Source organism: Paraclostridium sordellii (genome assembly GCF_000953675.1).
Lineage (GTDB): Bacteria > Bacillota > Clostridia > Peptostreptococcales > Peptostreptococcaceae > Paraclostridium > Paraclostridium sordellii.
In genome coordinates this window covers 453,582-684,267 of record NZ_LN679998.1, presented here as the reverse complement: position 1 = coordinate 684,267, position 230,686 = coordinate 453,582, and the positions used below count along the sequence as shown (strand labels likewise).

At 27.7% G+C, this 230,686-nt stretch carries 227 protein-coding genes, 1 tRNA gene, 1 pseudogene, 1 riboswitch and 2 other annotated features (2 of these 232 only partly in view); of the genes and pseudogenes, 32 read left to right on the top strand and 197 right to left on the bottom strand.

The genetic code is table 11. From position 1 onward, the window contains the following. The 7 genes from ATCC9714_RS03320 to ATCC9714_RS03290 form a co-directional block, all read right to left on the bottom strand. Positions 1-161, bottom strand: the 5' end (the start) of a protein-coding gene (locus tag ATCC9714_RS03320; protein ID WP_055329583.1) for an iron chelate uptake ABC transporter family permease subunit. The gene continues 832 nt to the left of window position 1, outside the view; only the first 161 of its 993 coding nucleotides appear in the window; it begins with the start codon at positions 159-161; the stop codon falls past the left edge of the window. Continuing rightward, positions 151-1,104, bottom strand: coding sequence for an ABC transporter permease (locus ATCC9714_RS03315; protein WP_057544445.1), 954 nt, complete (start codon positions 1,102-1,104; stop codon positions 151-153). Before ATCC9714_RS03315 ends, ATCC9714_RS03320 begins: the two co-directional genes overlap by 11 nt. Before the next feature lie 147 nt (positions 1,105-1,251). Beyond that, positions 1,252-2,439, bottom strand: a complete 1,188-nt coding sequence (locus tag ATCC9714_RS03310) for a MalY/PatB family protein (protein WP_057544444.1) — start codon at positions 2,437-2,439, stop codon at positions 1,252-1,254. Between the two features lie 2 nt (positions 2,440-2,441). Further along, positions 2,442-3,194 (bottom strand): MurR/RpiR family transcriptional regulator, encoded by a 753-nt coding sequence (locus tag ATCC9714_RS03305; protein WP_057544443.1) that lies wholly within the window; start codon positions 3,192-3,194, stop codon positions 2,442-2,444. Between the two features lies 1 nt (position 3,195). Next, a complete protein-coding gene (locus tag ATCC9714_RS03300; RefSeq protein WP_054631448.1) occupies positions 3,196-4,536 on the bottom strand; it encodes a PTS sugar transporter subunit IIC in 1,341 nt (446 codons plus the stop codon). Between the two features lie 152 nt (positions 4,537-4,688). After that, on the bottom strand, positions 4,689-5,426 hold the full coding sequence (locus ATCC9714_RS03295; RefSeq protein ID WP_057544442.1) for a LytR/AlgR family response regulator transcription factor: 738 nt from the start codon (positions 5,424-5,426) through the stop codon (positions 4,689-4,691). Between the two features lie 11 nt (positions 5,427-5,437). Next, a complete protein-coding gene (locus ATCC9714_RS03290) occupies positions 5,438-7,096 on the bottom strand; it encodes a sensor histidine kinase (RefSeq protein ID WP_054631446.1) in 1,659 nt (552 codons plus the stop codon). 235 nt (positions 7,097-7,331) lie between these two features. Between ATCC9714_RS03290 and ATCC9714_RS03285 the strand changes: the two genes are divergently transcribed. Next, entirely contained in the window at positions 7,332-7,679 is a 348-nt protein-coding gene (locus ATCC9714_RS03285) for a hypothetical protein (protein WP_021125279.1), read from the top strand. Between the two features lie 36 nt (positions 7,680-7,715). Here ATCC9714_RS03285 and ATCC9714_RS03280 read toward each other — a convergent pair whose 3' ends face one another. After that, positions 7,716-8,654: a dipeptidase gene (locus tag ATCC9714_RS03280; RefSeq protein ID WP_057544441.1), complete on the bottom strand. Its 939-nt coding sequence runs from the start codon at positions 8,652-8,654 to the stop codon at positions 7,716-7,718. Positions 8,655-8,866: 212 nt separating this feature from the next. On the opposite strand from ATCC9714_RS03280, the gene ATCC9714_RS03275 reads away from it, so the two are divergent. Continuing rightward, positions 8,867-9,601, top strand: coding sequence for a hypothetical protein (locus ATCC9714_RS03275; protein ID WP_054631444.1), 735 nt, complete (start codon positions 8,867-8,869; stop codon positions 9,599-9,601). A 47-nt stretch (positions 9,602-9,648) separates the two neighbouring features. Here the strand turns inward: ATCC9714_RS03275 and ATCC9714_RS03270 are convergent, their stop codons facing one another. From ATCC9714_RS03270 to murJ, 4 genes are all read right to left on the bottom strand, one after another. Next, complete coding sequence (locus ATCC9714_RS03270; RefSeq protein WP_054631443.1) at positions 9,649-10,206, bottom strand: NUDIX hydrolase; 558 nt, start codon at positions 10,204-10,206, stop codon at positions 9,649-9,651. Between the two features lie 92 nt (positions 10,207-10,298). Beyond that, a complete protein-coding gene (locus tag ATCC9714_RS17665) occupies positions 10,299-10,421 on the bottom strand; it encodes a hypothetical protein (protein WP_021125285.1) in 123 nt (40 codons plus the stop codon). 77 nt (positions 10,422-10,498) lie between these two features. After that, complete coding sequence (locus ATCC9714_RS03265; RefSeq protein ID WP_057544440.1) at positions 10,499-11,110, bottom strand: DUF3786 domain-containing protein; 612 nt, start codon at positions 11,108-11,110, stop codon at positions 10,499-10,501. 111 nt (positions 11,111-11,221) lie between these two features. After that, positions 11,222-12,769 carry a murein biosynthesis integral membrane protein MurJ gene (murJ, locus tag ATCC9714_RS03260; protein ID WP_021128894.1) on the bottom strand — a complete coding sequence of 516 codons (1,548 nt, stop codon included), beginning with the start codon at positions 12,767-12,769 and terminating at the stop codon, positions 11,222-11,224. A gap of 181 nt (positions 12,770-12,950) precedes the next feature. Between murJ and ATCC9714_RS03255 the strand changes: the two genes are divergently transcribed. Next, a complete protein-coding gene (locus ATCC9714_RS03255) occupies positions 12,951-13,253 on the top strand; it encodes a hypothetical protein (RefSeq protein WP_021128895.1) in 303 nt (100 codons plus the stop codon). 36 nt (positions 13,254-13,289) lie between these two features. Here the strand turns inward: ATCC9714_RS03255 and dltC are convergent, their stop codons facing one another. The 6 genes from dltC to ATCC9714_RS03225 all read right to left on the bottom strand — a co-directional run bounded on the left by dltC (position 13,290) and on the right by ATCC9714_RS03225 (position 20,032). Then, positions 13,290-13,520: a D-alanine--poly(phosphoribitol) ligase subunit DltC gene (gene dltC, locus ATCC9714_RS03250; RefSeq protein WP_021125290.1), complete on the bottom strand. Its 231-nt coding sequence runs from the start codon at positions 13,518-13,520 to the stop codon at positions 13,290-13,292. Positions 13,521-13,537: 17 nt separating this feature from the next. Then, positions 13,538-14,686 (bottom strand): D-alanyl-lipoteichoic acid biosynthesis protein DltB, encoded by a 1,149-nt coding sequence (dltB, locus tag ATCC9714_RS03245; RefSeq protein WP_055329608.1) that lies wholly within the window; start codon positions 14,684-14,686, stop codon positions 13,538-13,540. Further along, a complete protein-coding gene (dltA, locus tag ATCC9714_RS03240; RefSeq protein ID WP_021128897.1) occupies positions 14,686-16,200 on the bottom strand; it encodes a D-alanine--poly(phosphoribitol) ligase subunit DltA in 1,515 nt (504 codons plus the stop codon). The genes dltB and dltA overlap by 1 nt, the downstream gene beginning before the upstream one ends. Positions 16,201-16,320: 120 nt before the next feature. Further along, positions 16,321-17,511: a D-alanyl-lipoteichoic acid biosynthesis protein DltD gene (gene dltD, locus ATCC9714_RS03235; RefSeq protein WP_057544439.1), complete on the bottom strand. Its 1,191-nt coding sequence runs from the start codon at positions 17,509-17,511 to the stop codon at positions 16,321-16,323. A gap of 252 nt (positions 17,512-17,763) precedes the next feature. Beyond that, the gene (locus ATCC9714_RS03230; RefSeq protein ID WP_057544438.1) at positions 17,764-19,047 is read right to left on the bottom strand and encodes an FAD-dependent oxidoreductase; all 1,284 of its coding nucleotides are present in this window, start codon (positions 19,045-19,047) and stop codon (positions 17,764-17,766) included. Between the two features lie 28 nt (positions 19,048-19,075). Further along, a complete protein-coding gene (locus ATCC9714_RS03225; protein WP_057544437.1) occupies positions 19,076-20,032 on the bottom strand; it encodes a 2Fe-2S iron-sulfur cluster-binding protein in 957 nt (318 codons plus the stop codon). A gap of 340 nt (positions 20,033-20,372) precedes the next feature. Here ATCC9714_RS03225 and ATCC9714_RS03220 point away from each other — a divergent pair, with 340 nt between their 5' ends. Continuing rightward, a complete protein-coding gene (locus ATCC9714_RS03220) occupies positions 20,373-21,044 on the top strand; it encodes a TMEM164 family acyltransferase (RefSeq protein ID WP_021128902.1) in 672 nt (223 codons plus the stop codon). A 5-nt stretch (positions 21,045-21,049) separates the two neighbouring features. Here ATCC9714_RS03220 and ATCC9714_RS03215 read toward each other — a convergent pair whose 3' ends face one another. The 11 genes from ATCC9714_RS03215 to ATCC9714_RS03165 all read right to left on the bottom strand — a co-directional run bounded on the left by ATCC9714_RS03215 (position 21,050) and on the right by ATCC9714_RS03165 (position 29,637). Next, positions 21,050-21,688: a hypothetical protein gene (locus ATCC9714_RS03215; RefSeq protein WP_021125304.1), complete on the bottom strand. Its 639-nt coding sequence runs from the start codon at positions 21,686-21,688 to the stop codon at positions 21,050-21,052. Positions 21,689-21,902: 214 nt separating this feature from the next. Continuing rightward, positions 21,903-22,343, bottom strand: coding sequence for a MarR family winged helix-turn-helix transcriptional regulator (locus tag ATCC9714_RS03210; RefSeq protein ID WP_021125305.1), 441 nt, complete (start codon positions 22,341-22,343; stop codon positions 21,903-21,905). A 302-nt stretch (positions 22,344-22,645) separates the two neighbouring features. Beyond that, positions 22,646-23,071, bottom strand: a complete 426-nt coding sequence (gene ytfJ / locus ATCC9714_RS03205; protein ID WP_021128905.1) for a GerW family sporulation protein — start codon at positions 23,069-23,071, stop codon at positions 22,646-22,648. Further along, complete coding sequence (locus ATCC9714_RS03200; protein ID WP_057544436.1) at positions 23,025-23,720, bottom strand: hypothetical protein; 696 nt, start codon at positions 23,718-23,720, stop codon at positions 23,025-23,027. The genes ytfJ and ATCC9714_RS03200 overlap by 47 nt, the downstream gene beginning before the upstream one ends. Before the next feature lie 77 nt (positions 23,721-23,797). Then, positions 23,798-24,325: an SMC-Scp complex subunit ScpB gene (gene scpB, locus ATCC9714_RS03195; RefSeq protein ID WP_021128907.1), complete on the bottom strand. Its 528-nt coding sequence runs from the start codon at positions 24,323-24,325 to the stop codon at positions 23,798-23,800. 1 nt (position 24,326) lies between these two features. Further along, positions 24,327-25,052 (bottom strand): segregation and condensation protein A, encoded by a 726-nt coding sequence (locus ATCC9714_RS03190; RefSeq protein WP_021128908.1) that lies wholly within the window; start codon positions 25,050-25,052, stop codon positions 24,327-24,329. A gap of 31 nt (positions 25,053-25,083) precedes the next feature. Beyond that, positions 25,084-25,683 (bottom strand): site-2 protease family protein, encoded by a 600-nt coding sequence (locus ATCC9714_RS03185; RefSeq protein WP_021125313.1) that lies wholly within the window; start codon positions 25,681-25,683, stop codon positions 25,084-25,086. 108 nt (positions 25,684-25,791) lie between these two features. After that, positions 25,792-26,952 carry a D-alanyl-D-alanine carboxypeptidase family protein gene (locus tag ATCC9714_RS03180; protein ID WP_057544435.1) on the bottom strand — a complete coding sequence of 387 codons (1,161 nt, stop codon included), beginning with the start codon at positions 26,950-26,952 and terminating at the stop codon, positions 25,792-25,794. A 68-nt stretch (positions 26,953-27,020) separates the two neighbouring features. Further along, positions 27,021-27,308: a DUF503 domain-containing protein gene (locus tag ATCC9714_RS03175; protein ID WP_057544434.1), complete on the bottom strand. Its 288-nt coding sequence runs from the start codon at positions 27,306-27,308 to the stop codon at positions 27,021-27,023. A 258-nt stretch (positions 27,309-27,566) separates the two neighbouring features. Beyond that, positions 27,567-27,902 (bottom strand): YlbF family regulator, encoded by a 336-nt coding sequence (locus ATCC9714_RS03170; protein ID WP_021125316.1) that lies wholly within the window; start codon positions 27,900-27,902, stop codon positions 27,567-27,569. A gap of 58 nt (positions 27,903-27,960) precedes the next feature. Then, a complete protein-coding gene (locus tag ATCC9714_RS03165; RefSeq protein WP_130624491.1) occupies positions 27,961-29,637 on the bottom strand; it encodes a ribonuclease J in 1,677 nt (558 codons plus the stop codon). A gap of 227 nt (positions 29,638-29,864) precedes the next feature. Here ATCC9714_RS03165 and ATCC9714_RS03160 point away from each other — a divergent pair, with 227 nt between their 5' ends. After that, positions 29,865-30,602 carry a metal-dependent hydrolase gene (locus ATCC9714_RS03160; RefSeq protein ID WP_054631459.1) on the top strand — a complete coding sequence of 246 codons (738 nt, stop codon included), beginning with the start codon at positions 29,865-29,867 and terminating at the stop codon, positions 30,600-30,602. 19 nt (positions 30,603-30,621) lie between these two features. Here ATCC9714_RS03160 and ATCC9714_RS03155 read toward each other — a convergent pair whose 3' ends face one another. The 10 genes from ATCC9714_RS03155 to ATCC9714_RS03110 form a co-directional block, all read right to left on the bottom strand. Then, complete coding sequence (locus tag ATCC9714_RS03155) at positions 30,622-31,056, bottom strand: Fur family transcriptional regulator (protein ID WP_038293533.1); 435 nt, start codon at positions 31,054-31,056, stop codon at positions 30,622-30,624. Between the two features lie 176 nt (positions 31,057-31,232). Then, a complete protein-coding gene (locus ATCC9714_RS03150; RefSeq protein ID WP_021125322.1) occupies positions 31,233-32,201 on the bottom strand; it encodes an LCP family protein in 969 nt (322 codons plus the stop codon). Between the two features lie 89 nt (positions 32,202-32,290). Beyond that, entirely contained in the window at positions 32,291-33,043 is a 753-nt protein-coding gene (locus tag ATCC9714_RS03145) for a YdcF family protein (RefSeq protein ID WP_021125323.1), read from the bottom strand. Positions 33,044-33,145: 102 nt separating this feature from the next. Continuing rightward, positions 33,146-33,415: a DUF1292 domain-containing protein gene (locus tag ATCC9714_RS03140; protein ID WP_054631457.1), complete on the bottom strand. Its 270-nt coding sequence runs from the start codon at positions 33,413-33,415 to the stop codon at positions 33,146-33,148. Between the two features lie 68 nt (positions 33,416-33,483). Further along, the gene (gene ruvX, locus ATCC9714_RS03135; protein ID WP_080653492.1) at positions 33,484-33,909 is read right to left on the bottom strand and encodes a Holliday junction resolvase RuvX; all 426 of its coding nucleotides are present in this window, start codon (positions 33,907-33,909) and stop codon (positions 33,484-33,486) included. Positions 33,910-34,109: 200 nt separating this feature from the next. Next, positions 34,110-36,278 (bottom strand): hypothetical protein, encoded by a 2,169-nt coding sequence (locus ATCC9714_RS03130; protein ID WP_057544433.1) that lies wholly within the window; start codon positions 36,276-36,278, stop codon positions 34,110-34,112. Between the two features lie 9 nt (positions 36,279-36,287). Beyond that, the gene (locus ATCC9714_RS03125) at positions 36,288-36,548 is read right to left on the bottom strand and encodes an IreB family regulatory phosphoprotein (RefSeq protein ID WP_021128919.1); all 261 of its coding nucleotides are present in this window, start codon (positions 36,546-36,548) and stop codon (positions 36,288-36,290) included. 44 nt (positions 36,549-36,592) lie between these two features. Further along, positions 36,593-39,238 carry an alanine--tRNA ligase gene (gene alaS / locus ATCC9714_RS03120; protein ID WP_021128920.1) on the bottom strand — a complete coding sequence of 882 codons (2,646 nt, stop codon included), beginning with the start codon at positions 39,236-39,238 and terminating at the stop codon, positions 36,593-36,595. A 70-nt stretch (positions 39,239-39,308) separates the two neighbouring features. After that, positions 39,309-39,528 (bottom strand) — a binding site (T-box leader). A gap of 128 nt (positions 39,529-39,656) precedes the next feature. Continuing rightward, positions 39,657-40,742: a tRNA 2-thiouridine(34) synthase MnmA gene (gene mnmA, locus ATCC9714_RS03115; protein WP_021128921.1), complete on the bottom strand. Its 1,086-nt coding sequence runs from the start codon at positions 40,740-40,742 to the stop codon at positions 39,657-39,659. A 57-nt stretch (positions 40,743-40,799) separates the two neighbouring features. Then, the gene (locus ATCC9714_RS03110; RefSeq protein WP_021125336.1) at positions 40,800-41,219 is read right to left on the bottom strand and encodes a hypothetical protein; all 420 of its coding nucleotides are present in this window, start codon (positions 41,217-41,219) and stop codon (positions 40,800-40,802) included. A gap of 158 nt (positions 41,220-41,377) precedes the next feature. On the opposite strand from ATCC9714_RS03110, the gene ATCC9714_RS03105 reads away from it, so the two are divergent. Then, entirely contained in the window at positions 41,378-42,445 is a 1,068-nt protein-coding gene (locus tag ATCC9714_RS03105) for a M24 family metallopeptidase (RefSeq protein ID WP_057544432.1), read from the top strand. Between the two features lie 33 nt (positions 42,446-42,478). Here ATCC9714_RS03105 and ATCC9714_RS03100 read toward each other — a convergent pair whose 3' ends face one another. Beyond that, positions 42,479-43,846 carry a peptide MFS transporter gene (locus ATCC9714_RS03100; RefSeq protein ID WP_057544431.1) on the bottom strand — a complete coding sequence of 456 codons (1,368 nt, stop codon included), beginning with the start codon at positions 43,844-43,846 and terminating at the stop codon, positions 42,479-42,481. Positions 43,847-44,074: 228 nt separating this feature from the next. Here ATCC9714_RS03100 and ATCC9714_RS03095 point away from each other — a divergent pair, with 228 nt between their 5' ends. Next, positions 44,075-44,488: a DUF3783 domain-containing protein gene (locus tag ATCC9714_RS03095; protein ID WP_021125340.1), complete on the top strand. Its 414-nt coding sequence runs from the start codon at positions 44,075-44,077 to the stop codon at positions 44,486-44,488. A 33-nt stretch (positions 44,489-44,521) separates the two neighbouring features. Here ATCC9714_RS03095 and ATCC9714_RS03090 read toward each other — a convergent pair whose 3' ends face one another. From ATCC9714_RS03090 to ATCC9714_RS03080, 3 genes are all read right to left on the bottom strand, one after another. Then, positions 44,522-45,442: a DUF2232 domain-containing protein gene (locus ATCC9714_RS03090; RefSeq protein WP_057544430.1), complete on the bottom strand. Its 921-nt coding sequence runs from the start codon at positions 45,440-45,442 to the stop codon at positions 44,522-44,524. A 121-nt stretch (positions 45,443-45,563) separates the two neighbouring features. Continuing rightward, a complete protein-coding gene (locus ATCC9714_RS03085) occupies positions 45,564-47,231 on the bottom strand; it encodes an MFS transporter (RefSeq protein ID WP_057544429.1) in 1,668 nt (555 codons plus the stop codon). A 255-nt stretch (positions 47,232-47,486) separates the two neighbouring features. Next, positions 47,487-48,182, bottom strand: coding sequence for a hypothetical protein (locus ATCC9714_RS03080; protein WP_021128928.1), 696 nt, complete (start codon positions 48,180-48,182; stop codon positions 47,487-47,489). Between the two features lie 345 nt (positions 48,183-48,527). Here ATCC9714_RS03080 and ATCC9714_RS03075 point away from each other — a divergent pair, with 345 nt between their 5' ends. Continuing rightward, entirely contained in the window at positions 48,528-51,965 is a 3,438-nt protein-coding gene (locus ATCC9714_RS03075) for a pyruvate carboxylase (RefSeq protein WP_057544428.1), read from the top strand. A gap of 25 nt (positions 51,966-51,990) precedes the next feature. On the opposite strand, the gene ATCC9714_RS03070 is transcribed toward ATCC9714_RS03075, so the two are convergent. From ATCC9714_RS03070 to ATCC9714_RS03035, 8 genes are all read right to left on the bottom strand, one after another. Next, positions 51,991-54,003: a sensor histidine kinase gene (locus ATCC9714_RS03070; protein ID WP_057544427.1), complete on the bottom strand. Its 2,013-nt coding sequence runs from the start codon at positions 54,001-54,003 to the stop codon at positions 51,991-51,993. A 20-nt stretch (positions 54,004-54,023) separates the two neighbouring features. Then, entirely contained in the window at positions 54,024-54,248 is a 225-nt protein-coding gene (locus ATCC9714_RS03065) for a hypothetical protein (RefSeq protein ID WP_021125356.1), read from the bottom strand. Further along, the gene (locus tag ATCC9714_RS03060; RefSeq protein WP_021128932.1) at positions 54,223-54,918 is read right to left on the bottom strand and encodes a response regulator transcription factor; all 696 of its coding nucleotides are present in this window, start codon (positions 54,916-54,918) and stop codon (positions 54,223-54,225) included. Before ATCC9714_RS03060 ends, ATCC9714_RS03065 begins: the two co-directional genes overlap by 26 nt. Before the next feature lie 232 nt (positions 54,919-55,150). Further along, positions 55,151-55,378: a hypothetical protein gene (locus tag ATCC9714_RS03055; RefSeq protein ID WP_057541737.1), complete on the bottom strand. Its 228-nt coding sequence runs from the start codon at positions 55,376-55,378 to the stop codon at positions 55,151-55,153. 135 nt (positions 55,379-55,513) lie between these two features. Further along, positions 55,514-55,966, bottom strand: a complete 453-nt coding sequence (gene nifU / locus ATCC9714_RS03050; protein ID WP_021128933.1) for a Fe-S cluster assembly scaffold protein NifU — start codon at positions 55,964-55,966, stop codon at positions 55,514-55,516. Position 55,967: 1 nt separating this feature from the next. Continuing rightward, positions 55,968-57,155, bottom strand: coding sequence for a cysteine desulfurase NifS (gene nifS, locus ATCC9714_RS03045; RefSeq protein ID WP_057544426.1), 1,188 nt, complete (start codon positions 57,153-57,155; stop codon positions 55,968-55,970). An 18-nt stretch (positions 57,156-57,173) separates the two neighbouring features. Continuing rightward, the gene (locus ATCC9714_RS03040) at positions 57,174-57,623 is read right to left on the bottom strand and encodes an RrF2 family transcriptional regulator (RefSeq protein WP_055329674.1); all 450 of its coding nucleotides are present in this window, start codon (positions 57,621-57,623) and stop codon (positions 57,174-57,176) included. Positions 57,624-57,788: 165 nt separating this feature from the next. Next, on the bottom strand, positions 57,789-58,559 hold the full coding sequence (locus tag ATCC9714_RS03035) for a GNAT family N-acetyltransferase (RefSeq protein ID WP_057544425.1): 771 nt from the start codon (positions 58,557-58,559) through the stop codon (positions 57,789-57,791). Positions 58,560-58,751: 192 nt separating this feature from the next. Here ATCC9714_RS03035 and ATCC9714_RS03030 point away from each other — a divergent pair, with 192 nt between their 5' ends. Beyond that, a complete protein-coding gene (locus ATCC9714_RS03030; protein WP_057544424.1) occupies positions 58,752-59,309 on the top strand; it encodes a hypothetical protein in 558 nt (185 codons plus the stop codon). 112 nt (positions 59,310-59,421) lie between these two features. Here the strand turns inward: ATCC9714_RS03030 and ATCC9714_RS03025 are convergent, their stop codons facing one another. Continuing rightward, a complete protein-coding gene (locus tag ATCC9714_RS03025; protein ID WP_057544423.1) occupies positions 59,422-60,702 on the bottom strand; it encodes a replication-associated recombination protein A in 1,281 nt (426 codons plus the stop codon). A 108-nt stretch (positions 60,703-60,810) separates the two neighbouring features. Between ATCC9714_RS03025 and ATCC9714_RS03020 the strand changes: the two genes are divergently transcribed. Next, a complete protein-coding gene (locus ATCC9714_RS03020) occupies positions 60,811-61,452 on the top strand; it encodes an SIMPL domain-containing protein (protein ID WP_054631666.1) in 642 nt (213 codons plus the stop codon). Positions 61,453-61,489: 37 nt separating this feature from the next. Here ATCC9714_RS03020 and ATCC9714_RS03015 read toward each other — a convergent pair whose 3' ends face one another. Next, positions 61,490-61,909: a DUF3785 family protein gene (locus ATCC9714_RS03015; RefSeq protein ID WP_021128940.1), complete on the bottom strand. Its 420-nt coding sequence runs from the start codon at positions 61,907-61,909 to the stop codon at positions 61,490-61,492. 10 nt (positions 61,910-61,919) lie between these two features. After that, the gene (locus ATCC9714_RS03010; protein ID WP_057544422.1) at positions 61,920-62,825 is read right to left on the bottom strand and encodes a transglycosylase domain-containing protein; all 906 of its coding nucleotides are present in this window, start codon (positions 62,823-62,825) and stop codon (positions 61,920-61,922) included. Between the two features lie 221 nt (positions 62,826-63,046). Here ATCC9714_RS03010 and ATCC9714_RS03005 point away from each other — a divergent pair, with 221 nt between their 5' ends. Next, positions 63,047-63,217 carry a 4Fe-4S binding protein gene (locus tag ATCC9714_RS03005; protein ID WP_021125372.1) on the top strand — a complete coding sequence of 57 codons (171 nt, stop codon included), beginning with the start codon at positions 63,047-63,049 and terminating at the stop codon, positions 63,215-63,217. A gap of 214 nt (positions 63,218-63,431) precedes the next feature. Here ATCC9714_RS03005 and ATCC9714_RS03000 read toward each other — a convergent pair whose 3' ends face one another. The 12 genes from ATCC9714_RS03000 to ATCC9714_RS02945 form a co-directional block, all read right to left on the bottom strand. Next, on the bottom strand, positions 63,432-64,493 hold the full coding sequence (locus ATCC9714_RS03000) for a serine/threonine-protein kinase (RefSeq protein ID WP_054632003.1): 1,062 nt from the start codon (positions 64,491-64,493) through the stop codon (positions 63,432-63,434). A 168-nt stretch (positions 64,494-64,661) separates the two neighbouring features. Further along, positions 64,662-65,168 carry a 3'-5' exonuclease gene (locus ATCC9714_RS02995; protein ID WP_021128943.1) on the bottom strand — a complete coding sequence of 169 codons (507 nt, stop codon included), beginning with the start codon at positions 65,166-65,168 and terminating at the stop codon, positions 64,662-64,664. A 92-nt stretch (positions 65,169-65,260) separates the two neighbouring features. Then, the gene (locus tag ATCC9714_RS02990) at positions 65,261-66,352 is read right to left on the bottom strand and encodes a murein hydrolase activator EnvC family protein (RefSeq protein ID WP_057544421.1); all 1,092 of its coding nucleotides are present in this window, start codon (positions 66,350-66,352) and stop codon (positions 65,261-65,263) included. A 20-nt stretch (positions 66,353-66,372) separates the two neighbouring features. Beyond that, positions 66,373-67,272, bottom strand: coding sequence for a permease-like cell division protein FtsX (ftsX, locus tag ATCC9714_RS02985; RefSeq protein WP_054632001.1), 900 nt, complete (start codon positions 67,270-67,272; stop codon positions 66,373-66,375). Then, entirely contained in the window at positions 67,256-67,942 is a 687-nt protein-coding gene (gene ftsE / locus ATCC9714_RS02980) for a cell division ATP-binding protein FtsE (protein WP_054632000.1), read from the bottom strand. Before ftsE ends, ftsX begins: the two co-directional genes overlap by 17 nt. A gap of 114 nt (positions 67,943-68,056) precedes the next feature. Next, positions 68,057-68,962, bottom strand: coding sequence for a S8 family peptidase (locus tag ATCC9714_RS02975; protein WP_055329693.1), 906 nt, complete (start codon positions 68,960-68,962; stop codon positions 68,057-68,059). 152 nt (positions 68,963-69,114) lie between these two features. Next, positions 69,115-70,053 carry an SPFH domain-containing protein gene (locus tag ATCC9714_RS02970; protein WP_055332423.1) on the bottom strand — a complete coding sequence of 313 codons (939 nt, stop codon included), beginning with the start codon at positions 70,051-70,053 and terminating at the stop codon, positions 69,115-69,117. 26 nt (positions 70,054-70,079) lie between these two features. After that, positions 70,080-70,505 carry an NfeD family protein gene (locus ATCC9714_RS02965; RefSeq protein ID WP_057544420.1) on the bottom strand — a complete coding sequence of 142 codons (426 nt, stop codon included), beginning with the start codon at positions 70,503-70,505 and terminating at the stop codon, positions 70,080-70,082. A gap of 80 nt (positions 70,506-70,585) precedes the next feature. Further along, positions 70,586-71,764 (bottom strand): MORN repeat-containing protein, encoded by a 1,179-nt coding sequence (locus tag ATCC9714_RS02960; RefSeq protein ID WP_057544419.1) that lies wholly within the window; start codon positions 71,762-71,764, stop codon positions 70,586-70,588. Between the two features lie 202 nt (positions 71,765-71,966). Beyond that, positions 71,967-72,980 (bottom strand): PTS sugar transporter subunit IIC, encoded by a 1,014-nt coding sequence (locus ATCC9714_RS02955; protein WP_054631949.1) that lies wholly within the window; start codon positions 72,978-72,980, stop codon positions 71,967-71,969. Between the two features lie 162 nt (positions 72,981-73,142). Then, positions 73,143-74,159: a 3'-5' exonuclease gene (locus ATCC9714_RS02950; RefSeq protein WP_021128952.1), complete on the bottom strand. Its 1,017-nt coding sequence runs from the start codon at positions 74,157-74,159 to the stop codon at positions 73,143-73,145. A gap of 121 nt (positions 74,160-74,280) precedes the next feature. Beyond that, the gene (locus ATCC9714_RS02945; protein WP_021125393.1) at positions 74,281-75,141 is read right to left on the bottom strand and encodes a tRNA 2-thiocytidine biosynthesis TtcA family protein; all 861 of its coding nucleotides are present in this window, start codon (positions 75,139-75,141) and stop codon (positions 74,281-74,283) included. Positions 75,142-75,411: 270 nt separating this feature from the next. Here ATCC9714_RS02945 and ATCC9714_RS02940 point away from each other — a divergent pair, with 270 nt between their 5' ends. Genes ATCC9714_RS02940 through ATCC9714_RS02930 form a run of 3 tightly spaced genes read left to right on the top strand, consistent with a single transcriptional unit; the run spans position 75,412 to position 76,468 of the window. Next, positions 75,412-75,615 carry a spore coat associated protein CotJA gene (locus ATCC9714_RS02940; protein ID WP_021128953.1) on the top strand — a complete coding sequence of 68 codons (204 nt, stop codon included), beginning with the start codon at positions 75,412-75,414 and terminating at the stop codon, positions 75,613-75,615. Next, the gene (locus ATCC9714_RS02935) at positions 75,615-75,878 is read left to right on the top strand and encodes a spore coat protein CotJB (RefSeq protein ID WP_021125395.1); all 264 of its coding nucleotides are present in this window, start codon (positions 75,615-75,617) and stop codon (positions 75,876-75,878) included. Before ATCC9714_RS02940 ends, ATCC9714_RS02935 begins: the two co-directional genes overlap by 1 nt. Positions 75,879-75,895: 17 nt before the next feature. Then, a complete protein-coding gene (locus tag ATCC9714_RS02930; RefSeq protein ID WP_054631952.1) occupies positions 75,896-76,468 on the top strand; it encodes a manganese catalase family protein in 573 nt (190 codons plus the stop codon). Between the two features lie 70 nt (positions 76,469-76,538). Here ATCC9714_RS02930 and ATCC9714_RS02925 read toward each other — a convergent pair whose 3' ends face one another. Next, entirely contained in the window at positions 76,539-76,946 is a 408-nt protein-coding gene (locus tag ATCC9714_RS02925; protein WP_021125398.1) for a hypothetical protein, read from the bottom strand. Positions 76,947-77,064: 118 nt separating this feature from the next. Next, positions 77,065-78,237, bottom strand: a complete 1,173-nt coding sequence (locus tag ATCC9714_RS02920) for a C40 family peptidase (protein WP_057544418.1) — start codon at positions 78,235-78,237, stop codon at positions 77,065-77,067. A gap of 259 nt (positions 78,238-78,496) precedes the next feature. Here ATCC9714_RS02920 and ATCC9714_RS02915 point away from each other — a divergent pair, with 259 nt between their 5' ends. Next, complete coding sequence (locus ATCC9714_RS02915; protein ID WP_057544417.1) at positions 78,497-80,656, top strand: type IA DNA topoisomerase; 2,160 nt, start codon at positions 78,497-78,499, stop codon at positions 80,654-80,656. A gap of 17 nt (positions 80,657-80,673) precedes the next feature. On the opposite strand, the gene ATCC9714_RS02910 is transcribed toward ATCC9714_RS02915, so the two are convergent. The 5 genes from ATCC9714_RS02910 to ATCC9714_RS02890 form a co-directional block, all read right to left on the bottom strand. Further along, the gene (locus tag ATCC9714_RS02910) at positions 80,674-81,465 is read right to left on the bottom strand and encodes a YdcF family protein (RefSeq protein ID WP_054630556.1); all 792 of its coding nucleotides are present in this window, start codon (positions 81,463-81,465) and stop codon (positions 80,674-80,676) included. 8 nt (positions 81,466-81,473) lie between these two features. Beyond that, the gene (locus ATCC9714_RS02905) at positions 81,474-81,911 is read right to left on the bottom strand and encodes a YaiI/YqxD family protein (RefSeq protein ID WP_021125406.1); all 438 of its coding nucleotides are present in this window, start codon (positions 81,909-81,911) and stop codon (positions 81,474-81,476) included. A gap of 410 nt (positions 81,912-82,321) precedes the next feature. After that, on the bottom strand, positions 82,322-83,002 hold the full coding sequence (locus ATCC9714_RS02900) for a bacteriorhodopsin (protein ID WP_057544416.1): 681 nt from the start codon (positions 83,000-83,002) through the stop codon (positions 82,322-82,324). Between the two features lie 132 nt (positions 83,003-83,134). Next, positions 83,135-83,773, bottom strand: coding sequence for a pentapeptide repeat-containing protein (locus tag ATCC9714_RS02895; protein WP_054630553.1), 639 nt, complete (start codon positions 83,771-83,773; stop codon positions 83,135-83,137). Between the two features lie 2 nt (positions 83,774-83,775). Continuing rightward, positions 83,776-85,164 carry an MATE family efflux transporter gene (locus ATCC9714_RS02890; RefSeq protein ID WP_057544415.1) on the bottom strand — a complete coding sequence of 463 codons (1,389 nt, stop codon included), beginning with the start codon at positions 85,162-85,164 and terminating at the stop codon, positions 83,776-83,778. 155 nt (positions 85,165-85,319) lie between these two features. Between ATCC9714_RS02890 and ATCC9714_RS02885 the strand changes: the two genes are divergently transcribed. Further along, positions 85,320-86,507 (top strand): SAM-dependent methyltransferase, encoded by a 1,188-nt coding sequence (locus tag ATCC9714_RS02885; protein ID WP_054630551.1) that lies wholly within the window; start codon positions 85,320-85,322, stop codon positions 86,505-86,507. Positions 86,508-86,654: 147 nt separating this feature from the next. Here the strand turns inward: ATCC9714_RS02885 and ATCC9714_RS02880 are convergent, their stop codons facing one another. Both ATCC9714_RS02880 and ATCC9714_RS02875 read right to left on the bottom strand, forming a co-directional pair. Next, complete coding sequence (locus ATCC9714_RS02880) at positions 86,655-87,320, bottom strand: ABC transporter ATP-binding protein (protein ID WP_021125415.1); 666 nt, start codon at positions 87,318-87,320, stop codon at positions 86,655-86,657. A 35-nt stretch (positions 87,321-87,355) separates the two neighbouring features. Beyond that, positions 87,356-89,944 carry an ABC transporter permease gene (locus ATCC9714_RS02875; protein WP_057544414.1) on the bottom strand — a complete coding sequence of 863 codons (2,589 nt, stop codon included), beginning with the start codon at positions 89,942-89,944 and terminating at the stop codon, positions 87,356-87,358. Between the two features lie 220 nt (positions 89,945-90,164). Between ATCC9714_RS02875 and ATCC9714_RS02870 the strand changes: the two genes are divergently transcribed. The 3 genes from ATCC9714_RS02870 to ATCC9714_RS02860 are packed head-to-tail and all read left to right on the top strand — an operon-like array spanning position 90,165 to position 93,584. After that, a complete protein-coding gene (locus ATCC9714_RS02870; RefSeq protein ID WP_054630549.1) occupies positions 90,165-90,881 on the top strand; it encodes a response regulator transcription factor in 717 nt (238 codons plus the stop codon). Continuing rightward, the gene (locus ATCC9714_RS02865) at positions 90,850-92,448 is read left to right on the top strand and encodes a sensor histidine kinase (protein WP_057544413.1); all 1,599 of its coding nucleotides are present in this window, start codon (positions 90,850-90,852) and stop codon (positions 92,446-92,448) included. Before ATCC9714_RS02870 ends, ATCC9714_RS02865 begins: the two co-directional genes overlap by 32 nt. Positions 92,449-92,507: 59 nt before the next feature. Beyond that, positions 92,508-93,584, top strand: coding sequence for a tetratricopeptide repeat-containing glycosyltransferase family 2 protein (locus ATCC9714_RS02860; RefSeq protein ID WP_057544412.1), 1,077 nt, complete (start codon positions 92,508-92,510; stop codon positions 93,582-93,584). A gap of 34 nt (positions 93,585-93,618) precedes the next feature. Here ATCC9714_RS02860 and ATCC9714_RS02855 read toward each other — a convergent pair whose 3' ends face one another. The 28 genes from ATCC9714_RS02855 to ATCC9714_RS02720 all read right to left on the bottom strand — a co-directional run bounded on the left by ATCC9714_RS02855 (position 93,619) and on the right by ATCC9714_RS02720 (position 118,305). Next, entirely contained in the window at positions 93,619-94,257 is a 639-nt protein-coding gene (locus ATCC9714_RS02855) for an HD domain-containing protein (protein WP_057544411.1), read from the bottom strand. 98 nt (positions 94,258-94,355) lie between these two features. Next, the gene (locus ATCC9714_RS02850) at positions 94,356-94,604 is read right to left on the bottom strand and encodes a zinc ribbon domain-containing protein (protein WP_021125425.1); all 249 of its coding nucleotides are present in this window, start codon (positions 94,602-94,604) and stop codon (positions 94,356-94,358) included. Between the two features lie 81 nt (positions 94,605-94,685). Further along, the gene (locus ATCC9714_RS02845) at positions 94,686-95,519 is read right to left on the bottom strand and encodes a phosphate ABC transporter substrate-binding protein (RefSeq protein ID WP_057574315.1); all 834 of its coding nucleotides are present in this window, start codon (positions 95,517-95,519) and stop codon (positions 94,686-94,688) included. Positions 95,520-95,802: 283 nt separating this feature from the next. After that, positions 95,803-98,421 carry a pyruvate, phosphate dikinase gene (ppdK, locus tag ATCC9714_RS02840; protein ID WP_057544409.1) on the bottom strand — a complete coding sequence of 873 codons (2,619 nt, stop codon included), beginning with the start codon at positions 98,419-98,421 and terminating at the stop codon, positions 95,803-95,805. A 278-nt stretch (positions 98,422-98,699) separates the two neighbouring features. Next, the gene (locus ATCC9714_RS02835; protein WP_021128972.1) at positions 98,700-99,536 is read right to left on the bottom strand and encodes a pyruvate, water dikinase regulatory protein; all 837 of its coding nucleotides are present in this window, start codon (positions 99,534-99,536) and stop codon (positions 98,700-98,702) included. Positions 99,537-99,546: 10 nt separating this feature from the next. Continuing rightward, positions 99,547-100,188, bottom strand: coding sequence for a helix-turn-helix transcriptional regulator (locus ATCC9714_RS02830; RefSeq protein WP_021128973.1), 642 nt, complete (start codon positions 100,186-100,188; stop codon positions 99,547-99,549). A gap of 128 nt (positions 100,189-100,316) precedes the next feature. Beyond that, positions 100,317-102,383, bottom strand: coding sequence for a glycine--tRNA ligase subunit beta (glyS, locus tag ATCC9714_RS02825; RefSeq protein ID WP_057544408.1), 2,067 nt, complete (start codon positions 102,381-102,383; stop codon positions 100,317-100,319). Further along, positions 102,383-103,261, bottom strand: a complete 879-nt coding sequence (gene glyQ, locus ATCC9714_RS02820; protein WP_021128975.1) for a glycine--tRNA ligase subunit alpha — start codon at positions 103,259-103,261, stop codon at positions 102,383-102,385. The genes glyS and glyQ overlap by 1 nt, the downstream gene beginning before the upstream one ends. Before the next feature lie 137 nt (positions 103,262-103,398). Further along, positions 103,399-103,977 carry a DUF4342 domain-containing protein gene (locus tag ATCC9714_RS02815; protein WP_077065503.1) on the bottom strand — a complete coding sequence of 193 codons (579 nt, stop codon included), beginning with the start codon at positions 103,975-103,977 and terminating at the stop codon, positions 103,399-103,401. Then, on the bottom strand, positions 103,970-104,743 hold the full coding sequence (gene recO / locus ATCC9714_RS02810) for a DNA repair protein RecO (RefSeq protein ID WP_021125442.1): 774 nt from the start codon (positions 104,741-104,743) through the stop codon (positions 103,970-103,972). Before recO ends, ATCC9714_RS02815 begins: the two co-directional genes overlap by 8 nt. Then, a complete protein-coding gene (locus ATCC9714_RS02805; protein ID WP_021125443.1) occupies positions 104,694-104,867 on the bottom strand; it encodes a hypothetical protein in 174 nt (57 codons plus the stop codon). The genes recO and ATCC9714_RS02805 overlap by 50 nt, the downstream gene beginning before the upstream one ends. A 71-nt stretch (positions 104,868-104,938) precedes the next feature. After that, a complete protein-coding gene (mgtE, locus tag ATCC9714_RS02800) occupies positions 104,939-106,318 on the bottom strand; it encodes a magnesium transporter (protein WP_021128978.1) in 1,380 nt (459 codons plus the stop codon). 15 nt (positions 106,319-106,333) lie between these two features. Further along, positions 106,334-107,224, bottom strand: a complete 891-nt coding sequence (gene era, locus ATCC9714_RS02795) for a GTPase Era (protein WP_057544407.1) — start codon at positions 107,222-107,224, stop codon at positions 106,334-106,336. Between the two features lie 34 nt (positions 107,225-107,258). Next, entirely contained in the window at positions 107,259-107,660 is a 402-nt protein-coding gene (cdd, locus tag ATCC9714_RS02790) for a cytidine deaminase (RefSeq protein WP_021125448.1), read from the bottom strand. Positions 107,661-107,795: 135 nt separating this feature from the next. Beyond that, a complete protein-coding gene (locus ATCC9714_RS02785) occupies positions 107,796-108,509 on the bottom strand; it encodes a diacylglycerol kinase (protein ID WP_021128981.1) in 714 nt (237 codons plus the stop codon). Between the two features lie 4 nt (positions 108,510-108,513). After that, positions 108,514-108,972, bottom strand: a complete 459-nt coding sequence (ybeY, locus tag ATCC9714_RS02780; RefSeq protein WP_021125451.1) for an rRNA maturation RNase YbeY — start codon at positions 108,970-108,972, stop codon at positions 108,514-108,516. A gap of 10 nt (positions 108,973-108,982) precedes the next feature. Continuing rightward, a complete protein-coding gene (locus ATCC9714_RS02775; protein WP_021125452.1) occupies positions 108,983-109,984 on the bottom strand; it encodes a PhoH family protein in 1,002 nt (333 codons plus the stop codon). A gap of 17 nt (positions 109,985-110,001) precedes the next feature. Next, a complete protein-coding gene (gene yqfD, locus ATCC9714_RS02770) occupies positions 110,002-111,306 on the bottom strand; it encodes a sporulation protein YqfD (protein ID WP_055329756.1) in 1,305 nt (434 codons plus the stop codon). A gap of 13 nt (positions 111,307-111,319) precedes the next feature. Further along, positions 111,320-111,556, bottom strand: coding sequence for a YabP/YqfC family sporulation protein (locus ATCC9714_RS02765; protein WP_021125456.1), 237 nt, complete (start codon positions 111,554-111,556; stop codon positions 111,320-111,322). A 146-nt stretch (positions 111,557-111,702) separates the two neighbouring features. Further along, positions 111,703-112,200: a TspO/MBR family protein gene (locus ATCC9714_RS02760; protein ID WP_021128985.1), complete on the bottom strand. Its 498-nt coding sequence runs from the start codon at positions 112,198-112,200 to the stop codon at positions 111,703-111,705. 117 nt (positions 112,201-112,317) lie between these two features. Then, on the bottom strand, positions 112,318-112,761 hold the full coding sequence (locus ATCC9714_RS02755; RefSeq protein ID WP_021128986.1) for a GatB/YqeY domain-containing protein: 444 nt from the start codon (positions 112,759-112,761) through the stop codon (positions 112,318-112,320). Positions 112,762-112,786: 25 nt separating this feature from the next. Further along, positions 112,787-112,966, bottom strand: coding sequence for a 30S ribosomal protein S21 (gene rpsU / locus ATCC9714_RS02750; RefSeq protein ID WP_021125460.1), 180 nt, complete (start codon positions 112,964-112,966; stop codon positions 112,787-112,789). 164 nt (positions 112,967-113,130) lie between these two features. Continuing rightward, the gene (locus ATCC9714_RS02745) at positions 113,131-113,478 is read right to left on the bottom strand and encodes a histidine triad nucleotide-binding protein (protein WP_021125461.1); all 348 of its coding nucleotides are present in this window, start codon (positions 113,476-113,478) and stop codon (positions 113,131-113,133) included. Positions 113,479-113,518: 40 nt separating this feature from the next. Beyond that, entirely contained in the window at positions 113,519-114,820 is a 1,302-nt protein-coding gene (gene mtaB / locus ATCC9714_RS02740) for a tRNA (N(6)-L-threonylcarbamoyladenosine(37)-C(2))-methylthiotransferase MtaB (RefSeq protein WP_057544406.1), read from the bottom strand. 1 nt (position 114,821) lies between these two features. Continuing rightward, entirely contained in the window at positions 114,822-115,574 is a 753-nt protein-coding gene (locus ATCC9714_RS02735; protein WP_057544405.1) for a 16S rRNA (uracil(1498)-N(3))-methyltransferase, read from the bottom strand. A gap of 9 nt (positions 115,575-115,583) precedes the next feature. Then, positions 115,584-116,525, bottom strand: coding sequence for a 50S ribosomal protein L11 methyltransferase (gene prmA, locus ATCC9714_RS02730; RefSeq protein ID WP_054630536.1), 942 nt, complete (start codon positions 116,523-116,525; stop codon positions 115,584-115,586). Between the two features lie 233 nt (positions 116,526-116,758). Next, entirely contained in the window at positions 116,759-117,730 is a 972-nt protein-coding gene (locus tag ATCC9714_RS02725) for a DUF4003 family protein (RefSeq protein WP_054630535.1), read from the bottom strand. Between the two features lie 59 nt (positions 117,731-117,789). Then, on the bottom strand, positions 117,790-118,305 hold the full coding sequence (locus tag ATCC9714_RS02720; protein WP_054630534.1) for a GNAT family N-acetyltransferase: 516 nt from the start codon (positions 118,303-118,305) through the stop codon (positions 117,790-117,792). Positions 118,306-118,734: 429 nt separating this feature from the next. Here ATCC9714_RS02720 and ATCC9714_RS02715 point away from each other — a divergent pair, with 429 nt between their 5' ends. Together ATCC9714_RS02715 and ATCC9714_RS02710 are read left to right on the top strand one after the other, a co-directional pair. Beyond that, positions 118,735-120,039 (top strand): Mur ligase family protein, encoded by a 1,305-nt coding sequence (locus tag ATCC9714_RS02715; protein ID WP_057544404.1) that lies wholly within the window; start codon positions 118,735-118,737, stop codon positions 120,037-120,039. A gap of 1 nt (position 120,040) precedes the next feature. Further along, positions 120,041-120,769: a type 1 glutamine amidotransferase gene (locus ATCC9714_RS02710; RefSeq protein WP_057544403.1), complete on the top strand. Its 729-nt coding sequence runs from the start codon at positions 120,041-120,043 to the stop codon at positions 120,767-120,769. Positions 120,770-120,804: 35 nt separating this feature from the next. On the opposite strand, the gene ATCC9714_RS02705 is transcribed toward ATCC9714_RS02710, so the two are convergent. The 16 genes from ATCC9714_RS02705 to ATCC9714_RS02630 form a co-directional block, all read right to left on the bottom strand. Continuing rightward, on the bottom strand, positions 120,805-121,392 hold the full coding sequence (locus ATCC9714_RS02705; protein WP_057544402.1) for a phosphatase PAP2 family protein: 588 nt from the start codon (positions 121,390-121,392) through the stop codon (positions 120,805-120,807). A gap of 213 nt (positions 121,393-121,605) precedes the next feature. Further along, entirely contained in the window at positions 121,606-122,277 is a 672-nt protein-coding gene (locus ATCC9714_RS02700) for a response regulator transcription factor (RefSeq protein ID WP_021125479.1), read from the bottom strand. A 153-nt stretch (positions 122,278-122,430) separates the two neighbouring features. Continuing rightward, entirely contained in the window at positions 122,431-124,452 is a 2,022-nt protein-coding gene (locus ATCC9714_RS02695) for an FtsX-like permease family protein (RefSeq protein WP_054630529.1), read from the bottom strand. Next, positions 124,442-125,209 carry an ABC transporter ATP-binding protein gene (locus ATCC9714_RS02690; protein ID WP_055335061.1) on the bottom strand — a complete coding sequence of 256 codons (768 nt, stop codon included), beginning with the start codon at positions 125,207-125,209 and terminating at the stop codon, positions 124,442-124,444. The genes ATCC9714_RS02695 and ATCC9714_RS02690 overlap by 11 nt, the downstream gene beginning before the upstream one ends. A 102-nt stretch (positions 125,210-125,311) precedes the next feature. Then, a complete protein-coding gene (locus ATCC9714_RS02685) occupies positions 125,312-126,307 on the bottom strand; it encodes an ATP-binding protein (RefSeq protein WP_054630527.1) in 996 nt (331 codons plus the stop codon). A gap of 55 nt (positions 126,308-126,362) precedes the next feature. Beyond that, entirely contained in the window at positions 126,363-127,100 is a 738-nt protein-coding gene (locus tag ATCC9714_RS02680) for a class I SAM-dependent methyltransferase (RefSeq protein ID WP_054630526.1), read from the bottom strand. Positions 127,101-127,252: 152 nt separating this feature from the next. Continuing rightward, the gene (locus tag ATCC9714_RS02675; protein WP_021124850.1) at positions 127,253-127,525 is read right to left on the bottom strand and encodes a CD3324 family protein; all 273 of its coding nucleotides are present in this window, start codon (positions 127,523-127,525) and stop codon (positions 127,253-127,255) included. 186 nt (positions 127,526-127,711) lie between these two features. Next, positions 127,712-128,329, bottom strand: coding sequence for an NUDIX hydrolase N-terminal domain-containing protein (locus tag ATCC9714_RS02670; RefSeq protein WP_057544400.1), 618 nt, complete (start codon positions 128,327-128,329; stop codon positions 127,712-127,714). Between the two features lie 160 nt (positions 128,330-128,489). Beyond that, entirely contained in the window at positions 128,490-130,556 is a 2,067-nt protein-coding gene (locus tag ATCC9714_RS02665; protein ID WP_054631474.1) for a methyl-accepting chemotaxis protein, read from the bottom strand. 156 nt (positions 130,557-130,712) lie between these two features. Then, positions 130,713-130,789, bottom strand: a riboswitch (cyclic di-GMP riboswitch). Between the two features lie 280 nt (positions 130,790-131,069). Then, the gene (locus ATCC9714_RS02660) at positions 131,070-131,759 is read right to left on the bottom strand and encodes an MgtC/SapB family protein (RefSeq protein WP_057544399.1); all 690 of its coding nucleotides are present in this window, start codon (positions 131,757-131,759) and stop codon (positions 131,070-131,072) included. Positions 131,760-131,883: 124 nt separating this feature from the next. Further along, positions 131,884-132,753: a DUF4300 family protein gene (locus ATCC9714_RS02655; protein ID WP_057544398.1), complete on the bottom strand. Its 870-nt coding sequence runs from the start codon at positions 132,751-132,753 to the stop codon at positions 131,884-131,886. A 166-nt stretch (positions 132,754-132,919) separates the two neighbouring features. Then, positions 132,920-133,360 carry a DUF3021 domain-containing protein gene (locus tag ATCC9714_RS02650; RefSeq protein ID WP_021124858.1) on the bottom strand — a complete coding sequence of 147 codons (441 nt, stop codon included), beginning with the start codon at positions 133,358-133,360 and terminating at the stop codon, positions 132,920-132,922. Position 133,361: 1 nt separating this feature from the next. Then, complete coding sequence (locus ATCC9714_RS02645) at positions 133,362-133,811, bottom strand: LytTR family DNA-binding domain-containing protein (protein WP_054631470.1); 450 nt, start codon at positions 133,809-133,811, stop codon at positions 133,362-133,364. Positions 133,812-134,118: 307 nt separating this feature from the next. Further along, complete coding sequence (gene cplR, locus ATCC9714_RS02640; protein WP_057544397.1) at positions 134,119-135,768, bottom strand: ABC-F type ribosomal protection protein CplR; 1,650 nt, start codon at positions 135,766-135,768, stop codon at positions 134,119-134,121. A 351-nt stretch (positions 135,769-136,119) separates the two neighbouring features. Next, positions 136,120-137,133: a TDT family transporter gene (locus tag ATCC9714_RS02635; RefSeq protein ID WP_054631468.1), complete on the bottom strand. Its 1,014-nt coding sequence runs from the start codon at positions 137,131-137,133 to the stop codon at positions 136,120-136,122. Between the two features lie 314 nt (positions 137,134-137,447). After that, on the bottom strand, positions 137,448-137,870 hold the full coding sequence (locus tag ATCC9714_RS02630; protein WP_021129010.1) for a YmaF family protein: 423 nt from the start codon (positions 137,868-137,870) through the stop codon (positions 137,448-137,450). A gap of 396 nt (positions 137,871-138,266) precedes the next feature. Between ATCC9714_RS02630 and ATCC9714_RS02625 the strand changes: the two genes are divergently transcribed. Beyond that, on the top strand, positions 138,267-139,382 hold the full coding sequence (locus ATCC9714_RS02625; RefSeq protein ID WP_330374692.1) for a PQQ-dependent sugar dehydrogenase: 1,116 nt from the start codon (positions 138,267-138,269) through the stop codon (positions 139,380-139,382). Positions 139,383-139,444: 62 nt separating this feature from the next. Here ATCC9714_RS02625 and ATCC9714_RS02620 read toward each other — a convergent pair whose 3' ends face one another. The 4 genes from ATCC9714_RS02620 to ATCC9714_RS02605 all read right to left on the bottom strand — a co-directional run bounded on the left by ATCC9714_RS02620 (position 139,445) and on the right by ATCC9714_RS02605 (position 142,808). Next, positions 139,445-140,281, bottom strand: coding sequence for an aldo/keto reductase (locus ATCC9714_RS02620; protein ID WP_057544395.1), 837 nt, complete (start codon positions 140,279-140,281; stop codon positions 139,445-139,447). A 142-nt stretch (positions 140,282-140,423) separates the two neighbouring features. Further along, positions 140,424-140,831, bottom strand: a complete 408-nt coding sequence (locus tag ATCC9714_RS02615) for a bacteriohemerythrin (protein WP_021124870.1) — start codon at positions 140,829-140,831, stop codon at positions 140,424-140,426. Between the two features lie 145 nt (positions 140,832-140,976). After that, positions 140,977-142,359 (bottom strand): MATE family efflux transporter, encoded by a 1,383-nt coding sequence (locus tag ATCC9714_RS02610; protein WP_057544394.1) that lies wholly within the window; start codon positions 142,357-142,359, stop codon positions 140,977-140,979. Positions 142,360-142,370: 11 nt separating this feature from the next. Further along, positions 142,371-142,808 carry a MarR family winged helix-turn-helix transcriptional regulator gene (locus tag ATCC9714_RS02605; protein ID WP_021129015.1) on the bottom strand — a complete coding sequence of 146 codons (438 nt, stop codon included), beginning with the start codon at positions 142,806-142,808 and terminating at the stop codon, positions 142,371-142,373. Positions 142,809-143,071: 263 nt separating this feature from the next. Here ATCC9714_RS02605 and ATCC9714_RS02600 point away from each other — a divergent pair, with 263 nt between their 5' ends. Further along, entirely contained in the window at positions 143,072-144,421 is a 1,350-nt protein-coding gene (locus ATCC9714_RS02600) for a GntP family permease (RefSeq protein WP_330374691.1), read from the top strand. 84 nt (positions 144,422-144,505) lie between these two features. Here ATCC9714_RS02600 and ATCC9714_RS02595 read toward each other — a convergent pair whose 3' ends face one another. The 6 genes from ATCC9714_RS02595 to ATCC9714_RS02570 all read right to left on the bottom strand — a co-directional run bounded on the left by ATCC9714_RS02595 (position 144,506) and on the right by ATCC9714_RS02570 (position 149,454). Beyond that, a complete protein-coding gene (locus ATCC9714_RS02595; protein ID WP_057544392.1) occupies positions 144,506-145,561 on the bottom strand; it encodes an ABC transporter substrate-binding protein in 1,056 nt (351 codons plus the stop codon). 226 nt (positions 145,562-145,787) lie between these two features. Next, positions 145,788-146,516, bottom strand: coding sequence for an ATP-binding cassette domain-containing protein (locus ATCC9714_RS02590; protein ID WP_054631462.1), 729 nt, complete (start codon positions 146,514-146,516; stop codon positions 145,788-145,790). 10 nt (positions 146,517-146,526) lie between these two features. After that, entirely contained in the window at positions 146,527-148,071 is a 1,545-nt protein-coding gene (locus tag ATCC9714_RS02585) for an ABC transporter permease/substrate-binding protein (protein WP_057544391.1), read from the bottom strand. A gap of 329 nt (positions 148,072-148,400) precedes the next feature. Next, a complete protein-coding gene (locus ATCC9714_RS02580) occupies positions 148,401-148,769 on the bottom strand; it encodes a phage holin family protein (protein WP_021124882.1) in 369 nt (122 codons plus the stop codon). Between the two features lie 207 nt (positions 148,770-148,976). After that, the gene (locus ATCC9714_RS02575; protein ID WP_021129020.1) at positions 148,977-149,198 is read right to left on the bottom strand and encodes a YdbC family protein; all 222 of its coding nucleotides are present in this window, start codon (positions 149,196-149,198) and stop codon (positions 148,977-148,979) included. 16 nt (positions 149,199-149,214) lie between these two features. Continuing rightward, the gene (locus tag ATCC9714_RS02570) at positions 149,215-149,454 is read right to left on the bottom strand and encodes a DUF1653 domain-containing protein (RefSeq protein WP_021124884.1); all 240 of its coding nucleotides are present in this window, start codon (positions 149,452-149,454) and stop codon (positions 149,215-149,217) included. Between the two features lie 465 nt (positions 149,455-149,919). On the opposite strand from ATCC9714_RS02570, the gene ATCC9714_RS02565 reads away from it, so the two are divergent. Together ATCC9714_RS02565 and ATCC9714_RS02560 are read left to right on the top strand one after the other, a co-directional pair. Further along, entirely contained in the window at positions 149,920-150,087 is a 168-nt protein-coding gene (locus ATCC9714_RS02565; protein WP_155484906.1) for a hypothetical protein, read from the top strand. Positions 150,088-150,306: 219 nt separating this feature from the next. Beyond that, on the top strand, positions 150,307-151,479 hold the full coding sequence (locus ATCC9714_RS02560; protein WP_057544390.1) for a cohesin domain-containing protein: 1,173 nt from the start codon (positions 150,307-150,309) through the stop codon (positions 151,477-151,479). Between the two features lie 1,029 nt (positions 151,480-152,508). Here ATCC9714_RS02560 and ATCC9714_RS02555 read toward each other — a convergent pair. From ATCC9714_RS02555 to gpr, 19 genes and pseudogenes are all read right to left on the bottom strand, one after another. Next, the gene (locus ATCC9714_RS02555; protein ID WP_054631658.1) at positions 152,509-153,423 is read right to left on the bottom strand and encodes a DUF2935 domain-containing protein; all 915 of its coding nucleotides are present in this window, start codon (positions 153,421-153,423) and stop codon (positions 152,509-152,511) included. Positions 153,424-153,534: 111 nt separating this feature from the next. After that, a complete protein-coding gene (locus ATCC9714_RS02550; protein ID WP_057544389.1) occupies positions 153,535-154,869 on the bottom strand; it encodes an amidohydrolase in 1,335 nt (444 codons plus the stop codon). A gap of 15 nt (positions 154,870-154,884) precedes the next feature. Further along, complete coding sequence (locus ATCC9714_RS02545; protein WP_057544388.1) at positions 154,885-155,991, bottom strand: M20/M25/M40 family metallo-hydrolase; 1,107 nt, start codon at positions 155,989-155,991, stop codon at positions 154,885-154,887. A gap of 63 nt (positions 155,992-156,054) precedes the next feature. Continuing rightward, on the bottom strand, positions 156,055-156,771 hold the full coding sequence (locus ATCC9714_RS02540; protein ID WP_057544387.1) for a hypothetical protein: 717 nt from the start codon (positions 156,769-156,771) through the stop codon (positions 156,055-156,057). Positions 156,772-156,784: 13 nt separating this feature from the next. After that, a complete protein-coding gene (locus ATCC9714_RS02535) occupies positions 156,785-157,537 on the bottom strand; it encodes a DUF5058 family protein (protein ID WP_244465151.1) in 753 nt (250 codons plus the stop codon). A gap of 433 nt (positions 157,538-157,970) precedes the next feature. Next, entirely contained in the window at positions 157,971-159,257 is a 1,287-nt protein-coding gene (locus ATCC9714_RS02530; protein ID WP_057544386.1) for a hypothetical protein, read from the bottom strand. Between the two features lie 151 nt (positions 159,258-159,408). Next, the gene (locus tag ATCC9714_RS02525) at positions 159,409-160,116 is read right to left on the bottom strand and encodes a YjjG family noncanonical pyrimidine nucleotidase (RefSeq protein WP_021124904.1); all 708 of its coding nucleotides are present in this window, start codon (positions 160,114-160,116) and stop codon (positions 159,409-159,411) included. 106 nt (positions 160,117-160,222) lie between these two features. Continuing rightward, positions 160,223-160,690, bottom strand: a complete 468-nt coding sequence (locus ATCC9714_RS02520) for a hypothetical protein (protein WP_057544385.1) — start codon at positions 160,688-160,690, stop codon at positions 160,223-160,225. 114 nt (positions 160,691-160,804) lie between these two features. Then, a pseudogene (locus ATCC9714_RS02510) lies at positions 160,805-162,073 on the bottom strand (dicarboxylate/amino acid:cation symporter). A 207-nt stretch (positions 162,074-162,280) separates the two neighbouring features. Further along, positions 162,281-163,444, bottom strand: coding sequence for a molecular chaperone DnaJ (gene dnaJ, locus ATCC9714_RS02505; RefSeq protein ID WP_055329834.1), 1,164 nt, complete (start codon positions 163,442-163,444; stop codon positions 162,281-162,283). Between the two features lie 104 nt (positions 163,445-163,548). Next, on the bottom strand, positions 163,549-165,384 hold the full coding sequence (gene dnaK / locus ATCC9714_RS02500) for a molecular chaperone DnaK (RefSeq protein ID WP_021129034.1): 1,836 nt from the start codon (positions 165,382-165,384) through the stop codon (positions 163,549-163,551). A gap of 87 nt (positions 165,385-165,471) precedes the next feature. After that, entirely contained in the window at positions 165,472-166,026 is a 555-nt protein-coding gene (gene grpE / locus ATCC9714_RS02495) for a nucleotide exchange factor GrpE (RefSeq protein WP_021124914.1), read from the bottom strand. Positions 166,027-166,041: 15 nt separating this feature from the next. Beyond that, positions 166,042-167,064, bottom strand: a complete 1,023-nt coding sequence (hrcA, locus tag ATCC9714_RS02490) for a heat-inducible transcriptional repressor HrcA (protein WP_057544383.1) — start codon at positions 167,062-167,064, stop codon at positions 166,042-166,044. A 101-nt stretch (positions 167,065-167,165) separates the two neighbouring features. Beyond that, positions 167,166-168,296, bottom strand: coding sequence for a radical SAM family heme chaperone HemW (hemW, locus tag ATCC9714_RS02485; protein WP_057544382.1), 1,131 nt, complete (start codon positions 168,294-168,296; stop codon positions 167,166-167,168). A gap of 325 nt (positions 168,297-168,621) precedes the next feature. Next, positions 168,622-169,950 (bottom strand): APC family permease, encoded by a 1,329-nt coding sequence (locus ATCC9714_RS02480; RefSeq protein ID WP_021129038.1) that lies wholly within the window; start codon positions 169,948-169,950, stop codon positions 168,622-168,624. 608 nt (positions 169,951-170,558) lie between these two features. Then, on the bottom strand, positions 170,559-172,364 hold the full coding sequence (gene lepA, locus ATCC9714_RS02475; protein WP_021129039.1) for a translation elongation factor 4: 1,806 nt from the start codon (positions 172,362-172,364) through the stop codon (positions 170,559-170,561). A gap of 133 nt (positions 172,365-172,497) precedes the next feature. Continuing rightward, a complete protein-coding gene (locus ATCC9714_RS02470; protein WP_057544381.1) occupies positions 172,498-172,755 on the bottom strand; it encodes a hypothetical protein in 258 nt (85 codons plus the stop codon). A gap of 9 nt (positions 172,756-172,764) precedes the next feature. Further along, positions 172,765-173,730, bottom strand: coding sequence for a stage II sporulation protein P (spoIIP, locus tag ATCC9714_RS02465; RefSeq protein ID WP_021129041.1), 966 nt, complete (start codon positions 173,728-173,730; stop codon positions 172,765-172,767). Positions 173,731-173,742: 12 nt separating this feature from the next. After that, positions 173,743-174,699 (bottom strand): GPR endopeptidase, encoded by a 957-nt coding sequence (gene gpr / locus ATCC9714_RS02460; RefSeq protein WP_057544380.1) that lies wholly within the window; start codon positions 174,697-174,699, stop codon positions 173,743-173,745. 274 nt (positions 174,700-174,973) lie between these two features. On the opposite strand from gpr, the gene rpsT reads away from it, so the two are divergent. After that, positions 174,974-175,240 carry a 30S ribosomal protein S20 gene (gene rpsT, locus ATCC9714_RS02455; RefSeq protein ID WP_021124926.1) on the top strand — a complete coding sequence of 89 codons (267 nt, stop codon included), beginning with the start codon at positions 174,974-174,976 and terminating at the stop codon, positions 175,238-175,240. A 110-nt stretch (positions 175,241-175,350) separates the two neighbouring features. Here rpsT and holA read toward each other — a convergent pair whose 3' ends face one another. The 5 genes from holA to ATCC9714_RS02430 all read right to left on the bottom strand — a co-directional run bounded on the left by holA (position 175,351) and on the right by ATCC9714_RS02430 (position 180,943). Next, complete coding sequence (holA, locus tag ATCC9714_RS02450; RefSeq protein WP_057544379.1) at positions 175,351-176,382, bottom strand: DNA polymerase III subunit delta; 1,032 nt, start codon at positions 176,380-176,382, stop codon at positions 175,351-175,353. Further along, complete coding sequence (locus tag ATCC9714_RS02445) at positions 176,336-177,616, bottom strand: ComEC/Rec2 family competence protein (RefSeq protein WP_057544378.1); 1,281 nt, start codon at positions 177,614-177,616, stop codon at positions 176,336-176,338. The genes holA and ATCC9714_RS02445 overlap by 47 nt, the downstream gene beginning before the upstream one ends. Positions 177,617-177,720: 104 nt before the next feature. Beyond that, positions 177,721-178,743: a BMP family lipoprotein gene (locus tag ATCC9714_RS02440; RefSeq protein ID WP_057544377.1), complete on the bottom strand. Its 1,023-nt coding sequence runs from the start codon at positions 178,741-178,743 to the stop codon at positions 177,721-177,723. A 126-nt stretch (positions 178,744-178,869) separates the two neighbouring features. Next, positions 178,870-180,036, bottom strand: a complete 1,167-nt coding sequence (locus ATCC9714_RS02435) for a GNAT family N-acetyltransferase (RefSeq protein ID WP_057544376.1) — start codon at positions 180,034-180,036, stop codon at positions 178,870-178,872. Between the two features lies 1 nt (position 180,037). Further along, positions 180,038-180,943, bottom strand: a complete 906-nt coding sequence (locus ATCC9714_RS02430; RefSeq protein ID WP_057544375.1) for a DUF2156 domain-containing protein — start codon at positions 180,941-180,943, stop codon at positions 180,038-180,040. A 173-nt stretch (positions 180,944-181,116) separates the two neighbouring features. Here ATCC9714_RS02430 and ATCC9714_RS02425 point away from each other — a divergent pair, with 173 nt between their 5' ends. After that, entirely contained in the window at positions 181,117-181,941 is an 825-nt protein-coding gene (locus ATCC9714_RS02425; RefSeq protein WP_055338496.1) for a ComEC/Rec2 family competence protein, read from the top strand. Between the two features lie 93 nt (positions 181,942-182,034). Here the strand turns inward: ATCC9714_RS02425 and ATCC9714_RS02420 are convergent, their stop codons facing one another. Further along, positions 182,035-182,739, bottom strand: coding sequence for a tRNA threonylcarbamoyladenosine dehydratase (locus ATCC9714_RS02420; protein ID WP_021129050.1), 705 nt, complete (start codon positions 182,737-182,739; stop codon positions 182,035-182,037). A gap of 79 nt (positions 182,740-182,818) precedes the next feature. Between ATCC9714_RS02420 and ATCC9714_RS02415 the strand changes: the two genes are divergently transcribed. Next, complete coding sequence (locus tag ATCC9714_RS02415; RefSeq protein ID WP_057544374.1) at positions 182,819-183,544, top strand: hypothetical protein; 726 nt, start codon at positions 182,819-182,821, stop codon at positions 183,542-183,544. Positions 183,545-183,581: 37 nt separating this feature from the next. On the opposite strand, the gene ATCC9714_RS02410 is transcribed toward ATCC9714_RS02415, so the two are convergent. The 3 genes from ATCC9714_RS02410 to ATCC9714_RS02400 all read right to left on the bottom strand — a co-directional run bounded on the left by ATCC9714_RS02410 (position 183,582) and on the right by ATCC9714_RS02400 (position 184,924). Then, a tRNA-Sec gene (locus ATCC9714_RS02410) sits at positions 183,582-183,678 on the bottom strand. A 194-nt stretch (positions 183,679-183,872) separates the two neighbouring features. Beyond that, positions 183,873-184,547 (bottom strand): uracil-DNA glycosylase, encoded by a 675-nt coding sequence (locus tag ATCC9714_RS02405; protein ID WP_021124944.1) that lies wholly within the window; start codon positions 184,545-184,547, stop codon positions 183,873-183,875. Between the two features lie 14 nt (positions 184,548-184,561). Then, the gene (locus ATCC9714_RS02400; protein ID WP_057544373.1) at positions 184,562-184,924 is read right to left on the bottom strand and encodes a NusG domain II-containing protein; all 363 of its coding nucleotides are present in this window, start codon (positions 184,922-184,924) and stop codon (positions 184,562-184,564) included. Between the two features lie 61 nt (positions 184,925-184,985). On the opposite strand from ATCC9714_RS02400, the gene ATCC9714_RS02395 reads away from it, so the two are divergent. Beyond that, positions 184,986-186,032: an FAD:protein FMN transferase gene (locus tag ATCC9714_RS02395; protein WP_057544372.1), complete on the top strand. Its 1,047-nt coding sequence runs from the start codon at positions 184,986-184,988 to the stop codon at positions 186,030-186,032. Between the two features lie 41 nt (positions 186,033-186,073). Here the strand turns inward: ATCC9714_RS02395 and selB are convergent, their stop codons facing one another. The 4 genes from selB to ATCC9714_RS02375 all read right to left on the bottom strand — a co-directional run bounded on the left by selB (position 186,074) and on the right by ATCC9714_RS02375 (position 191,185). Further along, a complete protein-coding gene (selB, locus tag ATCC9714_RS02390) occupies positions 186,074-187,957 on the bottom strand; it encodes a selenocysteine-specific translation elongation factor (protein WP_057544371.1) in 1,884 nt (627 codons plus the stop codon). A 2-nt stretch (positions 187,958-187,959) separates the two neighbouring features. Then, on the bottom strand, positions 187,960-189,369 hold the full coding sequence (gene selA, locus ATCC9714_RS02385) for an L-seryl-tRNA(Sec) selenium transferase (RefSeq protein ID WP_057544370.1): 1,410 nt from the start codon (positions 189,367-189,369) through the stop codon (positions 187,960-187,962). 27 nt (positions 189,370-189,396) lie between these two features. Next, positions 189,397-190,443 (bottom strand): selenide, water dikinase SelD, encoded by a 1,047-nt coding sequence (selD, locus tag ATCC9714_RS02380; protein ID WP_081013627.1) that lies wholly within the window; start codon positions 190,441-190,443, stop codon positions 189,397-189,399. A 61-nt stretch (positions 190,444-190,504) separates the two neighbouring features. Beyond that, a complete protein-coding gene (locus ATCC9714_RS02375) occupies positions 190,505-191,185 on the bottom strand; it encodes a helix-hairpin-helix domain-containing protein (protein ID WP_057544368.1) in 681 nt (226 codons plus the stop codon). A 77-nt stretch (positions 191,186-191,262) separates the two neighbouring features. Between ATCC9714_RS02375 and ATCC9714_RS02370 the strand changes: the two genes are divergently transcribed. After that, entirely contained in the window at positions 191,263-192,660 is a 1,398-nt protein-coding gene (locus tag ATCC9714_RS02370) for a D-alanyl-D-alanine carboxypeptidase family protein (protein ID WP_081013628.1), read from the top strand. A gap of 26 nt (positions 192,661-192,686) precedes the next feature. Here the strand turns inward: ATCC9714_RS02370 and sdaAA are convergent, their stop codons facing one another. The 8 genes from sdaAA to nadD all read right to left on the bottom strand — a co-directional run bounded on the left by sdaAA (position 192,687) and on the right by nadD (position 200,969). After that, on the bottom strand, positions 192,687-193,565 hold the full coding sequence (gene sdaAA, locus ATCC9714_RS02365; RefSeq protein ID WP_054630661.1) for an L-serine ammonia-lyase, iron-sulfur-dependent, subunit alpha: 879 nt from the start codon (positions 193,563-193,565) through the stop codon (positions 192,687-192,689). Between the two features lie 23 nt (positions 193,566-193,588). After that, on the bottom strand, positions 193,589-194,263 hold the full coding sequence (sdaAB, locus tag ATCC9714_RS02360) for an L-serine ammonia-lyase, iron-sulfur-dependent subunit beta (RefSeq protein WP_021129061.1): 675 nt from the start codon (positions 194,261-194,263) through the stop codon (positions 193,589-193,591). Positions 194,264-194,385: 122 nt separating this feature from the next. After that, positions 194,386-194,769, bottom strand: a complete 384-nt coding sequence (locus ATCC9714_RS02355; protein ID WP_101508183.1) for a RidA family protein — start codon at positions 194,767-194,769, stop codon at positions 194,386-194,388. Positions 194,770-194,932: 163 nt separating this feature from the next. Continuing rightward, positions 194,933-196,144, bottom strand: a complete 1,212-nt coding sequence (ilvA, locus tag ATCC9714_RS02350) for a threonine ammonia-lyase (protein WP_021129062.1) — start codon at positions 196,142-196,144, stop codon at positions 194,933-194,935. A gap of 338 nt (positions 196,145-196,482) precedes the next feature. Further along, on the bottom strand, positions 196,483-198,903 hold the full coding sequence (leuS, locus tag ATCC9714_RS02345) for a leucine--tRNA ligase (protein ID WP_057544367.1): 2,421 nt from the start codon (positions 198,901-198,903) through the stop codon (positions 196,483-196,485). 56 nt (positions 198,904-198,959) lie between these two features. Next, positions 198,960-199,153: a binding site (T-box leader), on the bottom strand. 30 nt (positions 199,154-199,183) lie between these two features. Beyond that, complete coding sequence (gene rsfS, locus ATCC9714_RS02340; RefSeq protein WP_054630659.1) at positions 199,184-199,534, bottom strand: ribosome silencing factor; 351 nt, start codon at positions 199,532-199,534, stop codon at positions 199,184-199,186. 173 nt (positions 199,535-199,707) lie between these two features. Then, positions 199,708-200,277, bottom strand: a complete 570-nt coding sequence (yqeK, locus tag ATCC9714_RS02335) for a bis(5'-nucleosyl)-tetraphosphatase (symmetrical) YqeK (protein ID WP_155485658.1) — start codon at positions 200,275-200,277, stop codon at positions 199,708-199,710. Between the two features lie 2 nt (positions 200,278-200,279). Next, positions 200,280-200,969 (bottom strand): nicotinate-nucleotide adenylyltransferase, encoded by a 690-nt coding sequence (nadD, locus tag ATCC9714_RS02330; protein ID WP_021124970.1) that lies wholly within the window; start codon positions 200,967-200,969, stop codon positions 200,280-200,282. Between the two features lie 144 nt (positions 200,970-201,113). Between nadD and recX the strand changes: the two genes are divergently transcribed. After that, positions 201,114-201,755, top strand: coding sequence for a recombination regulator RecX (gene recX / locus ATCC9714_RS02325; protein ID WP_055329872.1), 642 nt, complete (start codon positions 201,114-201,116; stop codon positions 201,753-201,755). Positions 201,756-202,184: 429 nt separating this feature from the next. On the opposite strand, the gene ATCC9714_RS02320 is transcribed toward recX, so the two are convergent. From ATCC9714_RS02320 to ATCC9714_RS02265, 12 genes are all read right to left on the bottom strand, one after another. Continuing rightward, positions 202,185-204,128, bottom strand: a complete 1,944-nt coding sequence (locus ATCC9714_RS02320; protein WP_057544366.1) for a KUP/HAK/KT family potassium transporter — start codon at positions 204,126-204,128, stop codon at positions 202,185-202,187. A 163-nt stretch (positions 204,129-204,291) separates the two neighbouring features. Beyond that, positions 204,292-205,056 (bottom strand): MerR family transcriptional regulator, encoded by a 765-nt coding sequence (locus tag ATCC9714_RS02315; RefSeq protein WP_057544365.1) that lies wholly within the window; start codon positions 205,054-205,056, stop codon positions 204,292-204,294. Positions 205,057-205,180: 124 nt separating this feature from the next. After that, complete coding sequence (locus ATCC9714_RS02310; RefSeq protein WP_055341125.1) at positions 205,181-206,446, bottom strand: cation:proton antiporter; 1,266 nt, start codon at positions 206,444-206,446, stop codon at positions 205,181-205,183. A gap of 173 nt (positions 206,447-206,619) precedes the next feature. Further along, positions 206,620-207,954: a CoA-disulfide reductase gene (locus tag ATCC9714_RS02305; RefSeq protein WP_057544364.1), complete on the bottom strand. Its 1,335-nt coding sequence runs from the start codon at positions 207,952-207,954 to the stop codon at positions 206,620-206,622. 201 nt (positions 207,955-208,155) lie between these two features. Beyond that, positions 208,156-208,527, bottom strand: a complete 372-nt coding sequence (locus ATCC9714_RS02300; RefSeq protein WP_021129072.1) for a YhbY family RNA-binding protein — start codon at positions 208,525-208,527, stop codon at positions 208,156-208,158. A gap of 28 nt (positions 208,528-208,555) precedes the next feature. Beyond that, a complete protein-coding gene (obgE, locus tag ATCC9714_RS02295) occupies positions 208,556-209,833 on the bottom strand; it encodes a GTPase ObgE (protein WP_057544363.1) in 1,278 nt (425 codons plus the stop codon). Between the two features lie 135 nt (positions 209,834-209,968). Continuing rightward, positions 209,969-210,253 carry a 50S ribosomal protein L27 gene (gene rpmA, locus ATCC9714_RS02290; protein WP_021124986.1) on the bottom strand — a complete coding sequence of 95 codons (285 nt, stop codon included), beginning with the start codon at positions 210,251-210,253 and terminating at the stop codon, positions 209,969-209,971. A gap of 14 nt (positions 210,254-210,267) precedes the next feature. Beyond that, positions 210,268-210,585: a ribosomal-processing cysteine protease Prp gene (locus ATCC9714_RS02285; protein ID WP_021129074.1), complete on the bottom strand. Its 318-nt coding sequence runs from the start codon at positions 210,583-210,585 to the stop codon at positions 210,268-210,270. Between the two features lie 12 nt (positions 210,586-210,597). Next, positions 210,598-210,909 carry a 50S ribosomal protein L21 gene (rplU, locus tag ATCC9714_RS02280; protein WP_021124988.1) on the bottom strand — a complete coding sequence of 104 codons (312 nt, stop codon included), beginning with the start codon at positions 210,907-210,909 and terminating at the stop codon, positions 210,598-210,600. Between the two features lie 119 nt (positions 210,910-211,028). Then, the gene (locus ATCC9714_RS02275; RefSeq protein WP_057544362.1) at positions 211,029-212,429 is read right to left on the bottom strand and encodes an Rne/Rng family ribonuclease; all 1,401 of its coding nucleotides are present in this window, start codon (positions 212,427-212,429) and stop codon (positions 211,029-211,031) included. 147 nt (positions 212,430-212,576) lie between these two features. Next, a complete protein-coding gene (locus ATCC9714_RS02270; protein WP_021124991.1) occupies positions 212,577-213,275 on the bottom strand; it encodes a TIGR03936 family radical SAM-associated protein in 699 nt (232 codons plus the stop codon). Between the two features lie 2 nt (positions 213,276-213,277). After that, entirely contained in the window at positions 213,278-215,125 is a 1,848-nt protein-coding gene (locus tag ATCC9714_RS02265; protein WP_057544361.1) for a TIGR03960 family B12-binding radical SAM protein, read from the bottom strand. A gap of 277 nt (positions 215,126-215,402) precedes the next feature. On the opposite strand from ATCC9714_RS02265, the gene ATCC9714_RS02260 reads away from it, so the two are divergent. Then, complete coding sequence (locus tag ATCC9714_RS02260; RefSeq protein ID WP_057544360.1) at positions 215,403-216,596, top strand: FprA family A-type flavoprotein; 1,194 nt, start codon at positions 215,403-215,405, stop codon at positions 216,594-216,596. 41 nt (positions 216,597-216,637) lie between these two features. Here ATCC9714_RS02260 and mgsA read toward each other — a convergent pair whose 3' ends face one another. The 16 genes from mgsA to ATCC9714_RS02180 form a co-directional block, all read right to left on the bottom strand. Next, the gene (mgsA, locus tag ATCC9714_RS02255; RefSeq protein WP_021124997.1) at positions 216,638-217,051 is read right to left on the bottom strand and encodes a methylglyoxal synthase; all 414 of its coding nucleotides are present in this window, start codon (positions 217,049-217,051) and stop codon (positions 216,638-216,640) included. A 19-nt stretch (positions 217,052-217,070) separates the two neighbouring features. Then, positions 217,071-218,189: a rod shape-determining protein RodA gene (gene rodA / locus ATCC9714_RS02250; RefSeq protein WP_057544359.1), complete on the bottom strand. Its 1,119-nt coding sequence runs from the start codon at positions 218,187-218,189 to the stop codon at positions 217,071-217,073. A gap of 94 nt (positions 218,190-218,283) precedes the next feature. Beyond that, positions 218,284-218,568, bottom strand: coding sequence for a cell division topological specificity factor MinE (gene minE / locus ATCC9714_RS02245; RefSeq protein ID WP_021125000.1), 285 nt, complete (start codon positions 218,566-218,568; stop codon positions 218,284-218,286). Between the two features lie 17 nt (positions 218,569-218,585). Continuing rightward, positions 218,586-219,383, bottom strand: coding sequence for a septum site-determining protein MinD (minD, locus tag ATCC9714_RS02240; RefSeq protein ID WP_054631590.1), 798 nt, complete (start codon positions 219,381-219,383; stop codon positions 218,586-218,588). A 21-nt stretch (positions 219,384-219,404) separates the two neighbouring features. Continuing rightward, a complete protein-coding gene (locus tag ATCC9714_RS02235; protein WP_057544358.1) occupies positions 219,405-220,085 on the bottom strand; it encodes a septum site-determining protein MinC in 681 nt (226 codons plus the stop codon). A gap of 61 nt (positions 220,086-220,146) precedes the next feature. Further along, positions 220,147-223,167 (bottom strand): penicillin-binding transpeptidase domain-containing protein, encoded by a 3,021-nt coding sequence (locus ATCC9714_RS02230; protein WP_054631591.1) that lies wholly within the window; start codon positions 223,165-223,167, stop codon positions 220,147-220,149. 10 nt (positions 223,168-223,177) lie between these two features. After that, positions 223,178-223,666 carry a rod shape-determining protein MreD gene (gene mreD, locus ATCC9714_RS02225; RefSeq protein WP_021129084.1) on the bottom strand — a complete coding sequence of 163 codons (489 nt, stop codon included), beginning with the start codon at positions 223,664-223,666 and terminating at the stop codon, positions 223,178-223,180. A gap of 15 nt (positions 223,667-223,681) precedes the next feature. Further along, a complete protein-coding gene (mreC, locus tag ATCC9714_RS02220) occupies positions 223,682-224,563 on the bottom strand; it encodes a rod shape-determining protein MreC (protein WP_054631592.1) in 882 nt (293 codons plus the stop codon). A gap of 18 nt (positions 224,564-224,581) precedes the next feature. Continuing rightward, positions 224,582-225,643, bottom strand: a complete 1,062-nt coding sequence (locus tag ATCC9714_RS02215; RefSeq protein WP_054631593.1) for a rod shape-determining protein — start codon at positions 225,641-225,643, stop codon at positions 224,582-224,584. 28 nt (positions 225,644-225,671) lie between these two features. Further along, positions 225,672-226,331: a RadC family protein gene (gene radC, locus ATCC9714_RS02210; RefSeq protein WP_054631601.1), complete on the bottom strand. Its 660-nt coding sequence runs from the start codon at positions 226,329-226,331 to the stop codon at positions 225,672-225,674. Between the two features lie 57 nt (positions 226,332-226,388). Further along, positions 226,389-226,967, bottom strand: a complete 579-nt coding sequence (locus tag ATCC9714_RS02205) for a Maf family protein (RefSeq protein WP_054631594.1) — start codon at positions 226,965-226,967, stop codon at positions 226,389-226,391. Between the two features lie 158 nt (positions 226,968-227,125). Beyond that, positions 227,126-228,061, bottom strand: coding sequence for an RnfABCDGE type electron transport complex subunit B (locus tag ATCC9714_RS02200; protein ID WP_409339673.1), 936 nt, complete (start codon positions 228,059-228,061; stop codon positions 227,126-227,128). A 52-nt stretch (positions 228,062-228,113) separates the two neighbouring features. After that, positions 228,114-228,689, bottom strand: a complete 576-nt coding sequence (rsxA, locus tag ATCC9714_RS02195) for an electron transport complex subunit RsxA (RefSeq protein ID WP_021125019.1) — start codon at positions 228,687-228,689, stop codon at positions 228,114-228,116. 11 nt (positions 228,690-228,700) lie between these two features. Beyond that, on the bottom strand, positions 228,701-229,297 hold the full coding sequence (gene rsxE, locus ATCC9714_RS02190; RefSeq protein ID WP_021129090.1) for an electron transport complex subunit RsxE: 597 nt from the start codon (positions 229,295-229,297) through the stop codon (positions 228,701-228,703). A gap of 3 nt (positions 229,298-229,300) precedes the next feature. Next, positions 229,301-229,939 (bottom strand): RnfABCDGE type electron transport complex subunit G, encoded by a 639-nt coding sequence (locus ATCC9714_RS02185; RefSeq protein WP_077065652.1) that lies wholly within the window; start codon positions 229,937-229,939, stop codon positions 229,301-229,303. After that, positions 229,939-230,686 carry the 3' portion of an RnfABCDGE type electron transport complex subunit D gene (locus ATCC9714_RS02180; protein ID WP_021125023.1) on the bottom strand. Its footprint extends 233 nt past the window's final position, so only the last 748 of its 981 coding nucleotides appear in the window; its start codon lies beyond the right edge, outside the window — the gene reads right to left on this strand; it ends in the stop codon at positions 229,939-229,941. Before ATCC9714_RS02180 ends, ATCC9714_RS02185 begins: the two co-directional genes overlap by 1 nt.

Below are 230,686 nucleotides of genomic sequence, written 5' to 3'. Positions count from 1 at the left end.
GGAATCCTTTGGTCCATAGCATATTCAAAATGTTCAAAACTCACACCTATTGTTAAAAATAAGGCTGAAAACACGGCTATCATCGCACCTATTATGTATAACTTTTTACTTAGGTTTAATTTTAAATTTTCTTTTTTATTTACGTTAACACTAGCTTGCATATGACTTCCTCCTTAATATCATAATAAGGAAAATTCCGCTTCCTAAAACCCCTACAGTAAGCCCTATTGGTATCTCATATGGGTATATAACTAACCTTGAAAATATATCACAAATTAAAACAAATATAGCCCCAAATAATCCTGTATGCCATATAGTATCTTTTAAGTTATCTCCTTTATAAATAGAAACTATATTTGGAACTATAAGTCCGATAAATGGTATGCTCCCTATAGTTATAACAACACTTGCTGTAACTATAGATACTATAATTAGTCCTGTATTTAAAACTTTTTTATAATCAAGTCCTAAATTTGTTGCAAAATCCTCTCCCATACCAGCTATAGTAAATTTATTAGCATAAAGATATGCAATTACTATAAGAGGAATAGTTATATACATCATCTCATAATTTCCTTTAAGTACCATGGAAAAATTTCCTTGCATCCAAGATGTTATATCTTGCATAAGATTATATTTATATCCTATAAAAGTTGTAGCTGAACCTATTATATTTCCAAACATAATTCCAACTAAAGGTACAAATACTGCATTTTTAAATTTTAGTTTTTTTAATATATTCATAAATGTAAAAGTTCCTGCTAATGCAAAAACAAATGAAATAATAGTTTTGCCTAATATCCCTGAGTTTGGTAAAACTAACATAGCAAATACCAATCCAAGTTGAGCAGAATCTATTGTAGATCCAGTAGTAGGAGATACAAACTTATTTCTACTTATTTGCTGCATTATAAGCCCACATATACTCATTCCAATCCCTGCAACCAGTATACTTATTAACCTAGGTACTCTACTTATTAAAAACACATCAATTTTTTCTTGGTTATAATTTATTAAATCTATCAGCTTTATGTCGTTTACACCTACAAATAAAGATATAAATGATAGAGATATTAACAAAATTAATAAGTACCTTTTTTTCATTTTTCTTCTCCTAACTTTTAAAAAATCATTAGTAAATGATAATCTTTTTATAGTCTAACTTAATAATAATGATAATTATTATCATTGTCAATATTATTTTGTAAATTTTCTTATAATTTTTTATTTTATAAAAAAAGGTACTAACATTTAAATGTTAGTACCTTTTTTTATAAAATAATCATAAAATTTGTCCAATTCCTTCATAGCCTTTTCTAGTATGCACCTACTAGTAGCTAAATTTATTCTTACATATCCATTTTCACTTTCAATAAATCTAGTTCCGCTTTCAAGTAACACCCCTGTTTCCCTGGCTAACTCTTCAACAAAGGTTAAACTGTCATTAACTTCATCTAACCTTAACCATACTAAATATCCCGCTTCAGGTATCATTATCTTTATACCTTTATTAACTAATGTATATTCTAAAATATTTAGATGTTCTTTAATTTTCGCTCTTAATAAATTCACCCAATTTTGCCCGTTCTCATAGCATGAAGTCATAAATTCATAACCTAATCTATTTATACCTAACTTATTTTTAGTAAATTCACATTGTACTTTATTATATATATCTTTATTTTTTATTAATAAATAAGAGCCACAAACTCCAGCTAAATTAAAAGTTTTATTAGGGGATGAACTTACAATTATATTTTCATATTCATTAACAAAAGTTATCATAGATACAAACTTTCTATCTAAAACCAAATCACTATGTACCTCATCTGATAATAAAATCAAGTCATATTTTTTGCATAAACTCACTATTTTTTTTAGTTCTTCATAGCTCCATACTCTTCCTGATGGATTATGAGGGTTACACATTAATATGCACTTTAAATTGTATTGAATTATATTTGCTTCTAATTTTTCAAAATCAATATAATATCTATTATTTTTTTCATCTAATTTTTGTTTTACTAAATTTAATCCGTTATTTTCTACAATATCTTTAAATGGACCATACACTGGCGTAAAAATTAAAACATTATCATTTTTACTTAGTAAGGCTTTCACTACTATATTCATAGATGCTAAAGTTCCTATTCCAGGTAAAATTAATTTTTTATCAATATCAATATCATTTAAATTCTTATACCAATTAACTATAGATTCATTAAATTTATCTAAAACATCAAAATACCCAAAGTCCCCATATTGAATCGTATTTATAAACTTCGATAAAATCTCATCAGGAAGTTTATAGTCCATATCAGCTATAAATAATGGATAATATGGAGTCTTATGATTTGGAAATCTCTTATTTATGTACTCCTTATTCCATTTTTTAGAACCATTTTCTTCTCTATATAATATATCTTCAAAATTATACATGCCTATACCTTCTTTTTGTATTTTTCTATAAATCTTTTTATAAGCATATCCATTGCTATATGAAAATTAAGTCTTGTATCAATATCTGCATCAGAATCTTGTGTACATCCTGTATATATTTTATACTTACACATTCTCTCAAATGTAGAGCCTCTTGTTTCTGTTATTAATACAACATCTATTTCCCTTAAATTTGCTTCAACCAAAACTTCTAATAATTCTGGAGTTTCTCCACTTCTTGAAAGTATTATTACTAAATCATCTTCTTTTTTTAGTATCTTGCTTGATAGCCTCATAAATCTTGAGTCATCGTGTTGTTCAGCTGGTATACCTAAAAGCTGTAATTTTATTTGGAAAATTTTACCTAGATAATTACTCATTCCCATACCATAAATATTTATCTTTTTACAGCTATTCATTTTATCAATTATTTCATCATTTATTGATTCAGATACTAAACTATAAGTGTCTATCATAAGATTTACAAAGTCATTATCCTTAACTGAACTTTCATCTATCTCATTTTCATTTTTTTTTAAATAATCATCTTTAAATTGTATAAAACTATCATACCCTAATTTTTCAGATAACCTGTGTACACTTGTATTGCTAACTAAAAATTCTTTTGCAATATTAGATATAGTAAATTTTTTATAAGTAAATTTACTTTTTCCTTCTAATAATCCTTGCAATAAATCTTTTTCTAATTTTGTTAAATGTTTTGCATTTAATGAAATTCTTTTATTTAAATTCATGTTACAACGACCACTCATCATCTTCAGAGTCTAAATCTGAATTATTTTCTTCTACTTCTAATTCTTCTTTTTTATATTGGTTATCCAGTGCTTTTACAAAAGGTAAGTAAATTGCAGTAGATGCTATTATAGCCAACAACTGAACTAAAGCTCCTTGCCACCCACTAACTAATAATCCGCTTATTATAGGTGGTGTTGTCCACGGTGCTATAACTCCATTAAACGGTAGCATAAATTGTAGCTTCATTGCTAAATAAGCTATTAATACAGATACTATTGGTGCTAATGTTACAGGTACTAACATCAATGGATTTAATATTATTGGAGTTCCAAATATAAGTGGTTCATTTATATTAAATAATGATGGTACCGCTCCTAATTTTGACATCATTTTTAGTCTTTGAGATCTTGCTACTATAAGCATAGCAACAACTAACCCTATAGTCATTCCCGCTCCACCTATTGTTGCAAATTGATCTATCATTTGTATTGTTCCTACATTTGCATTTTCAAATGTAAGTTGCCCTGCTTTAAATAGTTCTAAGTTTTCTATTGCATTTGCATTTAGCAAAGGATTAACTATAGAGTTAACTACTGTAGGATGTATCCCAAACCACCATAGTAGTCCATTTAAAGCTGCAACTATAGTTATAGCTTGTACTGATGAAGTTAAGCCTTGTAGAGGAACTTGTAATACTGTATATATAAAATCATGCATTGTAGTTCCCATAAATAAGAATACTCCATTTAATATTAATGAAATTAATACAACTATTGTTCCTGGGACTAATGCTGTAAATGATTTACTTACCATTTCAGGAACATTGCTTGGTAATTTAATTACTATTTTCTTATCAATTGCAAATCTATATATTTCAGTAGATAATATACTCATTATAATTGCCGTAATTACGCCTCTAGCTCCTAGCCACATCATAGGTATAACCTTATTTACAAATTCTCCACCCTCAGTTGTCATAGACTTAGGTGTTACTATCATATAAGCTACTAAAGATATTATCATTACAGATAAACTATCTAATTTATAATCTTCAGCTAATTTATAGGACAATGTACCTGCTAACATTACTCCCATTAAATCAAATGTAGCTCTATATCCTGGCTCTAAATAAGCCCCCCAGTTAGGGCCAAATATACTAGCCATAAAATCTGCATATCCATTTACCGGAAAATCTGCAATTAATAAAAATATTGATCCTATTATTGTAAGTGGCATTATAGCAAAGAATCCTGAACGTAGTGCTTTTATATAACGTAAATTTGAAAACTTAGCTACTTTAGGTACCATTTTTTCTTCAATAAATTGTGTTACTTTTTCCATGTTATCTCCTCCTGTCGAATTTTGCGAACGTTTTCTTTAAATTCATTTTAATGGAATTTTTTCTAATTGTACATTCCTTTTTACGGTAAATTTTCCATAATAATTATAGAATATAAATTAAGGATACTAAGTTTTAAATTAGTATCCTTAATTTATATATGCATAATATTTCTAAATTCTTTAATTTTACTTCTACTTACCGGTATCTCTTTATCTATTTCTTTTAACTTTAATATATAAGTACTATTAAACCAGGGTATAATTTCTTTAATTTTATCTAGGTTAACAATGTAAGATCTATGAGTTTTAAAAAATTGATTACTTGAAATACTTTTTGAAAACTCAGAAATAGAAGCCTTAACTTTATACTCATCAGATTTTGTATATACCACAGTATCTCTTTCTTTTGCCTCACAATAGTATATATCACTAAGTTTTAATACAACCATTTTCTCATCTTTCCATAAAGTTACAGTGTCATGATTATCTACTTTTTCTTCATTAAAATCTTTTTTAGATTCTTCACAATCAAGCTCACTATATTTTAGCTTTTTTAAAGTATTTATTATTCTCTGGTCTGAGTAAGGTTTTAAAACGTAGTCAAAAACTTCAAGTTCAAAAGCATCTACTGCATACTCTTTATAAGCTGTTATAAAAACTACTTTAGGCTTTGATTTAAACTTATTTATAGTTTTAGCAAGTAACATACCATCTAACATAGGTATATTAATATCTAAAAATATTACATCTACATTATTCTCTTGTATAAATTTTAATACATCTAGCCCATTTTCAAATTCATTTATAATTTCTATATCACTATGGTTTTTTATAAAGTATTTAAGTTCTTCTCTAGCTGGAAATTCATCTTCAACTATTATACAGTTCATTTTCTATCCTCCTATACTGAAAATTCTATTTTTGTTCCAGGATTTAGTTGTCTTATTGTTAAACCATTTCCATACATAAGTTTTATCCTTAGGTGAACATTATATAATCCAATTTTATTTTCTGGCATATTCCCACTTCTAACCTTTTTTATTATATCACTATCAATTGTAACTCCATCATTTTCTACACTTACTAAAGTTTTATTGTTGATGTTTTGTACTGTTATTTTAACTGTTCCTAATCCTCCGTTTGCTCTTATACCATGTATAATTGCATTTTCAACTAATGGTTGTATTATTAAACTAGGTATTTTAACATCTATATTTTCATCTATATCATAGATAACATTTAACTTATCTTTAAACCTCGCTTTTTCTATTTCAACATAAGCTTTAACTTGTTCTAACTCTTTAGTTATATCGATTGTGGTATCACTAAATTCCAAGTTATATCTTAAAAAAGTAGCTAAATTTATAATCAAATTTCTAGCTGTATCAGGATTAATTCTTATAAAAGATGTGATTGTATTTAATGCATTAAATAGAAAATGTGGATTTATTTGAGTTTGTAAAGCTTTTATTTCAGCTTTATTTGCTGCTTCTTTCATTTTTTCTACCTTAGAAACTTCCATCAATGTAGATATCATCTGGGATAAACCTATAGCTAATGCTTGTTGAGAATCTGTTATTTCTCTTTGCCTTGAATAATAAATCTTTAAAGTCCCTACCACTTCATTTTTTTCTTTTAATGGAATTATCATAGCAGTTTTTAATTGAGTTTTTTTATCTGCTAAATATTCTTCCTTATCTTCCTTTATGTATCTAATATTTCCACTGTATATACACTCTTTAGTTATATTACTTAAACTCTTAAATTTATTTTTAAAATATTCTTCACCTATTCCTACATAAGCAAGTACATTATTTTTATCTGTTATAGATACCGCATCTGCATCTATATCTTCTTTTATTATTTTACACACAGTATTTAAAGATTCGGTATTTATATTCCTAAAGTATGGAAGTGTCTTATTTGCTATATCTAATGCTAATTTTGCTTGTTGTGCAGCAATTTCTTCTTTTTCTCTTTTTAAGCTTTGAAGAATAGATATTAAAAAGCCTGTACCAATTTGACCTATAACCATAGGCAAATAAATGTAATGTACTATTAAATTGGCTTCACTATGTGGTCTAGATAAAACCAATATAAGTTCCATACTTATACTTTCAATAAAAATTCCACATATAATACCTATTATCCATTTTTTGTTGTTATCTATTTTATTACATAAGTATCCAGATATAATACCTGCTGTTATACTTGTTATAAGACATGGAAGTGATGTTATCCCATTTACATCTAAAAGGAATCTATGCAAACCTGCAATTAGGCCTGAAATTATGCCTACTACAGGTCCAAATAATAACCCTCCAGATACTATAGCAATATTTCTTACATTTGCTATAGACCCATTAACATCAATTCCTATATACGTACCTATAATAGCTATCACTGTAAAAATGCCTGAAATTACAATTAAATTTATTTTATTATTTTGCTCACTTTGTAATATTTTTCTAAAAAACTTAATTTTGCTTATTAAAATTAAAATTACTATTAAAAGGCTGGTTTTTTCCATTAAACTCAAAACTATACTCCATGTAGTCATAAAATACCTCCATAGATAAATTACACATATTCTAATTATATAATAGTATTAAAAAAGAGTATATATTTACTCTCTAACAAGTTGAAATTTAAACATTTTTTTAATTACAATTTCGTAACCCAAAGTAACAAGGGTGTAACTGTTATCGTAATTTTTTTTATGTTAATATTTAATTATAGAAAGACAAAAGAAATCATAAAAATAATAAATTATATAAAGAAAAGAGGTTTTACATATGAAAAAATCAATATTAGTTTTATCTATATTAGTTGGAGGTTTATTATTAATGAATCCTACTCCTGAAGTATCTTTCGCACAAGATAATAGTAAAACTTCTGTACAACAAGAACAACAAAAAACACTAACTCAAGCTGATGCACAGAAGCTTTTAACAAACTTTAACAATAAAGTTAATTATATATTTAAAGGAACTTCAGACAATTTTAAAGCTTTACAGGAAAAAGGTTTAAAAGGATATGTATTCTTACCAGATGTAGATACTGATATGGGATACTTTGTTGACCAAAATACATCTCAAATATACAACTTCCACCCAAGTGGATACTTAGAATTAATAAAATAATAAAAAGCCATGTATTAATACATGGCTTTTTTTATTTTACATAACATCTTTTATTACCCTTAAAGCATTTTTATAGTATATCTTCTCAATTTCATCTATCGTGAAACCTTCTTGTTCTAATTTAATTGCTAGTTTTCCCATCTCACTAACATCTTTAATTTCAACAGGGCAATCTATACCATCAAAATCTGAACCTAACGCAATTGATTCAATTCCACCTACATTTTTTATATGTTTTATATGTTTTACCATATCATCTATCATTGCCATTGACGTATTTCCAATAAATGCACTACAGAAGTTTATTCCTGTCACTCCACCTTTATTTGCTAAAACTTTAATCATATCATCAGTTAAATTTCTACTATGATTAGTTATAAATCTAGCATTAGAGTGAGTTGCTATAAATGGTTTCTTAGACATTTTAGCTACATCATAAAACCCTGAATCTGATAAATGTGATACATCTACAATCATACCTAATTCATTCATTTTTTCAACTACTTCTAATCCAAATGCTTTTAACCCTTTTTCTTTAAATTCCGGTCTAACATGAGGGTATCCTATTTCATTTTCATGATTCCAAGTTAATGTAATCATTCTAACTCCTAAATTGTAAAACTCTATTAATTTATTTATATCTCCTTCTAAAACTGCACCTTCTTCTATTGCTAATAATGCACTTATCTTATTATTTTTTTCATTTTCAATTATTTGTTTATAATTAGTTGCTAGATTTATTAAATCACTATTTAATTTAATTTCTTCATGAAATTTTTTTGCCATATCCATACAGTGCAAATAAGGATCTGTATGTTCATCAATATCAACATACAAAGCAAAGGTTTGTGCTAGACATTCACCTTTTATAAGCTTTTCTATATCTACACAATGTAAATTTTTGTTTAACTTATTATCATTTTTATCAACTAATAATCTATCTATTGTGTCGCAATGTAAATCTATAAATTTCACTATTCTTATCCCCCTATATTTTAATTTGCATATAGTAATATTATAGTTCTAATCACTATAAATAACCATATAAATCTTTATGTCATTTATTGATACTTTCCATACTATTTTATTGTATGAATAAACTTGAAAGACTAGTTATTATTAGCTATATTTAAAGTATAGATATAAATATTTTTTTAACAATTTAACCAATTAAATAGGAGGATTTTATGTTATTTGAATGTTTCTATTATCCAATATTAAATAATAATAAAATAATAAAATCTTGCGATAAGCTAAATGAATTTAATTTTGGCGATAAACTTCCAGTAAAAACACTTTATTACAACTATGGTGAAAATTTTATCATTTATCAAGGTGATGAGTTCTTTAAAGTTAAAGATAGCATATTATTAGATACTGTAAACCCTAAAGAGATTAATTTTCCTATAAATATTGTTTTTAATAAAGGTACTCAACTTACAATTAATTCACTAAAAGATCTAAATTCTATTAGATTAATTTTAAACGGTGAGTTTGAAGAAGAAAAAAACTTTGGAAGTTTATTCTTTTTATATAATAATCTAGTATATAAAATTAAGCACACTCAATATGATATATTATCTTTGCTTACCAATAGTTCTAGAGATTATATATTTATAAATGATGAACTAGATTTAAATACTCAAAATCTATTGATAGATTTGCATACAGTAAGAGATAAAATTTGCAATTTATTAGAAGAAAATAAAAAACTAATCACACAGTATATTAAATATATGAATTTTAATGATGATGATAATCTAACTAACTTATCTATATATAAATATTTCCCAAAAGATACAGAAGAGCATAAGGAGTTTTCAATTCAAACTTCTAAATGTAAAAATAAAAAATCTCATCCAAAAGATAAATTATACAAACTAATAAAATGTTGTAATTTAGATTCTAATATATTGGATTAAAAAAATACTAGGACTTATTAGTTTCTTTTAAGTCCTAGTATTTTTTGTTATAATGATTTAGCTTTTTTTATAAGTTTATTATAAACACTTATCATGTGTTTTTCATTCACATAAGATTCTATTTGATTCATACATATCCATTTAACGCCACTATTTTCATCTGCTTTTATATGTACTTTTTCACTTTCATCTGCTTCTAATATATAGGCAATAGATAGATGTAAATGAGCTGATACATATTTACCTTTTTTTACATGCGCACTTACTGGCAAAATTTCAATCGAGCATATTTCATTTGTTATAGGTCTTACATTTTTTAATCCTGTTTCTTCTCTAGCTTCTTTTATAGCTACATGTAATAAATCCGAATCTCCATCTGCATGACCACCTGTCCATCCCCATGAATTATATATATTATGATGAATCATAAGTACCTTATCTCTATTTTTATTTACTATAAATCCAGAACTAGTCATATGACAAAGTTCATTTTCTCTACTTAATATATTTTCATATTCATTAATGCATTTTAATATTAAACTTTTATCATTTATTTCTTGCTCATTAATAGGTTCATACTTTTTTATAACTTCTATAAAATTCATTTTCTCTCCTCCTTAACTATATATAATATATAATCATATTTAATGATAATAATCAAAGTAAAAGACTATCTCATCTGAGATAGTCTTTAATTTTACAAGTTAGCTAATATAATTCCAAAAGATGCCCCTAAAACTACCACGTCTAATATAGCTATTAATGTGTAAACTTTGCTTTGTTTTCTTTTAACATTTCCTATACATCTTGATATATTCATGCAGTTCATACCTCCTACAAAGTATTAATAGTATATATTATGATAATTAACAATTAATGACATCCTAATCCAATTATTTATTTTAAATTATTTAATATTATATCTGGTATTACAGCTAAATCTTCTGCATTAAAGTAGCTATTAATATTGTAATCAAATAATATATTTCCTTCAGCTTCAAATTCTTCGTCCCCATACCATAAAATAAATACAACATATATTTCATTTAAAAACCTTACTTTATAAGATATATCTCCCATGTCTAGTTTTTCAGCTTTAATTTTTTCCATGTGTTTTTTTAGTAAATTGAAATCATCCTTGTATTTATTTATAAAATATTTTATAGTTCTTGACTTAAAGTTTGAATAGTAAACATAGCCTCCAGCTGTTTCCTTATATGATAAATATATATTAGTTTGATTTTTATATATACCATTAATTAAAAATCTTATAACTAATATATTTAAAGATATATCTTCATTTAACTTTTTATTATTTTTATAAATCACTCCACTTGGATAATGAATATATATATTACTATCTAAAAATCTGAGCTTAAAGGTATTACTTTTATTATTGTAAAAAGAATTTGTTAGTTTTGATATCACTATTGGATTTAAAGACTTGAATTTCATGATTAAATTTTCTAAAACAAGTTTATAGTTACCTTCATTTAAATCATTTTTCATATTATCACCACTATAAGTTTTATTACTATATCATTTCTATATAGTCTATCAAATCCCCTTTAAAATAATGAATATCAAAAAAGCTACAACTATGTAGTTGTAGCTTTTTATTTATTTACGTTTAAGTTTTCCTGCTAACATTTGATATAACAGTCTAACTTCATTTACTCTAAAAATTATTATACTAACTCCATATACTATAGCTCCTAACCCTACAGATACTCCTAATTTAATTGCATCTTGGATGAACCCTGCACTTAAAATTCCATCAATCAGGTTATACGTAACCTTAGTTACAAGGGCCATTAAAAGAGCTGATATTATCGATTTTATTAAAACAGATATTATCTTCTTTCCTCCAAATGCTCCAATCTTCTTTCTTAAACTTACAGATAATAAAGCTATTGTAACAAGTGAAGATATACTAGTTGCAAATGCTAAACCTCCTAATTGCATGTTTGTAAACTTTACAAATGCTAAGTTTAACACTATATTTAAAATCATTGCTATTATTCCATTTATCATAGGTGTTTTTGTATCTTGTAATGAGTAAAATATCTTTCCTAAAATATCTCTTAGACCAAATCCTAACATTCCAACTGAATAGAATATTAATGCTATAGCTGTCATTTCAGTTGCTCTAGCATCAAACTCACCTCTTTGGAATAACAGTTTAACTATAGGATGAGCCAATATTATAGCTCCTACTGATATTGGTATAATTATTAAAATAACTACATTTATTGATGTTACTATAGATTGTTTAAATTTCTTTTTATTATTTTCTGTAGATAACTTAGAAAGCATAGGGTATATAACAGAAGATATAGAAACTATAAACATTCCCATAACAAATTGATTTAACTTAGTCGCATAGTTAAGTGCAGATATACTTCCTGCTACTAGTGTTGATGCTATAGTTCTATCAACAATAGCATTAACTTGTGTAACTGCAACTCCTATTAAAACAGGACCTATTAACCAAATCATTCTCTTTAAGTATGGATCTTTTAAATCTATAGTTGGTTTATATCTAAATCCATTTTTACGCGCAAACGGATATTGAAATATAAATTGTAGTGATAATCCAAATAAAGTCCCCCAAGGTAAAATATTTGGATTTATATAAACACTTGCAAATATAGAAACTATTATAAGAATATTGTATGGAACAGACATTAATCCAGGAATTACGAAGTTTCCTTTAACTTGTAAGAATGCCATCATTATATAACTAATTCCCAAAAATCCCATTCCAAGAATTAATACTCTTGTAAAATATATAGCATCTGTCAATGTTTTTCCTTCAAATCCAACTGCAAATAATTTAACTATAGGACCTGTAAATACAACTCCTATAACTGAAACAATCAAACACATCAAAACAACTATATTAAGTACATTATTTGTAAATTTAAGTGAAGCTTTCTTCCCGATTTTAGCATCTACATCACAGTAAAGTGGTATAAATGCTGTTCCTAGGGATGTCCCTATTGCTGAAAATATAACTGCGGGTATATTCATAGCTACTAAGAACGCATCACTTGTTCCACCTGCACCATACGCCGAAGCTAAGGCTAACTCACGCCCAAATCCTAATATCTTAGCTATTAATGTAGCAGCCATAAGACCTACTGCTGCTTTTGCAACCTTTGACATAAATTTCTCTCCTCTAAAAAATTATAAGTATAAATTAGTTATTTCCATATCTAGTCTATCTTATATATTATATATTTATTTTTATATAATTTGCAAATTTGTTTTTCTGACTAAATGTGGTAAAATTTTTAGTAGAGTATTATTATATACTAAAATTCGACTTTGTCCAAGGAGGTTTATTATGAATTTTAAAACTACATATCACTGCTTAGTATTACAGCTAGAAAATTGTACTGATGATTTATTATTTAACATAGCAACAAAAATAAGTAAACATAATTGTATGGTAAAAACTATCGACGTTGATGAGTATAATAGCGAAAAAACAATATCATTTATAAACCAAGATAATAAAGAACTTATACTTTATAAAACTGAAGATGTCATAAAATTATACTTCGACAATACTATGAAAAATATAGGTCCTGTATTTGAAATTTATAACGATATAATGGAATATATGGATTATATGGAAGTATTATAATAAAAAAAGGAGGAAATTCCTCCTTTTTTTATTATACTATTTTCTTGCTTCTAAGAACTTAGTTAAGTTATTTACTGTTGCCATATCACTTCTCTCTAAATCTGTAGGTTGAAGTGTTATTGATAATCTCTCTTCTATTTCAAGTAATACTTCTATTATTGCTAATGAATCTAAAAGACCTGCATCAAATAGATTAAGGTCTAAATCTTCTCTTATTTCATCACAACCTAAAACATCTTCAAATATTGATATAACTGTTTCTTGCATTTTTATTCCTCCCTATTTTAAGCAAAGTATCCTGAGAAAATTAATAATCCAAAGCATGCAATATGGAATGTTAAAACAATTTGCACAACTTCAAACCACTTTTCTTTTTTATGCTTTTTATAAAATTTTGATTTTTTTTGATATATATCAGTTAAAACAAGTGCTGCTCCTTGATATATTCCGTATACTATATAAAACCACGTTAATCCATGCCAAAATCCCATAACAATCATTGTTATCATTTGAGCAACATGTGATGCTGTAGCTCTATTTTTAAATCTTTTCTTTCTTATAGACGCAATTACATATCTTGAAAATATGTAATCTCCAAACCATCTAGAAAGACTTATATGCCATCTTGTCCAGAATTCCTTCATATCCTTACTTATGAATGGTTTATTAAAGTTATCTGGAGCCTTTATTCCAAATATATAACTTGTACCTACTGCAAATAAACTATATCCTCCAAAGTCAAAGAATAGATATAAACTATATGCATACATATAACTTAAGGCATGTCCAAAAGTTATTCCTGATGGTATTTTTGACATCCAGTACGTATTGACTAAAAATGCTATAACATATTTATATCCAATACCCATAAATATCTTTTTTATTCCAGGAATCAAATAATCATTTATATATTCATCTCTTGGTATTTTAGTTTCTAAATCTTTTTCAAACCTTCTTGATCTATCTATTGGCCCTGAACTTAATGTTGGGAAAAATAATACAAAGTAAAGCATTGTTGATATCTTTACCTCTTTTATTGCTCCATCATAAATTTCAATAACCATTTGTATTGTTCTAAAGTTTAAGTAAGATATTCCAATGAATCCTATAACACCAAAAGATGTGTATGGTGAAAGTTTATTTATTATAATAGGAGACATGGATGCTAATAAAAATATTCTATATACTAACTTACTATCTGTCTTCTTTCTTACATATTCATACCCTTTAACTACTATAACCTCTATTATTATAAAACCTATTAAAAATGATAAATGGACATTTACTCCTACAATTAAAAGTATCATAAATGCAGTTGCTATCATTCCATAACGTTTTATATTTTTACCACTTAATCCTAAAATTATAGCTGGTATTGCTGTTAATAGTAATATATAAAGATAAAAATAATCTCCATATTGTGAAAAAGTCATTAATTTTCCTCCATAAGTTTCTTTCTATCTATTTTTCCATTAATATTTGTTGGAAACTCATCAATTATTTTAATATTTCTTGGAATCATGTATGAAGGTATATATTTTCCTAATTCCTTTTTGATTATCATTCCATTTTTTATATTTCCTAAAGAGTTATCTTCTTTTAACTCTACAATACCTTTTAAGTATGCAATTTTTTCATTTTTATAAACAGGTAAAACTATTGCATTTTTTACATTATCAACTTTTCTTAAGTTATTTTCTATATCTTCTATTTCGATTCTAAATCCATTTAATTTTATTTGGAAATCTTTTCTTCCACAATAATATATATTTCCATTAAGCATATATCCCATATCTCCAGTTTTATATGCTCTATGCTTAACTCCATCAATTTCATCAAAATAAAATACTTCATCAGTTTTTTCTTTGTTATTAAAATATCCTTTAGATACAGATGGTCCTATAATTACAATTTCACCTTTTTCAGTGCCTTCAACTTCATTTCCATTTTCATCAACTATTTTAATTCTACAATTTTCCATAGGGTACCCTACTGGAAGGCTCTTTTCATCGTCAATTAATTCTTGTGACATGTCATTTACACTTACGCCTACTGTAGCTTCAGTTGGTCCATAACCATTTATAACTCTTGTATTTGGAAATCTATCTAGTAACTCTTGAGTTAAACTCTTAGGAAGAGCTTCACCTATAAATATCATCGACTCTAGTTTAGGTAACATATTACAATCAAAATCTTTTTCTGTTACACAAACTCCAGCAAATGATGGAGTTGAAACCCATATAGCCATGTCTGAGTCTTTAAATTGCTTAAATAATTCTTTGTAGTCAGCTAACACTTTTTTAGATAATGAAAATAATGTAGCTCCGTGGACTAATCCTGGATATATAGTTGTAACTGAAAGGTCAAATGAATATGCAGCTTGGTTCATTATTACCTTTTCACTTCCATCAATTTTTAAATAAGGGCTTATCCAATCTACAAAACTATCTAAGTTATTAGAACTTATTTGAACTCCTTTAGGCTTTCCTGTACTTCCTGAAGTAAATAGAATATATGCATTCTCGTCATCTTTTACCCAGTTACTTTTATCTATCGTCTTTCCTTCATATTTTTTTATTATTTCTTTTAATCCATTCTCATCAATTACATTTAATTCTCCAAAGTTTTCTTCATCACTAAAATTAAATACTACCTTAGGTTTAACCTCTTTCGTAACTTCAAATACCCTATCTAGAGGAAAGCTTATATCTAATGGTACATATGCTCTTCCTGATTTTAAAGCTCCTATCATACATGCCATTATAAGATTTTCTTTATTTCCATATATAACAATAGGTGTGTTTTCATCTTGGTATATGTCCTTTAAAAATAGTGCTATAGCTTCTGAATACTTATCTAAATCTTTGTAAGAAAGATTTTCATTATTGCATTTTAGCGCAATTCTATCTGTATCTGCGTATTTTTTTATACCTTCAATAATTTTCATATTAATCCTCCCTATTAAAACTCATTATATATAAATGGTAACTCTTTAAATGGAGTAAATGCCAATATTAATATAGCAGCAATTATAATTACTGTAAGACAAATACTCATCATTAGGTATTTATTGCTGGTTAAATTCTTTAAATAGTTTTTCACAAACATCTACCCATCCTTTCGTACCAAGGTGCATTACATCTCTTAAATAATATTTTTCAGTCTCTTTAGATCTAAGATCTATTACATCAAATCCTTCTTCTTTAGCCATTTTACCAGCCTTATTATAGAATTCATGACGCTCCTCACGAGATATTCCTGTTACATCGTAGAATTTATCCATAGCAGGTATCATTACAACTACAGGTTTAATTCCTAAGTCTTTACATACGTCTAATGTAAGTTGATAATCATAAAACTCCTTAGATTTTAATAAGTCTACGTTTTTGTACTTACCTCTTACTCTATCTAGATTGTGGCCAAAGTTCTTTTTATAATAAATTTTATCTATGCTTAAATCATTCTTTCCTACTCTTTTTTTAGCATCTTCTATAGCTTTTTCTTTTTCTTTTTCCCAATTTATAGGCTTGCTCGGTTTTTGCGCTTTTTTATCTGGTAATGTTACTAGCTTTTCATATAATAACCCTTTGCCTTTAAGAGAAACAAAGTATTTTCTACCTTCAAAGTAAGGTGCTAACAATACCTTTTCTACTTTAGAAACAGATGAATTTGAAGTATATAGCTTTGCATATACAGCTTCTGGTTTATACTCTCCCGCTCCAACTAATAACTTACTAGCTCTTTTTGCAAGCTTTAACTTATTTTCTTTTGATATATCAGGGTTATCTAAAAATGAATAAAACTGAACTGGAGAAAATCTAGTTTGGTAGTGATGTGGTGTAACTCCTTTTTTATCCATAAACCACTGCATTGAAACTAGTAAAACTACCTTTTTATCCTTAATATTTGGATTAACACTCCCTAAAATTGTTGCATCCTGTAAACTTTGAGTATATGCTCTACCTATTGTAAATACTCCATTTTTACTTCTATTTGTATTGAAATAATATGTAGGATGTTGTTTTGTAGAGTGTCCTAGCTCTGATGATCCTAGCATCATAATATCTTTTCGTTCTAAGAAGTAGTCATTTGCAATTACTCCTTTATCCTTGATATTACTTAAAGAGTCATTCATAATAGGAATTAAATCTTTCTCCTTTAATAACTCACTTATTTTAGTATCAAGGAATTTATTTAATCCAAATAAAAATATACCTCCTATTAATAGTGGTATAATGAAATAAATTAATTTTTTCATATTAATACTCCTCTAAATTGTACGTAATCTATAAATATATTATTACTTTAGAGGAATATATTCAATTACAATTTTGTAATTATATGCAATTATTTGTCTTTTTTTTATTTTTATAAGTTTTTTTAGTAAGAAACCTTACTTTTTTAAGGTTATTTTTTACATTTTTTCAATACAAAGTTTTCTGAAAGTTAGTTATATACTCATTTTTCAATAATTCCAAAAAGGAGATGACAAATTGTCACCTCCTATTATTTACCTTGTAACTTTTTTGTTAAATATACCTTCTAAACCTGTTTCTTTAACCCTATTTATTATTATCTTCTTATCTGTAGTATAAAAACCTAATTCTTTCATTCTGTTAAAATATACACTACCTGCAAAAGTAAATTTAAGTCTATCTGCATTATCTTCTTTTAATTCTTTATTTGCATAGTATATAAAATCTCCTATAGTGATACTTGTAGGTAGTTGAAGCAAATACATACCAATTGCATTTCTAGCTGCATTATGCCCTGCTAAAGACCCTGTACATATAGCTTCTGTATGCCCTACAAAAAATCCACTTTTCTCTCCTCCAACAAATAGATTTTCAACTCCTATAACTCTCATATAATTGTCTCTTGGTGCAACAGATAAATATCTTATTGAGTTTCCTCTACCTCCAGAGTATGGATCTACAATTATAGCTCCCTCAAATCCTGGTATTTTTCTTAGTTTTTCAAGTGGGTAAAATGGAGCCATAAGTTTTGCATGACCTGTATCTATTAATATCAAATTTTTTGCAAACTCAGGTAATGAATACTGTTGACATACTTTTATATCTAGTTTTTCTGTATTTATAAGTTCTTCAGGTAGTGGTACTACAGCACATCCTTTTTCATTTAAATCTCTTTGAATTTCTTCACCTAGGCTTTCTTTTAACAGTTTCATAGATCCACTAAATGCGCCTAGCTCACCAGTATTTCTTCTTCCATACATATCCTGTACTCCACATTTAGAAGTTATACTCACTCTTCCCCCAAAGGATGGACATCTAAGAACACACATAGCACATCCATTTCCATATTTAGTACAGTTGCCCATAGGTCCAGAAGATCCTGTTGTTTCTACAAAAGAATCACCATTTATTATTTCTCCGTCTTCTAATATAACAGATTTAATTTTTTTACCATCTAACTTAACATCAATTACTCTTGCAAAAAACCTTACTTCAATACCCATACTAAGTATTTTTTCTCTTACAGGTTTTTCTATTTCCGTAACATTATATATAGTAGAATGTTTATGACCTGGAAAATCCATATCTTTATGAGTTGAATACTTATCAGTAAGTTCAAATAATTCACTTGCTCCAAGGGCAATAGCCTCTTCAGTCGCAGTGTATCTACCATTGTTTCTCATTATGCCTCCAACATTTCCAAGTCCTAACAATAAATCTGTTCTTTCTAATATAACAACTTCAGCTCCTGCTTTTTTTGCAGATATTGCAGCGGCGCAACCAGCCCAACCTCCACCTATAACTACTACTTTAGCCAATTTTCATTCCCCCTACTAACTTAAAATATTATTTTAAATTTTTTAAATAGTCCCTTCCATTTATCTGAGCTTTACAAGATTTAATTCTTTTACCATTTACAACAACTGTACATCCTCCACATATTCCCTCTGCACATACTATTAAATTATTATTAGCTATAGCGAATTTTATATTTTCATCAATACTATCAACTAAATTCATTATTTCTTTATTAAATGAATTAAATCCTCCGCTATAAACTAATTCTACGTTATTTCTTCTGATGTAATCTTTTATTAAACTCTCATCTTCTTTTATATTTAAGAAATGAATATTTACATTTAGTTCTTTAATTTTATCTATAACTTCATCTAGTATAGTCCTTCTAGTGTCTACGAAAACTTCTACATGATTATTATTTTTTAGTATATATTTAATTATCTTAGGTGCATTTACTTGAGATAATCCACTTAATATTACAGCTACATTTTGATTTGCCGTTAATTTAAATTCTTTAAGTCCTAATACACCATTTAAATAAGGTCCTCTAACCCATACATCATCAAAGTTAAGTAAACTCTTAGTCTTATGACCTACCTCTTTTATAATAACCTTTAAGATTTCATTTTCAACGTCTATATCCATTACAGATATCGGCACATTATACTTTGAGTCAGTTTCACTTTTAGCTCTTAATAAAATGTATGATCCAGGATTTAATAGCTCCTCCAATAAGTTTTTTGATGCTTTAATTTCTAATAAATATATATCTTTAAGCAACTCTTTTTTCAGTTCAACTTTACATAACTCTTCGATCTTTTGATTACAGCTAGTATTTCTATTGTGTTGAAATTCATTGTATACACATACCCCCTGCCATATACAATCACATGTTTTACTACCTTGAATTAAACTACATTGAATGCAATCCCCTGAATATGCTAAGTGACATGGACAATACTTGCTCCCACAATCAGCACATGGTTGTATACATATTCTTTTCAAAAAATCACTTCCCTTGATAGTATTTGAATGTCTACTTTAAAAACTTTGCTAAATCCTATATTATTAATTTATTAACTATACATTATTTTGTTACTAATAAATTATTTATATAAATTTTGAAAAACTATATATCGCAAACCTTCCTTTTGAATATAATGTATAAAAGGACATGATTACATATAGAGTTTTTTAAATTATAGAAGGTCTTAAACATATTTTTCTATAATAATATAAAAAAGTATCATCTTAAAAGTTTATATTAAGGACTTTCTATTTATAGTACAGATTTTAAAATTGGGGTATATATATTTTATAAATTAAAAGTATAGGAGGGATTGTATTGAACTCTAGTTTTATATTTTCTAACGAACACTTAATGATTTTATTTTTCGTAGCAATATTTTTATTCTTATTACCTAAATTAACTAAGAATCTTCTTCCATACAGCTACTTAATCGAAAAAATTATATGCATATCCTTTATATTCGAAATAATACTTGAACAAATTTGTTTAATTTCTCTTGGAAATTATAGTGTTTTATATGCACTTCCAATAAGTATAACTAGAATAACCACTTATATATGTATAGCTATATTAGCTTTTAAAAAGTATCATTTATTCAATATATTTTTTTCATGGAGTATAGTTTGTGCTATTGGAGATTTGATATTTTTTAGAGATATGTATGTTGACTTTCCTCATATACTTTACTTTTTCTATATAGCTTCTAGATTATTGCTTTTATATTCTTTAGTATATTTAGTAGGAGTTAGGAAGTTTAGAGTAAACTCTACATGCCTAAAAGATAACTTTAAAGCTTGTACACTATTTTTCTTATTCATTTTTTCATTAAATACTTTTACAAATGCTAATTATTCCTATAGTTTTTCTAATCATAATTTATATAGCATCTTCTTATTTATGATAATTTCATCTTTAATTTATCTTCCTATAATTTTAAACAATAGAGATAATATAAATATTAATTTTAAGCGAAAAAATAAGTTGTAAGAGTATTATTCAACACTCTTACAACTTATTTTTTTATCTAATATCTTTTTATTTACCTTAACTATATATGATGATATAAAAAATATAATTATAGATACAATTCCAATAAATATTATACTTATGTTGGCATTAACTTTTATATAATTTTTCAATAAAAATATAGGCACAACCAAAATTACAGCAGTTAAATTATATAAAATTTTATATTTTATTGGTTCTTCACCTATCCCATATTTTTTAGCCCTATACATTTTTAAATAAGTTAAAAGTAACGAAATTAAAAAAGCCCCAAATAATATATAAACAAAATATTTGCTTACTATTGGTCTTTCCAAAATTAAGTCACATCCTAATGCAAGTATAGCTACAACCAGTGAAAACTTCTTAATAGTTTCTAAGTATACAACATATAATGATGTGTTCTTCACATAGTTACTACACAACTTGTCACAAAACTCTTTAGGATTTACCACATAATTTTCTAAATCAATACCTTTAGAACTCAAATTTACATACATATTATAGAGTTTTTGGTTAATTTGTCTTTTGTGAATTTCTAACATATTTAGATTTCTTATATACTTTATCATATCAGTATATACATTAAAATTCTTTTCAGTATAATCTAATTTGTTATCCCCCATAAATCCACCCCATTAAATTTTAAATATTATATATTAATTATATCACATGTACTAATTATTTTTTTAATTTTCTGATTATATAAAAAAAAACTCGCTATTAAGCGAGTAAATTACATACTTTCATGTAAGAAGAAAATTTAAAATCTTAGGTTATTTTAATTATACCACAATTTGCCTAGCATTGTATAATTTTGAATCAAATTAAATTATTTGCTTACATAAGTTCTTTCATTATATCTATAGTTTTTTGCAAGCTTTGTTCAAGTTCTTTCTTTTTAATTAAATCTAGTTTGTTAAGTTTATCATTTATTATTTGCATAAATTTTTCAATTTCTTGATTTGCTACTTCTTCACCTTCAGTAGTTATACCATAAAAAGTATTTCTTCTATCACTTGGATCTTCTTCTCTATACACATATCCAAGTTCAACTAATTTATTTAAAAGTATACATAAGCTTGATGTAGATACATATAATTCTCTACTTAAATTTTTCAATTCTATTTTCCCAAGTTTTTGTATTTCTACTAATGTAAAAAATTGCTTCTTTGTTAATACTTTTCCTAGTTTATATCTATCTGTATTTGTAGTCTTTATTAGGTTTTGATAGTTGTTCATGCTTTGTAGCATTAACTTTGATATATCTTTATTATCCATTTAATCACCTCTATTAATATTGACAATCCTTATATTTAATTAACCCTATATATATTATACTATTATTTTTCTAATTTTTTAAGTAACAAATAATTTAGTTATAAAATATTTATTATATTTAATGTTTAAGAATTTATATAATTTAGTAAAATTTACGGTATTTTGCCAAAATATAGACTTATTTTAATAATACTATTATACATATTTTTTTAATATTTTTATATAAAGTATAGTATTTTTTAAAAAAATAAATAAAAACCATAGAAATATCAAGTTTAATTTCCATGGTTTTTATTTATATTTTAGCATTCTTTATTATTTTTAACTTCCTCATTACTACCTTTTAATTTTTGAATTTTTTCTAAAACTTTAGGCGTTACACTCAAAATATTGTCTACCATGTTTATATTATGATCCAAACTCATAAGTCTAGTTTCTCCATTTTCAACGACAACAAAAGCTACTGGTTGAAGTGATACTGCTCCTGCACTACCACCTGCAAAATTTGAATCATCCACATTATCTAATTCTTTATGCCTATTATCAACTTTTCCTCTTGAATACTCTCCTCCACCTATCCCAAACCCTATAGTTACTTTAGAAATTGGAACAACAACTGTGTTTTCAGCTTTTATTGGATCTCCAATTATAGTATTAGCATCTATTGTAGATCTAATAGATTCAAGAGTTGTATCCATTAGATTTTTTATAGAACTTGCTGATCTCATTTGCATTTTCCTCCTTATTATATTTTATTTTTTTATATTTTCTAATTTGAAAATATATTTTAAATATTCCTTTGATTATAATAATTATATCTTTTATAGTAGGACTTAAATGTAATATCCCTCTATACCTAATATAGTTTCTCGTATAACATGGTCTAACTTTTAAATACATCTTTTCAGACTCAAAGTAATTACTAATATTTCCATATACCGCATTAACTAAAACATATATAAATGAAGTCAAACTTATATTTTCATTTCCATAACTTAAGTTAGAGTACACTTCAGTTATTTTTATTTTTTTTGACATTCTATATAATACTACTAAATTTGCAACTTCTATCTTTTTTAAATCAAACCTTTTAGAAGAGCTTTTATCCTCCTTATTTTTTCTATATTTTGATTTGCTTTTTTTCTTTTCTTTTTTAGTTATAGGGTATAAAGTTTTTGTCATATTTATTAAATTGAAAAAAAATTTTATAGTTACTTTTACACTAACCTTTTCATTTTCTACTTCAGACACAATTATTAAATGAATACTTCTATTTAATAGAAATATTATACTTAATATTATAGGCAAGCTAAAAACAATGTAGGAAAGTAATATATGACCCATATCTTTATAATTCATATTTATATTATTTTCCATTTCTTCAAATCTATTCATTATAAATTTAAAATAAAAAAACTGATATATAATTTTAAATTATATATCAGTTTTTTTATTTATTCTTTTTCATAATTTTCAATTGGAGGTAAATCCTCTAATTTCTCTATGTTTAATAGCTTCAAAAATTCATTTGTAGTTTTGTAAATTATAGGTTTACCTATTTTGTCTAATCTTCCAGCTTCATAGATAAGTTCATTTTCAAGAAGAGTTTGCACTACCTTATCACTTTTAACCCCTCTTATTTCTTCTAATTCCACCTTTGTTATTGGCTGCTTATACGCTATAATTGTTAAAGTTTCTAAAGTTGCTTGACTTAAAGTTTTCTTTCTTTTAGGCTCTAATATATTTTTTACAAAAGATGAATATTCCTTATTTGTACACATTTGATATTTATCTTGCAATTTAATAATTTGAATTCCTCTATTATTTATCTTATAGTCCTCAATTAGACTATTTAACATAATCTCTATTTCTTTAGAAGAAAGTTCTTCATTTATAGCATAGTTTAATTCCTTTATAGTTATAGGCTCGCTATATGCAAACATTATAGCTTCTATAATATTTTTTATCTCTTCACGTCTCATATTAACTCTCCATATTCCTCTTTATTAAAATATCATCAAAGAATAAATCTTGTACAACAATAACTTCATTAGTTTTTATAAGTTCTAATACTGATAAAAATGTTGCTATTATTTCGTCTTTTTCATAGTTTGATATCAAATTCGTAAATTTAATATCTTCTTTTTCTTTAATAATATCTCTAACATAGTGCATTTTTTCTTCAACAGATATAATACGAGTTTTAACAATTTTATTTAGCTTATCGTCTTTTATTTCTTCTAATTCTTCTTTATCTACCTTCATTATGTGTGGTAGTATTTTTACTATTGCCTCTAGTGATATAGTTTCTAAATCTAACTTTTCATCTATAACTACTTCTTCTTTTTTTCTGTAAAATACATCTTCAATATAAGTTACATTATTTTTTAAATCTTCCGTAGCATTTTTAAACTTTTTATATTCTACAAGTTTTTCCATAAGCTCTAATCTTGGATCTTCTTCATTTTCATCATCTCTTTGCTTATATAGCAAATACCTAGATTTAATTTGTAGAAGTTTAGAAGCCATAGTTATAAATTCACTTGCAATCTCTAAATCAAATTCTTCAAGCATATCTAAATAAGCCAAATATTGCTTTGTTATTTCTATAATAGATATATCTTTTATATCTATTTTATGTTTTGTTATAAGGTCATATAAAAGATCAAGTGGTCCTTCATATACCTTAAGCTGTACACTATACTTCATAAATTACCTCTATTTTATATAAAATTGTAAATTATATTGTAAATATATTTACTATACTAGATAGTACATTCATTATAGGACTTAATATTATTACATGGAATCTTGTTAAAATTAAAAATATAAATATAATAGTACTCATACTTTCATATTTATAAACAAAATCATAGTATTTAACTGGTATAAAGCTTGATACTATACCCCATCCATCAAGAGGAGGTAATGGTAAAAGGTTAAATGCTGCAAATCCCATATTATATAAGAATATACTACTTAATATAAGATATAATGCTTCTATGTTGATAAAATTAAGGTTCATAATATTTGCAACTATTATAGCTGTTATAATATTGAACAATGGTCCTGCTAATGAAACAATTAAATTTCCTACCTTGTAATTTTTAAAATTATTCGGATTTACAGGTACTGGCTTAGCCCAACCAAATCTTGCCACCACAAGCATTATAAGTCCTATTGGGTCTACGTGCTTTATCGGATCTAATGTCATTCTTCCACTCATTTTTGCTGTATCATCTCCTAAAAGATGTGCTACGTATGCATGCCCAAACTCATGAACCGATATGGCAACCGCTATACCTACTGCAGTTACTAAAAACTGGCTTATTACATTCATTAATTTCTCTCCTATTTTTTAAGTTTTACTATTATTATAACAATATATACTATTATAATCAAATGAAGATTATAATGATAAAAGACCTAGAAATTCTAGGTCTTTTATTTAAAAAATGCTATCTATAACTCTTTCAAACATTTTAAAGTAACTCGCTTTATTTATATCCTTTTCACATACAAGATCTATACTACCAACTTTTTTATCACCTTTGTAAATACCTATACTTCCTAATTTAGTTCCTGCTTTAACTGGTAGTTTTATGTCTTTAGATACATCAATTTTTTTAGTAAAATCTTTACTTTCTCCTTTTTTAATAAGAGCACTTAAATCTTCTTTTGCTACTAAATTCACTTTATTATCTTGGGCCTTATCCAGTGTAAGAGTTGCCACAGTATCTCCTTTAGAGCATAATTTAACACTTTCATAGTTTGCAAATCCATAACTTAAAAGAGATGATGCATCTTTAAATCTTTCTTGAGTTGTAGTCGCTCCTAGTGTAGCTGCTACCAAATGTGTCTCTCCTCTTTTAGCTGATGCCGATAAACAGTATTTTGCTTCTTGTGTAAATCCTGTTTTAACCCCTGTTGCTCCTTGGTAGTGTTTTATCATTTTATTTGTATTTGCAAGACCTATAGAAACTCTTTTTTTACCAACTACTATTTTATCCATCCATGTTGTTAAGTATTTTGTTATTTTTTCATGTTTTAATAATTCTTTAGACATTATAGCTATATCATGCGCTGATGTGTAGTGATTATCAACTGGCAAACCATTAGTGTTAGCAAAATGAGTATCATTCATTCCTAGCGACTTAGCCTTTTCATTCATCATAGCTACGAACTCTTCTTCACTTCCTGCTATAAATTCAGCCATAGCCACACAGGCATCATTTGCAGATGCAACAGCTATTCCTTTTAAAAGATCATCTACTTTTTGTGATTCGCCTGGTTCTAAAAATATTTGACTTCCCCCCATTTCTGAAGCCCTTTCACTTATTTGCACTTCATCATCTAACTTTATTTTTCCACTGTCAAGGGCCTCTACAGCAAGCAACATAGTCATTACTTTAGTAACACTTGCTGGTGGAAGTTTTTCATGTGGATTTTTTTCAAATAGTATCTGTCCACTGCCTACATCCATTAATATAGCAGACTTAGATGATAGGTTTAAAGGTTCTTGTTCCTTTTTATCACCTGCAAAAGCAGTTATTTCCATACCCATAAAAACCATCATCATCGCTAAAACTATACTGGTAAATCGTCTCATTAATTTCACCTCTTGATGTTTTATTTGATACTATTTTTTCACATTTTACCTAATATTATGCGAAGTATTTAATAAACATCAATAGTTGTATCTATATTAATAATCTCAGCATCTGTATTTTCATATATATAATTTATTATATTATCAATAGTTGAATCAGCTTGTCTACTATCTAAACATATTCCAGCAATTCCAATAACTATACTTTGATGTATATCTTGATTATCAACTTCACTAACAGATATGTTAAATTTATTTTGAAGTTTTTTTACTATACTTTTTAAAATCATTCTTTTTTCTTTTAGTGAATGTACCCAATTTGCTCTTAATTTAACTTTTATAATTATAATTTTCATTTGCTCACCTATTTTATATATTTTTCTTTATTAAATAATGCTTAAATATCAAATAATATATTCAATTTTTTATGTAATTTAAGTATTTGTATCCCCATTATATCTTAAGGTTTATAACTATAATTTTACCTAATGACATTCCTTGATTATTATATTTTTACCCGATTTATATATATTATTTAATAGCCCCTAATATTTGTAATATATATTAAAAATATTAGGGGCTATATAGTTATATTAACTTAATTTTCCTAAGCTTCATTTATAGTCTTCATATACAGCTGATGCTAAAATTTTATTTATATTATCCATCATTGAAGTAAACTTATACTCACACTCAATATATCTACTTAGGTCTTTATTGCCTGATATAGTTTTTCTCAAGTCTTCAGCTATCTTTAATGTTTTTTTGTCTATATTTACACCTTTTATATTTTTAGACTTAATCTCCATTTGTATTTTTCTATGATTATTTAAAATGGATTCATATTTTGGGTTACTTTTTATAACTTTCATATATTTTTTAAATTCTTTATATTCTTTACTACCTTTTATATCACTTGCAAGTTTTGTAGTGCTATCATAAACCCCCATACTTTCCCTCCTAATAAAAAAAGATTGAATATAATATATTATATTCAATCTTTTTCATTTATACCTCCATTATAATAGGAAGTATCATAGGATTTCTCTTAGTTCTTTGATATAAGTACTCTTTTAAGTTATCTTTTATATTATTTTTTAAATAAGCCCATTCTTTTATATGGCTTTGTTCACATGCAACTAATACATTTTTAATTACTGATTTAGCCCCATCCATTAAATCCTCTGATTCTCTGACATATACAAATCCTCTAGAAATTATGTCTGGTCCTGCTAAAACTTTTCCATCTTCTTTAGATATAGTAACTACTACTATCATAAGTCCATCTTCAGATAAATGTTTTCTATCTCTTAAAACTATATTACCAACATCTCCAACTCCAAGACCGTCAACTAATACATTTCCTGTTGGTATATGAGATGCTACTTTTGCTGAAGTTTTATCTAATTCTAAAACTTCTCCTGTTTTCATGACAAATATATTTTGACTTGGCATTCCTAACTCTTCAGCTATTTCTGCATGTTTCTTTAACATTCTAAATTCACCATGAGCTGGCATAAAGAATTTTGGAGCAACTAATCTATGCATTAACTTTAACTCTTCTTGTCTTGCATGCCCTGAAACATGTATATCAGCTGCATCGTCATACACTACTTCTGCACCTTTTTCAAATAAGCAGTTAACTACTTTTGATATAAGCTTTTCATTTCCTGGTATTGGGTGGGCAGATATTATAACTAAATCGCCTTGTCTTATTTCAACTTTTTTATGTTCAGCTGATGCCATTCTTGCAAGAGCTGACATTGGTTCTCCTTGAGAACCTGTAGTTATTATAACTAACTCATTATCTTCATACTTGTGTATATCATTTAAATCTATAAGCATATCATCATCTATATCTATATAACCTAAATCTCTTGCAACTGCCATGACATTTACCATAGATCTTCCTGATACCGCAACTTTTCTCTCAAACTTTTGAGCTGCATTAACTATTTGTTGTAGTCTGTGTATATTTGAAGCAAATGTAGCAACTATTATTCTACTGTTGTTTGCTTTTGCAAATAATCCATCTAATCCTGTCCCAACAGTTCTCTCTGATGGATTATATCCTGGTCTTTCAACGTTTGTACTATCTGCAAGCATTAATAGCACACCTTTTTTACTTAATTCACAGATTCTATGAAAATCCATAACTTCTCCATCTATAGGAGTTAAGTCTATTTTAAAATCTCCTGTATGGAATATTATTCCTTGATCTGTATGAACTGCTATAGCACAAGCATCTGGTATACTATGATTTACTTTTAAAAACTCTACGTCAAAGTTTTTAAGTTTTATAACTTGACCTGGAGTTATAACATTTAAGTTAACATTATTTAACTTATGCTCTTTTAGTTTCACCTGTATAAGCCCCACTGTAAGTTTAGAAGCATAAACTGGAACATTTATCTTCTTTAACACATATGGTAATGCCCCTATATGGTCTTCGTGACCATGAGTTATAAATATTCCCTTTACTCTATCTTTATTTTTTACTAAGTAAGTTACATCAGGTATAACTATATCTACCCCTAACATTTCTTCTTCTGGGAAACTTAATCCTGAATCTATAACGATAATCTCATCTTTATATTCAATAGCCGTCATGTTCTTCCCGATTTCATTTAGCCCTCCCAGAGCCATAACTTTTATTTTATTCAAACTCTTTTTGAACAATTGCATCATCTCCTTTTGTCTATGTCTTTTCGCACTTTAAACTCTCGCACTTTAAAATCGTTCCTTATTAAACATACAAATAATATCAAATCACGCACTCTTTACCAGTTAATATAATTGTAACACAAGTTGAACTATATTTTAAGATATATTTAAAATACATTTACCGTATTATTTTGACAAACAATAATTATTTTGGTATTCTCAAAATATAATATTTACAGGAGGTTATAATGCGTGGTAAAACTCACTTCACTATTGGGGTACTAACCTCTTTACAAGCTTCTATGCTTTTTAATAAGCCACTTTCTCTTATGGATATTGCAGTTTGTTCATTGTTTTCAATACTGCCTGACCTAGACACATCAAACTCCATTATATCTAATACGATTTTAAATCATAATGTTTCAAAAAAAATATATAAAATCATTATATATGCTGTAAATATATTAATTTTTTTAATATCTATAAAAATAAATGATAATTTTATAATAAGTTCTTTAGTAACTTTTGTAGCAATAGTAATACTAGAAGCTAAGATTTCCCATGGATTTTTAAGGAGGCTATTTTTATCATTAATATTTATATTGTTAACAATTTCTATTTACCTAATTAATGGTAAATTTTATTTTATATTATTTACACTTATTTTAGCGTCATTTCCATGGCTTAAACATAGAAAACTATCACATAGCTTATTAGCTATTTTTATAATAGGTTTTGTACTTAAACAAATAGAGTTAATAACTAATATATCTAATTTATGCTTTTTTGGAACTATAGGATATTCATCTCATTTATTTTTAGGAGATTTATTTACAAAGTCAGGCATACCTCTTTTCTATCCGTTTAGTGAAAAGAAGTTTTCGCTTGGATTTTTAAAGGTTGGAGGGTCTTTAAGTAATTTCTTGGAGATTGTATTTGTAGTATTTTTATTTTGTTTAATACTATTGACGTTAATAAAATTTTAAGCCCCAAAAGGGGCTTTTTTTATTTACAGTCTTCACATAATCCATAAAATTTAAGATCGTGATCTAATATACTAAATTTGTATAAGTTTTGTATTTCTAGTTCAATAGAGTCTAATAAATCTTCTTTTACTTCTATTATTTTACCACAGTTTTTACATATTAAATGATGATGGTTATGAGCATCTGAGTCATCTAAATCAATTTCATATCTTATACATCCATCATCTAGATTCAACTTTGAAATAGCTCCTACTTCATCTAATAACTGCATAGTTCTATAAACTGTAGCTAATCCTATCTCTGGACAATCTACTCTTACAAAATCATATATTTCTTCACTGCTTAAATGTTTGTCCTTATGTTTTAATAACGTCTCTATTATAGCTCTTCTTTGAGGTGTTATTTTAAATCCCGTTTCTTTTAATTTTTCTTTTAATACTTCCATTTGACTCATTAACCTTTACCACCTTTGTTTTCAACTGATAATCTTTATTAATTATTTTAGTTGATAATATTGATTTTGTCAATATATCTCCTAGTGTTAACCTATTAAAAACTAAATAAAAGTAAAGATATTATTATCTTTACTTTTATAAATATACCCAAAATTTGTGTTACTTAATAAATTTTTTAATTACTATACATAAAATCTTTTAAAATTTTTAAATTTTCTGTTTTATCCCATTTAACTACAAAACTATTGTTCTTTAATAACTTTCCTGATTCTCTATGATTCTTAACTGGAAATTCCATTTGTTTTATATCATAATCATAAATATTTCTAAGTATATTGGCTAGTGAAATAAGTTTAGTAATAGATATGTTTATATCTACATAAGGTAATAACTCTTTTATAACTGTAGGATAACTACTTACTGGTAGTTCTATTAACTTATTGGCTATACTTTTTAATACATCCCTTTGCCTTTTATCTCTTTCATATATACTATCAATTTGTCTTATTCTAGCATAAGATAAGGCTTGATATCCATTTAATAACTGTCTCCCACTACTTCTTATAAATTGAGGTTCTTCTGCTTCTTTATTTGATACCTTAAAAGAATTTACTATTATATCATTTAAATGACTAATCTCTTTTTCTTGTATATCAACTTCAACCCCGCCTAATATATCAACTAAATCTATAAAAGAGTTAAAATTTACAGTAATATAGTCATCTATATCTATATAAAAATTTTTTTGTATTGTTTCTAGTAATAGATCAGCTTTTCCATATGCATATGCATGAGTTAGCTTTTCAAATCCATACCTAGGTATATTAACTAGAGTATCTCGTGCTAAAGATGTAAGTTTTATATTTTTGTGATCTTTATCTATAGTTAATATCATCATAGAATCTGACCTTGCTGTTTTTTTAAAATCATTAGAGTCTGTTCCTATTAATAAAATGTTTAATACATCTTTAGTTTTTTTGCTTTTTTCTTTTTTCTCTTCTTCTTTGACTATAATATTTTCAGATTTAACCGTAGTTTTATTTGTATTTTTTTTATAATTATTTATAGCATAAATATTAGTTAGAGTCATACTTATTAAAATTATTATGCTTAAAAATATACAACATTTTTTAAATTTATTCATACGCATTACCCCTTATGTGTTTATTATCTCTATTTTAACCATATAAATAAATTTAAAACTTTTTATTAAATATTTTTAATTATTGCTTATTAGAGCATATCAAATACAATAGTCTTTATAGTAGCAAAAAATTCTCTTGCATAATATATAGGTATAAATTGATTTAAGGATTTATTTGAATAAAAATTTACATTCCCATAACCATTTTTCTTTGCTAACATAAAACTTCTAAAACTATGAAAATCTGTAGTAACAACTTTAATATTTAAATTTTTTATATCATTTTTGCTATGACTTTCTATTTTTTCTTTACTATATTTAAAATTTTCATATGTATTTGTAGACTTATCTTCCATTATAATTTTATCCTTAGGAATTTTATGCTTTACTAAATAATTTTCCATTGCCTTTGCTTCTGAAATACCTTCATCGTTTCCTTTTCCTCCAGATACAACTATATAACAATCATCTTTACTCTTTTTTAGATATTCGATTGCTTTATCTAGTCGACCTTTTAGAGTTAAACTTGGAACTGTATTTTTAACAGAAGCCCCCAGTATAATTAAGTAATCACAATCCTCTTCTAAATTTTGTTTTGGAAAAAATATTAATATACTTTCTAAGATGATAAATATAGAGATAAATATTATAAATGTTATTTTAATTATCTTTTTTAATTTTTTGTTCATATTTATCTTATTTTTTATAAAATGATAAATAATCAATACAATTCCTAATGATATAAAAAATTTATCAAAGGCCATTCCATTGTATATTACTTTAAGATATATATAATATAAAATGAAAACAAATCCAATTATTAAGTCTAAATATTTACTCACTCAAACCTCCTAAAGTATTATTTTATTTATAAGAATTTAAATTTAAAAAGGAGCACCATTTAGATACTCCCATTTATAAACTATACAATTTTGAATTTTTAACTATTCTTCGTCGTAATCTAATCCTTCTTCTTCCATTAAAGTGTTGTAAACAGCTACAACTGTTTCATACTCTTCATCATTTTCAAGTGGAGTTAATATATCTCCTTCTTCATCACTGTCAATTCTAAATATTAAAGCTTCTTCTGCTTCATTGTCATCTAAAGGCATTAATATAGCATATTCTTTTCCTTCAGCTTCTAAAGTTAATATTATTTCAAATTGTATTTCGTTTCCATCTTGGTCTATTAAGTTTACTATATTTTCTTGCATGTTCCTCACCTCAAAGTTTAATTATTTAAATATATTATAACGTATATCTACGCTATTTTATATATGTTTTAGAAAATTCTTTTGTTATCTAAATATCCTTGTAAAATTATTACAGCAGCTAACATATCTATTACTTTTTTTCTTTTTTCTCTTCTAACATCAGCTTCTATTAAAGATCTTTCTGCTGCTACTGTAGATAATCTTTCATCCCAGTATTCTATTTTTATACCAGTTTCTTGTTCTAAAAGTTCACAAAACTTTATTACCTTTTCACCTTGTGGGCCTAATGTTCCATTCATGTTTTTAGGAAGTCCTGATACAATTTTATTTACTTGTCTTTCTTTTATTATAGCCTTTAATTCTTCTATATCTTTCTTTTTACCCACTCTTTTAACAGTTTTAACACCTTGAGCTGTAATTCCCATAAGATCACTAACTGCAACCCCTATAGTTTTGTCTCCAACATCAAGACCCATTATTCTTCCGTCTAATATCATTTAGTTCTCCTTGATTAATCAAATTTCTTAAATTTTTATTATATGTATATACTATATTCTTATTGTGCTCTAAATTCAACACATTATGTATAAATTCTTCCATATGAAACTATATTATATAACTTAAAAATCATTAATTTAATAAATTAAAAATTAGGGACGTAACATTTAGTTACCTCCCTAATTATAGTAGTAAACTATTCTTTATCAAAAATCATCATATTTACACTCATAACTAATAGTGGTATTAGTATATATATTGAACCTGTTCCAGCTGCAACTATTCCTGAATCATTAAATATTAAAGCAACTATACACCCTACAATTATAGCTACAAACCCTTTAAACACATATGGATATTTGTCTGCTAATTTTTTAAAGTGTCTTGAAGGCTTGAATATAAATTTGCTCATAAATCCTGCAACTATTAAAGCTATTACAATAAAGATATTACTTGTAGCTATATCTACATTCATCTGTATTTTTCTAGTAAATGTCTGGATTATAGCTCCTGGCCCATTTAACATTATTTGATTTACAAACCCAGATAAATGAGATTGACTTTTTGATACAATATCTAAAGTAGCAAATAATCCTACTAAAATAACAGGAACTAATCCCAATAATATAGATTTTTTCAAATCCATCTTTACATCAAATATCAGTAATATAAATAACACATATGCTACAGATTCAGATATACATCCTCCAACATTAGCACCCATAGATGGATATGCACTTGTTATCAATATAACTAAAGCAAACATAATAACTACCCATCTTGGTATTTTTTTATAGTTTAGTAAAACTGAAAGTGCAAATATTGCACATCCAATCGTTACACCTTCATATTCATTTCCTACTCCATAATATCTAGCACCTATTATTGCATCATAGCTCATAATATTATTTTGCATTAAGTGTGTTCCAAATATAGAGTCTATAACTATTACTATTATAGTCATTAAAGAGAAGAACATAAGATATGTCATATCTTTTTTGAAAAATATCTTTCCAATTGTATATAGACCTATGAGCGTACCTACTATGCCCATAGTTATTCCTGCTTTAGTTGATAAATTGAATATAGGAGCTAGAATAAATGCAAGTGGTAATAAAATTCCTAACTTCACAATTTCTTTTAATATCTTAAATACAACTTCTTTTTTAGGAATTTTATTTCTAAAAAAGACTAAAAGTATAGTACAAATTACCCATGCCGCCGCAACTATTCCTACAGATGTATTTACTATAGTACTTCTTACTCCCAACATAGATACCATTTTTTCAAACTCATGGTTTATAAATTCTACATTGTTTGCTTTCTTTACATCTATAAATTTCTTTCCTAGCATATTTTCATTTACTAAACCAAATTTAGAAAGAATATCTACACCAATATCGATATTTCCAACTACACCTTCTCTTCTAGTAGTGGCTGATTTTAATACTCCTTTTGAAGATCCATCAAATTTAATTATTGGAGATAATCTTTTTTGATTTTTATAATCTTCATTGCTTGGAAATGTTGATGTTATATAAATTGTATCATTTTTATTTGCCATTTTAAAAACTTCTTCTAGATATGAATTTATTTTATTATATATTCTTAATTTCATCTCTTTATAAGTTTTTTCATTTAAATAATCTTTATATTCATCTAATCTGTAAGTATCTCCAAGTTCTACAAATAAAACATCGCTGTTATCGTAAAACTTTTTAGTATCACTTTTTAGCTTATTATAATCAGTACTTATTCCATAAGGCATAGTATTATCTTTTATATTTATATTATCAACATTACCATTTTCTACTCTTCCAATGTTGTCCATAGCCATTAATGCTATATTTCTATTTTTTAATAATTCTCCATTATTAACTTTGTCAGCATTACCTATAACAGAAGTCTTTATTTTCTTGTCCGCTAAAGTTTGCCCTAGTGAACCAAGTTTTGATCCATAAGAACCATTCTCTAAGTTTTCACTTAGAGAATAGTTTATAGTCATGTCATTTATTTTTTTAGGATTGTGTCCTGTTTCAGCTTTATAAGCAGGTCCATTATCTTTGTTTAATTCTTCAAAATTTATAAGACTTTGGCTTGGCATTGTAACTCTACCACCTGCTCCTATAGCTGCATATGACCTTCTATCATCAGTTCCTCGGTCACCTCTGATATTCATAAGCCCTATATAACCTTCATTTTCTACTTTTTTGCTTAAAGCTTGTATACTTAACATATCATCTAGACTTGTTCTATTCATATTAATAAGTATTACTTTACCTTTTTCCTCTGCAAAACTAACTGTAGACATAGAGCTTATAAGTACTATTAAAGTAGTTAATAAGGATACAATCTTTTTTTTCATAAGATTGACCTACTTTCTATTGTTCAAATAATAAGTGATAACCTCTTCTAAAATTTCATCTCTTTCAAACTTCTTCATGATTCCTCTAGCATTGTTATGACTTGTTATATAACTAGAGTCTCCTGAAAGAATGTATCCTATAATTTGGTTTATAGGGTTGTATCCTTTTTCCTTAAGAGCGCTATATACTAAATCTATTGCTTCACTAACACTCATTTGTTCAGATGTTATACCTTCGAATTTCATTGTATAATCCATATTTTCATTCATATTACAACACCCCTATCTTTTTATTTTATTTGTTTTTTGTTTTATTACTTTACTTGAGATTTTAACACATCTTTTGCATGATTTAAAGCTTCATCGACCTTATTTACATCAGGAGCTCCAGCTTGAGCCATATTAGGTCTTCCTCCACCTTTTCCACCAGCAATTTGAGCAACTTCTTTAACTATGTTTCCAGCATGAACACCTTTTTCAACTACATCTTTAGTAGCTGTTGCAACAAAGTTTATTTTTCCTCCAGCTACATTTGCTAAAACAACTACACCTGAAGATAATTTATCTCTTAACGTATCTGCAGTATTTCTAAGTGTATCCATATCCATATCTTCAAACTTAGATGTAACAATGTTTACTCCATTTATATCTACTTTAGAGTCTAATATAGAGTCTGCAGATTGTAAACTCATTTTAGCTTTAACTTCGTTTAACTCTTTAGCCAATGATTTAGTTTCATCTAATAAATGTCCTACTCTTGCTACTAGATTATCTTCTTTAGCTTTTACAGTAGTACATACTTCATTTATTAAATTTTGTTTATTATTTAGGAAATAATATACTTCCTTACCAGTTATAGCTTCTATTCTTCTTACACCAGCTGCAACTCCACCTTCAGAAAGTATTTTAAACATACCGATTTGAGAAGTATTTGTTAAGTGAGTTCCTCCACATAATTCTATAGAATATTCTCCCATAGATACAACTCTTACTTCATCTCCGTATTTTTCACCAAATAATGCAGTAGCACCTTTATTAGAAGCGTCTGTCATACTCATGTTTTCACAAGTTATATCTAAAGCTTCAAATATCATATCATTTACTTTTTCTTCTATAACTTTTAACTCATCTTTTGATATTGCTTCAAAGTGAGTTACGTCAAATCTTAATCTTTCAGGAGTAACAAGTGATCCAGCTTGGTTAACATGTTCTCCTAAAACTTCTTTTAATACTTTGTGTAGTATATGAGTAGCACTATGGTTTCTAGCTGAAGCTAATCTTACTTCTTTATCTACCTTAGTATACACAACATCTCCTACATTTATCATTCCTGATTTTACAACACATATATGTTTTATAGTATTGTTTGGTCCTTTTTTAGTATCTATAACTTCAACAACTACATCTTCATTTTTATTAACTAAAAGACCTTTATCTCCTACTTGACCTCCACCTTCTGGATAAAAAGCAGTTTTATCAAGAACTATTATAACTTCATCTCCTACAGATGCTGATTTAACTAATTCATTTTCTTTAGCTATACCTTTTACAGTTGATTCTATAGATAATGTTTCATATCCTTCAAAATCCGTAACTATATCTTTATCTAGTTTAGCTATAGCATCTTCTTTCCAAGCTTCTGAGTCCATATTTCCTCTAGCATCTCTTGCTGTTTGTCTTTGTTTTTCCATCTCAGCTTGGAAACCTTCTTCATCTATTTCTAAATGTTCTTCTTCTAATATTTCTTTAGTTAAATCTACAGGGAATCCATAAGTATCATATAATCTAAATGCATTTTCTCCACTTAAAGTTTTTTCGTTATTAGATTTTAATTCTTCTATATAAGAAGCTAATATTTCACTTCCCTTATCTATTGTTTCATTGAATTTTTCTTCTTCTATTCTTATAACCTTTTTAATATATTCAGCTTTTTCAACTAGTTCTGGGTAAGCTTCTCCACTTACAGCTATAACTTCATCAACTAATTTATATAAGAATGGCTCTTTCATTCCAAGTAATTTTCCATTTCTTGCTGCTCTTCTTAATAATCTTCTAAGAACATAACCTCTACCTTCATTTGATGGTAATACTCCATCTGCAACTAAGAAACTTACACTTCTTATATGGTCAGTTATTATTCTTATAGATTTATCAACTTTATATTCTTTTCCATAATTAGAGTTTGTCATTTTTTCAACAGCATTTAATATATGCTTTATAGTATCAACGTCAAATATAGTATCAACACCTTGCATTATACAAGCTATTCTCTCAAGACCCATACCTGTATCTATATTCTTATTTTCAAGTGGGTTGTAGTTTCCTTCTTCATCTTTGTTAAATTGAGAGAAAACATGGTTCCAAAACTCTAAATATCTATCACAGTCACATCCTGGTTTACAATCTGGGTTGTCACATCCATATTCTTCACCTCTGTCAAAGTGTATTTCTGAACATGGTCCACAAGCACCTGTACCTATTTCCCAGAAGTTATCTTCTTTTCCTAATCTCACTATTCTTTCTTTTGGTATTCCTATTTCTTTTTCCCATATTTCAAAAGCTTCATCATCTTCTAAGTATACACTTACCCATATTTTATCTTGAGGTATGTTTAAATGTTCTGTAACAAATTCCCATCCCCATTTTAATGTCTCTTCCTTAAAATAATCTCCAAATGAGAAGTTTCCAAGCATTTCAAATAATGTAGCATGTCTAGCTGTAACCCCTACATTTTCTATATCTCCAGTTCTTACACATTTTTGACAAGTTGTCATTCTCTTACTTGGCGGTATTTCTGTACCTGAAAAATAATTTTTAAGTGGTGCCATACCAGCATTTATTAATAATAAACTCTTATCGTTATGTGGCACTAATGAATAACTTGGTTGAACTAAATGTCCTTTTGATTCAAAGAAGTTTAAAAATTTACTTCTTATTTCGTTTAATCCCATTTTTTGCATTTTTATTTCCTCCTATAATTTATGCCTTTATGATTCCTTGTATTAAAAAATCCCCGCCTCTATAAAAAACTATAGGGGCGAGGATATATCTCGCGGTACCACCCTAATTACTGTAAAAATCACAGTATCTTCGGAAAACCTTAAGTTATAACGGAACCACCGTCAACTCCTACTTAATTTCAAAGTTGATACTCCAAGACTGCTTCAATTAATCTATCGTAAGGGCTCTCACCTAATCCCTCTCTCTGTAAAGCATCAATTAATTTACTACTTCTTTTCATTGTATTTAAATTTATATTATTTATAGATATGTTACTAAATTTTCTTAAAATAATCAATAGTTTTTTTAGTAACGTACATAGTCGTTGGCGCTATGAAGTAATTTACAGACACCTTGCTCAATCAAAACAAATGTTTATTATAGGCTCTTTACTATTATTCCGCCACCTACAACTTTGTCTCCATCATACATTACTACTGATTGACCTTTAGTTATCGCCCTTTGAGGCTCGTCAAATACGATTTTAATAGTATCTTCGCCTACTTTAGTTACTGTGGCATTAGATGGTCTTGCTGAGTATCTTACTTTAGCTTGTACTCTTATAGGTTCTTTTATATCATCAATTGATATTAAGTTTATATCTTTAGCTATTAGTGCATTTGAGAATATATCTTCATTATCTCCTAATACAACAGTATTTTTTACAGGATCTATATCAACTACAAACATAGGTTTTCCAAATGCAATTCCAAGACCTTTTCTTTGACCTATAGTATAATTTATTATGCCATTATGTTTTCCTAATACATTTCCCTTAGTATCTACAAAAAATCCTGGATCAATTCTTTTTTTAGCATGTTTTTTTACATACCCTGCATAGTCATTATCTTTTACAAAGCATATTTCTTGACTATCTGGTTTGTTATGAACATCTATACCTATTTCTTTTGCAATTTCTCTTACTCTGTCTTTTTCGTAATCTCCGATTGGAAGTAATGTATGTGCTAACTGCTCTTGAGTTATATTATATAATGCATAAGTTTGATCTTTTTTATCCGTAACAGACTTTTTAAGTAAATATCTACCCGCTTCTTCATCTTTTTCTATTTTAGCATAATGTCCCGTAGCAACATAATCACATCCTATTTGACGTGCTTTATTGAAAAAGTCATCAAACTTTATATGCTTATTACAAGCTATACAAGGATTTGGTGTTCTTCCGTTTAAATATTCATCTATAAATGGCTCTATTACTTTCTCTTTAAATACATCACTAAAGTTTAATACGTAAAAAGGTATACCTATTTTATCTGCAACTTTCCTTGCATCCTCAACAGCTGCAAGTGAACAACATCCACCTTCATTTTCTATAAGCTCATCATCATCATCTTGCCATAACTTCATAGTAACTCCTATTACATCATAGCCTTGTTCTTTTAAAAGATATGCGGCAACAGAACTGTCTACCCCACCACTCATACCGATCATTACTCTTTTTTTCATATTATCACCTCGTTCTTTATATTATATATACTTTGACTTATTTTTTAAAGTATTAACTTATACCCTATCTATAAAATCATTTGCTCTTTTATATAGATAATGATTTTTTATAAATTTTCTATATGATCTTATAAACCAAATTCCACCAATTAAAACTAATATATATACAGGCCATCCAATTATACTTAAACCCATAAATACTAAGCTAATAACAATTCCTATTGTTCCCAATATTAAGCTAGTATCCATCATATAAACAAAATCTGGGAAAAAGTTTATAGTAAAAATACTCATGCCTAATAGTATTAAAATACCCACAACCATGATACCAGTAAACACAATTGGAGGAACTATTAAAACTTTGGATAATGTTTCTAGTATTTTTTCTAAGATCTTTTTTACTATTATATACTTTCTTCTATTTATTATCTTTGATATTTGAAAAGTTACCTGTTTTAAAAATTCAGCTCTATTCATAAATTACTCCTTTAAAATCCTCTATAAATAAATATATACTATAATATCTTTTTTGATGTGTTTATAACAAGTGTTTATCTCCAAAATATTTTAATTATACTTAACTATTGATATAATATAATTAAGAAAACATTTTCTTAATTATAAGGGGGCTCATTATGAAAAGAACAGAAAGACTTTCATTATTATTAAATGAGAATAATTTAGATGCAATATTTTTGACAAAACGCTCTAACGTAAATTATATTAGTAAATTTACAGATGAAGCTGCATTTGTTTTAGCTTGCAAAGATAAATTTTATCTTATTACTGATGGTAGATTTACTGAATTAGCTCAGAAAGAATGTGTAGGTTTTGAAGTTGTAAACTGGCATTTATTTGATAGAAATCTTATAAAAGCAGTTAGTCATATTTGCAATGAAAATGGTGTAAAAAAATTAGGGTTTGAAAGAAGCAATATAACATTTGATAAATATGAAGATTTAAAAAATATATTATCTAATGTAGATTTAATAGGAACTGATGGTCTTATAGAATCTTTAAGATATGTAAAAGATGAATCTGAAGCAAGTTACATAAAAAAAGCTTGTGAAATAGGTGATAAAGCTCTTGAAGAATTAGTTCCTCACATAAAAGTTGGTGTTAGTGAAAAAGAATTATGTGCTAGACTTGAATTTTACTTAAAAATGAACGGTGCTGACGAAATAGGTTTTGAAACTATCTTAATCTCCGGTACTAAAACTTCCCTGCCTCATGGTAAGCCTGATAATAAACTAATAGAGGATGGGGATTTTGTAACTATAGATTTTGGTGCCAAATATAATGGATATATTTCAGATATGACTAGAACTTTTATAGTGGGTAACCCTAGTGAAAAACAATTGGAAATTTATAATCTTGTTAAAGAAGCTCAACTAGTGGGTCTTAGCAAGATAAAATCTGGAGCACTAGCTTTTGAGCCTGACCAAGCAATCAGAGAAGTTATTAAAAAATATGAAGAGTTTTACTACCCTGGAATAGGTCATGGTGTTGGAATGGACCTTCATGAAGAACCATTTTTAGGTAACTATGGAACTAAAGTAATAGAAAAAGGTTGTATAATAACTATGGAACCTGGTTTATATATTCCAGGCTTTGGTGGAGTTAGAATAGAAGATTCTGTAATTGTCAAAGATGATGGAATAGAAATACTTACTAAGTTTCCTAAAGAACTTATGATTTTATAAATAAAAAAGTGAGCTAAATTTAGCTCACTTTTTCTATTCTGACATTTTTTCAAGTTTTTTATTAAGTATTAATAATAATGCTCCAACTATTGCTAAAAACACAGGTATTATTATAAATACTTGAAGCATTCCCAATTTATCTATTATAACTTGTACATATCCTGATAACTTATTTGCTGCAAATATACTACCAAACCATATTCCCATAAATAAAGACGAGTACTTTTCTGGTGCTAATCTATCGACCATCCCATATCCTACTGGAGAAAAACACATTTCTCCTACACTTTGTAATGTTATAAATAAAATTATCCATATAACACTAGCTTTTGTAGTTGTACTAGGATCTGTCCCACTTATATTTACAGCAATTATCATAAATATAAATGCTATAGCTAAGAAAATAAACCCTAAACTCATTTTAGTTGATATATTTAAATCTCCTCTTTTACTTTGAGATAACTTTAGCCATATAACAGCCATTATAGGACCTAGTATTACACATAATAATCCATTGTAAGAGTCAATCCATGAAGTTGGTATTGTAAAGTTTCCTACATTTAAATTAACAAAACTTTGAGTATATAATGCTATAGACATGGATGCTTGATTATACGCCATCCAGAAAAATATTGTAAAAAATGCTAGTATAAGTATTACTACCATTCTTTTTTTCTCTTTTATAGTTAATGGTGTTTTTGCTAACTCCCTTTTTCTTTCTAAATCTTCTTTTTTACTTATATTTGTACTACTATTTTTTAGAAATTTCTTTTGACCTAAAGTAAAAACTAAAAATCCTATGAAGGCAATTATTGCTGCTGTTAAAAATACGTACTTGTATCCATAAAAAGTTATTTCTCCTCCGCTTTTTTGTGAAAACCATTCATTAGCTATAAGTCCACATAATAAAGGTCCAAATAATACCCCTATATTTGTAAAAGTATATGTTATTGAAAATGCACCATCTTTTCTTGAGTCATTCTTATCATAAAGAGTACCTACTAATGTATTTAAATTTCCTTTGTAAAATCCACCACCTATAACTGCTAACACTATCATAATTGTTATCTGAGCTTTGGATTTAGCTAGAAATCCCATAAAATAAGCTATTGATACAGTTAATACTCCTATTGATACACAAGCCTTTGGACCTAAAAATCTATCACTAATCCAGCCCCCTACAACTGGTGATAAATAAGACCAAGCCATAAATGATGCAAGCATAGCCGATGCCTCCGCTGCGCTTAATCCCAATCCACCTTTACTTACTTGTTCTGCTAAAAATAAAACTAATACTAGTTTCATTCCATAGTAAGCAAAGTTTACAAATGAATAAATCGATCCACAAAAATATAATGCTTTTGGATGCTTAATCTTTTGTGTTGCTGTTTGATTTCCCATAATATACCCCCATTGTTTAGTTTTCATATTAATATAAAGTGTAGTAACCTTTAGTAAAATTTTCAATATTATTCTCATTATTTTAGTTTAAATTTGAAACTATATAACTAATACTAAAATATTTTGTGTTTCTTTGTATTTTTTCAAATTCAAATGATTGTTTTATATTGTTTAAAATAAATTTAAATAGGTATTAATAATAGTATTAATATATTTTTGGAGGTTAATATGAGTTTTCAAGATATAAATAAACTATCTAATTCTAGTGAAAATGCTTGTGCAATATTATACAATTTTAATAATAAAGAATTAACTATGTTAAAAAATATATGTGGTTTAATAGGAATTAAAGAAAAAATAATTCTTACTCCTAAAAATGGTAATTCTTTGGTTAAAGATGTGTTAGAAGGAAAATTAGATGATAAATGTGAAAATGGTTTAATAAATAAAGCTGTTGTATTTAATAATGTTGACCATTCTAAAATCCATTCTTTTATAGACTCTTTAAAAAAATTTAGAATACCTACACCTTTAATAGCGGTGGTAACAGAAACTTCTTTAAATTGGGATATAAATACTTTAGTAGGTAACTTATTAGAAGAGCGTGAAGCTTTAAAAGCTGGTAAACCTATTAATCATTAATAAAAAACCTCGTAATAAAATTTACGAGGTTTCTTATATTGTTTGAAGTTTTCTTGGAACATAAAAAAATGAAATAATTGATATTATCCAAAAACTTATATTAAATTTTAAAACTAGCGAACCTAAAAATGCCATTCCCACTATATTTAAAGCCTTTATAGATTTAGTTCTTTGATATGTATATAGCCTAATATATGCATATGCATCTCTTATTAAAAAATAATAAATTATATATTTTATAGTTTCTGTCACTGTAAGTAAGTATACATGAGTTATATCAACTCCAGCTAAATCCTTAATTTGAATAATAAGTAAATATAATAAACCTATATATACTGTAAATTTAGAACAAGATATATAATTTGCATACTTTCTTATATTTTTTAGTATGTAAAACTTTTGACTTGCTACTTCTTTTAAACACTTTATTCTGCTTCCTATAAATAAACTTCCAAAATAAGTCATTATGATAGTTCCTAAAGGAAGAGTTGCAATAAGAATATATACTAATGAAGATTTTACACTTTCACTAAGTGGAACTTTAGCCAATATCTCTTGGTAATCTTTCATAATACTAAATCCAATTAAGTTGGAAAATAAAACATCTACTAATACCATTATAAAACACGATATTATACTTAAATAAAATAAATCATCTAGCATTTTAGTTTTTTTATTAATTATAAAACCGCACATTATTCCAATTATCATACTTTGGGTCATGCAAATTGCAGAAGCTATGTCTCCCATGATTAAACCTATTATAACTAAACAAATTAACATAGCAAGTGCGCTAAACTTAAAATCACATCTTAAGTATATAATTGCAATAAATATTGGAACTATCATATCTATATAAAGTGCATATAAAAAACCTGTTGATATTGCAAAAATACTACAAACTACAAATAAAGCAGACATAATCGCTGCTTCAGTCATTTTTCTTATTTCCATGTAACTCCTTCTTTCTTAATTTTATTAATATTAGTATATTATATCATATACTAAATTTTGGAATAATATATAAAAAATAGTTACCTAAAATTTTAGGTAACTATTTTTTATATATTATTTCTTAAGCTTTTTTATGATTTTTTATAAATAAAGATGCAATTAATCCTAGTATTGCTATAACTGCTGTTCCTATAAATAAATGTGCATACCCTTGATTCATAGTATACTGATACGCATTTTCTATTGCAGGTTTAGCTTTATCTAAACTAACAAAATAATTATTTTTTAATATATCAAAATGCATATTAGGATTAGCTCCCATAGTATGTTGAAGTCCATTAAACATAGATTCTACAAATGATTTTACAGTGTTAAATATATTTGTGACATCTGCATTTTGAAACTTCTCCATCATTTGAGAAGACATGTGTCCGCTTCCTAAAGCCCCCCCTGGAATCTGTGGCATTACTTTTTCAATTGCACCTGGTACTTTTCTACCTGCATCTGATACAAAATTTATAAGTAAGTTTGGTGAAACTGCAACCCCTATTGAACGAAGTAATGATACAGTTGATTGCCCCATAGAAATTTCTTCTGGCTTAACTAAGCTCATCATTAAATAATTTATTGGAGTTCCCATAGTAAATCCCATACCAGCTCCCATAAATACTAAACCTATTGTTAAGTTTGTAAAATTTGGATGATTGGCTGTTACTAATGCTTGATATAGAACCCCTATTATATTTACACCAAAGCCTAGTAAAAGTAATTTTTTAACTCCAAATTTATCTATGAATTTACCACCTAAAGGTGCTGCTATACCTGTAAAAACAGCAAATAGTGTTACTACATACCCTCCACTACCTCTTTTAATTCTTAGTACATTTTCTGAAAATTGTGGTAAAAATACTGTACTCATAAGTCCACATCCAACTATAAAACTTAAAAATAAAGTTAATGCTGTTTGCTTATTTGTAAAGAAGTTTAAATTTAAAACAGGATCTTCTGCTCTTTTTTCTGTAGATATAAACAATGGAATAAAAGCTATAAATATTATTAAATAAGGCCATACATCCATTGATTGAATTGAATTTGCAAAATCATAGAATTTTAAGTTTGTTAAACCATACATTATTGATGCAACCATAACACTTAATACTACAGAACCCCATATATCCATTTTTTTAACTTTAGATTCTTTCTTATTTTCTTTTAATTTGAATGCCGCAATTATTATAATAATACTTATTGGAACGTTTATTAAAAATAAAAATCCCCATCTACTATTTCCAGTCATAGAAAGTACAAAACTTCCTAACGTAGGTCCAAGTACCGTTGCTATCCCATATACTCCCCCTACCATACCAAGGGCTGAACCTCTTTTTTCCTCTGGAAAAGAAGCTCCTATATAAGCTGTGGCAATTGGCATTATACCTCCTCCACCTATCGCTTGAATTACTCTTGAAGTTAATAAAAATTGATAACTTCCTACTATATCAGATACTCCACAAAGTAATGAACCTGTTGCAAATAATATAACACATATCATATATACCTTTTTTCTACCATATGTATCTGCTAATTTTCCTGTAATTGGCATAGAGACCGCATAAGCTAATGTATATATAGTTATCATCCATACACTTGCAGACTCGGTTATACCTAGTCCATTAGCTATTACATCTCTTGCTGGAGATACTATACCTGAATCCATAGCCCCCATAAAAATTCCAAGTAAGAAAACTAACATAGCTATACCTGTGCCATTTTTCTTCTGTACTTCGCTCATAAAATACACTCCTCATAATTAAATTTTATCTTAATTAATGTAAGAGATATTTTTCAATTAAAGTTATAACCATTTTAAAATATAATATTAAAATATTCTATACTAAAACAACTACAATTTTTACTTACATTAATCAATTATATTGTTAAATTTTTATTTCTTTACCAATCATTCATATACCCATTATAAAAATATTTATTCATTTATAAAATTTTAAAGAGAAGTGAAAATAGAAAAAACTATTTTCACTTCTCTTTAATCAAACTTAAATGGATTAACTCTTATAGCATTATTGTATAAAAATGGATATGATTTATTTAAATATTCTAAATATGAAATCCATTGTATCGAGATATTTTTGTATACTCTTATAACATCATTTTCTAAATGATTTATATTTAATTCTAAATTATCATCTTTCTCCATAAATATAATTTCATCTCTTAAGTGGACCACAGACATAAGTAAATCAGTAAAAATTTGATGCTGAAATACATTCTCATTACTTATTAATGTTACAAATAAATTGTTATTCTCTAATAATATATTTTTTATTGAACATAAATCAATATTGTTCATATCAACTTTATAATCATATTCATTTAAGCATTTTTTTATATTATTTAAATCTTCAAAATTTGTTATGTAATTTTTTGCATCTTTATCTGAATCTATAATAAGATGCATTAATTTTCCACCAACTTCTGTAAAAAATATACCAACTAGCATATTTATTTTTTCTATTCTATCTTTTTTAGCTCTATAATCTATTAATTTTTCAAGTATTATAGTTACAACTAAACTGTTTATAGGAATAAAACATAAATTCATAAGGGAATAATATGCAGTGTTTAGTGCTTGCCCGAAAACTAGATAGTGTATTAAAAACATTACGGCTGATAAAGCAATTAATATAAATGATATAACGAAATAATATCTAATTTTTTTCATTTAAGTACTCCTTTATAAAAACTTTTAAATTCTTTAAGTATTATAACATATATTATAATTTAATACTTTTCTTTAATTTTCTATGCTCTAAATTACTTAATAAGCCCTATTTTAAAGTCTTAAAATCAATATACTTAAATTTAATTAGGTAATTATATCTTTTAAAGATTTTAAACTTTTTTACCCATATTTAATAAGATAATTATATATTTTCAAACTATAAAAATTATTCAAATATATATATTCATCTTATTTATTAAGGAACTTTAGTTTTACTATTTAAAATTAAAGTTAAATGCTATATACTCTTTAATATTAAAAGAAATGAAGGGGGTTTTTACTTTTATGCTTAAAAAAATAAACAAAATACTTGTCGCTAATAGAGGTGAAATTGCTATTAGAATATTTAGAGCTTGCTCTGAATTAGGAATAAAAAGTGTATGTATTTACAGCAAGGAAGATAAATATTCATTATTTAGAACAAAAGCCGATGAATCTTATTTAATTGGAGAAGATAAAGGTCCTATAGATGCTTACCTAGATATGGATAGTATAATAGATTTAGCTAAAGAAAAAAATGTAGATGCAATCCATCCTGGATATGGCTTTTTATCTGAAAATCCAGAATTTGTACGTAAATGCGAAGAAAATGGAATAATATTTATCGGTCCATCAGCAGATATAATGAATATGATGGGAGATAAAATTAACTCTAAACAAATAGCTAAAAATGCAGATGTCCCAACTATTCCTGGTGTTGATACATCAATTAAAAGTATTGATCAAGCAAAGGAAATAGCTCAAAAAATAGGATATCCGATAATGCTTAAAGCCTCTAATGGCGGCGGTGGTAGAGGTATGAGAGTTGTATATAAAGAAGAAGATTTAAGCATAGAATATGAAACTGCTTGTAGTGAGTCAAAAAAAGCCTTTGGTGAAGATATGATTTTTATAGAAAAGTATATATCAAATCCAAAACACATAGAAGTTCAAATTTTAGGCGATATGTATGGAAATATTGTCCACTTATATGAAAGAGACTGCTCTGTTCAAAGAAGGCATCAAAAAATTATTGAATATGCCCCAGCATTTTCTCTATCAAGTAAGTTAAGAGAAAAAATTTGTGAAAACGCGGTAAAGATAGCTAAACATGTTGGTTATGTAAATGCTGGTACCCTTGAGTTTTTAGTGGATGATAATGAAAATTTTTATTTTATAGAAATGAATCCTAGAGTCCAAGTTGAACATACTGTAACTGAAATGATAACAGGAATAGACATAGTTCAAAGTCAAATATTAATAGCAAAAGGTCACAGATTAGATAGTGAAGAAATTAATATCAAGAACCAAAATGATATACAAGTAAGAGGATACTCTATCCAATGTAGAATAACAACTGAAGATCCTAAAAATAACTTTATGCCTGATACAGGTAAAGTTCAAGTTTATAGAACTGGCTCAGGATTTGGTATAAGACTAGATGGTGGTAATGGCTTTACAGGCTCTACTATAAGCCCTTACTATGATAGCTTATTGGTTAAAACAATATCTTGGGATAGAACTTTTAAGGGAGCGATAAATAAAACTATTCGTTCTGTAAAAGAACTTCGAATTAGAGGCGTTAAAACAAACGTTGGTTTTTTAATTAATGTATTGAATAATCCAATATTTGAATGTGGAAAATGCAGTACAAAATTTATTGATGAAAATCCCGAGTTATTTGATATAAAAGAAAGCAAAGATAGAGGAACAAAGTTACTACAATTTATAGGTAATACAATAGTAAATGAAAATAACTGTAACCAAAAACCAAAATTTGAATCTCTATATACTCCTAATATAAAAGAATCTATTATAAATAAAAATAAAGAAGGTAGTAGAGATTTATTCAATAAACTTGGTAAAGAAAAATATATAGAAAGTATAAAAAACGAAAAAAAATTATTACTAACAGATACAACTATGCGAGATGCTCATCAATCTCTTCTAGCTACAAGACTTAGAAGCTATGACTTGTTAAAAGTAGCTAAACCTACAAATGAATATATGAAAGATTTATTTTCTCTAGAAATGTGGGGAGGAGCAACTTATGATGTAGCTTATAGATTTTTAAAAGAATCTCCTTGGATAAGATTAGAGAAACTAAGAGAAGAAATACCTAATATTATGTTTCAAATGCTGTTTAGAGCTTCTAATGGTGTAGGTTATAAGAATTATCCAGATAATGTTATAAAAGAGTTTTTAAAAGAGTCTGCTAATAAAGGCATCGATATTTTTAGAATTTTTGACTCTCTTAACTGGGTTGAAAATATGAAACCATCTATTTATACTGCACTTGAAACTGGTAAAATAGTTGAATCTACTATTTGCTATACAGGAGATATTCTAGATTCATCAAGGAGTAAATACAACTTAGAGTACTATATAAAAATGGCTAAACAATTAGAAGAATTAGGTTCAGATATAATTTGTATAAAAGATATGGCTGGTCTTTTAAAACCTTATGCAGCCTATACACTTATTAAAGAATTAAAAGCAAATATAAATACTCCTATTCACCTTCATACTCATGATACTAGTGGTAATGGTGTTGCAACTTGTTTAATGGCTAGTGAAGCTGGTGTTGATATTGTAGATACTGCCCTTGAAACAATGTCATCTCTTACAAGTCAACCATCTTTAAATGCTGTTGTAGAGGCTTTAAAAAATACAGAAAGAGATACAAAAATAGACTTGTATGGATATGAAGAACTAGGAAATTATTATAAAGATTTACGAAAAGTTTATTCTAAGTTTGAAAGTGATTTAAAAAATCCGTCTGCCGAAATATATAAATATGAAATCCCAGGTGGTCAATATACTAATTTAAAACCCCAAGCTGATAGCCTAGGCTTATCTGATAAATTTGATTTAGTTAAAGAAAAATATAAAGAATCTAATGAAATTTTAGGTGATATTATAAAGGTAACTCCTTCGTCTAAAGTTGTTGGTGACTTGGCTATTTTCATGGTTAAAAATAAACTTAATAATAAAAATATACTATCAGAAGGTAAAAATTTAGCTTTTCCTGACTCAGTAGTTGATTATTGTAAAGGTATGATAGGCCAACCTGAAGGTGGTATACCTAAAGATATACAAAAAGTCGTTTTAAAGGGTGAAAACCCTATAACAGCTAGACCTGGAACACTAATAGAAAATGAAAATTTTGATAATATAAAAAAATATCTTGATACTACTTTTAATATGGATTCAAATATTAGAAATATATTAAGTTATACTCTTTACCCTAAAGTTTATGAGGATTACTTAAAACATTTACAACTTTATAATGATATATCTAAGCTTGAAAGTCATGTATATTTTTACGGTTTAGATATTGGTGAAGAGTGTGAGGTAGAAATCGAAGAAGGTAAGATTTTAACTATTAAATTAGTCGAAATAGGAGATACAAAAGAAGATGGAACAAAAACAATATCTTTTGAATTAAATGGAATGATGCGAGATATTGAAATAAAAGATAATAACTATTCTTCCAATATAAAAGATATAGTAAAAGCAGATATGAATAATCCACTTCAAATTGGTGCTAGTATACCTGGTAAAGTAGCTAAAATTTTGGTTAAAGAAAATCAAGTTGTTAAGAAAAACGAACCAATTATAATTATTGAAGCTATGAAGATGGAAACCGTAATAGTTGCAAAATCTGATGGTACAATTAAAAACATTCATGTAAGTCAAGATGACTTAGTTAAAGATAAACAGTTATTAATAGAAATGAAGTAAAAAAGAACCTATTTAAGGTTCTTTTTTACTTATCTATTTTATTAAATACTACATTTACTTTAAATAAATCTCCATCTATTTGAATATCAAAGTCCCCACCTTGAAGTTCAACTAAATCTCGAGCAATAGCTAATCCAAGTCCACTACCTTCTGTATTTCTGGCTAAATCTCCTCTTTTAAATCTTTCAATTATTTCATCTGCTTCAAAATTCAATTCATATGCCGATATATTTTTAAAAGATATATATACTTTTTCTTCTTCTAACTTCATGTCTATATATACTCTAGTATTGTGAAGGGAGTACTTAGATATATTAATTAATAAATTTTCAAAGACTCTATACATCCTTTTTCCATCACAATTAATATATATTTGTTCTTTAGGTAAATTCACTTTTAAATCTAAGTTAGCTTTAGAAATCTTTTCTTCATTTTCTCCAATACTCTGTCTTAATAACTGATTCAAATCTAATTTTTCTATATTAAGATCTATATTCCCACTACTAGCTTTACTGGCTTCAAATAAATCTTCTATTAGAACTTTTAATCTTTTTGATTTATTGTCTAATATATTTATATAATCTTTTAAGTACTCAGGCTCTATATTTTCTTCTTTTTTTATTAAATCTACATAGTTTATTATAGAAGTTAATGGAGTTTTTAAATCATGACTTACATTTGTTATAAGTTCAGCTTTCATTCTCTCACTTCTAAATTTTTCATCTATTGCATTTTCAAGACCTTCACTTAAGTTATTTATATCTTGAGCAAATATAGCTAATGTATCCTTCCCCTTTATCTCTATCTTATGATTTATATTTCCATTTTTTATCTCTTTAGTTCCTTTTATTATTTCGTCTAAGTAATCTAATTTATTTAATATAATCCCTGTTATTATAACTAAGCTTAAAGTTATATATCCAGATATTGCAATTAACATAAATAATGGATTATACCAATATTCAGTAGTATATAAAAACATAAATATTAAACCTGCAATAATTACTATTATTAATTCTACTAAAATTAATCTTTTTACTAATGGTAGTTTATTTTTATACTTAATAATATTTTTAATTATGTTTATAAAAAATCTACATACATTGTAAGTAATACTATTAGTTATTAAACCTTTCTTATTATCTAAGTTTTTAAAGTATATTATCCATATTGTAAGTAATGTAATAGCTATAAATTTAGCAATAATCGATACAATATAACCAAAATCTAGAATTAGCGAAAAAAGTAATATACTTATACCTACTATATAAATTTCTATAGGTATTTTTCTATATATTTTTAAAAGGATTCCATCTTTGTTAATAAGTTTCCCTTTAATTTTTATACACGCTATTAAAGAAATTATACTTACAACACATGAGGATATTAAAACTTTAAATAAAGTATCTATATAATTACGATTATATTTAAAATCATCTTGATATGATTTTAATCCAAATTGATCGTAATCATTTATATCTTTAGGAATAGAAATACTTATTGATATAGAATCTGAGTTCCCTTGCATTCCCCAAAAAGAATTTGCATATACACTTGAAGATAATCTTTTTTTATCAATTATCTTCGTATATGTACTTTTACTATTATTTAAATCAATTTCTAGATTACAATAATCATTTTGGTTTTTTCTAAAATCTTCATTAGTTTTATAATTAGTATTTGTGTAAACCTTACCTGTTGAATTATTTTTTACAAAAAATTTTATATCTTTAAATTCATTTAACATATTCCTTGCATCTTCTATAGATTCCTTCTCATAATCATTTGAATTTGAAGTTGCTACTATCATCTTATCTATTAAATTTTGAAGAATCTGATTATCAAATACATTTGTTTCAAAAAAAGTATCTGCATATATTTTATTATTTTTATTTAATAAGATACTTTGCCTTGCAACATGAATTTCATATCCAAACATCATTTTTTGTCCTGTAGATATAAATATTGATATTGATGCTAAAAATATAATTAAAAATACAAATTTTATCCCTCTCTTATCTTTATTTACCTTATCCATTTATTCACCTACTTTACTTTTTACAATAAATTCATCCCCGTCATAACCTTATAAAATATAAAATTTGCTATAATTAAACCTGCAAATTGAAGACTTATATTTCCCTCTAAATATGTAAATCCTATTAATACAGCTCCTAATTGAGTTAAAAAGAAAAATATAAGTAGCATAGTAAAATGCATTACTAATTGAATATTCCATCTTTTTAACTTTAATATATTATAACTTCTCGACTTTGTAGCCAACTCCCCACACCACCTTTAAATATCTTGGTTCTTTAGGATTAATTTCTATTTTTTCTCTAATTCTCCTAATATGAACACTTACTGTATTCTCTGCATTAAAACTTTCTTCTTGCCAAACTTTTTCATAAATCTCATCTATAGAAAATACTCTCCCTCTATTTGCCAGTAAGAGATTTAATATCTTAAATTCTATTGGAGTAAGCTTTACAAGTTCATCATCTATAAAAACTTCTTTTGTGCTAGTATTTAACGTTAATCCTCCACTTTGAAGAATGTCTTTTTTTTCTTCAGCTTTATAAGTTCCTAATTTTATGTATCTTCTCAATTGAGATTTAGTTCTTGCTATAAGTTCTAATGGATTAAATGGTTTAGTAATATAATCATCTGCCCCTATATTTAATCCAATAATCTTATCACTATCTTCACTTTTTGCTGAAATTAATATTATTGGAATATTTTTTTCCTCTCGAATTTTTATAGTTGCCTTTATTCCGTCTAGTTTAGGCATCATAATATCCATAAGAATTAAATGTATGTCATTGTTGATTAAAATATCCAAAGCTTCTAATCCATCATAAGCTTTAAATATGTTAAAACCTTCGTTTTTTAGATAGATTTCTATAGAATCTACTATTTCTTTATCATCATCTACTACTAAAATATTGCTCATTTCTATCCCTCTCTTAAGTTAATCATCAAGTTTGATTATACATTATCACTTCCTATTTGGACTTATTTTTTCTATATTTATATAATAACTCATAAATCTTAAGAAATAATTAAGATAAATCTTAAGATTTTCTTACAATTTTTAAAATTAACTTCAGTAAAACGAAATATATATAAATAATTCATTTATTATAAATATTTATAATAAAAAAAGAAGCATTTGCTTCTTTTTTCTAGTTATCATTACAATCGCACCCACAATCACAACTTGAATCACTACAGCAATCATCATTATAATGGTGGCATCCACAGTCGTGATTATCAAATTTACTATAATCATTAAAAATGTTGTTATTACTCCAAATGCTATTCTTTTTTTGATTATGTGATTTTTTATTGCATTGATTATTATTTGTACTTAAAACAAATACAACTACTAAAATTAATATTAATATTTCCATAGCCTTAATCCTTTCAATACTTATAAATTAAATATACTACTTTTTTATAAATCAATCAATTTTTGAAAAATAAAAAAGATATGATTATATAATCATATCTTTTTTATCTCTATTCATATTTAAACAAGTTTTATCTTACTCTTCTTCTTCAATATCATGATGGTGATCATGGTCATCTTCTATAACAACACCATCTAATGCTGCTATGTGTATATTATTCTTTTTAGAATAATCTATTAATGCTGCTTTTATTGCTTGTTCTGCTAAAACTGAACAGTGCATTTTAACTGGTGGTAATCCATCTAATGCTTCAGCAACAGCTTTATTAGTTATATCTAAAGCTTCCTCTATAGTTTTCCCTTTTATTAACTCTGTAGCCATAGAAGAACTTGCTATAGCTGATCCACATCCGAAAGTCATAAACTTAACGTCTTTTATAACCTTAGTATCATTATCTATATCAAGATATATTCTCATTATATCTCCACATTTAACGTTTCCAACTTCACCTATTCCACTAGCATCTTCTATTTCTCCAACATTTCTTGGGTTCATGAAATGATCCATAACTTTTTCACTGTATTGCATTTTAGTTTCCTCCCTTGTCTAACTTATTATATAATGGTGACATACTTCTTAATCTTTCTATTATCTTCGGTAAATTATCTATTATAAAATCTATATCTTCTTCTGTTGTAAAGTCCCCTATACTTAATCTTAATGAACCATGAGCTATCTCATGAGGTAATCCCATAGCCATAAGTACATGAGATGGATCTAATGATCCTGATGTACAAGCTGATCCACTTGATGCAGCTATACCTAACATATCTAACATTAATAATATTCCTTCTCCTTCTATAAATTCAAATGAGAAGTTTACATTTCCTGGAAGTCTATATTGTAAGCTTCCATTAACTTTTGTGTAAGGTATTCTTTCTAATATACCATCTATAAGCTTAGTTCTTAATGCTGTTAATCTTTCTATGTGTTCTCCCATATTTGCTTTTGCAAGTTCACATGCTTTAGCATATCCTACTATACCAGGTATATTTTCTGTACCAGCTCTTCTTCTTCTTTCTTGTGCTCCACCATGAACTAAAGTGTGTAACTTAACACCTGTTCTTATATATAGCGCACCTATACCTTTAGGTCCATATATTTTATGAGATGACATACTCATTAAATCTATATTTAACTCTTTAACATCTATAGGAATATTTCCAGCTGCCTGTACTGCATCTGTGTGGAATATAACCTTATGCTTTTTAGCTATCTCACCTATTTCTTTTATAGGTTGAACTGTACCAACTTCATTGTTAGCAAACATTATACTTATTAATATAGTTTTGTCTGTTATTGCTTTTTCAACATCCTCAGCATTTACTCTACCATCTGCATCAACATCTAAGTAAGTTACTTCAAATCCATGATGTTTTTCTAAGTATTCACAAACATGAAGTATACCATGATGTTCTACTTTAGAAGTTATTATGTGATTTCCTTTAGCTTTATTTGCAAAAGCAACCCCTTCTATAGCCCAGTTATCACTTTCTGTTCCACCAGCTGTGAAGTATATTTCATTAGGCTTTGCATTTATAAGATCTGCAACTGTTGCTCTTGATTTATCTAATATGTTTTTAGCCTCTCTCCCGAAAGAGTGAAAACTTGATGCATTTCCAAAAGTTTCACTAAAGTAAGGAATCATAGCTTCTAGTACTTCTTTTTTTACAGGAGTTGTAGCAGAATAATCCATATATATCTTTCTTTTTTCCATTTGATTCATCTCCTAAATCTATTTTGTAATTAAATCTGTTATATCATTTATATTTTTATTTTTTTTATAATCATCAATCATATTTTGAAGTGTTATTGAATTAATAACATCCTCTATCCCTTTTTTTAGTCTCTCCCAAACAATTTTAGTAACACATATTCCAGAGTTTTCACATATGTCTTCATCTACAACACAATCTGAAATTGAAACAGGTCCCTCAAGTACAACTAATATATCACCTACTGTAATGTCTTTAGGCTCCTTTACAAGTTGATATCCACCTTGTGAACCTCTTACACTCTTTATAAGACCAGCCTTTTTTAAAGCTGAAAATATTTGTTCTAAATATTGTTCTGATATATTTTGTTTTTGAGCTATTTGTCTTAATGGAACTGGCCCATTCTTTTGTGTCAAGGAAAGCTCAAACATTGCTTTTAGTCCGTATCTACCTTTAGTTGATAGTTTCATTTTATACACCTTCTTTTCAAATAGGTATTTCCGACTAACTTACTAGGTTTTATCTTTAAGATTATTTTATTATATCCTAGTGATCTTGTCAACATTAAATTCATACTATTTTTGTAGGAATTAAAAAAGGAGAAGAAATTAAGTATTTTCAACTCCTTAAACTTATTACTTATAATAAATTACCCACTGATCTATCTCTTTAAACCCTATTTTTTTATAAATTTTTCCGGCTTCTTCATTATCATAAAAAAGACATGGAATTTTATTTTCATCAATTAAGTTCTTACATAATCTTACCATACACTTAGTTGCATATCCTCTATTTCTATATTTAGGGTGAGTTCCCACTCCTATTACCATTGCATATAAGTCACTTTCTGCTGTTGTTTTTGCCATCGAAACTATTTTTTTATCTTCTTCTATATAATACCCTCGTCCACTTTTTAAATTATTTCTTACGCTTTTTATAGTTGGTTTTTCAAATTCATCTATATCTTCATATAATTTTAGTATTTTATTTATTTTTCCAAATCTAATTTTTTTTACATTTTCATCAATATTAATCTCATTTATGTATTTTTTATTTTTCAACATACAAAAGGTAATAATTCGCTTTTTATCAAAATTTATATAACCCTCTAAATACTTTAAAGTACTTATCTTTCCATTTAGATTTCTATAGGGCATTTTATTTATATGTTCAATAAATGATTCTAAATTAAAGTTATCTATTGAATATATAGTTAATAAATCAAAGTATTGAATAAGTAATCCTCTTATAGAGCCATTTATATCAAAATTCCCCCATATATTAAAAAAGTAATTATCATATCCATACCTTTTTATATCTCCAATTAATAATCTATTAAAATTTTCTTCTATTTTTAAATACTTCATAATTAATTCATTATATCCTTCATTTAACTTTAAAATCATTATATCCTCCGTTATACCAATCTTTATGTTAAATAATATGTTTTTTATAAAACATTTATTCTTTATAATACGGTATCAATCCTTCTTATTTGAAAATAATTATGAATTCAAAATCATTTAACTTGTAAATATTTTAATTTAGTGCTATAGTGACTTTAATAAAATATTAAATTTCAGAAAGAAGGCTTAATTATGACTGTATTAGATGAATTTATAAAAAACTTATGTGGAACATTTAATAATGATGAGCAACTAGCAAAAGAGCTAGAATCTGGAGAAGTTAAGCATCCTTGTGCAAAACATATAAATGGTATTTGTAATGAAAAAATCAAAAATTTACCTAATGATTTCAAAGGATATTTTGTAATTGAAGAAAGTTATTATAAACAAGGAAATTTTAATAATATATTACCTCATTTATTTTTATTTACTTTAAACGATAATAATAAAGTTGTTTTAACATCATATGAATTACCAAAAGGTATAACTAAAGAAGACTTTAGAAATGATAATAAAAATTTAGTTATGGATTTTAATGAGTTAATTGTTTCTGAAAAGTTTACTCCTATGGTATATGATGAATGTAATGGTGTTTTTACTGGAGAAAGTACTAGTTATTTTACTCCTATTACTAAGTTTGAATTAAAAGAAAGAATTGAAAAAGATGTACTTTATGTAAGTGAGGTCTTTTATAAAAATGATAAGATTACTTTTGGATTTGTAGATCCAATTATATATAAAAGAATGTAAAATATAAAATCTATTATAAATATTTCTTCAATAGATTTTATAAAACAAAGCGTTTTTAAATTTTATACATAACAAAAGAAGCTATCAAGTATTTGAAATAGCTTCTTTTTATTTATTTACTCTTTAAATTTTTTAGTGTATCCCAATAATTTTCAAATGACTTTTCATTTTTATTATTTCCTGGATTGTAATACTTTCTATCTTTTATAGGATCTGGTAAGTATTGCTGATTAATATAATGATTTGGATAATCATGAGGATATTTATAATCAACACCTCTACCTAAATCAGCAGCACCTGAATAATGAGCATCTTTTAAATGATTTGGTATATCTCCTGTTTCTATTGTATCCAAATCTGCTAAAGCCATATCTATTGCACTTATCACAGAGTTTGACTTAGGACATTGTGCCAAATATATTGTAGCTTGTGCTAGTGGAATCCTAGCTTCAGGAAATCCTAATTGAAGTGCCGCTGAAACGCAAGCCTCCGTTATAGTTATGGCTTGTGGCACAGCCAAACCGATATCTTCACTTGCAACGCAAAGTAATCTTCTAGTTACTCCCTGTATATCCCCTGCTTTTACAAGCCTTGCTAAGTAATGAATTGCTGCATCTGGATCTGATCCTCTTAAAGACTTGTGAAATGCAGATAATATAGAGTAACCATCATCTCCACCCCTATCAAAATTTAACATCTTTATACTAGAACAATCAATAACATTTTCTAGTGTTATATCTACACAATTAGAAGTTATATCTATTCCTATATTAAAAACTAATTCTAACTTATTTAGAGCACTTCTCATGTCTCCATTACAAGTTTGAGCTATATACTCTAATGCCTTTTCTTCAACATTTATACTTTCATATCTATATATAGTTTTAAGTTTTTCTACGGATTTTTTAAGACCTATCAATATATCATTTTTATTTATAGGTTTAAATTCAAAAATTGAACTTCGGCTTAAAATCGCCTTATATACAACAAAATATGGATTATCAGCGGTGCTAGCTATAAGTGTAACTGAACCATCTTCTATTACTTCTAAAAGGGATTGTTGTTGCTTTCTATTTAAAGCTTGAATCTCATCAAGCATTAAAATTATTCCATTATATGAAAATAAATCTCTTTTACTACTATCTATAGCCTCTTTAATTTCTTTTACTCCACAGTTTACAGCATTTAACTTTATATATTTTTTCCCCGTAACATTAGCAATAATATTAGCTAATGTAGTCTTGCCTGTTCCAGGAGGTCCATAAAATATCATATTTGGTATTGTTTTATTCTGTATAAGTTTATTTATAATTTTACCTTTTCCAATTATATGTGATTGCCCGACCATATCATCAATTTGTTGAGGTCTTAATTTATCTGCTAATGGTTGCATATATTCCTCCTCATTTAAACTTTCTTAGAATATAATTATACTACACTCATAAATTATCTTCCATCTTAGTATATTTATACTAAATGCAATTCTAAAAGGAGGAGTATTATGCAGTATATGAATATGAACAATGCCATTAGAGAAAAAGGTCAGTTATCTGTAAATGGCGTTGGAATTGTAAAAGTTAAATCAGATTTAGCTATTTTAAAGGTTGGTGTTACAACATCTAATGAGGATGTTCAGGTAGCTCAGGTTGAAAATACAAATACAGTAAATGCTGTAATAACAAGTTTGACAGATTATAAAATTCCAAGAGAAAATATAAATGCAGATGATGTTGTTATAAAAAGAATTAGAGATAATGCAACTAATCAAGTTATCGGTTATGAAATTACAACTAATATAACCATAGAAGTTGAAGATATCAAAAACTTAGGAGACATTTATTCTTTAGCCATAGAAAATGGAGCAAATAGCGAAGTTAATATTTCATTTACTTTATCTAATGTTAATCATCATTATAAAAAAGCCTTATTAAAAGCTACACAAGATGCTTTAAATAAAGGAAATCTATTGTCTAAAAGTCTTAATATAAGGTTAAAACCATTACCTGAGAGCATTTCTGAAAATAGTACATCAATATATTCAGTTTCTCAAAAAAATATAGCTTATTCAAGTTCTCCATTTTTATCCTCAGGAGATTTAGAAGTAAAAGCTCAAGTAGGCATAGTATTTAACACCTATTTATAAAAGTTTATAAAAAAAGCTGCTATTATAGCAGCATTTTTTATACTATACAATTTTCTATTTGAACTATATAATCAGAACAACTTTCACACATTATTATACTAACTATATAACTATCATCTACTTTTCCAGCTCTACTTAACTTATTAAATGACAAGCCTTCATAATCTTTACTTATATCACTTATTACATATTCTCCATTTTTAGTAAATAAATAAAAATGATATTCTAAAAATCCAAAGAACTTTTGTTTTTCCTTAACCCCACTTAAACATTCAGGGCAAGCTTCTTGATAATACTCTAAATCAAAATCAACATCTTGAGTTTCATTTAAAAGTCTTAAAACTTCATCTAAATCTATATTTGTTACAGGTTTATCTTCATCGTTTATAACTCCACTACAATTAGATTTATTTAACTCATATTCTTTATCTTTAAATTTAAACTTGTACTTACTCATAAAATTCTCCTTAGTTTTGTATATTCATAGGACTTTCTTCACGTTTTGCTCTTTCGTATTCGTCTTTGGTTATATATCCTAAGTCCATCATTTTATATAATATTACATCTCTTCTTTTTTTGGCTGCGTTATAATCTTTTGAGTATACTCCTGGGCTATTAGTTATTCCAGCAAGTAATGCACACTCCCCTAAATTAAGTTCGCTTACATCTTTATCAAAATATACCTTAGCACCTTTAGCAACACCATATATTCCTTTTCCTAAATATATATTATTTAGATAAAGTTCTAATATCTCTCTTTTATTCATATTTTTATCCATTTGCTTAGCATTATACATATCTCTAAGCTTTCTTTTTACTGTTTGGTCCATGCTAGTTAATAAGTTTTTAGAAACTTGCATTTCTAAAGTACTACCACCTTGAGTACTTTTACTAAATATATTATGAACTACAGACCTTGCTAAAGACTGATAATCTACACCTTTATGTTTAAAAAATCTTTCATCTTCTATTGATACAACTGCATGCTGTAAATTTTGAGGTATTTTACCTATACTTACATAGTCACTACTGATTGATTTTTCTCTCATATAATCATATGTAAGTTTTGGACTGTTTTTAAACATTACATTTAAAAGAGCATTTCCTGCTATGGCTCCTACAAACGCTATTATTAACACAAATATTAATAGCTTCTTTATTAAGCCTAATATTTTTTTACTTTTCTTCTTTTTATTAGCTCTTCCTTTTTGAACTCTCTTACCTTTACTTACTCTATTATTTTTATTATATGTGGATTCTTTTTTGTTTTCATTTATACTTCTTTTAGGGGTCGATTTTGTATTTGAGTTTTTATTACTTGAGCTAACTTTTTTTCGCCTTATTTTATTTTTTTCGTCATCATAGTAACTCATTTTTTACGCTCCTTTTTAAATATATGAGTAATTATACCTTTTTATGTCAAATAAATCAAAGCTTAAAATTTTGTAATATTAATTTATATATATTTATATTGTTTTATCTTTTCTCATTAATTATTAAAAATTTTTTTTATAATTTTTTTAAAATTTATTGGGTAAACTTGATTTTTTTGGGTATAATGTATATTGAATAAGTTTTTTAGGAGGTAATTATTATGGCTTACAAAATAAATGATGCTTGTATAAGCTGTGGTGCTTGTGAACCAGAGTGCCCAGTTAGCTGTATATCTGCTGGAGATGACAAATATGTTATAGATCCAGATATATGTATAGAGTGTGGAACTTGCAACAGCGTATGTCCTGTTGATGCTCCTCAACCAGATTAATACATATAAATAATTATAATAAAAAAAGAAAAGCTATTATGCTTTTCTTTTTTTATTTATATTTTTTGTCGAAAATTGTTGACACTTTTGTCGAATTTTGTTATTATTATTTCAGAAGGTTATTCCCCTGATAACCTTAAAATTTTTACTCCCCAAATAAAATATATTCCCTAATAAACCCCTTTTTATAATATATTTTACCCCTTTAAGAGCCTTACTTTGATCGGTATGAAAGTAAGGCTATTATTTTATTTATTTCCTTAAAGGCTTCTGATCTTTTTTCAATATATTCATAACAATATCCCTTATATACGGTATATTTTCTAGTTTCTTTATTAACTCTAACAGTTTTTATACTCCAGTAATCTTCATCTTTACTAGCTATAACTTGAGTTGTACTATTGTCTTTGTTATTTCTTATAAAATAATAAATATCTTCTTCAAATTGACATTTCCAATTTAAATTTTCATCTATCTTTTGAATATCTTCAATTATTTCAGATACATTTTCATATCTATCTTCTGGATTAACATTTATACATTTTTCTATTATTTTACTCATAGATTTTGGTATATGAGGTAAGTATTTATTTCTTATTGGGAACTTTCCACATGCTGATGCTATCTTTACCATATTAATATCTTTATATTTTTTTAATTGAGTATTATATTCCAGGTTTCCATTACACATCCTATATAAAGTTGTACCTATTTGATAAATATCAACTTTATTTGTTATAGTTGTACTTTTACATTGTTCAGGTGCTATATGTTTGTAATATACATTTCTTAATTTTCCTATTCCATCTTTATTTAAATAAACAGCAGAACCAAAGTCTGTTAATATAGCTTTATTTTCATTACTAATTAATATATTATTAGGTTTTATATCACAATGAGCAATTCCTATACTGTGTATATAATCAACGGCTGATAAGAAATCTAAAGCATAATTTTTTATTTCTTCAATTGTTAAACTCCTAGTTTGTAATAAGTGGTACAGTGAACCTTTGTTATAATATGGCATAGTTATATATATATTTTCATCATCATATGAAACATGATTAATTTTTATTATATTAGAATGATTTGCCTTGCAAATTTTTTTAGGTTCTTCAAAACATTTATCTGGATTTTTAAAAGATGACTTTTTTATTTTTTTCAAAATAAATTTTTTTCCCATTTGTACATCTTCAACTAAATATAATTTAGAGTTTACACCTTCTGATTTTAAAGGTTTTATTATCTTTAAATCTATATTAGCAATTATATCCATAATATAGTATCACCACCTAAAAATCTACCTCTAGTCTCCCCCATTACTGTCACTCCTAACTCTGCTTTTTTATGACTTATATATACTATGATTTTTAGCTATAAATAAACACAAAAACATAAATAAAAAAGCATTCATACTAATTTTCTAATTAGCATGAATGCTTTTTTATTTATTTAATACAAGAAATAGTTTAGCAGTAGCTAATGTATCACTATCTGCTCTATGTGCATTTTTATTTTCTATATTGTAGTATTCACATGCAGTTTCTAATTTTTTATTTTTCCCTTTATATTCTTTATTTTGTTTTAATAGTTCTAATGTACAAATATGGTTAGTTATAGGTTCTAATCCCATTTCATTTAAATAATAATTTAGAAACTTTAAATCAAACTTTGCATTATGAGCTATTACAGTTTTATCACCTATATATTCTCTAAACTTAGGTAAAACTTCTTTTAAACTTTTTTCATTTTCCACCATTTCATTACTTATATTAGTTATATCTGTTATAAAAGTGGGAATTATTCCATTTGGTTTTATAAGTCTAGAATAATTTCTTCCTATTTTATTATTGTTTATTTCTGTGACACCTATTTCTATAATTTCACAACCCTTATATGGGTCAAGTCCTGTCGTCTCTAAATCTACTACTATATATTCTTGATTCATCATATGCTCCTCTCCTAACTTATCATAAATATAGTATATAATTATAACAAATAAAAAAGCAATGGTAATATAAAATTTACCATTGCCTTAAAATGCTAATTTAAATAAGCTAAAGGATTTGTATGTTGTCCATTTATTCTTATTTCAAAATGAGTGTGTGGACCTGTTGACATTCCAGTTGATCCTATCTTTGCCACAACTTGTCCTTTTTGAACTTGTTGACCTACACTTACTAAGTTAGATGAGTTATGTGCCATTAATGACACTTTTCCATCACTATGTTTAATCATAACAACATTTCCATATCCATTTTGTACCCCCGAGAAAATAACTACTCCATTATCTATAGCTACTATAGGAGTTCCCGTCGGCGCTGGTATATCAATTCCTGTATGCATTTTTTGAGTCCCTAATACAGGATGAGTTCTGTATCCATAAGGAGAACTTATTGAAGTATGTCCAGGTACTGGCCAAGATCCACTGCTAATAACTGTACCCGCTTCTATTTGCCCTGCATCCATAGTTAGTTTAGATATTTCACTTTCTAAACTATTCTCTTCTTGTTCTAACTTACTTTTTAAGCTTTGAACTTCATCTTTTTTAGACTGAACTTCATTCTTTTTAACTTCTAAATTATCTTGATCTGTTTTTAGAGTATCTGTTAATAACTGGCTCTCTTCTTTCTTCTTATTTAATTCTTCTTTTTTCTTATCGAATTCACTCTTATCATTATCTAGTTCTTTAATTATTTCTTTATCATAAGATACAACCTGTTTAACTAAATATATATTATTAAAAAAGTCCGATATAGATTCGCTATCTAAAAGTACTTTTATATAGCTTATAGAATAATTATTGTTTATTGCTTTTAGCCTTTCCCCTAACTTTTCTTCGTTAATTGCTATTTTTTTAGAAATATCATCTATTTCTCCTTCAGTAGCTTTTATATCATTTTTTAAAATTTCTATCTTTTGATTAGCTTGTCCAACTTTATCATTTATTTTAGATATTTCCATATTGATTTTTTCAATCTCTGAATCTATTGACTCTATTTCATTACCTAAATTATCTTGTTTTTGTCTATTTTGCTTAAGTTTTTCATCTAGCTCTTCTTTTTTAGGTTGTGCATAACTAAGCCCTGTGCTTAGAAATAAAAATAAGGCTAGAGTTACTGATAACTTCTTCATAATAATTTTCCCCCATAATTTTATACTTTTAAATGTTTTCTAAGTGATATTGCACTTCCGATAATTCCGATTAAAGTTCCAGTTAATAAAAATATTGACCCTAATTTTATGCCTATACTTTGTATAGGTATTAAAATATTACCTGATGACATAAATAATAGATTTGTTCCAATATTGTTATATACATATCCATATATAAAAACTGATACTATAGTTGCTATTACTGCTCCTACTAAACCTATCATAAATCCTTCTATTAAAAATGGAGCTCTTATAAATTTCTTACTTGCACCAACATATCTCATTATTTTTATTTCTTCTTTTTTACTATATACTCTAGCTCGTATAGTATTTGATATCATAAACAAACAAACTATGAATAAACATATTATGATAATACTTCCAACTTTTTTTATAGTATTTGAAAGCACTAAAAAATTTTTCATTATGTCTTGGTAATAATCAACCTTAGTTATATTTTTTATGTCACTTAATTTATTAGATATTTTAACAATATCCTCTGAGTTATTTATAGTTATTCTAAAGTAATCATCTAATGGATTTTCCATACCATCTAAAAGATATTTTTCATCTCCCCAACTAGATTTCATATCCTTAAAGGCTTTTTCTTTACTCTCAAACTTTACTGATTTAACACCTTCTAGTGATTTTATCTGTGACTTAATCAACTCTTTATCTGATTGAACTAAGTTATTAGGTATAATAGCTCTGATTTCATTTACCTCATCTTTTGTGCTTTCCATAAATTGATTTGTATTTAAAACTATAGAAATTACTACGCCAAGTATTATCAAGGATGCACTAACAGAGCCAATAGATATAAAACTCATAGTTTTACTACTTAAAAGTCCTTTTAATCCTTGCTTTATATTATATAAAATACTATACATCAAATTCATTATTCTCTCCTTTTGTATCTCTTGTAACTTGTCCATTTTTAAGTTCTACAGTTCTTTTTTTAAATATTTTAAGTAATTCTATATCATGAGTCGCCATTATAACAGTAGTTCCATTTTTATTTATTTCATCTAATATATTAACTATCTCTATTGAATTATTTATATCTAAATTTCCTGTACATTCATCCGCTATAATTATAGATGGTTTATTTGCTATAGCCCTTGCTATAGCTACCCTTTGACATTCTCCTCCCGATAACTGAGATGGATATCTATTTGCTTTATCTAGTAATCCAACTTGTTTTAATACATTAAGTACCCTTGGCTTTATATCCTTTGGAGATGCTCCTACAACTCTCATTGCAAGTTCTACATTTTCATATGCAGTTTTTTCTTTTAGTAATCTAAAATCCTGGAATATAACCCCTATACGTCTTCTTAATAGGTGTATATTATTATCATTTATTTTACTTATATCTTGTCCTAATACAGTCAATCTTCCTGAAGTTACTAATTCTTCTCTTAATAAAAGTTTTAACATTGTAGATTTTCCTGCACCTGAATGTCCTACTAAAAATACAAATTCACCTTGATGTATCCCTAAATTTATATTACATAAAGATTTTTGTCCATCTTTATAGACTTTATCAACTTTTGTAAACTTTATCATACAACCCCTCCTTCTTTTGTATTTTTTAGAATTTTTACTCTTTTCTTTATTATAACAAAATTATATCATCTTTGTTACTTTTTTGTAACTTTTTCGATTTAATTGTCGAAAATTTTATTTAAATTTAATTCTTGGTACTTTAGGACTCTCTAAAAATACAAGTCCATTTCCTTGGATATGTTTGTCATAATTTAAATCTAGAGTAAATTTTATAAGTTGTGCATAAATCTCTGATTCGCTTAAGTTTCTATTAAATTCATTATTAGAGTAGTTTTTTATAAGAGCTAAAGCTCCACTAACATGAGGTGCTGCCATGCTAGTTCCATCTAATATAGCATATGAGTTGTTTTTAAAGGTAGACAGTATCCCCACTCCAGGTGCCATTATATCTAATAAGTTATTGCTATTTGAAAAGTATGCAGGTTTAGCTTTTTCATCAACAGCTCCCACAGAAATCACTTCACTATATGATGCTGGATAAGAGTATTCATCAGTTAATGCATTATTATCCCCTTCATTTCCAGCTGCACAGACTACTAATATATTGTTATTAACAGCTTTTTTAACTGCATTTCTAAGATTCTCATCATCTATATATCCACCTAAAGACATACTTATTATATCTACTTTTTTATTTATAGCATAGTTCATAGCATTTACAATCCACTTATAGTCACCTTCCCCATTTTTATTTAAAGCCTTTAAAATCATCAAATTACAACTAGGTGCTATACTAAGAACAATTCCTGATACATGAGTACCATGCCCTACATAATCAGTAACCAAATCTTTATTAGAATTATCATCTTTTGTAAAGTTTCTAGTGTGTATAATATTATCCTTTAAAGCACTGTGACTTATATCACAACCTGTATCTATAATGGCTACAGTTATTCCACTTCCCTTATTTGATTTATTCCAAAGCTTATCAGCTCTAATCATCTTAGGTCCATAAGAAGTAACTTTAGCTTCTCTACTAACTTCATTAACCTTATAAGGTAATAACTTCATTTTATGCATAATAATAACCCCCATATAAAATTACTTATACTGGATTATATACATTATTAATTAAAATTGTGATAATCAAAGAATTATCACAATTTTACAAATAAAAAAAGTAACTTGGTAATATACTAAATCCTTACCAAGTTACTTTTTTTATTTGTATTTTATTTTTTATCAGCTAATAGTTCTTTTATAGCTCCTATACTTCCAAGTAATCCCTGAGATTCATAAGGTATAAATACCTTATTGTCACCTTTAGCCATTTCATTTAAAGCTTCTACATACTTAACGGATAACATAGCTTCATCAATATTTGCATTTTTAAGTGCGTCATAAACCATTTTTACCCTACTAGCTTCTGCATCTGCAACTTTTTTAATTGCTTCAGCTTCCCCCTCTGCTCTTCTTATTTGAGCTTCTCTTTGAGCTTCTGCATGAAGTATTGCAGTTTGTTTTTCACCTTCTGCTTTTAATATTTGTGATTCTTTAAGACCTTGAGCTTCAGTTATAGCCGCTTGTTTAGTACCTTCTGCTTGAAGTATTACAGCACGTTTTTCTCTTTCTGCTCTCATTTGTTTTTCCATTGCTTCTTTAATGTCAGCTGGAAGGTCTATATTTTTTATTTCAACCCTCTCTACTCTAACTCCCCATTTATCTGTAGCTTCATCAAGTATAATTCTTAACTTATTATTAACATCATCTCTTGATGATAATGTTCTGTCTAACTCCATAGTCCCTATAACATCTCTTAAAGTTGTTGTTGTTAAATATCTTATTGCTTGAACTAAATTAGCAATTTCATAAGTTGCTTTAAAAGAATCTGTTATTTGATAATAAACAACTGTGTCTATTGACATAGTAACGTTATCCTTAGTTATTACTGGTTGCGGTGGTGAATCTATAACCTGAGTTCTAAGGTCAATTCTTTTAACAACTCTATCTAATATTGGAACAACTATGTTAAGTCCTGATTCTCCTGTTGTTCTATACTTTCCTAATCTTTCTACTATAATTACTTCTGATTGCTTTACTATTTTAATTGTAGATATAGCTAAAACTATAACTAAGATTATTAAAACAGTGAAAAATATTGTTGCAAACATAATATAATCTACCTCCTATTATATATTTATATTTTTTTTACTATTAATTTTACCCCATCTATATTTTCTATTAAAACATTTGAGTTTTTAGGTATATACTCTGAACTTATTGAAGCTGCACTCCATATTTCACCTTCTATCTTAACAAGCCCGATTTCATCTTGAGTTATGTCTTTAGTTACAACTCCAGTTTTGCCAGTTAGGGCATTTATAGTTGATGCTTTTACTTCTTTGTTGACTTCAAAATATCTTTGCAATATTTTTCTTCCAAATATAACCCCTATTCCAGAAAAAATACACATTACTACTATTTGGAATCCAATTGAATCAACTGCTAAAGAAGTTATTGCAGCTATAAAACAACCAATGGCAAAAAATATTGATACAAAACTAATTGTGATAGCTTCAATTATAAGTAATATTATCCCTATTATAATCCACGTTAAAAACATAACATCTCCTCCTTAAATATACTATATATTATTTACTATACTTTTTGGATACCTATTTAATCTTTGTAGCTTTATTGTAACTACTTAGATAATTCCATCTTATTTTTTATTAAATGTTTTTCATACTCTGTTATATCAATGGTGTTTATTTTGCACTCATCTCCATTTACCTTTTTATGAACACCTTTAATTATTTTCTCATCTTTTATTGTTACTTCTACTTTAGACCCATCTACTAAATAGTATGTCCCAATCCCTTCTTTTTGATTATTTTTCCACTCTCCTATATATTTATATGCATCACAACTATAAGTTCCTATTCCATATCTTACACCTTCTAAATACTCTCCTTCATATACTGATTTATCTTTATATACATAAGTTCCATTTCCTTCAAATAAATCATTCTTCCACTCACCTTTATAAAGTTCCTTGTTTCTATATCTTATTGTTCCATACCCTTTTTTATATCCATATTTAAACTCACCTTCATAAATATCTCCATTTTCATATGTGTATACTCCATGACCATTATATACATTATCTTTAAAATCTCCTACATACTTACTTCCATTTGGATAAATATAACTTCCTTTTCCATTTAATTTATCATCTTTGTACTCACCTTCATATATGCCTCCATCAACAGATGTATACTTTCCTTTTCCATTTTTTAAATCATTCTTAAAATATCCTATAAATTTATCTCCATTCCTATAACTTATAACTCCTTTTCCATTTTTCAATCCATTTTTAAATTCACCTTTAAAAATATCCTTGTTAGAAAAAGTATACATACCTACACCTTCAATAATACCTAATCTAAAATCACCACTATAAGTTGCTCCATCCTTATATATATATTTTCCAATGCTATGCATTAAATCATCTTTCCATAGTCCTTCATATCTATCTTTATTTTTAAATATACAAACTCCAAAACCATTCCTCTTTCCATTTACTAATTCTCCTTTGTATGCATCTCCATTATCATATTTTATTATTTCATATCTTTCATTTTTTTCTTGCTTTCTATTTTGAATATTTGAGTTATGATTTTCTTTATTACTTTCAAAGTACTCACTTTTTCTTATCGGAAATGTTATATTCTGTTTTGTTGTACATCTAAAATTAAAATTCTTTTGTTTCCCCTTTTTTATTTCGATAATTAAAACTAAAATTTTAAATCCTATAAATATAGATGATAATAATATAAATATTAAAAATACAATTTCAAAATATGATTTTATAGATTCCATTTTATCCCCCCATATATACTTATAATATAAATCTATATATGCAAGTCCCAAAAAATGAATTTTATTCTACGACATTTTAATCAATAATTTTAAATTTATATAAAAAAGACTATCTAAATTAAGTTTAGGTAAATAATATATATTATTTATTTAAACTTAATTTGAGATAGTCCTTAATTTTTTATTTAATTAATTATGTAATTTAACCTCTGATTTCTGCAGCTGTAACAATTTTATGATTTCTAAATACAAAACTTGCTGCAAAACCTACAATAGTACTTAATACAGCGCATATTGCCATACATATTAAAACTTCTTTTGCTGGGTTAAATGCAAACATAACCGGAAGTCCTGCTGATGGTGCTGCTGTTCCTGGTGCATTGTTTACAAGTCCCATAGCTGAAACTACTATTCCTCCAAGTGCACCACTTATGAAATTTGTTACATATATAGGAATTGGATTTGCTGATATTATATCTGCTTGTGTTAATGGTTCGATTACCACTGATATAGTATCTCTTGTGTCTCCAAATTTTAATTTTTTAAATAAGATAAAGTTTGCAAATGATGTTGCTGATATAGGAAGTGCTGCTATTGCCATAGGTACACCTGTTAAACCTAGCATAGCTGTAAGCGCCATAGAACTTAATGGAGATGTTGATATTAATGTAAAGAAACCTCCAATTATAATTCCCATTATTATTGGACTTGAATTTGTTGATCCAGCTATTATGTCTCCTATAGCTAATAAAGTACTGTTTACTACTGGCTCTAGATTTACACCTATAAATCTTGTTAAAGGAGCCATTAATATTATCACAACTAATAAATCTAAACCTGGTGGTACTTTTTCTTCTATAAATTTAACAACAAATGACATTAAGTATCCAGCTATAAATCCTGGTAATATTCCTAAACCTGAACAAGTTATTCCTAGTAACATTGAATATACAGGTGAAACTCCTAATGATAACATAACTAATGTAGCTGCTGCTAAACCTCCTAATCCTCCACTGATTGATCCTAATTGGCTAAGAAATGGTATTCCGATTGTTTCTCCTAGAAGTGAAAATTGTATTGCTTCAACTAAAAATGTAGCACAGGCTGCACTTGCTAATGCTCCCATTGCTTTCATACCATGTGGCGCCTTGTAACTAAATACAGAAAATGCGGTTAGCACCATTAATAGTAATAATGTTCCCTTTAAAACTTCCATTTTTTTAAAGCCTCCTCTGTCTCGCCCTAATCGCAAAACGTTTTCTCTTTTTCTTATATTATAGTTTAATTCCTTACTATTAGCAACAATTTTCTAAATTTTTACATTATATTTAATATTTTATATAGGCATATAAATTAGCCAGCTACTATTATAATTGGCTTAGTAACTGGCTTCTAATCTTTCAAATAAATGTATATTTTCATATTCTAAATCTTCTTCAAATAATTCTAAAATTTTAATTAATTCCCTTTTATATTCTTCTCTATTTAGCTTATAAAATGATAAATCTTCTAATAAATCCATCATATCAAAATATACACTTTCAAGTAAGTAAAAAAACCCACCTTTTATATCAATAACATTATTAAATATTAATAATTTCTTTTCTATATCTTTTAATTCTTCTATGTTATGTATATCTATATCTATTATAGATTCTAAATACAATCTAAATGTTTTTATAATTTCTATAGATATGTAATCTAGACATAAATTTTTATTTTTACTATGTACACTTTCTTTATATTCTTCAAAATTATGTTCTAAATCGTTGTTCAATTCTATAAACGGCTTTTTAATTATATCTTTTATAATTAATAATTCTCTTATTTCCTTTTGTGATGATAGAGTATTATCTAATATTAATAAGTTATATGCATCTGCTAAAGGGTCATGTGCATTTCCATCAAATTCAACATTTGCCCACTCTAATAAATTTTTTAATGATACATAATTAATACATCTAATTCCTTGATTTAAGTAATGTTTTTTTATATCTATAAATAAATCTTTTATATTATTTACAAATCTAGGATGATTATTTTTTTTCGCACTTCTCCTGTCTGTATTAGCAAAACAAGTCAAATCTAAATTTCCAAATGTATAAATTCCTTGAATATCAGAAAAATTTCCTAACCACTTTTTAAAATTTCTCATCACCTCTTCATAATTAGGTGCATTTTCTAAATCCTCATTTGTTATTTTAGTAAGTTCCTCTATATGAGGATATACATCTATATTGCTAACTGGCTTTATTAATGATTTAAAACTTGAGATTTTTTTGCTTATAGTGTCATATTTAACAGCCCCAATTGCAATTATATCAGCATTATTTATATCTCTTCCATATTTAGAATTTGACATATTCATCTCAAAGTCTACATATATTTTTTTCATCCCTTTAATCCTTTCTAGTGTTAAAAAAACTATATATTTTACCCTTACTTATAATAATATAATTTTATAATATATTTTTATTAATATCAATTAAAAGAAAAAGGATGTACTTAAGTACATCCTACTCAAACCTTTCTAGGAATGAATGTTTTTCTCCATCCTGTTGCCACCCTAAGATTGAATCCATATTTACATTTTCCGCCGCTTTAAATATAGATTTTTCTACATCTTTAAAGTTATCACCTAGATTTTTTATAAGGTCCTTTATTTCATATCTTTTATTTCCAGTTTTTTTAGCCGCTACCATACAAGCACAATTTAATGGCCATATTCCACTATTTTGTATAAATCTTACGATATGTTCTTCTCTTATATAGTATAATGGTCTAATTATTTGTATCCCGTCAAAGTTAGTAGATTTCAATTTTGGAAGCATTGTCTTAAAGTTTCCTGCACACAATAAATTTAGCATTGTTGTTTCTATAACATCATCATAATGATGTCCAAGTGCCAACTTATTGCATCCTAATTCTTCTGCCTTAGAATATAAAGCTCCTCTTCTCATTCTTGCACACATATAGCAAGGATAATCTTTAGCTATTTCATCTGCAATTTCAAAAATTCTAGAATCAAATAGATGTATAGGTATATCTAAATACTCACAATTATCAACTAATAATTGTCTTATATCTTTATGATACCCTGGATCCATTGCTATAAATTCAACTTCAAAGTTTACAGGACTATGCCTTTTTAACTCTTGAAACATTTTAGCCATAAGTAAACTGTCTTTTCCTCCAGAGATAGCAACTGCAATTTTATCTCCTTCTTCTACTAAATTATAATTTTTTATCGCTTTAATAAATTTCGACCATAAATTTTTTCTATATCTCTTTACTATACTTCTTTCAATATCTTTAAGTGGCTGTCTTTCATCAAAAGGAACTATAATTTCACAGCCTTTTCCTGCTAATTCGCTCATTAAATCACCTCATTTTTTGTGAACATGCAACTTATTTTATCATAAAGACTAATATTAGTTCAAGATATTCATTCCTTATATCTAATTATTTCCCAGAAAATTTTTTTATTGTGTTTATTTCTTTAAATTTCTATGTTTTATTAGCTTTTTTATTTTTTTAAATTTAGTGTAACTATTTATCTATAAATGAATATTATGCTATTAGATACAGTTAATACAACCCTTATTAACTATATCTTCTGTAAATTAATTAGGATTGGAGGAATTTTGGTGAACGATAGAGCTGTACAAAAAAACTGCGGGTGTGATTTAGCACGTCCTTATGTAAATAATCAAATATTTAGTAAGATGTATACCTTACCAAAGGCATTAGAGTATGGGACAATTTTTCCTGAATTAAATTTATGGGATTCAACTATGTATAATAAAAATTTATATAGAAATAAAAAAGTAAAAAATGGAGGTAGAAAATAATGGATACAAGAGCTGAAATGTTAACTACTATAGAAGAACTTTGTTTTGCTTGTGTAGATTTAAATCTATATTTAGACAATAATCCAGAAGATGCAAGAGCTATAGCTACTTATAATAAACTTTGTGCTGAATTTGCTAAAGCTAGAATGTGTTATGAGAAAAAATTTGGACCTTTAACTAATTTTGGTTATTCTCCAAGTCAATGCCCCTTTCAATGGGTAGAAAGCCCTTGGCCTTGGGAAAATGAATTTTATGAAATGTAAATAGGGAGGAAATTTTTATGTGGATATATCAAAAAACATTAGAACATCCAGTTAATCTAAAATCTAAAGATTTAAAAATGGCAAAGTTTTTAATAACTCAGTTTGGGGGGCCTAACGGTGAATTAGCCGCTGCTGTAAGATATTTATCTCAAAGATTCACTATGCCTACTGGTAAATCAAAAGCCTTGTTGACAGATATTGGAACAGAAGAGTTGGCTCATGTTGAAATGATTGCCAGTATGGTTTACCAACTTACTAAAGATGCTACACCAGAAGAACTAAGAAAAGCAGGTCTTGGTGAAAACTATGCCCAAAATGGATTTGGAATATTCCCATCAGATGCTCATGGAGTTCCTTTCTCAACTTGTGCAATAGCAGTTATGGGTAATCCAGTTACTGACCTTCATGAAGATATGGCTGCTGAACAAAAAGCTTTAGCAACTTATTATCAGCTTGTAAATTTAACTGATGATGTAGATATAAAAAATGTACTTCGTTTCTTAGGTGAAAGAGAAATCATTCATTATCAAAGATTCGGTGAAGCTTTAATGGATGTTTATGATTATCAAGAACAAAAACAAATGTTTTAATAAAAAAAAATAAAAAACTCAAGTAGCTTCTGTATAAAATTATAGAAGCTACTTGAGTTTTTTGTTATTTTTAAACATTAGACAAAACCCTAATCTTTGTGTCTTCGTCTAATATATTAAATACCCTTAAATTATCATACTCTCCAACCATATATGTTTCTAAATATTTATAAAGGACATCCAAAACCTCATATTGTCCTCTGTTTGTAAAATATAATTGAAGATTAGATATATAGGTCATATAACACTTATTCATTCTGATTTCTACATATGGTAAATTACTATTTATCCTAGATGTCTGAAAAAGTTCTTTTAATCTCATATATGCACATTCAGAATCTCTATCACTCACACAGTTACTTAACCGTTCATCTAGGGCGTTTTCTATTATTTCAACAGCTTCTCTATTCATATAAAATTCTATATAGTAGTTATTTCTACTGTATTTAAATTGGTAAAAATCAGTTATTAGGCACATAAATACGCTCCTTAAAAATTAATAATCTGCTTATACTGACTTTATTAGTATTTTCAATTTATGCTATTATTTATACGTATATAAATAAAAAAATAAAAAGCTTAAGCTTTTTATTTTTTTATAATACTCTTCTTGCATTTGTATATACAGAATTATAATAACTATTTAGTTGTGATATTATAACTTTTTTCCCACCTGATGAAGCATGTATAAATTCATTGTTCCCCATATATATTCCAACATGATTTACTACTCCATCTTTATCTGTGTCAAAGAATATTAAATCTCCTTTTTGAAGATTACTTTTATTCACAGATTGTCCAAATTTACTTTGTTCTTTTGAAACTCTAGGTAAATTTTTTCCTGCTGCATTTTTAAATACATATTGAGTAAATCCTGAACAATCAAAGCTACTAGGCCCTTCAGCTCCCCATACATACGGTTTTCCTAATTGTTGTTTAGCTAAAGATATAACTGCATCTGCTCCTTGAGATGTTCCAGATTCTCCTGCCCCAGGGTTCGAATTAATAGTTCCTATATAATTAGCCGACATATATCCTATTGTTCCATTGTAATTTACTTTTGCCCATCCATTACTTTCTGATATGTATCCCACTTTTGTTCCTTTATTTAACGAAGTTATTACTGAATAATTTGTTCCTGGTCCTTTTCTAAAATTCACTCTATTTCCTGTTACTTGCCTTTCACTTTTTACAGTACTATCCTCATTACTTTCAGAATTATTTCCTCCACTATTTGAATCGATAGTTGCCAAGTAATTAGTTGACATATATCCTATATTCCCATTGTAGCTTATCTTTGCCCATCCATTGTTTTCTGATATATACCCTACTTTTGTTCCTTTATTTAGCGAAGTTATTATTGAATAACTTGTCCCTGGTCCTTTTCTAAAGTTTACTCTATTTCCTGTTACTTGCTTTTCACTTTTCACACTAGTATCTTCATTACTTTCACCGGTGTTAGAAGAAGTTGATATGTAATTGCTATGTACAAAACCTTCATTTGAATTGTGCTTTACTTTAATCCAAGATCCTACCGTTTCTAGATATTCAACCCTGTCACCTTTATTTAATTTTCCTATTGAATTATAATTTGTTCCTGGCCCTTTTCTAAAATTCACTCTATTTCCTGTGACAACTCTATGATCAACACTCTTTATTTGTAAATTCCCCTCATTATTTCCATTTGCAAAGGATACTCCTGTTGATGTCGGAAGTATTATTGCTGCTGATATTAATCCAGCCGCCATATTTTTTTTCTTAAAACTCATTTATTTAACTCCTCTCCCTGTGAATTAACTCCATTGTTAAACATAAATATTTTACACTATAAGTATTATTGCAAAAGTATATATAATTGTCTATACATATTGGTTTTTTGCCATTTATTACATGTTTTTTCAAGTATTCTTAATACTACACCAATTATCTTTTTATATTTATCTTACTTGATAATTTGCATACTTTTATTGGAGAATATGCTTTTTATGTGCTAATATATTTATTAGGTTTTATTAAGGAGGTTTAAGTATGAAACTAATATTAGCAGAAAAACCCTCTGTTGCAAAAACAATAGCATCTTTTTTAGGTGCTAAGACTAAACACGATGGATATTTTGAAGGAAATAACTATATAGTTACTTATGCTGTCGGTCACTTAGTTTCTTTGTATGATGTTAAAGACTATGATAAAGCTTATGCAGGTTCTTGGAAAAGCGAAAACTTTCCTTTTATACCTGATAAATTTAGATTCAAAGTTGATTCATCTAAAACTAAACAATTCAATATAGTTAAATCGCTAATTCATAGAGATGATGTCGATGAAATAATTAACGCTACAGATAACGACCGAGAAGGTGAACTGATAGCTTTTTTAATTTTTCTGACAGCGAAAAATAAAAAGCCAATTAAAAGAATATTAGTTAATGAATGGACTCCTGAAGATATAAAAAGAGGATTATCTAATTTAAAAACAGATGAACAAATGAGAAATTTACAAGCCGCAGGATATACTAGACTTGTAACTGACTGGTTAATTGGAATCAATTTTACATCTATGACTACTTTAAAATATGGTAATGGTAAACTTTTAAATATTGGTAGAGTTATACTTCCAACTGTAAAGTTAGTTTATGATAGAGATATGGAGATATCAAACTTCATTCCAAAAACTTATTTTGAGATAGAAGGTAACTTTAAATGTGATAATGGAAATTATAAAGGTAAATACATTAAAGGAAAAGAGTCTAAATTTGATAGTGTAGATGATGCTAATAAAGTCATCGAAAGTATTACCTCAGATAAAGGAGTTATAAAAGAGAAAAAAGTTTCAAATTCTAAAGAATATGCCCCAAAACTATTTAGTTTAACTTCTCTTCAAGGATATATAACTTCTAAACATTCTAACTTTACTTCTGATAAGGTATTAAAAGTATGTCAATCATTATATGAAGGTAAAGGTAAAGGTGGATTTATAACTTATCCTAGAACCGATTCTATTTACTTAGAAGAAAGTTTAGCTGGAAAAGCTGCTCAGACTTTAGAAAAACTTAAGGTTGGTCTTCCTTATGAAAATAAAATTAAATTTGCTAAAACTAAACGAGTTTTCGACTCTTCAAAAGTAGATAGCCATAGTGCTATAATTCCTACTTATATAGTTCCAAATAAATTAACTTCAGATGAAGAGATTGTCTATAATGCCATAAAGGATAGATTTATAGCAAACTTTATGCCTCCTGCTGAGTATGAAAATACAGAAATACACACATATGTTAATGATCATAAGTTTTTAACAAAAGGAAAGGTTCTTAAGGTAAAAGGATTTTTAGAAGTTTATAATAAAGAAGAAAAAGATGATTTATTACCTTTTGTCAATAAAGATGATATAGTTGATGTTGTTAAAATGGATATATTAACTAAGCAAACTACTCCCCCTAAGTCTTATACTGAGGACACTTTATTAAAAGCTATGAAAAATTGTGGTAAAAATATTTCTGATGATGATACAGCAGTATTATCAGGTTACTCTATAGGTACTTCTGCAACTCGTGCTGAAGTTTTAAAAAAAATAGCTGAAGTTGGATATGTTCATAAGAAAGGTAAATCTTATTATATAACTGATTTAGGTAAAAATTTAGTTGAAATATTTCCTTTAAAAGATTTACTTGATGTTGATTATACTGGTAAACTTGAAAAAAGCCTAAGTGATATTCAAAGAGGAGAATTTACTAGAAGTCAATATTTAACTAATATAATGAGCTTCATAGTAAATGGCGTAGAAACTATCAAAAATGATACTAATAAAAATATTAGTACAGAAGTTTATAGTTATAACCCTAAAACTAAAAGATACTCTAAAGGAACATTCTCTAGTGATGGGTCTAAACAAGAAAGCTTAGGTGTATGCCCTATATGTAAAAATGATGTTATTGAGTGTTCTAAGGGATACATTTGTACTAACTACAAAGAATGTAAGTTTGGAATATGGAATACAGATAAATTTTTATTAACCTTAAAGAAAAAGCCTAATAAAACTATGGTTAAAAGCATTTTAAAAAATGGATTTGCAAAAGTAAAAGGCTTAACTAGTAAAAGTGGAAATAAATTTGATGCAATATTAAAATATACTAAAAAAGATAATGGATATTTCTCTTGGGATATGGAGTTTGAAAAAAAAGAAGACTCAAAATAATAATTGAGTCTTCTTTTTTAATTGTTTAAAGCATATATGGATGTCCTAACCAAGTCTATTATCATAGTTGGGTACTCTCTAACTAAATAGTTTATTCTAATTCTTATAGGTGTTTGTGATGCTAGCCCTTCACTTTTTATTCCTAATAAATTAGCAATTATTCTTGCTCTTGTTAAATGAAAATCATTAGTTACTATTAATACTTTTTCATTTTCATCATTTCTATCTTTTAAAATTGATTTACTAAACTTAATGTTTTCTAATGTCGTTGTTGATTTATCTTCCTTTATAATTTGATTTTCTTTTATTCCATTTTTTATTAGATATCTTTTCATAGCTTCTGCCTCAGAAATAACTTCATCTTTACCTTGACCCCCAGATACTATTACCTGTGTATTTCCATTTGAAAGTTTATATTCTATAACTTTATCTAACCTTGATTTTAGTGTGTTCCCAACATTCTCACCATCAAGGCCTGCTCCTAGAACTATTATATATTCTAAATTTTCTATATCCTTTGCTTCTTTAAAATTGATTATATTTATACATAAAAATATTTCTAGTAAAATAAAAGTTATTATAAATATAAATATCAAGACATTATAAATTTTAGATGTTATGATTAACCACTTTTTATTTTTTAATTTAGCTAAACTTTTTATGAAAATTCCTATATATATTAACCAAATAACACTTATTATAAATATTGTTTGAAAGTTATCTCCACCTATTTTTATTATAAGCAGACTAATAAATATCAATCCTACTAACCAATATATTTGTTTATTGTTGTATGACTTTAATTTCATATTTAACCTTATTTATGATTATTTATAAGATTTATTAAATTCTCTTCAAACCTTATATCATCTTCTTTTTGCCTTTTTTTAGGTCCTTTCATTCTAGAACCTGAATTTCTTGCTTTTTTAGATAAGTGTCTTGTGTATAATAATTGGTCAATATTTTCGTCAGTATAAACTATTCCATTTTGATTTATCGGATATCCACCCTTAGATAAAACCATTGCTGCTAATCCATAATCTTGCGTTATTACTATATCACCTTTATTTACTTTATTGATAAGTGCAAAGTCAACAGAGTCCGCTCCTTTAGGAAGAGTTATTATCTCAATTCCTGGTTTGTTGAACATGTGAGAAGTATCACACATTATTATAGTTTCTATATTAAATTTTTTTCCTATTTTTATTGTTTCATCTACTACTGGACATCCATCAGCATCTATTAATATCTTCATAATTTTATCTCCTAATTTAATTTGTGAAATGTATCTAAATGTTCTACATTAATCATACTACTAAAATACATAAAAAAAAAGACTGCTTCCGATACAGTCTTTTAAATGGGTGGGTATTAGGTTTAAAATACTATTTTATGGGGGGATAGTATTTTATCTAAAGGTTATAAGGAATCATTGGGATGATTATCCTTTTAATATATCTAAAATTTATGTCATTTCCTATTGTCTTCTGTTTTCACTTTTTGTCTAATCTTGTTGCCTATGTTTAAATAATACTACAACTTTTTTAGAAAATCTATACTAAAATTAATATTTTTTGGAAAAAAATTTTTTTACGACATAATGGATTATTTTTAAAATTTAAATTAAAATTTAAATTTATTTTCCATATTTTAAATGTATTTTTTCTATAAATTAATGATATCTTTAATTTTTTTTAAACTATATGTTACAAATCCTACTTTAAACATAGCAGGAGTTACAATAGATAAACAGCTGAAAATTTTTCGATTTCCTATACCTAACCCTGACTTACCTAAAAACCAAATTATCGGATATCCTATCCAAAATACAGTAAACCATATTGCTAAAATTTTATATACCCTATATATATCACATCCTTGAGTACTAGCCACTTTTTCAACTGGACCCCATAAAATGTATAAAATTATTAAAAACGAGATACTACCAACTAAAATCCATAAGTATTTGCTTGGTCCTATGGATATATCAGATAATAATCCACTTAAAATCATTATTACATCTATAATAACTATTTTAAGTATAGTTTTTTCGTTTGTTTTTTCATAATACATTCCTATGAAATAAAGCATTATTACTAATAATGGTGTAGTTAAAATCCAGTCTAGATATCTATTGAAGTAAATTAGTTTATCACTTACTGGATAATTGAAATTAATAGATATAATAATATATAAAATTGCTGAAATACTTAAAATCAGAAATCCTAAATTATATAACTTTTTAAAAAGCATTTTAAATTTTTCTCTATTTATAAATAAAATTACTGTGCTTATTAGCATAAATATTGCACAAAAATAATTACTGAAAACAACTGATTGATTCATGCTTTCAAGTCCTTTCAATTTTCATTTTGTTCCTAGTTTTACCAAATTTTTTTTAAAAATTCTTTTAAATACATAAAAAAACTATCTTAAAAAAGTATCCTACTTTACTAATTTTAAGATAGTTTCATATTATCACTTTATTGTTATTCTTAAAAGCTTAGATAATTCTAAAGCTTGTGCGATAGAAAAAGTTCCACCCGCTACATCTAGAACTTTATATTCGCAATTTTCTATGTTGCAAGTTGTAAAATCAACCCCTTTTAAGGAAGTCCCACTAAATGTACATTTTGATAACTCTGAAAAATCTAAGTTTAATCTGTAATTTTCCACCTCTTGAAAAACTGCACTTTGAAAATCTGAGTTTTCTATTGTCACTCCCTTAAACTTTGCAAAAGAAAAATTAGAATATCTTCCTAAACACTCATAAAAAATTACGTCTTTTAATATAGAGTCTTCAAATCTAGTACCTGTTAACTTACAATTAACAAATTTAACCCTATACATCCCACTATCTGCAAAATTTATATTAGACATATTGCAATTTTCAAAAATTACATCAGTTGCATCAAGTTTTCTAAAATCACAATTTTCAAATACTACATTTTTAAATACACAAGAATTTAAAGTTAATCTTACTTCATACACTCCAGATATAGTAGTATTTTCAATTATTTTTTCTTCTAAACGTTCTTCCTCAAAAATCTCATCAATTACATCATAAGATTCTACTAAATTATTACTTATCTTAGGTTCTTGTATTTTGATTTTCATATCTAAAACTCCTTTATGTCTTTATACGGATTTTTTTTATCAGTTTTTTGAGTTTCAGTTTCTTTTCCATACCCATAAATATCTTTATACTTAAGTATAAATACTATAGATATTATCATCGATAATATTTCTGCTATAGGAACAGATAGCCATACTCCATTAACGTCTAAAAACATAGGTAGTATCAGTATTCCAGATACTATAAATATAAATGTTCTTAAAAATGATATGGTAGCTGATATTTTCCCATTTGAAAAAGCTGTAAACATAGCTGATGCGAATATATTTACTCCTGTTACTAAAAAACTAATTGAAAATATCATAAATCCTTTATACCCAATTTCAAATACCTTTGTTCCTTTAGGTGAAAATATTCCAACTATATTTGGTGCAAAAAACATCGATATTAAAAAAAGTATCACTGAACTCATAGCAATAAATCTAGTACTGTACTTAATTAATTTTTTAAGTTCAAATTTATTCCTATTACCATAATTATAACTTATAATTGGAGCTACTCCAGAAGAAAATCCTATATATGCAGAAGTAATTAAAAATTGACCATATAAAACTATAGTTATAGCAGCTACTCCATCAGATCCTAAAAGTTTCATCATTACTATATTAAATAGCATAGTAGTAACTCCTGTTGATAAATTTGTTACCATTTCAGATGAACCATTTGCACAAGAATTTAATATAACTTTTAAATCCAGCTTAGGTTTTACAAAATAAAGAATTGATCTTTTTTTTATAAAATATATCGTTCCTAGTATAGATGGTATTAAATTCCCCATACCTGTAGCAAGTGCAGCTCCTGCTATTCCCATATCCATAGGTACTATAAAAATATAATCAAGTATCATATTTGTAAGCCCACCAATTATAGTTAATATCAATCCTATATTTGGCTTTCCTGCTGTTATAGTTAGGTATTGAAATAATAAGTTAATTATAAATGCAGGAACAAATATAAGAAGGGCTAAAAAATAGTCCAAGCAATAATTATATAAATTTTCTGTTGAACCCATCATATATAATATAGGTTTTGTAAATATAAATCCTAGTAAAGCTATTAAAATTCCTAAAATAAGTCCTAATATTATAATTAATGTAAAGTTCTCTTTTGCCTCTTTAGATTTATTTTCCCCTAATTTTTTAGCTATAACTGCACTACTTCCAGTTGCAAGCATTACAGCCACTGCTATTACAACATTTATAAACGGATATACTATATTAACTGCTGATAATGCATCCGTATTTATAAATCTTGATACAAATACTCCATCTACTATCGTATATAAAGATATAAACACCAACATAACAATTGATGGTATCGTAAACTTTATAAGTGCTGGAAAAGTAAAACTTTCTGATAGTGAATTTTTCATTTATGCCTCCTATTTTCAATCTTTAAATCTACTCTACTTATTACTATAAAGTATGTAGTTACACCACAGTCAATACATAGTGACTTAATTTTTTTAATTTCCTTTGTTTTATTTTCCATTTTATGGGTATTGTAACTAAAGAGGTGACGTTTAATATGAACAATCTAGATAAAATATTTATTAAAGAATTTGTTTCAAAGCTACATTCAAATCCATTTGAAGTTAAACTTTGGGATGGTGAAGAGTTTTTAGTAGGTGAAGGAGATCCCGTATTTAAGGTTTGCTTTAATAACCCTCTAAGTAAAAAAGACTTATTAACTAGTACTTCTTTAACTCTAGGGGAAGCCTACATGAGAAATGACATTAGTATAGACGGAGACTTATTAGTTACTCTTGATACCTTATTTGGTTGTCAAAAAGATCATTTCCATACTAACTTTGCAAAGCTTGGTAAAATATTCTCTAAAGCAGGGAATGAAAAAAAGCAAAAATCTGAAGTTTGCTATCATTATAATCTTGGTAATGATTTTTACAGTCTTTGGTTAGACAAAACACTTAGTTATTCTTGTGCTTATTTCAAAAATGAAAACGATACATTATATGAAGCTCAAATGAATAAGATACACTATATCTTAAAGAAACTTCAATTATCTGAAGGAGAAACTCTATTAGATATAGGATGTGGTTGGGGTTACTTACTTATAGAAGCTGCTAAAAAATATAAAGTCAAAGGAACTGGTATTACTTTAAGTGAAGAGCAATATAAAAAATTCCAAGAAAGAATAGAAAAAGAAGGTCTTGAAGATTATTTAGAGGTTAAACTTATGGACTATAGAGATCTTGAGCATTCTGGAATGTCTTTTGATAAAATCGTAAGTGTCGGTATGCTTGAACATGTTGGACGTGAACATTACGATTTATATTTAAAAAATGTAAATAGTGTGTTAAAACCAAAAGGTCTTTTCTTACTACATTACATAAGTGGCCTTACTGAATCTCCTGGCGATGCTTGGATTAAAAAGTATATATTCCCAGGTGGTGTTATTCCATCATTACGTGAAATTATAGATTTATTCCCAAAATATAATTTCTACACTTTAGATGTTGAAAGTTTAAGAAGACATTATACTAGAACTTTAATAGAATGGTATAAAAACTTTGATAAAGAAAGAGATACTGTAAAAGGTATGTTTGGTGAAGAATTCGTAAGAATGTGGGATTTATATCTAACTTCTTGTGCTGCATGTTTTAATAATGGAGTTATAGATTTGCATCAAATATTAATAAGTAAAGATGTTAATAACGAAATTAAGATGACTAGAGCTTATATGTACGAAGATTAACTTATATAAAAATGAGTAGATTTCTTGTTATAATTACCCAGATTGTACTGAGAAATATGTACATTTTTTAATTTACATAAACGAACATAGAATATTTATATAAACTTACATAAAAAATGGAGTACTAAAGTAGTACTCCATTTTTATTTAAATTTTTATGTGACCATCTACTATATTAATTATCCTATCTGCTTTTTTAGCTATGTTTTGATCATGAGTTATAACTATTAGAGTTTGATTATATTTTTTTATAGATTTTTTTAAAAGTTCCATTACTTCTTCTGTGGTTTTACTATCTAGATTTCCTGTTGGTTCATCTGCAAGTATTATACTCGGCTTTGTAGATAAAGCTCTTCCTATTGCTACTCTTTGTTGCTGTCCTCCTGATAATTGACTTGGAAGATGTTTTTTACGTTCTTTTAACCCTAATATATCTATAAGTTCGCTTATATATATTTCATCTATATCATCATTTCCTAACATAAGAGGAAGTTCTATATTCTCTTCTACATTTAATACTGGAATTAAGTTATATTGTTGGAATACAAAACCTACTTCCTTTCTTCTATACTCTGCAAGTTCTTTATCTTTTAATTTACTTATATCTTTTTCATTTACTTTTATACTTCCTCCGCTTAATCTCTCAAGCCCTCCTAATAAATGTAGTAATGTACTTTTACCACTTCCACTAGGCCCTATTATTGCAACAAATTCTCCTTTTTCTATATTTATATTTATATTATCAAGCGCATTTACTTTGCTTTCTTTACTTCCATAAGTTTTTGATAAATTTATAGTTTCTAAAATTGACATATTGTTTCCCTCCAAATTTATATTAAAATATCTAATTATTCATTTATATTTACCATTTCAACTACACTTATTTTTTCTAATTTTTTAGCTGGTAAGTATGTTGTAAGTATCCCAACTAAAGTATTTATTCCGATAATTAATATATAATCTACATATCTTATACTAAAATCTATTCCATACTTAGATACTTCAAAGGAATTATAAGTCATTTTATTTAGCACTAAAGATACTACTATAATTATTAAACTTGATATAACTGTATATATAAGCCCCTCAAATATTATCATCTTTTTAAAGTCTTTATTGTTAAGCCCTATAGCTCTTAACATTCCAAACTCATTAGTTCTATCTAAAATACTTTGACTTATGTTGTTTACTATATTTACAATTGCTATTATAAACAGAACTACAACCATTCCAGCATTATAAATTCTAGACTTTTCATACATAGCATCTCTATTTGCCTTTTCTTCCATTATATTTCTTGCCATAGCTCCATTTACTTTTATAGTTGTTTTTAATATTTCATCATAAACTTTTTTATCATTTACACCCTTATCTAAATTTATATTTATAGCTTGATAATCTTCACTTCCTGTAACTTGAGTAAATTTATTATCACTAACAATTACATCTATACATTGATCACTTGAATATGTATCTTCTGCCATAAATGGATAACTAACTATTGCACCTACTTTAAATTCTTTTTCAATGTATTTAGCATCATTGTCTTCTAACGTTATAAATTCTATTGGTCTTTTTCCATCTTCTCTAAATTTAACTTTTACAGTATCTCCTACTTTTATATCTGAAACTGGCTTTCCATTGTCTACAATGTTATATTCGATTTTCCCACCATGTTTTTCATCTACAACTCTTGGTATATAAATTACTGCTAAGTCTTCATTTTTCATTCTTTCAATATCTATACTACCTTCAACTAAATAGTTATTAAGTTCTTTTAATGCCTTATCATCATATCCTCTAAGATTTTGTTTTAAGATAAGTTCATTATTTAATTTATCTTTTACTAAATATCCTTTAAATAGACCTTCGCCCCTACTGGATTTATTTATGTTTTCAAAATAGCCTTTAATGGCTATATCTTTTTCATCCATAACCATTCTACCATTCATTATTTGAGATTTTACTACTTCTTTTACTCCATCTATATTTTCTATTTTATTTATATCCTCTTTGCTTAATCCGCCTCTTTGGTTTCCAGTTCCATATACATCTATCCTCATATCAGAGTTATTGAACATAGATCTATCTACGATAAAATCATCTGATTGATCTAAATGTGATTTATAGTTTGAGTTTATAAATAATATTCCACATATGCTCATAGATAAAATGATCATTATACATCTCTTTTTATTTCTCCATATATTTTTAAATGATATTGCTTTATAAGTCTTCATATATTTTCTTAAAGTGTTAACAGTTATAATATTTCTTTTCATATTGTCAGATTTTCTATTTCCTTTTATAGCGTCTATTATCGATAACTTATTTATTTTTCTATAAGTAAAAAATGCTATTAAAAGTAATATTATAATCATAAATAATGTTGTTAATACTATTTCAACAATTGGATAAATCATATGTAATTTTATTATTTCTCCATTCAGTGCTATATTTGTTTTTAGTTCACTTGCATATTTATTAGATATAGTCGAAGCAATAATTCCTAATACAGTTCCTATAGGTATGCCTATAAGTGATAAAGTCATCAATTCATTTAATATAAGTCTAAATACTTTAAAGTTTCTAGCTCCTATTGCTCTTAATATCCCATATTCTTTAAATCTTTTGTACATAGATATATTGAAAATACTATATACTACTATTCCACATATTAAACTTATAACTAAAGCACTTAAAACGATGTTTAAGCTAATATTGTTTGCATCACGAGATATCGTTATTAAATCCTCTGAACTTGTTATATTATCTTTATTTACATTGGCTTTTTTAGCTAATTCTAATATGTACGTTGGTATATCTATTTTTTCATTAAAGGCTACTCCAACCTCTAAATTTTCACTGTTTTTTTGTAGTGGTAAATACATTTGCATCTTACCAATTTGCTTTTCTGTTGGTCTATCTTTTATAATTCCTACTAATTTAAATTCTTCATCTTTAATATTTTTACTTGTATCTTCAATATTAAGCTTTATAACTTGGTTTAACTTAGGCTCTAATCCTAGATTTTTTAATACCCATTCTTCAGCTACAATTTCATTTTTATTTTTTGCAAATCTTCCTTTTTCAAGTTTTGAATTTGAAATTATATAATCTTCATTGCAATTTAGCATTATTACATTTTGTTTTTCTTTGCCTGTAGTTATTCCATGAAAATTAAAAGCACCTACATTTTCTAGATTCCCACTATTTTCTATGATTTTTAATTGCTTATCATTTAAATTTTTAAAAGTTGTGTGATATATTCCAGTGTTGTATTTCATAGTTTGTAAACTATTCATGTCTTCTATTTTTGTTAAAGTTAATATTCCTACTATCATCGCTACTGATAAAACCATGCTTAGTATAATTGCAAAGGATCTTGCTTTATATGTTTGCATATATCTAAGCCCTAAATTTAATTTTTTTCGCATTGCTTATTACCCCTCTCTTTTTCAAAGCCAAGTGCTTTTATAAGAGAATTGTATCTTAGTTTTTTTACAAAAAAAGGAATTTAGCTTCATCGTACAAACTTTGTTATGAAGTTGTAATAATTGAACATTTTCGTAATAAATTCTTAATAATTTAGAGCATAGTTTATAAGTTTATTGAGGAAAACTCTATGTTATAATTATTCTAAAGGAGTGATTTTTAATGTGTGAAAATATATTAATAGTTGATGATGACAAGGAAATAGTTGAAGCTATCGAGTTTTATTTAAAACCAGAAGGGTTTAATATTTTAAAAGCTTATGATGGTTTAGAAGCTATTGAAAGTTTAATAGATAATAATATAGATTTAGTTATTATGGATGTTATGATGCCTAATATGGATGGTCTTAAAGCAACACTTAAGATACGTGAAAATAATAATATTCCTATAATACTTTTATCTGCTAAAAATCAAGATATGGATAAAATTTTAGGACTTAATATGGGTGCTGATGATTATGTTACTAAACCTTTCAATCCTCTAGAACTTATAGCTCGTGTTAAGTCTCAGCTTAGAAGATTTATTAATTTAAATCATAGAAGTGAAGATATTAATTCTGATAATAGTAATTGTTTGCTTGTTAGTGGTGGCCTTTGCTTAAATAATGATACTAAAGTTGTTACACTAGATGGTGAAGTTGTTAAGGTTACACCTATTGAGTTTAAAATTTTAGAATTTTTACTTAAAAATAAGGGAATGGTTTTTTCTTCTAAAGATATTTATGAGAATGTTTGGGAAGATGTTGCTTATAATTGTGAAAAAACTGTTGCTGTTCATATAAGAAGAATTAGGGAGAAGATAGAAATAAATCCAAAGGATCCTAAGTATTTAAAGGTGGTGTGGGGAATTGGATATAAAATTGAAAAAATTGCTTATTAATAATCCAGTTTTTAAATTTGTATCTTTATTTGTGCTTTTCATATCTTTGTCTATATTATTTGAAGGTTGTTTTAATATCATGTTTAACTTTTTAGGTGAGTCTCCTACTGACTTTATCCCTAAATATTATTTATTTGGTCCTGTTGATGAACTTAGTAAATATGCCCTTATAAATATACAAAAGAAAATTATATTTATTTCATCTATTGTATCTTTAATATGTTTTTTTATATATGTTTTCAATAGAAAAGCTAAAAATATATTAATTGATTACATGGTTAACATCTTTTCTAAAACTCCAATAGAAGTTATTTTATTTATAATAATATTTATTTTTCTATCACGTTTTGATGAGTGGAAACATACAATGCCTTTTTATGATAGTGATTTAGTGTATTGTGATAGTATAATTTTATGGATAATCTATTTTATTTTTAATAGTTTTAAAAATTGCAATACTCCTATAAAATCAAGACTACTTGTTATTCCAATTATTAATACTTTAAATAATAAATATCATCAACATCATTTGACTCAAAAACTTGGTCTATTATTTATAATAGCTTTAATTGTTCAATTTATATTATTATTTTTATCACTTAATACTATTTATCCATATAGTTCAAGCTCATTAATTGAATCCTTATTAATATGTTTTATAAGTTCTATATGTTATGCTTATATATATAAAAAAATAGAGGGAAAAATAGATTACATTGAATATATAGAACTCAATATAAAAGATATAGAAAATGGAAATTTAAAGTCTAAACTAGATGTTATCGGAAATGATGACCTGGCATCTATTGCAACTAGTATAAATAATATTGGTGAAGGTTTAGATAAAGCTTTAGAAACTCAGCTCAAAAATGAAAAAATGAAAACTGAACTTATAACTAATGTAAGTCATGACTTAAAAACTCCCCTGACTTCAATTGTTAGTTATATAGATATATTAAAAAATAATGAACTTGATAATCAAACTACTAAAAATTATCTAAATATACTTGATAAAAAAGCTTATCGACTTAAGAATTTAGTTGAAGATATTTTTGAGGCTTCTAAAATCAGTAGTGGTGATATAGAACTTTATTTTGAAAAAACTGATATAAAAGAACTTCTTATTCAAAGTATTGTTGAACTTGATGATAAGATTGAAAGTTCCAAACTAGATTTTATAGTAAATACTCCAAATGAACCTATCTTTACTAATATAGATGGTAAAAGAATGTTTAGAGTATTTGATAATCTTATTTCTAATATAGTTAAGTATTCCCTATCAAATACCAGAGTATATATAGATATGTATACAGATTGTGGTAATGTTTTAATTACTATGAAAAATATTTCTAACCATAAGTTAAATATTACTCCAGATGAGCTAGTGGAAAGATTTGTCCGTGGTGATGTTTCAAGAAATACTAGCGGAAGTGGCCTTGGTCTTTCTATTGCTAAGAATTTAGTTAATATGCAAGGTGGAAACCTTGAACTAGATATAGATGGTGATTTGTTTAAGGTTAAACTTAAGTTTAAAGTAATTCAAAATTTAAATAAATTTACTATTTAATAATTTTTATCTTTATCCGTATAATTACTTTATTATTTACACTTATGGAGGGTAATATATTGGAAAATTTAAATTTGGTCATGATTGTAAAAAATGAAGAGTCTAAATTAAGGAGATGTCTAAATTCAACAAAGGATTTAGTGAGTAAAATAATAATAGTGGATACAGGTTCTACTGATGGTACAAAAGATATAGCTTTAGAATTTGGAGCTATTGTATATGATTATACTTGGGATAATAATTTTTCAAATGCTAGAAATTTTGGTCTAATAAAATCTGACTCTGATTGGAATTTAATATTAGACGCTGATGAATTCATTTCTACTATTGAATATGATAAAATTTTTAAAATTTTAAATTCTAAAGAAAAATTTATAGGTAAAATAAAAATAGTTAGCTTATTTGAACAAAATAATGAAATAAGAAAATCAACTTCTTTTATTTCAAGGCTAATTCCAAAAGGTGTTTATTTTACAGGTAGCATTCATGAACAGATAGATTCTAACTTACCTAGAAATATAGTTAATATTGAAGTAGAGCATGATGGATATTTAAACACTAATAAATTTAATAGAAATATAGATCTTATACTTAAAGAGTTAAATCAATCTCCTCAAGATTTATACCTATTATATCAAGCTGCCAAAACATACTATTCAAATAAAATGTTTAATGAAGCTTCTACTTATTTTGATAAGTTTTACGATAGTATATCTTCTTATAAAGATGAATTTATTAAGGACGGTCTTATTCTTTATTTATATAATTTAATTAAAACAAATAATGTTGAAAAAGGATTAATAATTATTGAAAATATTTTTGATTATATGAATGATTGTTGTGATTTTCATTTTATTTGTGGTTTAATTTTTACTGAGTTAGTTGCCTTTGACCCAAACAAATATATATCTTATTTTGATAATATAGATATTTGTTATTTAAATGCATTACAGTTAGATTATGAAATTGTCGAAGGTACTGGTAGCTATTTAGCAGCTTTTAATCTAGGAACTTTTTATGAATTAACTGGCAATTTAGATTCTGCAATTAAATATTTTAATATTTCTGCATCATACAACTATCAACTAGCATTAAATAAACTAAATACTTATAGAAATAAAATAGAAGATTTATAAAGTATAAATCCTCTATTTTATTTCTATTTTAATATCACATTTTTAAATTCCACTCATAAAAAAATTCATTTAGATATTTTTCCATAAACTCATGTCTCTCATGAGCTATTTTTTTAGCTGTTTCTGTATTCATTAAATCTTTTAATTTAAGTAACTTTTCATAAAAATGATTTATAGTATGATTATTCTTATTTTTCACCTCATCCAAATTTTTATATTCCATAGGATTTATACTTGGATGATATATTACTCTATTTTTATTTCCTCCATATGCAAATGCCCTAGCTATTCCTATTGCTCCCATGGCATCTAATCTATCTGCATCTTGAACTATCATTCCTTCTATACTATATTGAGTTGAATCTACTACTCCCCCCTTATAAGACATAGTATTTATTATACTTTTTATTTTTTCTATATCACTTTTGTGTAATTTAATTTCATTTAAGAATATTTCTACTAGATTTTCATTCTTAGAAAACTTCCAATCATCTATATCATGTAATAACGCTGCCATCTCAACTATAAATGTATCTGCACCCTCTTCTTTAGCCATAAATTTAGCTAAGTTATAAACTCTTTCTATATGGAACCAATCATGTCCACTTGCTTCTCCAAATAATTTTTTTATAACGAATTCTTTAGTTTCTCTTATCTTTAGTTCTCTATCCATAGTTTATCCTTTCAACTTAATATTGCTAAATAACTTTATACTACTTTAATTTTATATCTAATTGTATAAAATAAAAAGAAGCTTTTAAAAGCTTCTTTTTAATCTTCATCAGAAAATGTATTACTAAATCTCATTTTTGCTATTTTCAATACTTCACTTAAATTATATCCCTTTAATTTGCACCCACATTTTGGGCAGTATTCTAATTTTTTAGATACCAAAGCTCTACAACTAGGTTCTGGGCATCTAACTTTTTCTGTGACCTTTCCTACATCTAAACCACATCTTGGGCAAACAGTTCCTGGTCTATTTGAAACTTCTTTTCCACATCTTGGGCATTTTATCACAACTATCCCCCCATATAACAAATATAGTCTTAATAATATATAATATGGTTAAAGTTTAATTTGTGATATGTTTTTGTATAATTATTTAATAGTTATTAATCCATCTTCTTTTACTATTTTTTGACCATCTTCACTTAATATATAATCTACAAATTTCTTTCCACTTTCACCTAATTTATCTTCTTTGTATACTAATAAAAATGGTCTTGATAATTTATAATCTCCACTTTTAGCATTTTCTGCTGTTGGGTTAACACCATCTACTTGAAGTGCATTTATACTATCATCTAAATAGCTAAACGAAGTATATCCTATTGCATTTTCATTTCCAGCTACTGTTGATTTTACGTTTCCATTACCATCACTTATTTGTGCATCTTTAGCTAACTCTGTAGAGTCATATCCAACTATCTCTTGAAATGCATCTCTTGTTCCCGATCCATCCTCTCTAGATACTACAACTATAGGAGCATCTTTTCCTCCAACCTCTTTCCAGTTTTTTATTTTACCTGTGTATATACCTTTTATTTGATCCATTGTAAGTGATTTTACTGTATTTCCTTTATGAGTTATTATACCTATCCCATCTATAGCAATCTTAGTTTCTTTTAAACCTTCTTTTTTCTCTGCATCCTTTAAGTCTCTTGATGCCATACCAATTTGAGCAACTCCACTTATAGTGTCTTTTATACCTGCTGATGTTCCTAATTGATTTATTTCTATAGATACATTAGAATCTTTTTCCTTATAACCTTCTTCTTCTTTTTCCATAAGGGGTCCTACTGATGTAGATCCCGATATAGTTATTTTACTTTCATCTTTACTTCCTGCTGAATCATTTGACCCACAACCTACTGATAAAGCACCTACCATTATTGTACTTAATAATAAAACACCTATTTTTTTCTTAAACATAAAAGCCCCTCCATAATATGTTATAATTTTTAACATCTTTTATCGAAATTTTCTTACACTTTCATTTTAAATTTATTATGTTAAGTCCATATTATATAAAGGTTAATTATAAGTAATCTTTATTAAGAATATGTAAATAGTAAGGATACTTATATTATTACAAACTAAAGAATTACATAATATAATACTTTGATATTATTTTGAATTAAGATATTCATTACTCATAAGTTAAATTCATAAAAATAAAAAAGGAATTGGCTAATCCAATTCCTTTTATTATAAACTATTTATTTTTTATAGCTGCTTGAGCTGCTGCAAGTCTAGCAATAGGTACTCTATATGGTGAACAAGATACATAGTTTAATCCTGTTTTATAACAGAATTCTATAGAAGATGGCTCTCCTCCATGTTCTCCACATATACCTAGTTTTAAGTTTGGCTTAACTCCTCTACCTAATTTAGCTGCCATTTGAACTAATTTTCCAACTCCATTTTGATCTAAAACTTGGAATGGATCTTTTTCTAAGATTTCACTATTTACATAGTCTCCTAAGAATTTATTAGCATCATCTCTTGAGTATCCAAATGTCATTTGAGTTAAGTCATTTGTACCAAAACTGAAGAAGTCAGCTTCAGTAGCTATTTCATCTGCTGTTAAGCAAGCTCTAGGAACCTCTATCATCGTTCCTACTGTATAATCAATGTTAACTCCTGATTTTTTTATTTCTTCTTCTATTACTGATACTACATTTTCTTTTATAGTCTTTAATTCCTTCACTTCTCCAACTAAAGGTATCATTATCTCAGGATTAACTTCTACTCCACTTTGTTTAGCTTCTATAGCTCCTTGTATTATAGCTTTTGCTTGCATCATAGCTATTTCAGGATAAGTTATAGCAAGTCTACAACCTCTATGTCCAAGCATTGGGTTTAATTCTTGTAAGTCAACTATTCTCTTTCTTATTTCTTTAACTTCTAATCCCATAGTTTCTGCTAAAGCTTCTATAGCATCATCATCATGTGGTAAGAACTCGTGTAGTGGTGGATCTAGTAATCTTATGTTCACATGTCTTCCATCCATAACTTTAAATATCTCTGTAAAGTCTTCTCTTTGCATTGGTAATAATTTTTCAAGAGCAACTAATCTTTGTTCTATTGTTCTTGATAATATCATCTCTCTAACTGCAGGTATTCTATCTTCATCAAAGAACATATGCTCAGTTCTGCAAAGCCCTATACCTTCTGCTCCAAACTTTATAGCTACAGCTGCATCTCTTGGAGTATCAGCATTAGTTCTAACTTGTAAAGTTTTATATTTATCAACCCAATTCATAAGAGTTTCAAAATTACCAGTAAGAGCAACATCTGTTTTTTCTACTTTTCCTAAATATACACATCCTGTTGATCCATCTAAAGATATGTAATCTCCTTCTTTTATAACTAGTCCATCTACAGTCATTTCTTTGTAGTATTCATCAACTTTTATTTCTCCACATCCAGCTACACAGCATTTTCCCATTCCTCTAGCAACAACTGCTGCATGAGATGTCATACCACCTCTAGCTGTAAGTATACCTTCTGATACAACCATGCCTTCTATATCTTCTGGTGAAGTTTCTAATCTTACAAGTATAACTTCTTCACCTTTTTCTGATGCATTAACAACATCATTTGCGTTAAAGTATATTTTACCACAACTAGCACCTGGTGAAGCTGGTAATCCTTTTGCTATAAGTTTAGCATCTTTTAAAGATTTTTCTTCAAAGTTTGGATGAAGTAATTGATCTAATTGATTAGGCTCAATTCTCATTATGGCTTCTTTCTCATCTATTATTCCTTCTTCAACTAAATCAACTGCAATATTTATAGCTGCTTTTGCAGTTCTTTTTCCGTTTCTTGTTTGAAGTATATATAATTTTTCATTTTCAATTGTAAATTCTATATCTTGCATATCTTTATAATGATTTTCAAGTATATGTGTTATTTTTACAAACTCATCATAAATTTTTGGCATAACTTCTTTTAAAGTTTCTATATCTTGAGGAGTTCTAATACCTGCAACAACATCTTCTCCTTGTGCATTAATTAAATATTCTCCAAATAATTTATTTTCTCCAGTAGATGGATTTCTAGTAAATGCAACCCCTGTTCCACTTGTTTCTCCCATATTCCCAAATACCATTGATTGTATATTAACTGCAGTCCCTAAGTTGTGAGGTATATCATTTAATTTACGATATACATTAGCTCTTGGATTATTCCAAGATTTAAATACTGCTTTTATTGCTAACATTAACTGCTCTTTTGGATCTTCTGGGAAGTTTTGTCTTATTTCTTTTTTATATATTTTTTTATAGTCTTCAACTAAAACCTTTAAGTCTTCACTAGTAAGATCAGTGTCAAATTTATATCCTTTTTCTTCTTTTATTCTATCTAAAGCATTTTCAAACTTATACTTTGGAACACCCATAGCAACATCTGAAAACATCTGTATAAATCTTCTATAACTATCGTAAGCAAATCTTTCATTTTGAGTATTTTTAGCTAAAGCCTTAACAGAAGTATCATTTAAACCTAAGTTTAATATAGTATCCATCATACCAGGCATTGAGAAAACTGCACCAGAACGAACAGATAATAAAAGTGGATTTTCGCTACATCCTAACTTCTTTCCTAAAGAGTTTTCTAATTCAACTAACTTTTCCTCAATTTGAACATTTATATCTTCTCTTATACATTCATTATTTTTATAATAATCATTGCAAGCTTCAGTACTAATAGTAAATCCTGGAGGCACTGGTAAGCCTATCTTAGTCATCTCGGCTAAGTTAGCACCCTTACCACCTAAAAGACTCTTCATTTCTTTTGAACCCTCACCAAAACTATAAACAAACTTACTCATAAAAACTCCTCCTAAATATTATTTTTTAGACACAATTACATACAGTATATTGTATTCAAGTATGATTGTTTTTGTTATACCTAGAAATATATAATTAAAATAATAACTAAAAATCTAAATTTAGTATTTTCAAAATTATAGAGTTAAACGTTTTTTATTTGTATACTCTATTTTTAAGAAATCTTAATTTGACTTATCATTTTAGATTTATGATAATTTATACAAATAAGATTTATACTACACACCGAAAACCTATATTCTCGATGTGTACTAAAATCCTACTTATCGCTATCTCCAAATACTTTAAGACCATTTTCTTTCATTATGTCCATTATAATTCCTGCTGTTTCTTCTATTGCTTTATTAGAAACATCTATAACAGGACATCCTACTTTTTTCATTATCTTATCTGAATAATCTAGTTCCTGAAGTATTCTATCAAATTTAGCATAGTTTGCATTACTTGATAACCCTAAAGACTTTAATCTTTCTTGTCTTATTTGATTTAATTTCTCTGGTGTATTAGTAAGCCCTATTATCTTCTTTTGATTTATTTCAAATACCTCTTTAGGTATTGGTATTTCTGGAACTAAAGGTACATTTGCAACCTTTATATTCTTATTTGCAAGGTACATACTAAGTGGTGTTTTAGAAGTTCTTGATATTCCTAATAAAATTACATCAGCTTGTAAAATACCTCTTTGATCTTTACCGTCATCATACTTAACAGCAAACTCTATAGCTTCTACTCTCTTAAAATAAGTTTCATCTAATTTTCTTATAATTCCTGGCTCTCTCTTTGGTTTAACACCTATCTTATTAGTTATTTGTCTTAATATTGGAGTCATTAAGTCAACACAACTTAAGCTTTCTCTTTCACAGTATTTCTCAGTAAACTCTAAAAGTTCTTGTTCTACTAATGTATATATAACTATTGCATTTTCTTCTTTTGCACTATCTAAAATTTCTTCTAAAAAATTAACTTCAACAACATAAGGGAATCTTCTTATTTCATAATCATCTTTTAATTGAAATTGTGATAATGCAGCTTTAGTTACCTGTTGAGCTGTCTCCCCTACTGAGTCTGATATTACATATATGACTAAATTCTCCATATATTCCTCCTTAATTATCTGCTATTTCTAAAAATAATTTAGTTATGTTAGTTTTAGAAATTCTGCCCACAACCTTATGTATTAATTTATTATCCCTTTTCATTTCTTCTACAACTGGAATCGAATCAACTTCATGTTCTATAATTCTCTTTGCTGCTAGTACTACAGTATCATTTGGTGTTACTGTTACAACATTAGGAGTTCTTGTCATTATCATACCTACAGGTATTTTATTTATGTCTCCTCCACCTATTGTTACCTTTAATAAATCTTTTCTAGAAACTATTCCACATAGTTCTTCATCACTATCTATTATAAATATACTACCTACATCAGATAAGAATATGTTAACTATAGTGTCATAAACATTTGTATCCTGTCTAACCATTATAGGCATACTCATTATATCTGCTACTGTTTTATTTTTTATTTTGTCGCCTAATAAGTTTACTTTATCTATTCCCGAGTAAAAATACCCAACCTTTGGTCTTGCATCTAATACGCCTGTCATAGTTAAAATAGCTAGGTCTGATCTTAGTGTAGCTCTAGTTACATTAAGCATTGCTGCTATGCTCTCACTTGTTATTGGCTCATTTTCTTTGACTATATCAATTATCTTTAACTGTCTGTTATTAAGTTGAATAATAATCACACTCCTTTTTATTGTGATATACTATTTATCCGTTTTTCTTCCATATAGTATATTATATATTTTTTATAGTATAATGTAAATACAAAAACTAAAAACCGAGGAAAAATTCCCTCGGTCATTTAAGCAGATTACTTATATACTATCTTAGATAAATCACAAATATTTAACATTATGTCATATATTTGTTTTAATATAGCTAATCTGTTATTCTTTATAGCCTCGTCCTTGTCCATTATCATGACAGAGTCAAACATATTATCTATTGCTGGTCTTAAAGAAGCAAAAGCGTCAAGAGCTTTAGTATATTCTTTATCAGCTAATAAATGTTCAACATTAGAACGTATTTCTTGGAATTGTTGATATAAATTAAATTCAGCTTCTTCTCTCATTAAGTTTATGTCAACTTTATCAGTTTCAGCTTTTTGAGCTAAAGTTGCAACTCTATTAAATGCTGTTAACATTTCAACTAACTCATCTTTATCTATCCAAGAGTTTAGTGCATTAGCTCTAGCATACATATCTGCTATATCATCTATATTAGAACTTAATATAGCATCTATAACATCATATCTTATTCCTAAATCTCTGAATAAATTCTTTATTCTATCTTTGAAGAAGTCCATTATTTGGTTTAAAACTTCTTCTTTATTAAATTCTATAAATGAGTAGTTATCAAGAGTTAAATCTACAAGCTCTTTTAAGCTTATATCTAGATTATTATCCATTAATATATTTATTATTCCTAGAGCTTGACGTCTAAGTGCATAAGGGTCTTGAGAACCGGTTGGTTGTATACCTATTGCAAAGAACCCTGCTATTGAGTCTAGCTTGTCAGCTATAGATAAAACAATTCCCTCTTTAGTTTTTGGAAGTATATCTCCTGCAAATCTTGGTAGATAATGTTCAAATATAGCTTCTGCTACATTTTCATTTTCTCCACTTACTTTTGCATATTCTCTTCCCATTACACCTTGAAGCTCTGTAAATTCAAATACCATACCTGTAACTAAATCCGCCTTGCATAATTTAGCCGCACGAAGTGTATCTTCTTTTACACCTAATTCATTTAATTTATCTAATATATCATTAGCTAATTTTTCTATTCTTAATGTTTTATCATATACTGTTCCAAGTTTAGCTTGGAATACAACAGTTTTTAATTTTTCTATGTAACTTTCTAAAGACTTTTTAGTATCTTCTTTATAGAAGAATAATGCATCTGCAAGTCTAGCTTCTAAAACTTTTTCATTACCAGATTTAACATTGTCTATTCTATGACTATCACCATTTCTAACTGCTATAAAGTTTGGAAGTAATTTACCATCTTTTAAAACTGGGAAGTATCTTTGATGTTGCTTCATAGGAGTTATTACAACTTCTTTTGGAAGCTTAGCATAATCTTCATCAAACTCTCCATAGAAAGCTGTTGGATATTCTACTAAATGAGTTACTTCTTCAAGTAACTCTTCATCAAGTTCTATTTCTCCACCTAAAGATTTAGCAACTTCTTCACATTGTTCTTTTATAATAGATTTTCTCTCATCTTGATTTAATATTACAAAGTTTTCTTTTAGCTTAGCTAAGTACTCATCTAAAGTGTTAACTTCAAATTCACTTTCTCCTAAGAATCTATGTCCTTTAGTAACATTTCCAGATACTATACCTTCTAGTTCTATATCAAGTACTGAATCATTTAATATGCAAACCATCCATCTTATCGGTCTTATAAATCTCATGTTTTTTCCACCCCAACGCATAGCTTTAGGGAATGTCATAGATTTTATAGCCTCTGGAAGTACAGTTTTTAAAACTTCGCTTGTTAACTTACCTTCTTGTTTTATTTTACCGAAAGCATACTCTTCTTTTCCAACTTGCTTAAAGTATAAATCTTCTTCTTTTATACCTTTACTTTTCATAAATCCTAGAAGTGGCTTAGTGAAGTTTCCATCAGCATCAACAGCTATTTTTTTAGCTGGACCTTTTACTTCTTCTTCTAAATCTTCTTGTCTTTCACATATATTGTCAACTACAACAGTTAATCTTCTTGGTGTAGAATACACATTGACACTATCATAAGTTATTCTATTTTCATCAAATGATTTAACTATATTAAGTTTTAATTGTTCCATTGCTGAGTTTACATATCTTGCAGGTAACTCCTCAACACCTATTTCAAATAAAAGGTAATTTTTCATTATCTGTCACCTTCCTTTAAAAGTGGATATCCCATTTCTTTTCTTAATTCTACATATGCTTTAGCTACTGTTCTAGCCATATTTCTAACTCTACTTATAAATGAAGCTCTTTGACTTACACCTATAGCTCCTCTAGCATCTAGCGTATTAAATGTATGAGAACATTTTAACACATAATCATATGCTGGTGTAATTAACCCTTTGTCCATAAGTTTTAAAGCTTCTTTTTCATATACATCAAATAAATTGAATAATAAATCTGCATCACACTCTTCAAAAGCATACATAGAGTTTTCATACTCTGCTCTTTGGAATACTTCTCCGTATGTAATTTCATCATTCCATTTTAAATCATATACACTTTCAACTTCTTGAAGATACATAGCAAGTCTTTCTAGACCATATGTAATTTCTCCAGTTTCTAGCTCACACTCTATACCACCAACTTGTTGGAAATATGTAAATTGAGTAATTTCCATACCATCTAGCCATACTTCCCATCCAAGTCCCCAAGCACCAACTGCTGTTGCTTCCCAGTTATCTTCAACAAATCTTATATCATGTGCTTTTGTATCTATTCCTATAGCTTCTAAGCTTCCTAAGTATAGTTCTTGTATATTATCTGGAGATGGTTTTAGTATTACTTGGAATTGATGATGTTGATATAATCTATTAGGATTCTCACCATATCTTCCATCTGCAGGTCTTCTAGATGGCTCTACATAACATACCTTCCAAGGCTCAGGTCCTAAAGATCTAAGAAATGTATTTGGGTTCATTGTTCCTGCACCCTTTTCTACATCATAAGGTTGCATCATTATACATCCTTGTTTAGCCCAATAATCTTGCAATGTTAGTATCATATTTTGAAAATTCATACGAATACCCTCCTATATTAAAAACAAAGCCTTTCGTCTACACGAAAGGCCATTAAATGGTTATTTTCTAACTTTTAGAATATCAAACTCTTTAAAATTTGTCAATACACTTAGATTTAGTATTGTCAATACTTTGCTTAGTCTCTTAACTCATTTTCAGTTTCTTCTTTTATTAATTCATCAGTTATATCTTTATCATCTTTTTTATTTTCTTTTACTACATCAGTAACTTCCTTTGCAGTGTTTGTTAGCATATTTTTTAACATATTTAGTTTTTCTTCATTTAATTCGCCTAAATCAACTACTGTTTTATCTTCTTCGTTTTCAACTTTTATATTAAATTTACCTATTACAGCTGCTGAAAGACCTACTAATGTTACTAATGGTCCTAATGCTAAGCCAACAACTCCAACTGTTAAAGGTATATTCATTATTGTTTTATTATCTTTTTCAACAATTATTCTTATTACATTGCTTCTTTTTAGCATTTCTTTTAATTGACATTTTAATTCCTCTGCATCTTTTCCTAAAGCATTTTCCATCTTAGCTTTTGCCTTAGTTTTTACTTTAGCAGTTTTTTTACTTTGTTCTAAATATATTATTGCATCTACAATATTTCCATTACTTATAATTAATGCTTCCTTAGCTTGAGCGTAACTTGCACTTGGAACTCTTTCTAACACTTGATCTATTTTTTCTAATGTTACATCAGTCATTATTATCAGCTCCCTTATAATTTTCTAGTCCCTGTAATAAGTGTAATGATTTTGTGTTTGCGTTGTCAACGTAAACTTGAATATATACTTTTAAAATTTTGCTAAGCTCATTTACTATATATTTTGATACTTTTGCTTTACTACAAGTTAATATATCATTTCTAAAAATATAATCTATAAGCTTAATAGTTGTAGCATCTATTTTAAAATTATACACATGATTTTCCTTACACTTTTCACATAGTATTCCACCTTCATCAACATTAAATACACTGTTTTTGATATTATCAGTACCACAGCTTACACATTTATTGACATTAGGCTTAAATCCTGTATAATCTAAAAATTTCAGTTCAAATGCTCTAGTTACAAATTCTTTGTCTACATCATCTTGAGTATAAAGATAAAGAGTTTGAGCTAATAAAACAAATAGCCTATTATTGGTTTGATTTTCATATATAGATCCTTCTACTAACTTTGTTATGTATGTTGCATAAGAAAAGGCATCAATATCATAGGCTATATTATAAAAACTTTTTATAGTCTCACTTTGGCTTACTCTATACATATTACCTTGCTTTTTCAATGTAAAATTAGAGTACGAAAAAACCTGAGAAGAAGAAAGCAAAGAGCTTTTATTTCTTTTTGCTCCCTTTGCAATTGCTGAAATCTTCCCAAGCTTTCTAGTAAATATTGTTAAGACCAAATCACTTTCTTTATATCTTGCTGATCGTAGTACTATCCCCTGGGTGTTCAATATTATCATAGTCGATTTCTATCTCCCTATTTATATTATCATTACTTTCATTTAGATTTTTACTATTTGTTATATATAGATAAGCTTCTATACTTCCTGTCCTTTTAAAAACTTCCCAACACAAATTGTTCATTTTTAAAAACCCCCTTCATTACTCTTATATTATATTTTTAGTAAGAAAGGGGGAAATAATGCATTAAGTTGTTAGACAATTTTTGACAATATAATGGTTGTTATTAAAAAATAAATCGTCATTCCAATTATATCAAGGGCTGTAGCTATTAATGGCGCAGAAACTATTGATGGATCTACGTCAAATTTTTTAAATAACATAGGCATTGATGAGCCTATCATAGCCCCTATTATCATATTTATCAATAGCGATAAAGATACTATTAAAACTATATTTATATCCTTGACAAAAACGTAAGTAGCTATACCAATAATTAAACTGCAAATTATTCCTGTAAATACGCCTACTAATCCCTCTAATAAAACATTTTTAAAATTTAAATGTTTATTAGATAATGCCATAACCGTAAGAGCTGAAGCTTGTGTCCCAATATTTCCACCCATTCCAGTTACTATTGGTACAAAGTATATTAAAGGAAAATATTTTGAATCAATTACATAGTCAAAACTCGATAATATAAGAGTCGCCAAGAATCCTCCTATTAAAGTAATAACAAGCCATGGTATTCTAGCTTTAAAAGAAGATATAACTTGATCCTTTGGATCTACATTGTTTTGTTCTATTATATCTCTTTCTTGTTCTGAGGTACCAGCAAATTTATACATATCTTCGCTAGCTTCTTCTTCTATAACGTCAATTACATCATCCACAGTTATAATCCCTTTTAAAGTTTCATCTCTACTCACTACTGGAATTGCAATTAAATCGTACTTAGAAACTAATTTAACTGCTTTTTCTCTGTCTTCATCTACATAAACAGAGATTATATTTTCACTCATTAAATCTTCCACTACAATATCTTCTCTAGCTATAATAAGCTCTCTTAATGATAAGACTCCAACTAATTTTTCTAAATTATCTACTACATATATATAATATATAGTTTCAGCATCTTCAGCCTGTTCTCTCATATAAGCTATAGCTTCTTTAGCAGTCATATCTTTTTTTATAGCTATATAACCTGTAGTCATTATACCACCGGCAGACTCTTCTTCATATATAAGAAGTTCCTTAACATCCTGTGCATCTTCTTGATTTAGTAAGTTAATTATCTCTTCTCTTTCACTTTCGTCTAATTCTGCTAAAATATCAGCCATATCATCTAGTGACATCATTTCTAATATATTAGCTTTATGTTCTGTGTTTAGTTTTGAAAGTATATGTTTGAAAAATTCAGAGTCAGTTTCATCAAGTATTGATGCTGCCATATCTATTGGCAATATTTCAAATAATTTTATTTGTTTATCTTCATCTAAACTTTCAAGAATATCAAAAATATCTCTGTTATGATATTCCTCCATTAGTTCTCTTAATTCTAATATTTTATTATTTTCTATTAAATCTTCAACCTGATTTAATAAGTCCTTGGAATGCTCGTCTTTCCTATCCATAAAACCCACCTTTTATTATTTATCTGTATAGCCAAAGTTGTTTATAAAGCTTTGTAAGTTTCTCCAGTTTTCTTTTACCTTAACCCATATTTGAAGGTTAATTTGAGAACCTAGTAATAGCTCTATTTCTTCCCTAGCTGATTTACCTATACCTTTTAATTTTCTACCATTCTTACCTATTATTATACCCTTATGTGAGTCTCTTTCACAGTAAATAACAGCAGATATATCTATTATATCCTTATCTGGTCTTTTTCTCATTCTTTCTATTTCTACAGCAACTCCATGAGGTATTTCATCATGAACATAATGAAGAACTTTTTCTCTTATAAGTTCTGATATTAATACCCTTTCTGGTTGATCTGTTATCATATAATCTGGGAAGTATTTAGGACCTTCTTGTAAGTATCCTTCTATTACCTTTAATAATCGATCTGTGTTTTTTCCTTTTAATGCTGATATTGGAACTATAGCATCAAACATATTTTCAGCATCATACATTTTTATTAAGTCAAATAATTCTTCTTCACTTAACATATCTATTTTATTTAATACTAATATCTTAGGAGTTTTTATTCCTCTTAAGTTTTCTATTATCATTCTGTCCCCAGGTCCAATTTTTTTAGACTCGTCAACAACATATAAAACTACATCTACATTTTTAAATGCATCTGTTGCAGATTTAACCATGAACTCACCTAATTTATTTTTAGGTTTGTGTATTCCTGGTGTATCTAAAAATACTATTTGACAATCTTTATCCGTATATACTGCTTGTATAGTATTTCTTGTAGTCTGAGGTTTATCACTCATTATAGCAATTTTTTCTCCTACTACATTATTCATAAGAGTAGATTTACCAACATTCGGTCTTCCTACTATACTAACAAATCCTGATTTAAACATTTTTGATTCCTCTTTTCAATTTGTCTTTTGTTTTTTATTTAAACTCGCTACCTGAGAAGTAATGTGGAACTAACTCTGCTATAGTATGTTCTTGCATATCTCCTTTTGAGTATCCAGTTATTATTCTTATATCTGGTCCAAACTCTATTATAACCTGTCTGCATATTGCACATGGATATGTAGCCTCATTTTTTTCAGAGTTTGTGCTGGCAATTGCGATTGCCTCTATATCTTTGTATCCTTCAGATATAGCCTTAAATATTGCAGTTCTTTCTGCACAATTTGTTCCAGAAAAGGATGCACATTCTACATTACATCCTGTGAAAACTTTACCACTCTTTGTTAAAAGTGCTGCTCCAACCTTAAAGTTTGAATATGGTGAGTAAGAGTTTTCCCTTGCTTTTTCGGCTATTTCTAATAGTTCTTTATTATTCATCTATATTAACCTCCCTTAAAGGCCACTGGTACCTTCTTATTTTAAGTAGTACATTACATTATACCAAAATAGAAATAAAGAAAAAAGTATATTTCTATTTACTTTTAAAAAAAGCGGGAATAAATTTCCCACTTCTTAGTATTGAGCTATCTGTAAAACAAGCATAGCTACTAAAATTCCAAGTAAAGCCCCTGCTATAGTTTCCCAAAATGTATGTATCTTTCCTTCGATTCTACTTTGTGCTACTAACCCTGCCATTAAATATGCAAGAGTTGATGCTACTGTTCTCTCTGTCATAAAAGTTACTAATGTAGCAAGCGCAAAAGCTAATGCAGAGTGGCCACTTGGCATTCCACCTTGTAATGGTGTTCCTGTTGCAGTTAGTGACTTAACTACAACTACTGCTATTAAAACTAAGACTATACATATAAGCGTGACATGTATAGGCGATTTTCTTATTGCAAAAAATACAGGCTCCCCTATAGCTTCTACCTTATCATAAAAAAGTAAATATCCAACTACACATGCATTTAAACTAGCTATTAAAACACCCCCAGCAGCAACATCTTTTGCAATTTTTGCTAAAGGATGGTACGTATCTGTTACCATATCTACAGTTTTTTCTATAGCAGTGTTAAACATTTCAGATATTACAACTAAACTTATTGTAAAAAGTAAAATCATCATTTCAAATCTATTAAATTCACAAAATAAGCTAGCAGTAAGAACCAGTGCTGCTACAAAATAGTGTATTTTCATATTCCTTTCATGTTTGAAGGTATATAGTATTCCTGCAATAGCCGCATTAAAGGCTTTTATTATGCCTTGCTTAGCTTTCTTTTTACCCATAAATTTACTCCCTCGTTATATTAAGCTTGTTTAACACGTCTTCTTCTCTTTTTCTCATATCTTTAGTATTTTCTTCTGTATCATGGTCATAACCTAATAAATGGAACATACTATGACATACTAAAAAACAAACTTCTCTTTCAAAGCTATGATTATACTCTTCGCTTTGTTCTAAAGCCCTCTCTAAAGATATAACTATATCTCCTAGAGACTCTTCTTCTATTTCTACATCAAAATCATCTGTCAAAAGTGGGAATGATAAAACATCTGTAGCTCTATCTACTCCTCTATATTGTCTATTTAACTCATGTATTTCTTCATTATCAACAAAAGATAGACTTACTTCATAATTATCGTCATAACCTTCATAATGTAAACTTTCTACTATTATATCATGTATTTTTTCTAAAAGTTCTTCACTTACTTTAATTTTATCTTGTCTATCATCTAATATAATTTCCATAATGTCTCTCCTATTTGCTTCTTTTGTTTTCAGTTTTATAATTTATCTTCTTTAGCTCTTGAGCTTCATCAAATTTTTCATACGCTTTTATTATTCTTTGGACTAATTCATGTCTCACAACATCTTTTTCAGTAAATTTATTTATTCCAACTCCATCTACATCTTTTAAAACTTCCATTGACTGTATAAGACCGCTCTTAGTTTTACTTGGTAAGTCTATTTGTGTTAAATCTCCTGTCACAACAGCTTTTGATCCAAATCCAAGTCTTGTTAAAAACATCTTCATTTGCTCTGGAGTGGTATTTTGTGCTTCATCTAATATTATAAAGGCATTGTCAAGTGTACGCCCTCTCATAAATGCTAATGGTGCTACTTCTATTATACCTCTTTCTAAGTATTTAGCACACTTTTCATCACCTAACATATCAAATAGAGCATCATATAAAGGTCTTAAGTATGGATCTACCTTATCCTTCATATCTCCTGGTAAAAAACCTAAGCTTTCTCCAGCTTCAACTGCTGGTCTTGTTAATATTATTCTACTTATTTCATCTTTTTTAAAGGCTCTGACAGCCATAGCTACTGCAAGGTAAGTTTTTCCAGTACCTGCAGGTCCTACTCCAAGAGTTATATCATTATTCCTAATTAAATTGATATAATGCTTTTGACCTATGGTTTTTGGCTTTACTTCTCTACCTTTTTTAGTTACTGCAATAATATCCTCAAGCTCCTCTATTTGTTCTTTGTTTCCTTCATTTAATAACTCTATTGCATAAGTAATACTTTGTTTGTCTAAAGTCTTTCCCTTTTGAAAATTTTTATATAATTCATTTATAAATTCTATAGTTTTCTCTACGTTTTTAGGCTGCCCTATAAAAACTATTTTTCCCTCTCTTAATAATACATCTACATTTAAGCTCGATTCTATAATTTTTATATTCTCATCAAAATTTCCAAATAATTCTCTTTCAAATTTATCATCTGTTATTTCAAAACTCTTTTGTACTATCAAATTTAGTCCTCCTTAGTTTAGTTATTATTATTTTGTTTATCTTTATCTTTTTCATTTTCTTCATTATTTATATCTTTAAATTCATTTCTGATATCATTTATTGGTCTTTTTTCTGGATTTGAAGGTATCGGTTCATCATCCTTTGCTTTTTTCTCATTTTCTTGTTTTATTAATTCTTCAGCTTCAGATTTACTTAAAGAATGTACTTTGGCTATGTTTTCTAAAGTGTCCACCGTTACTGTATATTCTAATTTATCTTTTTTAAATTTATACTGATGTTTTACATTTTTTATTCTAGAATCAACAGGTATAGCATATTCTAAATCTTTAAGTGCTTTTTCTTTTAATTTCTTTTTTACTTCTTCCTTGTCTTTTTTTACTTCTTTTATATTAACTTCATGAAAAGTACTTGTTTGTATCTTTATAGGAAATGTATAATTTCCTAATTTAAATTCATGAACTTTATTTTCGATTTCATAATTTTTAAAATCTATATTTCTTCTTAACACAAACTTTTTATCATAAAAACTTATAGAATATACTCGTTTTTTATTTCCCGTTCTTACTTTAGTCTGTTCTATGTAACTTGCATTTTGCTTTGATTCATAAAAAGTAATAGCCCATACTTCTGGTATGGATTTTGTATTTGCTCCAGAAACCAATACATCACCAGTCCTTACTATATCACCTACATTGACTAGCTGGCTTCCACTTCTTGGTATCACTTTATTTATTATACCATTTTTTTTTGCAATTATATTACAATAATTAGTTTCTTTTTTCTCTTCTAAAGACTCATCTTTCTTGGTTACTGTAACAAATATATTAGTTCCTTTGACATTTATAGAAACATAGGCTATATCATTAAACTCATTCATTATATGGTCTCTTACTTCTTTTCTTTCGATGCTTTTTTTATATACACCTGGTTTTATACCAACCTCTTTAAGTTCTTTTCTAAGTTCACCTTTATCTATTCCTTCCGGAGCCTGTATATATACATCCGTAACAAATAAGGAAGTTCCCATTAATAAAGTCAATGAAATTATAGCACAAATCCACATTCCTGTTTGTTTATAAATACGTTTGGCCAGAAAAGGAACTCCCATCTTTTGTTTAACTTTAACTTCATATTTGCTATTTTTGTATATATTTTTAAAAGTTTTCATATCTTTTCTATCTACCTTAAATTGTAGCTTAGAATTTGAGATTCTCTTAACATCATATACATTCACTCTGTTTCTTATAAGGGTATTTAAAAATTTTTCTGTATTTATACCCTCTACTGTTATCACATAGTATCCCCTAATATAACTTATCAAAAGTATTTCCCCCCTATGTAGTGTATTCTACACTATATATAATTCCTTTTATTCCAATCTCTGTATCAGTAATATATTTTAGATATAGTTTATCTCCAATTACTTTTATAGTATTTATTTTTGTTTTTATTTTAATTAAGTTTACATCATATTCAAGAATAGATTTGTAATTCTCTATACTTATAAATGTATTACTTAAAATCGTTACCGTAGGTTGATGAACCTGTAAATCAGTTGGAACCTCTATCATACCCATACCCCCTTAATATATTCTATGTACATATCTAATTTTAATTACTTGTATTAATAACTAAGCTCTATATAATAATATGTACTAAATATAAATTTGGAGACTTTTTGTTGATAAAAAAATAAAGCCAAGCTGGCTTTTATTTTTTATCTATTTATCGACCAAGATACATAATTTAAGAAAAATGCATAAAATAGCCAAGCTAAGTATGGTAAATTTAAGTAAGCTGCTCTTTTATCTATTTGAGTAAATTTAATTATCATTATTATAACTATTATTATTGTAAGACCCACAACAACCAATGCAGTTAATCTTAATTCTAATCCAAAGAAAAGTATAGACCATATAAAGTTTAATCCTAGTTGTAGCCAATAATAAAACATTGCATCCCTAACCTTTAAACTATTTAATCCATTTTTTGCAATTAAATAAGCTGATATTCCCATTAATATATATAAAATCGTCCATACTATAGGAAATATATAGGAAGGTGGAAAAAATCCAGGTTTTATTAATTTTCCATAACTTGAACTTATATCCGATTTACTTATAAGTTGAGCTATATAGCTACTTGAAAAACCAACTATAAGTGGTATTAAAACACTTACTATAAAGTTTTTTACATCCTTTGTAGAAATAATCAATTACTTCACCCTCTCCTCATCCTCTATTTAATTTATAAATATGTACATTCTTTTTATATTATTCCTATTTTTTGGACAAAGCAAAAAGCCTAGAGCTCTCGCTCTAGGCTTTTCTATCTATTGTAAGTTAGATTTAACTAACTCATTTATCATTTTTCCGTCAGCTCTACCTTTTGTTTTAGGTTTTATAGCTGCCATGATTTTACCCATATCTTTCATAGAAGTAGCTCCTACTTCAGATATAGTTTCTTTGACTATCTCATTTAATTCTTCTTTGCTCAGCTGTCGAGGTAGGTATTCCATTAATACTTCAATCTCAGCTTCAGCTTCCTGAACTAAATCGTCTCTTGATGCTTTAGCAAATTCAGTCATAGCATCTCTACGTTGCTTTAACTGTTTTGTTATTACGTCTATAATTTCGTCATCACCAAGTTCTGTTCTAGTGTCAACTTCACGCTGTTTGATCTCAGCTCTTATTAATGTAACAACAGATTTTTTTACTGTATCTTTGTTTTTCATAGCAAGTTTTAAATCATCTTGCAATTTAGTTTTAAGGGACATCTCCCTCACCTCTTATCTAAAAAAATTATTTCTTAGCATTTTTTCTTCTAGCAGCTTCAGCTTTTTTCTTACGTCTTACGCTTGGCTTATCATAGTGTTCTCTTTTTCTTACTTCAGACATTATGCCAGACATAGCACATGAACGCTTAAATCTTCTTAAAGCGCTGTCTAATGTTTCATTTTCTCTTACTCTTACTTCTGACATTCTTTTTCCCTCCCTCCGATAGCGCAAATTATGCTGGGACTGTAACTCGATTATATCTGCATAATATGCATTACAACCTCACACTTTGTTTATTATAAACTAATATTTTTATTTTTTCAAGTATTTTTATTAATAATCACTTTTATTTTTTAATTTATATAAACTTATTTCTCAGCATCATACCAGTCTAATTTTTTACCAGCTAATACATGATAGTGGATGTGTTTTACTTCTTGACATCCATCATCTCCACAGTTATTTATTATTCTAAAGCCAGTCTTGTCATATCCTTTTTCCTTAACTATTTTATTAATAACATTATGAATATGTGCAATTATATCCATATCCTTCTCATCTATATCTATTATAGATTCATAGTGTTTTTTAGGTATAACTAACACATGTAGTGGTGCAACTGGATTTATATCATTAAAAGCTAGAACCTTATCATCTTCATAGACTTTACTTGATGGAATCTCTCCATTTATTATTTTACAAAATATACAACTCATGATTACACCTCCTATCTATAAGATTTATTATTTCTACATATTATACTAAAATTCCTTCTACATATTCATCTTTTACATCAGAAATTTTAGTTTTTATTATTTTACCATGAATATCTTCATTGCTCTCCACAACTACTCTTATATAGTTAGGAGTTAATCCCTCAAATTTGTTTTTTTCTATATTTTGCTCAAATAAAACCTCGAATTCTTCACCTATAAACTTACTTGCAAATTCTGTGAAGTTCTTCTTATTAAGAGCTATTAATTTATCACTTCTTAATTGTTTAATTTGTGGGTCTATTTGATTTTCCATAGTTGCAGCTGGTGTTCCTTTTCTTGGAGAATATTTAAATATATGCATTTGTGAAAGCTTAATATCACTTAGATATTTATATGTTTCACTAAATTCATTGTTAGTCTCCCCAGGGAATCCTACAATTACATCTGTAGTTATTGCCACATTAGGCATTTTTTTTCTTAATTTTTCAACTATTTCTTTATATTCAGTCGTAGTATATCTTCTATTCATTCTCTTTAAAGTTTCATCACATCCACTTTGAAGAGATAAATGATAATGAGGGCATACTTTTGGCATTCTAGAAACTGTATCTATAAATTCATCTGTAAGTAGTATAGGCTCAACAGAACTTAATCTGATTCTTTTTACACCTTCTATTTCATTTATAGATTTTATAACACTTAATAAATTTATCTTCGCATCTTTTAAATCTTTTCCATATGATGCAACGTGTATACCTGTTAGAACTATTTCTGTGTATCCATTATCAGCTAATTTTTTAGCTTCATTTACTATACTTTCTAAATCTCTACTTCTTACTTTTCCACCTCTAGCATACGGTATTATACAGTAAGAACAGAATCTATCACATCCATCTTGAATTTTCATAAATGCTCTAGTTCTTCCATTAGCTTGATTTATTTCTATTTCTTCAAAAGCTCTAACTTTCATTATATCATCTACTGTACTAGCTTTTTTAGAAGCATCTAATTTTTTAATTTCTTCAACTATCTGTCTTCTTTCGTTAGTACCCATAACTAAGTTAACTTCTTCTATTTCAAGTATTTCTTCTGGTGAAACTTGAGAGTAACACCCAACAACAGCTATTATAGCATCTGGATTTTTCTTTTTCATCCTTCTTATATATTGACGTGATTTTCTATCACTCATATGTGTTACTGTACAAGTATTTATTACATAAACATCCGCAAAATCTTCACTATCAACTTGAACATATCCATCTTTTTTAAACATTTCAAGCATAGCTTCTGTTTCATATTGATTTACTTTGCATCCTAATGTATAAAAAGCTACTTTTTTCACTTTATTCGCCTCCTCCTAAGTCGCTTAATTCGTATAATACTATAGATGAAGCTACAAGTGACGCTGTTTCAGTTCTTAAAATTCTTGGTCCAAGAGAAACTGATTGACCACCTATATCTTCTATATCTTTAATTTCAGTATCTTCAAATCCACCTTCTGGTCCTACGAAAATACCTATATTATTTATGTCCTGGCCTTTTATTGCTTGTTTTATAGATTTTGTTCTTTCATTTTCATATGGAGCTATGTTTAAGTCATTATTACTCATATCAGATAAAGCTTCTTTAAAACTTAAAATACCTCTTAATTTGGGAATTTTACCACGCTTACTTTGCTTTGCAGCTTCATATATTATTCTTTCCCATCTTTCGATTTTCTTGTCTTCTTTTTTATCTTCAACTTTTACAACTGTTCTTTTAGTTTGAACTAGTATGATTTCATCAACCCCTACTTCAGTTAGTTTTTGAAGTATCATTTCCATCTTTGGCCCCTTTGGAAGTCCTTGATATACTTTTATTTTTAAATCTGACTCTCTCTTTATATCCACTTTATCCATTATATTAAGTTGAACCTCAGATTTATCTATACTAGTTATTTCACATATATATTCATTATTATCATTATCACATATTTCTAACTCTTCTCCAACTCTACATCTTAAGACCTTTGAAATATGTTTTACGTCTTCACCTTCTATAATACATGTGTTATTTTCAAGATTTACATTTTTCTTTTCTACAAAAAATCTATCCATGAATTTCACCTACTTCGCTATTTTAGATACTATAGCATTCCATTCACCTAAAGATTCTACATGTACTATTTCAAGTCCATTTTCAGTTAAAGCTTCTTTAACTTCATCTACTTTAGCATGAATTATTCCTGAAGATATAAATACAGCATCATCTTTCATAAATTGTTTTATATCTTTAGCTAATATTTTTATTATATCTGCTATTATATTTGCTACTACTATGTCTGCTTTATCCTTTACAACTTCCATTAAGTTTCCATGAAGTGCAGTTACACTTCCTTCTACTTTATTTAATTCAACATTTTCTTTAGATACTTTTACAGCTACTTCATCTAAATCTACAGCTAATACATCTTTTGCTCCAAGTTTAGCTGCAGCTATTGCAAGTATTCCACTTCCGCATCCTATATCAAATACTTTAGAATCTGGCTTTACGTATTTTTCTAATTCTCTTATACACATACTTGTTGTTTCATGTGTACCCGTACCAAATGCCATACCTGGGTCTAACTCTATTATTAAATCAGAATCTTGAGCTTCATATTCTTCCCAAGTTGGTTTTACTACTATTTTTTCACCTATTTTAGTTGGTTTATAATAGTTTTTCCACTCATTAGCCCAATCTTCTTCGTCTACTTGTGAAAGCTCTACTATAGCTTCTCCTACATCTATTCCAAACTCTTTTAATCCGTCTATTTTTTCTTTTATTATTTTAATGTCATCCGTAACATCTCTTTCTTCTGTTATATAAGTTTTTATTATAACTCCATCATATCCGCTATTAAATATCTCTTCTTCAACAAAATCCCAATCATATTCATGCTTTTTTTGGAATTTGAAGTCTTTAGGATCTTCTATAGATACTCCTCCTACATTTTGTTCATATAATATATTAGTTATGGCTTCAACTGCTTCAGTTGTTGTTTTAATAGTTATTTCTGCCCATTTCATCTATGTACACGCTCCTTTTAAAATTCCTGTTTTTCGTAAACTTTATTATATCATATTTATTATTATCTTTTAAAATAATCTTTTATACTTTAAAATACTATTTACCCTAAACACTACTTTTATTTTAATATAAGTGCATTTACAAATTAGAAAGTATTTCAACTTGACTAACTAAAAACCGTAAAATAAAAAGCTATAAAGTTAAAAAATTTAACTTTATAGCTTTTTATTACTTATGTTAACGATGTATTCGTTAAAATAGAACTTGTAGTTGCAGTTGTTATAGCTATATTCATACCTTTATTTATATCTTCTATTACTTTATCTATTATAAATTGATTTATATCTATGTCATTTGTATATTTTGATACTACTAAAATACCTCCTATAACATTTCTATACCTTTCGCCTAAAGAAAAGTTTCCATAACCTTCATGATTTTTTAATATATTTGAGGTTTCCTTTATATATCTTATCACTTGCCCTATATCTTTTAATTCTAAGAGTGCAATTACCCCTATTAACGGATATCCAAATTCATGAAATTTACATTTACTTCTTTCTAATTCTTTTTTTATACTTTTACATTCTCTCCATATATTTTCTTTTTGGGTTAAAGAGATTACTTGAGATAAGCTTTGAAGTGTATTATTTTTATGAAATCCATTTTTACTTAGATATTCATAAGCTTTTTCCATATTTTCTAAATCTTGCTCAATATTTTTAGAAATCAGTGTTATTGTACACGCACTTAAATAGTCATCAACAGAGGTTAAACAAGGATGGTTTAACCTCATTTTTTCATTTACAAACTTCATTCTTTCAATAAATTCATCTATATGTATGTTTTCTTTATTTTCATATATCATATTTGCAACTAGTGCTAATTCATAACTTGAATAAAACTTTTTATGCCTTAACTTTTTATGAATTTCTAGTATTTCATCTAAACTTTCTTTTGGATTTGGTTGATATGATAATAATACGGCTGTATTTACTGAAGTGTTTCCTCTAAAATCTGAAAAAATCGTTGTATTTTCTCTTATTAAATCTATACAATTATTTACATGCTTATGATCTATATTTTTATTTTTTACAGTATAGCTAAGAGCACATCCATGTAAAACCATTCCTATTCCATACGCTGACTTTACCTGTTTTAACTCATCAAAATTTTTAGTTAAAAGTTTCACTTTATAATCCATAACCTTCCTCCTTTTGGAATAAGTTATCGAACTTAAATTTTTGTTGCTATAATCTTTATTTAATTTATTACATTTTTATTATATCTGCCCATCATTATTTCATCTACGTATTTTCCATCCCTTATCGCTGAATATTTTTTTAATCCTTCTTCCTCAAAACCTAAAGATTTGTACAATTTTAAAGCCTTTTCATTATCAGTATATACTCCTAGTTCTAACCTTACTAACATAAGCCAATTATCAGATAAATCAATCAATTCTTTCATTAATTTTTTACCTATTCCCATCCCTTGATAATCAGCATGCACACTTATGCCTATACTTGCACTATGCCTTATCCTAGGAGATGCATTCACATTTAAAGATGCCAATCCAACTACTTTTTTATTATTATTTTCTATTATCTCAGCTACCATAGTGTGATTATTACTATCTAAGTTTTCCGTTGTTCTTTTAGTTCTTTCTACTCTCTCTGAACTTATTGCCAGTGTATTTTCTTTCACACCCTTCATCCTTCTTATTTCATTTATAGATTGTGAATCTTCTATTTTGACTGGTCTTATTATTACCTTCATAATACACCCCACTTTAAATATATATTTATTATAATTTTAGTTTATATCTTAGTATTTTTCTTTAAATTATCAAAAGTTTATATATAAATATTTTTATATTTATTTGTTACATAAATTTTACATCTTTTTTAAAGGATTGTATTTTAACTTAAATAAAAAATCCTATTTAAAGGTATATTATGTAATCTCCCAATCATTTTAAATCCATGTATCCATTGATATTTCAACAATTTGAATTAATTCCCAATTATATCTAATATTTATTTTTTATTTTATAAATAAATATATTTAATTTAATAAATTTCAAACCAAAAACATTTTCAAAATTTTCTGATTCTTTACACATTGAAGTAACAAAAAGTTTTATTGCCTTATCCTAGTATAAGTTGGTAAAATTTGTAGTAAAAGATACTAATTTGGAGGTTTGTTTTGAGGATAAAGATTATTTTAATAAAATTATTAATATTATTTCTAGAATTATTTGGAAAAGGGGGGTCATTGCCTGGTAAGTTAGCTTTAAAAATGGATAAAAATTTATTTGATAAATTTAATTATCCTAAAAATGTTGTTGTAATAACTGGTACTAACGGAAAAACAACTATAAACAATTTGATTTTTGAATCATTAAAAAAAGCTAATGTCAATATCATATCTAATATAAAAGGTAATAACCTTAAGACAGGAATAGCAACTTTATTATGTAAACATTCAGATTTAAATTTAAATATAAAAGCTGATGTAATTGTTTTAGAAGTTGACGAATTAACTGTTCCTAATTTATTTAAAAAACTAAATACATCAGTGTTTTTAGTTTCAAACTTATTTAGAGATCAACTAGATCGTGTTGGAGAAATGGATAATATTGTCCAAAAATTTGAAAATATAGTAAAAGATTTTGATGGTCATTTAATTTTAAATGGAGATGATCCTAATGTTGTTAAAATCAAAGATAGCTGTAAATCTAGCAATATAGAATTTTTTAGTGTTTACAACTGCAAGGATTCTAAAAAAACATCAGAATCTATGGAAGGACGTTTCTGTCCTAGATGCAAAGAAAGATTAAGTTATGATTATTATAATTATTCACATATAGGCAGATTTTATTGTGAAAATGATGGATTTGGTAAAAATAATTTTAGCGTTTTTTGTGAAGATATTGATGAAAATACAAATCAAATTACAGTAAATGGTCAAAAACTCTCTCTTTTCAAAAATAACATTTATACAGTTTATAACTGTATAGCTGTGTTAAATGTTCTAAAAGTTTTAGATGTTAATTGGAATTATGCTTGTGATGTATTTAAGAGCTTTAATTTAAACCAAGGTAGAAACGAAAAGTTTATTAAAGGAAATAAGTATGTAGTTTTAAACTTAATAAAAAATCCAGTTGGGACAAACGAAGTTTTAAAAGATATATCTAGAGATTTAAATTTAAAAACAGTTCTAATTTCAATAAATGATAATATTCAAGATGGTATAGATGTTTCTTGGTTATGGGATTCTAACTTTGAAATAATATTTAAACACAATGTAGATAAAATCATTTGTAGTGGAAGCCGAGGCTACGACGTTGGATTAATGCTAAAATACAAAGGATATAAAGGTAATTTAATTTTTGAGAATAATATTGAAAAAGCTATAGATAAAATTGATTTAGAAAAAGAATATAGTTACGTATTATCTAATTATAGTGGTCTGAGTAAAATTAGAAAGCTCATAGAAAGGAGGGTCTAATTTGGAATTAAAAGTATTATGTATGTATCCTGACATCATGGATTTATATGGCGATTTAGGTAATATTACTATATTAAAATACAGATGTTTAAAAAGAGGTATTAATTGTATAATCGATACCTATTCTATTGGAGATAACAAAGATTTTTGTGATTATGATTTAATATTTTTGGGTGGAGGATCTGATAAAGACCAGATGTTAATTTTCCAAGATATTTTAGATATCAGAGAAGATATAAAAAAAGCTATTATAAATAATAAATTTATTTTATTAGTTTGTGGTGGATACCAACTTTTTGGTAAATATTATATAGATTCAGACGGTAATAAAATAGAAGGTTTAAATTTATTCGACTACTACACTGAAAGTTCAAGTAAAGGTCGTTGTATAGGAAATATAGCAATAAAACCAAATATAGAAGGTTTAAATGATCTTATCGTAGGATTTGAAAATCACGGTGGTCAAACTTTCGGAGTGTCTACACCTTTAGGAGAAGTTCTAAATGGTCATGGTAATGAATTTGAGGGGAAGTTTGAAGGTTTTTTTAAAGATAATGTACTTGGTACATATCTTCATGGACCATTACTTTCTAAAAATCCAGAACTAGTTGATTTTATAATAAAAAAATCTATTGAAAGTAAATATGGTGAAATAGATTTATGTAAATTAGATGATAGTATTGAATATATGGCTAGAGATCAAATTCTAAAAAAACTAAATGTAAAATAAAGAGTACCTAAATGGTACTCTTTTTTTATTTAATATTATTTATTTTTTACTATCCCATTTAATATAGGAGTTCTTTTTTCTATATTAAGATATAAATTTCTAACTTTTCTACTAAAAAATTTATTATAAATAACAAATGTTACTATAGCTATAAGGTAAGATCCTACAACATGTTCAGGATAATGATGTCCAACATAGACTCTAGAAACCCCTATTAACACTGATATTATTATTGATACTACTCCAAGCACCTTATTATATGCAGTTAATCCTAAAGCTATACTCATACTCGCTAAAGAATGATCACTTGGAAAAGATGAGTTTGGCTTATGTGGATATAATAAGTTAGCTGATGGATCTTTTACGAATGGTCTTTGAGCATACCATATATTCCCTATTATAGCAGATAAAATCATATTTATTGCAAGAAATACTACTGTGTTAACAGCTGCTGCTCTTGCTTCTTTGCTATGCTTTACGATCCCAACAACATAAACTACTATTACTAATAATGCTAATATTATAGGTAGTTTTTGTGAACAAAACATCATTATATTATCCATAGTTTGATTTTGTCCTGCGACTCCATTTATTGCTTTAAATATTGTGTCCCAAAAATTCATTAATTTAATCCTCCTAATTATTTGAACCTAATTATTTTTTTATATTATATATCTTTAAGAACTTTGTCAATCACAATATTGTAAATTTTTGTCGAATAATGCAACAAAAAAGAGTCTTGAATTTAATTAATTTATATATTTTATAAAATATTAACCTAAACTATATCTTAATATAAAAATAAGAGAGCATAACTATACTCTCTTATTTTTATATTAAGATATCACCATATAACCTTGACCTCTTCTTGTTATTAAATAATTCTCTAGTCCAATATCCTCAAGTTTACGTCTAATTCTATTCACATTAACAGTTAATGTATTATCCTCAACAAACTCTTCCATTTCCCATAGGTTTCTGATTATTTCATTTCTAGGAACAATATTTCCTTTATTCTCTATTAATAATTTTAATATTCCTAATTCCGTTCTAGTAAGTTCTATGCTTTTTCCTTTATATGATAGTATACTTTTTAAAATATCTAACTTTACATCATTATGAGTTATTATTAAATCTTTTTCTTTTCCATAGGCTCTTTTTAATACCGATGCTATGTGCGCAAGTAGTATACGAGGGTTGAACGGCTTATTTACAAAATCATCAGCTCCCAGATTCATGGCCAATAATTCATCCATATCACTTTTGTTACTTGTAACCACAATAATTGGTATATCTGAGTTTTGTCTTAGTTCTTTACATATGTAAAAGCCATCATATATAGGTAAATTTATATCTAAAAGTACTAAATCTGGCTTAACATCTTCTATATTAGTTATTATATTTGCGTAATCTTCACTAATGCTACATCTATATCCATTTCGCTCTAATAAAGTAACCATTTCTTCTCTTAACTTTGGTTCATCTTCAACTATGAAAATTCGTTCCATAATTTATCACCTCATTTTTAACTAAGTTTCTAAAATATATAATACTATATTATTACCCATAAATAAAACAAGTTAGCTATCAATTATAAATCACGCCTAAAAAAGAGCTATAAAAAAGTTGAGTTTATAAAACTCAACCTTATATAATTTATATTATTCTTCTAAAGTTCTTAAACTTTCAACTATACTTATAGCAAAATATATACCATATATAACCAATATAATTACCATAGTTATAGCAATAGCTTTTAATATATTTACAGTTGTTAGAACCGCAATTATATCTCTTATTCTCAATGCTATAAAACTAAAGTGAATAAGAGCTACTATAAATGGAATGCTAAATGTTACCAATACCTGTATAATAACAGATTTTTTTATTTCACCTTTAGTTGCACCCATATCTCTTAATAATTTAAATCTATCTTTATTTTTACTAGATTGTGCAATTTGATGTAGTGCTAAAACTGCTCCTGCTGATATTAATAAAATTATACCTAGGTCTACAGCTATAAAAGTTAAAACGGTATCCATTGTAATTTTTTCTCCATCTATAGTTAGTTTTGAAAGAAATGAAAGTCCATTATTTTGATGTTTTTGGTATTCTCTCATAAACATATTATCATATTCATTATTACGTTTAATATAATTAAAGTTCATATATGATACTCTCGGGCTCAATTTAGATAAAACCTTATCTGGTACTATTATTTCGCCAAAACCTGTCGCTAATTGTTCTGTAGCAATTGAGTTTTCATATAATTTTTTTTGCCCTAGCTTAAGTTTAAATCCTTCTATATTTAATTTATCTTTATTATTCTTAATATAATAAGTATATAATTCTTTATACTCATAAGAATTACAGTTTATTGCAAACTCATCTTCTTTTAAATTTATTCCTTTAATTCCTTGTTGTTTCAAAGCTTGATTGTATTGACTTAGTCCAACTAAATATACATTGTCATTTAAATAGCTTTTGTAGTTAGTATATTTACTTGCCTTAAATCCGTTTAATACAAACTTATTTAATTTAACATCTTTTGATTCATATTTGTCTAATTCACCTGAAGATGATACTAGACTTTTAAAGTTAATACCTTCTCTTTTTAAATTATCATTTATAGATGTTTTATCTGTATACTCATTATAATATTTACTAATGGATGCATCAAAAGGTGTAGCTTCTTTTAAATCATATGTTGAAGATTTTGCTATACTTATACCAAATGGTATAATTACCATAGATGAAAATAATAATAAACATATAACTGTTAGGGCTACATTAATAGTTTTTATATAGCTACTTATTTGGTTTATAATAAATAAATTTAGTTTTTTATAGTAGATAATCTTATTATTTTTTACTATATTTATTATAAAATCTGAAATAGATGAAAATAATAAATAAGTCCCATATCCAATTAATGCACTACTTGCTAAAAACTTCTTCCATGATGGCAGTTCATCTTTAGGTATTATAATATAACCTATAAATATTAATATAATGGATATTAAAAATAAGTAAATTTTAGAACTTTTATTTGTAATAATAGACTTTTCATTTTTCTTATCTGCATTTAATAAATCTATTAAACTATGTTTTTTTATACTTCTCTTATTAAATATATTTACAAAATATAAAGATAGTAAAAAGAATATTATAGTTTTAATCATTGCTAATATTGAAATAGAAAATCTAAATGAATTATCTTCTATATTCATCATATTTAAAGTAATTACTCTAATACCTTGTGCTACAAATATTCCTATAATTAGTCCAATAATTAAAGCAGATAGTCCTATTGTTAAAGTTTCTTTTATCATTAACTTATTTATATCTCTTTTGTTCATACCAAGTACTGTATATACACCAAACTCTCTTTTACGTCGTTTTATAAAAAAATTATTTGCATAAGCTATTAAAAATCCAAATATCATACAGATAAAAACAGATGCAAATAATATAATTCCTCTTCCAAATGCTATATATCCTTCCATATAAGCACTTCCACCTAATAGTTTTATATGATCTTCTATCGAGTTAAAAGTATATAAAAGTATTACTCCAAAAACAAGAGTTATAAAATATATAGCATAATCTTTCAAACTTTTTTTTACATTTTTTACAGCTAACTCATTAAACATTTTATCTGATGTATTTTTTTTATAAAACATATTGGTTATCACCTCCAAGAAGTGATGTAACTTTAATTATTTTATTAAAAAATTCTTTACGACTAGAGTTACCTTTAACTAATTCATTAAATACTTTTCCATCTTTTATAAATAGTATTCTATTGCAGTAACTGGCTGTAAAAGCATCATGAGTTACCATTAAAATAGTAGCATTTAAATTTTTATTTAACTCCTCTAGACTTTCTAAGAATATTCTTGATGATTTAGAATCTAGAGATCCAGTTGGTTCATCTGCTAGTATTAAAGCTGGATTTGTAGCTATTGCTCTTGCACAAGCTATCTTTTGCTTTTGACCCCCAGACATTTCATACGGATATTTTTCAAGCAAATTTTGTATACTTAAATGATTTGCTATTGAATTAATTTTTTTATCAATCTCTTTTTGATTAACTCCAGAAATCGAAAGTGCTAAAGCAATATTATCACGTCCACTTAAAGTATCCAATAAATTTAAATCTTGAAATATAAATCCAATACTATGTTTTCTGATATTTGCTAAATCATCTTCATTCATTTTAGTTATATCTTTGTTATCTATATATATATTACCAGCGGTTACATTGTCAATTGTAGCTATACAATTTAACAATGTACTTTTTCCGCTTCCTGATGCCCCCATTATTCCAACAAATTCACCTTTATTTACTTCAAAACTTATATTATCAACTGCCTTTGTGACACTGCCTTTATTTCTATAATATTTTTCTATATTTTTTACTTTTAATACTTGATTCATAATATCTTCCTCCTCATATTTTAATAATATCACGGGAAGAATTTCCTATCCACATCATCATATGACATTAAAATGACATAATTGTAATATAAGCTATAAATTTTATACAGCTTCAGTAAAAGTTAATTTTATTGTTGTTCCTCTTTCAAACTCTGAGTATAAGTTTATATCTACATCTAACTTTTCACACAACTTTTTACATATGTATAGCCCTATTCCTGTAGAGTTCTTTCCTTTTCTCCCATTACTTCCTGTAAATCCTTTTTCAAACACTCTTGAAATATCTTGAGATTGTATACCTAATCCGTTATCTTTTATATATAAACTCACTTTACTTTCTTCTTTCTCACTGTAAAATTCAATTTTAGCATTATTTCCTTTATACTTAATTGAATTGTTTATTATTTGACCTATTATAAACTCTATCCACTTGGCATCTGATAAAACATAAAAATCTAAATTTCTAATTATAGGTTTTATATTTTCATTAATTATTTCTTTTGAGTGCTTCTTAACTTCATTCATAACCATATTTTTCAAATAAACTTTCTTTATATGATAGTCTTTTTCTACACTATCACTTTTTGCCAGATATAAGACTTGTTCTACATATCCATCAATTTTGTCAATTTCTTCTTCTATACTTAGAGTAATTATATTTTTATTATTCTCAATAAGTAATTTAGATGTTGCAATAGGAGTTTTCACTTCATGAATCCAAGTCTCAATATACTGTTGATAGTCTATAAAATTGTTTTTGTATTCAGACATTATATCATTTGTATATTTATTTTCTATTTTCAACACATCATATAAAATTTTTCCTTCTACAAAATTTGGTTTTTTTATTATTTCAGTAATATGAGATTTTTCATCTAAAGAATTAAAATCTATAAAAAATTCATCATAATATTGCTTCTTTTTAAAAAAATCTAAAATAAATACTAATACTATACTCATTAAAAACATTAACTGCACAAAAAATATTGAATTTATATTTATTTTTACTATGTACATAAACAAAGATGATATTGTACATGTAATTAATATTATAAATATTGATATAATTTTATCTTTTATATACTGAGAAAACTTCATACTTTAATCCCACCTTTTATATTAGATTCTTACGTTAAATATATAATATATTTTATTATAATACTTTTTTTGCAGCTATCATAAGAAACATCGGTCTTCTCAACTCATTTTTTAAATATATATTTTCCTCAATCATATAATTTGGAGGTTTAGGCTCTGATATTTGTTCTATTCTAAAACCACTTTTTATAAGTGTATTTATATATGTAGTAACAGTTCTATGATATTTTACAACTTCTTCTCCTAAAAACTTGGTATATCTAATTTTTTCGTTTTGATAATTATCAATTGGCCAAAAAACTATTTCTCCCTCATCATTATAAATCCAGTCCTGATTTTCAGTAGATGTAAAAATTGGGTGTTCTACTGAAAATATAAAATCTCCGTAATTTACTAAACCACAATAAATTTTTTTACATATTTCATCGAAATCTTTTGTATAGTGAAAAACTAAAGAACTAATTACTATATCAAATTTTTCATCTTCGATTTGTAAATCTTCTATGGCTAAACACTCGTAATTTATTTTTTTGCTTTTAGTAAGTTCTCTTGCTTTATCTAACATTTTTTTAGAAATATCAACTCCAAGAACATATTTAGCTTCTTTCTCAACTGCATATCTACAATGCCATCCAAATCCACAGCCAACATCAAGAACTCTTTTACCTTTAAATGAAGGAAGCATATTTTTTAATTCATGCCATTCACCTGCCGACTCTAATCCATAAATTGATCGTTCCATCTGACTATATTTCAAAAAAAATTCCTCATTATCATACTTATTCTCTTTCATATAAATCCTCCTTTATATAAATTTATAAAATACTTTATGTTATTAATAATATCATTAACTTTATTTTAAATAAAAATCTAAAAATAAATCTGTATTAAACTTTCCATATATATAATAAAAAATCGATACTGAAATTCAGTATCGATTTTTTATTATATATTCTTTTCTTGCCTTATTATTTTTCTTATACTGCTTTCAGATAAATAATATTTTTTTGCTATATCTTTAACTTTCATACCTTTTTCGTAATCTATAAATATTTCTTTGTTTCTTTTTCTTAAGTTAGACTTCGTCCCGCTAATTTCTCCCCAAGATTTTTTATTTTCATTTTTTCTTGGTATATATAAATATCCTCCATCAGTATACTCTTGAATTAGATTAACGATATATTGTGGAAGTATATTTTGTGCTTTTTCATATTTCATAACCTTTGCTCCTATCTACATTTTTAATTTGTAAATAATCTAGCAAAGACTGCACAAAATTATTATAATTTGAACCTTTGGATAAAGCTCCTCGCAAATTATGTTATTTAGTATTTATTACAGCCTTTGCTCAGAGCTTAATCCCGTAACCAGTATAAATTTTATTTTCATAATCATTTTCCCTCTCTAGTCAAATATTGTTTCAAATCCTTCTTTATTAAAAGCATCAAAACACATTTTTATTTGTTCTTTAGTATTTCTTGCTGTTGATAAATTAGGAAGTTCATCAAACTTAAAAAATTTACTTTCCTCTGTTTCTATATTCTTCTCAAATTTACCACTTATAAAATCACATAAAATAAATATTTTATAAATACTTTGAACACTTATAGGTTTATTATATTTATTTTTATCTAATATAGCTACTATTTTTATTGGTTTTATATCAATTCCAGCTTCTTCTCTAGCTTCTTTTATTATATTTTCAGATACCGATAGGTTAATATCTGCCCATCCTCCAGGCAAGCTCCATAATCCATCTATACTTTCCTTTACCATTAAAATCTCATTGCATTTTATAATAGCTCCTCTTATATCAACTTTTGGTGTTAAATAACCCTCTTCAATATTGATTATTTCTCTTACTTTTTCTACTTCTACATCTGTATACTCACTTATAATCTCTGATGATATGTCTTTTAACTGCTTAAATCTTTCTAAGTCATATTTATCTTTTGAGTATATTAATCCAGCTTGAGATATAGATTGAATTTCGGTTGCCCATTTTAACCATTTTTGTTTCATATTTTACTCCCCCTATATATAAAATATACAACATTAAATTTTTAATTGTAAGTTCTATAATACTACTTTTTTATTATAATTTGAATTATACAACTATAAAAATCTATACAAAAATAAGGAGTACCAAAATGGTACTCCTTTTATTTTAATATTTAACTAATTAAAAGTCTTCATTATTAAATAACATCTTAGCATCATAGTACTTGCCTTGATTATCTTTTAATCTAAATTTCTCTATAAGTTGTTCTAGCATTTGAGCTTGACTAGATAACTCTTCACTTGCTGCAGCACTTTCTTCAGCAGTAGCTGAGTTAGTTTGTACAACTACAGATATTTGTTCTACTCCAGTATTTACTTGATTTACATTTTGTGCTTGTTCTCTACTCGCATCTGCAATTTTTTGTATAACGTCTGCTGATTGTTTAGCGCTCTCTACAACTTCTTCAAGAGATTTTGCAGTTTCTGAAACTATTACACTTCCGTTTTCTATTGCTTTAAGTGATTTTTCTATTAATTCAGCTGTATCTTTTGCACTTTGAGCAGATTTTGCAGCAAGATTTCTAACTTCATCTGCAACAACTGCAAATCCTTTACCAGCTTCTCCAGCACGAGCTGCTTCAACTGCTGCATTAAGTGCTAATATATTTGTTTGGAATGCTATATCATCAATATTTTTAATTATATTTCCTATTTCATTTGATGTATTGCTTATTTCATCCATTGCAGCAATCATTTCGTTCATTTGTTTTTTACCTTTATCTGTTGCTACACTCGATTTCACAGATATAGCTTTTGCTTTTTCAGCATTTTCAGCCGTTTGTTGTATCTGCTCTGAAACCTCACTCATAGTAGCTGAAAGTTCTTGTACTGAACTTGCTTGTTCTGTTGCACCTTGAGAAAGCACTTGTGCTCCTTCTGCTACTTGAGTTGATCCTATTGCAACTTGTTCACCTGCAAGATTTATTTGTGATAATGTACTATTTAAACTTTCTACTATTTTATCTACTGCTAATAACATAGGTTCAAAATCATTTACAAATAAAGATCTTAATTTATCACAATCCATATCAACAGCTAAGTTACCATCACTTATTTCTGTTAATATATTTGTCAATTCATTTATCATAGCTCTAAAGTCTTGAACTATTTTTTCTGTAGCATCTGCAACTAAGCCTATTTCATTTTCAGCATTTACTTCTGGTATTTCTGAGTTTAAATCTCCCTCAGCTAATTTTTTAAGTCTCTCACTACATTGTTTTAATGGATTTCCTATCATACTAGCAAATTTAGCTGCTACTATAAATGCCACTACTATAAATAGTATAGATAACACTACTGTTATAAAAATAGAGTTATACATTTGGCCTAAGAAATCACCTTTATTTATCATAACGCCTATACCCCAATTGTTGCTATTTTTTACTGGAGCATAGCCTAGTATCCAATCTTCTCCTTTTAACTCTACATCAGTATTTCCTGTTGCACCTGATATAAGTTTTTTATCTGCCTCAGCAAAAGGTTCTAAGTCTTTATTTGTTTGTGCATCTCTTATAGTATTTTCAACACCTATTAAACTAGTGTCTCTATGCGCTATTGTAGTTCCTTCTTTATCTAAAAGATATGCATAACTATTTTTACTTATCTTTATATTATTAACTATATCATTTAAGAAGTCTTTATCTGTATCAAAAGTTACAACACCAACTATTTTACTTCCTTGAACTCCATTTTCCCAAATAGGAGCTGCAACCACAAGTGTAAGTTGACCTGTTACTTTACTTTTTACAGGACTTCCCATATAAGCTTGTCCTCCCATAGAGATTTTGAAATAATCTCTACTTGAATAATCTTTTCCACTGAATAAATCTTTACCGCTTACGTCTAAAATTTGTCCTAATTTTAGCCCATATAATTTTTCTTGCCTATTTATTATATTTTGTTTTTCTTCTACACTAACTTTCGGGTCAGAAAGTTCTTTTATGATTCCAGTTTGTATTGCTGCATTTTTTACATTTGTTAATTTTTGGGCAACTGTATCTGCAGCTTGTTTAGTAGTTTCTACTGCTGTTTTGGATAAAATTGTATTAGATGTCTTATAATTTAGGTAACTTGTTATTGCTCCTAAACATAGACAACAAACTACTGAAAAACATACAATAGTTAATGCAAGTTGAATCTTTATACTTTTGTTTTTTTCTTTACTAATATGTCCAAATTTAAATTTCATTTCTTTTTCTCCCGTTTTTTGACTGTTTTTTTACAGTTTTTTAATTATTTGTTACTTAAACACCTCCTATTAAAAATTTAACTAACAAATTAATCAGTATTTATAAAAATAAAAGGGAGTTAACTTAAGCCAGTTAACCCCCTTTTTAATTATAAGTTTTGTAACTGACTAACTTCTTAAAAAGTCCCTATAGCTTTGCTGCGCCGAATTACTTCGGTTTGCCTATATAGTTGTAGATTTATAATTTATGACTTTTAATACTTATAAATAAATTCTAATTATGTAATTTATTTACTAAAATTGTTTTAGGGACTAAAATAATATTTTCAAATAAATTTATATATACTTTTTAATACGGCATAAATCAAAATAACAAAAGTTAAATTTTTGTAAATTTTTCCACGACCTAGAGAATTTCCAGATCTATACCTATTGTTTCAAATTATTTTTATACTTTTCCTGAAAATCTTGTAAATTTTCAAATAAAAAAGAGCATTATTTCATGCTCTCTTTTTAACTTGTACTATCAAGTTTAGTTACCATAATTATATTTTTATTTTCACTCAATATACTTATAATTTCACTTATACCTACAAGCTTAGATTTTCTTAATGTATATATACATTCATCATCTGAAATAACTTCTATACCTTCAACGTTTACTTGATATCCTTGAATTGATTCTTGAATTTCTCTAATAGCTTCTTGTTTTGATATATATTTAACTTTTAGCTTTATAGTGCTAGCTTTAGTTATATACTTTTCTTCTATTTTTTTTAAAACAACAAGAACTATTATTATACTTATCCCTCCCAAAATACTCACTCTATAAAATCCTATTCCTATGGCTATTCCAATACAAGCAACTGACCATATTGATGCAGCTGTCGTTAAACCTCGGACAGAACCTTTAGTTTTGATTATAGTTCCTGCGCCTAAAAAACCTATACCGGATACAACTTGACCTATAAATCTTCCATCATTTACTTTAATGGCTCCAGACAGTGCTTTCGTAGTTGTAATCTCATTTAAAGCTAATTGAGCTAACTCTACCTGAATCAATGCTGCTATAGTAGCCCCTAGACAAACTAAAGCATGAGTTCTAAATCCTGCAGATACATTTTCTCTCTCTCTATTAAAGCCTATTGCTCCCCCAATAAATATAGCTAATAAAATCCTTATTATAATGTCTTGTATATTCATAAATTTAGCTCCAATCCATAAATTATTAGTTAAACTGAAATTTAATAATTTATATATACCCTCTACTTATAATTTAATATCATTTAAACAAAAAACGTATCACATGTTAGTGATACGTTTTTTTCTACATTAATTTATCATTTTCCATAATTATAGGTTTTGAAGCTCCATTATCTGATGTATTTACATCTAATCTATCCATTAAGTAAGCCTTAACATCATTTTTGTTTTTGAATTTAGATACTTGATATGGTAGAGATGCTCCATATTTTTCAATAAATAAAAATTCATCTTTATCTTTAACTAAAAGACCTACATGACCTACAAATGCATTGCTATCTTCTGGTATATGTAAAAATACATTTATCATTGATACATTAGGATTATCTATAAAAGATATATTTCTTTTTTTCCATTCTTTAATTATTGCTTCTGAATGTGCTTTTACATCTTTAGAATTTTTTACAGGTATAGCTCCATATAAATTTTCAAACTTATCAGTCTCTTCTTTTGTAAATTTACTAATAGGATTATTTTTTATAGCATCTATATCAAACATTAATGTGTTGTCCTCTGTATTAGGCTTTCCTTCTGATTTAATAAAATCTTTAAATAATATAAATGCTGTTAATCTACAGTTAAAATCCATATAATTTAATTTTTTAAAATCCCAAATTCCACCTAGATAACCTTCATCATAAGGTACTTGTAATGTATTTATAGATTTAAATCCATTAGATGAAGTTTCTAATTTATTCAAACTAGATTTATTATTATATTTATTAACTATATCTATAAAGTATTGTGACTGAACTTTATCAATTTTACTTTCTATTAATATATCTTTTATTTCATTTTGAGTTTTATCATCTATTAAATTTGAATAAGTTAGTTTTTTATTTTCTTCTTTTTCAATCTTTTCTTCTTTAGTCTTTGAGCACCCTGTTAATATTAATGCTCCTGAAATTATTAAAGGTAAAATCTTTCTTATCATTTAAGTCCTCCATTTTATATTCCAATTATTTATGACGTAATTTTTAAATATTTTTGTCGACATGATTAGTATACCTTATGCAATTACAAGCTTTCAATGAATTTATAATTACAAATTTGATATAAATTTTTTTGAAATTTTCAAAACTTTTTGGACTATGTTGTTATTAATATTTATTGATTTTATTTAGTTGCCTGCTTAGTTGTTTATTTATGTGTCTAATTTTATATTTAAATATAATCCATACCACTATATAAACTATTAAATAGTTTAACGTAAAGTAAGCTATTCCTATAAAATTTTTAGGCATCCAGCCTGTAAAATATGCAATTGGAAAATATACTATTGCCATTCCTAAAAAGTTTATAATAGTTTGTTTTAATAAACTCCATTTTTCAATATTAAATACAACGCTTAAACCTACACAATAAAATCCTGTAAATGCTGAAGATATAAGTTGTACAAAATATTGTTCTTTAGTAGTTTCTATATTTTTAACATCTGTAAACAACAAAAATATCGCAAATACAACTTGCCCTATAAAAACACCAAAAGGTATTCCTGTAATTAATCCCCTAGTTATAAATTTCTTAATATATTTGTTCATTCTAAAAACCTCCATTATTTAGATAATCTTTTATTTTTGATATGTATCTTCTCGATATATTTTCTTTCTTATCATTTATAAAATTCATAGTTAAATTTCCATTAAAATGCATATCTATACTTCTAACCTTTTTCATATTTACCACTGCAAATTTTGATACTCTAACAAAAGATGTACTTTTTAAGTTTTCTTCAATTTCATACAGTCTTTCTTCAACTTCATACTTACAATCATTTGTTTCAACAAATACTTTTTGATTTTCACTGTAAAATATATATACTTCATTTATATCTAATATATATATTTTCTTGTCTTTTTTCCCAAGGATATATTTAGTTTTTCTTGTCTTTAACTTTTCTAATATTTCTAGTGTTTCTTCATCCATATCTGGAGACTTTAGTATTACTTGTATCTCCTTGTATTTTTTATCAATATCTATATCTATCTTCATATGTGTTTCCTCCTACTTGTCTTAATTATATGATATAAAAATTATTTATAATATAAAATATATATAAGCGGTTATATTGTTATATTAAAAGGTGTTTTTTTCTATATAAAAAATAAGAAGCACTCAAAAGTACTTCCTATTTTTCTTCATAATCATTTTTAATTGCGTTAATAAAAATTACTATACCTACTATAATTATTTAAAAGTAAATTATATCAATCTGGAATCTATAATCTCATCTTCCAAAATAAAAAAACTATATCCTTTTTAGAATATAGTTTTTTTACTTTATAGAATGCAACTTAATTTATATCATTTTAACTTTTTTAATTTTTTCTAATAAGTATTCATACTCTCTTTCATACTTATCTTTTTTATTTTTATCTGTTTCTATAGATAATAATGAAATTAAACAACTTAGCTGATTTTCCAAAATCATCATATTTTCTTTACTTTCTATCTCCTTACGGCTTAGCTTTAATTTCTTTTTGCTATCCTCATACTCTTTATAGGTTCCATTAAATTCAATTACCTTATTATCCTTTATCTCAATAACATAATTACATATATTTGATATAAATTCTTTATCATGAGATACCATAATTATAGATTTTTCTACATGTTTTAATGCATCCTCTAAAGCTTCAATAGCATTAATATCAAGGTAATTTGTAGGTTCATCTAGTATTAATAAATTATTATCTTCTAAAATAATTTTACATAGGGCTACTTTTACTTTCTCTCCACCACTAAGATTTTCTACCTTATTATAAACACTATCACCTTTAAACCCAAATAAGCTAAGATTTATTCTTATAAATGTCTCATCAAAAGAAGAATCTTTTTTTATGTTTTCTAATATTGAAATTGAACTATTTAAAGTATCCTGACTTTGATCAAAGTATCCAATTTTTACTCTGCTATTAATTTTAATAGATTTATTATTATCTTTAATAATTTCTTTAAGCAGCATGGTTTTACCACAACCATTCTTTCCTATAATAGCAGTTTTTTTATCTCTTTTTATTTTAAAAGAGATATTATCAAGTAGTAATCTATCTTCAATCTTTAGTGTAAAATCTTTTACTTCTAATAAGTTTTTACTTAATATTTCCATACCCTCTTTAATCTTTATATCTATAATATTAGAATTTTTAGTTTTTTCCTTTACATCTAATTTCTCTATTCTAGTTTGTATTGCTTTAATATTTGCATCTAATTTTTTCTTCCCTTTCTGACCTCCCATTTTATGAAGCCTTGCCTCTGAGTTCCCCATTCTCTTTGGTGTTCTTTTAATACTATCCCTTTTTTGAGTTTTTTGTACTATAGCTTGTTCTAATTTTTTCTTTTCACTTATATACTGTTCATATTCAAAATTGGATCTCTTTTGTTCTTCTTTTTTAAGATTTACATATTTAGAATAATTTCCATTGTATATTTTAATTTTACTATCTTTTACTTCTACAATAGTATTACATAAAGAGTCTAAAAACTTCCTATCGTGGGATACTAATAATAAAGCGCCTTCATAGTTTTTCAACATATCCTCTAGTATTTTTATGCTGTCTATATCTAGGTTAGAGGTTGGTTCGTCAGCTATTATAAGTTTCTTTTTTTCGTTCAATGCATTTGCTAGTCTTACTTTAACCTTTTCTCCTCCTGAAAGGTATTCTTTATATTCATCTGGAACATTTAGTAAACTCTTAATTTTGCTATCTTCACATATACTTTCATCGTCTTCATTTTGACTTATATATGAGTAACTATTAGTTAGATAAATATACCCTTCATCAGGCTCAATATCTTGTATAAGTAACTTTATTAAGGTTGTTTTCCCTGCTCCATTGTCTCCTACTAATCCTATTTTTTCATTTTCTTTAATTTCAAACTTATCTATATCTAATATTAATTTATCACCGTAAAATTTCTTTAACTTATCAATACTTGCTATTATCATAAAATAACCTCCTATATTTACTTAAATATAAGGAAAGTATAAAGTTTTAATAAAAATTTGCATAAAAAGGGTATGATAATTAAAAACACCCCTATAATTTACTTTCCTTAATTTAAGCATTATAAACATACCTATAAAATAGGTCTTTAAAATTTAATAATACTTTAAATTATTGAAAATAAATTAATTGTTCATGTTCTTAAATACCATACCCTTTCATTAATATAGTTTCATTATATGTTATTTTCTATAAAATATCTACATACTTATTTAATTTAAAACTTAAAAATTTAAAATTGCCATAATTAAACATTTCAATTCTCTTATATTTATTTTAAATTTTAATATTTGTTATTTATTGCTAGAGTATATAGTCCCTCCAATTAATTTTTCTTCTTTCTCTAAATAATCTCCAACTTTTGGATTTATAGCTTTAAAGAACATATTTAAGAAGTTTAATAGTATAAAAAATACTACATATGTCGCTATAAATATTTCAATATTTCCTAGTAATTCAAATACACTTCCTAAAGTTTCATATCCTATTGAATTAAAATATATTGATAGTTTAAAAGCTGCTAGTGTTGCTATAGCTAATGGGAATGTAAATGAAGCATAAGCTGGTTTGAACCCTTCTTTAAATAGCTTTAATATATATGAGTAAACCACTACTAAAAGTATTAATCCTGTTACTATTAACCAAGTTAACATATATATATTTGGATTAGGATCAATAGTTAATATCCCAACTATTCCAAGTGGAGCTGGAGAACAAACAATACCAACAGTAGGTAATTTTTTATCATCTAATATCTCACTTTTAAATACTATATATAATACTACAGGTAAAAGTATAGTATAAAATATAAATCCAAACATAAGCATAAAGTGTGCTATTGGTGGAATTATTCCTCCCATGCCTTTACTTGCTACACTTCCTGTTATCATACCTGTATATATGATAAAACAAGTTGGCATTATATTATTAAAGTTTCTTTCTTTAATTCTTATTATTGTATAAAATACTACAATTCCATAATGATAAATCACTGCCCCTATCCATAAAACACTGCATGTAATTGGAAATTTATGATAGAAATATCCAGAAACTAACCAAGTTACCATACCAATTGTTGGGTAGAATGTTCCTGTAACAGGATTTTTTAACTCTTGTAACATAACTTTTGGAAACTTCATAAGTCTAATTAACATTAGTGAAAGCATACAAATTGCTAAGCCTATAGAAATCGGCTTTAAATATCCTATATCTTTAATTAGCCAACAATTACTAAGTGTTATAAATGCTAGACAAGTTCCACTTATTCCTATGTGTAAGTTTTCAAGTTTATCTAAATATTTATTCATATAACCACCCCTTAATTTAAGTTATCTAATTTATATTAAACATTACGTTTTATCTTGTTCATATTTATACTATACCACCATTTTAACCATTAGATTTATTTGACTTTTCCATTCTAATCATTAATAAAATTAATGATTATGCATCAAACTATTATAATTTCAGATAGTTAGTAGTTCGATTTATTACTTTTAAAGATTATTTTTTATAAAAAATAACTCAATAAATAACGAAAAAGGACTATGATTATAATCATAGTCCCGGTAAGCATTATATTTTAAATTTATTTTTATAAATTAAAGTTTTCCATCAAAATTTATACTAGTGGTGCATCAATTTGAGTAGTAAAAAGAAATTGATGGAAATGGCCGTCAGCAACAGTAGTATTCCCAGATACTAAGTGAACATGTTTATTAGTTCCCGGTATATTAATTGCTGGTCCTGTTGTAGTGAATATTTTATGGAAATGATCAAGGAAGTCTGTATTGTCATTTTTTATTTTATGAACATGGTTAGTTCCACCTTGTATAGGTATAGCTTCCCCTGTAACTCCCGCAGCACGATGGTTATGTCTATCATCGCCTTCTTCTGCTAATTTTACACTTTCTGAATATTCATGAACATGTCTCATTTCTTCTTCATCACAATCATGCCAATCATTCCAATTTCCCCAGTCCCAGTAATCTTCTGAACAATGCTTTTTACAATCGTTTTGACTTTTATAATTTTGACAGCTCATTTTAGCATCTCTCCACAATATTATATTAAGAGGTTTAAAAACCTCTTAATATAATATGAAATTTTGTCGAAAAAGTTCATATTTTGCATGTATTATATATAAATTATTTATACTTAGTCTTTTCAATATCAACATTATAAATTATATTCATTGAAATTTTTTGGTAAACAAAGTTAATGTAATAGGCAAATTAATAGAGTTAAAAGATAAATTTTATAAATCTACATATAATTTATAAATACAAAAGTATATCTATTATTTTTAATACTAATCATATTTCCCCAATTTAATAAAAAAGCACAATGAATTATAATAATTTACTGCGCTTTTTCCTTTATCTTTATCCCATAAGAACTTTAATTACTTTTAAGAATAATATATTAATTATAAAATATTTTGGAGGGTAGTCCTATGAAAAAAATAATATATAATTTTTTATCTAATACAATATTTCCTAATCACAAAAATAAAAAAATAAAAATAAAGCCATTAAAATCAAGACAATTTCCTTATAAAATTGAAATCGTAGCTGAAAATTTAAATGTCCCTTGGGCAATAGCTATTAGTGATGAAGGAAAAATATATTTTACAGAAAGGTCTGGTTCAATTAGAGTTATCGAAAATAGTAATCTAAACCCAAATCCACTTATCACCTTTAGATCTCCATTTATAAGTCAAGGTGAAGGTGGTTTAATGGGTATAGCACTTGATCCAAACTTTTCACAAAATCATTTTTTATATGTCATGTCTTCATACTCAGAAGGTAATAAACTTTATAACCGTGTCATAAAGTTAGTTGAAAGAAATAACAAAGCATCTATCGACCAAATTCTTTTAGATAGAATTCCTGGAAGTCAGATTCATAATGGAGGTAGAATTAAAATAGGTCCTGATAAAAAACTCTATATAACGACAGGTGATGCTGGTAATCCTGATTTAGCTCAAGATATAACAAGTCTAGCTGGGAAAATACTTCGTATAGAATTAGATGGCAGTATTCCTAGTGATAATCCTTTTTCTAATTCTCCTATCTACAGCTTAGGTCATCGAAATCCTCAAGGTTTAGCTTGGAACTCAAATAATATGCTATATTCATCAGAACATGGCCAATCGGCACATGATGAAATAAATATAATAAATCCTGGATCAAATTACGGATGGCCTATTGTCCAAGGAGATGAAGAATCCTCTGAAATTTTAGTAACAAAACCTCTAGTACAAAGCCAAGAAGATACTTGGGCTCCTTCTGGAATTGCTTTTGTAAATCAAGGACCCTGGAAAGATAATTTATTGGTTGCAACACTTCGTGGTCAGCAACTACTTAATATATCCTTAAATAAAGATGGAACTCTAGTAAAAAGTATAGAATCATATTTAAAGAATGAGTATGGGCGTTTGCGTGAAGTTGTTTATGGAAAAGATGGATCCATATATATTTCAACAAGTAATAGGGATGGTAGAGGAAATCCTGATTTATCTGATGATAAAATAATTCGTCTTATTCAAAAATGAATATATATTTATTTATATAAAATGAAAAACCGTATCATTTTCTTATGACACGGTTTTTCATTTTATATAAAGTCATTATATGTTGTATTAGATGGTGGATTTGATACAGACATATCATCACCTTTATTTAATAAATCAATAGCTATCATATCTTCCTTAGAAAGCTCAAAATCAAATACTTCTATATTTTCCTTTATTCTATTTTCATTTGATGATTTTGGTATAGGAATAATACCCTTTTGAATATGCCATTTTAATACTATTTGTGCTATTGTCTTTTTATATTTTTGTGATAAATCAATCATCAACTCTTCACTAAATATTTTTCCTCTACTTATAGGACTCCACGCAACAACTTGTATATTATTATCTTTGCAATAATTAATTATTTCATTCTTAGTACTGTAAGGATGAATCTCTACTTGATTTACCATAGGCATTATTTTTGCGCTCTGCTTTAATTCTTCTAAGTGAATCTCTTTAAAATTACAAACTCCTATAGATTTTACTTTTCCTATTTCATATAGATGTTCAAAAGCTCTCCACGTTTCAGAATTTAATTTATTTGGCCAATGAATTAAATATAAGTCTATATAATCTACACCTAAATTTTTTAATGATTTATTAAAAGCTTCAATAGCTTTTTTATAACCATGATCATCATTCCAAAGCTTAGTTACTAAAAATATTTCTTCTCTATCTATTTTACTTTCTTTTATACCCCTACCTATACCTACTTCATTTCCATAAAAATAAGCAGTATCTATCATTTGATACCCTGAATCTAAAGCGCTTTTTATTATTTTAGCAGTTTCTTCATCACTTCCTGATTTATATGTTCCAAATCCTATTGCAGGTACTTTTAATCCATTGTTAAGTGTTCTAATCTTTTTGCTCATAAAATATCTCTCCCCCATTTCATATTTTGAATTGCTTTTAATTATTATATCATGCAATATTTTTTAAAATAGTATTATATTGCAAAAATAAAAATAGGAGCTATTGCCCCCATTTTAAGTAGTGATAAAATATATACTTAATTTACTTAGAATTATTTCTTATATGTGCTGCTACTTTAACATCTTCTCTTTTTATATGGCTTATTATCCAATTTGCAACTTTACTATTAATCTCACCAACTAAAGCAATACTTGGACCATCTGCTAAGAGCTTCTTCTGTATGTTATCAACAGTATCTACAAAATGTTTATGATACCTTTTATGATTTTCAAAATCAGGGTATTTGTATTTCATTTGTAAAACTTCTTCGTGTCCAAAATGAGTTTTCGTATAAGAAGATAAGAATTTTACTGTTTTTTCTATTTCAGCTCTACCTTTTCCCTTACTACAAGCTTCTAATAAATCATTAATTGCTTTTATAAGCTCTTTATGTTCTGTATCAATTTGTGTATTCCCTGTTAGTAAGTCATCCGACCATTTATATATCATTTCTATCCTCCACAATTTATATATTACTTGAAATTTTCTTATCTTATCATTATACGGTTTTTCTTATGAAAACCTTATATAATAATTTAGCTTTTAATAAAAAAAGAGTACTTTAATGCTACTCCATTAAAATACTCCTTTTATACTATAAAACTTCTATGACTTCCATTAATTCAGATTCTTGAATTTGAGGATATTTTCTAATTTCTTTAAGTAAAACTATACCTGTTAAAATAGATGATACAATATCAGCAGTTGGTTGCGCAAACCAAACACCATTTAAATCAAAAAATTTAGGTAAAATTAAAACCATAGGTATTAATACTATAACTTGTCTTAATAAGCTTAATATCATAGCCATCTTTGCATTTCCTGTTGATTGTATATAATTAGTACCTACGATTGATACTCCTATTATTGGTAATGCAAATAAATATTTTTTTAATCCATTTACAGTTATACTCATAAGTTGTGGATCTTTATTAAACATTCCAACTAATAATTGTGGATCAAATTGTACAACTAAAGATCCTAATATAAATATAATAGTTGATGCTACTAAAGTAATTCTTAAAGTCTTTTTAGCTCTATCATATTTTTTTGCTCCATAGTTAAATCCTACTATTGGTTGCATTCCTTGTACTAGCCCAAATGCAGGCATTACAAAGATCATATTTATTGAACTTATTGTTGCCATTGCACCTATTGATAAATCTCCTCCATAGCTCTTTAGAGAGTGATTAATTGTAAGTTGAACTAAACTCGTAGCTAGTTGCATTGCAAATGGAGCTCCTCCTATTGCAAATATTGTTAAAACTATTTTTTTATCTAACTTTAAATTGGCTTTTTTAAGTTTTACATTTGACTTTCCTCTTGAGTAATATAAAAGCCCCCATATAGCTGTAATTCCTTGAGATATAATAGTAGCAAGTGCAGCTCCTTGTATTCCCATGTTAAATACAAATATAAATACTGCGTCTAATACTATATTAGTGAAACAACCAACGGCCATTATAATAGCTGAAAGCTTTGGGTTACCATCGCCTCTTATCAAGTTGTTAAACATCATAGCCATTATACTAAATATAGTCCCAATTAATATAACACCCATATAATCTTTTGCATACTGTAGAGTACCTTCACTAGCACCAAACATCATAAGTATTTTGCTTAAAAACATAGCTACAACTATTGTTAATATAAATCCTATTATTATTGCCAAAGTTATTGCATTACCTACAATTTTTTCTGCTTCTTTTCTCTTCCCTTCACCTAACTTTAAAGATGTGTTTGTAACTGCACCTATACCAACAAGCATCCCAAATGCAATTATTATTGTCATTATCGGCATAGTCACTCCAAGTCCTGTTATTGCCATAGGTCCAACCCCTGGTATATTTCCTATAAACATCCTATCTACCACATTATAAAGTGCATTTACCATCATTCCTATAATTGCTGGTACTGAATATTTTAATAATAACTTACTTATTGATTCTGTTCCTAATATGTTATCAGATTTATTCATTAATAACCTCCTTATGCATTTATGTTTTTACATACTTTTTCAAGCAAATTTGCTAAAGTTTCTTTTTCTTCTCTAGTTAAACTTTTACTTATTTTTTCATTCCATTCATCTAAAACACCATATACTTCTTCTTTTAAATCTTTTGATGTATCTGTTAAATATATTTTATTAGACCTTTTATCATTATCATCTCTAATTCTTTTTATAAAATCTTGTTCTTCTAATTTTTTTAATGCTCTAGCTGTTGTAGCCTTATCTATCTTTAATCTTTCTGATATTTCTTCTTGATTTTTTCCATCTTTAAGGTACAAATCCATTAAAAACATAAGTTGTCCTGATCTAATACCATATTTAGCTAATTCTTTATTTATGAATACACTCGATTTTCTATATAATTGAGATATATATTTGCCTATATGTCTTTTCTTCTCATAGTTATCTTTATTCATATCAAATCCACCTTCCTTTTAGTTGCATACGCAACTTTATATAATATACCATATATTAGTTGCTTATGCAACTTTTTTATAGGTTAATTATAAATCATTCATTTTACTTAATATTTTAAATTATAATCAAATCTGTTTATACAACTGGTTAAAGGGTAAAATAAAGAAATATTAAAAAAACTAAAATAGCTATAGAAAGGAGATTGTCAAAATTATTTTGATATTAAATTATAATGTTTAGCATATTAGGATTAATTTTATCTTTGATACTTATAATGTATCTTGCCTACAAAGGATACTCAACAATAATTACAGCTCCAATAATTGCATTGATAACAATAATTATTACTACTGGATTTAAGGGACATTTAATGGCTAACTATACAGAAGTATACATGTTAGGATTTGCAAATTTTATAAAAAATTACTTCCCTCTTTTCATGACTGGAGCAATTTTTGCAAAGCTAATGGAAGAGGTTGACTATGCTAAATCAATAGCACATTTTATAACTAGAAAACTTGGAAAAGATAAGTCAGTATTAGCAGTAGTATTATCTGGAGCAATACTTACTTATGGAGGTGTTTCTTTATTTGTAGTTGCATTTATTCTTTATCCTATTGCTTCTATGTTGTTTAGAGAGGCAAATATTCCTAAAAGGCTAATCCCTGGAACAATAGCCCTTGGAGCTTTCACTTTTACTATGACTGCATTACCTGGTTCCCCTGAAATTCAAAATGTTATTCCAATGAAATATTTTGGAACAGATACTTTTGCCGCTCCATTTATAGGAATATTTGCAAGTATTATGATGTTATCACTTGGTATGATTTGGCTTACAAAGCGTGTAAATTCTGCTAAAGCTAACAATGAGGGTTACGGAAATCATAGTGATGATATAGTTTTAGAAAATTATGAGGATTTACCAAGTATTTTAAAATCAATACTTCCTATAGTAATAATTTTCATAACTAACTTATTCTTCTCAAGAATTTATTATGAAAATATAGATGGAGGTTATTTAAGTAAATTTAATACTACATTAAGTAATGTTTCAGGTACTTGGAGTGTAATAATAGCTATAGTTTTAGCTGATGTATTTATTTTATTGACTAATTTTAAAAAAATAAAAAATATAAAATCAGTACTAGATATAGGTGTTACTAACTCTTTTAAACCATTATTAAATTCTAGTGCTATAGTTGGGTATGGAAGCGTAATAAAATCTTTAGCAATATTTAGTGTTATACAATCTTTTATTTTTGGGATTTCATCAAATCCAATAATATCTGAGGCTTTATCGGTAAACTTAATTTGTGGTCTTACAGCTTCAGCTTCTGGAGGCCTTGAAATCTCCCTTAATGCTCTAGCTCCAACCTATTTACATATGAGCCAAGCTTTGCATATTCCGCCAGAAATTCTTCATAGAATCGCTTCACTTTCTTCAGGTGGATTAGATACTCTTCCTCATAATGGAGCAGTAATTACTACTCTTGCAATTTGTGGTTTGACTCATAAGGAAGCTTATAAAGACATCTTTGTAACTTCTGTGGTTATTCCAATATTTGTAACTTCTATAGTTGTGATATTAACTTCTATTCGATTTGGAGTTTAACGTATATATATATGTAAATGAATATAATATACGATTTATTATAAAAAATAAAGAAAGGTCATTTTATTGACCTTTCTTTATTTTTTAATTATCTGATTTTATTTGTGTCCATGCATCATCATATAGTCTTTTAACATCACTTGGAAAATCAGTGTATATTTCACATCTTTCCATTATTTCTTTAGGCATATATGCATTAGGATTATTTTTAACTTTTTCTGGTTGTTTTAATCTAGCTTCTTTATTTGGAGTTGTATATCCTATTTCATCAGCTATTCTTAATGCACTTTCCTTATCACTTACAAAGTTTATAAACTTCTCAGCACCTTCAACGTTTTTAGCATTATTAGGTATGCATAAACTATCTATCCAGAAATTTGCACCTTCCTTAGGTACTACATAAACTAGATTAGGATTCTCTTCTTGAAGATTTAATCCTTCTCCAGACCAAATCATATTTATATCAGATTCTCCTGCTGGAATCATTGTAGTTCCATTATCAACTCCATATATCGGATTTACTGATTTTCTTTGACTAATTAATAAATTCTTAGCTTCTTCAATCTCTTTTGGATTAGTTGTATTTAAAGAAAATCCAAGTTTCTTTAATGCCGCTCCCATTGTATCTCTATAAGTATCAAACATAAAGATTTTATCCTTATATTTTTCATTCCATAATATATCCCAACTATCCACTTTTTCTTTTACTACATCTTTATTATAAATAAGTCCTACTGTTCCAAACATATAAGGAACTGAATATTTATTACCTGGATCAATTTTTAAATTTAAATAATCTTTATCCATCTGAGATATATTAGGTATGTTATCTTTATTTAATTTTTGAACAAGATTATTTTTAATCATCCTTGGCATCAAAGCATCAGATACTAAAATAACATCGTATTGACCTGCTCCTTTGCTGATTTTTTGGTACATTGTTTCCATATCATCAAAAGTCTCAATGTTCACTTTTATACCATATTTTTTTTCAAATTGTTTTACAGTTTCTTTATCTATATTTTCTCCATAGTTAAGAAAACTTATTTGTTCTGAAGTTTTTTTGCTACATCCTACAAAAAATGCACATGTTACTATAACACAAATTGATAAACTCAATAATTTTAATATTTTTTTCATTCTCCAATCCTTTCTATTGTTTTTAGGGATTATTTTAATACCCAAAACCATTAGTAACTAATCTACTTTTTATTTATTATAACTAGTCTATTTTACTACCTAAACAATTCTATATAAAGTAGTGATTTTCTTATATCCATTTATTATATATTTATATTTTATCTATTAATATGTCTATAATCATATAACAAAATTAAAAGAGACTATAAATAGTCTCTTTTAATTTCTATAATACAAGCTCTTTAACAAAATCATTTGCTGGATGATTTTTTATAATTTCAGGTTTGTTAAATTGAACAATTTCGCCTTTATCCATTACTAAAACTCTAGTACCAAGCTTTAATGCTTCTTTTATATCATGAGTTATAAAAATTGTGGTAACTCCTAAATCTTTATGAATTTTAACAATCTCATTTTGTAATTGCTTTCTTGTTATTTCATCTACCGCCCCAAAAGGTTCATCCATTAATAATATATCTGGTTGTGCAGCTAGTGCCCTTGCAATACCTACTCTTTGTTGTTGACCTCCTGATAATTGATCTGGATATCTATTTAATATATTATCTTCTAAACCTACTACTTTAATTAATTTTAAAATAGACTCTTTTATTTCATCCTTATTTTTTTCATTAATTAAATCTAGTACATAAGAAATATTTTTTTCTACTGTCAAATGTGGAAACAAAGCACTGCCTTGAATTGAATACCCAATCTTTCTTCTAAGTTCTATAATATTTTCATTTTTTATATTTTTCCCATTTATAAATATATCTCCTTTATCTGGAGTATTAAGTCCATTAATCATTTTTAATACTGTTGTTTTCCCACATCCAGAGCTTCCTATTACAGTAATAAATTCTCCTTTATTTATATCTAGATTAAGGTCCTTGATAATAACCTTATCATCATAAGTTTTCTTAATATGTTTCATTTTTATAATCACATCATTATTCATAATAATCCTCCTACTTTAATAACCCTCTTTCAATTAAAAACTCTTGAGCAACTGCCTTTGGCTCTTTTCCTTCTACCTCTACCTTATAATTTAGTTTAGCCATTTCTTTATCATCTATTTTATTACTTAATTCTAGTAAAACCGCTTTTAACTCTGGGTGTTTATCTATAACTTCTTCCCTAACCACATTTCCACACATATATGATGGATAGAAATTTTTATCATCTTTAAGTACAACTATATCTGATGAATTTAGTTGCCCATCTGTAGTAAAAATATTCATAACATCAATGTTTTTATTTTTCATAGCTTTATATTTTAATCCTATATCTAGCTCTACATTACGCTTAAATTTAAATCCATAAGCTTTGTTTAAATCATTAAACCCATCTTTTCTTTCATAAAAATCATATTCAGCTCCAAAAACTAAATCCTTCGAATATTTAGCTAAATCAGAATAAGTTTTTATATTATACTTGTCTGCAATTTCTTTTCTTATTGCTAAACCATAGGTATTGTTAAATCCATACATTCCAATCCATTTAAATTTATAATCTTTATTATACAAATCTTGTAATTTAGAAAACATAGATTCTTTATATATATCTTTCTTTTTTAAAACATTATTCCATGCTGTTCCTGTATATTCTGGATATATATCGAATTCACCTTTTATCATTGCCGGTTGGATATTTGATGTTCCTCCACCAACACCTTGAGTTAATTCAACGTTTAGTTCTGTTTTATTTTCAATTAAACTATTCATCATTTCTCCAATAATATATTGTTCAGTCATTGGCTTTGTTGCAATTTTTATAGTATTTTTTTCATTTTTAATATGAAATGCTGAAGTAATTATAACTACTGCTAACAATATAACTGCTAATGAATAAATTATTTTTTTATTAAATCTCAGTTTTTTATTTTTCTTTCTATTTAATGATTTTTCTACAAATCCAAGTATAGTATCTAGCCCTAAAGCAAGCAGTGCAATTAATATACTCCCAGCTATGGTCATAGCTTCATTATTTGTTGTAATCCCTCTATATATTGCTACTCCAAGACCACCTGCACCTATAAATGAAGCGATACCAGTTAAAGCTATTGTCATAACAACCATATTTCTTAAACCTGACATAATAACCGGAATTGCTAGTGGTAATTTTATCTTGTATAAAATTTGAAACCTAGTACTTCCCATTCCCTCTGCAGCTTCAATAATAATCGGATTTATACTTTTTATTCCTGTATAAGTACTTCGCACCATCGGAAGTAGCCCATATATAGTTAATGCAATTATTGCAGTAGTATTTCCTATTCCTGAAAACGGAATCAAAATTCCTAATAATGAGATAGATGGAATAGTATAAATAAAATTTACCAACCCCAATACGAAACTAGAAGATTTATCATACTCACTGATTATCACTCCAAGAATAAGTCCTAAAAAAGCTGCAATAATAATAGCTATTATTGAAATTTCTAGATGTTGAGTAGTTAAATCAATGAAAAAATCTCTTCTTTCAATTAAAATATTTAATATCTGATTAAGCATTTTTTTACCATCCTATGTTTAAATTTTTACTTGTGTATAATAACACTGATACCCTTTTAAACTTACTTTACTATTTATTCTTCTATATATATTCTTTTTAATTATTTGTTATAACTTTTTAAAAATATCAGAATATTCCTTTTAAACTGACTTATTTGAATATTATTTTATAATTTATACCCAATTTTATTTAAAATAACATTTAATTAATTTATAGTAATAAACATGTTGTTTAAAACTAATTAAAAGTAATATAAATAGCCGTATCACTTTTTCATGATACGGCTATTTATATTACTTTTAATTAAACTGTTTTTATAAGTTAAAATTTACATAGCTCTAGCTGGAAATACTGCATCCAAAATTCCAATAACTATAGCTGCCAATATAGCACCTATAATAGTTACTCCCATATTAGGAACTAAAAATTGTGCTAAGTATATTATTATAGCTGCAATTATAAACCCTTTTATACCTTTTCCAAAAGGAGATGCATCCACTCCCATAAGTAATTCTACTAAATAATCTAATACAGATATTACAACAGCAGCTATTAAAAATGACCATACTCCATTTATTGAAAATCCTGGAGTTACAAATGATGTCACCATTAAAATAATTGCAACTAGTACAAATCTTCCTATCCATCTTAATATACTACTATTATTGTTTCTTTGTTCATTATTATCATATCCCATAGAAGCCACTCCTTTAATAAAATTATATAATTACTGTTTTGTATTTAATATTATAAATCCTCTACACGAATTACATAATTGGATTTTAATATAAATAAATATTTAATAATATCTATTTATATTTATATATTGACCACTATGTTAGATAATATTCTCTATAATATTTGTAAAATTTTAAATAAAAAAGAGTACTAATCAGTACCCTTTTTATAAATCTATATCATTTAATATTTTTTTAAGTTCTCTTACTTCATCTGTAGTTAAAGTAATTCCCTTACCCATCTTTTGATGTTCTTCGTCCCAATCTCTTATGTCAAACTTAGCTGGTCTACCATTCCAACTGACTAAATTTAATTCTTTTGTCCAACCATTAGCTGACTCTGAAACTACTCCGAAATTTTCCTCTATTTCAAATTTTATACCTGCCATTATATTCACCTCTTATTTATTTTCCTGTATATAACTCAAATCTATAAGTTTGATTAGTTATATTATCCTCTCTACCTTCTTCTACTTTTTCCTTAAACATAGAAAGAGGTCTAACATACATATCATAAGGAGGATATAGCATTTGATAAGAAACCAACTCTTCCCCAGTTTCTGAATGTTTCACTATACTGTGTACATAATATAAGTTACCTTTAAAATGCCTATATGGTCTTTGTATTTGTATCTCATTACTCATAAATTTACCTCTTTTCTTCTTTTGCTTAATATGTATCTTATACCCATTTTAACATCATTTATATTCTATATTATATAACATTTTTAATTTTAATAATTTAGTTTTATTCCTTAACAATATTTAAATTTAATTTGTCAATTTATTATTAACCGGAAAAATTATCTTATCACAAGCTATTCATGATTTTTTTATTTATGCTGTTAAATTTCAATATTTACCCTATAATTTCAATCTAAATTTTATATTTAATTATATATTATAATAATTTATTTTTCCCCGTATTTCACTTCATATACTTGTATTAACTACTTACGTTATATTCCTTAATAATATATTAAAATATTTGTATTTTACTGTATTTAGTTTAATCCAATTTCTCATATAGCCAAATTATATTCATCATGTTATTATAAGTTTATAAATAAAATAATTTAATTTTGGGATATTGGTTTATCAGGGGGAGAAATGAATAAACTTTTTTTAATAAACTTATCTTTAGGTTTATTATATTTGCATCATATAGATGCATCTTCAGTATCTAAAATGGATATTTTAGTATCTGGACTTATAGTATTTAATTTATTTTTTATTTACAAATTTAAAAAATATCAAAATAAAAATGATCTAGATTAATCTAGATCATTTTTATTTTGGTATAATACAGTAAATAACTTATAAATTTTTAACTATTAAATATAATTTTAATATCATTCACTCCGTATTTTCCCTATTTTACTCCATAACTATTGAAAATTGTTAAAAATCAATATATTCTAACTTAAGTTGAAATTTCTATTTTAGGAGATTTCATTCATAATCAAAAATTACAAAACATATTTAAGGAGAGATTTAATGAAAAAGAAATTTAAGTTATTATTTTTGCTAATAATTATGGCTTTGCCTATGTGCATTAATTCAAGTATTTATAGCTTTGCAGAAAATTCAAAAGAAAATGTTGAGTTTTTAGATACATCAAAACCAGAAAATGTTTTTGAAAGTAGTCATTGGGTTGACGGTACTACTAGATGGGATAAAGGAAATGCATTCTTAAGTCCATCAGACAAAGCAGTCGGTTGGGGTGCTGCACGTGATAAAATAAAAGATGAATATCTTGGTTATGACTTTCAAAAAGGAACAAAAATTGATTTCTATGAAATCGAAGCAGTACATGATAGATATAATTTAGATGGTGGGTATATGTGTAAAAGCTGGGAGTTTCAAGGATATACTGATGGAAAATGGGAAACTATTCATACAGTTACTGATGCCCCAAACTGGACATCTACAACAGAAACCAGAAGATATCCAGTTGAATGCAAGAAAGAATATTCTAAGTTTAGGATTTTATTTAAAGATATTTACAGTTCAGGTTCACTTGTTATAGGAAGATTAAGATTTGGTAAAAATTCGAATAATTCTAAAACGGTATTAGATATAGAACCAATTAAAGAAAAAATCAAATTAAATGAAGAAGTAACTACTGATTTAACTATTAATAATATAACTCAAATAGCAGCCGAAGATGTCAGAATAAAATACGATACTCAAAAACTTAAATTTATAGGGTTTGAAGAAATCGATGGAATTAAATTAGTAAAAGATATAAAAAACGATAAAAACGGGGAATTAAGAGTCATATTAGCAAGTAAAGGTGAATCAAATATAGTTAATGCTAAAAAAATATTACTTAAATTAAAATTTAAAGGAATAAACAAAGGGGAAGCTATTGTAGATGTAACAAAAGGTAGAGTTTCTGATGGAATCGAGATGGAAAAAGATTTAACAGAAGAACAATGTGACCAAGGTAAAATAATAATAGAAGAATTAAAAGATGTAAATGGAAATGGTGAATTTACACTTTTGGATTTAGCTATTGACGCCAGGAATTTCAAAAAAGATCCTAAGTCTAAAGAGTTATCTAAATTCAATACAGATATAGATATAAATAATGCTATAGATGAATCCGATTTATTAGAAATAGGTAAATTAATGATAGATAATCCAAATTATGAGCCAAATAAATAGTAATATTTATTTGGTTTATTTTATATTTTTATTTTATATTCAAAACTAAAGTTTTTTACTAAACTTATGCCCATAGCAAGTACAGTCTATATTCTATAATATAAAATCTTTTAGATTAAATAAAATTTATAATTTTACATATTAAATCAAGTTATGTTTTTAACCTGTTAACAAATTTAATTCATGAGATTTTTAATCTATCTAAAATAAAATATAACTTCAAGCACAAACAAAACAGGGTAAATTTCGAGGAGGAAGATTTACCCTGTTTTGTAATGTAAAAAGTATTGAAAATTTTTAAAATTGTAATAAAGTCATTATATCAAAAATTAACATAAAATTTAAGTAAAATGGATTGAAATGCCTTTTTCCTGCACCAAAATGGTAATATGTACCAGAATAAGTTAAATTGTATTTATTAAAGCTTAATTCAATAGCTTTAAATTATTCTATTTTTATTAATGCACTATACCATTCCTCAAAACGTTTAGAAGTTTATAAACCATCAGAACTATTCATACTATCTTTACTTTCAATAAATTCTCTTTTAAAATCTATAATACTAGCCTTATGTGCTTTACTTTGAAAAACTAATTTTAATCTACCCATACTTACTTCCACTTTTTAATATATAATAGTTCTATTATTACATATTTTAGTATACTTATATTATATTAGTTTAATTGTAAAATATATTCTTAAGTTTATAGGAGGTAATGTGAATTTTATAAGTATGAATACAGTAAATTCCTTTTTAGGAACAATTTTAGGTAAACTTTGTGTTTTTATAATTTTTATTTATATAATGATTTGGTTTAAAAATACTATTTCAAAATTTAGAGATTAAGAGTTTTATTTAGTAAATCTTTTATAGACACAATAAAATGTTTATCAAAGCTTGCATAAAAGCTATAAACAAATGATAGTTAATATCATCGTAAATACTCTTTTCATCCTTTCGCTACTTAAAAAATATTTATAAATAAAAATAGCTACTATTAAATTTAATAGTAGCTATTTTTATTTATTTTATTGATTTTTATATGCCTGTAATATTCTTATATAGTGATTAGCCTCTCTTAATACATGGTCTGCAAGAAGTGGAAGTATTATAGATCTTATTTTACAACTTGCAATTCCTTCTGTTCCGGCTTGTTTAAAGTTCTTTAATTCAATAGTTTTTTCTAAGGTTTCATCTGTCATATTATTTATTGTTGCGTCAGTCATATTCCTTGCCTCTTTTATTAAGTCTTCAAAATCGTCAGCAAATTCATCAGCTGTGTCAATTAATTCATTTTCAGAAGGGTCTAATAATCCTCTAATAAATAATGCATGTTCCATCATAATTTGATCCCAAAATAATTCTGTTTCTTTATTGCTTTTAGTTTCAATATCAACCCTATTTTCAAGATCCTGTACTAATGATAAATATAATTTTGCCTCTCTAAGTATATGCTCAATCAGAAGGGGATAATTCCCTGTAAACAAATTACAGGATAGGACTCCATTTAATAATCTTTCTTTAAAACTAATAAGTCCATTTATAAGCAGTTTAGAGTTATTATTAAGTTGATTTACATAATTTATTAAATTTTCACTAACATTTGGATTATTTCCACTACGTAACTTAGATTCTAGCACTGTTAAATTTTGATTTATATCTATTCCTGTTAAATTCTGAGTCTTTTGCTCAGTTCCCAATGTATAGTCAGTTACAATTTCTCCTGATCTCAAAATATCATCTCTTATAACTCCATTACTAGCACTGATTGCATATCCTAATAGCTTTTCAAATTCTCTTTTATAATGATCTGCTTCTAGTTCAAGCTTTGAATCTTTAGTTACAAACCCAGATTCTAAAAAAAGAGAGTGCTCTTTCATTATTCGTGCAAAAAACAAGTGTAATTCAAGTGATAAAATTACATATCTTTGATCGTTTATCATATTCCCTCCTAAAAAACATTTTACGGTATACTATGCAGGTAGTTACTAATAAGTGCAAAAAATTTTATAGATTCAAAGTAAAAACAGTTTAGGATAAATCCTAAACTGTTTTTACTTTGAATAATCATATTTATAAGTATTTGTGTTTTTATGCATAAAATCTAGATAACTTTCTTTAGTAAATGTAGGCTTAAATTTTTCTACTATATCTTTAGCAATTTTAGCATCATCTCCTAATAAATCTAATATAGTCATAGCCATAGCTTTTGCAGGTATTATATATGCTAACTCTTCATCACTTATATAATAATCCTTGGTATGTAAACTTCCACTTACCCCACCTATCCACGGATGAATACAAGGGATTATTTGTGATATATCTCCAAAGTCAGTAGAACCAGCGGTTTTTATGACATCGACTATAGACTCTTCGCTTCCTCCAACTAACTCAACATAGTTTTTCTTAAATATAAAATCCATGCTATCATCAGAATCTAGTGGAAGGTACCCTATTGTATCTTCTATTATAACTTCTCCACCTAAAGCCATTGCTGCTGCATGAAGAGATCTGTTTACCTTCTCGTTTGCATCAATCATAGCATCTACTGTAGCTGCTCTTACCATAGCTTCTATTGTAACCTTTGATGGTACTACATTTACTATATCTCCACCATGATTTATAACCGTACTTATTCTAACTCTATCTTCATCTTTAAAGGTTTCTCTTTGAGCATTTATGTTATTTGTAGCTAAACTTGCCATATTTAAAGCATTTATTCCTTCATGTGGTGCTATTCCTGCATGAGAGGCTCTCCCTATGAAGGTTGCATGTTTACTTACAAATCCATTTGTATAAGATTTTATTACACAATTTTTATTTTCTTCAAAATTTAATGCATGAAACATCATTGCCATATCTACGTCATCAAGAATTCCTCTATATAATAATTCTTGTTTCCCACCAACATACTTTATTTCATTTTTTTCTTGCAAGCTTTTTCTAAATTCTAAATCTATACATTCTTCAGATGGAACTGCCATAAAATCTATCTTTCCATCTAAATACTTTAATACTCCTGATTTTATAATTCCTACCGCACAACCTAACATACCAGCCACTTGTATATTATGTCCACAACAATGTATATTACCTATTTCATTTGCATCTTTATGATCTGGACAAACTACCGAATCAAGTTCTCCCATTACTGCAATTTTAGGCCCATTTTTATCTTTATTTAAAGATGTCATACATCCTGTCACTGCTATATTGTCAACAACTTCAACACCTAAACTCTTTAGAAATTCTGATGCTATTTTTGTAGATTTTACTTCCTTGTATCCAAGTTCTGGAGTTTTATAAATACTTCTTCCAGCTTCTATTATTTTATCTTTATTTTTATCTATTTCTTCTAAAACCAATCTTTTAAGTTCTTTTTTATTCATTTTATCCACCTTACTTTATAAAGCCATTATATTGTAAACTATTTTAGTAGCATCATATAATTCATCTATGTTTACATACTCATTTACTGTATGTACATCATACATACCTAAACTTATTATTGCACTTTGATATCCTAAGTTGGCCATTATATTAGCATCACTTCCTCCACCTATTACCATAGGTTTTGGCTCTATTCCAATCTTTTTAGTTGCTTCTTCAACTAATTTAAATACATCGCTATCTAAGCTTAGTTCAAAACTTGGATATGCATTTGTATGTTTAAAATCACAAGTTGTGTTCATATTCTTAGCTGCTTCTTCACAACAAATTTTCATATGATTTATTTCTTCTTCTAATCTATTAGGTATATGACTTCTTATCTCGGCAGTAAAGCTAACTTCATCTGTTACTATATTAGTAGCTCCTCCACCTTCAATTCTTCCTATATTAGAAGTAGTCATTTCATCTATTCTACCTATGTGCATATTACTTATTGCATTAGATGCTGCAACGATTGCATTTATACCTTTTTCTGGCTCTATCCCTGCATGGGCTTTTTTCCCATAGAAAGTTACTTTTATATTTTCTTGTGCTGGAGCTTTATAAGCTATTACTCCAGTTGCACCACCTGCATCTAATATAACTACATCTTTGCAAGGAAGATTTTCAGGATTGAAGTTTTTAGCCCCTAACATACCTGCTTCTTCACAAACTGTAAATAATAAATATATATCTCTATGTGGTATCTTGTCTTCCATAACACATTCTAATGCCTCTAAAATAGCTGCAATACCAGCTTTATCATCTGCACCTAATGTTGTAGTCTTATCCGTTTCAATTATATTCCCCTTAACAACCGGTTTAACGCCTAAGCATGGTGCAACTTGATCCATATGAGCTGCAAAACAAATTGGATTTTCACTATCTTCTCCCTTTATATAAGCTATTATATTTCCTGAATTTCCACCAAACTTTTCCCCAGCATCATCAACTTTAACTTCAATACCCCTTTCAGTTAAATAATTTACTAACCATTTAGACATCTCAATCTCTTTATTAGATGGACTATCCACCTTAACCATATCTATAAAATTATTTACTAATCTTTCTCTAGATAACATAATACACACCCCTTATTATATTTTTATCAAACCTTCATCTATATACTTTAAATATATTTTCAATTAAGCAGCTCTGTTATTTTGCTTAGCTTCTTCTTTTTCATTTATCTTTTTACCGATTAATATAGTTCCAAATACTGCAGTTAATATAACTAAGTATGATGGACTTCCACTTCCTGGCATAAAGTCAAATACACCATTTTTTAATAAGAAATTCATTGGTACAGCTATTAATGCTGATACTGCTGCAAACTTAGGCTTCATTATAGCGAATTGTCCAAATACTGCTCCAAATAATGCAGGTAATATTAAATCAAATGCTGATGTTACTTGAGGAGGTAATACTGATAATATTGCTTGTCCAAATACAACCCCAACTGATAATATAATTATATTTACTATTATAGAAACCGCTATCCCTATTGTTGATATTACTGAACCCTTTTCCGTTCCTGGTTCAACATCAGCTGCTTCTTGAGCCACCATTGCACATGGAACTCTCATGTTTGAAGTGTTTCCAGATATAAAAGTCATGTATGTTCCTGGTATTCCAAGTATTGGGAAATATGCTATTGGTTCAACTATATAAAATGCTCCACTAACACTTATTTGTGAAATAGTTCCAGCTATTATAGCTGCTATTGGAGGCATATATCCAAATATCCCTGAAACTACTATAAGTGGTGCAAAACATAGTACAATTCCCAATAATAAAGTTCCTTTACCCCATTTAGTTATACTCGGTATGTATTTTTTTGAATAATAATTGTTATTGCTCATATATTTCCCCTCCTTATATTACATTTATTAATACTGTACCTATTATCATTCCTGAGAACATTGATATTGATAATGCCCATTCTTTTATCCATTGTATATTTTTATCTTTTGCAATTTTAGATAATCCCATCATCACAACACATCCTATTATAGTAGCCACTGCTGCTGGTGATGTGAAAGTTACCGAACCTTCTCCTGTTATAAAGTTCCCTGATGCTAAGTAAGCAAATGCTCCAAGCATCGCACAAGCTGATATTATTGGTACTAATTTTTCATTCCCACTTGATAATAAATGATTAACTTTATCCATCTTATCTGTAAATAATAAAGTAAATATTAACCAGCCTAAAGAACCTAGAACCATTACCCATATAGCACAAGCAAACACCATTGGATCCATTCCAGCTCCAAGTTTTGCTCCCATAGCCTCTGCTCCAAATCCAGCTGCCATTAATTCATAGTTTACAGATCCTATAAATGAAAGTCTCATCCAAGATATAGGTCCACCCATTGAAACTAATAAAGATATCATACCAACTAATATAACTATTGATGGCCCTATAGATGATATAGCACTACTTTTTATAGCTGCTTTTAGTTGAGTATCTTTTATTCCCATTTCTTTTGCAGCTACTACTGACTTTCTAAAAAATACTATAGATTGCACTATAACTACTGTTACTGCAAGACCTGCTGCCAACCACATAAATGGATGGTTTGCCATTTTTAAATAATCTGCTTCAAATACACTTCTTAAATTATCCACTATAATTCCTCCCTCTTTTTTAAAACGTTTTCATAATCAAATTATATTTTTGACATGTCCATAATATGCCCTTAAATGAATAATATAATATTTGTAGAATGATGTCAATATATAAGAGAAACATTTTCCTTATTTTTTTAATATTAATTTAAGGTTGTAATTTTATAATGTTAATAAATTTTAAATTGTATTTATTCAATAGTTTTATTGTCAAATATATTTTAAGAGTTTTATTTAGGTCATAGTTTATCTAATAGGAGGTCTAACTTTATGTTATTTTTGTTTTGCGTATCTACTATACTATTATCTGCTTATTTTTATGCTTCTAGTGAAGAAGATCAAATAGCTAATTATGAAATGTTAGATAGATTTTTTTAAATTTTAAAAGAAGTACTCTAAAGCTAAAACTATGCTTTAAAGTACTTCTTATTTATTAAAATAATATCTCTATTAAATTTTTAGGTCTTCCAGCACCTTTATTACTTTCTTTTGCATGAACTTTACCTAGACCTGATGTAGTAATTTTTTGAAGTATACGTCTAGCACTTCTATCACTTATATCTAAATACCCTGCCAATTCCTTTGAATCATAAATCTTACTTTCTCTAATTTCATTTATTCCCATGATTTTAGAAATAGTTTCACAGCTTAACCCAGTTTGAGATGATATATCTAATATACTTTGATCATTAGGAACTATACAATAACTAATTTCATTGTCTAAACCTAATGGTCCTGTTAAATTTTCCTCTTCATCTATCGAATATATATATGATTCTCCTGAGTCTATTCCTCTTTCAAGTGCTTTAGATGCATTTATTTCAGCCTTAAATGCATTTGCTCCAAATCCAATTCCAATATTTAAATTAAATCCTAGAGATTTAATTTCTTTTTGAAGCTTTATTAATTTTTTATAATTTTTACTTTTATTAACAGAACCTTTATTGCTAAAAATAATATATTCATTACGACCAAATGGAAATACTGCGCCATTTATGCTTCTAACATATTCTACTATATATCTATCTATATCAGTCTTTTTTATCATGTTTGAATAGTAGTTTTCAATATTTCTAGATGAATTTCCAAAGTTAAAAATTTCAACAGCTATTTGAGAAAACTCTGCTTTATTTATAGCAAATTGATTTATAACTTCATCATAAGCAACCTTCACCAAAGCTCTTGTTGGCTTTAATAGTATAATGGGATAGCCTTGATCCTTTAATTGGTTATAAATATTCATAAATGCTGTAATTATGATATTTACCTCTTTATTTAAATATAAGTCAGTATGCCACTTTAAATATTCATCCTCATTTATATCTGTTGAAAAAGGAAGACAATACATAGCTTTATGTTCTATGTTAAACTCTTCTATTATATTTTTTACCATATCATCTTCAACCACATCTATACTAAATTTATCTATTAAATTTCCTTGACTTTGAATTTCCCAAAATGCTTTTAAAATGCTTGTATCACTTCTTTGCACAAATGAATGTGGTTTTTTTATTTCATATTTTTTTAATATTTCTTCATAAACTCCACATCCAGTTAAAATAATTCCATCACATTCAAGTTCACATTCTTCTATTAAATCAATAGACTCTACTATCTTTTCCTTTGTGTATAATCTTGTTTCTAAACCACTATCTATATCTTTTAGAATTTTTTCTATTCTTGTAGCTGAATCTAGTGGTCCAAGAACTCCTATTATCATTTAACCCCTCCAAAATTAATTTTTAATTTCAATATAATTATTATACTATAAAGATATAAATTTCAAATTATAAAAAACTTATATCTTTAACTTTATGTATATTGCAACTAGAATTTCTTTATATAAAAAAAGGAGCTTAAGCTCCTTTTTATTAAACAGCCGCAACTGCTTCTTTATTTAAAACTTCTAATACTTCAGATAACTCATGTATTTCGTAAGTTGGTTTAATTTCTCCACATTCTTTATTTAAAGAGTTAAACCACATAGAGTCTATTCCAAAATTATTAGCACCTTTAATATCAGAAGCTAAGCTATCACCTATCATAAGAGTTTCATCTTTTTTCATGAAATCATATTTATTAAATATGATTTCAAAAAATTTTGAATTAGGTTTCTCAACTCCCATTTCTTCAGAAATAAATACATCATCAAAAAAATCTATTAACTTTGAATCTTTAAGTCTTTGGTTTTGTGTTTTGCCTACTCCATTAGTTCCTGCAAATATTTTATAACCTCTAATTCTTAAATCCATTAAAGTTTCCATAGCCTTAGGAATAGTCTTATGTCCTTTATTTAAACAATTTTGATATTCCTTTTCAATTACTTCACCTTGTACATTGTATCCATATAAAGCAAAAAATTCCTCAAATCTTTTAGTTAGAGCCTCTTCTTTTTTTATAGTACCTTGTTCTATTTGACTCCAAAAACTCCTATTGATAGCCTTATACTCATTAATTGATTTTTCCTCAAAAGGAATATTATATTTTTCAAAAATTACTTTTAAAGAATTTCTCTCATTATCTTGAAAGTCTAATAAAGTATCATCTAGATCGAATATTAAATATTTATACTGTTTCATACGTTCACCTCTTCTTATTATAATACTCTATTTCTTTTAAAAATAACATGCTCTGTATAAAATTTCAAATTTTCCAACAAAAAAGTGCTAATTTTAATCAGCACTTTTAACAACAATGATTTTCCTTTACTTCTACAGGTACGATTCTGTCTAAATCAGTTCCTCTACAACACATCTTTATAAATCCTCTACCTACTCGCTCTCCGACAAATGTAGTACAAAAACACCCATCTCCAAAGCTAATTGCTGGGCTAAAACTTAAATTTCCTAAACTATAGTCAGACAACTCAAACTCTATTATAGGATGTTTGATTGGATGACCATGCCTATCTACCAAAATTCCAAAAATCATTTGCTTACACCCACGCATAACTTCTAATTTATATGGGAACATAAGCTTTAGACAAACAGGCGAAGGTCCAGGTGGTTTACAATCTGGTTTCTTTTTCTTTTTTCCTCTTAAATCATCTTCTACTACATAATCTATTGAATCTATTTTTTCTAATATAAAATTATGTAGATCTTCTTCATTGGTTATATGATTTCCATCTATAATAAAATTAAACTTATCCATAAATTTTCACCCCCACAAACCTAGAATAGTATATATTATGTACGATTTGTTAAAGTTGTTCTTATAAAAATAAAAAGTAGTAGACTTAACCTAAGGTTACTACTTTTACTCCCATTATCCTACTTTTTTTAAGTTTGTAACTTCATCTTTTAACCAATTCTTACCTTCAACTAGTCTTGCTACTAACATTGAACTTACTGTATTTCCAGTTGTATTAAGAACAGTGTTTGGTATATCAGTTATTGTAGTTATTACAGTTAATAGAGGAATTGCTTCTACAGGGAATCCGAAGATACTTACCACGAGCATCTCACCTATAAGTCAACCACCTGCTACTGGAGCCATAAATACTCCAACAACCATAACTGTAACTAATAAATTTATAAGGGTTTCTGGATTTGCCATATTTCCACCCATTATACCAGTTAAAAATGCAACTTTAACTATAACCGCTAACACTGAACCATCTTTATGTATATTAATACCTAAAGGTATAACTGTTTCAGCTATATCATCTGGTACACCTATTTTTTTGCTTGCTTCTAAATTTGATGGTATACAAGCAGAACTCGAAGATGTTGCAAGTGCTGTTGCTATCGGACTTATAGAATTTTCATAGAATTTCTTAACTCCTTTTTTACCACCTGCTACATATGCATATAACGTATAACATACTATAAAATAAATAATTGCTATTAAACAGTATGTCCCAAATACCCTTATATATCCTGCTATGATTTCTTGCCCTAGTTCACCTATTATAGATGCTGTATAACATCCCAGTCCTATAGGTCCCAACTTCATTATAATTCCAACCACATTTAAAACTACACTAGTGCCTTCATTTAATATTTTTCTTATAGTGTTTGCTTTATCTCCTAAAACTGCTACTGAGCTACCTACTAATACTGCAAATACTACAAGTTGTAACAGGTTACTACTTGAGAATAAATCCCCAAAATTAGAAACTGTAACTGAATTTACTATTTGAGTTAATAAACTTCCTTTTGATGCTAGCTTTTCTTGATCTGGGGCTACCATCATTTCTTTTACTGATTGAATATCAATGCCTTTTGCTGGATCTAAAATCACAGATCCTAAAATTCCTACTACCGCCATAACTAATGTAGTTATTGTAAATACTATAACTACATTTTTCATAATCTTACCGAATCTTTGCATGCTATTTACGTTTGCAACCCCCGATGCAACGCTAAAGAATACAAGAGGTACGACTATCATCATAATTAGATTGATAAATAAATCTCCAATCGGCTTTAATGCTGTTGCCTTAGGCCCCCATATTAATCCAACTATAGCACCTAATATAGTACAGCCTAAAAGTATGAATGAAGACTTATACGTTTTTAAAAAGTCCCTCATCTCTAAAACCCTTTCCTGGATGTTTTCATGTTCTGTGTGGCCACAATGTACATTGTATTTAATATTGAAATTTTAGTCAATAATTTATGATAAGTATTGTTTTTTACTATAACAACGCATTTTCCCATAGGTTTTATCTATTTTTTACCAAATACTTAATTTTTCTACAAAATAAAAAACCCCTAGTTTCCTAGGAGTTTTTAATATCTATTTTCCTTTAAAGAAATCTTCTAATTTTTGCCCAAAAGTTTTTTTCTTTTCATGAACCTCATCTCCACAAGATTCAGCAAATTGTTTTAAGATATCTTTTTGTTTATCGTTTAATTTTTTAGGAACTTCAACTACAACTTTAACATATTGGTCACCTCTAGAGTTTCCTCTCATTTTTGGTATACCTTTATCTCTTAATCTAAATACAGTTCCTGTTTGAGTTCCTGCAGGTACAGTATACATTACTTTACCATCTAATGTAGGAACTTCTATTTCATCTCCAAGTGCTGCTTGAACAAATGTTATAGGTAATTCAAAGTAAACATCATATCCATCTCTTGTAAAGAATTGGTGAGGTTTTACACTAACTACAATGTATAAATCTCCTCTTGGTCCACCTTTAGAACCTAAATCACCTTGACCACTTAATTTTATTATTTGTCCATCATCTATACCTGCTGGTATATCAACTTCTATAGTTTTAGTTTTTCTTATTTTACCTGTTCCATGACATTTTTCACATGGTGATTCAAAAACTTCTCCCTCTCCATTACATGTTGGACAAGTTTTTGAACTCATTATATTCCCAAATGGAGTTCTTTGAGCCGTTCTAATTTCTCCTTCTCCATTACATGTTGGACAAGTTTTCTTAGAAGTTCCCGGTTTAGCTCCTGTTCCATGACATTCTTCACATTCTTCAGTTCTATTTATCTTAACTGACTTTTTAACTCCAAATGCCGCTTCTTCAAATGTTATAGTAACAGTTTGTTTTATATCAGATCCACGTTCTGGGCCTCTTCTTCTAGGTCTACCACCACCGAAGCCTCCTCCAAACATATCTCCGAATATATCTCCAAATATGTCTTCAAATCCTCCAGCTCCACCGCTGAATCCTCCGAATCCACCAAAGCCTCCTTGGCCTCCGCCAAATCCGCCATTTACTCCTTCATGTCCGAACTGATCGTAATTAGCTCTCTTTGTATCATCTGATAATACTTCATATGCTTCATTTACTTCTTTAAACTTTGCTTCAGCTTCTTTATCATCTGGGTTTCTATCTGGATGATATTTCATTGCAAGTTTTCTGTATGCTTTTTTTAATGCTTGTGCATCAGCTCCTTTATCAACGCCTAGCACCTCATAATAGTCTCTTTTAGCCACTCTTGCCACCACCTTTGTAATACATAATAATAGCTTGTAGAGGTCTACAAGCTATTATTAATTTTATATATTCATTATATACAAGTAACAGTGTTTTTCAAATACTATTTTTGATCGTCAACTTCTCTAAAATCAGCATCTACTACATTGTCATCTTGTTTAGCTTCTTCTTGAGCTCCACCTTGAGCTTGCTCTTGTTGAGTTTGTTGATACATTTGCTCAGCTATTTTGTGGAATTTGTTGTTTAGTTCTTCCATAGCTTTATTTAACTCTTCAGCAGTAACATTTTCTCTATCTTTTAATTCTTTTAATTTAACTATTTCAGCTTCAACTTCAGATTTAGCACCTGGATCTACTTTATCTCCAGCTTCTTTTAAAGTTTTTTCCATTTGATATATAGTAGCTTCTGTTTGGTTAACAGCTTCTATTTTATCTTTCTTTTGTTTATCAGCTTCAGCATTCATTTCAGCTTCTTTAACTTTTTGTTGTATTTCTTCTTCACTTAAGTTAGTTCCTGAAGTTATAGTTACTTTTTGTTCTTTTCCAGTTCCTAAGTCTTTAGCTGTAACATGAACTATACCATTAGCATCTATATCGAAAGTAACTTCTATTTGAGGTATTCCTCTTGGAGCTGGTGGTATATCAGTTAATTGGAATCTACCTAAAGTAGTGTTGTCGTAAGACATACTTCTTTCACCTTGAAGAACATGTATATCAACAGCAGTTTGGTTATCTGCAGCAGTTGAGAATACTTGTGATTTTTTAGTTGGTATAGTAGTGTTTCTATCTATTATCTTAGTCATTACATTACCCATAGTTTCTATACCTAATGATAATGGAGTAACATCAAGAAGTAATAAATCTTTAACATCTCCAGCTAAAACCCCACCTTGTATAGCAGCACCTGCAGCAACACATTCATCTGGGTTTATACCTTTATGAGGCTCTTTTCCTATGAATTTCTTAACAGCTTCTTGAACAGCTGGTATTCTTGTAGAACCACCAACTAATAATACATCATCTATCTCAGAAGTTGAAAGTCCAGCATCTTGTAATGCTCTTCTAGTTGGTTCCATAGTTTTTTCTACTAAGTTAGCAGTTAATTCATCAAATTTTGCTCTACTTAAATCTATGTTAAGGTGTTTTGGTCCTTCAGCAGTAGCTGTTATGAAAGGTAAGTTTATGTTAGTACTCATTGTTGATGATAATTCTTTTTTAGCTTTCTCAGCAGCTTCTTTTAATCTTTGAAGAGCCATCTTATCATTTCTTAAGTCAACACCTTCAGTTTTCTTGAATTCTTCAGCTAAGTAATCTATTATAACTTGGTCAAAGTCATCTCCACCTAATCTGTTGTTACCAGCAGTAGCTAAAACTTCGAATGTTCCATCTCCTATTTCAAGAACAGATACGTCAAAAGTACCTCCACCTAAGTCAAATACTAATATTTTCTTTTCTTGATCTAACTTATCCATACCATAAGCTAATGCAGCAGCAGTTGGCTCATTTATTATTCTCTTAACATCAAGTCCTGCTATTCTACCTGCATCTTTAGTAGCTTGTCTTTGTGCATCTGTGAAGTATGCTGGAACTGTTATAACAGCTTCAGTTACTGTTTGCCCTAAGTAGCTTTCAGCATCAGCCTTTAATTTTTGTAATATTATAGCTGATATTTCTTGTGGACTATATTCCTTTCCATCTATATTAACTTTATAATCAGTACCCATATGAGTTTTGATTGATATTATTGTTCTATCTGCATTAGTAACTGCTTGTCTTTTTGCAGGTTCTCCAACTATTCTTTCTCCATCTTTAGTAAATGCAACTACTGACGGAGTAGTTCTCATCCCTTCAGAGTTTGGTATTATTTGAGGTTCTCCACCTTCTAAAACTGCAACACAAGAGTTTGTTGTTCCTAAGTCAATTCCTATTATTTTTCCCATTGTAATATCCTCCTTGAATTTTTTCTATATAATATTGATATTAATTCAATCTTGATTGTATATGTTATTAGTAAATTGTATACGTTATTAGCAAGACACCTTAACCATTGCTGGTCTTAGTACCTTTGTTTTTAATTTATACCCTTTCTGTAAAACCATAACCACTTGATTTGCATCGATTCCTTCAACAGGTTCTTGCATAACTGCTAAGTGTAGGTTTGGATCAAATTCTTGACCTTCAGCATCTATTTCTTCTAGTCCGAATTTTTCAAATGTAGCTTTTAATTGTTTTTGAACCATGTCTAATCCTTTATACATACTATCTTCTTTGTCTGTACAAGCATCCATAGCTCTTTCCATATTATCCATAACTGGTATTAACTCATTTAATATTTTTTCATTTGCGAATATACCCATAGTTTCTTTTTCTTGTTGAGTTCTTCTTCTATAGTTTGCATATTCAGCTTGAAGCCTTTGAAGAGTGTCTGTAAGTTCTTCTACTTTTTTATCCTTTTCATCAACCTCTGAAGAATCTTTAGCTTCAGTTGCTTCTTCTATTGCCTCTTCGATAGTTTCCTCAACCTCTTCTGAAGCATTTTCATTTACTTCTTCTTGTAATTCTTCTTGTTTATTATTTTCCAAAACTTACACCCCTAACTATTTTTTGTTTAGTAGTAGTCCCATATAGTTAAGTATTGAATATACTTTCGCATAATCCATTCTAGTTGGACCTATTAAACTAATCTTTCCTACTACATCTTTATCTATATTGTAAGTTGCAGTTATAATACTACAATCTTGAGCTACCTCGCATTGATTATCACTACCTATAATGATATTTAAGTTTTCTTTTTGAATTCCTTTTGATTTTAACATGTTTGATATATTATCTTTCTCTTCTAACATAGTTAAAAATGTTTTAGCTCTAACGACATCACTAAACTCAGGAAAATTAAAAATATTAGTTGCTCCACTTAATGATATTGAAGTTTCATTTTTTTCAATGCCAAAGTTTAATGATTCTACAAGCTTATCAATTATTAAAGAGTTTTCAGCAATTTCATACTTAATATAATTTAAAAACTCTTCATCAATCTCGCAAATATTTTTTCCTGCTAACTTTCTTGTAAGCTTATCAGATATTAAATTTAGCTTTGCCTGATCAATATATGTATTAGTAGAAATAGTTGTATTTTTAATTTCTCCTTTTTCAGTAACTATAATTAAAACTATACTTTTTTCATCTAATCCAACCAATTGAATATGTTTTATATTTTGAAGGTTTGATACATTTTTGGTAACAGCTATAGTTGTATAGTTAGTTAACTTTGATATTAACTTAGATGTTTCATGTATTAAATTATTCATATAATTCATATTCTTATTTATTGATTCTTCAATTAAATGCTTTTCAACAGTATTTAATTCATATTCTTTCATCAGTGAATCAACATAAAGCTTATACCCTTTTTCTGAAGGTATTCTTCCTGAGGAGGTATGAGGTTGTATTAAATATCCCATTTCTTCTAAGTCAGCCATTTCATTTCTAATAGTTGCTGCGCTTATTCCAAGCTCATACTTTTTAGAAAGAGTTCTAGAACCTACAGCTTCTGCAGTATCTATGTAATCTTTAACTATGGCTTTAAGGATATTTAATTTTCTTTCATTTAACTCCGTCATAATCAAAAGCCTCCTCTTTTGTTAGCACTCATTTAATTGGAGTGCTAAAAGATTATATATATTTTATAACACTTTAATTTTTCTTTGTCAACACTTTTTAATTAATTTATAAATTCTATGAATACACTATTTGAAATTTCTCTTCCTTTTTGCGTTAACATTATATTTGAGCCATCTACTTTTAACAATTTATTTTCTATTAATTTATCTAAAATATCTTTATATAGATCTAAAAATTCAATGTTAAATCTTTCTTTAAATACATCTAAGTTTATACCTTCATTCATTCTAAGTCCCATAAATATAAATTCTTCTATTTTATCTTTTTCACTTAATTGAATCTCTTCATTTATAGGTTTTAGATTTTTACTAAGCTTACCGTTATAAGTTTTTAAATTTTCTACATTAGAATATCTTTTATTATCTATATATCCAGATGCTCCAGGGCCTAATCCTAAATAATTATCACATTTCCAATATATAATATTATGTTTACATTCCTTTTCAGTTTTTGCATAATTAGAAATTTCATACTGATTATATCCATATTTCTTTAATGTGTTTATAGTGTATTCATACATTTTTATATCTGTATCTTCATCTAAAAGTTTAAATTCATTATTTTCATACATATCATAAAGCTTAGTTCCCTCTTCTAATATAAGAGAGTATGCTGATATGTGTGACGGATTTAAACTTATAATCTTATTTAATGTTTCCCTCCATTCATCCTCCTTTTGGTTAGGAAGTGCATACATCAAATCTATATTTATATTGTTAAATCCAACATCTATAGCATCATAGTAATTTCTCTCAAACTCTTCATATGTATGTATTCTTCCTATAGATTTTAAATGGTAATTTTGCACTGCCTGAAGTCCAATGCTTAATCTATTTATACCCATTTTTTTCATAAATTTTAACTTTTCTTTGTTAATTGTTCCAGGATTACACTCAATTGTTATTTCAGCATCTTTTTTTATATTAAAGTTTTCATGTAATTTATCAACTAACCTTGATAATTCCTCTGCTTTTAATATACTAGGTGTTCCTCCACCTAAAAATACAGTATCAAAATACTTGTCCTTAAATTCATCCTTATACAGATGCATCTCTCTTTCTATATTTATTAAGTAGTCTTCTTTTTCATTACTCTTAATTTTATATGAGTTAAAATCACAGTAATAACATTTTTGCGCACAAAATGGTACATGTATATATAGCCCTAACATAATTTCTCCTTCGAATTTTATATTTCATTATTTTTATTATACCTTAATTTATATATATCCTAACCTTATAATCAATCATTTTATTGTAAGATTAACTTTTTATATTTATTAATTAATAAAATATTAAAAATAAAAATATAATTGATGCATATTATACATAAATTTTTTAATTTTATAATAATTAAAGTTTTTAATTTCCATATTCTAGGTGTATATACTAAAAAGTAAAGTGAGTTTCATATTTTCATATAAAGTATTATTAAGTAAATTTATTTTTATACAAAAAAAGAGATAGTATTTTAAATACTATCTCTATATATATTAATTAGTTATTATTTTTCTTTGACATTACTGAATATACAGGTAATCCTATAGCTGTAACTATTAATCCACCTGCAGCTATTAATGTGTTGTTCATTAATTGGTTAACTATAACGAATAATCCACCTGCTATAGCTATTAATGGTATTATTGGATATAGAGGAACTTTATAAGGTCTCTCTAATTTTGGTTGATCTTTTCTTAACTTCATTACTCCTACGAAAGTTAGTACATAGAATACCCATATTATGAATATTGTTAAGTCAGTTAATAAGTTGAATTGTCCTGATAATGCATATACACAAGCAAGTATTGCCATTAAGAATATAGCATTTGATGGAACTCCACCTTTATTTAACTTAGATAATCCTTTACTAAATGGTAATGTACCTTCACAAGCTAATGCGTAAGTTACTCTAGGTCCAGTTAATAGGTATCCGTTTAATCCACCGAATACTGATATTAATATACCAATAGTGACTATCTTACCACCTATTGGCCCAAATATTCTTTCTGCAACTAATGCTGCCGGAGCACTTACAGTTGCCATTTCACTAGCTGGTACAACCCATAAGTAAGCTAAGTTTATTACTACATAAACTGCCATAACTATTGATAAACCACCAACTATAGCTTTTGGTAAGTCTTTACCTGGGTTTTTCATTTCTCCTGCTATAGAACCAACATTTATCCATCCATCATAAGCAAATAATGCTGCTATTAAAACTTGTCCTAAAACAGCTCCCATAGATAAATTTTCACCTATGAATGGAGTTGTTATAGAGTTGTCTCCTGATCCATTTATAAATCCAAATACTATTATAAGCGCTAATGGTATTAATTTACATATAGTCGCTACAGTTTGTATTGTTCCACCTAATTTAGATCCTACTGTGTTTAATATTGCTAAAAATAATATAATTCCTATCGCTATTGGTAATACAACTGCCATATTTTTCTCACTTTGTCCAATTAAAGTAGCTGCTTGTTGTGCAAATATAACACCTAAAGCTGCTGCTGTAGCTGGGAAGAATAATACCGCTTGCATCCAACCTGTTAAAAATCCTAATCTGTCACCATATATCTCCTTGATATATATCATCATCCCACCAGTTTTTGGTATCGCTGCTGAAACTTCAGCTGCTGTAAGTCCTGCTGCTATTGTTATAACACCAGCTATAACCCAAGCTAACATACCTAATCCTGGAGCTCCACCTGTTGCTGAATATATAGCTTGAGGTTTAAAGAATACCCCTCCACCTATAACCATACCAACAACTGTAGAAAGAGCTGCTGAAAAACCTAAAGTCTTTTGTAGTCCTTTGTTGCTCATCGTTTTCCTCCTTGTATATTTTGCGTTATTAAAATGTCCAATATGAATATTACTACATTTTTTATTAAATAACAATACATTTCGACACTTTTATTTTTTTTTTTATAGTATGCTTATAATTCCTGTTTATTTAAGTTTTTAGGATAACAATTTACTAATTATTTATTAAAGCAAATTAATATTATCGCTTATAATTCGAAATTTTCTAATGATTTAATATTTTAAAATAATTTAAGTATTAAATATCACTTTGCAAGAAAAAAATTTAGTATTTTTGCTTTCTATTTAAAAATTAAAAATGTATGTAATTTTAAATATAACGTGTATAAAATTACATACATTTTTATATTTAAATATACTAATTATATAGATTTATTATTTACTACTTAAATAATAAATCTATATAGGTAACGTTTTCTTCATATTGTGAATCTTTATTTAATAAATGTTCATATTTTTATAATAACCATTTTAAATTTTTCTAGTTACTTAATGCAAGTTAATTTCTCTATTCAATCAATTTTTTCTATGGATATAAATAAAATAAATTGTTTAAAATAAATTTTCATAAAAAAATAAGTGTATTGTTTAAACAATACACTTATTTTTTAACTATCTAATTTTAATACAGACATAAATGCTTTCTGAGGAACCTCAACAGATCCTATTTGTCTCATACGTTTCTTACCTTCTTTTTGTTTTTCAAGAAGTTTCTTCTTACGAGATATATCTCCACCATAACACTTAGCAAGTACGTCTTTTCTAAGTGCACTTATAGTTTCTCTAGCAACTACCTTATTACCAACTGCTGCTTGTATAGGTACAGCAAATTGATGTCTTGGTATTTCACCCTTTAATTTCTCACACATTGACTTACCTCTTGAGTAAGCTTTACTTTCATGAACTATAAAGCTTAGTGCGTCAACTTGTTCTTTATTTATTAAAATATCTAATTTTACAAGTTTAGAAGGAACATATCCTTTTAACTCATAATCTAGTGATCCATATCCTCTTGTTCTAGACTTTAGGGCATCAAAGAAGTCATAAACAACTTCATTTAATGGAAGATCATAGTGAAGCATAACTCTTTTTTCATCTATGTATTCCATATTTATCATGTCCCCACGTCTTTCTTGGCATAGTTCCATAACAGTACCTACATAATCTTTTGGAACTATTATATCTCCTTTTACCATAGGCTCTTCTATAATATCTATTTCATCACGTTCTGGTAAGTTAGCAGGATTTTGTACCATAACAACTTCTCCGTCAGTTTTTGTTACTCTGTATATAACAGATGGAGCTGTAGTTATTATGTTTAGATCAAATTCTCTTTCTAATCTTTCTTGGATTATCTCCATATGTAATAGTCCTAAGAATCCACATCTAAATCCAAATCCAAGAGCTGCTGAACTTTCAGCTTCAAACTCAAGTGCTGCATCATTAACTTGAAGTTTTTCTAATGCATCTCTTACGTTTTCGTACTTTTCTCCTTCACCTGGATATATACCACAGTAAACCATTGGAGTTGCTTTTTTATACCCTGGCATAGGTTCATCAGTTGGATTATCAGCATCAGTTATTGTATCACCGACACAACAACTTCTTATATCTTTTATACTAGCTGCAATATAACCAACATCTCCAGCAGCTAATTCGTCTAACTCTCTTTGCCCCGGAGCCATAACACCAACTTCAGTTACTTCAAACTTTTTATTAGTGTTCATCATTTTTATAGTCATACCTTTTTTAACTGTACCTTCAAATACTCTTACATAAGCTACAACACCCTTATAAGCATCATAATATGAATCAAATATTAATGCTTTTAATGGAGCTTCTGTATCTCCTTTTGGAGCAGGTACATTCTTAACTATATCTTCTAGTACATCTTCTATATTTAATCCACTTTTAGCTGATATAAGTGGAGCTTCACTTGCATCAAGTCCTATTATATCCTCTATTTCCGCTTTTATTTCATCCGGTCTTGCACTCGGTAAATCTATTTTATTTATTACTGGTAATATTTCTAAGTCTTGATCTAGTGCTAAGTAAACATTAGCTAAAGTTTGTGCTTCAACACCTTGGGCTGCATCAACTACAAGTAACGCACCTTCACAAGCTGCTAAACTTCTTGAAACCTCATAGTTAAAGTCTACGTGTCCTGGAGTATCTATTAAGTTTAAGAAATACTCTTGTCCATCCTTAGCCTTATAAACTAATCTTATATTTTGAAGCTTTATAGTGATTCCTCTTTCTCTTTCAAGATCCATATTATCAAGTAATTGATCTTTCATTTCTCTTTCACTAACAAGTCCTGTATATTGAATTAATCTATCTGCTAAGGTAGACTTACCATGGTCTATATGTGCTATTATACTAAAATTTCTCGTTCTACTTTGTTTGTTGTCCACCTTTTTCTCCTCCTTTTATTATTATCATAACTTTTATTTTATAATATATCCCCAATTATGTAAATATTGATACAGCAATTTAAATTTCTATTATTTAAAATAATATTAGGGTTATCAAAATGATAACCCTAACTTATCTTAAATTATTAAGTTTACTTAGTTTTTCTTCTATATCTTTATAACTTTCAAATATAGACTTACCTATGTTCTTCACAAACACTTCTATATTATATGTGTTTATCTCTCCCATCATAAGAGTTGCTTCTTTATCTATTAAAAATGTACTTATACTAAGTATACATATCATCATACACAGAAATAGAAGTCTATAGACAGCTCTTCTTGCTCTTTTTTTATTTTTTTCTTCTTGTTTTCTCTCTATTCGACTCATTGTATAGACCTATGCGCCCTTTTGTTTAAAGAACTCATCTAAAACTTCTGCTATATATTTCGTAGAAGCTTTAGCTTCTTCTATAGTGTTCATTTGTCCACCTACTTCTATTAAAAGAGGTTTATTAGATTTAAATTGATTGTATCTTCCATTGTCTTTTGTTACTACTGGCCTTGTTATACCTGGATATTTACTTTCAGCAAATGCAGTAATTTCCTGAGCTAGCTTTAAGTTTTGAGCATAGTTTTCACTCTTTTTACCTACAACAAACATAAATTTAGCTACATTTTCACCATTTATATTGGCTGTACAAGTATCGTGAAAATTCTTTTCTGCTTCTTTACTATCGAGTTTTCTACCATCTCTATGTAAATCTATTATCATATCTATGCTACTATATTTTGCTTGCATAGTTTCTATAGTCTTTAAACTTCTCCCATAAGCTCCAACAAACTCTGGTAAATCATGATATGTAGTATTATGAACTACCGATCTTCCTCTTTTGCTTAGCTCTTTTGTCAATGTTGCTCCTACTTCTAAAGTAGAGTTTGCTTTATCGTCTGAATGATAGTTACCTGCTGGGCTATTTGCATAAGTTTCCCCACCATGCGTATGATATATAAGAATATTAGGTTGTTCTTTTGTAACTAATACATTATCTACATATTTTCCATTTGTAACAGCCACTTCATTAGAACTTTCTTCTGTTGGTAAATTTTCTTCTCCAACGTACATCTTTACAAATTCATCTTCTTTTTTACTTGATTTTTTATCTTCTTTGCTTTCTTTTTTATTTTCTTCTTCTTTTTCTTTGTTTTCCTCATCTTTTGGTTGTTCTAATTTTGTTTCTGGATAACTAGTATTTATAAGAAAGTTTAATAGTTTTTCATCTTCTAAAGCATACGAGGTTTTTATACAAATAGTAAATACAACGGATGTTATAAGTCCAATACTTATAATTTTTTTTGATATCATACTTTATCCTCCTTAATTTAGTGTTCTCCCTGGATGAAGCGATCTATTTAATCCTTCACTTATGATGATTGATAGATTTTCTATTGTGTCATCTATATCTTTTGGAGTAACTATTAGATTTTTATCATATGGTTCTAGTGAATCTTTTATAAGATGGTATTTTTCATCTTCTTTCAATTGTTTTAGCATGTTATAAAATCCTTCACTTTCCTTTGATTGTTCCATTAAATTATCAATAGCAAGATCTAATACATCGCTAGTTAATGTAGCTGCATCAACTACAGTTGGAACTCCAATTGCAATTACATCTACTCCTAAATATTCTTTGTTTAAAGCTTTTCTCTTATTTCCAACTCCACCTCCTGGAGATATTCCAGCCGTTGAAATTTGTATTGTAGAGTTTACCCTCTCCATTTTTCTTGAGGCTAGTGCATCTATTGCTATTACTCTATCTGGATTTGTAGCTTCTACTATTGCCTTTACAATTTCACTTGTTTCAATTCCTGTAATTCCCATAACCCCTGGACTAAGTCCTGAAACCTCTGTAAAATCATCATCATAATCTTTATTATAATTTTTAAATATATGTCTAGTTACTAAGGTTTTAGATACTGTTTTAGGCCCTAGTGCATCAGATGTTATATTCCAGTTACCAAGCCCTATAACTAAAGTTTTTTTCGTCTTGTCATTTCCAAGTATTGATATAAGCTCATCTTTTAAGTAGCTTATAACTTGTTCCCTTGATTCATCATCATCATATTTCATAAGTTTACTTTCTATAGTAGTATAAGTTCCTATTCCCTTATTCATAATTTGGGCACCTTGTTCATCTAAAACTTCTACTTTAGTTACAATACAATCTTGTAGTTCTTTTGTATCTATTTTAACTCCAGGAATATTACTAGCATCATTTCCTTGTTCATATATTTCTCTAGCTTCTAGCGCTAAATCTGTTCTTAAACTTATCATAAAACTTCCTCCAATTTAAAAGTTTAAATTAAATCATACTAAAGATTGTTAACAAATTTTATAATTTTATAACCAAATAAAGTTAATTTAAAATTTTTTAGAATAATTAATTTCGTGGTTGTAAAATATCTTGATATAGGTTATAATCTAAAAAGTCAAATGGAAAGATATTAAAAAGTTAATAATAATTATCCTTGATTTTTAGATTTATTTCTGTTAAAATCTAATATGTTGACGATGAATAATATAAACTACTCACGAGGGGGTGAACCGGATGGCAAACATAAAATCAGCAAAGAAAAGAATAAAAGTTATCGAAAAGAAAACTGCTTTAAATAGAGCTAGAAAATCTCAAATAAAAACTGCTATAAGAAAGTTTGAAGAAGCTGTTACTGCAGGAAACAGAGAAGAGGCTGTTGCTAGATTCCAATACGCTCAAAAGAGAATATCTCAAGTAGCTTCTAAAGGAACTATACACAAAAACGCTGCAGCTAGAAAAGTTGCTAAATTAGCTCAAAAATTAAACGGAATGAACGCTTAATTATCCGTTTAGATATAGATATTGACCCTTGATTTTATCAAGGGTCTTTTCTTTTGTGTATTTTCATTTCATTATAAATATAAAAAGGACTGTAAAACTTTACAGTCCTTTTATTGGCAGTACTTGCTTACTAGTATTTCTAATGCAAGAGTATCTCTCATCAACCCATTTTTTATTTTAAAATCACTTTCTAATATAAAATTTAGCATATCTACTACAACTTCATCTGAAAATAGTCTTCCTTGTTTTAGTGCTTTAGTAATTACAAAAGGATGTGCTCCAACTTTTTCTGCTATTACCTTAGAAGAATATCCTTGTACTTGAAGTTGTCTTGCTTGCATAACAAGTTTAAATTGTTTTGAAACCATAGCAAATATACCAAGTACTGATTCACCTTCTAAAATCATATCTGTAACTATTTTCATAGCATGTAAAGAATTTTTATTTCCTATCTCATCTATTAATTTGAATATATCATTTTCTACTTTTTTCTGAGATAGTTTATCTATAACCTCTTTAGTTATGTTGTTTCCTGTTCCTACAAAAGAACTTATTTTATTTATCTCATTCTCTAAATCAGATAAGGTCTTTTCACTGTTTTTATCCCTATATCCTTCTTGTTCTATAAAATACATTACTTCTGAATCATTTATAACAACTTCTTTTTGCTTAAATTTATTTTTAACCCACTTAAAAAGATCCATATCACTTAATTTATCACAGTGATTTACTAATCCAACCTTGTTTATTTTCTTAACTAAGCTCTTTCTCTTATCTACATCTCCATATACTATAAAAACAATTACAGTAGTGCTTGGTATTTTATCTAAATAATCTATAAGTTCAGATTCATCACTATCAGAAAAATTCTTTTTCTTTCCTTTTAAAAGTTCAAAGTCTTTTATTATTAAAATTTTTCGCTCATCCATAAATGGTAACGTCTCTGCATTGCTTAAAACTTGATCTAGTGTTAACTCTTTTCCATCAAGGATATCTAAGTTAAAATCAATCATACTTTCATTTAAACTTTTTTTACAAGTTTTAATTACATTTTCCAATAGATAAAATTCTCTTCCATAGAAAAGATATACACTTTTAAATTCGTTGTTGTTCATGCTTTTGATGATATCCTTGTAATTCATTCTCTTGCTCCTTTATCGTCTTTATTTCTTTATATATCATATATATTCCTACCAAAATGTAGTACGTAATTACAAATAATTTGTTAACTTCGTCAAATTCTATATAGCTAAATTTCAAATTATATAGCATTTCTAAAGTTTGGTTTATAAAATCTATTATAAGGCTGTTTATTATAACCATAATTTTTGACAATGTCAAACTTATCGGTAATATTATAGCACTTAAAATACTTATATATATAATTATACTCAAAAAAGGCACTACGACTATATTACTAATAATACTAATTAATGATATATTCTTGAAATATAAATATATCATGGGTAATGTAAGTATATTTGCTGATATAGTAAGTGCAATTAATTTAATTTTAATCTTAGAATTTATATAACCATAGAAATATATTATAGACAATGTTGCTAAAAAAGACAATTGAAAACTCATATTATAGATTATATATGGGTTATTTATTAATAAAATTGTACCTATAAAAGATAAACTAGATATACCATCTGGCCTTTTAAAAATAAATATTCCCATATAAGATATTAAACTATAATAAATAGCCCTTACTATGGATGGTGACTGACCTACCATGATACTATAAACACACAAAATTATAGAAATTAATATGAGCTTATAAAAACTATTTATTCCTCCAATGCTATATCCAATTATCGTTATCAAAATACTTACATGAAGTCCAGACAAAGCTAAAATGTGACTTACCCCTGTTTTTGAAAATATTTCTTTTGTTTCTTTATCTATATTCTCTTTTTCTCCTATTAGTATAGAATTTATAAACTTTGATTTATCTTTATATAAATATTTTATAGACTTACTTATTCTTTCTTTAAATTTAAATATATTAGAATAAATTACATTTTTATTTAATATCCTATATGATTTTATATCTATAGTTCCTTCATATCCATTACTTTTTAAGTATCTTCCATAATTAAAATCTTCAAACTTTAATTCTTTATAGTATTTAATTTTTCCACTTACTTCTACTATATCCCCTGGTTTTATATTTATTTTTTTAGAATAATCATTTATTACATAATCACTTATATAATATTGATTATATTTTTCTTTTCTTACTTTATTTTTTACAAGTCCTTCTATCTTTATAAACTGATTCTTTTCACTATGTTTGTTAATTTCCATATTAGATATAAAAAAACTCATAAATAAAATTATAATAAATATTATTAATAATGGCCTTCTCATGTCCAACTCCTAATTATTAGTTTTCTAGAGTATGCACATATATACTTTTTTAAATCCATAATAAAAAGTATAGAATAAATTTTTATCCTATACTCTTATTTATATTATTTGATATTTATTTTTCCATCTATTATTTCTTGTTTTTTATTTTCAACAAAATTCAAAACTTCTTTAGATACATTTTTTGATGTAGAAGGCGCTATTCCTACTGCATTTTCTTTCAATCCATAAACAACTACTTTTCCACCTTCAAAGCTCCCACCTTTGATTTTAGATATGATGTCAAATACCCCTATATCAACTCTTTTCATAGCCGAGGTTATTACATTGTTAGGAGCTAAACTATTTTGGTCCATATCTACTCCTATAGCATATTTATTATTTTCTTTGGCTGATTCAATAGCTCCAGTTCCAACTCCACCAGCTGCTGAAAAAATTATATCGACACCTTTTGAATACATTTGATTCGCTATAGACTTTCCTAAACTTGAATCGTCAAATGAGTTCGCATATTGAGATACCAGTTTTATATCAGAATTTACAGATTTTATTCCTGCTTCAAAGCCTTCTTCAAATCTAGTTATATTCGGTATCTTCATACCTCCTATGAATCCTACCTTGTTACCATTGCTCATTTTAGCTGCTATTAACCCTACTAAATAAGAAGCTTCTTTTTCATCAAAAGTAACGCTTATCATATTTTTAGGTATTTCTTGTCCTTCTTCTTTATAATTGTGGTCAATTATCACAAATTTTCTATCCGGATACATTTTAGCTGCATTTAACATAGATTCTGCTGTTGTATATCCAACTCCTATTATTAAATCAACATCTTTATCTATAAATGTTTCTATATTAGGAACATAATCCGAATCTTGATTTGACTCTAAATATATACCATCTATACCTAGATCTTTCTTAGCCTTTTCTAACCCCTCTAATGAAGATTGATTAAAGCTTTGATCATTAGCTCCTCCTTCACCTAGTACAATTCCTACTGAAAAATCTTCTTCTTTACTTTTTTCATTCTTTTCTTCTTTTTTTTCAACCGAGCTACAACCAACTACGAATAGTAAAACTGCTGAAATTAAAAAAATTCCTTTTAAGTACTTAGTAATATTCCCCATAATACCCCCTTAAGATAATTTGACTTCAAAATTATTTTAACAGGTGTCTTTACACATGTAAATATATTTATTTTTAAAATTCTCTATAAAAATATCGTAAGCAACAATTACTTACGATATTTTTTATTAAACATATTCATTTATATAGTTGTTTGATTTATTAAAAATACCACTCAATAAATCAATAGCTTTTTTATTTTTTTTATTTTTCTCTATATTATTTAAAAATAATACTTGATCTAATGTTATATAAGAAAAAGCCAACTGACTAATATTATTTATACTTAAGGTTATATCAGCTCTTTCACTAGTTGCCTGAGCACTAACTTTATTGTCTTCAACTTTTAATTTAAATACTTTATTATTTTGTTCAATTTGATTGTCTACAACTCCTATATAAGCTTCATCTAAATTGTTACACTTTATTTTTAAACTATCTATAAATCCTTGTATATTTATAATTCTACCCATCATAAATGGATTTATGTTAACTTCGCTAGTCTTTAAATTAGGCAAAATATATCTTATACTATCGGTTATAGATGATCTAATCGTAACTTTTTTACACTGTGTATTATGGTTAAATATAAATTTCAAAATAGAATTTAAAGCATTTATATTTTTATAACATATTTCTCTGACAAACATAGTATCTTCCATTATAAAGTATATTATATAACCATCATAATTTTCATCTTTATGTATATACATATGTCCATTTTCACATTTAATTTCTTTAAATAAGTTGTTATAATAATTTTCATCTCTGACTACATATCCATTATTTTTAATTAAAAAATTATTATAAATATTAATCATATCTTGTATATGTTTATCCTTAACTTTTTCAAAATCACCATTTATTTTAAATTGTTTTAAATCATTTATATCTACTTTATACTCTATTTGATCATAGCAATGTTCATATCCATATTTTCTATAAAGCCTGTAATCTATAGGCATAAGCAGTGAAACCAATTGCCCTTTTTTATAAAGTTCATTTAGTGAAAACTCCATCATATCTTTCATATATCCTTTTCCTCTAGCATTTGGATATGTTGATACACCTACTATATATGAAGTATCATATGTATTGTTATTTAATTTTATTTTATATTGATTTAATTGAAGAGATGACATTAAATCACCATCTTCTTCAATTAGTATTGTATTTTTAGATTTGTATTTATTATTAAAATAATAATCAACAAAAGCTTCTTCGTCACCAAAACAGTAGTTCCATATATCTTTTATATTCTCTAAATCTCCATCTTTAGCATATCTTATATCCATACTATGCCTCCGTAACAGTATATTTTTCTACAAACTTACATGGATGATATGAAAGTTTTGCTTTTCTAAGCCCCTCTAATCCTAAATCTTCTTCTCTATTTACAAGCTCTACATCTGGAAACTCATTCACCAAAAATTGTTGATTTATATATGGATATAATCCTCTTATTTCTGGATTAGCCTTTTCTATGTGTATTACGGCCATATGTTCATTTATTTTTTCACCTATAGTGAATGCTTCTAATTTATTATCTATATAAATTCCTGATATTTTAACATCTTCTCTTAAAACATCATAATGATCAAATATTTTCTTTATAGCAACAAACTCATCATCTATTCCTTCTTCTTTATCTCCATTTTCTTCCTTGTTAACAGTCCAAGCTTTTAAAAGAGTTATACAATCATCAAAATTTTCTTTATCAAGTTTTTTATATTCAAATCTTCCTTCATACTCCTTGATAAAGTAATTTAAATGATTTCTTTTTTTCTGGTTTTTTCTTCCCTTTAAAGTTCTTAAACTTTCAGCATCATAAACATAATCAAAATAATCTCTTTCTTCTATATATTCAAATCTTCCCGGATAATCTTTTTGTAAAAGTTCAACCACTTCTTTCGTAACAGCTCTTAAATATATTCTATGATCTTCATTTTTAAAGTAATTTATCATAAAAGCTATTGCTTTATGAATTTTATCTTTTTTAGCAAGTGGTAATACAGAGAATCTATCCCCCTCATATTCACCAACTATTATAGCAAAATCATCTTCTATATAATAACTAGTTTTATACATATCCCTCCACATATATAAGGTCGTAAAACAATATTCACATGCTTCGTAATCTACAGAATTAAAAAACGGTCTTAATTCCTTATACGAATCTATATCAATCTCTTTAAAAATCATAACTAACTCTCCTTTTGATACTTTTTATATATTACATTTTTCATCTTAATTAATCATCTTTAAATATTTTGAATTAACTTTCAAATAATAGTCTAAAATATTAAATAATTTATTATACTCTTTAATATTGTCTTTAAATAGTCAATATAAACAGGTAATGATTGGAGTGAAAAATGAAAAAAATCACGTTTTTAATATTTATTATAATAACACTTTTAGTAGGTTGTGGCAAAAAAGATCTATTATCTATTCATATTATAGATGTAGGTCAAGGTGATAGTATTTTAATACAAACACCAAAAAACACAAATATATTAGTAGATGGCGGTAATGAAGATAGTTCTCTTATTATAAGTAAATTTATTAAAGCTAAAAAGGCAAAGAACTTAGATTTAGTAATAGCTACACATCCAGATACTGATCATATAGGAAGTTTAGATAATGTAATAAACAAGTTTAAAGTTTCAAAACTTTACCTTCCAAATAAAAATACTAATAATGATTCTTACTATAATTTAATACAAGCTTGTAATAAGAAAAACATAAAACCTCAATACTTATCTAAAGGTGATATCATAAATTTAGAGGATAATTTAAAATTAACCATTCTAAATCCTTCTTATACCCACGAAGATAGCAACTCAAACTCTATAGTTTTTAAATTAGACTACAAAAATAAATCATTTTTATTTACTGGAGATGCTACAAAAGAAAATGAAATTGAAATGATAAACAATTTTAATCTAAATGATATAGATTTTTTAAAAGTAGCTCATCACGGAAGTAAAAACTCCTCGACTGAAGAATTTTTAAAATCAACAACTCCAGATGTAGCTGCAATATCTTGTGGATATGACAACGCATATGGACATCCTCATAAAGACACATTATTAAGATTAGCCCAAATTAATACAAAAGTCTATAGAACTGACAAACAAGGTCATATATCTTTTTATAGCGACGGAAATACAATAACTACAACTTCTCCTCCAGATTAATTCAAAAAATTAAATAAAAAGCATCTTCTAAAACTAGCTCGATGATAAAGTATATCTTTTCACTTTGCTATACTATTAGAGATGCTTTTTTGTTTATTTTATTAAATCGTTAACTACTACCGAAGCTATAGTAAGTCCTCCAACTGAAGGCACAAAAGATATACTTCCAGGAGTTACTTTTTTCCCATTCATTATCTTTTCTTTTAGCTCAACTGGTTGTTCTGTTGAATAAACCACTTTTAATTTTTTTATCTTTCTATCTCTTAGCTCTTTTCTCATAACTTTAGCAAGTGGGCACATTTGAGTTTTATAAATATCTGTAACAACAATCTTAGTAGGGTCTAATTTATTACCCATACCCATTGAACTTACAATCTTTAAATTTTTCTTAACGCAACTTTCTATTAAATGTATTTTAGATGTAACCATATCTATTGCATCTATAACGTAATCATAGTCTTCACATAAAAGTTCATCACTATTTTTTGCACTATACTTAGCCACAATAGCCTTTATATCTATATCTGGATTTATATCTAATATTCTTTCTTTCATAACATCAACTTTATTTCTTCCAATAGTTGAATGTAGTGCCGGTAGTTGTCTATTTATGTTAGTTATATCAACATCATCAAAATCAACTATAGTCATCTTTCCAACTCCAGCTCTAGCTATAGCCTCAGCTGCAAAGCTTCCTACTCCTCCTACTCCAAATACTATAACATTTGAGTTTTTTAACTTTTCTAATCCTTCTTGTCCTATTATAAGACTCGTTCTCGTTTTAAAGTTTTTCTCCATAATGACTGTTTCTCCTTATGTAATTTTTTTTATCTATAAGAATATAATTTAATATTAGTTTATAGATAGGGGTGATGCTTTGAATAAATTAATAAATTTTCTATTTTATATTCTAATTGTAAATATAATTGTTTCTTTCTTATTAATAGTAGATATAAATTCCTATAATGGAAACATCGAAGAATCCTCTATATTGGAAGCCATATCTAGTAATGGTAATGATAATTATAATTTAATTGTTCAAATTTTAAAAGATACTCATAAAGAAGATTTTATAAAATATATAGATTATATGCAACTTGAAATACATAAAACTATTGAAAATGATTCAAATAACTTTACGGCCTTTACTATAACATTACCTCAAAATAAATGTTTTATAGCCTTTTACAAAAAAAATAAAGATTCTACATACTCTTTTGATTGTATAGTGGATAATTTAGAAAAAGTTGATAATTTTTATTTTTATAAAGATTTCCTAGTTATTGAACAAAATTTAGAAAATAAGGACAATTATTTAAACCATAAAAAATTTATAGAAATTTTTTATAAAGATAAATTTACATATGAATCAAAATTAAAAAAAGATTTATATATAGAATTAGAAAATTTTGAAAGTGATAATAAAAACACATTATCTGCAACAATGGATTTTTTAGATGATATTCCGCCTAAAATTCTTTATGTATGCACTACATCAAATTACAATAGTGATTTACCAAAAGAAGTTTCAAAAGAATTGTACATTTGGGATGATAGTTTAAATCAATTTATAATAAATAAAAATAATAACCTTATAAAATAAAAAAGTAACTTCAAATTTGAAGTTACTTTTTATTTACTGGCGGGAGTGCGTGGGAATCGAACCCACCCAAGAAGCTCTTAACTCCTCATACTAGTTTTGAAGACTAGAGGGCACACCAGCACCCATCCACCCCCATGGGGTGTTTTCTCACTTGCATATTTATAATATCATAGCAAAAAAATTTTTTCAACTATTTTTAGCAAACATTTTCATATTTTTACTTTAAATTTTAAGTTATGCCTCAAAAATATTTTATCCCAAAATTTTTGCCACCTACTCACTATAAAATTATTAATATATAATAGCTTATGGATTTATCCATAAGCTATTATATATTAGGTATCTGCCAATCTATAGGTGTTTTTCCAAGACTAATTAGAATTTTATTAATTTTTGAAAATGGCTTAGACCCAAAAAAACCTCTACTTGCTGATAATGGACTTGGATGAGCAGATTCAATAATATAATGTTTCTGAGTATCAATTAGCTTTTTCTTGCTTCTTGCATTGTTTCCCCAAAGAACAAATATAACTGGATCGTGTCTTTCATTTAATAGTTTTATTATGTTATCAGTAAAAACTTCCCATCCTTTACCCTTATGAGAATTAGCTTCATGTGCTCTAACTGTAAGAGCTGTATTTAGTAAAAGTACTCCTTGTTCAGTCCATGGTACTAAAAATCCATTATTAGGTATGAAACATCCATACTCTGAATTTAATTCCTTATACATATTAAGTAAAGATGGAGGTGTCTTAACTCCAGGTTTTACTGAAAAAGCAAGTCCATGAGCTTGATTTTCTCCATGATAAGGATCTTGACCTAATATCAAGACTTTAGTATCTTTGTATGAAGTATATTTTAATGCATTAAAAATATCATACATATTTGGATATATAATCTTTGTACTATATTCATTTTTCAAGAACTCTCTTAACTCTAAGTAATAAGGCTTTTCAAATTCTCCTTTTAACAATTCATCCCAATCATTTCCTATATTAATCATATAATCACCTTCTCTTAATTCGATATTACATCTATATCATTTTTTTCATTACTAACTATCTTTATACTAACCTTATTAGGTATACAAACTATATTTTTGTTTGATTTTTTTATAAATCCAGTTTTTACACATACTTTATCTGGACACGAAGCATCTTCAATTTCAACTCCTCCATCATGTACTTTAACTTTATTGTAGCCACTTTTAGTTTTTATAGTTAATTCCTCACTTTTGTTAAGAGGAACCTCTTTATAAACTTTATTATCTACATATATAACAACTTTATCACCTTTATTATTTTTAAAGTGATTAAAAGTAAAGAATAAGCCTACAACTATAGCAATAACTAAAATAAGAAAAAAATCGTTTTTCTTCATTTTTCTCCTCCTAGCATATATAATATAATTAAATATATCATAAATATAAAGGGGACACACCATGAAAAATAAAAAACTTAAATTTTCTATAGCTATTATAGCTTTAATAGTTATATCTACCTTTTTCATAATTAATAGAAAAATAAATACATATTCTAAAACTATGTACTATCTCGGTACTGTAAACGAAGTAACCTTATATACTAAATTAGATGAAAAAAAAGCAAATAAAGTATTATCTAAATGCGAAGATATAGTAAAAGATGTAGACAATAAAATGAATCCATCTACAGTATCTAGCGATATCTCTAAAATTAATAAAAATGCAGGTAAATCTTTTACGAAAGTTTCAAAAGATACATTCAATGTAATCAAAACTTCACTTCATTTTTCAGATTTATCTCACGGAAGTTTCGATGTATCTATAGGTTCATTAGTTCAATTATGGAATATAGGAAATGATAAAGCAAGGGTTCCTTCTCAAGAAGAAATTAATTCAGTTTTACCTACAATAAACTATAAAAATATATTGTTAGATGAAAAAAATAATAGTGTTATGTTAAAACATAAAGGATCAAAAATAGATTTAGGTGGTATTGCAAAGGGATATGCCGCTGATAAAGTTATATCATATCTAGAAACTCAAAAACTAGAAGGTGCAATAGTAAATCTTGGCGGTAATATCTATACATTAGGAACAAAAGATGCTAAAAATAAGTTTAATATTGGAATTCAAGACCCAACAAAATCTAGAGGTAATTCAATAGGAAGCTTAGCTACAACAAATAATTCAATAGTTACATCTGGAATATACGAAAGATATATAGAAAAAGACGGAAAAATATATCATCATATTCTAAGCCCTAAAACAGGCTATCCTGTAGAAAATGAACTTAGCAGTGTAACAATAATTTCAAATAACTCAATGAATTGCGATGCACTTTCAACAACAGCTTTTTCACTTGGTACAAAAGAAGGTCTTAAGTTGATAGAGTCTCTTCCTAATACAGAAGCTATTTTTATTACTAAGAATAAAGAAATATATTTAACTCCAGGGTTAAAAGATTCTTTTAAACTTATAGACTCAAACTTTACTATAAAAAATTAAAAATAAAGAGGTGTATAGATATCTATACACCTTTTTTCTAATTAAAATAATACTCTTTTGTTTTCTATTCTCTTTGTTATTTTATTTCTATCAAAATCTTCAAGGATTATCATACAATTTTTTCTACTTGAGTTAACTAGATCTCTATAATCTCCTAAAGTTATTTCTTTATTTTCCTCTAGATATTTAATTAATCTAGATTTAGCATCTTCATAAATTTTAGAAGACATTATATAATTATCTTCAAGTCTTAAAACTGTATTTCCTAATAAGGATTCTAAAACTTCTTCATATTCTTTTTTATTATTTGTTATATCTTCAATAGTTAAGATATTATTAAGCCCCGAATTTAATAATGTTTTTTCAATTTCATCTTTTATTTTTAATTGTTTTTCATTTAATACTACATTAAAGTCTTTTAATGATACTGTATTTCCATCTACTTTTATAAGTTCATCATTTGTAAACATATCTAATAAAATATCAAACTCTCTTGTTTTAAACTTACTTTCTATTTTAGACCTTACTTCTTCTTTTAACATACCTTTTCTAAGTCTAAATTTCTTATGGTATGTATTAAGTTCCTCTTCTGTATTTTCCTTTAGTTTATTATATTGATTTCTGTGCATGTACATATTATTAATACATACAACTTTACCTTCTTCTACAAGCTTTTCTAAGGCTTTCTTTATATTCTCTTCACTTTCTCCACTATAACTCATTATTTCTTTAATATTTGGATAGCTTCTAGAATTATTTTTAAGGTAAGCTTCTAATATATCTGTAAGTTCACCTTTTTCTTTTATTTTTAAAGCATCTATAACAGTTTGATCAAATCTCTTATGTTTTCTTGGATTAGTATCTATTACTATTCCTCCACCTATAGTTTCCATAGGCGAATATCTTCTAACAACAAATTTATCACCTTTTTTAGCAACTATACTCTCTTCTAGTCTAAGTTGCACTAGCCCACTTTCTCCAGGCTTTATTTCTTCCACTTCTAAAGGAACTGCTCTACAAAGAATCTCTCTTGTCCCATGATAAAGTCTCAATCTATCCCAATGCTTAAGCCCTTGATTTGTGTGTTTTACTATACTTAGTCTAACATCTATCATCATAGCTTCTTCTAAAGAATGTGCAGATGCTAACACATCACCTCTTTGAATCTCTTCAACTTTTACATTAGATATATTTATAGCTGTTCTTTGGCCTGCATATGCAGTCTCTACACTTTCTCCATGGACTTGTATACTTCTTATCTTTGTTTTAAGTTCTTTTGGATATACTACTAAATCATCATCTATACTTATCTTACCTTCTATCAAAGTACCTGTTACAACAGTTCCAAATCCTTTTATAGAAAATACCCTATCAATATTAAGTCTTGCTGGAGCTTCTAAATTTTTATCTTCTATTTCATCAGTCATTTTATCTATCTTATTTATAAGTTCATTCATACCACGCTTTGATATAGAATCAACTTCTATTATTTCAGCATCTTCTAGAAAAGTTCCTTGAATTTTTTCACGTATATCATCTTTCACTAACTCTCTAAATTCTTCATCTACTGTATCACTTTTAGTTAATACAATCATACCATTTTTAATATTTAAAAATGTTAATATATCCATGTGCTCTACAGTCTGTGGCATAACCCCTTCATCAGCTGCTACAACTAGTAAAACCATATCTAAACCTGATGCCCCTGCAAGCATATTTTTTATAAATTTTTCATGCCCTGGTACATCAACTATACCTGCTCTTTTATTGCTCGGTAGATCAAAATAAGTAAATCCTAGATTTATAGAAATACCTCTTTTCTTTTCTTCAGCTAATGTATCAGTTTCTCTCCCTGTAAGAGCTTTTATAAGAGTTGTTTTTCCATGGTCTATATGTCCTGCTGTACCTATTATTACGTTTTTCATATTTACCCTCCTATTAAAGCTTTTTCTAATTCTTCCTTAATTATTTCAAACTCATCTTCAAATATAGTTCTAGCATCTAATACGTACTTATCATCATATACCCTAGCTATTATATGAGCATCCCCTAATCTCAACTTTTTCTCTAACATGGCTACATTAATTTCATTTGGAGTTATGGTAATTACCTTAGAGTCTATTAACTCTAAAGGCATAGATCCCCCTCCAACTTGAGATGATCCATTTGCTATTTTTATATCTGCATATTTATTTAAGTACTCTATCTTTGAGTATAGTTTATTTGCTTTTTCCTCTAATTCTTTCATTGAATAAGTTAACATTTTTAGTGTAGGAATTTCTTTTCTTGCCTTTTCTTCATCTAAATACATTCTTAGTGTAGCTTCTAGAGCACATATAGTAAGCTTATCTACTCTTAAGGCTCTTGTGAGTTGATTTTTCTTCATTTTTTCAATATATTCTTTTTTACCAACTATAATCCCAGCTTGTGGTCCTCCAAGCATTTTATCTCCACTAAAAGTAACTATATCTGCACCTTTATTTATAGAATCTAGTACTGTAGGCTCATAGCTAAGACCATATTTTGAAACATCTAAAAATACACCACTACCTAAGTCTTCTATAACCGGTAAGTCATACTTTTTCCCAAGTTCACATAACTCATCAACTTCTACACTTTGTGTAAATCCAAGTATTCTATAGTTGCTTGTATGAACTTTCATTAATACTTTCGTTTCTTCATTTATAGATTCTTCATAATCTTTTAAATGAGTTTTATTAGTAGAACCTACTTCTACTAAATCGGCTCCACTTAATGACATTATACTTGGTATTCTAAAAGACCCTCCAACTTCAACTAGTTCACCTCTTGATACTATAGCTTCTCCACCTTTTGCCATAGTACTTAAAACTAATAGTACAGCTGCTGCATTATTGTTAACAACTAAAACATCTTCAGCCCCTGTTAATCTTTTTATAGTTTCTGTAAGATGTGTATATCTAGAACCTCTCTGACCTTTATCTATATCATATTCTAAGTTAGAGTATCTAGATGCAGCTTCCCAAAGCTCTTCCTTTATACTCTCACTTAAAAGTGAACGCCCTAAATTTGTATGTAGTACTGTACCTGTTCCATTTATAACTTTTTTTAGAGATAATGAATATTTTATATTACATTTATTTATAACATTTAATACTATTTTCTCTATTGATATCTCAAATTTATCAAAATCACATTGATTTAGGTCAACTATTTCTCTTCGCTTTTCTTCTATAGCTTCTCTTATAGCTTCAAGTAAAATATTTCTTGGATATTCATTTAAAGCATCTATTATTTTTTCTTGATTTAACACTTCATCTACTGACGGTAATTGAGCAAATAATTCTCTTTTGTTCATTAAAGCCACACTCCCCCTATAAGTCTTTTACTTAACTGTTATATAATGATTATTCTTTTCAATAACAGTTCCTATTATTTTTGCCTCTATAGAACCATTTTTTTTCATGTCTTCTACTAGTATTTGAGCAAATTTTTCAGGTACGGATACTAATAATCCTCCAGATGTTTGAGGATCATATAGTATATCTTCTGTAGATTCATCTATATTTTCTAAATATACATCCTTAGATATATACTGTTTATTTCTATACATACCAGCTGGTATTATTCCCATTTTAGCCATTTCAATTGCTCCATTTAATACAGGAATTTCATTAGCTTCAAGTTCAATACTAACATCCGATGCTTTTGCCATTTCAAGTACATGCCCTAAAAGCCCAAATCCAGTTATGTCTGTTACTGAATTTACATCTATATTTTCAAAACTCATAGCTGCATATTTATTTAAATGTACCATAGTGTCAACTACAGTTTTAGAAGTTTCTTCATCAACTAAACCTTCCTTCATAGCTGTATTTAAAATACCAACTCCTATTGGTTTAGTAATAACCAGTTTATCCCCTACTTTAGCTGTTGCATTAGATAATACTTTATCTGGATGAACTACTCCTGAAACTGATAAACCATACTTAGGTTCTTTATCATCAACAGTATGTCCACCTACTAATAAGGCTCCACTTTCTTTTACTTTGTCCATCCCACCTTTTAAAATTTCTGCTAATACATTCATATCATGACAAGCTGGGAAGCACACTATATTCATAGCAACCAAAGGCTTTCCTCCCATGGCATAAACATCTGATAATGAATTAGATGCTGCTATTTGACCAAATATATATGGGTCATCTATCATAGGTGTAAAAAAATCTAATGTTTGTATAAGTGCTGTATTCTCATTTAATTTATATACTGCCGCATCATCTGATGTTTCAAGTCCTACCAATAAATTTTCTTTTTTATCTGATGTATTCTTAGGTAGTTGAGCTAATACTCCAGCCAGTACCTCTGGCCCAATTTTAGCTGCTCATCCTCCTGATGTAGTCATATCTGTAAGCTTTTTAATTATTTCCATAATATATGTCTCCTTCCCTTGCAAGTCTTACATTATTAATAATAACATAATTTTAAATTTATTAAATACTAATATAATCTTTCAAATTATTAAATTTATTTTCACCTATACCCTTAACATTCTTTATCTCCTCTATAGATTTAAATTTCGTATTTTCTTCTCTATAATCTATAATTTTTTGAGCCGTAACTTCACCTACTCCAGGTAAAGAATCTAACTCTATTAAAGATGCGTTATTAATATTTATCTTATTATTCTCTTTGTTTTGCTCAGATTTATTATCATTTAAGTTTTGAGTTTGATTTACAGTTTCTTTCCCTTTATCTTTTACATTTTCAATCTCTTCTCCTATTTTAGGAATTATATAATGTCCTTCATCAGATATTTTCATAGCAAGATTTATACGATTCATATCAGCTTCATCTGTTACTCCTCCACACTTTTTCACTCCATCCATCAACCTGTCTTCACTATATAGTTCAACAACTCCTGGAGATTTTATCTCTCCACTTATAAATATAGTTATTTTTTTATTTACTGTATTTATTTTTTCTAAATTATTCATGTTTAAATCCTCATCTTTTTGTACTGGCTCAAAATTTTTATTGATTTCTTTTTTATCTTCTGCTTGACTAACAATATAATTATCATTTTTTAATATAGGGGTAATGTTTTTGATAAAAAACACAAATATTATACACACTATTACTAAAATTGGAAAAAACTTTCTAATTTTACTCATTTTATCACTCCTTCAAATTTGATTATTGACATAAATATGTTATACTAAAATATAAGTTTACAATCGGAGGACAAAAAATGATAAAAAAAGTTTCAATATTATTAGCATTTGCATTAACCTTTGTTAATATCTTTGCATTTAATAGTGTTTCATTCGCTGAAACTCCCCCACCAAATATATCTGCTCCCTATGCAGTATTGATGGATTATACAAGTGGTAAGATTTTATATCAAAAAAATCCTCATGCTCAAATGTATCCAGCTTCTACAACAAAAATGTGGACAGCTTATGTTACTCTAAAGCATGTAAAAAACCTAGATGAAGTTGTAACCGTTGGAAATATAGGTCATATCGACGGTACTAGTATGTACCTTGTTCCTGGAGAAAAACTCACTGTTAGACAATTACTAGATGGCTTACTTCTAGTTTCGGCCAATGATGCAGCTGTAGTTTTAGCAGAACATGTAAGTGGTTCAGTTCCTGAATTTGCAAAGTTAATGAATGAGGAAGCTAAAAAGATAGGCGCTGTTGATACTCATTTTAACAATGCTAATGGATTACCAGATACTCAACATTATACATCTGCATATGATATGGCTTTAATGGCAAGAGAGGCTATGAGTAATGATGTATTTAGAAAAATAGTAAGTACAAAAATGATGAGAATACCTGCAACCCCACTTTACCAAGAAAGGTTTTTAAAAAATACTAACCAGTTTTTAACTGGTTCAGGTCAAATACCATATGATGGCAAAATGGTCGATATTCAATATAATATAGTTGATGGCATAAAAACAGGATTTACAGACGATGCAGGTAAATGCTTACTATCTAGTGCAAAAAAAGATGATATGAGATTAATTTCAGCAGTATTTAAAGCTGATGGTGATACAAATTTATATGTAGATAGTAGAACACTTCTAGATTATGGATTTAATAATTTTAAATCTGAAAAATCAATAGATAAATCTACTTACACAGGTTCAAAATCAATTTGGTATTCTAAGGAAAGAAAATTAGATTATGTGCCAAAGTATAGTTATTATACTGTTATTAATAAAAACGAAGAAAATCCAACTTACAAAACTGAAGTCAAATTAAATGATTTTAAGCTACCTATAAAAAAAGGGGATACAGTTGGTACATTAGAGGTTTATAAAGATGATGAGAAAAAGCCAATTGCAAATATACCTTTAATTGCTCAAAATAATGTAACTAATCTTTTTAAATCTATATTAAATAATAAAATAGTTAAGTTTATAATTTCTGCTTTAGCTGGAGTTTTAGGATTAATAGTCTTATTTATATTACTAGTTTTACTTAGAAAGAAAATAAGAAGAAATAAAAGAAGAAATTATGTGTACAATAAAAAGAAAAATATTTACTCAAATAAAAAAAATATTTACTCAAATAAAAAACGTAAAAATATTTATTCCAATAAAAAAAGTACTCATAGACGTAAAAGAAGATATTAAAAAAAGAGGCATATGCCTCTTTTTTATTATCCAAATATTTTCTTAGTTAAGCAATTACCTGTACAAGTTGCAGCAACTCCACCTAATGCAGTTTCTCTTAACTCCATAGGAAGTCCTCTACCAACTTTATACATAGCCTCTACAGTTTCATCAAATGGTATTATATTTAATATTCCAGATAAACAAAGTTCTGCAGATATTAAAGCATTTGCAACACCTATAGCATTTCTTCCTTGACAAGGAACTTCAACAAGTCCTGCTATTGGATCACAAACTAATCCCATTACATTTTGTAAACAATGAGATGCAGCAGAAACAGCAGCTTCTACACTTCCTCCCATTAACTCAACTATACCAGCAGCAGCCATTGAAGCAGCAGCTCCAGTTTCAGCTTGACATCCACCTTCAGCACCTGCAACTGTTGCATTTCTTGTTATTATAGCACCTATAGCTGAGGCTGTGAATAATGCATCTATCATTTCTTCATCGCTAAATCCATACTCTTTTCCTATAGTAACTATAGCTCCTGGTAATATACCACAAGAACCAGCTGTTGGAGCAGCAACTATAAGACCCATAGAAGCATTAACCTCCATTGTTCCCATTGCAGCAGCTAAAGCTTTATTCATTAATCCACCACAAACAGTTTTTTGAGTGTTTCTGTGGTTTTCTAATTTTTTAGCTTCTCCACCTATTAGTCCACCAACCGATTTTATATCTTCTGTTACAGCTCTCTCAACGCCTTTTTTCATTATTTCTAAGCTTGTAGCCATTTTTGCTCTTACTTCTTCTTTAGAAGCTCCAGTTAATTCAACTTCTCTTTCTACACATAATTGACTTATAGTCATATTTAATTCATTACATTTTTCTATTAATTCTGCTCCACTTGTAAAGTTATATTTCATATTCTGTCACCCTTCCTCACTAATTAGAATTTGTCTAAAACTACAGCCTTAGCTATAACTTCGAATTTTCTTAATTGATCTAATACATCTTTGTCTAATGCTTCATCTGTTTCTATAGTAACAAATGTATAATCAGCTCCTGCTGGTTTATTAGTAGACATGTTTGCTATATTCTTATTATTATGAGCAAGAAGTCCAGTTACGAAAGATACAGCTCCTGGTATATCTTTTATTTCAAGTATAACTGCTGGTCTAGCACCATTGAAATCAAGTGGTAATCCATCCATTTCAGTAAGCTTTATATTTCCTCCACCTATAGAAGCACCTTTTACTTCTGCAGTAGATCCATCTTCTAAAGTCATTTCCATCTTAACAGTGTTAGGATGTTCATTTTCTCCTAAATCAGTTTTTATAAATTCAAATTCAACACCGTTTTCTTTAGCTATATCAAAAGAATTTCTTATTCTAGCGTCATCTGGTTGGAATCCTAAAATTCCTCCAACTAATGCTTTATCTGTTCCGTGTCCTTTATATGTCTCAGCGAATGATCCATGTAAGTAAAACTTTACACTTTTAACAGGTTGTCCTGCTATTTTAAGTGCCATCTTTCCTAGTCTAGCAGCTCCTGCTGTATGCGAACTTGATGGACCTATCATGTTTGGTCCTACGACATCAAATACACTATAATCTTTAGCCATTAATTAATACCTCTCTTCGTCAAATTGTCTTTTTCTTTTGTATATGGAAATGATTTCCAAGTTTTGTCTAACTTACAAAATGACCATACTCAATAGAGGCATGGTCATTTTGAAGTCAATTATTATTTTACTATAGCTATAGCTTCTATTTCAACCTTAACATCTCTTGGAAGTCTAGCAACTTCTACACAAGATCTTGCAGGTTTGTTTTCACCGAAGTAAGAAGCATATACTTCATTTATTTCAGCGAAATCATTCATATCGCTTATAAATACTGTAGTCTTAACTACATCAGCAAAAGTTGCTCCAGATGCAGCTAATATTTCTTTTAAACTTTCTAATGATCTAGCAGCTTGCTCTTTAGCTCCGCCTTCTACTATTTCCATAGTTTCTGGGTTAAATGGAACTTGTCCTGATACAAATACCATATTTCCATTTTTTATAGCTTGAGAGTATGGTCCTATTGCTTTAGGAGCCTTTTCAGTATGTATTACTTGTTTCATGATCCAATCTCTCCTTTTCTTATTTAACTTTGTGTTTATATTATACTTTTTTCTATAATATTATACAACTAAATCGTACACACTGTATACAATTTTGTGATAAAAAGTGAAATTTATATAATCCATAAATTTCCACTTTTTATTTTCATATCCATTATATCACAAATTAATCTTCTATTACAAATCCTGCAGCTTCTACAGCTTGTTTTATTTTATCTTTGTGTTCTTGGTTGAATGTTTCTAATTCTATTTCAAGATATAAACTTCCAAGAGTTTCTTTTGGAGGTCTAGTCATATTAGCACTTAATATATTTGCATTTAATCCACTTATTATTTGAGTTAACTCAGCTAATCCACCTGGCTTATCTTGTATTTTAGTTTTAAATACATATCTTCTACCTTCTGAAGTTAATGCAGTTCCTATAACTCTATATAAAGTGTTAACATCTACGTTACCACCAGATATTATACATACAACGTTTTCATCTTTAGCTGGTTTATATTTTCCACTTAATAATGCTGCTGTTGATACTGCTCCTGAACCTTCAGCTATTAATTTTTGATTTTCTAATAAGTATAACATAGCTTGAGCTATTTCGCTTTCTTCAACAACTATAACTTCATCAACTAAATCTTTTATTATCTCAAAGGTATATTCACCTGGAGTTTTAACTGCTATACCATCTGCTATTGTAGTAGCTTTGAATGCAGTTGTAACATGTCCATGTTCTATAGACTCTTTCATTGAAGGTATATTTGCAGTTTGAACACCTATTATTTTAACATTTGGGTTTAAAGCTTTAGCAGCAGTTGCTATACCAGCTATTATTCCCCCACCACCTATTGGGCATATTATAGTGTCAACTTTATTATCTAATTGTTCAAATACTTCTAAAGCTATTGTCCCTTGTCCAGCCATAACATATTTGTCATTAAATGGATGTAAAAAAGTTGCTCCAGTTTCTTTTTGTATTTCAACAGCTTTTGCATATGCATCATCATATACTAAACCTTCTAATACTACTTCTGCTCCATATCCTTTAGTTGCAGTAACTTTTGCAAGTGGTGCAGTTGCTGGCATTACTATTGTAGCCTTTATCCCACTTAATTTAGCCCCTAATGCAACTCCTTGTGCATGGTTTCCTGCACTTGATGCTATAACACCGTTTGCCTTCTCTTCATCAGTTAAACTTGCTATTTTGTTACAAGCCCCTCTAACTTTGAAAGATCCAGTCTTTTGTAAGTTCTCACATTTATAGTATACGTTTGCCCCAGTCTTCTCGCTAAGCTTAACGCTTTCTAACAGATCAGTTGTTTTAACTATATCTTTTATAGTTTCTCTAGCTTCTTGAACGTCTTTTAATGTAACTCTAGTCATTTTTGTTCACTCCCATAATGTGTAGATTTAATTTATTTATTTGACATCTTTATTGTATATAGTTTTCTATTAAAAATCAACAGGAAAACATTTTTTTGTAATTTTTTAATTTGTCAAAAAATTTACAAACATATTGAATTTTCTGTTTTCCTGTTATTTTTCCCATAAAAAAATTTTTTATTTTTTAAATTAAATTTAATTTTTGATAGCTTTCTTATTTTAAAATATAAAAAAACTCATCTTTTTTTAATTAGATAACTTACTTTTTTGTATTAATTTTTATTGTTTTATTTTTAACATCATATTAAATAAAAAAGGCCTTTATAAAGACCTTTTTATTATTTTACAACTATATTAACAAGTTTTTTAGGGACAGCAATTACTTTAACTATAGTTTTTCCTTCAACTAAAGTTTTTATTTTTTCATCGTTCATTGCAGCTTCTTGCATTTCTTCTCTTGATATATTAGAAGCTACACTTAATTTACCTCTAACTTTACCATTAACTTGAACTACAACTTCAACTTCATCCTTAACTAATGCAGACTCATCATATGATGGCCAAGATATATCAAATATGCTTCCATCTTTGCCTATCATAGTCCATAATTCTTCACCTATATGTGGTGCAAATGGAGCAAGTATTGTAACTATAGTTTCTATAGCTTCTTTTATAACTGCATCATTTCTATTTTCTAACTCTTTGTACTTGTACATTTCGTTTATTAATTCCATTAATGCAGATATAGCAGTATTAAATCCAAACTTCTCATTTAAATCTTCAGTTACTTTCTTTAACGTAGCGTTTATTGTAAATCTCATAGCTTTATCTTCTTTAGTTAATTCTCCTAAAGTAGCTTCAGATTTAGTTATATCTGCTAATTCATCTACTAATCTATACACTCTATTTAAGAATCTAAAACATCCTTCAACACCTTGATCTGACCACTCTAAATCTCTTTCTGGTGGTGCTGCAAATAATACGAATAATCTAGCAGTATCTGCTCCATACTCATCTATTATTTCAAGAGGAGATACAACATTTCCTTTAGATTTACTCATTTTACTTCCATCTTTTAAAACCATTCCTTGAGTTAATAAATTTTTAAATGGCTCTTTAAAATCTACCATTCCCATTTCATTAAATGCTTTAACAAAGAATCTTGCGTAAAGTAAATGCATTATAGCATGTTCTACTCCACCTATATATTGATCAACTGGCATCCATTTATCAACCACATCTTTAGCAAATGGTTCTTTCATATTTTGAGCATCTATATATCTTAAGAAATACCAAGAAGAATCAACAAAAGTATCCATTGTATCTACTTCTCTTCTGGCTGGTTTACCACAGCAAGGACAAGTAGCATTCATAAATTCTTTTGAAGTTGTAAGTGGTGATTCACCTTTACCTGTAAATTCTATGTCAGTTGGTAATAATACTGGTAAATTCTCTTTCTTTTCAGGTACTAGACCACACTCATCGCAATATACTACAGGTATTGGACATCCCCAATATCTTTGTCTAGAAAGTAACCAATCTCTTAATCTATAATTAACTGTTTTCTTTCCTATTTTCATTTCTTCTAATTTAGCAATTATTGCATCAAATGCTTTTGAAGCTTCCATTCCATCAAACTCTCCAGAGTTTATCATTATGTTATCTTCATTTATAACTTCAATTGCATTTAAGTTATACTTAGAAGCGAACTCACCATCTCTTTCATCGTGAGCTGGAACTGCCATTACAGCACCTGTTCCATAGTCAACTAATACATAGTTTGCTATCCATAGTTCTACTTTTTCGCCATTTAATGGGTTTATAACATGTTTTCCTATAAACATACCTTCTTTTTCTAGATCACTAGAAGTTCTTTCTATCTCAGTCATAGTATGCATCTTAGCTATAAACTTTGCAACTTCTTCTTCATATTCAGTTCCTGCAACTAATTCTTTTACTAATTCATGCTCTGGTGCAAGTACCATATATGAAACTCCGTAAACTGTATCTGGTCTAGTTGTGAAAACTGTAACATTCTTATCAGTTCCATCTATATCAAAAGTTATTTCAGCTCCAGTACTCTTTCCTATCCAGTTTTTTTGCATAGTTTTAACTTTTTCTGGCCATCCATCTAAGGTATCTAAATCTTGAAGTAATTCTTCTGCAAAATGAGTAGTTTTAAAATACCATTGCTCTAAGTCTTTTTTTACTACTACAGAGTCACATCTTTCACAAGCTCCTTGTACAACTTGCTCATTAGCTAGAACCGTTTCACAAGATGGACACCAGTTTACGAAAGACTTTTTCTTATATGCTAATCCATGTTCTAAGAACTTTAAAAATATCTCTTGAGTAAACTTATAGTATTCCGGAGTAGATGTTGCTATTTCTCTATCCCAGTCATAACTTAATCCTAATAACTTTAATTGTCCCTTCATGTCCTCTATATTTTCCATAGTCCACTTATGAGGATGGATTCCATGCTTTATAGCTGCATTTTCTGCTGGAAGTCCAAATGAATCCCATCCCATTGGATGAAGTACATTATATCCTTGCATCTTTTTAAATCTAGCTATAACATCACCTATAGAATAATTTCGAACATGTCCCATGTGTATTTTTCCTGATGGATAAGGTAACATTTCTAATGTGTAATATTTTGGTTTTGATGAATCTTCAGTATTTGTTTTATACTGCTGATTTGTTTCCCAAGTTTTTTGCCATTTAGCTTCAACTTCATTTGGTTTATAAACCCTCATTGTTTTGCCTCCTATTAATTTTTTATATAAAAAATCCTCGTCACTAAACATTACTGTCTAGGGACGAGGATATTACTCGCGGTACCACCCTAATTGGTTATTTTATAATAACCCTCTTGTACTAGTCTTTATACCAACCACGGTCAAATAGATTTTATCTAGCAAGTTCAAATTAGCTTTATACTAGTTCACACCTTCCACTAGCTCTCTGAAATAAAGATTTAATTTTACTACTCTAGTCTATTTTAATTTTTTGTTATATTTTTTAATTATATAATTATTATGCTAATGTGTCAACATCAACATATGGAGCATCTTTCCACATTTTCTCTAAATTATAATATGCTCTATTTTCTTCATTGAATACGTGAACCATTATATCTCCAAAATCTAGTAATATCCACTCTTGAGTTTCGTAACCTTCTTTTCCTCTAGATTCTATTTCTAACTTAGTAAGTTCATCTTCTACATTATCAGCTATAGCTTTTACTTGTCTTTGAGATCCAGCTGTTGCTATTACAAAATAATCGCATAAGCTTGACACTTCTCCAACTTTTATTATAGATATATCTTTACCTAATTTATCATCGATAGCATCATATATAACTTTAACCATTTGTTCTACTGTCATGTTAAATTCCTACCTTCCTTATTTTTCGCGTTTTTATATTATACCACAAAAAACCAACTTTACTAATAGTTATTTATGTCATTAGTATTAACTTATTTTCAAAATATTTTCACTTTTTAAATTATATTAATATACTACTATTTCTTTTTAATATTGTGATTATTTATTTTAAATTATATTCTCTTATTTAAAATATAATTTCTAGCTTCTACAGTTCTTGGATGTATAATTTGATTTCTATCTATGACTAGTTTTATGGTATTGTTAAAAGATTTCAATAAAGCTTCTTCCATTTTTCCACTATAAACTAGCTTTCTAAGTTCATCTACCCCTGGATAATCTCTATTTACTTCTATTAAATCTGCAATGTATATTATTTTTTCAAGAATATCCATTTTAGCTTTTCCTGTTGTATGATATCTAATAGCTGTTATTATATCTATATCATCAATTAAAAACTCATGTCTAACAAGTATCGAACCTATTACACTATGAGAGAGTGCTAAACTATCTGTTTCATATTCATCTAAATATATTTCATACTTTTTTACATAATAATCAACTTCATCATGACTTAAATATTTGGCACAATCATGAAGTATCCCAGCTAAATATGCCTTTTCTTTATCGTATCCATAAATTTCACTTAATTTTACTGCACAGTCTGCTACACCTTCTGAATGTAGTATTCTATGTTTTGGAAGCATTTTATTTAGCTTAAATTTTATACCTTCAAAATCCAAATCTACTCATCTCCATTTATGTATATATTTTTTTCACATATATAAGTTTCTACATATTCTGGTATTAAATATTTTATAGATCTCCCAACTTTTATATGTTCTCTTATATAGGTTGACGATATATCCAATGAAGGAACAGTTACAGACCTTATTTTTGCACCATATTTTTTTCTTAATTTCTCAATTTTAACTCTAGCATCATTAGAATTTACTCCTGGTCTATTTGCTGCAATAAAGGTTGCTAATTCAAAATTTTTTGAAAAACTTTTCCATGTCTCTATATCACAAATAGTATCAGCCCCTGTTATAAAGTATATATTTGCATCTGGATATAATCTATGTAATTCCTTTAATGTATCAATTGTATAAGTCCTGTTTTTTCTATTTATTTCTATATCAGAAACTACAAAATTATTATTATTCATTGTGGCTAATAATACCATATTGTATCTATCTAGCTTATCCGTTCTTAATTTTGATTTATGTGGTGGGTTTCCCGTTGGTATAAATATTATTTTATCTAGATTGTAAGTTTCTCTTATAAATTCCGCTGTTGCTAAATGTGCATAGTGTATAGGGTCAAAAGTTCCTCCCATTATACCTATTCTTATTTTCTCATTTCCCATTTTATGAAAATTTGACTTTAGGTTGTTTATATTCCTAGCTTTTAAAACTAATTCATCAATTCTCATCAAATATCTCCTTTTGTCCTTTATACTTATATTGTATCATTAATTTTTACTTATTAGATACAATTATTCTACATTTTGCTGTATAATTTTGTACATATTTTAAAATATATTAAAGTATAAATATTTTAAGTAAGGGAGGTTTTTATGGCTATAATAACCAAAATAGAAGCTCAAAAAAAAAAGGAAGATAGAGTTAATATATATTTAAACGAACAATTTTTTATGGGTATATACAAAGAATTAGTCTTTACATTGAATTTGAAGAAAGGTATGGAAATAGATGAAGATACTTTAAGAAGTATGCTTCATGATGAGATGTATATAAAAGCTAAAAATAAAGCTTTAAATATACTTTCTAAGGCTCCTCAGTCAGAAAAAAACATAAAAAATAAGCTTTCAAATGATTTTGATGAAGATATAATAGAAGAAGTTTTAGACTTTTTAAGAAAATATAACTTTGTAGATGATGAAGATTTAGCTCAAAGAATAACTAATACTAATTTATCAGTAAATAAATGTGGTAAAAATAAAATAAGACAAAATCTATACAACAAGGGAATAGATAGAAGTACTATAGATTCAGTTATTTCTGATATCGATTCTGATGTTGAGTTTGAGAATGCTATGCACTTAGCTAAAAAAAGGTATGAACGAGTTAAAAATGAAGATAGAAATAAAATATATCAAAAAATATCTCAGCATTTAGCTTATAAAGGATTTAGCTATGACATTATTAAAAGAGTCTTAAATAAATTACTTAAGTTTGATGAGTCCGATTATTGTTAAATATATTAAATAAAAAGAGATAGGTAACTTTTAACCTATCTCTTTTTTTATTGTTAGTATCTACTAATAAATCTTACTCACTATATATCTCTGTAAATCAACTATTGATTATTAAACTATTAACTTTAAAAATGAGCTTAAATTAATTTTTATTCTCCCACACTAACAACAATGATTAATATCATTATTGTAACAAAAAAATCAAATTATTTACCAGGAAATATTTTAAATGTTGTTGAAAATTTATATTTTAGGTAATATTATAGTTTTCATCATTCACATACTTCTCTAAAATTGACTTTTATAAGTATATATCTACTATAAATATATCTGATTTACTTTGATATATAAATTTTACTACTAACCAACTTAAAAATAAATTAAAATAGCCATAAGCAAACTTTTTAATTTACTTATGGCTATTTTAATTTAATGAACTCTAGTTAACTTAACTTTATTTCTTTTACCTATTGTTATAGGCACTTTTTCAATTTCTACAATACTTGTATCAATTCCAAACCATTTTTCTGGAGATACTGTAATCTTTTTAATAAAGACTTTAAAACTCATAATTAAATTGTCCCATTTATTTAGGTTACTTTCATTAGATAAAATTTCTTCTAATATTACAAATTTAAAATCTCCTACATTCTTATCACAACTATTGTTTATCATATATTCTTTAGGAATAAATTGTAATTCTCCTGTTGTAATTAAATCTTGAATTACTTCTCTTAAAAAGACATTTACCCTTTGACTTACCCTAAATCCTAATTCAAATTCTATACTAAATATCTGATTTGGCTTTATAGTATATACTTTATAATTCATTGTATATGGTTCATCCGTTACCTTCACATGAACAAACCAATAAAATTTCGAACGTTTTGGTCTTTTATTAAATATAGAATGTAATATTTTATTTTCCACATACTTTCTATTTTGAGATTGAGTTAAATATACCGTATGAGTTGAATATATAGGTAACTCAGTATCCTTTTCTATCGCTTCAAACTTATCCATATTATCTGATATTTTACTAAATTGATTATGTTTTTGTTTTATATGTGAACCATGTATCCAAGTGTACATTATAAATATTATGAAAAGACCTATAAATAATGTTATATATCCACCTCTGAAAAATTTAAATAAATTTGCATATAAGAAACTTAATTCTATACATCCAAAAACAATTAAAACAACTATACCTAAGATAGGCTTTCTTCTATTATATTTTTCAAATTGAGATAATAAAATAGTTGTCATAAGCATAGTTACAGTAATTGCAAGACCATATGCAGCTTCCATATTTTCTGATTTTTTAAAATATAATACTAGTAATATACATCCTACACCTAGTATATAATTTATCGCTGGTATATATATTTGACCTTTTTCCTCATTAGGATATCTAACTCTAAGTCTTGGGAATAAGTTCAATTTTATAGCTTCTGATATCAATGTAAATGAACCAGATATAAGCGCCTGACTAGCTATAATCGCTGCTAATGTAGCTATTATTACTCCAGGTATAACAAACCATTTTGGCATTATTAGAAAAAATGGATTATCATTTATATGTTGACCATTTCTAGATATTAACCATGCCCCTTGACCTAGATAATTTAAAACTAAGCAAACTTTAACAAATACCCAAGTAAAGTATATATTCTTTCTTCCACAGTGTCCTAAATCAGAATACAATGCCTCTGCTCCTGTTGTACAAAGGAAAACTGCACCTAATATATACGAACTTTTCGGACTTGTAAAAAGTAAATTCAATGCATAATATGGATTTATAGCTTTTATTATCTGTGGATAATCTATTATTTGTGATACTCCTAATATAGCTAACATAGAAAACCATACAAACATCATAGGCCCAAAAAGTTTACCAATTTTATTTGTTCCAAATCTTTGAAATGAAAATAAAAATATCAATATACAAATAACTGCTATAACAACTGTTTTCGTACTTAATGGACATATTAATTTTAATCCTTCAACAGATGAAGTTACCGTAACAGGAGGTGTTATCATGCCGTCTGCTAAAAGAGCAGCTCCACCTATAACTGCAGGTACTATTAACCACTTAGCTCTTTTTCTGACTAATGTGTATAAAGAAAAAATTCCACCTTCCCCTTTATTATCAGCTTTAAGTGTTAAAATTACATATTTTATTGTTGTCTGGAGTGTTAACGTCCAAAAAACAAGCGATACACCACCTAATACTAAGTTATTAGAGATGTATCCCTTATTAGTCGCTAATATAGCTTTCATAACATATAATGGCGATGTTCCTATATCTCCATATACAATTCCTAGTGCTACTAATAGCGATGCTATAGTTACCTTTTTATTACTGCTCATAACGAGATTCCTTCCTTAATAATAATTTTCAGACCATTATATTCGCATTATCTTTTAATGTCTATCTCGATATAAGCTTATTTATTGCTTGTTTTTATATAAATAATATTATATTTACTCAAATTCATATTGATTTTATTATCTTTCGAGATTATACGTTTTTTTAAATTGTGCTAAATTTATCACAATAAATTTTTATAGCTTCACTTAAAAATTCGGCTAATCCATCTTTAGTTTTATCTATATTTTTCTTAAATCTATTATCTGCTACATACATAATTCCTAACCCTCTAAATATATCAATAGTACATTCATAATAATTGTCAGTTATGTGATTTCTCCATTTCTCAACTACATATTGAACCTCTTTATCTTCTGGATTCCTATCCATTAATTTTGCCAGTTCATTATAAATATAATTAGCTTCTTCACAAATTCTTTTCCAATCATTTTCTGAATAATTAGAAGTTTTTTCATTACATTCTTTATAAGCATTTGTTTTTTCATATTTAGCTTTTGTCTCATGTTCATATTTTTTTTGATGTTCTTTTACTTTTTCATAATTAAATACATTAAAATTCTTTTCACTCATTTTTTTATCTCCTTCTAAATTATCAATAACTTCATTTATAGATTGAATAATTTCATCCATCCTTTTTTTCTTTTTTATCATTAAATCTTTCTGTAACTTAAGAGCTTCTTTTCTATCAAAGTCACTACTTTCTAAAATACTTTTGATTTTCTTTAGAGGAAATTCTAATTCCTTAAATATTAATATTTGATAGAGTTTTTTTATATCTTCATCACTGTATAATCTATAATTTTTTTCTGTTTTTTCACTTGGTACTAAAAGTCCTATTTTATCATAATGATGAAGCATTCTAATACTTACGCCTGTTAATTTTGATATATCATTTACTTTATACATCTTTTTCCCTCCTAAAAACATATTAAAGTATTACATAGTGTTAGGGTCAACAGAAATTTTATTTTTTATAAATAAAAAAACAGCAAACAAATTTTTAATTTATCTACTGTCTTTTTTCATATTTTTATGCAACTTTTTTAAGTTCAAAACTTTCATCTTCTACTTCTAAAACATCTAATTGTTTAGCTACTAGTTTTGTTGTACTAGCCTGTACTATAAGCGTTATTAATATTGTCATAAATACTACTGATGAAATCACTTCATATCCAGGCACCTTCATAGAAACAACTATACCAGATAAAGCTGCAGGTATAACTCCAGTTTCTCTTACCCACATCATAAATAACTTATCATTCATTTTCCACTTAGCTTTTATATCAAATAAAGTACAAACTAAAACTACTAGAGGTCTTGCTACAAACATTAGCACTATAACTACCATTAATGAAGGTAACCAATATTGAGATAGTGCTCCTAAATCTACATGAGTTCCTAAAACTACAAATATAGACATACGGCATAAAGATGCTATGCTTTCTCTAAAATGATATTCAGATTGAAAATCTTCTTCTGGAACCCATAATCCAAATAACTTTTTATTTCCAGCTATAAGTCCTACTATAAATACAGCCATATAACCACTACCATGTAATAATGTAGCTAATTCATAAGCTAATACAACTTTAAGAATAGAGATTATTGGTGCATATGAGTGAAATATTCCCCACTTTTTATCAGATATAAGCACTGAAAATACATATCCAACTAATACTCCAATAATTACACCTACAAATACCGCTATTAATAGCTCTTTTGCACTTTCTCCAACTGAAAAACTTCCAGATGTAACTATAGTTAATAATGTACTTACTATTATAGCTCCTACCGCATCATTAAAAGCCGATTCACTAACTACAGTTTGCTTTATTTTTTCTTTTATACTTACTTGTTTAAAGACAGGTATAAGGGCTGCTGGATCAGTTGATGCAATTATTCCACCAACTAATAAAGATGTCATAACTGGTAGCCCAAATATTTTATTCGTTGCAAACCCAACTACGACAGTTGAAATTATAACTCCTAGTGTAGCTAATAATCCTACACTCACCTTAACCTTATTTAAGACTTTCAAATTGACTTCTCTCCCGCCTTCATAAAGTATAAAAGCTGATCCAAAAGTTAATATTAAATTATTTTCTATTGGAAATGAGTCTACACTTATTAAGTTTAAAACTGCTGGACCTATTACAATTCCTGCTATTAAATATAATATTACATCTGGAATCTTAAGTTTTTCACTTAATTTTCCCAATATAATTCCCGTTATAACTATTGCTGAAAATATTATTAATAAATTATTCGTAGCAATAGCTTCCATTGTATTTTCCATAAATATTCCTCCATATATTAATAATATTAGTCCGATTTTCAAATCACAAATATTATTTTACTATCATTTAAATCATAAGTAAAATTTATATTTCTTCTTATAATCATTATATTTTTAAATGGTTGTAAAATAAAAAAAGTAGATTAAAATATTTTAATCTACTTTTTCATTAATTATTTACTTACATTTCCAGCTACATTTAATATATCCCAAGTTCTAGCAAATGGTGGTGCATAGCATAAGTCTAACATACCTAATTGATTAGTAGTTAATTTTCCAAATATACAAGCAGCTATTACATTGCATCTTTGAACAGCATCTTTAAATCCTGCTACTTGGCCACCTAATATAACTTTAGTACTTGCATCATAAACAAGTTTAACATACATCTTATCTCTACCTGGATAATAGTTAGTTTGGTTAAAGTCTGATATAAATTTAGCTTTAACTTCTACCCCTAACTTGGATGCTTGAGTTTCTGTAAGTCCAGTCGCCGCAGCTTCCATATCCATAATCTTTATACAACTTGACCCTAAAGAACCTTGGAAAGAGTTGTTAGCTCCAGCTAAGTTTTCCCCAACTATTCTACCTAATTTATTAGCTCCAGTTGCAAGAGGAACATATGAATCTTGTCCTGTTACTATATTTTGTATAGTTGCACAATCTCCTGCTGCATATATATCTTCTATTGAAGTTCTTCCAAATTCATCTATAATTATAGCTCCATTTGGCAACATATCCATTCCTGTATCTTTTAAGAAAGCAGTATTAGGTCTTACTCCTGTAGCTATTATAACTAAATCAGCTTCATACTCACCTTTGTTTGTTACTACTTTCTCAACTTTAGTTTCTCCAACTAATTCACTAACTATTTCTTCTAGACGTAAATCTACTTCATGCTTTCTTATTTCTGATTCTAATATATCAGTTATTTCTTTATCAAATACTTGAGGTAATATTCTATCTTCTAATTGGAAAACTACCACTTCTTTTCCTAACTTCTTAGCAGCCTCAACAGCTTCAAGACCTATAAATCCAGCTCCTATTATAGCAATTTTCTTTATTTCATCTTTATTCATTAACTCTTTTACTTTAACTCCGTCATCTAAACTTTTTAATGTTGATACATTTTCAAGCTTAACATTTTTAATTGGAGGTATTATACTGCTAGCTCCCGTTGCTATCATTAATTTATCATAAGAATCTATAAATGTTTCTCCAGTATTTACATTTTTAACTTTTAATTTTTTATTTTCTGTATCTACTGAAATTACTTCATTAAATATATTTAAATCTATTCCACTCTCTCTAAATTTCTCAGGAGCTCTAGCTATCATATTGTTAGGATCATCAAAGAATCCTCCAACAAAGTATGGAAGGCCACAAGCTCCAAATGATACTACATCAGTTTTTTCATAAACTATAACATCGTATTCAGGTTTACTTCTTTTTAACTTTGCAGCAGCACTCATCCCCGCAGCTACTGCTCCAATTATAACAACTCTCATGTCTTTTCTCCTTAATAATACTTTAATTTTTTATAATACAAAATAATTCCACCATAATATATCGTTTACCCATTACTGAAAATATATTAACATACTTTAACTGTTTTTTCTACTTTTTTTGAAATTTTTAAAAATTAAGTAAAAATCACTTTATTTAATAAAAAAATGCCCTAAATAACATTATTTAGGGCATTTATATAACTATCTAGCTGATCTTTTTGTTGGTTTTCCTTTTTTAGTAACATTAGTTGCAACAGCTTTTTTAGCTTTTGCTTGCTCATGTCCTGGGAATATTATCTTAGGATTTTCCTCATTTTTCTTATATATAGTGAATTTAAACCCTATAGCTTGAACAAATTCAGCTCTTAAAGCTTCACATATCGCATTTGCAGTTTCTTTTGCATCTAGTCCCGCATTTTCTAATATTGAAACCTTTACTATTTCTCTAGCTTTTAACATATCTTCTAATTGATCTAAGAAACTCTCAGTAACACCTTCTTTACCTATTTGAGTTATAGGTTTTAAAGTGTTAGCAATAGATCTTAAGTATGCTCTTTGCTTTCCTTTTAACATGTGTACACCTCTTTATGTCTTAATTATTTTAATTATAGAACTCAAATTCTATATCGTATATCTTAACAGTATCTCCATCTTCTATGCCCATTTCTCTAAGCTTATCAAATACACCTTGAGATTCCATAGATTTTTGGAAGAACTGAACTGATTCCATATCTTCAAAGTTAACAGAGTACATTATTCTTCTTAATGCTTTACCAGTAACAACATATACTCCATCTTCTATTTCTACTTGTAATCCTTCTTCTGTTTCTTCAACTAATTCAGGTCTATACATTTCTTCTTCTGAAACTAACTCTATATCTTCAACTTCTTTTAATAATTGAGAAACATAAGCTATAACATCATCTATACCTTCTCTAGTTGCAGCAGACATTTTAAATACTTTGTATCCTCTTGACTCTAATTCATTTTTAAAGTTTTCAAAGTTACTTTCGTCTTCCATTATATCTATTTTATTAGCAACAACAACTTGTGGTCTAGTTGATAATTTTTCGTTATATAACTTTAACTCATCATTTATTTTGTCAAAATCTTCTAAAGCATCTCTACCTTCTATACCCGATATGTCAACTATATGAATTAATACTTTAGTTCTTTCAACGTGTCTTAAAAAGTCATGTCCTAAACCAATACCTTCAGCCGCACCTTCTATAAGTCCTGGTATATCTGCAAGTACAAAACTATCTCCAAACTTAGTTTGAACAACACCTAAATTTGGTGTTAAAGTTGTAAAGTGATAGTTAGCTATCTTTGGTTTAGCTTTAGTTACAACAGATAAGAATGTTGATTTACCAACATTAGGGAATCCTAATAAACCAACATCAGCTATCATTTTTAACTCTAGCGTTATCCATTTTTCGTCTCCATCAGTTCCTGATTTTGCAAATGCAGGAGCTTGTCTTATTGCATTGGCGAAGTGTTGGTTTCCTTTTCCACCTCTTCCACCTCTTGCAACTACAGCCTCGTCACCTTCTTCTTTTAAGTCAGATATAATAAGACCTGAAGCTTCATCTCTTATTATTGTTCCTGGCGGTACTAATAAAACTAAATCTTCACCATTTTTACCAGCTTGTCTTTTCTTAGTTCCATCTCCACCAGCTGGTGCAGAATATTTAGTTTGATATTTAAAGTCCATTAATGTTCTAAGTCCTGAGTCAACTTTAAATATTATACTTCCTCCACGGCCTCCGTCTCCACCGTCTGGTCCTCCAGCTGGAACGTATTTTTCTTTTCTAAAAGATACTGATCCGTTTCCACCGTTACCAGCTTTTACAAATATTCTAGCCTTATCTATAAACATATTTATTCACCTTCTTTTTTAAAGCTTTTTATTTATATTTGCCACAATCTATAATATAAATTCTATTTAAGAATATATTTTAAATTAATTATTATATTTAAAAAAGGAGTGTAAGAACACTCCTTTCTATGTGTATTACTCAGCAACTGGGTATACACTTACTTTCTTTCTTTTCTTGTCTTTTCTTTCGAATTTAACAGCACCGTCAACTAATGCGAATAAAGTGTCATCTCCACCTTTACCTACGTTAGTTCCTGGATGTATTTTAGTTCCTCTTTGTCTAACTATTATACTTCCAGCAGTTACAACTTGTCCATCGAATCTCTTAACACCTAATCTCTTAGATATAGAATCTCTACCGTTCTTAGAAGATCCTACCCCTTTCTTAGATGCAAGTAATTGTAAGTTCATTTTTAACATTCTGGAGTCACCTCCTACTTTTTTAGAATTTTTATATTTTTTGGGTATTCCCTTTTAATTTCATTAATAGCTAATTGAAAATGTTGTAATAACAATTGTGCATCATCTAAGTATTTATCCTTAACAAGACACTCAATATGACCTTCTTGGCCTATTACTTTATCAAATTCAATTTTTTGCAATATACTCAAAGAATTTATAACCGATAAAGCATTGGATGTAACAGCTGCACATACAATGTCAGAGCCTAACTCTGCATAATCAGCATGTCCTTTAAGACAAAAACCTTTAAGTTTGAAATCGTCATTTTGATAATATTTAACTTTTATCATGGTATTTTACAATTAAGCGTTTATTTTTTCAACTACTAACTTAGTGTAAGCTTGACGATGTCCGTTCTTTCTTCTGTAGTCTTTCTTAGCTTTATACTTGAAAACTATAACTTTCTTAGCTTTTCCTTGCTCTACAACTTTAGCAGATACAGATGCACCTTCAACAGTAGGAGCTCCTACTACTAAGTTTCCATCTTTAGAACAAGCTAATACTTCGTTTAAAGTAACTACATCACCTTCGTTTGCGTTTAACTTTTCTACGAAGATTACATCTCCTTCAGCAACTTTATATTGCTTTCCTCCAGTTTTAACTATAGCGTACATTAAATACACCTCCTCGGTCTCAAACTCGCCAATCAAAGGTACTCACTTAAGAGATTTAAAGACCTTTATTGAGCGGCACTACATTTATAAATAATACTATAATTTATAGTTTGTGTCAACTAACTATTAAAAATAATATTCATTTTTTCATAGTCTATATCCCTTTTTTTACTTAAAGATATACTTATATTATATTTTTGACTTATATCATCTATTTTTCGTTTATGATTTTTATTTATTTCTTCAAAAACTCTCTCATTTAACTCTATTTCTACTTGATCATAAGAAGTATGCTCCTTAACTCTCATAACTTCTTTTTCAATTTCATCTATTAATCTATTTATAGATTTTATACGTTCACCGCTTTTGCAAATATCACAGTTTTTAAGGTAATAACTATCTATGGAATCTTTTTCTCTTCTTCTTGCGATTTCTACTAACCCTAATTTAGTTATACCCATGACATTTGTTTTTCTTTTATCTTTTAGAGTTTCTTTGCTCAAAATATCTATGAGATTTTTCTTATATTCACTTTTTTGCATATCTATAAAATCTACAATTATTATACCTGCCATATCTCTAATTCTTAAAAGCCTAGATATTTCTTTGGCAGCTTCTATATTAGTTTTATATACTGTTTCTTCTAAGTTAGAGTTTCCTGTAAACTTTCCTGTATTAACATCAATAACCGAAAGTGCTTCAGTTTTGTCTATTATTAGATATCCTCCACTTTTTAACCAAACTTTTCTACCTAAACATTTATCTATTTGACTTTGAACGGAATATAAATCAAATACATCTTTATTATTTTCTAAAACTAACTTATTTTTATAATCTTTATTTACATAATTTAAAACACTTTTTAATTCTTCATATTTTTCTTCATTGTTAACAATAATCTTTTCAACACTATCATTTACATTATCCTTTACATACTTAGATGCAAAATCTAAATCTTTGTACAAAAGTTTAGGCCCTATACCTAATTTAAATTCTTTTAAAACACGGTTATGTTCAAACTTCAAATCCTCTATATCTTTTTCTAGCTCTTCTTTTGAACATCCAATAGCTTCTGTTCTTATAATTCCAGTAAAGTCTTTATCTATATTTTGGACTATCTTTTTAATTCTAAATCTTTCTTTCTCAGATTTTATTTTATTAGAAATTGTCAATCTATCATTAGATGGAATATAAACTAAATATCTACCTGCAAAACTAATTTCAGTATTAAGCTTAGCTCCTTTAGTTCCAATAGATTCTTTATTTATTTGAACTAAAACATCTTGACCGCATTTAATACTCTCATTATTTTTCATACTTAAATAAGCTAGTTTTTCAGTTCCTATATCAATAAAATAAGCCTCTATCCCCTTTAAAGCTTTTCGTACAACACCTCTATAAACATTAGATACAGTTTTTATATTATAACTATCCTCTATGAAAAGCTCACTAAGTATACCATCTTCTAAAACAGCTACTTTCTGAGAAGTAACCAATGACTCTATAACAATATTTTTCAAAAAAACTTCACTTCCTCTTCTCTCTTATTACATAAAATGTCTATAAATTTATTGGATTCCATAATGGATAAGTCTACTATATAGTACTTACATACACTACAATCATGCCCCACTATATCAGAAAAGAGGTGGATATCCACCTCTTTCCTACATTGGAGTTACTAACTCTCCATCTTCAACTATATATAATTCTCTTCTTAAAATGTCAACATCTAGTGGATCCATATCTAATCCAAAAGTTTCTAACATCTTAGGTATAAATATATTTGTATTTAAGTTAGCCTTTGATCCTGTAGAAATAGTTGCTTCTAATGTTATAACCCTATCTTCTACATCTATAACATCAAAGTTCTTTATCATAGGTCTTATATTAACTTCTACAGTCTTACCTTTTTTATTTTTCTTAGTTATTATTATTTCCTCTTCATTCATTAAATCTGCAACCTTAGTTTTAACAAACTCTTTAGATAATTCTTTTTCTACCTCTAAAGTGAACATATATTCACCATATTCTATAGTAGATGCTAAAGAAGGAACATCTTTAGTTATTTCCATAGCTTTTATAAATTCTATACCTTTTGGCATAGTTGAATTTATTTTCTTTAAAAATTCATCAGAAGCTAAATCATCTTCTATCTCAACATCTAGATACTCTCCTTGACTTTCAGTTCCTAAAGCTAATGCATGTCCGTAACTCATCTTAGGATGAGGATTAAATCCTTGAGAATATGATAATTGTATCTCTGATCTTCTAAAAGCTCTTTGTAATAATCTTTGTAAGTCAAGATGCGATATGTATATCATATCATTTTCTTTTTTGAACTTACATCTTATTATTTTACTCATAATTAACACATCCCCTTTCCTATAGTATGTGTATTTATTCCACAACCATTACATTTATGTCTACAGTCAACTGTTATAGCATCTTGTTTTGATTTTTCATTTTCTCTTATTAAGAATTTTTTATTAACCCCTACATCTAAATGATCCCATGGGAATACTTCTTCATATTCTCTTTCTCTATTTGCATAAAATGCTATATCAAGATTATTATTTTTCATTGCTTCTTCCCATATCTCTAGTTTAAAGTGCTCAGCCCATCCATCAAACTTAGCTCCAGCTTTATATGCATCATATATAACCTTACCTAATTTTCTATCTCCTCTAGCTATAACAGCTTCCATTAAACTAGTTTTTGAATCATGATAGTTATATTTTATATTTCCATTTCTTAATTTCTTAACTAAATGTCTTTGTTTTTCTCTTACTTTCTCTGTTGTATCTTGTCCATGCCATTGGAATGGTGTAAATGGTTTAGGCACAAATGTAGAAGTACTTACAGTTACTCCAAAAGCTCTTCTTAATTTTCCACCATTAACATCTCTATAAATATCTATTACCTTGTAAGCAAGATTAGCTATACCATCTAAATCATCATAAGTCTCTGTAGGAAGCCCTATCATAAAGTATAACTTAACACTGTTCCATCCCATTTCAAATGCTTTTCTTGTAGCATTTTCTAAGTCTTCTTCAGTTACACCTTTGTTTATAACATCTCTCATTCTTTGAGTTCCTGCTTCAGGTGCAAATGTAAGTCCTGATTTTCTTACCTGTTGTATCTTCTCAGCAATTTCCATAGAGAAATTGTCAAGTCTAAGTGATGGTAGAGATATACCAATATTTTGAGATGTATACTCTTCAACTAGATAATCAGTAAGTTCTGATAACTGGCTGTAATCACTCGTACTTAGAGAAGATAAAGATATCTCATCATATCCAGTATTTTTAACTAGTTTTTCAAGTATCTCTTTTAATCTACCTAAACTTTTTTCTCTTATTGGTCTATATATCATACCAGCTTGGCAGAATCTACATCCTCTTGTACATCCTCTAAATAATTCTAGTACTATTCTATCGTGAACTGTATCTATAAATGGAACGATTAATTTTTCTGGGTATTCAACTAAGTCCATATTTTTTATTATTCTCTTATGTGGGTTAGCCGGTACTCCTTCTTTATTAGGTTTTACTTCATTTATAGTACCATCTTCATTGTAAATTACATCATAGAATTTAGGAATATATACTCCTTCTATACTAGCTATATCTAGTAAAAACTCATCTCTTGTAGTTTTATTTTTCTTCCATTCTTTGTATCTGTTAACTATTTCTAAGTTAACTTCTTCCCCTTCACCTAAAACAACTATATCAACAAAGTCTGCTATTGGCTCTGGGTTATAAGCACAAGGTCCTCCAACTAATATAAATGGAGCATCTAGTTTTCTATCTTTTGCTAAAATTTCAACCTTTGCTAAATCTAACATATTTAGTATATTAGTATATGAAAGTTCATATTGAAGAGTAAAAGCTAGAAAGTCAAAATTAGTTATAGGTTCTCTTGACTCTAGTGCAAATAATGGAATATTATTTTCGCGCATTTTTTCTTCCATATCTACATTTGGTGCATATACTCTTTCACAAAATACTTCTTCATCTCTATTTATAACATCATATAATATATGACTACCTAAGTGACTCATTCCTACCTCATAAAGGTCAGGAAAACAGTGAGCGTATCTAATTAGGTTCTCATTTGATGTATCTTTATGTATTGAGTTAATTTCACTACCTAAATATCTAGCAGGTTTTTCAACCTTTTTAAGAATCCTTTTTAAGTCTACTTTTTTATTCATACAAATCCTCCGTAAGATTATTTCATTATATAAACATAAATATTATTATACACGATATACTAAGATGTATCAAAAGATAATTACTTATAATATTTGCAAATTCTAAATTATTATATACAAAACAATCGTATTTTTTGTTAATATAGTAATTGTCTTACAATAAGTTTCAAGAATTTTTGAAGTTTTTTGTATACAATATGTTTTAAAGTTTTATTAGTGGGTATATTTTAAATATAATTACGTATCTTATTAATTGCGGATTTAGGAGGATTTTCTTATGAAAAAAGCTTTTGAAATTAAAAACGACATTTACTGGACTGGTGTTATAGATAAGGATTTAAAGATCTTTGACATCATAATGGAAACTGAGTTTGGGACAACTTACAATGCATACTTTATAGACGATGAGAAGAAAGTATTATTTGATACAGTTAAACCAAACTTCAAAGATGAATTTATAGAAAAATTATCATCTTTAACAAAAATAGAAGATTTAGATTACGTTGTTGTACATCATACTGAACCAGACCACGCTGGAAGTTTAAAGTATATACTTGATATAAACCCAGACGTTGAGGTTATATGTACAAGTGCAGCTAAAATGTATTTAGCTGAACAAGTTAACAGACCATTTAAGTGTCATGTTATAAAAGATGGGGAAACTTTAAACATAGGTAAAAGAACTTTAAAATTCATATCTGCGCCTTTCTTACACTGGGCAGATACAATGTTTACTTATATAGAAGAAGATAAAACTTTATTAACTTGTGATGCTTTCGGATGCCACTTTGCAAGTGTTGATCCTGATATAGTAGATAGTCAAGACTATTTAAAATCATCTAAACATTACTTTGACTGTATAGTTAAGCCTTTCTCTAAGCACGTGCTAAAAGCTGTAAACAAAGTTGTAGAGTTAGGATTAGATTTTGATACTATATTAACTTCTCATGGTCCTATATTATCTAAAGACCCTATGGCTCAAGTTAAAAGATATGTAGATTGGTCTACTGAGACAGTTAATTCTACTAACCAAGACCAAATAGCTATATTATTCTTATCAGCTTATACTAATACTAAAGTTATGGCAGAAAAAATATATGAAGGTATAGTATCTACAGGTGAAGCAGCAGCTTTATATGATATAGAAGAAATGGATTTAGCAGAACTTCATGATGTTATGGTAATGTCAAAAGGTATACTATTTGGTTCACCAACAATAAATAGAACAATGGTTAAACCTATGTGGGATGCATTTTCTTTAATAGATCCTATGGCTAACCAAGGTAAATATGCCGGAGTATTTGGTTCTTACGGATGGAGTGGTGAAGGTATAACAATGGCTGAATTACTTGTTAAAAACATGGGATTCAAAATGCCTGTTGAAACACTTAAAAAGAAATTCTTCCCAAGTGATGAAACATTACAAGAATGCTTCGATTTCGGTGTTAAATTTGCTGAAGCTATAAAATAAATATAAATAAAAAAGCTATCTCTATGAGATAGCTTTTTTATTTATATACGTTGAGTTGTAGTTTTTCTAACTTCCCTAAAAGAAAACTCGCCTCTATCTATAGCTTTTATAAAAATCTCTGCTGAAGCAAGGTTCGTAGCAATAGGTACATAATAAACATCACAAAGTCTAATTAAAGCTTGTATATCTGGTTCATGAGCTTGGGCAGTCATTGGATCTCTTAAAAAGATTACTAAGTCAATGTCTTGAGAAACTATTAAGGATCCTATTTGTTGATCCCCTCCAAGTGGTCCAGATGCTAACCTTTTGACTTTAAGTTCTGTTTCTTCTTCAATTCTTTTTCCTGTAGTTCCAGTTCCATATAATCCATAGTGTTTAAGTATAGATTCATAAGCTATACAAAATCCAACCATAGTGTTTTTCATTTCATCATGTGCTATTAATGCTATATTCATTTAAGTCACCCCTAATATATTAGAAATTTATTTTCTTTCTTCTCATACCTACATTTAAAACTAATGCTAAGTTTGCAAGTGATGTCATTAAGGAACTTCCTCCATAACTAATAAATGGTAAAGTTACTCCTGTAACCGGAATAACCGCAACAGTCATTCCTATATTTTGTATAATCTGATAAGCAAACATGCAGGTAACCCCTATAGCTATGAGTGTTCCATAAAAATCTTTAGCTTCTTTAGCTATCTTAATCATTCTAATTAAAAATATTGCATATAGTACGATTACAACTAACATTCCTAACATTCCTAATTCTTCACCTATAACAGCAAATATAAAGTCACTATCTTGAACTGGTAAGAAGTTATTTTGATTTTGAGTTCCTTCGTATAATCCTTTACCTGTAACTCCACCTGAGCCTATTGCAATCATTGATTGCATTACTTGGTAGTTACCAGGATATTTAAGATCTTCTGGGTTTAAATAAGCATCTATTCTAATTCTTTGATGTGGAGCCATCACCATATACATAATTGGCATAGCTACAACTATTATTATAAGCCCTCTTTTAATAATTTTGTCATTAAGTCCCGCTGTAAGTAACATTCCTCCTATTATACAACAGAAAACTATAGTTGTTCCTAAGTCAGGTTGTATAAGTAATAATAGTATTATTGGCCCTGCATAAAGGCCTAGAGGTATTAAATCTTTTATTGTTTTTAATTTACCCTTTTTTTCCTCAACTATCTTTGCATAACTTAATATAAATGTTAGTTTAACTAATTCAGAAGTTTGAAAATCAAGAGGCCCTAGGTTAAGCCAAGATCTAGCTCCCCCCATCTCTTTTCCAAGACCTGGTATCCAAACTAATAGTAATAATATTATACTAACAATATATAAACCTTTGTAGTATTTCCCTAAAAAATTATAATCAAATAATAGTATTAAAATAACAAATCCCATTCCGGCTAAGAAAGCTATACCTTGTTTTGTTATTTGATTATAATTCCCAGTTGTTGTCGCATGTGTTGCACTACTTAATATTACAAGACCAAAAGCAAATATACATATAACTACTGCAATAAGCTTCCAGTCAAGTTCTTTTATAAGTTTAAATTTTGACTTTAAATCAAACACTTGATCACCATCTTTCCTATTAAGACCACTCCTAAGTAGTTTAGTTTATATTAATACAAAAAGGGGCTTGGCTAATAAGGCCCTCCCCCCTTTTTTATCTACTTCTTTCTTTTATATTCTTTAATGGTATATTAGCAACTAACGCTGATACCGGACCATCTTCTTCATCACTTCTAGATTTTGCCATTTTTATTTCTAATCCGTCTTCTTCTATCTCAGCATAATTTGCAATAACTTTTAATATATCTGACTTAATTAAGTCTAGAAGTTGAGGAGAACAGTCTATCCTATCATGTACTAAAACTAGTTTTAATCTTTCCTTGGCTACATTTTTACTAGTTTTAGATTCATTTGAAAATATCTTAAACAAATCCAACATGAAATTATCCCCTTTCATTACTTAGCCATTCCAAACATTTTCTTTATTTTACTTAATATGTTAGTTTCTGTTTCTATCTGCATAAGCGGTATATCTTCCCCAAGAATTCTCTTCGCTATATTTTTATATGCTTGTCCAGCATTTGATCTTGCATCTAATATAGCTGGTTCTCCTTTATTTGTAGAAACTATTATACTCTCATCATCAGGAACTAAACCTATTAAGTCTATAGCTAATATCTCAACTATATCTTGCTTATCCATCATATCTCCACGTTTAACCATTTCATTTCTAATTCTATTTATAACTAAACGTATATCTTTTACTTCATTAGCTTCTAGTAACCCTATTATTCTATCAGCATCTCTAACTGCTGATATTTCAGGATTTGTTACAACTATAGCTCTATCAGCTCCTGCTACTGCATTTTTGAAACCTTGTTCAATTCCTGCTGGGCAATCTATTATTATATAATCAAATGATTCTCTTAATTTATCACATAAATCTTTCATTTGATCTACTGATATAGCATTTTTGTCTCTAGTTTGGGCTGCTGGTAATAAATAAAGATTATCAAATCTCTTATCTTTTATAAGCGCTTGTTTAAGTCTGCATGTTCCTTCCACAACATCTACTATGTCATATACTATTCTGTTTTCAAGACCCATTACAACATCTAAATTTCTAAGTCCTATATCTGCATCAACTACAACAGTTTTTTTATTTTCTAAGCTTAAAGCAGTTCCTAAGTTAGCCGTTGTTGTTGTTTTCCCAACTCCACCTTTACCAGATGTTATGACTATAACTTCACTCATAATACTCCCCCTCCTAATCAATTATCTATTTATTTTTTTGGTTGAGTAGCTTTCTATAACAATGGTTTCATTGTTAGCAAATGCTATTTCTGGATTTATATCATAAGTTTGGATATAATCTTCTTCTGGTGCCTCAGCTATATATTTAGCTATTTTTAAAACCATAGGGTTTAAATTATTAGCAACAATATATGCATTTTTATTTCCATTAGCTCCTGCATGTATAAATCCTTGTACTCTACCCATTACAACCACATTCCCATATGCTATAACTTTTGCTCCAGGACTTATATCTCCCATTACAACTACACTTCCTGTAGCCATAACTTGACAACCTGGTTTCATATCTGCCATTACAACTATATCTCCTTCAAATTCAACATTATCTCCAGAGCGCATATTGTTTACATACTTAGTTTCATAGCTTCCATATGGAATGTTAATTTCTTCTTCTATAAATTCAATATCGAATCTAGAAGTTATATCTTCTTTTAATTGAAGTAACTGTACATCTGTTAGGTGGTTATAATTAATGGAACATATTTTTGCTCCATTAAAAAAACCTACAGATGCGCCTATTTTGTCTATTATGCTTTGCTTTATTTCTTCAAATGAGGCATCTTTTTTTACATTTATAACTATACCTCTTTTGTTTCCTTTGAACTCTACTAGTTCATCATTGGCTGATGCTTTAAAAGACATTTCATACCTCCAAAGCTATATATCACTTTTTATATATTCTTCAAATTCTTTTCAAATCCTCTTATTTTTTCACTTGTGACGCAAAATTCATTTCATTTTCGCCTTTAGGTTTTACAGCTTCTGCCTCTTTATTTGCATTTTCTCCAGTTTTATTAGTATTTTCTGCTTCTTCTTTATGTTTTTTAGTTAATCCAAAATATTCTCCCATTATTTCTCTTACAGGTAATAATGCTAAACTACTTGACTCACCTTTAGGTAAAACTGTAACTACTGCTATTTCAGGATTATCTGCTGGTGCGAAACCTACTGACCAAGCAAAAGATGGATAATTTTGCTTATAACTATCTATTTGATCATCAGTTAATTTAGGATTTAACTCCTTGATTGCTTTTCTTAAATATCTAACTTTTGTAGCCTCACTATTATCTGGAACAAATTCTGCTTCAGTTTCTTTTTCTTCTTTCTTATCTTTTCCAAATAATTTTTTATCTTCTTTTTCTTTCTTTTCCTTTTTAGCTTTTTGTTGTGCTTCGAATTCTTTTTTAGCTTTTTGATTAGCTTCCTTTTGATACTTTTCAGCTAGTTTAACAGCTTCATCCTTAGAAACTCCATAAGATCCCATATGATCAATTAAATATTTATATTCATCCTCTGTAGGCATCTTACCACTTTTCTCGGCTGTTCCTGTTTTTACTGCAACCTGAACTGGGAAGTTTCCAAATACTGATTTACCTCCACCTTGAGTTGCAACTTGTTTCATACCTTGAGTTAAATCTTTAAGATGATTTTTATCTTTAAAAGGTATATCTATAATTTTATTTGAATCTACATGTATATTTTTAAAATCACTAGATATTGTTTTATCTACTACAGAAGCTTCAACAAGCTTTCCGCCATTTGCTATAGCTGCTACATATCTAGCAACTTGTGCTGGAGTATAAGCATTCTCACCTTGTCCTATAGCTAAGTTGAATGTATCTGCATCTGACCAGTTACCATAGTTAAAATAGTTAAATTTAGCTAAATCTGCAATTTCAGTAACTTTATCTTCTTTTACATGAAGTTTTTCTAGTCTTTTCATAGTTTCTGTTCTTGACGGATTTTCTTTTGTCCAACTTACTATTTCATTAATTCTTTTATTATACTCTTCTGGGTCTTTTTCTTTAGTTATATCTGTAAAAGCATTTCTCATTGACTTATCTAAATCTGCTCTTAATGAATTTTCAGTATTCTTTAATTTATCTTCTTTGTTAGGAACACTACCTTTACTTTCTCCTATTTCCTTATCAAGTCCAGTGTTATCATTTAATCCAAATAATTTTGCATATTGTAATATTTTATCTGGTCCCATATCTATATGAGGATCTTCTCCACCTGTCCAGTTCTTACCTGTACCAACAGTATAGAAATAAATATTACAAGATTCTTGTAGCGCTCTATATAAGTTTGTGTATCCATGGTTTGATCTACCATGATGCCATACATAATCGGCAAAAGGTCTATTACCTAAGTATATAACTCCTGGGTCATTTATAGCGTAGTTTGGATTTAATCCATTTTCTAATGCTGCCATACCAGTTATCATCTTAAATGTAGATCCAGGCTGGAAGGCACCTCTTGTAACTAAGTTATTAAGAGGATTTGCACCTATAAGATCATTAGGATTTTTAGGTTTTAATTTTTCATAATCCTCAGATGATATTCCTGTTGCAAATAGGTTTGGATCATAACTTGGATAGCTTGACATTGCTAGTACGTCTCCAGTTTTTACATCTAGAGTTATAGTTGCCCCTGAATCTAGGTATGGAGCAGTTTTTCCTGCTGTACTATAATTTCCAAATTCACTTGTATATGTTCCACCACTTCTTGCAGCTTTTATTATTCTTTCTAAAGAATCATCTGAAACTTTTTGTAAATCTTTATCTAAACTTAAGTATACAGTGTCTCCTGATTTTGGAGCTTGAGATGAAATCTCTTTACTTATTCTTCCTACAGCATCTACCTCTACTTTTTTGTATCCATCTGTACCTCTTAATTTATCTTCATAAAATAATTCTATCCCTGTTTTACCAACAACATCATTTTTAGTATATCTGTTATCTCCGTCTTTCTCTTTTTTAGCTAGCTCATCTTCACTAATTTTTCCCATAGTTCCTAAAGTATGAGCAGCAAGTTCTTTTTCTGGATAGTATCTAACAGGCTCAGATACTATAGAAACTCCTGGCATTTCAATAGCTCTTTCTTCAATCTGAGATATAGTATCTTGTTTTACATCCTTTGCTATTGTTACAGGTTTATATTGAGAAAAACTTTGTGATTTAAGGGCATCTCTAACTAACATTATTTTTCTAGCATCTGTATTTGATAAATCACTCGGTATTTTATAATATTTTCTTATTTCTCTAAATGCATCCTTTGCATTAGTTTTTATATTTTTAATATCATATGACTTTAGCCAATCCTCTTTATTTCTTTGTTCCGTAAACTTCCAGTCATTTGCTGATACTAGTATTGGTGGATATATTCCTGCTGAATTTAATTTAGCTTGTATTTCTTCTGGTTTTAAATCTTTAATGGATGCATCTACTTTCTTTTCCTCTATAGCTTTATCAATCATATAGTTAAAACTTTGTTTAGCATCAAATTCTAAAGGTATCCCATTATCTTTTTTAAAGTCTCTAATTTTTTTATCGAATGTGTAGAAGTATTTCCCATTCTCAACGTATATCGGAAATTCATCTATATACTCTTCTTTATTCTTTTCTAACAAGTTCATTAGTTCTAGAGATATTTCGTTAGCTTTAGTTTTTCCCGATTTATCCTTCTTTTCAACACCATCTCTAGATATTTGAACTGTAAAAGAGTTTCTATTTGTAGCTATTGTACGTCCATATCTGTCTTTTATTTCACCTCTTGGTGCTTTGACAGGTATTTCTTTATATGTCTTTGTTTTCGCTATATCATCATAATGTTCATGTTTAAAAGTTGTCATGTAAGCTATCTTAATAAAAATTATACATAACATACCTACGATTAAAAACTTGATAATATCAAGCCTATCAAACTTTGTATTTTTATTCATTTAATCACCACTAATCTTTTTTTAGTTTAAGGATTGAACCCTTAAAAACAAAATAAAAAATTAAACTTCCTATGCTATTAATAAGTGGCACTGTACAGATACCTCTAATAAAAATAGTTAAGATATCATATGTTTGATACACCATGCCTAAAAGAATTATATTTACAATAGAATCTATTAAACTCGCTATAAAAACTAAGGCAAAAATAGTTATATAACTATTTTTATATATTTTATCTTTTAATTTACTTATCCCATATGCTACTACACCTAATACTAATGCATTTACACCAAATATACTACCAAGTGCAATATCTTTTACAAAACCTAATAATATAGCTATAATACCCGATTCAATATCATCTAGATATAGAGATATTATAGTTATATATATCAAAAGGAAATTTATACTTACCCCTAAAAAGCTTAGATGATTAGTAATACTTCCTTCAATTATCACTATTAACACACCTATAAGAAAAAGTAATACTCTTTTCATTTGTAGTTTCTCCTTTTACTTTATATTTCTTGGTTCAATAACTACAACATCTGTAATGTCTTTGAAGTTAGCATAAGGTTTTACAATTACATTTTTTAAACCTTTATCTTTATCATCGACAACTTTTTCTACCTTTCCTATAGGTATTGATTCAGGATATACACCTAATCCAGATGTTACTAAAGCATCTCCTGGAAGTACATCATAAGAAGTTTTAAACATATAACCCTCTAATAACCCTTCTGCTTTGTAGTTTTCATCTTCACTTGCAGACTGACTTATCACACCTTTAAATTCTTTATTCTTTAATAATTGGAAACTTACAGAAGATTTACTATCTACTAATGAAATAGCCTTACTGTAATGTTCTGAAACTTCATAAACAATTCCAACTAAACCTTTCCCGTTTACAATAATACTCTCTTTTTTAACACCATCCGCTTTTCCAGCTGATATTACAAAAGACTTATACCAATTGCCATCATTTTTACTAACTACCTTTGTACTAATCATATTCTTTTTATAGTTTTCTGGTATGAATTTTAATGACTTTTGTAAACTCTCTAATGATTGTCTATTTTGCATATCTTCCTTTAAACTAATCACTTCTTTTTTTAACTTTTCATTTTCTTTTTCTAGAACTTCTACTTTTTTAGCATTTTCACTAAATTTAAATACACTTGATACACCTTTTTTTATAAAAGAAAATCCATCATTTAAGCTACCTTCTATAGCAGATACTGTGTTTAATACTATTCCACTCTTTGAGTTTGAATCCTTTGAATATCTTCCTATAGATATTCCTACAATTCCAATTAAAGTGATAGCAACTCCTACGGTTGCTATCACTTTAACATTGTATTTTTTATTATTTTTTCTTCTGTTACCTAGTTTCACCCTATCACCAACTTTATATTATCTTCTAGTATTCATCATTAATACTTTTTCAAATATTTCTTGATCTTCTACAGATTTTCCAGTACCTAAAGCAACACAGTCTAGAGGGTTTTCAGCTATATGAACAGGCATTCCTGTATGTTCTTTTACTAACTTATCTAATCCTCTAAGTAAAGCTCCTCCTCCAGTTAACATTATTCCGTTTTCCATTATATCTGAAGCTAACTCTGGTGGAGTTTTTTCTAAAGTTGATTTTATTCCATCTACTATTGATGTTATAGGTTCTTTTAATGCTTCTCTAACTTGAGACGATGATATCTGCTCAGTTTTGGGAAGACCTGTTACTAAATCTCTACCTCTTATTTGCATAGTTTTTTCTTCATCATCTTTAAATGTAGATCCTATTTGTATCTTAACGTCTTCTGCTGTTCTTTCACCTATCATTAAGTTGTATTCCTTCTTAACGTAGCTAACTATAGACTCGTCAAATTCGTCTCCACCTATTCTGATAGATTTAGCAGTAACTATACCTCCTAAAGATATTACAGCTATTTCTGTAGTACCTCCACCTATATCTACTACCATATTTCCTTCTGGTTCTTCAACTCTAAGATCTGCACCTATAGCTGCTGCCATTGGTTCTTCTATAAGATATGCATCTCTTGCTCCAGCTTGTCTAGCAGCTTCTTCTATAGCTCTTTTTTCTACTTCTGTTACTCCAAATGGAACACATATTGCAATTCTTGGACTAACTACACCTTTGTTTGAAGCAGCTTTTTTTATAAAGTAGCTTAACATAGCTTGAGTTACATCAAAGTCTGCTATAACTCCATCTTTCATAGGTCTTATAGCAACTATATTACCAGGTGTTCTACCTATCATTTTTTTAGCTTCTTCTCCAACTGCTAAAACAGATTTGCTGTCATCTCTTATAGCAACAACAGATGGCTCTCTTACTACTATCCCTTGTCCTTTTATATAAACTAATGTATTTGCTGTTCCTAAGTCTATTCCCATGTCTTTTGACATTTTATTAAATCCAAATAAAGATTTGAATCCTTTTTTCTCTTTCTTCGCCATAATTCCAAGCTCCTTTCACATATATCCATTAAATTATCATATTTTCCTTAAAACTGTAATAAAGTCCATCGCCAATTATTATATGGTCAATAACTTCTATTCCAATTAAATCACCACATTTTATTAATCTCACTGTTACATTTTTATCTTCATTAGATGGCTCGATATTTCCAGATGGATGATTATGCATAAGAATAATCTTATTGCTATTTCTTTTTATTGCCTCTCTAAATACCTCTCTAGGATGAACTAAAGACATATTAAGAGTACCTACTGATACATCAATGTCACAAATAATCTCATTTTTAGTATTTAAAAGAATAATTTTAAAAATTTCTTTATTTAAATACCTAAGACTCTCCATGTAATATTTATATATATCCCATGGATTTGTAACCTTATATTTTGTAGGCTTTGCACTAGATATCCTTATTCCTAATTCCAAAGCTGCTTTTATCTGAGTAGCTTTAGAAATTCCAATGCCATCTATCTCACATAACTCTTGTACAGTTATATCCTTTAACCATCGTATTCCTTGACTATCTTTATTTAATATATAATTTGCTAATTCCAAAACACTTTGTTTTTTAGTTCCTGTCCTTAAAATTATTGCTAACAATTCAGCATTAGATAAACTTTTTTCTCCATTGTTAAGCATTTTTTCTCTAGGTCTTTCTTCTAATGCCATCTCCTTTACTGTTATACATAAACTTGATGACCTCATAATATTTAACCTCCTGAGATTTTATAAAAAAAGATTTATGTTAAAGTTTGATTTGAGAATATCACTTAGCTTCGATATAGGTAGTCCTACTATATTAAAATAATCACCTTGGATTTCTTTTACTAGTAAGGCTCCATAACCTTGTATGCCATATGACCCAGCTTTATCTAAACATTCTCCAGTACTTATATAATCTCTTATATCTTGGTCAGTTAAATTCTTAAACTTAACATTACTAATAGTATAATCGACAATTTTTTTATTATTTTCTATGTTGACTATACTCATACCTGTTATAACCTGATGCTCTCGATTTGATAGTTTACTTAACATATCAAAAGCTTCATCTTCATTTTTAGGTTTTCCTAATATTTCATTATCTAAAACAACAATAGTGTCTGCTCCAATAACCAAGCTTTCTGGATTATTGATAGCAATATCCATACACTTTTCAAACGCTAGTCGTAGTACTAACTGTGTAGGTTCCTCAAACTTAAATATTCTTTCATCTACATCGCTAGTTAAGACATCGAACTTAGCATTTGTATTAGCTAAAATTTCTCTTCTTCTAGGCGATCCTGATGCCAATATTATATTCATTAATTCACCTCTTTTTTGATACTTAATTAGTTTATCATTATATTGTAAAAAATTCAACGTTAATGTCGAACGTTTTTGTTACACTCTGGTTACAATTTCAATTTTATTAACAAAATAAAGAAGATATGGAAAAACTCCATATCTCTATAATATCCACATTATAAAATTTTAATAGCCTTTTTAGGACATTTTTGAACACATTCATGACATCCTACACATTTAGTTTCATCAACTCTATGCTTCTCTTTTAACTCTCCGGATATGGCGTCAAATTTACATTGCTTTTTACAAATTGTACATCCTACACACAGGTCTTCTTCTATTTTTACCTTTCTCCTTTTTCTTAAATCTCCCTTTATAGCCTTGGTTGGACATTTTTCTACACAAATCATACATTGTACGCATTTATCATAATCTATTTTGGCTAATTTATTTTCTATAGTTATAGCCCCAAACGGACATGACTTTTCACATATTCCACACCCTATACATCCAACGCTACATTTATCTTTTACACTTTTACCGAAATCTTTACTATTGCATTCTACTACTACTTCATTTTTAATAGGTTTAATTTCTATTACACCTTTTGGACAAACTTCTATACATTTACCACAAAGAACACACTTTTCCTCATCCACAACTGCAACTCCATCAATAACATGTATTGCATCAAACTTACATGCACTAACACAAGTTCCAAGTCCTAAACATCCATACTTACATGACTTAGCTCCTCCATTTAATGCATTAGCTGCCTTACAGTCTAGCATTCCTTCATACACATATTTATCTTTAGCAACTGAGCACGTTCCTTTACAAATAACATTTGCAACTTTCTTTTCTCCTGCATCAGCTGTAACACCCATTATTTCTCCGATTTTTGCTGCACAATCACTTCCACCAACTGGACATCCATTTACTGATGCACTTCCTTCTACTATTGCACTTGCTAATCCTCCACAACCTGGAAATCCACAACCTCCACAGTTTGCACCTGGTAATACTTCAAGTATTGCTTCTACTCTTTCATCTACTTTAACAGTAAACTTTTTAGCAGCATATGCAAGTATTCCACCAAAGATTAGACCCATTACTCCTAAAACTAAAATTGAATTTAATATAGACAATTACTTCACCCCCAACTTACAGCTGTATAAGTCCTGCAAACCCTAAGAATGCAATAGACATTAAACTCGCTGATATTAAAGTTATAGGAAATCCTTTGAAACTCTCTGGTATATCTGCTAACTCTAGTCTTTCTCTTATTCCTGCAAATAAAACAATAGCCAAAGTGAAACCTACTCCTGCTCCAAATCCATTTACCATAGTTTCAACTAAATTATATCCATTTTGAACGTTAACTAAAGCTATACCCAAAACTGCACAGTTTGTAGTTATAAGAGGTAAGAAAACCCCTAAAGCTTGATATAATGATGGACTCATTTTTTGTATAACCATTTCAACAAACTGAACTATAGATGCTATTACTAATATAAAAGCTATTGTTTGTAAAAATTGATTATTTGTTATTTCTAATATTTTTTGAACAAAATATGTTATAAATGACGCTAATGTTAAAACAAATGTAACGGCAACTCCCATACCTACTGCTGTATCTACTTTTTTAGAAACTCCTAAAAATGGGCAAATCCCTAAGAATTGAGATGTTATAACATTGTTAACTAGTACAACACTTAAAAATAAAAGTATTAAATTCATATTTATCCCTCCTAATTAGCTTTTTTAGCTTTCAATTTATTAAACCCTGCAAGTAAAAATCCTAATGTCAAGAAAGCTCCTGGAGGTAATATAAATAATAAGGCTGGTTGGAAAGATGCTCCAAACAAAGTAAATCCGAATAAACTTCCGTTTCCAAGTAATTCTCTTATTGCTCCTAAAACAGTTAGTGATATTGCAAATCCAAGTCCCATACCAATACCATCAAAAGCTGATTGTACTGGCTTATTTTTAGATGCAAAGCTTTCTGCTCTAGCTAATATTAAGCAGTTAACAACTATTAATGGTATAAATAAACCTAATGCTTTATCAAGTGCAGGTATATAAGCTTTAAGTAACATACCTACCATAGTAACAAAGGTTGCAATTACTACAACAAATGCTGGTATTCTTATTTTAGATGGTATAAATTTTCTCATCATAGATATAACTATGTTTGAACATACTAAAACTGCTGTAGTTGAAAGCCCCATACCTAATCCATTTATAGCTGAAGTTGTAACAGCAAGGGTTGGACACATACCTATTACTTGAACAAGTGTTGGGTTTTCATCTATTAATCCATTTTTTACTATTTTTCCTAAACCCATTTTCTATACCCCCGTTCCATTTGAGTCTTTAAGCTCTTTATGATCATATATTTGAACCATAGAACTATCTTTTGCTTCATTTTGAGAATTTAAAAGTTGACTTTTATATAAATCTATTGCTGCATTAACACCTGAAGTAACTGCCTTAGAAGTTATTGTAGCTCCTGAAATAGCAGCTATATCATTGTCATTACTAGCATTACCTTTTACAACTGTTAATGATTTATCTGTACCTTTACCTTTAAACTGATCTTTAAATGCTGGTTCTGAAGCCTTTGATCCAAGTCCAGGTGTTTCAGAGTGGTTTCCTATTTTTACTCCTGATATGTTTCCATCTGTAGTTATTCCAACCATAACCTCAACTTTTCCACCATATCCCTTTGGAGTTGTCTTTATAGTATATCCAACTACTTCTCCATTTTTTAATCCTTGATAGACTTCCTCTACTAAGTCTCCCTTAGCATTTTCTATTTGTTTAAACTCTTCTGCTGCTTGAAGTACTGCTTTTCTTGATTCATTGTTTGCTTGTATATTTCTTTGTTCTATTACAGGTGCCGTTATATTATTTGTAACACCTAGCATTAATGCTGCAACAGCGCATATGACAAATAATATACTTCCTAATCTCAGTATATCTTTCATTACTTAGACACCTCCCCAAATACTTTAGTTTTTGTGTATTTATCTATAAGAGGTGTCATAACATTTACAAATAATATTGAATATGATACTCCTTCTGGGTATCCTCCATATAGTCTTATAACTGTAGTTATAACTCCAGCTACAACAGCATATATTATTTGCCCTTTTTTAGTCATAGGAGAAGTTGTATAATCTGTTAGCATAAAGAATGCACCTAACATAAGTCCTCCAGCAGACATTTGATATATTACAAATTCAAAGTTAAATCCACCTAATAAAAACATTAATATAGCCACTGTTCCTATATAAAATACTGGTATAACATAGTTTATTATTCCTTTATACATTAAGTAAACTCCACCTAATATAAGTAATATAGCTGATGTTTCACCTATACACCCACCTATATTCCCTATAAACATATCAAATAAACTAGTTCCATTTCCAGTTATAACTTCTATTCCTTGAGGTCCTGCTTTTAGAAATGATAGTGGTGTTGCTGTAGTTACAACATCTATGTTTCCTTGACTTACCCAGTTAACACCAGTTTGAGTCCAAGAAGTCATGGCTACAGGAAATGATGCTAATAAAAATGCTCTTGCTGCTAGTGCTGGGTTTACAAAGTTATTACCAATTCCTCCAAATACCATCTTTACAACTATTATTGCAAATGCTGAACCAGCTAGACACATCCACCAAGGTAGAGATGCTGGAACGTTAAAAGCTAGTAATAAACCAGTTACAACT

Bases quoted from the DNA above. Each gene is read 5' to 3' on its own strand.
- ATCC9714_RS03315 (WP_057544445.1), bottom strand. From the start codon at position 1,104: ATGAAAAAAAGGTACTTATTAATTTTGTTAATATCTCTATCATTTATA.
- ATCC9714_RS03310 (WP_057544444.1), bottom strand. From the start codon at position 2,439: ATGTATAATTTTGAAGATATATTATATAGAGAAGAAAATGGTTCTAAA.
- ATCC9714_RS03305 (WP_057544443.1), bottom strand. From the start codon at position 3,194: ATGAATTTAAATAAAAGAATTTCATTAAATGCAAAACATTTAACAAAA.
- ATCC9714_RS03300 (WP_054631448.1), bottom strand. From the start codon at position 4,536: ATGGAAAAAGTAACACAATTTATTGAAGAAAAAATGGTACCTAAAGTA.
- ATCC9714_RS03295 (WP_057544442.1), bottom strand. From the start codon at position 5,426: ATGAACTGTATAATAGTTGAAGATGAATTTCCAGCTAGAGAAGAACTT.
- ATCC9714_RS03290 (WP_054631446.1), bottom strand. From the start codon at position 7,096: ATGACTACATGGAGTATAGTTTTGAGTTTAATGGAAAAAACCAGCCTT.
- ATCC9714_RS03285 (WP_021125279.1), top strand. From the start codon at position 7,332: ATGAAAAAATCAATATTAGTTTTATCTATATTAGTTGGAGGTTTATTA.
- ATCC9714_RS03275 (WP_054631444.1), top strand. From the start codon at position 8,867: ATGTTATTTGAATGTTTCTATTATCCAATATTAAATAATAATAAAATA.
- ATCC9714_RS03270 (WP_054631443.1), bottom strand. From the start codon at position 10,206: ATGAATTTTATAGAAGTTATAAAAAAGTATGAACCTATTAATGAGCAA.
- ATCC9714_RS17665 (WP_021125285.1), bottom strand. From the start codon at position 10,421: ATGAATATATCAAGATGTATAGGAAATGTTAAAAGAAAACAAAGCAAA.
- ATCC9714_RS03265 (WP_057544440.1), bottom strand. From the start codon at position 11,110: ATGAAAAATGATTTAAATGAAGGTAACTATAAACTTGTTTTAGAAAAT.
- murJ (WP_021128894.1), bottom strand. From the start codon at position 12,769: ATGTCAAAGGTTGCAAAAGCAGCAGTAGGTCTTATGGCTGCTACATTA.
- ATCC9714_RS03255 (WP_021128895.1), top strand. From the start codon at position 12,951: ATGAATTTTAAAACTACATATCACTGCTTAGTATTACAGCTAGAAAAT.
- dltC (WP_021125290.1), bottom strand. From the start codon at position 13,520: ATGCAAGAAACAGTTATATCAATATTTGAAGATGTTTTAGGTTGTGAT.
- dltB (WP_055329608.1), bottom strand. From the start codon at position 14,686: ATGACTTTTTCACAATATGGAGATTATTTTTATCTTTATATATTACTA.
- dltA (WP_021128897.1), bottom strand. From the start codon at position 16,200: ATGAAAATTATTGAAGGTATAAAAAAATACGCAGATACAGATAGAATT.
- dltD (WP_057544439.1), bottom strand. From the start codon at position 17,511: ATGAAAAAATTAATTTATTTCATTATACCACTATTAATAGGAGGTATA.
- ATCC9714_RS03215 (WP_021125304.1), bottom strand. From the start codon at position 21,688: ATGGGGGATAACAAATTAGATTATACTGAAAAGAATTTTAATGTATAT.
- ATCC9714_RS03210 (WP_021125305.1), bottom strand. From the start codon at position 22,343: ATGGATAATAAAGATATATCAAAGTTAATGCTACAAAGCATGAACAAC.
- ytfJ (WP_021128905.1), bottom strand. From the start codon at position 23,071: ATGAGATCAGCAAGTTCTATAAAAAATCTAATGGATACAACTCTTGAA.
- ATCC9714_RS03200 (WP_057544436.1), bottom strand. From the start codon at position 23,720: ATGGAAAATAATATAAATATGAATTATAAAGATATGGGTCATATATTA.
- scpB (WP_021128907.1), bottom strand. From the start codon at position 24,325: ATGAGACGTGAAGAGATAAAAAATATTATAGAAGCTATAATGTTTGCA.
- ATCC9714_RS03190 (WP_021128908.1), bottom strand. From the start codon at position 25,052: ATGAAGTATAGTGTACAGCTTAAGGTATATGAAGGACCACTTGATCTT.
- ATCC9714_RS03185 (WP_021125313.1), bottom strand. From the start codon at position 25,683: ATGAATGTAATAAGCCAGTTTTTAGTAACTGCAGTAGGTATAGCGGTT.
- ATCC9714_RS03180 (WP_057544435.1), bottom strand. From the start codon at position 26,952: ATGAGACGATTTACCAGTATAGTTTTAGCGATGATGATGGTTTTTATG.
- ATCC9714_RS03175 (WP_057544434.1), bottom strand. From the start codon at position 27,308: ATGAAAATTATAATTATAAAAGTTAAATTAAGAGCAAATTGGGTACAT.
- ATCC9714_RS03170 (WP_021125316.1), bottom strand. From the start codon at position 27,902: ATGGGGGTTTATGATAGCACTACAAAACTTGCAAGTGATATAAAAGGT.
- ATCC9714_RS03165 (WP_130624491.1), bottom strand. From the start codon at position 29,637: ATGCAATTGTTCAAAAAGAGTTTGAATAAAATAAAAGTTATGGCTCTG.
- ATCC9714_RS03160 (WP_054631459.1), top strand. From the start codon at position 29,865: ATGCGTGGTAAAACTCACTTCACTATTGGGGTACTAACCTCTTTACAA.
- ATCC9714_RS03155 (WP_038293533.1), bottom strand. From the start codon at position 31,056: ATGAGTCAAATGGAAGTATTAAAAGAAAAATTAAAAGAAACGGGATTT.
- ATCC9714_RS03150 (WP_021125322.1), bottom strand. From the start codon at position 32,201: ATGAATAAATTTAAAAAATGTTGTATATTTTTAAGCATAATAATTTTA.
- ATCC9714_RS03140 (WP_054631457.1), bottom strand. From the start codon at position 33,415: ATGCAAGAAAATATAGTAAACTTAATAGACCAAGATGGAAACGAAATA.
- ATCC9714_RS03130 (WP_057544433.1), bottom strand. From the start codon at position 36,278: ATGAAAAAAAAGATTGTATCCTTATTAACTACTTTAATAGTACTTATA.
- ATCC9714_RS03125 (WP_021128919.1), bottom strand. From the start codon at position 36,548: ATGAATGAAAATATGGATTATACAATGAAATTCGAAGGTATAACATCT.
- alaS (WP_021128920.1), bottom strand. From the start codon at position 39,238: ATGCAAAAAATGGGATTAAACGAAATAAGAAGTAAATTTTTAAACTTC.
- mnmA (WP_021128921.1), bottom strand. From the start codon at position 40,742: ATGAAAAAAAGAGTAATGATCGGTATGAGTGGTGGGGTAGACAGTTCT.
- ATCC9714_RS03110 (WP_021125336.1), bottom strand. From the start codon at position 41,219: ATGAATAGAGCTGAATTTTTAAAACAGGTAACTTTTCAAATATCAAAG.
- ATCC9714_RS03105 (WP_057544432.1), top strand. From the start codon at position 41,378: ATGAAAAGAACAGAAAGACTTTCATTATTATTAAATGAGAATAATTTA.
- ATCC9714_RS03100 (WP_057544431.1), bottom strand. From the start codon at position 43,846: ATGGGAAATCAAACAGCAACACAAAAGATTAAGCATCCAAAAGCATTA.
- ATCC9714_RS03095 (WP_021125340.1), top strand. From the start codon at position 44,075: ATGAGTTTTCAAGATATAAATAAACTATCTAATTCTAGTGAAAATGCT.
- ATCC9714_RS03090 (WP_057544430.1), bottom strand. From the start codon at position 45,442: ATGGAAATAAGAAAAATGACTGAAGCAGCGATTATGTCTGCTTTATTT.
- ATCC9714_RS03085 (WP_057544429.1), bottom strand. From the start codon at position 47,231: ATGAGCGAAGTACAGAAGAAAAATGGCACAGGTATAGCTATGTTAGTT.
- ATCC9714_RS03080 (WP_021128928.1), bottom strand. From the start codon at position 48,182: ATGAAAAAAATTAGATATTATTTCGTTATATCATTTATATTAATTGCT.
- ATCC9714_RS03075 (WP_057544428.1), top strand. From the start codon at position 48,528: ATGCTTAAAAAAATAAACAAAATACTTGTCGCTAATAGAGGTGAAATT.
- ATCC9714_RS03070 (WP_057544427.1), bottom strand. From the start codon at position 54,003: ATGGATAAGGTAAATAAAGATAAGAGAGGGATAAAATTTGTATTTTTA.
- ATCC9714_RS03060 (WP_021128932.1), bottom strand. From the start codon at position 54,918: ATGAGCAATATTTTAGTAGTAGATGATGATAAAGAAATAGTAGATTCT.
- ATCC9714_RS03055 (WP_057541737.1), bottom strand. From the start codon at position 55,378: ATGGAAATATTAATATTAATTTTAGTAGTTGTATTTGTTTTAAGTACA.
- nifU (WP_021128933.1), bottom strand. From the start codon at position 55,966: ATGCAATACAGTGAAAAAGTTATGGATCATTTCATGAACCCAAGAAAT.
- nifS (WP_057544426.1), bottom strand. From the start codon at position 57,155: ATGGAAAAAAGAAAGATATATATGGATTATTCTGCTACAACTCCTGTA.
- ATCC9714_RS03040 (WP_055329674.1), bottom strand. From the start codon at position 57,623: ATGAAACTATCAACTAAAGGTAGATACGGACTAAAAGCAATGTTTGAG.
- ATCC9714_RS03035 (WP_057544425.1), bottom strand. From the start codon at position 58,559: ATGATTTTAAAGTTAAATGAAGGATATAATGAATTAATTATGAAGTAT.
- ATCC9714_RS03030 (WP_057544424.1), top strand. From the start codon at position 58,752: ATGACTGTATTAGATGAATTTATAAAAAACTTATGTGGAACATTTAAT.
- ATCC9714_RS03025 (WP_057544423.1), bottom strand. From the start codon at position 60,702: ATGCAACCATTAGCAGATAAATTAAGACCTCAACAAATTGATGATATG.
- ATCC9714_RS03020 (WP_054631666.1), top strand. From the start codon at position 60,811: ATGCAGTATATGAATATGAACAATGCCATTAGAGAAAAAGGTCAGTTA.
- ATCC9714_RS03015 (WP_021128940.1), bottom strand. From the start codon at position 61,909: ATGAGTAAGTACAAGTTTAAATTTAAAGATAAAGAATATGAGTTAAAT.
- ATCC9714_RS03010 (WP_057544422.1), bottom strand. From the start codon at position 62,825: ATGAGTTACTATGATGACGAAAAAAATAAAATAAGGCGAAAAAAAGTT.
- ATCC9714_RS03005 (WP_021125372.1), top strand. From the start codon at position 63,047: ATGGCTTACAAAATAAATGATGCTTGTATAAGCTGTGGTGCTTGTGAA.
- ATCC9714_RS03000 (WP_054632003.1), bottom strand. From the start codon at position 64,493: ATGGATATAATTGCTAATATAGATTTAAAGATAATAAAACCTTTAAAA.
- ATCC9714_RS02995 (WP_021128943.1), bottom strand. From the start codon at position 65,168: ATGATGAATCAAGAATATATAGTAGTAGATTTAGAGACGACAGGACTT.
- ATCC9714_RS02990 (WP_057544421.1), bottom strand. From the start codon at position 66,352: ATGAAGAAGTTATCAGTAACTCTAGCCTTATTTTTATTTCTAAGCACA.
- ftsX (WP_054632001.1), bottom strand. From the start codon at position 67,272: ATGAATTTGATGTATAGTATTTTATATAATATAAAGCAAGGATTAAAA.
- ftsE (WP_054632000.1), bottom strand. From the start codon at position 67,942: ATGATAAAGTTTACAAAAGTTGATAAAGTCTATAAAGATGGACAAAAA.
- ATCC9714_RS02975 (WP_055329693.1), bottom strand. From the start codon at position 68,962: ATGCATAAAATGAAGTTATTACCTTATAAGGTTAATGAAGTTAGTAGA.
- ATCC9714_RS02970 (WP_055332423.1), bottom strand. From the start codon at position 70,053: ATGTTTGCAACAATATTTTTCACTGTTTTAATAATCTTAGTTATAGTT.
- ATCC9714_RS02965 (WP_057544420.1), bottom strand. From the start codon at position 70,505: ATGTTTTTAACGTGGATTATAATAGGGATAATATTACTTATAATTGAA.
- ATCC9714_RS02960 (WP_057544419.1), bottom strand. From the start codon at position 71,764: ATGGAATCTATAAAATCATATTTTGAAATTGTATTTTTAATATTTATA.
- ATCC9714_RS02955 (WP_054631949.1), bottom strand. From the start codon at position 72,980: ATGGAAGTTTTAAAGGGAACATTATTACTATTAATGGTGCTAACCGCA.
- ATCC9714_RS02950 (WP_021128952.1), bottom strand. From the start codon at position 74,159: ATGAAAAAAATATATGTAGACTTTGAGATGAATATGTCAAATTCTAAA.
- ATCC9714_RS02945 (WP_021125393.1), bottom strand. From the start codon at position 75,141: ATGAGCGAATTAGCAGGAAAAGGCTGTGAAATTATAGTTCCTTTTGAT.
- ATCC9714_RS02935 (WP_021125395.1), top strand. From the start codon at position 75,615: ATGGATACAAGAGCTGAAATGTTAACTACTATAGAAGAACTTTGTTTT.
- ATCC9714_RS02930 (WP_054631952.1), top strand. From the start codon at position 75,896: ATGTGGATATATCAAAAAACATTAGAACATCCAGTTAATCTAAAATCT.
- ATCC9714_RS02925 (WP_021125398.1), bottom strand. From the start codon at position 76,946: ATGTGCCTAATAACTGATTTTTACCAATTTAAATACAGTAGAAATAAC.
- ATCC9714_RS02920 (WP_057544418.1), bottom strand. From the start codon at position 78,237: ATGAGTTTTAAGAAAAAAAATATGGCGGCTGGATTAATATCAGCAGCA.
- ATCC9714_RS02915 (WP_057544417.1), top strand. From the start codon at position 78,497: ATGAAACTAATATTAGCAGAAAAACCCTCTGTTGCAAAAACAATAGCA.
- ATCC9714_RS02910 (WP_054630556.1), bottom strand. From the start codon at position 81,465: ATGAAATTAAAGTCATACAACAATAAACAAATATATTGGTTAGTAGGA.
- ATCC9714_RS02905 (WP_021125406.1), bottom strand. From the start codon at position 81,911: ATGAAGATATTAATAGATGCTGATGGATGTCCAGTAGTAGATGAAACA.
- ATCC9714_RS02900 (WP_057544416.1), bottom strand. From the start codon at position 83,002: ATGAATCAATCAGTTGTTTTCAGTAATTATTTTTGTGCAATATTTATG.
- ATCC9714_RS02895 (WP_054630553.1), bottom strand. From the start codon at position 83,773: ATGAAAATCAAAATACAAGAACCTAAGATAAGTAATAATTTAGTAGAA.
- ATCC9714_RS02890 (WP_057544415.1), bottom strand. From the start codon at position 85,164: ATGAAAAATTCACTATCAGAAAGTTTTACTTTTCCAGCACTTATAAAG.
- ATCC9714_RS02885 (WP_054630551.1), top strand. From the start codon at position 85,320: ATGAACAATCTAGATAAAATATTTATTAAAGAATTTGTTTCAAAGCTA.
- ATCC9714_RS02880 (WP_021125415.1), bottom strand. From the start codon at position 87,320: ATGTCAATTTTAGAAACTATAAATTTATCAAAAACTTATGGAAGTAAA.
- ATCC9714_RS02875 (WP_057544414.1), bottom strand. From the start codon at position 89,944: ATGCGAAAAAAATTAAATTTAGGGCTTAGATATATGCAAACATATAAA.
- ATCC9714_RS02870 (WP_054630549.1), top strand. From the start codon at position 90,165: ATGTGTGAAAATATATTAATAGTTGATGATGACAAGGAAATAGTTGAA.
- ATCC9714_RS02855 (WP_057544411.1), bottom strand. From the start codon at position 94,257: ATGGATAGAGAACTAAAGATAAGAGAAACTAAAGAATTCGTTATAAAA.
- ATCC9714_RS02845 (WP_057574315.1), bottom strand. From the start codon at position 95,519: ATGTTTAAGAAAAAAATAGGTGTTTTATTATTAAGTACAATAATGGTA.
- ppdK (WP_057544409.1), bottom strand. From the start codon at position 98,421: ATGAGTAAGTTTGTTTATAGTTTTGGTGAGGGTTCAAAAGAAATGAAG.
- ATCC9714_RS02835 (WP_021128972.1), bottom strand. From the start codon at position 99,536: ATGGAGAATTTAGTCATATATGTAATATCAGACTCAGTAGGGGAGACA.
- glyS (WP_057544408.1), bottom strand. From the start codon at position 102,383: ATGAAAAATTACCTTTTATTTGAAATAGGTGTTGAGGAGTTACCTGCA.
- glyQ (WP_021128975.1), bottom strand. From the start codon at position 103,261: ATGAATTTTCAAAATATGATACTAACATTGCAAGATTATTGGGCTAAA.
- ATCC9714_RS02815 (WP_077065503.1), bottom strand. From the start codon at position 103,977: ATGACTGATGTAACATTAGAAAAAATAGATCAAGTGTTAGAAAGAGTT.
- recO (WP_021125442.1), bottom strand. From the start codon at position 104,743: ATGATAATATTGAACACCCAGGGGATAGTACTACGATCAGCAAGATAT.
- ATCC9714_RS02805 (WP_021125443.1), bottom strand. From the start codon at position 104,867: ATGAACAATTTGTGTTGGGAAGTTTTTAAAAGGACAGGAAGTATAGAA.
- mgtE (WP_021128978.1), bottom strand. From the start codon at position 106,318: ATGGATAGGAAAGACGAGCATTCCAAGGACTTATTAAATCAGGTTGAA.
- era (WP_057544407.1), bottom strand. From the start codon at position 107,224: ATGTTTAAATCAGGATTTGTTAGTATAGTAGGAAGACCGAATGTTGGT.
- cdd (WP_021125448.1), bottom strand. From the start codon at position 107,660: ATGAATAATAAAGAACTATTAGAAATAGCCGAAAAAGCAAGGGAAAAC.
- ATCC9714_RS02785 (WP_021128981.1), bottom strand. From the start codon at position 108,509: ATGGGTAAAAAGAAAGCTAAGCAAGGCATAATAAAAGCCTTTAATGCG.
- ybeY (WP_021125451.1), bottom strand. From the start codon at position 108,972: ATGGAAATTATATTAGATGATAGACAAGATAAAATTAAAGTAAGTGAA.
- ATCC9714_RS02765 (WP_021125456.1), bottom strand. From the start codon at position 111,556: ATGATAGAGGTTCCAACTGATTTACAGGTTCATCAACCTACGGTAACG.
- ATCC9714_RS02755 (WP_021128986.1), bottom strand. From the start codon at position 112,761: ATGTCCCTTAAAACTAAATTGCAAGATGATTTAAAACTTGCTATGAAA.
- rpsU (WP_021125460.1), bottom strand. From the start codon at position 112,966: ATGTCAGAAGTAAGAGTAAGAGAAAATGAAACATTAGACAGCGCTTTA.
- ATCC9714_RS02745 (WP_021125461.1), bottom strand. From the start codon at position 113,478: ATGAGTTGTATATTTTGTAAAATAATAAATGGAGAGATTCCATCAAGT.
- ATCC9714_RS02735 (WP_057544405.1), bottom strand. From the start codon at position 115,574: ATGGATAGATTTTTTGTAGAAAAGAAAAATGTAAATCTTGAAAATAAC.
- prmA (WP_054630536.1), bottom strand. From the start codon at position 116,525: ATGAAATGGGCAGAAATAACTATTAAAACAACAACTGAAGCAGTTGAA.
- ATCC9714_RS02725 (WP_054630535.1), bottom strand. From the start codon at position 117,730: ATGGATTATAAAGTGAAACTTTTAACTAAAAATTTTGATGAGTTAAAA.
- ATCC9714_RS02720 (WP_054630534.1), bottom strand. From the start codon at position 118,305: ATGAAGGTAATAATAAGACCAGTCAAAATAGAAGATTCACAATCTATA.
- ATCC9714_RS02705 (WP_057544402.1), bottom strand. From the start codon at position 121,392: ATGAATTTTTGGGACACAATATTTAAAGCAATAAATGGAGTCGCAGGA.
- ATCC9714_RS02700 (WP_021125479.1), bottom strand. From the start codon at position 122,277: ATGGAACGAATTTTCATAGTTGAAGATGAACCAAAGTTAAGAGAAGAA.
- ATCC9714_RS02695 (WP_054630529.1), bottom strand. From the start codon at position 124,452: ATGTTTTATAAAAAAAATACATCAGATAAAATGTTTAATGAGTTAGCT.
- ATCC9714_RS02690 (WP_055335061.1), bottom strand. From the start codon at position 125,209: ATGAATCAAGTATTAAAAGTAAAAAATATAGAAAAATATTATAGAAAT.
- ATCC9714_RS02685 (WP_054630527.1), bottom strand. From the start codon at position 126,307: ATGAAGTTTTCTCAGTATATAAAAGATAAAATTATATCAATATTTATA.
- ATCC9714_RS02680 (WP_054630526.1), bottom strand. From the start codon at position 127,100: ATGAAAGAGAATAAGTATGATAATGAGGAATTTTTTTTGAAATATAGT.
- ATCC9714_RS02675 (WP_021124850.1), bottom strand. From the start codon at position 127,525: ATGAAATATGAAAAAGCACAAAATATACTTCCACAATATATCGTTAAT.
- ATCC9714_RS02670 (WP_057544400.1), bottom strand. From the start codon at position 128,329: ATGAAACAAAAATGGTTAAAATGGGCAACCGAAATTCAATCTATATCT.
- ATCC9714_RS02665 (WP_054631474.1), bottom strand. From the start codon at position 130,556: ATGAAATTTAAATTTGGACATATTAGTAAAGAAAAAAACAAAAGTATA.
- ATCC9714_RS02660 (WP_057544399.1), bottom strand. From the start codon at position 131,759: ATGAATATACAAGACATTATAATAAGGATTTTATTAGCTATATTTATT.
- ATCC9714_RS02655 (WP_057544398.1), bottom strand. From the start codon at position 132,753: ATGATAAGAAAGATTTTACCTTTAATAATTTCAGGAGCATTAATATTA.
- ATCC9714_RS02650 (WP_021124858.1), bottom strand. From the start codon at position 133,360: ATGAACAAATATATTAAGAAATTTATAACTAGGGGATTAATTACAGGA.
- ATCC9714_RS02645 (WP_054631470.1), bottom strand. From the start codon at position 133,811: ATGAAGATAGATATAGATATTGATAAAAAATACAAGGAGATACAAGTA.
- cplR (WP_057544397.1), bottom strand. From the start codon at position 135,768: ATGATAATAGCAAGTATTGATAAGTTAAAGAAATTTTACGGTGATAAA.
- ATCC9714_RS02635 (WP_054631468.1), bottom strand. From the start codon at position 137,133: ATGAATAAATATTTAGATAAACTTGAAAACTTACACATAGGAATAAGT.
- ATCC9714_RS02630 (WP_021129010.1), bottom strand. From the start codon at position 137,870: ATGAGCTGTCAAAATTATAAAAGTCAAAACGATTGTAAAAAGCATTGT.
- ATCC9714_RS02620 (WP_057544395.1), bottom strand. From the start codon at position 140,281: ATGAGCAAAAAGATTAGAACACTTAACAATGGATTAAAAGTACCTGCA.
- ATCC9714_RS02615 (WP_021124870.1), bottom strand. From the start codon at position 140,831: ATGATATATAAATGGTCGGATGACTTACTAACAGGGAATACACAAATT.
- ATCC9714_RS02610 (WP_057544394.1), bottom strand. From the start codon at position 142,359: ATGAATAAATCTGATAACATATTAGGAACAGAATCAATAAGTAAGTTA.
- ATCC9714_RS02605 (WP_021129015.1), bottom strand. From the start codon at position 142,808: ATGAATAAAGATAACTATGAGAAGAAAAGACATATAGGCAAATATATA.
- ATCC9714_RS02595 (WP_057544392.1), bottom strand. From the start codon at position 145,561: ATGAAAAAAATATTAAAATTATTGAGTTTATCAATTTGTGTTATAGTA.
- ATCC9714_RS02590 (WP_054631462.1), bottom strand. From the start codon at position 146,516: ATGAATAATGATGTGATTATAAAAATGAAACATATTAAGAAAACTTAT.
- ATCC9714_RS02585 (WP_057544391.1), bottom strand. From the start codon at position 148,071: ATGCTTAATCAGATATTAAATATTTTAATTGAAAGAAGAGATTTTTTC.
- ATCC9714_RS02580 (WP_021124882.1), bottom strand. From the start codon at position 148,769: ATGGGATATGATAATAATGAACAAAGAAACAATAATAGTAGTATATTA.
- ATCC9714_RS02575 (WP_021129020.1), bottom strand. From the start codon at position 149,198: ATGGCAGGTATAAAATTTGAAATAGAGGAAAATTTCGGAGTAGTTTCA.
- ATCC9714_RS02570 (WP_021124884.1), bottom strand. From the start codon at position 149,454: ATGAGTAATGAGATACAAATACAAAGACCATATAGGCATTTTAAAGGT.
- ATCC9714_RS02565 (WP_155484906.1), top strand. From the start codon at position 149,920: ATGAATAAACTTTTTTTAATAAACTTATCTTTAGGTTTATTATATTTG.
- ATCC9714_RS02560 (WP_057544390.1), top strand. From the start codon at position 150,307: ATGAAAAAGAAATTTAAGTTATTATTTTTGCTAATAATTATGGCTTTG.
- ATCC9714_RS02555 (WP_054631658.1), bottom strand. From the start codon at position 153,423: ATGATAAACGATCAAAGATATGTAATTTTATCACTTGAATTACACTTG.
- ATCC9714_RS02550 (WP_057544389.1), bottom strand. From the start codon at position 154,869: ATGAATAAAAAAGAACTTAAAAGATTGGTTTTAGAAGAAATAGATAAA.
- ATCC9714_RS02545 (WP_057544388.1), bottom strand. From the start codon at position 155,991: ATGTTATCTAGAGAAAGATTAGTAAATAATTTTATAGATATGGTTAAG.
- ATCC9714_RS02540 (WP_057544387.1), bottom strand. From the start codon at position 156,771: ATGAGCAATAACAATTATTATTCAAAAAAATACATACCGAGTATAACT.
- ATCC9714_RS02530 (WP_057544386.1), bottom strand. From the start codon at position 159,257: ATGATAATAGGAGTTCTTGGACCACTAGATTCAGCTACAAGAATAGAA.
- ATCC9714_RS02525 (WP_021124904.1), bottom strand. From the start codon at position 160,116: ATGAAACAGTATAAATATTTAATATTCGATCTAGATGATACTTTATTA.
- ATCC9714_RS02520 (WP_057544385.1), bottom strand. From the start codon at position 160,690: ATGGATAAGTTTAATTTTATTATAGATGGAAATCATATAACCAATGAA.
- dnaK (WP_021129034.1), bottom strand. From the start codon at position 165,384: ATGGGAAAAATAATAGGAATTGACTTAGGAACAACAAACTCTTGTGTT.
- hrcA (WP_057544383.1), bottom strand. From the start codon at position 167,064: ATGACGGAGTTAAATGAAAGAAAATTAAATATCCTTAAAGCCATAGTT.
- hemW (WP_057544382.1), bottom strand. From the start codon at position 168,296: ATGTTAGGGCTATATATACATGTACCATTTTGTGCGCAAAAATGTTAT.
- ATCC9714_RS02480 (WP_021129038.1), bottom strand. From the start codon at position 169,950: ATGAGCAACAAAGGACTACAAAAGACTTTAGGTTTTTCAGCAGCTCTT.
- ATCC9714_RS02470 (WP_057544381.1), bottom strand. From the start codon at position 172,755: ATGAGTCGAATAGAGAGAAAACAAGAAGAAAAAAATAAAAAAAGAGCA.
- spoIIP (WP_021129041.1), bottom strand. From the start codon at position 173,730: ATGATATCAAAAAAAATTATAAGTATTGGACTTATAACATCCGTTGTA.
- gpr (WP_057544380.1), bottom strand. From the start codon at position 174,699: ATGATAAGTTTAAGAACAGATTTAGCGCTAGAAGCTAGAGAAATATAT.
- rpsT (WP_021124926.1), top strand. From the start codon at position 174,974: ATGGCAAACATAAAATCAGCAAAGAAAAGAATAAAAGTTATCGAAAAG.
- holA (WP_057544379.1), bottom strand. From the start codon at position 176,382: ATGAATTACAAGGATATCATCAAAAGCATGAACAACAACGAATTTAAA.
- ATCC9714_RS02445 (WP_057544378.1), bottom strand. From the start codon at position 177,616: ATGAGAAGGCCATTATTAATAATATTTATTATAATTTTATTTATGAGT.
- ATCC9714_RS02440 (WP_057544377.1), bottom strand. From the start codon at position 178,743: ATGGGGAATATTACTAAGTACTTAAAAGGAATTTTTTTAATTTCAGCA.
- ATCC9714_RS02435 (WP_057544376.1), bottom strand. From the start codon at position 180,036: ATGGATATAAGATATGCTAAAGATGGAGATTTAGAGAATATAAAAGAT.
- ATCC9714_RS02430 (WP_057544375.1), bottom strand. From the start codon at position 180,943: ATGATTTTTAAAGAGATTGATATAGATTCGTATAAGGAATTAAGACCG.
- ATCC9714_RS02425 (WP_055338496.1), top strand. From the start codon at position 181,117: ATGAAAAAAATCACGTTTTTAATATTTATTATAATAACACTTTTAGTA.
- ATCC9714_RS02420 (WP_021129050.1), bottom strand. From the start codon at position 182,739: ATGGAGAAAAACTTTAAAACGAGAACGAGTCTTATAATAGGACAAGAA.
- ATCC9714_RS02405 (WP_021124944.1), bottom strand. From the start codon at position 184,547: ATGATTAATATAGGAAATGATTGGGATGAATTGTTAAAAGGAGAATTT.
- ATCC9714_RS02400 (WP_057544373.1), bottom strand. From the start codon at position 184,924: ATGAAGAAAAACGATTTTTTTCTTATTTTAGTTATTGCTATAGTTGTA.
- ATCC9714_RS02395 (WP_057544372.1), top strand. From the start codon at position 184,986: ATGAAAAATAAAAAACTTAAATTTTCTATAGCTATTATAGCTTTAATA.
- selB (WP_057544371.1), bottom strand. From the start codon at position 187,957: ATGAAAAACGTAATAATAGGTACAGCAGGACATATAGACCATGGAAAA.
- selA (WP_057544370.1), bottom strand. From the start codon at position 189,369: ATGAACAAAAGAGAATTATTTGCTCAATTACCGTCAGTAGATGAAGTG.
- ATCC9714_RS02375 (WP_057544368.1), bottom strand. From the start codon at position 191,185: ATGAGTAAAATTAGAAAGTTTTTTCCAATTTTAGTAATAGTGTGTATA.
- ATCC9714_RS02370 (WP_081013628.1), top strand. From the start codon at position 191,263: ATGATAAAAAAAGTTTCAATATTATTAGCATTTGCATTAACCTTTGTT.
- sdaAA (WP_054630661.1), bottom strand. From the start codon at position 193,565: ATGAAATATAACTTTACAAGTGGAGCAGAATTAATAGAAAAATGTAAT.
- sdaAB (WP_021129061.1), bottom strand. From the start codon at position 194,263: ATGGCTAAAGATTATAGTGTATTTGATGTCGTAGGACCAAACATGATA.
- ilvA (WP_021129062.1), bottom strand. From the start codon at position 196,144: ATGACTAGAGTTACATTAAAAGACGTTCAAGAAGCTAGAGAAACTATA.
- leuS (WP_057544367.1), bottom strand. From the start codon at position 198,903: ATGAGGGTTTATAAACCAAATGAAGTTGAAGCTAAATGGCAAAAAACT.
- rsfS (WP_054630659.1), bottom strand. From the start codon at position 199,534: ATGACAGTAGAACAAATGGTTAAAGTTATATATGATGCTATCGATGAT.
- nadD (WP_021124970.1), bottom strand. From the start codon at position 200,969: ATGAGAATTGATGAATTAGTTTTAAAAGCTAGGAATATAAACAACCTA.
- recX (WP_055329872.1), top strand. From the start codon at position 201,114: ATGGCTATAATAACCAAAATAGAAGCTCAAAAAAAAAAGGAAGATAGA.
- ATCC9714_RS02320 (WP_057544366.1), bottom strand. From the start codon at position 204,128: ATGAGCAGTAATAAAAAGGTAACTATAGCATCGCTATTAGTAGCACTA.
- ATCC9714_RS02315 (WP_057544365.1), bottom strand. From the start codon at position 205,056: ATGTATAAAGTAAATGATATATCAAAATTAACAGGCGTAAGTATTAGA.
- ATCC9714_RS02310 (WP_055341125.1), bottom strand. From the start codon at position 206,446: ATGGAAAATACAATGGAAGCTATTGCTACGAATAATTTATTAATAATA.
- ATCC9714_RS02305 (WP_057544364.1), bottom strand. From the start codon at position 207,954: ATGAGAGTTGTTATAATTGGAGCAGTAGCTGCGGGGATGAGTGCTGCT.
- ATCC9714_RS02300 (WP_021129072.1), bottom strand. From the start codon at position 208,527: ATGTTAAAAGGAAAGCAAAGAGCATACTTAAGATCTATTGCTAACACT.
- obgE (WP_057544363.1), bottom strand. From the start codon at position 209,833: ATGTTTATAGATAAGGCTAGAATATTTGTAAAAGCTGGTAACGGTGGA.
- rpmA (WP_021124986.1), bottom strand. From the start codon at position 210,253: ATGTTAAAAATGAACTTACAATTACTTGCATCTAAGAAAGGGGTAGGA.
- ATCC9714_RS02285 (WP_021129074.1), bottom strand. From the start codon at position 210,585: ATGATAAAAGTTAAATATTATCAAAATGACGATTTCAAACTTAAAGGT.
- rplU (WP_021124988.1), bottom strand. From the start codon at position 210,909: ATGTACGCTATAGTTAAAACTGGAGGAAAGCAATATAAAGTTGCTGAA.
- ATCC9714_RS02270 (WP_021124991.1), bottom strand. From the start codon at position 213,275: ATGAGTAAAATAATAAGATGTAAGTTCAAAAAAGAAAATGATATGATA.
- ATCC9714_RS02265 (WP_057544361.1), bottom strand. From the start codon at position 215,125: ATGAATAAAAAAGTAGACTTAAAAAGGATTCTTAAAAAGGTTGAAAAA.
- ATCC9714_RS02260 (WP_057544360.1), top strand. From the start codon at position 215,403: ATGAAAAAAGCTTTTGAAATTAAAAACGACATTTACTGGACTGGTGTT.
- mgsA (WP_021124997.1), bottom strand. From the start codon at position 217,051: ATGAATATAGCATTAATAGCACATGATGAAATGAAAAACACTATGGTT.
- minE (WP_021125000.1), bottom strand. From the start codon at position 218,568: ATGTTGGATTTGTTTAAGATATTTTCAAATGAATCTAAAACTAGTAAA.
- minD (WP_054631590.1), bottom strand. From the start codon at position 219,383: ATGAGTGAAGTTATAGTCATAACATCTGGTAAAGGTGGAGTTGGGAAA.
- ATCC9714_RS02235 (WP_057544358.1), bottom strand. From the start codon at position 220,085: ATGTCTTTTAAAGCATCAGCCAATGATGAACTAGTAGAGTTCAAAGGA.
- ATCC9714_RS02230 (WP_054631591.1), bottom strand. From the start codon at position 223,167: ATGAATAAAAATACAAAGTTTGATAGGCTTGATATTATCAAGTTTTTA.
- mreD (WP_021129084.1), bottom strand. From the start codon at position 223,666: ATGAAAAGAGTATTACTTTTTCTTATAGGTGTGTTAATAGTGATAATT.
- ATCC9714_RS02215 (WP_054631593.1), bottom strand. From the start codon at position 225,643: ATGGCGAAGAAAGAGAAAAAAGGATTCAAATCTTTATTTGGATTTAAT.
- radC (WP_054631601.1), bottom strand. From the start codon at position 226,331: ATGGCATTAGAAGAAAGACCTAGAGAAAAAATGCTTAACAATGGAGAA.
- ATCC9714_RS02205 (WP_054631594.1), bottom strand. From the start codon at position 226,967: ATGAATATAATATTGGCATCAGGATCGCCTAGAAGAAGAGAAATTTTA.
- ATCC9714_RS02200 (WP_409339673.1), bottom strand. From the start codon at position 228,061: ATGGGTCTAATCTTTGGTGGAATACTTGCATATGCTGCTAAAAAGTTT.
- rsxA (WP_021125019.1), bottom strand. From the start codon at position 228,689: ATGAATTTAATACTTTTATTTTTAAGTGTTGTACTAGTTAACAATGTT.
- rsxE (WP_021129090.1), bottom strand. From the start codon at position 229,297: ATGGGTTTAGGAAAAATAGTAAAAAATGGATTAATAGATGAAAACCCA.
- ATCC9714_RS02185 (WP_077065652.1), bottom strand. From the start codon at position 229,939: ATGAAAGATATACTGAGATTAGGAAGTATATTATTTGTCATATGCGCT.